General features: G+C 60.0%; 177 protein-coding genes, 1 tRNA gene and 26 pseudogenes (1 of these 204 only partly in view). 78 read left to right on the forward strand and 126 right to left on the reverse strand.

Annotated features, from left to right (window positions below; genetic code table 11):
- The 3 genes from P6U23_RS25825 to P6U23_RS25835 form a co-directional block, all read left to right on the forward strand.
- Nucleotides 1–289, forward strand: the final stretch of a protein-coding gene (locus P6U23_RS25825; RefSeq protein ID WP_407175331.1) for an EAL domain-containing protein. It extends 911 nt beyond the left edge of the window; 289 of the gene's 1,200 nt are visible here — the last part of the coding sequence; its start codon lies beyond the left edge, outside the window; the stop codon is at nucleotides 287–289.
- Between the two features lie 119 nt (nucleotides 290–408).
- Nucleotides 409–1,023, forward strand: a complete 615-nt coding sequence (locus P6U23_RS25830; RefSeq protein ID WP_407175332.1) for a PilZ domain-containing protein — start codon at nucleotides 409–411, stop codon at nucleotides 1,021–1,023.
- A 333-nt stretch (nucleotides 1,024–1,356) separates the two neighbouring features.
- The gene (locus P6U23_RS25835; protein ID WP_407175333.1) at nucleotides 1,357–1,983 is read left to right on the forward strand and encodes a transglutaminase-like cysteine peptidase; all 627 of its coding nucleotides are present in this window, start codon (nucleotides 1,357–1,359) and stop codon (nucleotides 1,981–1,983) included.
- 457 nt (nucleotides 1,984–2,440) lie between these two features.
- Here P6U23_RS25835 and P6U23_RS25840 read toward each other — a convergent pair whose 3' ends face one another.
- A complete protein-coding gene (locus tag P6U23_RS25840) occupies nucleotides 2,441–2,851 on the reverse strand; it encodes a hypothetical protein (RefSeq protein WP_407175334.1) in 411 nt (136 codons plus the stop codon).
- A 380-nt stretch (nucleotides 2,852–3,231) separates the two neighbouring features.
- On the opposite strand from P6U23_RS25840, the gene P6U23_RS25845 reads away from it, so the two are divergent.
- Both P6U23_RS25845 and P6U23_RS25850 read left to right on the forward strand, forming a co-directional pair.
- The gene (locus P6U23_RS25845; protein ID WP_407175335.1) at nucleotides 3,232–3,735 is read left to right on the forward strand and encodes a hypothetical protein; all 504 of its coding nucleotides are present in this window, start codon (nucleotides 3,232–3,234) and stop codon (nucleotides 3,733–3,735) included.
- Between the two features lie 382 nt (nucleotides 3,736–4,117).
- Nucleotides 4,118–5,005, forward strand: a complete 888-nt coding sequence (locus P6U23_RS25850; protein WP_407175336.1) for a dienelactone hydrolase family protein — start codon at nucleotides 4,118–4,120, stop codon at nucleotides 5,003–5,005.
- Nucleotides 5,006–5,190: 185 nt separating this feature from the next.
- Here the strand turns inward: P6U23_RS25850 and P6U23_RS25855 are convergent, their stop codons facing one another.
- The gene (locus P6U23_RS25855) at nucleotides 5,191–5,568 is read right to left on the reverse strand and encodes a hypothetical protein (RefSeq protein WP_407175337.1); all 378 of its coding nucleotides are present in this window, start codon (nucleotides 5,566–5,568) and stop codon (nucleotides 5,191–5,193) included.
- A 120-nt stretch (nucleotides 5,569–5,688) separates the two neighbouring features.
- Entirely contained in the window at nucleotides 5,689–6,177 is a 489-nt protein-coding gene (locus tag P6U23_RS25860) for a hypothetical protein (RefSeq protein WP_407175338.1), read from the reverse strand.
- A 178-nt stretch (nucleotides 6,178–6,355) separates the two neighbouring features.
- Between P6U23_RS25860 and P6U23_RS25865 the strand changes: the two genes are divergently transcribed.
- On the forward strand, nucleotides 6,356–6,601 hold the full coding sequence (locus P6U23_RS25865; protein WP_407175339.1) for a hypothetical protein: 246 nt from the start codon (nucleotides 6,356–6,358) through the stop codon (nucleotides 6,599–6,601).
- Here the strand turns inward: P6U23_RS25865 and P6U23_RS25870 are convergent.
- Together P6U23_RS25870 and P6U23_RS25875 are read right to left on the reverse strand one after the other, a co-directional pair.
- Nucleotides 6,598–7,128, reverse strand: coding sequence for a gamma carbonic anhydrase family protein (locus P6U23_RS25870; RefSeq protein WP_407175340.1), 531 nt, complete (start codon nucleotides 7,126–7,128; stop codon nucleotides 6,598–6,600). The two genes, P6U23_RS25865 and P6U23_RS25870, sit on opposite strands and share 4 nt — an antisense overlap.
- A gap of 77 nt (nucleotides 7,129–7,205) precedes the next feature.
- The gene (locus P6U23_RS25875; protein ID WP_024510663.1) at nucleotides 7,206–7,535 is read right to left on the reverse strand and encodes a DUF6949 family protein; all 330 of its coding nucleotides are present in this window, start codon (nucleotides 7,533–7,535) and stop codon (nucleotides 7,206–7,208) included.
- Nucleotides 7,536–7,732: 197 nt separating this feature from the next.
- Between P6U23_RS25875 and P6U23_RS25880 the strand changes: the two genes are divergently transcribed.
- Complete coding sequence (locus P6U23_RS25880) at nucleotides 7,733–8,464, forward strand: hypothetical protein (RefSeq protein ID WP_407175341.1); 732 nt, start codon at nucleotides 7,733–7,735, stop codon at nucleotides 8,462–8,464.
- Nucleotides 8,465–8,467: 3 nt separating this feature from the next.
- Here P6U23_RS25880 and P6U23_RS25885 read toward each other — a convergent pair whose 3' ends face one another.
- Together P6U23_RS25885 and cysE are read right to left on the reverse strand one after the other, a co-directional pair.
- Nucleotides 8,468–8,680, reverse strand: coding sequence for a DUF3126 family protein (locus tag P6U23_RS25885; protein WP_024510665.1), 213 nt, complete (start codon nucleotides 8,678–8,680; stop codon nucleotides 8,468–8,470).
- Nucleotides 8,681–8,914: 234 nt separating this feature from the next.
- Nucleotides 8,915–9,742 (reverse strand): serine O-acetyltransferase, encoded by an 828-nt coding sequence (gene cysE / locus P6U23_RS25890; RefSeq protein WP_407175342.1) that lies wholly within the window; start codon nucleotides 9,740–9,742, stop codon nucleotides 8,915–8,917.
- 293 nt (nucleotides 9,743–10,035) lie between these two features.
- Between cysE and P6U23_RS25895 the strand changes: the two genes are divergently transcribed.
- Nucleotides 10,036–11,394: a hypothetical protein gene (locus P6U23_RS25895; RefSeq protein ID WP_407175343.1), complete on the forward strand. Its 1,359-nt coding sequence runs from the start codon at nucleotides 10,036–10,038 to the stop codon at nucleotides 11,392–11,394.
- Here the strand turns inward: P6U23_RS25895 and P6U23_RS25900 are convergent.
- Together P6U23_RS25900 and P6U23_RS25905 are read right to left on the reverse strand one after the other, a co-directional pair.
- Nucleotides 11,380–12,132 carry an alpha/beta fold hydrolase gene (locus P6U23_RS25900; protein WP_407175344.1) on the reverse strand — a complete coding sequence of 251 codons (753 nt, stop codon included), beginning with the start codon at nucleotides 12,130–12,132 and terminating at the stop codon, nucleotides 11,380–11,382. The two genes, P6U23_RS25895 and P6U23_RS25900, sit on opposite strands and share 15 nt — an antisense overlap.
- 47 nt (nucleotides 12,133–12,179) lie before the next feature.
- Nucleotides 12,180–13,310, reverse strand: a complete 1,131-nt coding sequence (locus tag P6U23_RS25905) for a hypothetical protein (protein ID WP_407175345.1) — start codon at nucleotides 13,308–13,310, stop codon at nucleotides 12,180–12,182.
- 244 nt (nucleotides 13,311–13,554) lie between these two features.
- On the opposite strand from P6U23_RS25905, the gene P6U23_RS25910 reads away from it, so the two are divergent.
- Both P6U23_RS25910 and P6U23_RS25915 read left to right on the forward strand, forming a co-directional pair.
- Nucleotides 13,555–13,797, forward strand: coding sequence for a zinc-finger domain-containing protein (locus P6U23_RS25910; protein WP_024510670.1), 243 nt, complete (start codon nucleotides 13,555–13,557; stop codon nucleotides 13,795–13,797).
- A gap of 14 nt (nucleotides 13,798–13,811) precedes the next feature.
- Nucleotides 13,812–15,017 (forward strand): FAD-dependent monooxygenase, encoded by a 1,206-nt coding sequence (locus P6U23_RS25915; RefSeq protein ID WP_407175346.1) that lies wholly within the window; start codon nucleotides 13,812–13,814, stop codon nucleotides 15,015–15,017.
- Here P6U23_RS25915 and P6U23_RS25920 read toward each other — a convergent pair.
- Entirely contained in the window at nucleotides 14,996–15,424 is a 429-nt protein-coding gene (locus P6U23_RS25920) for a twin-arginine translocation pathway signal (RefSeq protein WP_407175347.1), read from the reverse strand. The genes P6U23_RS25915 and P6U23_RS25920 overlap by 22 nt on opposite strands.
- 364 nt (nucleotides 15,425–15,788) lie before the next feature.
- A complete protein-coding gene (locus P6U23_RS25925) occupies nucleotides 15,789–16,628 on the reverse strand; it encodes a methyltransferase domain-containing protein (RefSeq protein WP_407175348.1) in 840 nt (279 codons plus the stop codon).
- A gap of 75 nt (nucleotides 16,629–16,703) precedes the next feature.
- Between P6U23_RS25925 and P6U23_RS25930 the strand changes: the two genes are divergently transcribed.
- Nucleotides 16,704–17,063: a hypothetical protein gene (locus tag P6U23_RS25930; protein ID WP_407175349.1), complete on the forward strand. Its 360-nt coding sequence runs from the start codon at nucleotides 16,704–16,706 to the stop codon at nucleotides 17,061–17,063.
- 226 nt (nucleotides 17,064–17,289) lie between these two features.
- Here P6U23_RS25930 and P6U23_RS25935 read toward each other — a convergent pair.
- The 6 genes and pseudogenes from P6U23_RS25935 to P6U23_RS25960 form a co-directional block, all read right to left on the reverse strand.
- Nucleotides 17,290–17,699 (reverse strand): annotated as a pseudogene (locus P6U23_RS25935) (IS5/IS1182 family transposase); the annotation flags it as partial.
- A gap of 483 nt (nucleotides 17,700–18,182) precedes the next feature.
- Nucleotides 18,183–18,407, reverse strand: coding sequence for a hypothetical protein (locus tag P6U23_RS25940; RefSeq protein WP_407175350.1), 225 nt, complete (start codon nucleotides 18,405–18,407; stop codon nucleotides 18,183–18,185).
- Between the two features lie 615 nt (nucleotides 18,408–19,022).
- Nucleotides 19,023–20,246, reverse strand: coding sequence for an MFS transporter (locus P6U23_RS25945; protein ID WP_407175351.1), 1,224 nt, complete (start codon nucleotides 20,244–20,246; stop codon nucleotides 19,023–19,025).
- 444 nt (nucleotides 20,247–20,690) lie between these two features.
- Nucleotides 20,691–21,713: a transketolase family protein gene (locus P6U23_RS25950; protein ID WP_407175352.1), complete on the reverse strand. Its 1,023-nt coding sequence runs from the start codon at nucleotides 21,711–21,713 to the stop codon at nucleotides 20,691–20,693.
- Nucleotides 21,710–22,561 carry a transketolase gene (locus P6U23_RS25955; RefSeq protein ID WP_407175353.1) on the reverse strand — a complete coding sequence of 284 codons (852 nt, stop codon included), beginning with the start codon at nucleotides 22,559–22,561 and terminating at the stop codon, nucleotides 21,710–21,712. Before P6U23_RS25955 ends, P6U23_RS25950 begins: the two co-directional genes overlap by 4 nt.
- Before the next feature lie 24 nt (nucleotides 22,562–22,585).
- Nucleotides 22,586–23,335: an SDR family NAD(P)-dependent oxidoreductase gene (locus P6U23_RS25960; protein ID WP_407175354.1), complete on the reverse strand. Its 750-nt coding sequence runs from the start codon at nucleotides 23,333–23,335 to the stop codon at nucleotides 22,586–22,588.
- Nucleotides 23,336–23,445: 110 nt separating this feature from the next.
- Between P6U23_RS25960 and P6U23_RS25965 the strand changes: the two genes are divergently transcribed.
- From P6U23_RS25965 to P6U23_RS25975, 3 genes and pseudogenes are all read left to right on the forward strand, one after another.
- On the forward strand, nucleotides 23,446–24,360 hold the full coding sequence (locus tag P6U23_RS25965; protein ID WP_407175355.1) for a LysR substrate-binding domain-containing protein: 915 nt from the start codon (nucleotides 23,446–23,448) through the stop codon (nucleotides 24,358–24,360).
- An 857-nt stretch (nucleotides 24,361–25,217) separates the two neighbouring features.
- A complete protein-coding gene (nopM, locus tag P6U23_RS25970; RefSeq protein WP_407175356.1) occupies nucleotides 25,218–26,963 on the forward strand; it encodes a T3SS effector NEL-type E3 ubiquitin ligase NopM in 1,746 nt (581 codons plus the stop codon).
- 266 nt (nucleotides 26,964–27,229) lie between these two features.
- Nucleotides 27,230–27,318, forward strand: a pseudogene (locus tag P6U23_RS25975) (ABC transporter substrate-binding protein); the annotation flags it as partial.
- A gap of 776 nt (nucleotides 27,319–28,094) precedes the next feature.
- On the opposite strand, the gene P6U23_RS25980 reads toward P6U23_RS25975, so the two are convergent.
- Nucleotides 28,095–28,334 carry a helix-turn-helix domain-containing protein gene (locus tag P6U23_RS25980; RefSeq protein WP_407175357.1) on the reverse strand — a complete coding sequence of 80 codons (240 nt, stop codon included), beginning with the start codon at nucleotides 28,332–28,334 and terminating at the stop codon, nucleotides 28,095–28,097.
- An 89-nt stretch (nucleotides 28,335–28,423) separates the two neighbouring features.
- Between P6U23_RS25980 and P6U23_RS25985 the strand changes: the two genes are divergently transcribed.
- Nucleotides 28,424–28,819: a hypothetical protein gene (locus tag P6U23_RS25985; RefSeq protein ID WP_407175358.1), complete on the forward strand. Its 396-nt coding sequence runs from the start codon at nucleotides 28,424–28,426 to the stop codon at nucleotides 28,817–28,819.
- Between the two features lie 15 nt (nucleotides 28,820–28,834).
- On the opposite strand, the gene P6U23_RS25990 is transcribed toward P6U23_RS25985, so the two are convergent.
- The 12 genes from P6U23_RS25990 to P6U23_RS26045 are packed head-to-tail and all read right to left on the reverse strand — an operon-like array spanning nucleotide 28,835 to nucleotide 40,809.
- Nucleotides 28,835–29,068 (reverse strand): DUF2274 domain-containing protein, encoded by a 234-nt coding sequence (locus P6U23_RS25990; RefSeq protein WP_407175359.1) that lies wholly within the window; start codon nucleotides 29,066–29,068, stop codon nucleotides 28,835–28,837.
- Nucleotides 29,069–29,072: 4 nt separating this feature from the next.
- Entirely contained in the window at nucleotides 29,073–30,350 is a 1,278-nt protein-coding gene (locus P6U23_RS25995; RefSeq protein WP_407175360.1) for a TrbI/VirB10 family protein, read from the reverse strand.
- Nucleotides 30,347–31,372 (reverse strand): P-type conjugative transfer protein TrbG, encoded by a 1,026-nt coding sequence (gene trbG / locus P6U23_RS26000; RefSeq protein WP_407175361.1) that lies wholly within the window; start codon nucleotides 31,370–31,372, stop codon nucleotides 30,347–30,349. The genes P6U23_RS25995 and trbG overlap by 4 nt, the downstream gene beginning before the upstream one ends.
- Entirely contained in the window at nucleotides 31,369–32,073 is a 705-nt protein-coding gene (trbF, locus tag P6U23_RS26005) for a conjugal transfer protein TrbF (protein ID WP_407175362.1), read from the reverse strand. The genes trbG and trbF overlap by 4 nt, the downstream gene beginning before the upstream one ends.
- A gap of 3 nt (nucleotides 32,074–32,076) precedes the next feature.
- Nucleotides 32,077–33,240, reverse strand: a complete 1,164-nt coding sequence (gene trbL, locus P6U23_RS26010) for a P-type conjugative transfer protein TrbL (protein ID WP_407175363.1) — start codon at nucleotides 33,238–33,240, stop codon at nucleotides 32,077–32,079.
- 11 nt (nucleotides 33,241–33,251) lie between these two features.
- Nucleotides 33,252–34,007 (reverse strand): P-type conjugative transfer protein TrbJ, encoded by a 756-nt coding sequence (gene trbJ / locus P6U23_RS26015; protein WP_407175364.1) that lies wholly within the window; start codon nucleotides 34,005–34,007, stop codon nucleotides 33,252–33,254.
- Between the two features lie 27 nt (nucleotides 34,008–34,034).
- A complete protein-coding gene (trbE, locus tag P6U23_RS26020; RefSeq protein ID WP_407175365.1) occupies nucleotides 34,035–36,614 on the reverse strand; it encodes a conjugal transfer protein TrbE in 2,580 nt (859 codons plus the stop codon).
- Nucleotides 36,608–36,865: a VirB3 family type IV secretion system protein gene (locus P6U23_RS26025; protein WP_407175366.1), complete on the reverse strand. Its 258-nt coding sequence runs from the start codon at nucleotides 36,863–36,865 to the stop codon at nucleotides 36,608–36,610. Before P6U23_RS26025 ends, trbE begins: the two co-directional genes overlap by 7 nt.
- Nucleotides 36,865–37,224 carry a TrbC/VirB2 family protein gene (locus P6U23_RS26030; protein WP_407175367.1) on the reverse strand — a complete coding sequence of 120 codons (360 nt, stop codon included), beginning with the start codon at nucleotides 37,222–37,224 and terminating at the stop codon, nucleotides 36,865–36,867. The genes P6U23_RS26025 and P6U23_RS26030 overlap by 1 nt, the downstream gene beginning before the upstream one ends.
- A gap of 17 nt (nucleotides 37,225–37,241) precedes the next feature.
- The gene (trbB, locus tag P6U23_RS26035) at nucleotides 37,242–38,225 is read right to left on the reverse strand and encodes a P-type conjugative transfer ATPase TrbB (protein WP_407175368.1); all 984 of its coding nucleotides are present in this window, start codon (nucleotides 38,223–38,225) and stop codon (nucleotides 37,242–37,244) included.
- Complete coding sequence (locus tag P6U23_RS26040; protein WP_407175369.1) at nucleotides 38,218–38,769, reverse strand: CopG family transcriptional regulator; 552 nt, start codon at nucleotides 38,767–38,769, stop codon at nucleotides 38,218–38,220. The genes trbB and P6U23_RS26040 overlap by 8 nt, the downstream gene beginning before the upstream one ends.
- A 12-nt stretch (nucleotides 38,770–38,781) precedes the next feature.
- Nucleotides 38,782–40,809 (reverse strand): conjugal transfer protein TraG, encoded by a 2,028-nt coding sequence (locus P6U23_RS26045; protein WP_407175370.1) that lies wholly within the window; start codon nucleotides 40,807–40,809, stop codon nucleotides 38,782–38,784.
- Between the two features lie 530 nt (nucleotides 40,810–41,339).
- Here P6U23_RS26045 and P6U23_RS26050 point away from each other — a divergent pair.
- Entirely contained in the window at nucleotides 41,340–42,011 is a 672-nt protein-coding gene (locus P6U23_RS26050) for a hypothetical protein (protein ID WP_407175371.1), read from the forward strand.
- Nucleotides 42,008–42,598, forward strand: coding sequence for an RES family NAD+ phosphorylase (locus P6U23_RS26055; protein WP_407175372.1), 591 nt, complete (start codon nucleotides 42,008–42,010; stop codon nucleotides 42,596–42,598). The genes P6U23_RS26050 and P6U23_RS26055 overlap by 4 nt, the downstream gene beginning before the upstream one ends.
- Nucleotides 42,599–42,611: 13 nt before the next feature.
- Here P6U23_RS26055 and rlxS read toward each other — a convergent pair whose 3' ends face one another.
- Nucleotides 42,612–44,579 carry a relaxase/mobilization nuclease RlxS gene (gene rlxS, locus P6U23_RS26060; protein WP_407175373.1) on the reverse strand — a complete coding sequence of 656 codons (1,968 nt, stop codon included), beginning with the start codon at nucleotides 44,577–44,579 and terminating at the stop codon, nucleotides 42,612–42,614.
- Nucleotides 44,580–44,907: 328 nt separating this feature from the next.
- Here rlxS and P6U23_RS26065 point away from each other — a divergent pair, with 328 nt between their 5' ends.
- A complete protein-coding gene (locus P6U23_RS26065; RefSeq protein ID WP_407175374.1) occupies nucleotides 44,908–45,117 on the forward strand; it encodes a hypothetical protein in 210 nt (69 codons plus the stop codon).
- Between the two features lie 249 nt (nucleotides 45,118–45,366).
- Here P6U23_RS26065 and P6U23_RS26070 read toward each other — a convergent pair whose 3' ends face one another.
- The 14 genes and pseudogenes from P6U23_RS26070 to P6U23_RS26135 all read right to left on the reverse strand — a co-directional run bounded on the left by P6U23_RS26070 (nucleotide 45,367) and on the right by P6U23_RS26135 (nucleotide 62,892).
- A complete protein-coding gene (locus P6U23_RS26070) occupies nucleotides 45,367–45,906 on the reverse strand; it encodes a S26 family signal peptidase (RefSeq protein ID WP_407175375.1) in 540 nt (179 codons plus the stop codon).
- Nucleotides 45,896–46,117, reverse strand: a complete 222-nt coding sequence (locus P6U23_RS26075; protein WP_407175376.1) for a helix-turn-helix domain-containing protein — start codon at nucleotides 46,115–46,117, stop codon at nucleotides 45,896–45,898. Before P6U23_RS26075 ends, P6U23_RS26070 begins: the two co-directional genes overlap by 11 nt.
- Nucleotides 46,118–46,280: 163 nt before the next feature.
- Nucleotides 46,281–47,054, reverse strand: coding sequence for a DUF2285 domain-containing protein (locus P6U23_RS26080; protein WP_407175377.1), 774 nt, complete (start codon nucleotides 47,052–47,054; stop codon nucleotides 46,281–46,283).
- Nucleotides 47,055–47,544: 490 nt separating this feature from the next.
- Nucleotides 47,545–47,714 (reverse strand): annotated as a pseudogene (locus P6U23_RS26085) (DUF736 family protein); the annotation flags it as partial.
- A 144-nt stretch (nucleotides 47,715–47,858) separates the two neighbouring features.
- The gene (locus P6U23_RS26090; RefSeq protein ID WP_407175378.1) at nucleotides 47,859–48,155 is read right to left on the reverse strand and encodes a DUF736 domain-containing protein; all 297 of its coding nucleotides are present in this window, start codon (nucleotides 48,153–48,155) and stop codon (nucleotides 47,859–47,861) included.
- Between the two features lie 924 nt (nucleotides 48,156–49,079).
- Nucleotides 49,080–49,209: pseudogene (locus P6U23_RS26095) on the reverse strand (IS5/IS1182 family transposase); the annotation flags it as partial.
- 161 nt (nucleotides 49,210–49,370) lie between these two features.
- The gene (locus tag P6U23_RS26100) at nucleotides 49,371–53,633 is read right to left on the reverse strand and encodes a Ulp1 family isopeptidase (RefSeq protein ID WP_407175379.1); all 4,263 of its coding nucleotides are present in this window, start codon (nucleotides 53,631–53,633) and stop codon (nucleotides 49,371–49,373) included.
- A 1,862-nt stretch (nucleotides 53,634–55,495) separates the two neighbouring features.
- Nucleotides 55,496–56,476, reverse strand: coding sequence for a PDR/VanB family oxidoreductase (locus tag P6U23_RS26105; protein WP_407175380.1), 981 nt, complete (start codon nucleotides 56,474–56,476; stop codon nucleotides 55,496–55,498).
- 276 nt (nucleotides 56,477–56,752) lie between these two features.
- Entirely contained in the window at nucleotides 56,753–57,802 is a 1,050-nt protein-coding gene (locus P6U23_RS26110; protein WP_407175381.1) for a Rieske 2Fe-2S domain-containing protein, read from the reverse strand.
- A gap of 227 nt (nucleotides 57,803–58,029) precedes the next feature.
- The gene (locus P6U23_RS26115; RefSeq protein WP_407175382.1) at nucleotides 58,030–58,971 is read right to left on the reverse strand and encodes a DUF2493 domain-containing protein; all 942 of its coding nucleotides are present in this window, start codon (nucleotides 58,969–58,971) and stop codon (nucleotides 58,030–58,032) included.
- Between the two features lie 319 nt (nucleotides 58,972–59,290).
- Nucleotides 59,291–60,352 carry a toprim domain-containing protein gene (locus tag P6U23_RS26120; RefSeq protein ID WP_407175383.1) on the reverse strand — a complete coding sequence of 354 codons (1,062 nt, stop codon included), beginning with the start codon at nucleotides 60,350–60,352 and terminating at the stop codon, nucleotides 59,291–59,293.
- Nucleotides 60,352–61,215 carry a hypothetical protein gene (locus P6U23_RS26125; RefSeq protein WP_407175384.1) on the reverse strand — a complete coding sequence of 288 codons (864 nt, stop codon included), beginning with the start codon at nucleotides 61,213–61,215 and terminating at the stop codon, nucleotides 60,352–60,354. The genes P6U23_RS26120 and P6U23_RS26125 overlap by 1 nt, the downstream gene beginning before the upstream one ends.
- Before the next feature lie 350 nt (nucleotides 61,216–61,565).
- Complete coding sequence (locus tag P6U23_RS26130) at nucleotides 61,566–61,940, reverse strand: DUF2958 domain-containing protein (RefSeq protein WP_407175385.1); 375 nt, start codon at nucleotides 61,938–61,940, stop codon at nucleotides 61,566–61,568.
- Nucleotides 61,937–62,892: pseudogene (locus P6U23_RS26135) on the reverse strand (ArdC family protein). Before P6U23_RS26135 ends, P6U23_RS26130 begins: the two are co-directional and overlap by 4 nt.
- A 1,154-nt stretch (nucleotides 62,893–64,046) precedes the next feature.
- Here P6U23_RS26135 and P6U23_RS26140 point away from each other — a divergent pair.
- Together P6U23_RS26140 and P6U23_RS26145 are read left to right on the forward strand one after the other, a co-directional pair.
- A complete protein-coding gene (locus tag P6U23_RS26140; RefSeq protein ID WP_407175386.1) occupies nucleotides 64,047–65,738 on the forward strand; it encodes an outer membrane beta-barrel protein in 1,692 nt (563 codons plus the stop codon).
- A gap of 60 nt (nucleotides 65,739–65,798) precedes the next feature.
- Nucleotides 65,799–66,227 (forward strand): hypothetical protein, encoded by a 429-nt coding sequence (locus P6U23_RS26145; protein ID WP_407175387.1) that lies wholly within the window; start codon nucleotides 65,799–65,801, stop codon nucleotides 66,225–66,227.
- 1,360 nt (nucleotides 66,228–67,587) lie between these two features.
- On the opposite strand, the gene P6U23_RS26150 is transcribed toward P6U23_RS26145, so the two are convergent.
- Both P6U23_RS26150 and P6U23_RS26155 read right to left on the reverse strand, forming a co-directional pair.
- Nucleotides 67,588–68,541, reverse strand: a complete 954-nt coding sequence (locus P6U23_RS26150; RefSeq protein WP_407175388.1) for a sensor histidine kinase — start codon at nucleotides 68,539–68,541, stop codon at nucleotides 67,588–67,590.
- Nucleotides 68,542–71,344: 2,803 nt separating this feature from the next.
- Nucleotides 71,345–71,420: transfer RNA gene (locus tag P6U23_RS26155), tRNA-Ile, on the reverse strand.
- Between the two features lie 2,068 nt (nucleotides 71,421–73,488).
- On the opposite strand from P6U23_RS26155, the gene P6U23_RS26160 reads away from it, so the two are divergent.
- The gene (locus tag P6U23_RS26160; protein ID WP_407175389.1) at nucleotides 73,489–73,791 is read left to right on the forward strand and encodes a hypothetical protein; all 303 of its coding nucleotides are present in this window, start codon (nucleotides 73,489–73,491) and stop codon (nucleotides 73,789–73,791) included.
- Nucleotides 73,792–74,566: 775 nt separating this feature from the next.
- On the opposite strand, the gene P6U23_RS26165 is transcribed toward P6U23_RS26160, so the two are convergent.
- A complete protein-coding gene (locus tag P6U23_RS26165; RefSeq protein WP_407175390.1) occupies nucleotides 74,567–74,890 on the reverse strand; it encodes a hypothetical protein in 324 nt (107 codons plus the stop codon).
- 220 nt (nucleotides 74,891–75,110) lie between these two features.
- A complete protein-coding gene (locus P6U23_RS26170) occupies nucleotides 75,111–75,509 on the reverse strand; it encodes a hypothetical protein (RefSeq protein WP_407175391.1) in 399 nt (132 codons plus the stop codon).
- A gap of 601 nt (nucleotides 75,510–76,110) precedes the next feature.
- Here P6U23_RS26170 and P6U23_RS26175 point away from each other — a divergent pair.
- A complete protein-coding gene (locus tag P6U23_RS26175; protein ID WP_407175392.1) occupies nucleotides 76,111–76,599 on the forward strand; it encodes a hypothetical protein in 489 nt (162 codons plus the stop codon).
- Between the two features lie 349 nt (nucleotides 76,600–76,948).
- On the opposite strand, the gene P6U23_RS26180 is transcribed toward P6U23_RS26175, so the two are convergent.
- The 7 genes from P6U23_RS26180 to P6U23_RS26210 all read right to left on the reverse strand — a co-directional run bounded on the left by P6U23_RS26180 (nucleotide 76,949) and on the right by P6U23_RS26210 (nucleotide 85,774).
- Nucleotides 76,949–77,629 (reverse strand): HAD family hydrolase, encoded by a 681-nt coding sequence (locus P6U23_RS26180; protein WP_407175393.1) that lies wholly within the window; start codon nucleotides 77,627–77,629, stop codon nucleotides 76,949–76,951.
- Nucleotides 77,630–77,638: 9 nt separating this feature from the next.
- Entirely contained in the window at nucleotides 77,639–79,228 is a 1,590-nt protein-coding gene (locus P6U23_RS26185) for a hypothetical protein (protein WP_407175394.1), read from the reverse strand.
- 540 nt (nucleotides 79,229–79,768) lie between these two features.
- The gene (locus tag P6U23_RS26190) at nucleotides 79,769–80,245 is read right to left on the reverse strand and encodes an Lrp/AsnC family transcriptional regulator (RefSeq protein WP_407181578.1); all 477 of its coding nucleotides are present in this window, start codon (nucleotides 80,243–80,245) and stop codon (nucleotides 79,769–79,771) included.
- Between the two features lie 386 nt (nucleotides 80,246–80,631).
- Complete coding sequence (locus P6U23_RS26195) at nucleotides 80,632–82,452, reverse strand: FAD-dependent oxidoreductase (RefSeq protein ID WP_407175395.1); 1,821 nt, start codon at nucleotides 82,450–82,452, stop codon at nucleotides 80,632–80,634.
- Nucleotides 82,449–83,270, reverse strand: coding sequence for a phosphoenolpyruvate hydrolase family protein (locus P6U23_RS26200; RefSeq protein ID WP_407175396.1), 822 nt, complete (start codon nucleotides 83,268–83,270; stop codon nucleotides 82,449–82,451). The genes P6U23_RS26195 and P6U23_RS26200 overlap by 4 nt, the downstream gene beginning before the upstream one ends.
- Nucleotides 83,257–84,510: a Tm-1-like ATP-binding domain-containing protein gene (locus P6U23_RS26205; RefSeq protein ID WP_407175397.1), complete on the reverse strand. Its 1,254-nt coding sequence runs from the start codon at nucleotides 84,508–84,510 to the stop codon at nucleotides 83,257–83,259. The genes P6U23_RS26200 and P6U23_RS26205 overlap by 14 nt, the downstream gene beginning before the upstream one ends.
- Before the next feature lie 565 nt (nucleotides 84,511–85,075).
- The gene (locus P6U23_RS26210) at nucleotides 85,076–85,774 is read right to left on the reverse strand and encodes a hypothetical protein (protein WP_407175398.1); all 699 of its coding nucleotides are present in this window, start codon (nucleotides 85,772–85,774) and stop codon (nucleotides 85,076–85,078) included.
- A gap of 268 nt (nucleotides 85,775–86,042) precedes the next feature.
- On the opposite strand from P6U23_RS26210, the gene P6U23_RS26215 reads away from it, so the two are divergent.
- On the forward strand, nucleotides 86,043–86,276 hold the full coding sequence (locus tag P6U23_RS26215) for a hypothetical protein (protein ID WP_407175399.1): 234 nt from the start codon (nucleotides 86,043–86,045) through the stop codon (nucleotides 86,274–86,276).
- Nucleotides 86,277–86,675: 399 nt separating this feature from the next.
- Complete coding sequence (locus P6U23_RS26220; protein WP_407175400.1) at nucleotides 86,676–87,827, forward strand: hypothetical protein; 1,152 nt, start codon at nucleotides 86,676–86,678, stop codon at nucleotides 87,825–87,827.
- Between the two features lie 152 nt (nucleotides 87,828–87,979).
- On the opposite strand, the gene P6U23_RS26225 is transcribed toward P6U23_RS26220, so the two are convergent.
- Nucleotides 87,980–88,195 carry a hypothetical protein gene (locus P6U23_RS26225; protein WP_407175401.1) on the reverse strand — a complete coding sequence of 72 codons (216 nt, stop codon included), beginning with the start codon at nucleotides 88,193–88,195 and terminating at the stop codon, nucleotides 87,980–87,982.
- Between the two features lie 1,136 nt (nucleotides 88,196–89,331).
- On the opposite strand from P6U23_RS26225, the pseudogene P6U23_RS26230 reads away from it, so the two are divergent.
- Nucleotides 89,332–89,722, forward strand: a pseudogene (locus tag P6U23_RS26230) (IS5 family transposase); the annotation flags it as partial.
- Nucleotides 89,723–89,885: 163 nt separating this feature from the next.
- Here the strand turns inward: P6U23_RS26230 and P6U23_RS26235 are convergent.
- The gene (locus P6U23_RS26235; RefSeq protein WP_407175402.1) at nucleotides 89,886–91,211 is read right to left on the reverse strand and encodes an MFS transporter; all 1,326 of its coding nucleotides are present in this window, start codon (nucleotides 91,209–91,211) and stop codon (nucleotides 89,886–89,888) included.
- 913 nt (nucleotides 91,212–92,124) lie between these two features.
- Between P6U23_RS26235 and araD1 the strand changes: the two genes are divergently transcribed.
- The 3 genes and pseudogenes from araD1 (at nucleotide 92,125) to P6U23_RS26250 (ending at nucleotide 94,529) form a co-directional block, all read left to right on the forward strand.
- On the forward strand, nucleotides 92,125–93,117 hold the full coding sequence (gene araD1 / locus P6U23_RS26240) for an AraD1 family protein (protein ID WP_407181579.1): 993 nt from the start codon (nucleotides 92,125–92,127) through the stop codon (nucleotides 93,115–93,117).
- Between the two features lie 56 nt (nucleotides 93,118–93,173).
- Nucleotides 93,174–93,395, forward strand: a pseudogene (locus P6U23_RS26245) (GntR family transcriptional regulator); the annotation flags it as partial.
- A gap of 9 nt (nucleotides 93,396–93,404) precedes the next feature.
- Complete coding sequence (locus tag P6U23_RS26250) at nucleotides 93,405–94,529, forward strand: PLP-dependent aminotransferase family protein (RefSeq protein ID WP_407181580.1); 1,125 nt, start codon at nucleotides 93,405–93,407, stop codon at nucleotides 94,527–94,529.
- Between the two features lie 206 nt (nucleotides 94,530–94,735).
- Here P6U23_RS26250 and P6U23_RS26255 read toward each other — a convergent pair whose 3' ends face one another.
- Nucleotides 94,736–96,184, reverse strand: a complete 1,449-nt coding sequence (locus tag P6U23_RS26255) for an aldehyde dehydrogenase family protein (protein WP_407175403.1) — start codon at nucleotides 96,182–96,184, stop codon at nucleotides 94,736–94,738.
- Between the two features lie 313 nt (nucleotides 96,185–96,497).
- Here P6U23_RS26255 and P6U23_RS26260 point away from each other — a divergent pair, with 313 nt between their 5' ends.
- The 3 genes from P6U23_RS26260 to P6U23_RS26270 all read left to right on the forward strand — a co-directional run bounded on the left by P6U23_RS26260 (nucleotide 96,498) and on the right by P6U23_RS26270 (nucleotide 99,671).
- Nucleotides 96,498–97,700, forward strand: a complete 1,203-nt coding sequence (locus P6U23_RS26260) for a CaiB/BaiF CoA transferase family protein (RefSeq protein ID WP_407175404.1) — start codon at nucleotides 96,498–96,500, stop codon at nucleotides 97,698–97,700.
- A 226-nt stretch (nucleotides 97,701–97,926) separates the two neighbouring features.
- Nucleotides 97,927–98,709 carry an enoyl-CoA hydratase-related protein gene (locus P6U23_RS26265; RefSeq protein ID WP_407175405.1) on the forward strand — a complete coding sequence of 261 codons (783 nt, stop codon included), beginning with the start codon at nucleotides 97,927–97,929 and terminating at the stop codon, nucleotides 98,707–98,709.
- 410 nt (nucleotides 98,710–99,119) lie between these two features.
- Nucleotides 99,120–99,671: a hypothetical protein gene (locus tag P6U23_RS26270; protein ID WP_407175406.1), complete on the forward strand. Its 552-nt coding sequence runs from the start codon at nucleotides 99,120–99,122 to the stop codon at nucleotides 99,669–99,671.
- A 7-nt stretch (nucleotides 99,672–99,678) separates the two neighbouring features.
- On the opposite strand, the gene P6U23_RS26275 is transcribed toward P6U23_RS26270, so the two are convergent.
- The 8 genes from P6U23_RS26275 to P6U23_RS26310 all read right to left on the reverse strand — a co-directional run bounded on the left by P6U23_RS26275 (nucleotide 99,679) and on the right by P6U23_RS26310 (nucleotide 108,392).
- On the reverse strand, nucleotides 99,679–101,358 hold the full coding sequence (locus tag P6U23_RS26275) for a phosphoenolpyruvate hydrolase family protein (protein ID WP_407175407.1): 1,680 nt from the start codon (nucleotides 101,356–101,358) through the stop codon (nucleotides 99,679–99,681).
- A gap of 130 nt (nucleotides 101,359–101,488) precedes the next feature.
- Nucleotides 101,489–102,601, reverse strand: coding sequence for an ABC transporter ATP-binding protein (locus tag P6U23_RS26280; RefSeq protein ID WP_407175408.1), 1,113 nt, complete (start codon nucleotides 102,599–102,601; stop codon nucleotides 101,489–101,491).
- The gene (locus tag P6U23_RS26285) at nucleotides 102,601–103,428 is read right to left on the reverse strand and encodes an HAD-IIA family hydrolase (RefSeq protein ID WP_407175409.1); all 828 of its coding nucleotides are present in this window, start codon (nucleotides 103,426–103,428) and stop codon (nucleotides 102,601–102,603) included. The genes P6U23_RS26280 and P6U23_RS26285 overlap by 1 nt, the downstream gene beginning before the upstream one ends.
- Nucleotides 103,421–104,191: an SDR family NAD(P)-dependent oxidoreductase gene (locus P6U23_RS26290; protein ID WP_407175410.1), complete on the reverse strand. Its 771-nt coding sequence runs from the start codon at nucleotides 104,189–104,191 to the stop codon at nucleotides 103,421–103,423. The genes P6U23_RS26285 and P6U23_RS26290 overlap by 8 nt, the downstream gene beginning before the upstream one ends.
- Nucleotides 104,188–105,129 (reverse strand): ribokinase, encoded by a 942-nt coding sequence (locus tag P6U23_RS26295; protein ID WP_407175411.1) that lies wholly within the window; start codon nucleotides 105,127–105,129, stop codon nucleotides 104,188–104,190. Before P6U23_RS26295 ends, P6U23_RS26290 begins: the two co-directional genes overlap by 4 nt.
- Nucleotides 105,126–105,986 carry a carbohydrate ABC transporter permease gene (locus P6U23_RS26300; protein WP_407175412.1) on the reverse strand — a complete coding sequence of 287 codons (861 nt, stop codon included), beginning with the start codon at nucleotides 105,984–105,986 and terminating at the stop codon, nucleotides 105,126–105,128. Before P6U23_RS26300 ends, P6U23_RS26295 begins: the two co-directional genes overlap by 4 nt.
- Before the next feature lie 9 nt (nucleotides 105,987–105,995).
- Nucleotides 105,996–106,955 (reverse strand): carbohydrate ABC transporter permease, encoded by a 960-nt coding sequence (locus tag P6U23_RS26305; protein ID WP_407175413.1) that lies wholly within the window; start codon nucleotides 106,953–106,955, stop codon nucleotides 105,996–105,998.
- A gap of 51 nt (nucleotides 106,956–107,006) precedes the next feature.
- Nucleotides 107,007–108,392, reverse strand: a complete 1,386-nt coding sequence (locus tag P6U23_RS26310) for an ABC transporter substrate-binding protein (RefSeq protein ID WP_407175414.1) — start codon at nucleotides 108,390–108,392, stop codon at nucleotides 107,007–107,009.
- Nucleotides 108,393–109,049: 657 nt separating this feature from the next.
- Here P6U23_RS26310 and P6U23_RS26315 point away from each other — a divergent pair.
- On the forward strand, nucleotides 109,050–109,502 hold the full coding sequence (locus tag P6U23_RS26315) for a hypothetical protein (RefSeq protein ID WP_407175415.1): 453 nt from the start codon (nucleotides 109,050–109,052) through the stop codon (nucleotides 109,500–109,502).
- Between the two features lie 7 nt (nucleotides 109,503–109,509).
- Nucleotides 109,510–110,046, forward strand: coding sequence for a hypothetical protein (locus P6U23_RS26320; protein ID WP_407175416.1), 537 nt, complete (start codon nucleotides 109,510–109,512; stop codon nucleotides 110,044–110,046).
- Between the two features lie 51 nt (nucleotides 110,047–110,097).
- Here P6U23_RS26320 and P6U23_RS26325 read toward each other — a convergent pair.
- Nucleotides 110,098–110,485: pseudogene (locus P6U23_RS26325) on the reverse strand (hypothetical protein); the annotation flags it as partial.
- Nucleotides 110,486–110,678: 193 nt separating this feature from the next.
- On the opposite strand from P6U23_RS26325, the gene P6U23_RS26330 reads away from it, so the two are divergent.
- Complete coding sequence (locus tag P6U23_RS26330) at nucleotides 110,679–110,915, forward strand: hypothetical protein (RefSeq protein WP_407175417.1); 237 nt, start codon at nucleotides 110,679–110,681, stop codon at nucleotides 110,913–110,915.
- A gap of 207 nt (nucleotides 110,916–111,122) precedes the next feature.
- On the opposite strand, the gene P6U23_RS26335 is transcribed toward P6U23_RS26330, so the two are convergent.
- Together P6U23_RS26335 and P6U23_RS26340 are read right to left on the reverse strand one after the other, a co-directional pair.
- On the reverse strand, nucleotides 111,123–112,391 hold the full coding sequence (locus tag P6U23_RS26335; protein WP_407175418.1) for a DUF892 family protein: 1,269 nt from the start codon (nucleotides 112,389–112,391) through the stop codon (nucleotides 111,123–111,125).
- A gap of 165 nt (nucleotides 112,392–112,556) precedes the next feature.
- Nucleotides 112,557–112,709, reverse strand: coding sequence for a hypothetical protein (locus tag P6U23_RS26340; protein ID WP_407175419.1), 153 nt, complete (start codon nucleotides 112,707–112,709; stop codon nucleotides 112,557–112,559).
- 341 nt (nucleotides 112,710–113,050) lie between these two features.
- Here P6U23_RS26340 and P6U23_RS26345 point away from each other — a divergent pair.
- A pseudogene (locus P6U23_RS26345) lies at nucleotides 113,051–113,167 on the forward strand (glutathione-dependent formaldehyde dehydrogenase); the annotation flags it as partial.
- 322 nt (nucleotides 113,168–113,489) lie between these two features.
- On the opposite strand, the gene P6U23_RS26350 reads toward P6U23_RS26345, so the two are convergent.
- The 9 genes from P6U23_RS26350 to P6U23_RS26390 form a co-directional block, all read right to left on the reverse strand.
- Nucleotides 113,490–114,497 (reverse strand): patatin-like phospholipase family protein, encoded by a 1,008-nt coding sequence (locus P6U23_RS26350; RefSeq protein ID WP_407175420.1) that lies wholly within the window; start codon nucleotides 114,495–114,497, stop codon nucleotides 113,490–113,492.
- Between the two features lie 303 nt (nucleotides 114,498–114,800).
- Nucleotides 114,801–115,304, reverse strand: coding sequence for a hypothetical protein (locus P6U23_RS26355; protein ID WP_407175421.1), 504 nt, complete (start codon nucleotides 115,302–115,304; stop codon nucleotides 114,801–114,803).
- Between the two features lie 70 nt (nucleotides 115,305–115,374).
- Entirely contained in the window at nucleotides 115,375–115,872 is a 498-nt protein-coding gene (locus P6U23_RS26360) for an acyl-homoserine-lactone synthase (RefSeq protein WP_407181581.1), read from the reverse strand.
- A gap of 26 nt (nucleotides 115,873–115,898) precedes the next feature.
- Nucleotides 115,899–116,150: a hypothetical protein gene (locus P6U23_RS26365; protein ID WP_407175422.1), complete on the reverse strand. Its 252-nt coding sequence runs from the start codon at nucleotides 116,148–116,150 to the stop codon at nucleotides 115,899–115,901.
- On the reverse strand, nucleotides 116,147–117,808 hold the full coding sequence (gene tnpC / locus P6U23_RS26370) for an IS66 family transposase (RefSeq protein WP_407181582.1): 1,662 nt from the start codon (nucleotides 117,806–117,808) through the stop codon (nucleotides 116,147–116,149). Before tnpC (P6U23_RS26370) ends, P6U23_RS26365 begins: the two co-directional genes overlap by 4 nt.
- 60 nt (nucleotides 117,809–117,868) lie before the next feature.
- Entirely contained in the window at nucleotides 117,869–118,216 is a 348-nt protein-coding gene (gene tnpB / locus P6U23_RS26375; protein WP_407175423.1) for an IS66 family insertion sequence element accessory protein TnpB, read from the reverse strand.
- Nucleotides 118,213–118,605 (reverse strand): IS66-like element accessory protein TnpA, encoded by a 393-nt coding sequence (gene tnpA / locus P6U23_RS26380; protein ID WP_407175424.1) that lies wholly within the window; start codon nucleotides 118,603–118,605, stop codon nucleotides 118,213–118,215. Before tnpA (P6U23_RS26380) ends, tnpB (P6U23_RS26375) begins: the two co-directional genes overlap by 4 nt.
- 31 nt (nucleotides 118,606–118,636) lie before the next feature.
- Nucleotides 118,637–118,849 (reverse strand): acyl-homoserine-lactone synthase, encoded by a 213-nt coding sequence (locus P6U23_RS26385; protein ID WP_407175425.1) that lies wholly within the window; start codon nucleotides 118,847–118,849, stop codon nucleotides 118,637–118,639.
- A 170-nt stretch (nucleotides 118,850–119,019) separates the two neighbouring features.
- The gene (locus P6U23_RS26390; protein ID WP_407175426.1) at nucleotides 119,020–119,745 is read right to left on the reverse strand and encodes an autoinducer binding domain-containing protein; all 726 of its coding nucleotides are present in this window, start codon (nucleotides 119,743–119,745) and stop codon (nucleotides 119,020–119,022) included.
- Nucleotides 119,746–119,872: 127 nt separating this feature from the next.
- Between P6U23_RS26390 and P6U23_RS26395 the strand changes: the two genes are divergently transcribed.
- Nucleotides 119,873–120,199, forward strand: a complete 327-nt coding sequence (locus tag P6U23_RS26395) for a hypothetical protein (RefSeq protein ID WP_407175427.1) — start codon at nucleotides 119,873–119,875, stop codon at nucleotides 120,197–120,199.
- On the opposite strand, the gene P6U23_RS26400 is transcribed toward P6U23_RS26395, so the two are convergent.
- Nucleotides 120,196–122,049 carry an MFS transporter gene (locus P6U23_RS26400; protein ID WP_407175428.1) on the reverse strand — a complete coding sequence of 618 codons (1,854 nt, stop codon included), beginning with the start codon at nucleotides 122,047–122,049 and terminating at the stop codon, nucleotides 120,196–120,198. The two genes, P6U23_RS26395 and P6U23_RS26400, sit on opposite strands and share 4 nt — an antisense overlap.
- Nucleotides 122,046–122,960: an alpha/beta fold hydrolase gene (locus P6U23_RS26405; RefSeq protein ID WP_407181583.1), complete on the reverse strand. Its 915-nt coding sequence runs from the start codon at nucleotides 122,958–122,960 to the stop codon at nucleotides 122,046–122,048. Before P6U23_RS26405 ends, P6U23_RS26400 begins: the two co-directional genes overlap by 4 nt.
- Before the next feature lie 241 nt (nucleotides 122,961–123,201).
- On the opposite strand from P6U23_RS26405, the pseudogene P6U23_RS26410 reads away from it, so the two are divergent.
- From P6U23_RS26410 to P6U23_RS26420, 3 genes and pseudogenes are all read left to right on the forward strand, one after another.
- A pseudogene (locus P6U23_RS26410) lies at nucleotides 123,202–123,324 on the forward strand (glutathione-dependent formaldehyde dehydrogenase); the annotation flags it as partial.
- A 1,946-nt stretch (nucleotides 123,325–125,270) separates the two neighbouring features.
- On the forward strand, nucleotides 125,271–126,890 hold the full coding sequence (locus P6U23_RS26415) for an alpha-amylase family protein (protein WP_407175429.1): 1,620 nt from the start codon (nucleotides 125,271–125,273) through the stop codon (nucleotides 126,888–126,890).
- 89 nt (nucleotides 126,891–126,979) lie between these two features.
- Entirely contained in the window at nucleotides 126,980–128,032 is a 1,053-nt protein-coding gene (locus tag P6U23_RS26420; protein WP_407175430.1) for a glycosyltransferase family 4 protein, read from the forward strand.
- A gap of 206 nt (nucleotides 128,033–128,238) precedes the next feature.
- Here P6U23_RS26420 and P6U23_RS26425 read toward each other — a convergent pair.
- Nucleotides 128,239–128,403: pseudogene (locus P6U23_RS26425) on the reverse strand (cell envelope biogenesis protein TolA); the annotation flags it as partial.
- Nucleotides 128,404–128,680: 277 nt separating this feature from the next.
- On the opposite strand from P6U23_RS26425, the gene P6U23_RS26430 reads away from it, so the two are divergent.
- Complete coding sequence (locus P6U23_RS26430; RefSeq protein ID WP_407175431.1) at nucleotides 128,681–129,991, forward strand: NRAMP family divalent metal transporter; 1,311 nt, start codon at nucleotides 128,681–128,683, stop codon at nucleotides 129,989–129,991.
- An 861-nt stretch (nucleotides 129,992–130,852) separates the two neighbouring features.
- On the opposite strand, the gene P6U23_RS26435 is transcribed toward P6U23_RS26430, so the two are convergent.
- The 6 genes from P6U23_RS26435 to P6U23_RS26460 form a co-directional block, all read right to left on the reverse strand.
- A complete protein-coding gene (locus P6U23_RS26435; RefSeq protein WP_407175432.1) occupies nucleotides 130,853–132,031 on the reverse strand; it encodes an MFS transporter in 1,179 nt (392 codons plus the stop codon).
- Between the two features lie 280 nt (nucleotides 132,032–132,311).
- Complete coding sequence (locus P6U23_RS26440; protein WP_407175433.1) at nucleotides 132,312–132,923, reverse strand: Wadjet anti-phage system protein JetD domain-containing protein; 612 nt, start codon at nucleotides 132,921–132,923, stop codon at nucleotides 132,312–132,314.
- Nucleotides 132,850–133,530 (reverse strand): hypothetical protein, encoded by a 681-nt coding sequence (locus tag P6U23_RS26445; protein ID WP_407175434.1) that lies wholly within the window; start codon nucleotides 133,528–133,530, stop codon nucleotides 132,850–132,852. Before P6U23_RS26445 ends, P6U23_RS26440 begins: the two co-directional genes overlap by 74 nt.
- Before the next feature lie 2 nt (nucleotides 133,531–133,532).
- The gene (locus tag P6U23_RS26450; RefSeq protein ID WP_407175435.1) at nucleotides 133,533–136,967 is read right to left on the reverse strand and encodes an SbcC/MukB-like Walker B domain-containing protein; all 3,435 of its coding nucleotides are present in this window, start codon (nucleotides 136,965–136,967) and stop codon (nucleotides 133,533–133,535) included.
- The gene (locus P6U23_RS26455) at nucleotides 136,964–137,602 is read right to left on the reverse strand and encodes a DUF4194 domain-containing protein (protein ID WP_407175436.1); all 639 of its coding nucleotides are present in this window, start codon (nucleotides 137,600–137,602) and stop codon (nucleotides 136,964–136,966) included. The genes P6U23_RS26450 and P6U23_RS26455 overlap by 4 nt, the downstream gene beginning before the upstream one ends.
- Nucleotides 137,592–139,121, reverse strand: a complete 1,530-nt coding sequence (locus P6U23_RS26460) for a Wadjet anti-phage system protein JetA family protein (RefSeq protein WP_407175437.1) — start codon at nucleotides 139,119–139,121, stop codon at nucleotides 137,592–137,594. Before P6U23_RS26460 ends, P6U23_RS26455 begins: the two co-directional genes overlap by 11 nt.
- A 223-nt stretch (nucleotides 139,122–139,344) precedes the next feature.
- On the opposite strand from P6U23_RS26460, the pseudogene P6U23_RS26465 reads away from it, so the two are divergent.
- The 4 genes and pseudogenes from P6U23_RS26465 to P6U23_RS26480 all read left to right on the forward strand — a co-directional run bounded on the left by P6U23_RS26465 (nucleotide 139,345) and on the right by P6U23_RS26480 (nucleotide 143,843).
- Nucleotides 139,345–140,180, forward strand: a pseudogene (locus P6U23_RS26465) (GSU2403 family nucleotidyltransferase fold protein).
- Nucleotides 140,181–140,887: 707 nt separating this feature from the next.
- Nucleotides 140,888–141,433, forward strand: a pseudogene (locus tag P6U23_RS26470) (phosphoadenosine phosphosulfate reductase family protein); the annotation flags it as partial.
- A gap of 974 nt (nucleotides 141,434–142,407) precedes the next feature.
- Complete coding sequence (locus P6U23_RS26475) at nucleotides 142,408–143,499, forward strand: IS5 family transposase (protein WP_407175439.1); 1,092 nt, start codon at nucleotides 142,408–142,410, stop codon at nucleotides 143,497–143,499.
- A complete protein-coding gene (locus P6U23_RS26480) occupies nucleotides 143,499–143,843 on the forward strand; it encodes a hypothetical protein (protein ID WP_122402509.1) in 345 nt (114 codons plus the stop codon). Before P6U23_RS26475 ends, P6U23_RS26480 begins: the two co-directional genes overlap by 1 nt.
- A gap of 875 nt (nucleotides 143,844–144,718) precedes the next feature.
- On the opposite strand, the gene P6U23_RS26485 is transcribed toward P6U23_RS26480, so the two are convergent.
- Nucleotides 144,719–146,230 (reverse strand): hypothetical protein, encoded by a 1,512-nt coding sequence (locus P6U23_RS26485; RefSeq protein WP_407175440.1) that lies wholly within the window; start codon nucleotides 146,228–146,230, stop codon nucleotides 144,719–144,721.
- A 1,707-nt stretch (nucleotides 146,231–147,937) separates the two neighbouring features.
- Between P6U23_RS26485 and P6U23_RS26490 the strand changes: the two are divergent.
- The 5 genes and pseudogenes from P6U23_RS26490 to P6U23_RS26510 all read left to right on the forward strand — a co-directional run bounded on the left by P6U23_RS26490 (nucleotide 147,938) and on the right by P6U23_RS26510 (nucleotide 153,668).
- Nucleotides 147,938–149,770, forward strand: a pseudogene (locus P6U23_RS26490) (glycoside hydrolase family 15 protein).
- Nucleotides 149,771–149,881: 111 nt separating this feature from the next.
- A complete protein-coding gene (locus tag P6U23_RS26495; RefSeq protein WP_407175441.1) occupies nucleotides 149,882–150,652 on the forward strand; it encodes a glucose 1-dehydrogenase in 771 nt (256 codons plus the stop codon).
- A 475-nt stretch (nucleotides 150,653–151,127) separates the two neighbouring features.
- Nucleotides 151,128–151,787, forward strand: coding sequence for a hypothetical protein (locus tag P6U23_RS26500; protein WP_407175442.1), 660 nt, complete (start codon nucleotides 151,128–151,130; stop codon nucleotides 151,785–151,787).
- A gap of 224 nt (nucleotides 151,788–152,011) precedes the next feature.
- On the forward strand, nucleotides 152,012–152,743 hold the full coding sequence (locus P6U23_RS26505) for a hypothetical protein (RefSeq protein ID WP_407175443.1): 732 nt from the start codon (nucleotides 152,012–152,014) through the stop codon (nucleotides 152,741–152,743).
- A gap of 487 nt (nucleotides 152,744–153,230) precedes the next feature.
- Nucleotides 153,231–153,668 (forward strand): hypothetical protein, encoded by a 438-nt coding sequence (locus tag P6U23_RS26510; RefSeq protein WP_074279456.1) that lies wholly within the window; start codon nucleotides 153,231–153,233, stop codon nucleotides 153,666–153,668.
- On the opposite strand, the pseudogene tnpC (P6U23_RS26515) reads toward P6U23_RS26510, so the two are convergent.
- The 7 genes and pseudogenes from tnpC (P6U23_RS26515) to P6U23_RS26545 form a co-directional block, all read right to left on the reverse strand.
- Nucleotides 153,669–155,293: pseudogene (gene tnpC, locus P6U23_RS26515) on the reverse strand (IS66 family transposase). It abuts the gene before it with no gap.
- A 53-nt stretch (nucleotides 155,294–155,346) separates the two neighbouring features.
- Nucleotides 155,347–155,697: an IS66 family insertion sequence element accessory protein TnpB gene (gene tnpB, locus P6U23_RS26520; RefSeq protein WP_407175594.1), complete on the reverse strand. Its 351-nt coding sequence runs from the start codon at nucleotides 155,695–155,697 to the stop codon at nucleotides 155,347–155,349.
- An 88-nt stretch (nucleotides 155,698–155,785) separates the two neighbouring features.
- Nucleotides 155,786–156,166, reverse strand: a pseudogene (gene tnpA / locus P6U23_RS26525) (IS66-like element accessory protein TnpA); the annotation flags it as partial.
- Between the two features lie 34 nt (nucleotides 156,167–156,200).
- Complete coding sequence (locus tag P6U23_RS26530) at nucleotides 156,201–156,344, reverse strand: hypothetical protein (protein ID WP_407181782.1); 144 nt, start codon at nucleotides 156,342–156,344, stop codon at nucleotides 156,201–156,203.
- A complete protein-coding gene (locus P6U23_RS26535; RefSeq protein WP_407175444.1) occupies nucleotides 156,344–157,432 on the reverse strand; it encodes an IS5 family transposase in 1,089 nt (362 codons plus the stop codon). The genes P6U23_RS26530 and P6U23_RS26535 overlap by 1 nt, the downstream gene beginning before the upstream one ends.
- 365 nt (nucleotides 157,433–157,797) lie before the next feature.
- On the reverse strand, nucleotides 157,798–158,106 hold the full coding sequence (locus P6U23_RS26540; RefSeq protein WP_407175445.1) for a hypothetical protein: 309 nt from the start codon (nucleotides 158,104–158,106) through the stop codon (nucleotides 157,798–157,800).
- Nucleotides 158,107–158,687: 581 nt separating this feature from the next.
- Nucleotides 158,688–158,884 (reverse strand): annotated as a pseudogene (locus P6U23_RS26545) (integrase core domain-containing protein); the annotation flags it as partial.
- A 360-nt stretch (nucleotides 158,885–159,244) separates the two neighbouring features.
- Between P6U23_RS26545 and P6U23_RS26550 the strand changes: the two are divergent.
- From P6U23_RS26550 to P6U23_RS26570, 5 genes and pseudogenes are all read left to right on the forward strand, one after another.
- Nucleotides 159,245–160,549, forward strand: a complete 1,305-nt coding sequence (locus P6U23_RS26550; RefSeq protein ID WP_407175446.1) for an IS701 family transposase — start codon at nucleotides 159,245–159,247, stop codon at nucleotides 160,547–160,549.
- Nucleotides 160,550–160,767: 218 nt separating this feature from the next.
- Nucleotides 160,768–161,859, forward strand: a complete 1,092-nt coding sequence (locus P6U23_RS26555) for an IS5 family transposase (RefSeq protein ID WP_407175447.1) — start codon at nucleotides 160,768–160,770, stop codon at nucleotides 161,857–161,859.
- Nucleotides 161,859–162,202: pseudogene (locus tag P6U23_RS26560) on the forward strand (hypothetical protein). Before P6U23_RS26555 ends, P6U23_RS26560 begins: the two are co-directional and overlap by 1 nt.
- 1,127 nt (nucleotides 162,203–163,329) lie before the next feature.
- Nucleotides 163,330–164,547 (forward strand): hypothetical protein, encoded by a 1,218-nt coding sequence (locus P6U23_RS26565; RefSeq protein WP_407175448.1) that lies wholly within the window; start codon nucleotides 163,330–163,332, stop codon nucleotides 164,545–164,547.
- A gap of 335 nt (nucleotides 164,548–164,882) precedes the next feature.
- Nucleotides 164,883–165,863 carry a nucleotidyl transferase AbiEii/AbiGii toxin family protein gene (locus P6U23_RS26570; protein WP_407181584.1) on the forward strand — a complete coding sequence of 327 codons (981 nt, stop codon included), beginning with the start codon at nucleotides 164,883–164,885 and terminating at the stop codon, nucleotides 165,861–165,863.
- A gap of 419 nt (nucleotides 165,864–166,282) precedes the next feature.
- On the opposite strand, the gene P6U23_RS26575 is transcribed toward P6U23_RS26570, so the two are convergent.
- Nucleotides 166,283–167,569 (reverse strand): glycoside hydrolase family 28 protein, encoded by a 1,287-nt coding sequence (locus P6U23_RS26575; protein WP_407175449.1) that lies wholly within the window; start codon nucleotides 167,567–167,569, stop codon nucleotides 166,283–166,285.
- A 173-nt stretch (nucleotides 167,570–167,742) separates the two neighbouring features.
- Nucleotides 167,743–169,569, reverse strand: coding sequence for a glutamine--fructose-6-phosphate transaminase (isomerizing) (gene glmS, locus P6U23_RS26580; RefSeq protein WP_407175450.1), 1,827 nt, complete (start codon nucleotides 169,567–169,569; stop codon nucleotides 167,743–167,745).
- 1,921 nt (nucleotides 169,570–171,490) lie between these two features.
- Between glmS and P6U23_RS26585 the strand changes: the two genes are divergently transcribed.
- Nucleotides 171,491–172,594, forward strand: a complete 1,104-nt coding sequence (locus tag P6U23_RS26585; protein WP_407175451.1) for a Fic family protein — start codon at nucleotides 171,491–171,493, stop codon at nucleotides 172,592–172,594.
- 850 nt (nucleotides 172,595–173,444) lie between these two features.
- On the opposite strand, the gene P6U23_RS26590 is transcribed toward P6U23_RS26585, so the two are convergent.
- The 3 genes from P6U23_RS26590 to P6U23_RS26600 form a co-directional block, all read right to left on the reverse strand.
- A complete protein-coding gene (locus tag P6U23_RS26590; protein ID WP_407175452.1) occupies nucleotides 173,445–178,994 on the reverse strand; it encodes an AAA family ATPase in 5,550 nt (1,849 codons plus the stop codon).
- A gap of 284 nt (nucleotides 178,995–179,278) precedes the next feature.
- Nucleotides 179,279–180,187 (reverse strand): Ku protein, encoded by a 909-nt coding sequence (locus P6U23_RS26595; protein WP_407175453.1) that lies wholly within the window; start codon nucleotides 180,185–180,187, stop codon nucleotides 179,279–179,281.
- A 436-nt stretch (nucleotides 180,188–180,623) separates the two neighbouring features.
- Nucleotides 180,624–180,887: a hypothetical protein gene (locus P6U23_RS26600; RefSeq protein WP_407175454.1), complete on the reverse strand. Its 264-nt coding sequence runs from the start codon at nucleotides 180,885–180,887 to the stop codon at nucleotides 180,624–180,626.
- Nucleotides 180,888–181,285: 398 nt separating this feature from the next.
- On the opposite strand from P6U23_RS26600, the gene P6U23_RS26605 reads away from it, so the two are divergent.
- Together P6U23_RS26605 and P6U23_RS26610 are read left to right on the forward strand one after the other, a co-directional pair.
- Complete coding sequence (locus tag P6U23_RS26605; RefSeq protein ID WP_407175455.1) at nucleotides 181,286–181,438, forward strand: hypothetical protein; 153 nt, start codon at nucleotides 181,286–181,288, stop codon at nucleotides 181,436–181,438.
- A 508-nt stretch (nucleotides 181,439–181,946) separates the two neighbouring features.
- Nucleotides 181,947–182,170, forward strand: a pseudogene (locus tag P6U23_RS26610) (PRC-barrel domain containing protein).
- 290 nt (nucleotides 182,171–182,460) lie between these two features.
- On the opposite strand, the gene P6U23_RS26615 reads toward P6U23_RS26610, so the two are convergent.
- From P6U23_RS26615 to P6U23_RS26625, 3 genes and pseudogenes are all read right to left on the reverse strand, one after another.
- Nucleotides 182,461–183,186 (reverse strand): hypothetical protein, encoded by a 726-nt coding sequence (locus P6U23_RS26615; RefSeq protein ID WP_407175456.1) that lies wholly within the window; start codon nucleotides 183,184–183,186, stop codon nucleotides 182,461–182,463.
- Nucleotides 183,187–183,521: 335 nt separating this feature from the next.
- Nucleotides 183,522–183,788 carry a DUF3892 domain-containing protein gene (locus P6U23_RS26620; protein ID WP_407175457.1) on the reverse strand — a complete coding sequence of 89 codons (267 nt, stop codon included), beginning with the start codon at nucleotides 183,786–183,788 and terminating at the stop codon, nucleotides 183,522–183,524.
- Nucleotides 183,789–184,061: 273 nt separating this feature from the next.
- A pseudogene (locus P6U23_RS26625) lies at nucleotides 184,062–185,000 on the reverse strand (IS1595 family transposase).
- On the opposite strand from P6U23_RS26625, the gene P6U23_RS26630 reads away from it, so the two are divergent.
- The 4 genes from P6U23_RS26630 to P6U23_RS26645 all read left to right on the forward strand — a co-directional run bounded on the left by P6U23_RS26630 (nucleotide 184,990) and on the right by P6U23_RS26645 (nucleotide 188,850).
- Nucleotides 184,990–186,345, forward strand: a complete 1,356-nt coding sequence (locus P6U23_RS26630) for a Fic family protein (protein ID WP_407175458.1) — start codon at nucleotides 184,990–184,992, stop codon at nucleotides 186,343–186,345. The pseudogene P6U23_RS26625 and the gene P6U23_RS26630 overlap by 11 nt on opposite strands.
- 568 nt (nucleotides 186,346–186,913) lie before the next feature.
- Entirely contained in the window at nucleotides 186,914–188,059 is a 1,146-nt protein-coding gene (locus P6U23_RS26635) for an IS630 family transposase (RefSeq protein ID WP_407175459.1), read from the forward strand.
- 195 nt (nucleotides 188,060–188,254) lie between these two features.
- On the forward strand, nucleotides 188,255–188,635 hold the full coding sequence (locus tag P6U23_RS26640) for a hypothetical protein (protein WP_407175460.1): 381 nt from the start codon (nucleotides 188,255–188,257) through the stop codon (nucleotides 188,633–188,635).
- A 53-nt stretch (nucleotides 188,636–188,688) separates the two neighbouring features.
- Nucleotides 188,689–188,850 (forward strand): Flp family type IVb pilin, encoded by a 162-nt coding sequence (locus P6U23_RS26645; protein WP_407175461.1) that lies wholly within the window; start codon nucleotides 188,689–188,691, stop codon nucleotides 188,848–188,850.
- A 409-nt stretch (nucleotides 188,851–189,259) separates the two neighbouring features.
- Here the strand turns inward: P6U23_RS26645 and P6U23_RS26650 are convergent, their stop codons facing one another.
- Both P6U23_RS26650 and P6U23_RS26655 read right to left on the reverse strand, forming a co-directional pair.
- Entirely contained in the window at nucleotides 189,260–189,526 is a 267-nt protein-coding gene (locus P6U23_RS26650) for a helix-turn-helix domain-containing protein (protein WP_407181585.1), read from the reverse strand.
- Nucleotides 189,474–189,752, reverse strand: coding sequence for a hypothetical protein (locus P6U23_RS26655; RefSeq protein ID WP_407181783.1), 279 nt, complete (start codon nucleotides 189,750–189,752; stop codon nucleotides 189,474–189,476). Before P6U23_RS26655 ends, P6U23_RS26650 begins: the two co-directional genes overlap by 53 nt.
- Before the next feature lie 744 nt (nucleotides 189,753–190,496).
- Here P6U23_RS26655 and hisN point away from each other — a divergent pair.
- Together hisN and P6U23_RS26665 are read left to right on the forward strand one after the other, a co-directional pair.
- A complete protein-coding gene (hisN, locus tag P6U23_RS26660; protein WP_407175462.1) occupies nucleotides 190,497–191,288 on the forward strand; it encodes a histidinol-phosphatase in 792 nt (263 codons plus the stop codon).
- Between the two features lie 182 nt (nucleotides 191,289–191,470).
- The gene (locus tag P6U23_RS26665) at nucleotides 191,471–191,845 is read left to right on the forward strand and encodes a DeoR family transcriptional regulator (RefSeq protein ID WP_407175463.1); all 375 of its coding nucleotides are present in this window, start codon (nucleotides 191,471–191,473) and stop codon (nucleotides 191,843–191,845) included.
- Between the two features lie 856 nt (nucleotides 191,846–192,701).
- On the opposite strand, the pseudogene P6U23_RS26670 reads toward P6U23_RS26665, so the two are convergent.
- The 10 genes and pseudogenes from P6U23_RS26670 to P6U23_RS26715 form a co-directional block, all read right to left on the reverse strand.
- Nucleotides 192,702–192,992: pseudogene (locus P6U23_RS26670) on the reverse strand (IS5/IS1182 family transposase); the annotation flags it as partial.
- Nucleotides 192,992–193,131 (reverse strand): annotated as a pseudogene (locus P6U23_RS26675) (type 2 isopentenyl-diphosphate Delta-isomerase); the annotation flags it as partial. The pseudogenes P6U23_RS26675 and P6U23_RS26670, both read right to left, overlap by 1 nt.
- Nucleotides 193,132–193,159: 28 nt before the next feature.
- Nucleotides 193,160–194,062: a terpene synthase family protein gene (locus tag P6U23_RS26680; RefSeq protein WP_407175464.1), complete on the reverse strand. Its 903-nt coding sequence runs from the start codon at nucleotides 194,060–194,062 to the stop codon at nucleotides 193,160–193,162.
- Complete coding sequence (locus tag P6U23_RS26685; protein ID WP_407175465.1) at nucleotides 194,059–195,609, reverse strand: hypothetical protein; 1,551 nt, start codon at nucleotides 195,607–195,609, stop codon at nucleotides 194,059–194,061. The genes P6U23_RS26680 and P6U23_RS26685 overlap by 4 nt, the downstream gene beginning before the upstream one ends.
- A 282-nt stretch (nucleotides 195,610–195,891) precedes the next feature.
- The gene (locus P6U23_RS26690) at nucleotides 195,892–196,890 is read right to left on the reverse strand and encodes a polyprenyl synthetase family protein (RefSeq protein WP_407181586.1); all 999 of its coding nucleotides are present in this window, start codon (nucleotides 196,888–196,890) and stop codon (nucleotides 195,892–195,894) included.
- A 153-nt stretch (nucleotides 196,891–197,043) separates the two neighbouring features.
- The gene (locus tag P6U23_RS26695) at nucleotides 197,044–198,387 is read right to left on the reverse strand and encodes a cytochrome P450 (protein ID WP_407175466.1); all 1,344 of its coding nucleotides are present in this window, start codon (nucleotides 198,385–198,387) and stop codon (nucleotides 197,044–197,046) included.
- Nucleotides 198,387–199,232, reverse strand: a complete 846-nt coding sequence (locus P6U23_RS26700; protein ID WP_407175467.1) for an SDR family oxidoreductase — start codon at nucleotides 199,230–199,232, stop codon at nucleotides 198,387–198,389. The genes P6U23_RS26695 and P6U23_RS26700 overlap by 1 nt, the downstream gene beginning before the upstream one ends.
- The gene (locus P6U23_RS26705; protein ID WP_407175468.1) at nucleotides 199,219–199,527 is read right to left on the reverse strand and encodes a ferredoxin; all 309 of its coding nucleotides are present in this window, start codon (nucleotides 199,525–199,527) and stop codon (nucleotides 199,219–199,221) included. Before P6U23_RS26705 ends, P6U23_RS26700 begins: the two co-directional genes overlap by 14 nt.
- Nucleotide 199,528: 1 nt before the next feature.
- Nucleotides 199,529–200,818, reverse strand: coding sequence for a cytochrome P450 (locus P6U23_RS26710; protein ID WP_407175469.1), 1,290 nt, complete (start codon nucleotides 200,816–200,818; stop codon nucleotides 199,529–199,531).
- An 84-nt stretch (nucleotides 200,819–200,902) separates the two neighbouring features.
- Nucleotides 200,903–202,105: a cytochrome P450 gene (locus P6U23_RS26715; protein ID WP_407175470.1), complete on the reverse strand. Its 1,203-nt coding sequence runs from the start codon at nucleotides 202,103–202,105 to the stop codon at nucleotides 200,903–200,905.
- Between the two features lie 727 nt (nucleotides 202,106–202,832).
- Between P6U23_RS26715 and P6U23_RS26720 the strand changes: the two are divergent.
- A pseudogene (locus P6U23_RS26720) lies at nucleotides 202,833–202,937 on the forward strand (phospholipase effector Tle1 domain-containing protein); the annotation flags it as partial.
- Nucleotides 202,938–203,289: 352 nt separating this feature from the next.
- A pseudogene (locus P6U23_RS26725) lies at nucleotides 203,290–203,672 on the forward strand (transposase); the annotation flags it as partial.
- A 31-nt stretch (nucleotides 203,673–203,703) separates the two neighbouring features.
- Here P6U23_RS26725 and tnpC (P6U23_RS26730) read toward each other — a convergent pair.
- A pseudogene (gene tnpC, locus P6U23_RS26730) lies at nucleotides 203,704–204,600 on the reverse strand (IS66 family transposase); the annotation flags it as partial.
- A 671-nt stretch (nucleotides 204,601–205,271) separates the two neighbouring features.
- Between tnpC (P6U23_RS26730) and P6U23_RS26735 the strand changes: the two are divergent.
- From P6U23_RS26735 to P6U23_RS26755, 5 genes are all read left to right on the forward strand, one after another.
- Nucleotides 205,272–205,499, forward strand: a complete 228-nt coding sequence (locus P6U23_RS26735) for a transposase DNA-binding-containing protein (RefSeq protein ID WP_407175471.1) — start codon at nucleotides 205,272–205,274, stop codon at nucleotides 205,497–205,499.
- A 487-nt stretch (nucleotides 205,500–205,986) separates the two neighbouring features.
- Complete coding sequence (locus tag P6U23_RS26740; RefSeq protein ID WP_407175472.1) at nucleotides 205,987–207,018, forward strand: hypothetical protein; 1,032 nt, start codon at nucleotides 205,987–205,989, stop codon at nucleotides 207,016–207,018.
- A gap of 108 nt (nucleotides 207,019–207,126) precedes the next feature.
- On the forward strand, nucleotides 207,127–209,787 hold the full coding sequence (locus P6U23_RS26745) for a hypothetical protein (RefSeq protein ID WP_407175473.1): 2,661 nt from the start codon (nucleotides 207,127–207,129) through the stop codon (nucleotides 209,785–209,787).
- A 436-nt stretch (nucleotides 209,788–210,223) separates the two neighbouring features.
- Entirely contained in the window at nucleotides 210,224–211,249 is a 1,026-nt protein-coding gene (locus tag P6U23_RS26750; RefSeq protein ID WP_407175474.1) for a cytochrome-c peroxidase, read from the forward strand.
- Nucleotides 211,250–211,651: 402 nt separating this feature from the next.
- Entirely contained in the window at nucleotides 211,652–212,704 is a 1,053-nt protein-coding gene (locus tag P6U23_RS26755; protein ID WP_407175475.1) for a hypothetical protein, read from the forward strand.
- A gap of 5 nt (nucleotides 212,705–212,709) precedes the next feature.
- On the opposite strand, the gene P6U23_RS26760 is transcribed toward P6U23_RS26755, so the two are convergent.
- Entirely contained in the window at nucleotides 212,710–213,075 is a 366-nt protein-coding gene (locus P6U23_RS26760) for a methylamine utilization protein (protein ID WP_407175476.1), read from the reverse strand.
- A 226-nt stretch (nucleotides 213,076–213,301) separates the two neighbouring features.
- On the opposite strand from P6U23_RS26760, the gene P6U23_RS26765 reads away from it, so the two are divergent.
- From P6U23_RS26765 to P6U23_RS26775, 3 genes are all read left to right on the forward strand, one after another.
- The gene (locus P6U23_RS26765) at nucleotides 213,302–216,241 is read left to right on the forward strand and encodes an EAL domain-containing protein (RefSeq protein WP_407175477.1); all 2,940 of its coding nucleotides are present in this window, start codon (nucleotides 213,302–213,304) and stop codon (nucleotides 216,239–216,241) included.
- 1,570 nt (nucleotides 216,242–217,811) lie between these two features.
- Complete coding sequence (locus P6U23_RS26770) at nucleotides 217,812–217,982, forward strand: hypothetical protein (protein ID WP_407175478.1); 171 nt, start codon at nucleotides 217,812–217,814, stop codon at nucleotides 217,980–217,982.
- 580 nt (nucleotides 217,983–218,562) lie between these two features.
- Nucleotides 218,563–218,766, forward strand: a complete 204-nt coding sequence (locus P6U23_RS26775) for a hypothetical protein (RefSeq protein ID WP_407175479.1) — start codon at nucleotides 218,563–218,565, stop codon at nucleotides 218,764–218,766.
- Between the two features lie 14 nt (nucleotides 218,767–218,780).
- Here P6U23_RS26775 and P6U23_RS26780 read toward each other — a convergent pair whose 3' ends face one another.
- The 7 genes and pseudogenes from P6U23_RS26780 to P6U23_RS26810 form a co-directional block, all read right to left on the reverse strand.
- Nucleotides 218,781–219,338 carry an NYN domain-containing protein gene (locus P6U23_RS26780; RefSeq protein ID WP_407175480.1) on the reverse strand — a complete coding sequence of 186 codons (558 nt, stop codon included), beginning with the start codon at nucleotides 219,336–219,338 and terminating at the stop codon, nucleotides 218,781–218,783.
- A gap of 74 nt (nucleotides 219,339–219,412) precedes the next feature.
- On the reverse strand, nucleotides 219,413–220,375 hold the full coding sequence (locus tag P6U23_RS26785) for a hypothetical protein (RefSeq protein ID WP_407175481.1): 963 nt from the start codon (nucleotides 220,373–220,375) through the stop codon (nucleotides 219,413–219,415).
- Nucleotides 220,376–220,605: 230 nt separating this feature from the next.
- Nucleotides 220,606–221,439, reverse strand: a complete 834-nt coding sequence (locus tag P6U23_RS26790; protein ID WP_407175482.1) for a Crp/Fnr family transcriptional regulator — start codon at nucleotides 221,437–221,439, stop codon at nucleotides 220,606–220,608.
- Between the two features lie 286 nt (nucleotides 221,440–221,725).
- On the reverse strand, nucleotides 221,726–221,950 hold the full coding sequence (locus P6U23_RS26795) for a hypothetical protein (protein WP_407175483.1): 225 nt from the start codon (nucleotides 221,948–221,950) through the stop codon (nucleotides 221,726–221,728).
- Nucleotides 221,951–222,164: 214 nt separating this feature from the next.
- Nucleotides 222,165–222,635: pseudogene (locus P6U23_RS26800) on the reverse strand (Lrp/AsnC family transcriptional regulator).
- A 456-nt stretch (nucleotides 222,636–223,091) separates the two neighbouring features.
- Nucleotides 223,092–225,239 carry a S8 family peptidase gene (locus tag P6U23_RS26805; protein WP_407175484.1) on the reverse strand — a complete coding sequence of 716 codons (2,148 nt, stop codon included), beginning with the start codon at nucleotides 225,237–225,239 and terminating at the stop codon, nucleotides 223,092–223,094.
- Nucleotides 225,240–225,338: 99 nt separating this feature from the next.
- The gene (locus tag P6U23_RS26810; RefSeq protein WP_407175485.1) at nucleotides 225,339–226,448 is read right to left on the reverse strand and encodes an AAA family ATPase; all 1,110 of its coding nucleotides are present in this window, start codon (nucleotides 226,446–226,448) and stop codon (nucleotides 225,339–225,341) included.
- Between the two features lie 112 nt (nucleotides 226,449–226,560).
- On the opposite strand from P6U23_RS26810, the gene P6U23_RS26815 reads away from it, so the two are divergent.
- Genes P6U23_RS26815 through P6U23_RS26835 form a run of 5 tightly spaced genes read left to right on the forward strand, consistent with a single transcriptional unit; the run spans nucleotide 226,561 to nucleotide 229,185 of the window.
- Entirely contained in the window at nucleotides 226,561–227,088 is a 528-nt protein-coding gene (locus P6U23_RS26815; protein WP_407175486.1) for a multiubiquitin domain-containing protein, read from the forward strand.
- The gene (locus P6U23_RS26820) at nucleotides 227,066–227,443 is read left to right on the forward strand and encodes an E2/UBC family protein (protein WP_407175487.1); all 378 of its coding nucleotides are present in this window, start codon (nucleotides 227,066–227,068) and stop codon (nucleotides 227,441–227,443) included. Before P6U23_RS26815 ends, P6U23_RS26820 begins: the two co-directional genes overlap by 23 nt.
- Entirely contained in the window at nucleotides 227,440–228,195 is a 756-nt protein-coding gene (locus tag P6U23_RS26825) for a ThiF family adenylyltransferase (RefSeq protein ID WP_407175488.1), read from the forward strand. The genes P6U23_RS26820 and P6U23_RS26825 overlap by 4 nt, the downstream gene beginning before the upstream one ends.
- Complete coding sequence (locus tag P6U23_RS26830) at nucleotides 228,185–228,832, forward strand: ThiF family adenylyltransferase (RefSeq protein ID WP_407175489.1); 648 nt, start codon at nucleotides 228,185–228,187, stop codon at nucleotides 228,830–228,832. The genes P6U23_RS26825 and P6U23_RS26830 overlap by 11 nt, the downstream gene beginning before the upstream one ends.
- A complete protein-coding gene (locus tag P6U23_RS26835; protein ID WP_407175490.1) occupies nucleotides 228,829–229,185 on the forward strand; it encodes a DUF6527 family protein in 357 nt (118 codons plus the stop codon). The genes P6U23_RS26830 and P6U23_RS26835 overlap by 4 nt, the downstream gene beginning before the upstream one ends.
- A 255-nt stretch (nucleotides 229,186–229,440) precedes the next feature.
- On the opposite strand, the gene P6U23_RS26840 is transcribed toward P6U23_RS26835, so the two are convergent.
- The gene (locus P6U23_RS26840) at nucleotides 229,441–229,686 is read right to left on the reverse strand and encodes a helix-turn-helix domain-containing protein (protein ID WP_407175491.1); all 246 of its coding nucleotides are present in this window, start codon (nucleotides 229,684–229,686) and stop codon (nucleotides 229,441–229,443) included.
- Between the last annotated feature and the right edge of the window lie 1,000 nt (nucleotides 229,687–230,686).

A 230,686-nucleotide genomic window follows, 5' to 3' on the forward strand; every position in this document is an offset into this window, starting at 1 on the left:
CGAATGGCCGGAATTGAGGCGGCTTGCGATCTTCCCGTTCGTCGAACTGAAGGTTGACCGCCAATTCGTCACCGGCTGCGCCGAGGACCGGCTCAAGCAGGTGGTGTGCCGGGGCATCATCGATCTCGCCCGCAATTATGGCGCACGCGTCGTCGCCAAGGGCATCGAGACGCGCGCCGACTTCCGTGCCGCCCATGAGTTGGGCTTTGATCAAGCGCAGGGTTTTCTGTTCGGCAAGCCGGTCAGCTCCCAGAAATTCGCGCGTGCCCCTCGCGTGGCTCCCGGCTGAGGTCGCCGATCGCAAGGTTTGGGCGACGCCCACACCTCACGCAACCACCGCTAACCACCCATTAACCCTGTCGGACGTAGGGTCTTTCAACACCGGGCCGCCGGTGGTCGGGTGCAACGATGGCGTTGGCGAACAAGAAATCCATTCTTCCCGCAACGGAAGAGCGTCGGCGCTTTCAGCGCGTCAAGGTGCACCTGCTCGGCCGCTACATGCTGCCGGATCGCCGCGAATTTCCTTGCCAGATCATCAATATGTCGCCCGGCGGGCTCGCATTGCTCGCGCCCGGGATCGGCAATGTCGGCGACCGCGTCATCGCCTATCTCGACCATATCGGCCGGGTCGAGGGCAAGATCACCCGCATCATCGACAATGGTTTTGCGATGACGGTCGCGGCAACCGCCCGCAAGCGCGACAAGCTTGCGGCCCAGCTCACCTGGCTCGCCAATCGCGACATTCTCAATCTGCCGGAGGATCGCCGGCACGATCGCATCATCCCGCGCAACCCGATCGCGGTGCTCACGCTCGAGGACGGCAGCAAGATGACCTGCCGCATCATCGATATGTCGCTGTCGGGCGCCGCGATTGCCGCGGAGACCCGTCCGCCGCTGCGCTCGCTGGTCATGCTCGGCCGCGTCCAGGCCCGCGTGGTGCGCAACCTCGAGGATGGCTTTGCCATCGAGTTCGTCCATCAGCAGATGGCGGAAACTCTCGAAGAGAACGTTACCGCGCGGTAAAGGCGCGGTCCCCGCAAATCGTCAGGTTTTGCCGCGGCGCGCACGCGCCGCTCGCCTGCGCATGCTTGGTCGGGGCGGATTTCCCTCGCTCGCAGTCGGTTAATGCACCCCCGCAGAAACGAAGAAAAAGGCCGTAACGGCCGCACCTGAGAGCTTAATAGATAAAATTTTATACAATTGCGATCATTTCAAATTTTATTCGAATAATGCTCAAGTCTACATCGATTTGTCGGCAGTTTTTACTTTCATTCATCTCAATTGTACTTCGCCTGCTTAGCGGCACCGCAAAACCTTTGTGCGAAGCGTGGTCCCAACAAAAAAACGGGGGCCACAATGGACTTCAGGGGACAGGCAAAGGGACTGGCGATGATCGCCGTCCTGCTCTCCATCGGCGCGAAAGCTCATGCGGGCGACGAGCGCGTGCTCTACGCGAGCCTGGGTGACACGACGCGCGCACCGATTGGCTGGGTCGAGTTCTGCGCGGAGAATCCGGGCGAATGCCAGGGCGGCCAGAGCGAGCCGCGCGACATCGTGTTGTCGCAGGCGGCCTGGCGCGACCTGCTGAAGGTCAACCGCTGGGTCAACGAGACCGTCAAGCCGATGACCGACATGGAACATTGGGGCGTGATCGAGAAATGGTCGCTCCCGACCGACGGCTACGGCGATTGCGAGGATTATGTGCTGCTCAAGCGCAAGATGCTGGTCGACGCCGGCTGGCCGCGTCAGGCGCTGCTGATCACAGTCGTGCGCGACAAGAAAGGCGAAGGTCACGCTGTGCTGACGGTGAAGACCGACAAGGGCGAGTTCATTCTCGACAATCAAAACGAGAACGTCGTGGCCTGGACCGAGACCGGCTACCGCTTCGTCAAGCGTCAGTCGCAAAGCGATCCGAACGTTTGGGTCTCGCTCGGCGATGGCCGTCCGGCGGTCGCGACCGCCAGCGCCAGGGACGGGCGCTGAGATCCACACACAAGGCTTAGGAGTTACGCGATCCGGTCACATCCCCACCCCTCCCCGTCCCAGACCGGTTCGCGCGCGGCCAGGCTTCCCCCAAAGCCTGGCCGCACCCTTTTGTGGTGCTGGAAGCCAGAGGCTGAAAACCTGTGAAGCAAGAGCCCCTTGGCCCGGCCAGTTAAGACGAAATGCAAGTTTTCGCGGCTAGAAGCGCGATGAGATCAGGTTGAATCATCATCGCGCTCCGAGGTTTTTGCGTGGGCATGATATTTGCGGAAAACCGGATCATGCTCGAAATGACTAAAATGCGAAGAAACGAAAAGACGAAAGAAAAATACGCGCGCCCCGGCTGGCGTCCAGCGATCGCCAACCCGGCCCCCTCACACCCGACCCCACGCATTGCGGCCCAACAACCTGCAAATCCAACGGCTGCCCCTGCGAAGGAGGTTTCGCTGAACCCGCTTTAAGTATCGCTGCTGCTTTCAATGCGACGTTTCACCGTCTCGCAGGTCTTGCGGACATCCTCGGTGAAGATCGTGCAATCCTCGATGCGCTTGAAGATCTTCTTGGCTTCTTCCCGATAAGCCGCTGCCGTCTCGCGCATATAGGCGATGGCATTGTGCACCTCGGCCGTCATCGCCTCGCACTTCTGCGCCGCGCTGATCAGCTCGGCGCCCATCGCCTCGATTTCCTTCGCGGCGGCCTCATAGTCGCGCACCACGGCCTCCGCACTGAGCGCGCCGACGCGCGGAACGCCGTCTTGGTGCTCGACATAGTCCGGCATGGAGTCGGTTTGAACGGACGGCGCGCGAACCGATGGCAGGGACGTCTGCCCTGGAAGTGCCGCCGTGACGTCGGATTCAAGTTTAGCCAAGTCTAAGGGAGTGACTCTGTGAACCTGCTCGCTGCTACTCATAGGTTAATCCTTCCGATACCCAATGGAACAACCCAGCAGCAGGATAGTAACAAAATATCGGGAACTGTCACTTGACTGCAGGTTTCCGGCCGGTCTGATCGATTACTTCGATCCTGTTCCCACCTGTCCTCCCCCTTACCGGCGCGGCGCACTCGGTAACAAAATACCGTGAAGGGCCTCCATTCGTGGCTGCCGCAACGGCCCAGCCTCGGTTTTGTCGGATTCCTTGCCGAAAGCTTAATTTGCGCCGGGAAACACTCTCGAATCGCTTGGCTTGGGTGAGACCCACCGCTGGCGCGACAGTCGGCAACGTTCAGTTCAATGGGGGCTTGCATCTCATGATTGAACTCGCACGCGAAGACACAAGCCCAAACGCCACACGGATTGGCACGCAGCCGATCGCCCTCGCGGCCGTCACGCTTATGGTCATTCTCGCCAGCGCGGCGGCGATGGCGCTTTGGCGCGCTCACACCGGGACCTCCCCCGAAACCGACCGCGCCATGGCCGCCCGGCAGTTGCAGCAGGCCCACGCCGCGCAGGTTTCTCAGCAGTTGGTCGAGAAAACTAGGGGGCTCGAGGTCACGCAGCAGGAATCGATCGACCAGTTGCAGGTTGTCCAGGATCAGCTCCAGCAGGTCCGCAAGCAACTCGCCGCCCAGCAGGCCGATGCCAAGCGCCTCTCCGGCCAGGTCGCCGGCCTGAGCGAGGCGGTGGACAGCCTCCGGCAGTCCTTTGCGAGCGCACAATCCGCTTCCGAGCCGTCCAGCCCGCCGACGCCGCGACGCAGGGCCTCGCGCCGGGTTCATTCCGTGAGGACGGCAGCCGCCAAGCCCCGGAGCTGAGGCGCCGCGCCCCGCTCGGCTTGCAATTTTTTGCACCCATTGTGAACCAGGTCACACTTCTCCGGGGTAATCCGGGGCATGATCCCGTTACCGGAAGGCGTGAGCCGATTTCAATTTCCGGGGCTGGCAAGGTCGTCGGCGGCATACTGCGCCGGCGGCCTTGTTTATTTTTGTCGGTGCCTCGCGCCTTTATTCCCGTCCGTTCGAGTTTTTTGTTCGCCGGCCTCGCAGGCTGGTGATTTGCGTTTCGCACTCAATTGCTCGTGAATGCGGCGCCGGAGCGCGAGGGGATCGATCGCGCTTCTCAGCTTTGATCGCGCATGGTCCTTCCGGAAAACCGGCACCCGCCTTTTCCGGATCATGCAGCTTGAGGGACAAATCGATGAGCGCCGAAACCACCATGACGTCCGACGTGATCGGACTGACCAAGCCCGCACCTTTCTCGCGCCGCGGCTTCATGACCGCCTCCGCCGCGGTGGCCGCCGGCTATACGCTCGCCACCGGGCCCGTGCGCGCCGACGTCATCAAGACCGACACCAATGGCCTGCAGGCGGGCGAGACCAAGATCAAGGTCAGCGACGGCGAAATGCCCGGCTATTTCGCGCGCCCCGCGGGCGTGAGCAACCCGCCGGTGATCCTGGTTGCGATGGAGATTTTCGGCCTCCACGAATACATCAAGGATGTCACGCGGCGCCTGGCCAAGCTCGGCGCGTTCGCCGTGGCGCCCGATTACTATTTTCGCAAGGGAGTCGATCTCACCAAGATTACCGATATCAAGGAGCTGCTGCCGATCGTGAACGCGAAGCCCGACGCGGAGCTGTTGTCCGACCTTGATGCGACGGTGGCTTGGGCGAAGTCGCAGGGGGGCGATACCACGCGGCTCGGCATTATCGGCTTCTGCAGGGGTGGGCGAACCGTTTGGGAATATGCCGCGCACAATGGCGGGCTGAAGGCCGGGGTCGCCTTTTACGGTCCGCCGGTCGATCCGCCCAATCCGGTCTGGCCGAAGAGCCCGACCCAACTCGCGCCCGACATGAAGGCGCCGGTGCTCGGGCTCTATGGCGAAGCCGACACCGGGATTCCCGTCTCCCAGGTGGAGGCGCTGAAGGCGGCTCTGGCGGCAAACCACAAGACCGCCGAGTTCAAGATCTATCCGGGCGCGCCGCACGGCTTCCACGCCGACTATCGGACGAGCTACCGCAAGGAAGCGGCGGAGGATGCCTGGGATCAGATGCAGGCCTGGTTCAAGAAATACAACGTGCTGAGCTAAGCCGCGGCCGGCTGGCGAGCGGCGACACATGCCGCTCGCGCGAAGTCGTAGATGCGCAGAGGGTAACGATACTCATCCCGCTTGAGCAATCGTGCTTGGGCAATCGTCTGGTGGGTTTCGCCTGCACTCAACCCATCCACCCGATTTACGCGCTCGCTCTACACGTTCGATGTTCGGAAGAACAATTACTCGCACACCTGGACGGTGCGGTAGCGCCAACCGTGGCGCGTATGGACACGGTGCCGGACGATGTAGCAGCCGGGGGAGTAATCGCCGTAGCCGACATAGGGGTCATCATAATAGGGATAGCCATAGTAATAGGGCCCGTAGACACCGAGCCCCAACGCTAGTCCGGGCCCGAAGCCAAAACCATGATGGTGAAAGCCGCCGCCATGGAAGCCACCACCATGGAAACCACCGAAGCCGCCATGAAAACCGCCACCATGAAAGCCGCCGCCAAAGCCACCATGCCCGCCGCGCGCCGAAGCGGCGTCAGGCGCAACGACGGCCATCGAAGCCGTCGCCAACAAGGCGATCATGGTTTTACGCAACATACTCATCATTCATTCTCCTGCCTCGTCGACAACCGCTTATGCGGCACGACGTGACGGCAAGATATCTATGATGAGTGTTATAAGCCCAGCTTGACCCTGCTCAATTCTCGGCGAGCAAAAGGAAAGCCGTCAGCAGCCGCGGCAAATGCCTTTCACCTTGCGATCGACGGATTGATTTTGCGAATCGATCGCCGAGTCATATTGCGTGTCGGGAGCGGTCCCGCTGCTGCGGGGAGCAGCCGATCCTGTGGTCGCGCTCGCCCCCGCATTCGGGGCGCCACCCGATGACTGCGCGGTGCCTGCGGCGTTGGTGCCCCGCGGCGAATTGCCGGCCCCGCTCGCATCATTGCCGGAATTATTCAAACCGGCCGCATTTGCAGGACCGGACGGCACGCCGTTGATGCCTTGCGTACCTGCTCCCGCAGTGCCGGCGCTCGGGCTTCCTGCCGACGGACCACTGGCTGCGCCGCCTGCTCCTGTCGCGCCGCCTGCGCCGGCGCCACCCGCACCACCACCTCCGCCTCCGCCACCCTGCGCCAAAGCGGAATTGCAGCCGGCGAGGATTGCGACCGCGAGCATCGATGCGAAACGGATTGATCGGGGGATTGATCGGGACATGGGTCTCTCCCTCTCTGCCCCAACAGCGCACCGCGCCCGCAGTTCCTACAAGGCGTCGGCAACACGAGAATGCGAGGTCAGCGCACCGCCGCTCGAGACAGGAAAGGCAGCTTGACCCGGTCGATCATTCCTGTTCGCCTTGCCTGGGTCAGCGTCGGCACCCATAGAGATGGCTACCATGCGCAAATTGATCGAGTTCGACGAGGATACCTACGACAAGCTCAAGCAATTGGCGCGGGACCGCATGGGAACGCTGCAGGAGCTGGCGGACGAGGCATTCGCCGACCTGCTTAAGAAGCACGGCGTTCCGGTCGATCTGAAAGATGCCTTGCGCAAGAGCGCTCGCCTGCAGGAGCCGCCGGCAAAGTCCGGCGTGCGCGCGAAGAGCGCAGCCAAGAAGCGAGCGCGCGGAGCCGGCGGCTAGCCGATCCGCTTCAAGCCCTTCTTGAACCGCGGACCGTTGGCGACATAGAAGCGTGCCGCACTTCCCATGCGCTCGACCTGCGCCGGATCCAGCGTCCTGATCACGCGCGCGGGGGCGCCGATGATCAGCGAATATTCGGGAAACTCCTTGCCCTCGGTGATGACCGCGCCGGCGCCGACGATGCTGCCGCGGCGAATCTTCGCGCCGTTCATCACGGTTGAGCCCATCCCGATCAGCGCGCCGTCTTCCAGCGTGCAGCCGTGCAAAATGACATTGTGGCCGACAGTGCAGTTCTTTCCGATGGTGAGCGGAAAGCCGAGATCGGTATGGCCGGTCGAATTGTCCTGCACATTCGAGCCCTCGCCGATCTCGATCCATTCATTGTCGCCGCGCAGCACCGCGCCGAACCAGACGCTCGCTCCCTTGTGCAGACGCACCTTGCCGATCACCGTCGCGGTTTCCGCAATGAAATAATCGCCATCGGCAGGAAGGTCGGGCGCCTGCCCGTCCAGCTCGTAAATCGCCATGAAGTTCTCCTTCTGTTGCGGAGAACTTGGCAAAAGCAAAGCGCGCTTTCAAGCGCGCCCCACGCGTGCTGGCCGACTTAAGCGAGCACGCCGGCGGCGCGCAGCGTCATCAGGAAAAAGGTTCCGGACATCATGCTCCAGAACCCGGCAATCACGGTCGCCATCATCACGAATTCAAAGCGGCGCCGCTCGACCTGAATACCCAGCAGGGTGTTGCGCATGATGATGAAAGGCGCCGCAAAGACCAGGAACGGCACGGCGGCGAAGCGCCTCGGCGTGACCCCCTCCTGCAGCAGGCCAAAGCCGGCAGGCCGCTCCGTCATGAGCTGATATCCGCTGGTCAAGGCGCCCGCCAATGCAAAGCCGATGCAAACGGCGAACAGGGAATTCAACGCTTCCGGCGACATCGAACACTCATCCGCAACACAAACCAACCCGCCACCCAGCCTTCGCAGAATTGGCGCGGCGACGCTACATCATCCTTAAGAAAAGGTTAACAGCGAAAACGGCGGCTGCATGGCCCCTCTCCGCGCAAGCCTCTCGGAAATCGCAATCGCGTGGCATAGTCGCCGCGCTGATTCGTTTCCCTCACGATGTCTCGTTCATGGCTGTGTTTCCGGTAGTGCTCTCCAGCGCACGCGATTGGCGCAAGAGCGGCCATCTGCTTCCCATCATCTCGGGTCTTGCGATCGCGGCCGCCGCGGTTGGGCTGGTGGTCTATCTGTTGTGGCCGACCTGGCGAACGCAAAGCGCCGGCGATCCCACACGGCTGCCAGTCAGCGTTGGCGGCACGCTGTTCAACGTTCCCACCGCCGCTATCAGGATAAAGATCCAGCGACGCACCGGGCCACAGGAGCGCGTCGACCTCAGCTTCGCCTTCCCGTCCCTCGAGCCGCCCGCGCCCAAACACGTCACCGCTGAGATGGTGGAGGACGCGATGCCGCCGATCGACCGGATCTTCGTGTCCATCGCGGCCCATCATGATGCGCTTTCGCCCGACGCAAGAGTGAGCACGATCTATCCGCGCTACCTCGCGGAGACGACCACGGCACTCGACAATGGTTTGACGATGCGCGCGTTCCGCGACGGCACACCCTACAGCGGCGAGGATCTGTTCTCCGCCGATCCGCCAAATCTCACTGCGCAAACCCTCGCTGCACGAAGTCTCAGCGCGCGCTGCACCCGTGACGGCTCGACGCCTGGCATGTGCCTGAGCGAGCGCCGCGTCGGCGGCGCCGACCTCATCTTTCGCTTCCCGCGAAGCTGGCTCGCGCAGTGGCGCGATGTGGCGGAAGCGATGGACCGCCTGACCGTGCAACTGCACGGCGCGGGATAGCGCCTATTCGACGAGATCGTCCTCGAGGATGGCCATCTGGAATTGAAAGGAACGGTCGTCATCCTCGTCATCGACGAAAAGAACGCCGATGAACTCCTCGCCGATATAGACCTCGGCCGAATCGTCCTTCTTTGGCCGCGGCACCACGCGTATCTTGGGATTGCCGAACACGCGCTTGAGATAGGCGTCTAGCTTCCTGACTTCTTGAACGTCCACGGCAGTCTCCAATCGGATCTCGCGCGAGATGGCTTTCGACCGAAAGTCATCTCGCTCTTCTTTCGTTATCGGCGCATGATCTCTTCGGAAAACCGATACCCACCTTGCGCTAGCGCGGTCCTCCGGGTCCGGATCATGTCCATGAATTTCCGGGGAGGTTTTAGGACGGGACGACGTGAACCGCCAGTGTTATCCGGCAGAAAAGATATGCCGGATACCACTTGCAAACATCCTCTAGAGACCCAATGCGTTGATCATCTGATCCATGGTGCGCGACGGCTCGGCGCAGCCGGCCTCGCCGATGATCTTGGCCGGAACGCCGGCGACGGTGACGTTGTTCGGCACCGGCTTCACCACCACCGAGCCTGCGGCAATCCGTGCGCAGTGGCCGATCTCGATGTTGCCGAGAATTTTCGCCCCTGCCCCGATCATCACACCGTGACGGATCTTTGGATGGCGGTCCTCATTCTCCTTGCCGGTGCCGCCGAGCGTGACGCCATGCAGGATGGAGACGTCGTCCTCGACGACAGCGGTCTCGCCGCATACGAATCCGGTAGCATGGTCGAGGAAGATACCGCGGCCGATCTTCGCCGCCGGGTTGATGTCGGTCTGGAACACTGCAGAGGAGCGGCTCTGCAGATAATAGGCGAAATCCTTGCGTCCCTTCCGATAGAGCCAATGCGCAAGGCGATGGGTCTGCAGCGCATGAAAGCCCTTGAAGTAGAGCAAGGGATCGATGAAGCGCGAGGTGGCAGGATCGCGGTCATAGACCGCGACGAGATCGGCGCGGAAGGCGTTGCCCAAATCCGGATCATCGCGCAGCGCCTCGTCATAGGTCTGGCGGATCAGGTCGCCTGAAATCGCCGAATGGTCGAGACGGTCGGCGAGACGATGGACGACGGCATCCTCGAGCCGGTCGTGATGCAGCACCGTGGAGAAGATGAAGGTGGCAAGCTCCGGCTCCTGCCGGACGATGTCCTCCGCCTCGCTGCGGACGCGGCCCCAGATCGGGTCCAGCGCCGCCAGTCGCCCGCTCTGCGGATTGGCATGGTGCATTGCCATGGGTGAGCCTCGCAAATTTCGTTTGCCGCGCTTTATAGCACGGCCGCCTAACGGAGTCTCACGGCTCCCGCAAAGGCGAATAGCAGCCTCCCGTTTCCGGTAGCGGCCAGAACCTTGAAACGGCCCTTTTTCTTGGTCGGAAAAGACAGCCTCGGCCAAGCAGGTTGCTACAACTTGGTCAGCCGTTTTGTGAAATCAAGGCGGCGTCGTGCGACTATTGGGGTATTTCGGCTGGCCCGCCATTCCCGGCATGGTGAGGCAAACAGGGGAGACTCACCATCAATACCAAGGTTTTGCGCGCGCGCCTGGCGGATACCGGCGCGATATGGATCGCTGCGGTCGTCATTCCCGCCTTTCTGATCGCGCCGGCGCTGTGGAACGGTTATCCGCTGTTGCAATTCGATACCGGCGGCTATCTCGCGCGCTGGTATGAGGGCTACCTGGTCCCGAGCCGCTCCACCGTATTCGGCCTCTATCTGCACTTTGGCGAAGGCTCGGATTTCTGGATCAACCTCGGCATCCAGGCGCTCGCGACCTTCTGGATCCTGCAGCTCACCTTGCGCGTGCTCGGTCTCGCCCAGCCCTTTCGGCTGCTCTGGATCGGTCTGCTGTTGATCCTGACCACGGCCTTGCCCTGGCTTTCCAGCATGCTCCTGACCGACATTTTTTCCGGGCTTTCGGTGCTGGCGCTGTTCATCCTGGTGCTGCAGGGGGAGAAGATTTCGCCGATCGAGAAGGCGTCGTTGTTCGTCTTCATCGCCTTTTCGGCCGCCACCCACAGCGCGACGCTTGGCGTGCTGCTGGGGCTGTGCCTGCTCGGCTTGATCGCCAAGCCCTTGCTGCGTAGGCGCATCGCGTTATCGGGACTGTTGCAGGGCATGCTTTCAATCGCGAGCGGCGCGATGATGCTGCTTGCCGCCAACCATGCGCTATCGGGACAATGGGCATGGACGCCGGGCGGCTATGGCGTCGCCTTCGGGCGGATGCTGCAGGACGGCATCGTCGCGCGCTACCTGAACGACCACTGCCCGCATCAGAACTTCAAGCTTTGTCCCTATCGCGACGCGCTTCCGGCCACCGGCGATCAGTTTCTCTGGGGCCACAGCATGTTCGACAAGCTCGGCCGTTTTGCAGGGCTCGACGACGAGATGGGCTACATCGTCACCCATTCGCTGGCCGACTATCCGGCCTGGCAGGCGGAGGCTGCGCTGAAAGCGACCGCGCAGCAATTGCTCCATGTCGCCACCGGCGAAGGCTGCACTGAATGGCTCGGCCACACCTACGGCATCATCAAGCGCTACATCCCCTCACAGACCAGGCAAATGGACGCCGCGCGCCAGCAACGCAAGGAAATCAATTTTTCTGCCGTCAATTGGCTGCATGTTCCGGTGGCGCTGGCCTCGATGCTCGTGGTCCTCTCGCTGTTCGGCTACGGCGCGTGGCGGCGCCGGTTCGACGATTCGACCCTGCTTGCGGCGACGGTCACCTTCGCGCTGCTCGGCAACGCCATGATCTGCGGCGTGATATCGGGACCGCACGACCGTTATGGCGCGCGGCTGGTGTGGATCGCGACGTTCACCGCGCTGATCGCGGCATCGCGGTTCTTTACCGATGATGACAGTGAGCTGAGCGACGACTTAGGCGCGCCGTGACAGGAAATCGACCACGCCGGTCTTGTAGACCTTGTCGCCGACCGCGCGCATGTGGTCGCGATTGGGAATGTCGAGCACTTCGGCATCGGGGATGAGCTCTCCGAGCTCTTCCGCCGAGCCCGCGACTTCATCGGCGGTGCCGACCGCGATCAGCACCGGCACGTGGATCGCCGAAACCTGTTCCCGGCTCATCAGGCCACGCGAGCCGCGCAGGCAGGCGGCGAGCGCCCGCCGGTCCGAGCGGGTCTGATCGGCAAAAGCCCGGAAGGTGCGCCCCACGGGATCGCCGACGTCGTCGAGCGAGGGCGCCTCCAGCGCCTGCGCCACATTTTCTCCAGGGCCACCGCCCTCGATCATGGCCATCCCGATGCCGCCCAGGATCGCGGAGCGCAGCCGTTCCGGCTGGTTCAGGCCGAGCCAGGCCGTCATTCGCGCGCCCAGCGAATAGCCCATCACATCGGCGCGCCCGATCTTGAGATGATCCATCAGCGCGACCACGTCGCTCGCCATCATCGGAATGGAATAGTCCGCGGGATCGTAGAGCTTTTCGGATTCGCCATGACCGCGATTGTCCAGCGCAATGACGCGGCGGCCGTTCTTGCGCAATTCCGAGACCCAGGTCGGGTAAACCCAATTGACATTCTTGGTCGACGCAAAGCCGTGCACGAGCAGAATGGGATCGCCCTCGCCTTCATCGAGATAGGCAATTTCGACGGCGCCGTTGTGGAAGCTCGGCATCAATCGTTCCATTTTTTTGCGGGGTGGAAAGTGGAGGCTTGTTGAAGTTAGGCGCGCGCCGTTCCGTTCGCCAGAGCGGCGGCGGCCCTCTGTTTGTGCAGGCGCCGCCTCTTGCCGCGGTCGAGTAAGGCCTGGGTCGCCCGCTCGGTGGTCGCCTTGATCGAGGACAGGAAACCGAACAGCGCCATCAGCGCGCCGAATAGCCACAGGGCGAGATCGAACGCGCCACTTGCGAGCAGCAGTGCGCCGCGGCCGAGGAGTTTCAGGATCGCACGGGTGCGGCCACCCTCCGCTTTCGCCAGACGCGCGGCCCGTGCGACATCCTTTGGATCTTCGGCGATCTTCAGCGTGTCCAGAGCGCCACGCGTGCCGGCTCTCTCGGTGACGCGGCCGACATCCTTGGCAAGCGCTACCAACGCGACAGCCTTTTCCGTGCGGAAGGCCGCGCGGATCGCGCCGGCCGTCTGGCCCGGCCGCAGCATGGAGCCTGAGGCCACCGCCTGCTCGAGCGCCGGCGTATCCACGATCTCGCGGGTGGAACGGCCGGCCCATTCCGCAAGCCCCTCGCCCAGCCGGCCGATCTTGCGCGCGTCCTTCACCAGGGAAAGGCCGGCGCGCACAGGTCCCGTCCCGCCGACCGATACATAGGTCGCTGCGGTCACCGCAAGACCGGCGGCCGCAAGGCCCAGCACCAGGCGGTCGGCATCCTCGCCCATCACCAGATGCTTGCCCTCGCGCAGGATGTCGCGAACGTCGCCGAAGACGAAGAGGTCACCCGTCACCGTGCCCGACAGGCTCGCGACATCGTCGGCCTCACCCGTTACAAGCCCCGTGGCAAAACGCTTGGCGAAATGCGCGCTGGAGTTTTCCTCCGCGACAGCCTCCGCCACCCGGCGCGCCATGTCATCGGAGAGGGAGATGTCTCTCTCTTTCGCCAGCTCGACAAAACTGTTGGCGAGGTCGGCGTCGCCCGCGGCCAGCGCCGCGTCGATATTCTGCGCTATGACCGTCTGGTTGTTCCGCAACACAGAATCGAGCTGAAGATTGGACAGAGTTGACGGATCATCCTGCGCGGCCAAAACGGCCCCCGCTTGGCGCGCATGCGGCCACAGCGCAACGCACAGAACTGCGCTGACCGTGACGCATAGCAATGCCGTACCGAGACGTCCTCGTTTCATCCAAAACCTGGGGTTTTGCCGCCTTTTCGCGAGCTTCTAAATAGTGTGCCGAATTTGCGACACAACGGCCCCGACGAAAGAAGGGCTTCTCTGAGAGGACAAGATTGTGTCGAATTTACATGAACAAATGGGTGGCCACGGGCTAATAAGGAATCAATCCATCCGCAGGTCAGGGGTGCGCGGCGACTTCCGCCATGCGCAGCATTGATTGCGTCCGTTACCATTGCCACTTAAGGTGAATTCGATGTCCGATAATGTCGTCCCGCACTTCCATAACGATGCCGGCGTGCCCGTCATCGAGATCGGGTCGCAGGAGTTCATGTGCGTCGGTGCGAATCCGCCGTTCGATCATCCGCATGTCTTTCTCGATCTCGGGAACGACAACGAGATCATCTGCCCCTACTGTTCGACGCTGTACCGTTTTGCGCCCGATCTCAAGGCCGGCGAAGCCCGCCCGCCGGAGTGCGTCCTGAAGGACGTCGCCTGACCTAACCTCATCCGGTGGCTGCATCCCGCACCATCTTCATCGCCGGTGCCGGTATCGGGGGGCTCACGGCGGCGCTTTCGCTCGCAAACAAGGGATTTCGCGTCGTCGTTCTGGAGAAGGCCGAGCGGCTGGAGGAAGTCGGCGCCGGCCTGCAGCTCTCGCCCAATGCCAGCCGGATCCTGATCGATCTCGGCTTGAAGGACCGGCTCGGCCGCCGCGCGGTGACGCCGGAGGCGATCTCGATCATGAGCGTGCGCGCCGGCGGCGAACTCTTGCGCGTGCCTCTTGGCAAGGCGGCGTGCGAGCGGGCCGGTGCGCCCTATTGGGTGATCCATCGTGCCGACCTGCAGAGTGCGCTGGCGGATGCGGTGACCGACCATCCCGATATCGAGCTCAAGCTCGGCTGCCAGTTCGAGGATCTCGCAGCCCATGCCAAGGGGCTCACGGTCGTTCACCGCACTGGCAACGATCGCCGCCAGGACGTCGGGCTGGCGCTGATCGGTGCCGACGGGGTCTGGTCCGCCGTGCGCAACCACTTGTTCCCCGACGCGCAGCCGCAGTTTTCCGGGCTGATCGCCTGGCGTGGCACGCTCGATGCAAACCAATTGCCCCGCGAGTACACCGCCCCCCGTGTCCAGCTCTGGATGGGACCGAAGGCGCATCTGGTCGCCTACCCGATTTCGGCGGGACGTCAGATCAATCTCGTGGCGGTCTTGCCGGGAAAGTGGAACCGGCCCGGCTGGAGCACCGGGGGTGACGAGCGGGAATTGCGGAGCGCGTTCGAAGCCTCGGGCTGGACGGGTCCCGTGCGCATGTTGATCGCCGCGGTCGACGGTTGGCGCAAATGGGCGCTGTTCACCATGCCGGAAGGCTGCGCCTGGCATCAGGGCGCGGTGGCGCTGCTCGGCGATGCCGTCCATGGCATGCTGCCCTTCGCCGCGCAGGGCGCGGGTATGGCGATCGAGGACGCAGCGGTGCTTGCGAAAACGTTGAGCGAGGGGCCGAGCGAGACCTCAGCCCAGGTCGCGGCGGCATTCAAGCACTACGGACGGCTGCGCCGCGCGCGGGTCGCACGGGTGCAGCGGCTGGCGGCCAAGCAGGGCCGCATCTATCATCTCGCCGGGCCGATCGCGTTGGCGCGCGATCTCACGATCAAGGCGATGGGGCCCGAGCGGATGCTCGCACGGCAAAACTGGATTTATGACTGGCGGCTGACGTGACCGCGCGGGGGCGCGGGCTTTGCCGGGGGCGTTGCCGGCGCGGCCGGGGGCGTTTCATGGCAGTTGTTCTTGCGCCAGGCTTCCTCGGCAAACTTGGCCTGACCGCGCACCGCGATATAGTCGTTGCGATACGCCAGTTCGGCGACCACCGGTCCGGCGGTGCCGGTCTGGGCCTTGGCCATCAGGCCCTCCAGTTCGGCGGCGCGGTTGGCGAGATTCTTGCGCTCCGGCTCCAACTGCTTGCAGTCCCACAATTCGTATTTGGCGGGATCGGCAAAGCCCGTGCTCACACTCTCGCCCACGCTCGCGCAACCCGCCAGCGTGACGGGTAGCATCAGCAGCGCCGCCCCCGCGGCGGGACGAAGCAAACTCAGCAAAGCGGACAAAGAGGATGCGCGTGCGGCCATAACCGGTTCGTAAATCGATAAGATTGACATTCGCTAAAGCAGCCGCTCATGTCCGGATTGAGGCTGGCGGGCGAAGCACCTCAGCGCCCCCGGGCATGCGGCACAGTTGCCGCTCTCAAATCCACTCCGGAAAATGCGCCAACTCTCTGATTTGTCTAGCATGATCTGTTTGGCTAACGGCCGGATCGAACCAAGCGAGCAGCCGACGCGGGAGTCGGAGCGATCAGTCACCCGAAGGAAAAACTATACCTGCGATTAATCCAACACGGATCGCAGTCGAGCAATGTGGGCATGAGGATCGCCCCAAAGAGGCGCCGCCGACGGTCGCCCCGAGTCATCACCGCGCTTGTCGCCGTGCAGCGTATCAGCCATGCCAGAATTTAAGTTTGCGCTTGATGAGACTTGCAGCGCTGCGCTGTGGCGCGTCGCGATAATTCTTGGCAACCTGTTCCGCTAACGTCGCGTGGGTCGTACGCAATTCAAGGCCGATGCGAAACCGCTCGGCCACTGTCTTGCGCAGCACGTAATTGACATTGAAGTTCGGGAGTGTCTGCGGCGCGCCGGCGCTGTGTGCCGTGTTCATGTGGTCGGGATCGCGAACATCGAGACCATCAGAATGGAAGCCCCCACTTCCGGCCGCCGTGTAAAAGCGATCAACGACTTCATAACGATTGATTTGGGCGAGGTCGTTGAGCAATAGCGGATTATAGTTGAAGTATCCGTGATCGACATAACCGACGCTCGGAAGCTGATGCATCACGACCCCGCCCAGACGCAGTGCATCGTGGATCACTTCGAACGCATTCAACTGGTTGACAACGTGCTCCGTGGTCCCGAAATTAAGCACGAGATCAAACTTCCCGCGCCGATCACGTGGAATGTGGTCGTTGTTTAGATCAAAGATGTCGGTGCGTGGCGCCGGGCACACGTCATAGCCAACATAGTCGATTTCGGTGAGATCAAGCAGATCGGCAAGAAAGGCAGTTCGCTCGCCTGGGCGCACGATTGAGGCGCGCGATATGCGTCCCGCCGCCTCCTCGATCTGCAGCGGTTCGAGCGAGCGGCCGAATTTCCGAAGGAATGCGGTGATGCGCTCCGGAGCCGCATTGTAGAGATTTTGCGTGCCAACATCGAGCATGCGCGTCGACGGCGTGAGCAAGCCCATTTCGGCCAGATATTCCAGTGCGCCGAGCCCGATCGCCATCGTTGGCCCCTCTTTTCAGCAGCCTGATTTCAGCACTGATGCGAACCTTGCCGGCTATCGGTTGGGTCCCCTGGAATGTCCGATCATTACGATGTTTCGGGGCTGCAAAATGGCCGTCAGCCACTTCGTTTAGGTGAATCGAGTCTCGATCTCGGACGGCCTAGGACGTTGGCCACAGCAGCAGCCTCTCCAACATCCCAAGGCGTTTTTAGCCCACAACCTGATCGCGAGCAAATCAATGCGGCTCGCCATGCCCGCCTGCGCGGGCAGGTCGTCGGGATCAACCAGATCCATCTTCAGCCAAGGCCGACGGACCCAGGCCGTTCAGGTGCCGCCACGGTGTTGCAAAACACGGGGGATTTTCTGCAAAACAATTGCGGCGAAAAGGCAAAAAAGCTATGCAAATCAACATCGCGGACGTGGCGGAATTGGTAGACGCAAGGGACTTAAAATGCCTTGCGACTCTTGAAAGCTCTGGCTTTTTTTGGAAAACACGATCGCGCTTTCGGCCTCAACGTGCCGGAACGAAGGGAGAATTGGAAAACCTTTCGGCGCCGTCATGGCCGTCGCGATGGCATACACGCTGGAATGCTGAGACGGCAATAAAGCATTAACAGTTTGACCGATGGCCGTGGCCTCGACCATTCAGCAAGGGTTTGCGTTAAGAACCCGATTTGATCGCGGCTGGAGCGGCGAGGAGGTACGACAGGACGTTCGGGATTAGGCGCGACAGAAGCCTCAGCCAAGGGAGGACGAGCCGGTGGTTGTGGCCGGCTCTAAGAAGGTTGGCCGCATCGCCGTGACGACGCTTGACACCGCAACGACTGAAGTGCCGTCGGTCTTCATGTGACCGGTTGCGGGTTCGATAGCCGAGCGGCGGCGGAGCTCGCTTTGATCACTCCCAAGACGCCGCGCTCCTGGCCGGAGATGAAGACAGGACGCGGGTTTTCGGTTTTGTGACGTTCCATAGCCCTTGTCATGGGCGCGCTCGACCGGACAGCCGGTGAGCGTCTCGGCGCTGACGATAACGTCGCCGAGCGTATGTTTATCACGGGGATTGTCAGGCAGCGCCTTCCATGAGTCGACTTGCTGCCGCGAAACCGACCGCTCTGAACGAGGGACCTCGCCGGTCACGCACGCCAAGCTGCTCCATCTCGCACCACTTTGCCTCCTCACCGGTGCATCCTCTTAGACGAGTGGCCGCTTGAGCTGCTGGTGCGCCCCACGGCTGTTCCCTGCCCCGCAACTTCGCGAGGCGAGTTGCTGGCCGGCGGCATCTGTCCAATCGGATTGCCGAGTGCTGCCTTGGCTGCGGAGACGTGAGCGGAGGGCAAGCTCTTTTTGCCGGCCGCAATTCCGCGCCAATCGGCCGGCGGCACGTCCGAGCGGACAGCTGCAACAATGCCTCCCAGGGCGCCAGCGCCTCGTTTCTCGTCAATCGCGATTTGACTTATCGGAGAGGCTCCAGGCACTGGCCGCACGCGAGCAGGCGACGTCGTTCATGCTGTTGTTCGTGCCCTTCAAATCCCGCAAGTCTTGCGGGCCGCCGACTCTTCAATCCTCGAACACTTCCTCGAGTCCCGCGATGTACTCTTCGATTTTGTTCTCATGCTTTTCAAAGGCGGCTTTCGATGCTTCAAGAATGATCTTGCTCTTTGCTTCAAAGGTGCTGACATTGAGCAAATCCTTAGACTGCCCCAAATGCGCCTGCATGTCTTTCATAGTCGCCCCATTTACGCGCTCTGGGGCCGCCCATGATGAGCGATCCCCGGCCGCCATTGGCTCCGAGCGTCACTTCAGTTTTGCCGCACCAAGTGCCCCAGAACCTCGTTGCAACCCTGCACAGCCTCAGCGAACGTTCTGAAGGGCGAACCGCCGATCTTGATAGCGCCGCGCCTCGGGTCAAGTTGGCGCCATGACGCCACGTAGCCGGCACGTCCATGAAAACCGGGGCCGGTCGGGCTCTCATAGGTAATGACGAACGAAAAGCCGGCGTCAGTTGCGCTCCACACTTTCAAGTGCTGGACGGCGGGGCGAAATTGGAGACTCATCGCCAGTGGTTTAGACTGCTGCTCACAGCAGGGATTAAGGCCGGCGCAGATGTCAGTGGACGCAAATGCAGTTTGACGAACACGCGTTGGCTCTCTCGAGTCAGCTTGACCAATTACAATTCTTCCCTGAGCCATCTTTGGATGACCGATTTCGTTGTCTCAGCTTCTAACAGTGAATTAGCGACCGGCGCTCGGGACATCCGAACCGATACGAGCCCATCCTCGTTGCCCGGCCACTCCCTTCCGAGAATCCTGCAGGAATTAGGCCATTGCTCCTGCCCCGCAGCTTTAACGGCTTTTCCGGCGCAACGAGTCTCTCGAAACTCCGCGCCTCGAACCGCACTCACGTCGGATCTACAATGACCATCCGAGCCGAAAGCGTCACCATGCACATCAAGCCGCCTAGCAGGGCGAACGCCAAAGGCAAGCCGGCTATATTGGCGATAAAGCCGACGGCAGCGGGACCAAAGAGCATACCCGCGTAACCAGCTGTCGTGATTACAGTGATTGCAAGCCCAGCCGGCATCGATTTCTGTTTGCCGGCGCGGCGGCAAAGCACCGGCACAACGTTCGATGCACCCAGTCCGATAAGCAGAAATCCGCTCGCGGCAATCACCGCAACGGGCGCGACAAGTAGAGCCGCGAACCCTGTCATGATCGGCAGAGTTCCGAACATGATTGTGGCGCGGTCACCCACTCGCGTCACGACGGCGTCTCCACTGAGTCGCCCTGCGGTCATCGCAACCGAAAACAGCAGATAACCAACGCCCCCATCGGCAACCGCGACAAGGCCCCGGTCAACGAGAAGCAACCCGCTCCAGTCGAGCATCGCGCCTTCGACAAGAAAAGTAACCGCGGCAAACGCCGCTAAGAGCAAAAGGTTGCGATGTGGAAACACGAACGATGGTCCCTGGTGCATCCGAGATGTTGCATGCAACCGCGGCCAAGCCACCATCATTGCAGTTGCGATCAGCCCAGAACAAACAAAGGTTGCAACGAGTGAGCCAATCCGCAGCGAGAGGCAGGCGGTCATACCCGCAGACCCAGTGACTTCGCCGATGCTGTACAGGGCGTGAAAGCCGGACATCAACGGACGATGTGCGACACGCTCCAAGTCCATCGCACAAACGTTCATGCTTACATCGATTGCCCCAAGCGAGGCTCCGAAAGCAAGCAGCACCATGCTAAGTTCCAGGGGGGTACTGGCGACAGAAAGCCAGGGTAGCGCGAGCGCAATACCGACCCCACCCGCGAGGATAATGGACTTGCAGCCGTAACGCGTGGTCATCATGCCGGCCAAAAGCATGGCGGTAACCGATCCAACGCCGAGGCAGAGTAGCAGTTCACCAAGCACGCGATCATCGACCGCGAGCCGGGCCTTCGCAAGCGGAACCAAAGGCGCCCACGTCGACAGGCCAAATCCAGCAACAAAAAATGCTAGTCGCGTCGCGAGCAAGCCGTCTGGCCGATTGGCGGATAATATCAAAGGGCACTCCGGACAGAACGGCATCGCGCGCGGCGTCGGGCGCTTCTTGCGCGCCGCGGAAATTGAGGTTGATTTCGTCAAGTAGACGCGTTGCTGGTTGCAAGTACGATGCCGCTACCAGGTGTTCCCCGTTGGTTTGCCTCAGAGCGCGGACAGGAGACGCGCCGAACCCTTCTTGAAAGCCGGTCACGGCGGAGCAAGCGCCCCCACAACCGGGCGGGTTTCGAGATCTTCCATTGTTGTCGGACGCACAACAAATCCGGACAGGCTTGTCGCAAACCGCACATATTCCAAACCGCACATCAGCGCGAGAATGGCCTCGGCATTGTGAATGAGAGAATAGACCGGGTGAATAGGACCAGTGAACTTCCAGAGCGAGAGCTGCTGAGGATATAGGGTAAGTTGCTTAACTCGCTGGGATCGAGCGTCGGCTAGGCCGAGCTCTGTTCGAGAGTCGCTTGATTGCGCCCGTGCAGAGGGTACCCGGGTCTCATGAAGTGCCCACAGCAATCGGTCTGGCCGCGTTCATGGCCGATAAGAAAGCCACTGCTTGATCCGACTTGTGACCTCTGCGGTTGAAATCCCGTAGCGGTCGTGCAGCGTCGGAAGTGCACCGGCATCAAGAAATTCGTCGGGCAACGCGATCTGGCGGAAAAGTGGATGAACGCCTGAGCGCATCAGAACTGCGGCAACTGCCTCGCCAAGGCCGCCAATCACTGTGTGGTTTTCGGCAACAACGACAAGGCGGCCCGGTTTTCTCGCTTCACGCAAGATCGTTTCGGCGTCGAGCGGCTTGATGGTTGGAACATGCAGCACGGCGGTGTCGACACGGTCCTCCTTCAACGTTTGCGCGGCCTCGACCGCACGCATGGTCATGATGCCGGATGAGATGATCAGGGCGTCCTTCCCGTCGCGGATCAGCTTGGCCTTGCCGAGCTCGAACTTGTAATCATATTCGTCCAGCACGACCGGCACCTGGCCGCGCAGCAGGCGGGTGTAGACCGGCCCGCGATAGGCCGCGATAGCGGGCACCAGCTGCTCGATTTCATGGGCATCGCAGGGATCGATCACCATCATGTTTGGCATGGCGCGAAAAAGCGCGAGATCTTCGGTGGCCTGATGGCTCGGCCCGTACCCCGAGGTCAGGCCCGGCAAGGCGCAGACGATCTTCACGTTGCGGTCTTCCTCCGCGATGGTCTGGTGAATGAAATCGTAAGCCCGCCGCGAGGCGAACACGGCGTAAGTGGTCGCGAACGGCATGAACCCTTCGGCGGCTAGGCCTGAGGCGGCACCGAACAACAGCTGCTCGGCCATGCCCATCTGGTAGTAGCGGTCTGGAAACTCGTTCGCGAAGATGTGCAGGTCGGTGTACTTGCCGAGATCGGCCGTCATGCCGATCACATCAGGGCTGCTGCGTGCGAGCTCGACGAGGGCGTGTCCGAACGGCGCCGTCTTCGTCTTCTGTCCCTCCGCGGCAATCGAGGCGATCATGGCTGAGGTGGTCAGGCGCGGCTTCCCCTGCTGCGGGGCTGTTCTGACGGTCTTCATGCCTGCTTCCCGGCTTCCAGCGCGGCAAGCGCGAGCTGCCATTCATGCTGCTCGACGCGAATGAAATGGTTCTTCTCGCGCCGCTCTAGGAACGGAACACCCTTGCCCATCAACGTGTCAGCGAGGATCATCCGCGGCTTTGGCTCGGGATGAGACTTGGCGACGTCGAACGCAGCAAGCACAGCATCGAGATCGTTACCATCGACGCGCTGCACGAACCAGCCGAAGGCCTGAAGCTTGTCGACCAGCGGCTCGAACGCCATGATCTCCGTGGAAGGACCGTCCGCCTGCTGGTTGTTGACGTCGGCGATGCCGATCAAATTGTCGAGCTTGTAATGGCCCGCCGACTGGATGGCCTCCCAGACCGAGCCCTCGTCGAGCTCACCATCCGAGAATAACGTGTACACCCGCGCCTCGGATGTTTTGCGCTTGAGCCCCAGGCCCATGCCAACGGCGATGCTCAGCCCAAGGCCGAGCGATCCGCCCGACATTTCCATTCCGGGCGTGTAGGAGGCCATACCTGACATCGGAAGGCGGCTCTCGTCGCTGCCATAGGTTTCGAGTTCTTCCTCAGGAACGATCCCCGCCTCGATCAAAGCCGCGTAGAGCGCGATGGCGTAGTGCCCGTTGGAGAGAAGGAAGCGGTCGCGTCCTTCCCAGGACGGATCTTCCGGCCGGTAGCGCATTGCGTGAAAGTACGCCACGGCGAGAACGTCGGAGATGCCCAGCGCCTGCGCGATATAGCCCTGCCCCTGGACTTCGCCCATCCGCAGCGCATTGCGCCGAATGTTGTAGGCGCGGTGCGCCAACGTGGGGGTGTTGGTAAGCGTATTGGTCGGCGTTTCCATCGATCTAGACCTTGTCGCGCTCGCTCAGTGGATGAGCATGCCGCCGTTGACGTCGATCACGGCGCCGGTGACGTAGGCGGAGAGATCCGACGCCAGGAAGGTATAGATGCCGGCGACGTCTTCTGCCGTACCGAGACGATTGAGCGGAATGCCTTCCAGGATCTTCGCCCTCATCTCATCGCTCAGCTTGCCCGCCGTGATATCGGTGCCGATCAGGCCGGGCGTGACGCAATTGACGCGGATGCCGTCTGGGCCGAACTCGCGGGCCATCGCCTTGCCGAGACCAAGCACGCCGGCCTTCGCGGCCGAATAGTGCGGACCGCCAAAAATTCCGCCGCCGCGCTGGGCGGAGACCGACGACATGCATGCGATCGATCCCGACTTCCGTGCGCGCATATGAGGGATCACGGCCTGGGAGAGGAACAGAACCCCCTTCAGATTGACGTCCTGAATGCGATCCCAATCGGCCGCCGAGATCTCCAGGAGCTTCACCGGCTGGCTGATGCCGGCATTGTTGATCAAAACATCGATGCCGCCGAAGGATTCGATCACGCGGGCAACCGTCTGCTCGCAAGACGATTTGTCAGCGACGTCGCACCGAAGTCCGATGTGGGGCTTTCCCAGCGATGCCGCAGCATCCGCCGCAGCGCCGGCGTCGAGATCCACAATGGCGACCCGAGCGCCCTCCGCCGCAAACCGCCGGGCGGTGGCAAGTCCGATGCCCCGCGGGGAGGCCGCGCCCGAAATGATTGCCGTCTTACCGCTGAGCAGCATCAATTCCTCCCGCAGATTGTTCTGCCTTGGCAACGTCAGGAATGACCCGCTAAGGGCCGAGGGACAAGCGCACAGTTGTCACGTATCGATGAATCTGGTTCACTTATCCGATGCTCTCGAATGTCCCCATCTCAGCAATTCGCGCCTTTGAAGCCGCCGCCCGCACCGGCTCGTTTCGCGATGCGGCGAATGAGCTTCACCTGACGCCAAGTGCTGTCAGTCATGCGATACGCAAGCTGGAGGGTACACTCCGGACCGTTCTGTTCGAGCGCAGCGCGCGATCCGTACGGCTTACGGCGGCCCGCGAGAACCTGATACGTCACACGGGAGCGGCGTTAGACCAACTCCGCCGTGGCCTCGAGGAGGTCGCCGCGCGCGGACCACAATTGGTGCGCGTCCATTCTGCCCCGAGCTTTGCCGCGCAATGGCTGGCACCCCGGCTTGCACAGTTTCTCGCCGCTTACCCGAAGCTCGAAGTTAGGCTCGCCGCAAGCACGGACTACGCCCGCTTCAGCAACGATGATTTCGATATCGATATCGTCTACGGTCCGCCGCGCGCGGAGGGTCTCGAGCTTCTTCCTCTCCCGGAGGAGACGGTCACCCCGCTCTGCTCCCCCGCTCTCGCAAAATCGATAAGAAAACCTGCCGATCTCCTCGATCAGAGGCTCATCCGCTCCGATGTGAAGCAGGTTCAGTGGCACCAATGGTTCACCGCGAATGGATTGGAAGCACCTGCGCTGCACGGCATGAGGTTCGATCGTAGCTTCCTGGCGATAGCGACAGCCGCGGAGGGACTGGGCGTAGCGCTAGAATCAACTCTCCTGGCGAAACGGGAACTGGCCAGCGGTCGACTGGTCGCCCCGATGGCGGGACGAGCCAACGACATTCGTTACGTCGGCCACCGCCTGATCTATCGCCGCGCCAGCCGTCAGAGACCGGCAGTACGAGCCTTTGCAGATTGGCTCGTGGCGCAACTCGACCGGGAAAACGCCGGCTCCGCTGGACGAGGTGCGGAGCTGGTGTAGCTTGGCTTCGCAAACGCCCGCTTGCGCCCAACGGCAACCCTCAGGACCCAGGCCGCGCAGATCCTCAGACCACGCATTGTTCGTTGGTGTGGCAGGGAGCCATTGCTGATGCTCCGCGATCTGTCCTGCCGAAGCGATCATCGATGTACGGCCTGAGCGCCGCGCCAGGGTTCAACATGCGCCCACGCATTCTACGACCTGGCCTGCGCAGACCGCTCGGAACGATCGAGGCGCAAAGGATTCGCCATCGGTGAAAGACCGAATTCGATGCTGATGTTCAGGGGCAGCCCGTGATTTGCACGTTGGGCGGCTAGGCCATCTCAGTAGTCAACGACACAGGAGCCTTTAGGGAATGCGAGGAGCACGATGTCAAGCGCTAACAGCCGCTGTCTACGCCAGCGCGGTTCGCAAAGCCGTGAGAGCGAGCGCATCTTCGGTCGAGCTATGGCGGTGTCTTTACAGGCGCTGCTCGATTAAGGCGCAGGTCATACCAACGCGTAAGAGCGCGTTCGTCATCGGCGATCCGATCCTGCGATTTGCGCCGCGACGTGGGTAACAGCCGAGCGAACTGGGCGTTCTGCAGCGACACTCGTCAGCTCATCGACAGGTAGGCCTGCTAAGGGCAGAACGCTGCCACGTTCGACGGTCCTCCGGACCTATCTGAACGAAATGGCAGAAACCTCGCAGCAGTATCGATTCATTTGCCGCGGTTGCGCTCGTGTGAACCTGTATCGCCTCGAGACGGGCGGGAGCCGCAGCGCACGTGCACCGGCTGTCGATAATCATTGCGCTGCGCAAGCACCTGCTTCGCCACCTTGAGAAGCGGGGGTATTCTTGTTCTGACGATGGACAAATTGATGAACACAGGACAGGCACAGCGGAGTGCAGGTTCTTCCCCGGACACTTTTGAAGAGGGGGAGCAGGAAAGTTACCTAAGCGGCTTCAGCCGAGCCATGGCGGATTGGGTCGAAGCCTTGACAGGGTATCGGACCCCAGCCTCCGCGCGCGCGCAGATCCTGGACAACTGGGTTGCCGAAGAGGGGCAGGGCGAAGCCGAGAATCGGCGGCAGGGGCGCACACGAATCAGGGATTCGGACAACACAGGCTCGCACTCGCTGGATTTGTCCTCGCTTTCGCTGACCGCTTTGCCCGCCGCCCTGCCGCCAAGATTGCTGGAACTGCGCGCCAGGCACAACGAGCTAAGCAGCCTGCCCGCTATGTCCCCACCCGGTCTCCAGCATCTTCTCATTAGCCATAATCGCTTGACCAGTTTGCCGGACGATCTTCCGGCGACCCTCTCTGAGCTGGAGGTCGCTGACAACAGCTTGACCAGTCTGCCGGCAAACCTTCCGGCCGGGCTCGAGATCCTGAACGCAAACGACAACCGGCTAACCAGCCTGCCGGACGCTCTCCCGAGCAGGCTCACCTCGCTTGCGGTCAGTGGCAATCAGCTGACCGACCTCCCCGAGTCCCTCCCCTCGTGGCTCATTGAACTCAATGTCAGCAGCAATCAATTGGCCAACCTCCCCGACCTTCTTCCGAGCACGCTCCAATCGCTCAATGTCAGCGGTAACGGGCTGACCAGCCTGCCTGAAGGTCTTCTAGAGGCTCTTGTACCGAATAATAGCCTCTACTACCCGCATCTGGAGAGCCTCGAGCTCGGGGATAACCCGCTGCCGGACGACGTCCTCGCTCATCTGGCGGCGGCTGAAGCGCCACCGCAGCTTGCGCAGCAATCCGTGCATCAGGCTGCGGCACACTGGCTCGCAGACGACCCGGCCGCGCTGGCCGAATGGCAGCACTTTGCGGATGAGCCCGGCGCCCAGGACTACGCACAGTTCCTGGAGAGGCTACGAGGGACGGTGAACTACGGCAATGACGAGTTTCGGCAGGCAGTGGCTGATGATCTGCGGCAGGCGGCGGCCAATCCGAGATTGCGAGAGCAGTTTTTCGCACAAGCTTCCGAGGCCAACGCGAGCTGCGAGGATCGTGTTACTCTGCACTGGAACGGTATGCAGACCGCGCGCCTTAACGCTGACGCCGAGGACGGGGTATATGACGGTCGGCTTGCCGAACTGATCCAGCGCTGCCGTGTTGCGTTCCGCTTGGAGGCGCTGGACGAGATCGCGCGCGACAGGTTCAACTCGCTCTTCAGCGTCGACCCGAGCGTAGACGACGTCGAAGTCTACCTGGCTTATCAACAGCGGCTGCGCGCGCCGCTGGAGCTCAGCCACCTCGCCCCTGACATGCGCTTCCTGGCGGTCTCTCACGTAAGCGAGGATGATGCGATGGAGGCGCTGGACCTGGTCCGGGAGCGGGAAGCAAGCCAGTTCACCGACTACATGGCAAGCCGCTGGCAACCCTGGGAGACGGTGCTGAGGCGCATCGCTCCGGACGAACATGCCGCGATGCAAGACCGGCTAGTCGAAGCCATGGGCGAGGAGTTTCAAACCCGCTTGAATCAGCGACTGGCCGAGCATGGTCTAGTAGGCGACCTGGATGCCGAGCGGGTGCTCGGAGCCCAAGTCCGAAACCAAATCGCGGGCGAGATCAAACGCGAGGTCATGCACCGGGTTCTCGCAGAACGTGGCCTCGAACAATGAGACTTCCCAAGACTCCCCAGTGATATTTTTCATTGCTCTGTGGCGCTAACTAAAGATCGATGGCGCAATTGACATCATCTTCGACCTGCCGCTGACGATTGACGCTTGGCGCTCGACTTTCGTCAGCGGATCAAATAACGCGGGCCGGCCATACAGAGGCTTCGGCTCGCTCAAGATCGATGGGCAGGAGTCGAGTGGCGGAAATGGTGGTCGAAGCGCACGCGGTTGGAGCAATAAACGCGGCCCAACAGACTCGCAGCACTACCAAATATCCGCAGTGGAAGGGCAAGACGCTGGTCAATGCGATCAATCCGCATTCACCCGGGTATGAGGCATCGATCCCAAGGACCCCAGCAACTAGGCTCGCAGGGTTGGGAGGGTCCAGTTGTGGACTGGCGAGTTTTGCTCGTGACGCTGTGTAGCTAGGCCTGAGCGAGGGAGTTGCTGTTCGACATGGGCTCGGAAGCATACGCAGCAACCGAGCCCGCTTCCCGCCGAACGACCCGCTAGTCGCGCCTACTCGAGGCCCACGGCTCGATCAGCATGCCATCGACCGAGAAGTGATTACGATGACACTTACATCCAACTTGTGAGTCCAAGACTATTTGGCAGTGCAAGAGGCAAAGCGGGTCACCATCCCCGTAAGCAGGCCCCTCAAGACCTACATCGACGATGCCGAAGCGCAGCATCTTGATATTGATGAACACGCGCGATCAGTCATGAATTGAGGACAGCTTTCGATCATCGGCTGGCGAGGGCTTTCAACCGCGCGAAGATCAACGAGGATCTGACCTTCCACGATCTTCGTGGCCGCGCGGTCATCCGCCTAGCAGCGGCTGGCTCTACTGTTCCGGAGATCGCGACCTTCACTAGCCATAGCCTCAAGGACATTGAAGCCGAGCTCGACAAGCACTGCTTGGGCCGCGACCTATGATTGGCCGAGAGCGCGGCGCATAAGCTGGACGCTATGCTCGGAATCGACGTCAAGCAGAGGAGAACGAACAGCGCTCGGAAGCTTCAAAATGACTTCAAAACGAGTCAAGACGTTCTCGTTCTGATCAGCCTCGATAACCGCTAAATGCTTGATCTTGCTTGGTGGGCGCACCAGGGCTCAAATCTGAGAGCCGCTGATTAAGATTCAGCGGCTCCGCCAGCACGCCGTCGTCGACGACGAAACAGCTCCTCGGGGTCGACATCCAAAGCCTTGGCTAGCCGTTCAAGTACCAAAAGAGAGGGATTTCTCTTCCCAGTCTCCACACCACTTAAGTAGGTCTGATGGATCTTGGACCTATGAGCCAGCTCTTCTTGGCTGAGTTTTTTTGCTCGGCGCAATCCTTGGATATTTAGGCCGACTCGGTCCCGCAAACGCATGCAGGGAAACCAAAGGAAACTGCGCGGTCAGCCCATAGACTATGAGTCATAAAACGCGTAGCTTTCGCGGTCGCTAGAACGAGGTTCTGATGCCACCAGATCCAATAGAGCTGCGCCTAGGTCCGTTCGTCGAAAGCGGCCGATCGATCACGAATGTAGGTTATCGAGACCTACTGACGGGCCAGATTGTGTCGTCGGTTGAGATTCCGTCAGAACTAATCGAACGCGCCGTTCTCGATGGCGTTTCGGTGGAAATCGGTTTTTCAGCAGACGGACAGATTGCATCCGCTGCAAATGGCGGCGCGTCATCTTCTTCGACGAAGATGATCCACATCGATGAGCTGGTCCAAACGTTCCTGGCCAGCGATAATCTTCACATGGAAGAGGTGACCGTATTGGATTTGAAACGACTACTCGAGAAACTCGAGAAAGCAGCTCAGGCAGTGAAGCAGTCGATCACATTGCTCGAGCAGGTCTCGAATTGAGCGATCGAGCGCAGGTCAGGACGAAGAGGTCTTTGGCTCGTCACGCCTGACTTTCCTGCTTTTCCTGAAATCCGGATCGCCATCAAGAAACGCTTCCAGCATGAACGGTATGAGATCGGCCACCTCTTCCCGGCTGCCATAGGTCTCCGCGTAAAAATCAGCGTAGTCGCGCAGTCGTGCCGCGAGGTGCGGCATCAGGGTAGTCGTCAGCTTGACGGGCGTACGATCGGGGAGTTTCGCAAGCTTCATTGCGTCATCTCGTAGTTATCCCCCTCTGAATATCCTGGTACGGCTTCAGCACCAGGTCCTTTGAAACAATCACCCGTAGCGGCCAACCTGGCCGCACCGTAACCGTCGGCTGCACGTCGAGCTCGCGCTCGACCAAGCGCTGCCCCGCTTGATTAGTCGTCTGCTGAGCACTTTCTCGCAGAGCTTTCACGAGATCGCTCTCATCATTGACGATCGACAGCTGGGTTCCTACCCCAATTAAGGTAGCCAGAGCCACGCCCTTGAGCAGCTGCCAAGTGTGGAAGTCTACCTCATCCTCGAGCCCGGCATAGCCGGCGACGTCGGTAGCAGGAAGATTCTCGATCACAACCGAATTGCCGTTCGGCAAAATGAGCCGGGACCAGACCACCAGCGCCCGCTTCTGGCCGAAAGCGACGACGCTGTCGTATTTTCCCACGATCCGCGTCCCCTGCGGGACCAACAGATGCTCGCCCGTCACCGTGTCGTACACGTTCTCGGTGACCTGAGCGATCGTCGCGCCTGGCAAGTCCGAATTCAAACCGGTGATAAGGCTTGCTGGAATAATGGATCCCGCCATCACGGCATAGGTGGCGGGCGGCGGCGCAAGGGCGTGAGGGTTGGTCGTCTCGGTGTCGGCTTTCGCGTTCACAAAGGCAAGCTTGCGCGCCTGGGACGAGGGAATGATTTCGCTGGAGCGGTCGATCAACCCTTGTGCAGCCTTTGCCAGCTCGGCAGCGGATGGCGTCGGCTCGATAGCGGGTGGACGGAAGGCAGACGGAGCACTCGCCGGCAGATCCGTTGCGCTTGCCTGCTTACTCTTCTCCTGTTTCTCCGACCGCCGGATGAACAACGCCGACTCCTTGGCTTGTTGGGCGATACGCATTTGGCGGATGCGCTCGGCTCTTTCAGCATCCTCTTCCGGATTGGCGCCAAAGCCGGCCGAAGACACACCGGACCTCTTTTCATTTTCGGCAAAGGCTCGGCCGATATCGCCAGGTGATGGTGGTCCAAGCTTCGGAACGGCCGTCATATCTGCGTAGGACTTTGGCAGTTTGTCCAGGCCATCGGCGGTCTGCTTCCGGTCAGTGTTGTAGAGGTCGGCATGCTCCGCTCCTTTGAATACTCGCTGGGGGCGGAGCGCAATCATCGTCGCGCCGGCGATTAACAGCGCGGCGACCGCGCAGCCAATCATGAGTGCGCGCCTGTTAAGCCGCCGAATCGGCCTCGGCCGCGCCCGCAATTCCAACGGCTCCGGAGGGTCCTGATCCAGCCGGCTCGTCATGAGGCGTTCCCCGTGCCGAAGGTTTGCGACACCGGTCGGGCGTCAATGCGGATGATCCGCACGACGCGCTGCGGATTTTCGCCAAGGCGGAGTTCGGCGGCGCCGAACATCCGATCCACGATGTAGTAGGATCCCCGTACCCGGTAATTCACCAGGTTCGGACGGCCATCTGCGCCTGCGACAAACAAGGGTGGTGCCTCGCCCTGCGACAGCCCGGACGGCATCTGAATATAGACCTTGTGGCCGTCGTCGAAGGCACGCAACGGCCGCCATGGCGGGTCATCGCCCTCGATGCGATAGCGGAAGTTCAAGTTGTCGAGCCGAACCCCACGATCGGCGACGCGCTGCTCATTTTCCTCCGCCGCAGCATTCTGCTTGTGAAGCGCAACGAGCGTGTCGGTCGGATAGGTCCACGAAATCGAGGCCATGTAGGTCTGCTTGGTAGAGACGAGCTCGAGGTGATAGGTGCGCCGGTCGGTCAAAATGACGAGGTTTGTCTGGATATCCGGCAGCGTCGGCTTGATCAGGATATGAACGCGCCGGCTGCTTCCCTCTCCGCTCGCGCTGTCGCCTACGACCCAGCGGACGGTATCACCCGTGGAGATGTCGATCAGCTCCTCCCCCGCTTGAAGCGCGATGGTCGAGACCCTCTCGGGGCTGGCATAAAGCCGATAGAGCGCTCCTTGCGTCCAGGGATACACCTGGATAGCGTTGATGTATCCGGCACGGGTCGGCTCCATCCGCGCGGCTTTGTTGGCCTTCGCGATCGCCTGCTCGGGCGGCATCTTCCCTTCCTTCCCGGCCTTTGCGGGATAAGGTTTCAACTGACCGGGCAGCGGCAGGATTTTTGGCGTTTCGACGATCTCCACCGGTTTTGGCGGGTCCGTCTCGGGGATCGCCTGCTCGAACGTCATGTCGTCATAAGGCGCCTCCAGGTTCAGCTTGGTGGCGCAGCCACAGAGCAGAAGGGAAAGAGCAAGGATGCTGGTCGACGCGAGTCTGGTGTGGGCAGCAGAGTTCATTTGGGATCTCCGATAAGGTCGCGTGACCAGTTGATGGAATGGACATAGAGGCCGAGGGGATTCTTGCGCAGCGTCCCGGCATCCGTGGGCGGCTTGAGGACCGTCGTGACGAGGCCGGTGTAGCTCTCCGTCTTCGCCATCGAACCGTTCTCGTAGGTGTTTTCCTTCCAGCGGATCTCAAAGCTGTCGCCCGATGCACGCACCACGGACGTGACTTCCACCGTCACCGTCCTCGAGCCGATCTTCGTGAATGGATCCGCTTCGCGCGCGTAATCGTTTAAGGCCTGCGCGCCCCGGTCGGTTACGAAATCGTAGGCACGCAGCCAATTCGTCCGCACGATGACGGGATCAATCGACAGCGACCGGACGTCCTCGATAAAGCGGGCCAGGAAATGCGCAATCTGCGCATCTGAAGGCTGGTAGGCTTCGAAGGCTGGCCCGACTGCACGGACCTCGCCGAGCCGGTCGACCTCGACCACATATGGCACGACCCCGGAGCGGGCGATCTGGGTGAGAATCGTCATTCCAAGCACGCCGGAAAGCCCGATAGCTGCCAGAGCCGCCAACCGCCAATTGCCCGCTTGAACCCGCGCCGAGCCGAGGCGCTCGTCCCAGACTTGCGCTGCCTTCTGATAGGGTGTGACCGGCTCGGGCGTCTCGCCGTAGCGAACGGAAACGCGCTGAAAGGGATAGGCTGCCATCTGTCAGTCCTCCTCCAATTTCGGACCAGACGAATGTCCGCCCTTGTCGCCTTGTTTCAGGGTGTGGACGGCAACCTTCGCTGCTTCTCCCGCGTGTCTTCGGCCCGACGACGAGGGTGCGGGAGCCGTATTTGAGGCAGCCGCGCGGCTGGCCGTGTTGCCGCCTCCCGGATTCGAGAGTTGCTCAGCAGCCATCGCTGGGGCCGAGGCGCCACCAGCCGAAGATGCGCCAGTAAGCGATGCCGCAGAACGAACTGCTGCCATCGAGCCGCCTGCCGCAACGCGCAAGCCACCGAGGGCCGCCGCTCCACCCCCGATCGCGACGGCCGCTGCGCCTGCCACCGTTCCGGCGGCCGCCCCCGCACCAAGCTGAGGTGCACCCGACACCAACCCTGCCGCGATCCCGGGCCCGAAGATGCCGACCCCAAACAGGGACAGCGCCGCAAGCAACAGGCTCATGGCGGACGCGATGTCGATCGGGTGAGTTAGCGCGCCGGCGAGCTGACCAAAGATGGTCGAACCGATACCTACGATGATCGCGAGCACCATCACCTTTACGCCGGACGCGACCACGTTACCGAGCGTCTTTTCTGCCAGGAACGCCGTCTTGCCCCAGAGCGCGAACGGCACCAGGATGAAGCTCGCAAGTGTCGTGAGCTTGAACTCGATCAGCGTGACAAAGAGCTGCACTGACAAGACAAAGAACGCGAGCACGATCAAAATCCAGCAGAACAGCAGGATAAGGATCGTCGGCAGGTTGGTCAGGACGTCAAAGCCTGAGAATTGGCTGGTCTCCTCCAGTAAAGGGTGAGCCGCCGTGAAACCGGCCGATGCGACGAATCCCGGCCGCGCCAAATCGGCGGCGGTCAGCGCACCGCCGGATGCTTTCAGGCCGATGCTGGAAAAGGAAGCAAAGACAATATCGGCAAGGCTCTTGAAGTTGCCGATAATGAACGCGAAGGCACCCACATAGAGCACTTTCTTGGCCAGCGTGACCAGGATGTGATCATCAGCCCGTACGCTCCAGGCAAGTCCGGCGAGCGTCAGGTCGATGCCGACTAACGTTGAACTCAGGAATGAGACGTCCCCCGACAGAAGGCCAAAGCCCGAGTCGATGTAATGCGAGAATGTCTCGGTAAAGCGGTCAATGACGGAGAGATCGGCCATGGCGCCCTCACCTACTTGCCGCCGCTGTATGCGTGACCATCGCCGATGAAGCGGATAAATCGCTCCTGTGCGGCAGCAGCTGAAGCCTGCTGTTCGGCGGCTCGCAAGGTGTCCGCGCGCGCTTGGGTCGCCAGAAGTGCCTGGGTCTGCAACGACTGCTTGATCTGCAGTGCAAGCAGCTCGTTGCCGGATTGTTGGGCCTGTAGGGAGCCGATGGCGCTCGACGAGTTCGCCATCAGGGTTCGAAGCGTCTGGCCATCCTGGTCCAGAGTACTGACAATGGCCGACTCGATGATGAACGTCTGCTTCAGCCCCTCGTAGCTATTGTCCCAGCGCGTGGTCGCATCCTGCACCATCTTGTCGGACGACACCGCTGCTCCATACTGGCGAGGATAGAGTTGCTGAAAAGTCTGTTGGGTCTTCTGAACATCAAACGAAATGCCCTTTGCCTGAACAATGAGGCTGTTCATCTGATTGATCGTCGAGGTCAGCTGGCCGGCGACGCTTGTCGGCAGGCTTGCAAGGTTCTTCGCCTGATTGAGCAGGGACTGCGCCTGATTTTCGAGGCCCCTGACCTGGTTATTGATCTGCTCAAGTGCTCGAGCGGCAGTCAGCAGATTCTGACTGTAGTTCGAGGGATCAAACACGATGACTTGGGCGCCAAGGCGTCGGGATCCGTTCACTGCAATAACGAGGGAAAGTGCTATGACAGCGCCTGCCCTTAGCGCTCTTCGCGCAATGGGGCAGCCTGAGATGGCTTCCAGCATGGACGACTCCAGGAGTTGAGATTGAGATCAAGCCTTGTGAGCTTGTTCGAAGGTGCTGATCAAGTTTGCGGCCCAGTGCAGCTCTCGTTCAGCGAGATAGCGCTTGCCGAAATGGTGTGGGCCGGTCCTGGCCAAAACCGCGTCTATGGCGCGTTGATCGTCGGCTGACGATGCCGCGGCAAACGCAAGCGCCACGGGCCCAAGCCCCAGCTCAAAGAGGCGATTGCCGGCGCGCGATTGCAGATAGTAATCGCGCTTGGGAAAGGCCTCGGCGATCAGGCCGACTTGAGTATCATTCAAACCGAAGCGGCGATAAGTCTCGCTCTGAGTCGGCTCGAGCGCGCGCGGGTTCGGCAGGAATATCCGCGTTGGGCAGGATTCGATGATCGCAGGCGCGATCTGGGTGTTGGCGATATCGGCAAGCGACTGGGTGGCGAAGATTACAGCCACGTTCTTCTTGCGCAGCGTCTTGAGCCATTCGCGGATGCGACCAGAAAATAGCGGGTCATCCAGAAACACCCAGGCTTCATCGAGCACCAGCAAGGTGGGCCGGCCGTTGAAACGGCCTTCGAGGGTATGGAAGAGATAGGTCAGAACCGGCGCGACCAGACCTGGCAGCGCCATCAATTCCTCCATTTCGAAGGTGAGCACGTCGGCAGCGGAAAGACGGTCGGCATCAGCATCCAGAAAGCGGCCGTAGGGTCCTTCCAGCGTGTAAGGCTGCAATGCCTGACGCAGTGCATCGCGGGCAAGCAGCGCCACAAGCCCCGTCATGGTCCGCTGGGAAACTGGCGCCGAGCCGAGGCTCTTGAGCGCCGACCAGAGTGTCTCCTTGACGTCGGGCGTCAGGGGAACGCGCTCGTGGGCAAGCACCCCGCAAAGCCAATCCAGCGCCCAGAGCCGGGCTCCCTCCTCCGCCACATCCTTCAGTGGCTGAAAGGCAAGCCCGCCCTTGGCCCCAAGCTCGTACCACGCGCCAGAGAGAGCGAGCGTGGTGGCGCGTGCGGAGCGGCCTTTGTCGAAGATGATCAATTGGGCGTTCGGATAGCGCCGGAATTGAAGGGCGAGCATCGAGAGGAGGACCGACTTGCCTGCACCGGTAGGACCGACAATGATTGTGTGCCCGACATCCCCGGCGTGCAGCGACAGGCGGAACGGGGTCGCTCCCTTGGTCTTGGCAATCAGGAGCGGCGGGCCGTCCAGGTGCTCACATCGCTCTGGTCCCGCCCAGACCGAGGACAAGGGACACATATGAGCGAGGTTAAGGGTGTGGACAATTGGCCGGCGGACGTTAGCGTAGGCCTGTCCCGGCAGGCTCCCGAGCCACGCCTCGACCGCATTGATGGTTTCACGGATGGTGGTGAAGCCCCGGCTGTTGATCACGCGTTCGACCGCGCGGATCCTCTCGTCGGCCGTGCGCGAATCCTCATCGCTGACCGTCACCGTCGTGGTGATGTAACCAAAGGCGACCAGGTCATCACCGAGCTCGGACAGCGCCGCATCGGCATCGGCCGCCTTGTTGCTGGCATCTGTATCAAGGAGGGCCGCCTGCTCGTTGAGCATCACCTCCTTGACGACGGCCGCAAGCGACTTCCGTTTCGCAAACCATTGCCGGCGGTACTTCGACAACGTCGCATTCGCCAGCGTCCGATCGAGCGGAAGGAAGCGCGTCGCCCAGCGATACGGGACGCCCAGCCTGTTCAATTCGTCGAGCAGGCCGGGAAAGGTCACATGCGGAAAGCCGAGAACCGTCAGCGCACGAAGATGGCTTCGGCCGATAGCCGGCGACAATCCTCCGGTCAGCGGCTCGTCACTCAGAAAACAATCGAGATAGGCCGGGATTTCTGGAACGCTGACCGGGTGCCGCTTGGTCGAGATGCAGCTGTGGAGATAAGTCAGGGTCTCCTCATCGTTGAGGGGCCATATTTCGGGAAGGACCGACGACAAGAGATCGATCGCTCGATCCGTTTCCTGGATGAAACGGTCACGATGATCTCGATAGCTGTGCTCGCGTTCCGGCCGGGTATATTCGCCCTCCACTCCGCTGGGGGCATCACCATCCGATGAGCCCTCGTCTTGCGACACCTGCCGAGCAGCTTCGCTACGCTTCCGATGCAATCGTTGATCGCTGACCTGGCTTTCCTGCGGACGCTCCAGAAAGAGAGCTTCAAACCGCGACACTCTTTCGGCCGGAGGCAAGTACATGAGGGTAAGGTGCAGGATGCTCTCAAAATGCTGTCCGTGCGGCCGGAATGGGTCCTCCCAGGCGTCGGCATCGCCCTCGAAGGCGGCCCGCCGTTCTTCGTCGATCAGCCATGAGACCGGGTCGGGAAACTCTGAACGCGGGTACTTGGCGGCAGGTATGCGGGTCGCATCGAAGAACAACGCCCAGCCCGATCCAAAGCGCTTCAGAACGTTGTTCACGCGCGAGGCGACGCTCATCAGCTCAGCTTCGGTCGCGCTGTCGAGGTCCGGCCCTCGATAGCGGATGGTACGCTGGAAGCTGCCGTCCTTGTTCAGAATCACCCCAGGTGCAACGAGGCAGGCCCAAGGCAGCCAATCTGCGAGCCGATAGCCATCAGCGCGAAATTCCCTCAGATTCAGCATGCGAGCCATCCCTTGTGCTTGGTGTGGCGGACGGCGACCTCGACGAACGCCGGATCGCGCTTGGCGAGCCAAACCGCAGCCCCATGGCCCACGATCCAGAGCGCGAGGCCCGCGAGCCAAAGCCGCAACCCGAGCGCCAGCACGGCCGATAAGGTGCCGATCAGGATCGCGGCAGCACGCGGCGCGCCGCCGATCAGAATTGGCTCGGTGAGCGAGCGGTGGAGCACAAGCTCAAATCCCTCTGGCCGCATCAGATCAGCGCTCCGCCGCCGAATGAGAAGAACGAAAGGAAGAAGGAGCTGGCGGCAAAGGCGATCGACAGGCCAAACACGACCTGGACCATCCTGCGAAAACCGCCGGAAGTGTCGCCAAAGGCAAGCGATATGCCGGTCACAGTGATGATGATGACGGCGACGATCTTGGCGACCGGCCCCTGTACTGACTCGAGGATACGCTCCAACGGGGCTTCCCAGGGCATACCGGAGCCGGCCGCGTGAGCCACTGAGGTGGTCACGACAATGAATGAGACAGCTGTCCCAAACTGGACGAGCGGGGACGGATGAACTCGGTATACATAGATACGCGCAGCCGAAAGTAGTCGAACAAACATCTCGTACTCTCCGTTGATCAGGGGCGATGACTCGTTGCTGGAAGGCCGGGTGGGGTTTCGAGCAGATAGTCGCCTGAGGGATCGAGGCCCTTGAGCTCGGCCACTGTCTCAATTCGACGTGCCGGGCCTCGACCCTTGATGAAGACGATGAGATCGATCGCTTCCGCGATCAGTCGGCGCGGCACGGTTGCCACGGCCTCCTGGATCAGTTGCTCAATCCGGTAGAGCGCCGCGCGGGCTGAGTTCGCGTGCACCGTGGCGATCCCACCGGGGTGGCCGGTATTCCAGGCCTTCAGCATGTCGAGGGCTTCGGCCCCCCTCACTTCGCCGACAATGATGCGGTCGGGACGCAGGCGAAGCGTGGAGCGCACGAGGTCGGCGAGATTCGCGACACCCGGCCTGGTCCGGAGGGTCACGGCGTCCCTGGCGTCACATCGCAGCTCGCGCGTGTCCTCAATGATGATGATGCGCTCGTCGAGGCGTGCGATCTCGGCCAGAAGCGCGTTGGCAAGCGTTGTCTTGCCCGACCCGGTGCCGCCGGCAATCAGAATGCTGCGACGCTCACAGATTGCAGCCGCAAGGACCCTTGTGACCGTGGGGGAGACAATCTGTGCCCTTACATAGTCGGAGAGATGGAACGTGGTTGTGGCTGGCTTTCGGATCGAAAAGCAGGGTGCAAGCGACACCGGTGGCAAGACGCCTTCGAACCGCTCGCCGGTTTCGGGAAGCTCGGCTGAGATGATCGGAGACGATGCGCTGGCCTCCGCCCGCACATGGCTTGCCACCAGGCGAATAATCCGCTCCGCCTCCTGCGCTGTCAGGATGACGCCGGTACCCGCGCGGCCCGACCCGTGCCGGTCGAGCCAAAGCTTCCCATCCGGATTGACCATGACTTCGACCACGTCGGCTTCTTCCAGGGCAAGGCTGATGGCCGGCCCCATCGCCGTTCGGAGCATCCCGCGGCGGCGTTCCCGGGTCTCGGGCGAGAGAAGGTCAGACATTGCCCACCTCCTCCCGCCCTGCCGGAGACGGCCCCCGCTGCTCGCCCGTCGCGTCTTGCGAGCGGGATCTCGTTTCCGCATTCTGAGCGGCGCCCAGGGGAGCGCCCTCCTCGATGTGGCGAGTGAATAGGTCCGGCTTTGACGTGCTGACGCGCTCCATGACGTCGGCAACAAGGCGAGCGCCGGAAGCAACGCGTTTGCCGACCTGAGCGACAAACATTTCGAACCTCTCGCGCCCAAGCGCGCGTGCGGCGTCCTGGTCGCCCGATGGCAGAGGCGGCGTAATCGTCAGGTAGTAGCGGACGAAGAGCGCAATGGTCTCCGCCATCACCGACAGATCGCCATCGATCCGATCGAGCTGCCGACTCATGCGGTCAAGCCGGCGGATCAGCGCTGCATCGCCGCTCGTGTCCCGCTCCGGATTAAGAAAACGATCCAGTGCCGCTTCCACGATCGCCGATTTGTTGGTCCCCGGTCGTTTGGCCGCGAGTTCGAGCCGCTGCGATACGCTGTCAGAGACATAGGCTGAAAGTTTTGGCTTCATCGGGAGAGCCCTTCAGAATGCGGGAAGCAGATCATCGTCATCGCGGGTGACGGCGTGAGCGCGACGAACGGTGCCTGCAGCGCTCGCCGCCCGCTGCATCTGGTCGCGATCGGCGGCTGCGTCGGCCTCGTCGTCAAGCAGGCGTTCCTCGACCGAGCGGACATCATTGGCAGGCGACGGCGCTTCATCAAACAGCGGCAATTGCTGTTTGAGCCCGCCCTCCTCGCTACCTGTCTGCATGAGCTCGCGATATGGCAGCGTCGCAAGGCGAAGATCGACAGAGCGGGTCTCACCGCCCCAGTCGTCGGGACGCGCGGCCGGACGATCGAAGTAGTCTTGGCCAGTCAGACGCGGCGGAGGAAGCAGGCGACCCACAAAATTTGCGTCCTCATAGTGGCGCAGCTTCAAGGCGCGTATTGGCGCAAGGCCAGAGACCAGCACGATGGCCTGATCAGGCGGCAACTGCATCACTTCGCCGGGCGTTAGGAGCGGCCGCGCGGTTTCCTGGCGGCTGACCATGACATGGCCGAGCCAGGGCGCGAGCCGATGACCCGCATAGTTGCGCTGGGCACGCAATTCGGTGGCAGTGCCTAGCGCGTCCGAAATCCGCTTTGCGGTTCGTTCGTCATTGGCGGAAAAGGCAATACGGACATGGCAGTTGTCCAGGATCGCATTGTTCTCACCGTAGGCTTTCGCAATCTGGTTGAGCGACTGCGCGATCAAATAGGCCCGGATGCCGTAGCCGGCCATGAAGGCGAGCGCGCTTTCGAAGAAGTCGAGGCGGCCGAGTGCTGGAAACTCGTCCAGCATCAACAGCAACTGGCGATGTGTCTGATCCCCGTCCTTTATGTTCAAGGTTTCGGTCAAGCGGCGTCCGATCTGATTGAGGATCAACCGGATCAACGGCTTGGTGCGGCTGATGTCCGACGGCGGCACGACGAGATAGAGCGTGACCGGCTTGTCAGCACCGACCAAGTCCGCAATGCGCCAATCGCAGCTTTCGGTGTTTCGGCTGACGATAGGATCCCGATAGAGCCCAAGGAAGCTCACAGCCGTCGAGAGAACGCCTGAGCGCTCGTTTTCGGACTTGTTGAGGAGCTCCCGCGCGGTCGCGGCGACAACCGGGTGCACCTTTGGCTGAGCCTCGGTGCCGAGATGGTTGGTGGCCAGCATGATCCTCAGCGTCTTTTCGAAGGACTGCGCCGGATCGGCCAGGATCTCGGTGACCCGGGTGAGCGTCTTCTCCTTTTCGGCGTAGAGGACGTGCAGGATCACGCCAAGCAGCAGCGAATGGCTGGTCTTTTCCCAATGGGTTCGGCGTTCGAGCGCACCTTCCGGATCAACCAGGATGTCGGCGATGTTCTGCACGTCCCGGACTTCGGCCGCACCCTTGCGGACCTCAAGCAACGGGTTGTAACGGGCGCTTCTTGGATCGGTCGGGTTGAACAGCAGGCAATGGGAGAAAGTTGAGCGCCAGCCGGAGGTTATTTCCCAGTTTTCACCCTTGATGTCATGCACGACAGCAGACGAGGTCCAGGACAGTAGCGTCGGAAGAACGAGCCCAACGCCCTTGCCAGAGCGCGTCGGCGCAAAGCACATGACATGTTCCGGCCCATCATGGCGCAGGTAGTTGTTTTCGAGACGACCGAGAAACACCCCCTTTGCTGCGAACAGGCCGGCAGCCCGGATTTCCTTCGTGCTTGCCCAGCGTGCCGAGCCGTAGGTCGTCACGAGTTGGTTTTGCCGCGCCCGCCACACCGAATTGATGATTGCGAACAAGGCGCCGGCGACACCACCTGTAGCCGCGATTGTGCCCCCCTCTTCAAAGATTTCAGGCGCATAGGCTTCGTAAGCGAACCACCATTCGAACAATCGCCACGGCAGATAGACGGGATAGCTGACGATGACGAACCAGGGATCGCCGAGCCGCTCCTGAAATCCGAGAGCTCCTGCCGTCCATTGTGTTGCGCCCCAGGTCGACGCGACGACGATCCCGAATACGATCGTGATCTGGCCGACATAGATTTTCGCTGGAAACATTCACCGCCCCATTCACCCACGCAACGTGAGTGGCGCGATGAAAAGGGCGAATGGCTCACGCGTTCAATCGAAATAAAAAATCGCGCTGTCAGCGAACGCGAAGTTGATCAAGCTTCGTACACCGAAGGAATTTTCGATCATGATCGAGACTGTGTCAGCAAACGCTTCAACAGCTCGTGACTCACTAGCGCAAACAGGATTTCGTTGCCGCTTCACGGGTCGGACAACCGCGAATGCGCTCCTCCAGACGGAAGCTCGACTCGCGAGTCGGTCCAGCGAAGCATTTCCGATCTAGGGTGCGACACGACGAAGTTGGTAGACGTTTCCTCAAACTGCGGGACGCTTATGAGATCCGGATCATCGAGTTCAGTCTGGTCTTTGTCCGTTCATCGAGATCGGCGCCTGCAGGGCAAGGACCGTCAGCTCTTACGGAAGACCCGAAGACTGCGGAAGGTTTCGAATACCTCCACCCGGTTGTCCAAGTTGACAAAGTTGCGTCGACTCCTTATATTTCAGCCGGAGTTCAGTCCATGCCCAAGACACAGTCGAAGCCATCTACCCCCTCCAAGGGTCCGTCCGTTCACGAGGACGGCGTGATGATGGTGCTTGAGCGCAAACCGGCCGCTCTGAAGAGCCTCGCTCTCCCTGCCGACGCTCAGGTGGCGATTGTTTCTCGGAGCGCAACGGCCCTCCGGAAAGTCCGTGAGCGCAACAAGCAACTCGGCGGCTACGAGCTCAGGTTCTTCGCTGATGCCGCCAAGCCTAAGGCGCCGGTCGTCAACAAGGAAGCGTTCGCCCCCGACGCCCGTGCGCTCGCTGTTCTCGAGGGGGTCCGGATTGCGCAGGAGGATCTTCGGCGGTCAGGGGGCGCCTATGACCTGGACCAGGTCAGAACGCTCATGCGCGGCATCTCTCGGCAGGCCATCGACAAGCGCGTGCAAGAAGGCAGCCTCCTTGCTGTTCCCGGTCCCAGCAATCACCGAAGCTTTCCAACCCTTCAGTTCAACGCGGACGGCACTGTCGTCGAGGGTCTCAAGTCCGTTCATGAGGCTCTGCCGACCAGCAATCCCTGGACCGTCCTGAATTTTCTGGCTCAGCCCGATGATCGACTGAATGGCCGTAAACCCATCGATCTGCTCAAGGAAGGCAAGGTCGAACTGGTAGTCGAGGCCGCGCGGCGAATGGCTGAACAAGGCGCGTGACCGCACCGCTGCCGCCCTACGATCTGGCTCACCGTCGTCCCCGCTTGACTCATCTGCGACGAGGCATCGTCATTCATCGGTTCTACACCGCCGAATACGATCCGATCTTTTTCGACCCGTCTCGGCTAGGGCGGTTGAATGCTCCCGACGGGAGTTATGGGGTCCTCTACGCCGCACGCGAGCCTTTCGGCGCATTCGCGGAGACGTTTCTGCGTCAGCCGGGACGGACTTTGATCAACGCGAGCCTGCTTCGGCGCAAGGCCTATGTGCGGCTCGAAATTGCAGCCGATCTCAGGCTGATCAGGCTTGCGGGCCCGAGCCTCGCGATCCTGGGGGCGACCGCCGAGGTGGTTCACGGCGGCCTGCCCTACGATGTACCGCAGGCCTGGTCGAAAGCGCTCTTCGATCACCCGCTTCGTCTCGACGGGATCGCCTATTACGCCCGCCACGACGACGAAGCCCTTTGCTACGCTATTTTTGACCGCGCTCGCGGCTCGGTCCGGGAGAACGATCGAGAGACCAACCTGGATCAGAATTGGTTCTGGCAGCTTGCGCAGCGATACAGGGTGGGACTGTCGCCAGGCTGACCGCACTCTCCTGCTAAAGGCTCAGGCCACGCCTGATCCCGATCGACCAGGAAATCCCCTCCCCGCCGACACTGCCGCTGACCACTTGCCCGCGGGCCCGCTCCAGAACCGGCCGCCAGGGCACCAGAGCAAACTCATGCGATCGCTCGATCAGAGCGTACCGCCCGCTGTGCAGCGTCAGCATGCGACGATAGACACCTGTAATGGTGTCGCCAGCCTTGACCTCGAGATGCTCGAGCCCCGTTTGCGCCGAGATATCCGCAGCTGTCTGGGTGAGTTCGCGCGCCTCCAGCGTTCGCAGCAGGTCTCGCGCATAACGCACCTGCCCTTGCTGCTCGCGCACCAGCCCCTGTTCGAGCAGCCATTGGCGCCTGGCCCGCAGCGCCGCCTCAACTGCCGCGCCCATTCCGGTACGGCCAAGAGTCTCGGACGTCTTGGCGAGGAGCTGGCGATCGAGCCAGGTCGCGCCCAAGGCTTGCGGCAGGTCCTCCAACCTTTGCCACGACAGCACCGCAATCTGAACCGGATTCCACGATCGGTAGAGCGTCTCATAGCGAAGCGCCCGGTCTAGATAGTCCTCACCAACGTTCCATCGGCCATCCGGGAGCCGCTCCACCATCCCTTCGCGCCGCATCGCCTCCAGCCGGCGCACATGAGATGCGATATACTCGCCCGACGCCTGTGGATCGAACTGGCGGTGCAGCCGGTCGCTATAGACGCCATGCTGGCTAGCCGCGACCTTGGCGATGGTATGATCGATCCCCCGTGCCTCGGCCGGGCGAGACTTGAGCTCGACGATGGTATTCCGGATAGGCGGTTCTTCATTAGCGGAAAGCGCACCGACGTCGGCGTAGTGCGTCCGCCCATCGACGCCGTCGATCACGACATAGCGACGCTCGCTTAGCTCGTCCGAAAATCCTGCGCCGACCACAAAGCCAACGAGGCGACGATCAGCCTGCTCCGGGTCGAAGATCGTATAGCTACCGGCGGCACGGGAAAGGCTCGCCGCCGCAAGCTCGCGATGCATGGTCTTGATGATGTCACCGCGCTCGCCCATGCGCCTGAGCTTGGCTTCTAGCTCTGCATCAATCTGCCAATGGCCAAGAGCGGTCTCCTCCGCCAACCCCATCCGCTCAAGCGTCCGCAACCGTCCCATTCGGGTGGCGTGCCAGACTGGATCCTTCGCGGGCTTTGCACTGAGTTCAAGACGTTCGTCCACTGCGTCGCGCAGGATAGACCGGTCGAGACGCGTGAACCGTTCTGCCGTGACCTCCTGCTGAAGCTTGCGGGCGGCCTCGATCTCTGTCTCGGGACCGAGCTCCCGGGTGATGAGGTCCGCTGCCCGCGCCCGCAAACCATGGGCGATATAGTCCCGCGCAATCACCAGATCATTTCCCTCGCCGTCCCTGCCGCGGATCACGAGGTGAGTATGGGGATGCCCCGTGTTGAAATGATCAGCCGCGACCCAGTCGAGCTTGGTACCAAGATCCTGTTCCATCTGCCGCATAAGGTCGCGGATAAACGGCTTCAGATCCGAGAGCTCGGCGCTGTCCTCTGGCGCGACGATGAACCGGAACTGGTGGCGATCGCCAGTGCTCCGTTCTGCGAATGCCTTCGCATCGGCGCGATCGCTGCTGGCGTCATACAGCTCGCCTGGTTGGCCATCACGCGTAACGCCATCACGCTGAACATAGCGCAGGTTCGCTCGCACAGCACCCGGATCGCCGCCCTTGATACGCACGATGCGCGCCTTGATCACGACACGCCGCCGGCCTGCCAAGCGCGGTCGCCCGGCTAAGGTCGCGCCGTGCGCGTGGCCGCGGCCGATCCGACCGCCCATGAACGAGGACGCTCGCCGCGAGCTCACGCCGACCTTTAGCGCCTCCTGACGGACGCGCCGCAGATAACTGGTTGCTCTTTTGGCTTTGTGGTTGGCGATTCGCCCGAGCTTCACTTCGAATTCGTCATCGATCTCTTTCATGCACCCGTCCGCTAGCCAAGAACGCGTCCGATATGTAAAGCCAACGAACGCGCGCCAAGACGCAGACGCAATCAAGCAGGACCATCATGGCGGTAAGCCTGGTCTGGCGACATTGCGCGGGCAGATGGCGCTAACTCCGGGATGTGCAGACAACGACTTAGTGGGGACAAGTCGCCAGTGCTTTTATCTTGCCCTCCCGCCCTCTACCATGTGAGCAAAGCCGGCCTCCCGCGAAATGCGAAGTTCGAACAAGCCGGAGCGGCGATGGTGGTATATTGTCACGATCCCCGTTGATAGTCCAAACTTGCGATGTGATGAGGAGAGAGAGGTGACACAGCCTTCCGGAAACGGAGCAGATGCCGGACTGCTTGCCGAGGCTATTGCTGCGCTTCGTGAGCTGGCCTCGCGCGCGCAAGAAGTGCACGATCGGTCGTTCGACGACGGCCATTCCATTGATACATGGCAGAGCGACGAGCTCCGGGCCGCGATAAAGCGCGCCGAAGCAGTCATCGCGAAGGCAGGACCTGCTAAAGTATAGCAGGCTGACAGGCCATCATGTCGGCGCCTCCCAGTCTGCTGCAGACTGCCAGGTGTGAGGGCGGATCGCGAAATCCCCCTCCAACATCAAGTGTAGTCCCGGAGGCTTACGCTGTGCTCGACGTCTTTCTCTCCATTGCTGAGGTTGCTTCGCCGCCTGGCTCGCGCTCTACGCCAAAGACGGGTCTTGACGAAAGCTGATGCAACGTACGCGCCCTTTCGGGCGCGCACGGATAGAAACTCTCCCACCTCAAATATCCGGATTCCACGTCCAGATTGGGTGCGCGACACCCAAGATATCGCACCCTAGGACCGGCCCAAAGTAGCGCGAGTCGAACGAACGCGGGTGTGGCTGCAACAGGAAAAACTCGCCCTCGACGAGCCGCATGCAGCCCTCCCAGGCCGGCAGTGGCCGCCCTTCCTGATCCTTCTCGATCACCTCGGCGACGACCTTTCCATTGATGGATATGGTACCGACAGGCTCCTTGGCACGGCACACTTCATCGCCGCCGGCTGCGGCGATCCGCTTAAGCAGGGGCACCTTGCTTGGTAGAATATTATGCGCGATGATCATGAGCTCGATTGCGGGCGGCGGCTTGAAGACCGCGAGCTCTCCGCGGTCGGGCAATCTTTGCTCCAGGTAATAGAAGCCCAGTGGCGCGCTCCCCGAGGCACTATACATAAGAATTGGCATCTCGGTCGCGGAGGACATCAGCAAGACGATGACGCCGGCACACATCGCCGAGAGAATGGTGGCCTGGTGCCGCGCTTTTGCACGATCAATCAGCATCGGATGTCGACCTCCGCTTATTGGCTTGCGAATACTCGACTAAATCCTCGATGTGGTATCGGACATAACGCCCGTGCTTGCGGTAGGCAGGCCCTGTGCCGCTCACCCGCATTTTCTCGAGCGTGTTCTTTGTGAGGCGTAGCCAGGCCGCAGCTTCCACGGTAGTGAGAAATGGCTTTTCTGGATCTCTCTCTTCACTCTTCGTCATCATCGACCTCCTCTTCCAGCTCCGGCAAAACCGTGAGATGCAAGACGAAACGTCGTCAGATCGGGAGAGATTTTGGGAGTGGCGAAGACAAACGTCTCTGTTTCGCCATCCGCTAAGAGCAAATATGGTCAAATGACTGGGGCAAACTCGTGCGGCGACCCCCGGATTAATCTAACAATTCGCGATAGCCGCCCTTCATCAATTCGGTCCCTTTGGTGACGAGCCGGCGGGTTCGGTCCTTTAAGTACTGGCTGGGACCCTGCCACTCCTCAGCAACTTTTTTCTCTCCAAAGATATTGATCGCGATCTGGCGGTAGGTTTTGCCGTTCAGGCTCGCCTGAAGCGCGATAAGGGCATGGCGGAGCCGCAGCCGCTCGTCATTTGTAAACCGCGGCCTTTGAGTCGTCGTAGGATGTTCTCCTGTGAAGCGCTGCAGGTCCCTGAGCAACTCAGTTTGGCCTGGAAGATCCGCAAGACCATGCAACTCGAAGACCGGCGCAAACGGCGCGGTCAGCACGGAAAGACCCCCGATTACAATGGGAATTTGCAAGCCCCTCCCCTTGACGAGCACCAGAGGGTGACCATCGACCCCGATGACTGCCCTTCGCTGGACATCAAAATCAGCAAGCGTGCGCGCCGCACCACTCTGCTTCGGCGCCCTTGCAGCCAACCGCACAACTCGCTTGAACGCGCTCGTGTACCAGAACACCGGAGCCTTATGGGGGCAGAGCCGAGGATCGGCGAAACTGTAGAGGCCCCATTTTTCAGCATGAGGAAAACGGCGTCGAAGGCGCAACAGCTGCGTCCCATCGCTGAGCCTGATGCATGGCTGGTGTCGCGGCACGGACCTTCGCCAATCCGCGACATAGTCCTGATTTAACCGTAAGAACTCCCACGCCCAGTCACCCCCACCATAATCGGCGGGATCGAAGCACGTCATTTGGTTCTCACTGGGACCACACGCAGAACAGAAAGAATTCAATGGCCCCCCACGGACAAGTGTGCCAGCACGAAATCTTCGGGCCAAATGGGGCAAGAGAAGAAGATCGGTCACTACTCGTTCTCTTGGCCGCGACCTGGTCGCGTTATGACGCGAGAAATCTCTGACCTCGACGGCTTAACGATACACGTCGACGTCGAAAACGTCGATTCCATGTTATGATCGCCTTGCATGCCGATCCGGCGTGCCCATCGACTAATCGAGTAGAATTGGAGGGCATATGGCTAAAAAAGCGAAAAAAGCAAAAAAAACGACCGCGAAAAAGGCCAAAAAGAAGAAGTGACTCCTTCTTGTAACAGGTCTTGCTGATGACGGCGTAGGAGGGCACGCCGCTTCAGGCACCTTGATGAGATTGAGAGCACCGACTAGAAGCCACAGCCGCTCCAAGCCCCGGCCGATTTGACCGCCGGGGCCTGCCCGGCGCGGCCCACTCGCGGTTTTTGCGGGACCGCGACCTGAGGAGAGCGTATCCTTCGCATTCGTCCTCGAACAAGTTGGCGTAGATCGGCGCGTCGATTTGAGGGGTTATCGAGCTTAAGCGAAAGTTACCTGCGGCCCTCCTCGAAGCGCTTGGGACCAGCCCGCACCGATCTCGGCCTTATGTGGTGCATCGCTAGAGCGTTGTGCGGAGTGCCGCGCTGTAAACGCAGGTTTTTTCGGCTCATGGCCGGCGGCGGAACACCGCAAAATCTCGCGGAGAGAAGCCGCGGCGCCCCGCGCGAGGTGAGGCGCCGCAAGCCAAGGTCAGCGCGACCAGACGAGCGCGTAGCCGTCATCGACCGCGACGAGGTTGGCGTAGATCGGCGCCGGGAAGGATGGGTCGTCGAGCTTGACCGAGTGATAGACAGTGTTGTCCTTCGAGGATCGCTGCCAGGCGGCACCTATCTCAACGTCTCGGGCCATCACACGCAGGCTCGGAGCCTTCTCGTTGTCGGAGCGTTCGGCGGGAAGAAAGCGCGCCTTGATGTTGAGTGAGAGCGTCTTGATGATGCCGGTGTACGAGCCATCTTCGGCACGGGTGAAGGTACCAATCTGAGCCATCGTGATCTCCTGTTGCTGTTTTCAAGCCCGCGACCATCGCGGCCTTGATGGCGATCTCTGAGCGCCGCAGCGACCGACCCGCAGCCTTTGGCCCGCAGCGGCAGCGCAGGACGGCGGGCTGAGCGATCTTGTTGCCTCGCGAGGAATGCCGCCGCAGGGCGGCAGGGGAAGAAGATCGCGAACGAGCCATTGCGGGTGAAGGTCGGCGAGCGCAGCGAGCGTATTGTGGCGCGTGATCCGCCAGCAAGGGCCCGCTATGGACGCGTGCAAGCAGCCTGACAGGAGGGCAACGGCTCAAAGGCACCAACCACCGCCGCGACCGCGACACCGCAGAGCAGCAGCAGAGCAATGGAGGTAGCGCGGCTGGATCCACCGAACCCGATCCGAAGAAGAAGGCTCATTGCACATACGAATGGCCTAGTGATGCCGCCGCCACGGATCCGATCTATTTCGTCGTGACGGAAGGCTGCCCGACGTCTCTCACCCCGAAGATAGAAATGCGTCCTCCAAGCGAGGCGATCGGAGATTGTGCCGAGGCTAATCCAGGTCCACTACACTCGGCTTCAAGACGCTCAGTAAGCAGTATGCAATCTTCGCGGAAGACCGGCTGAAGCTTTGGGATCAGCTCGCGATCGTCAGCGGTATGCGGCGCGACGAGCCAAGCATTGAACGCGCCGATTTCAGGGATGAGACCAAGAGCTTCGAGATGTCGCTATCCGGCCTGGCCTGGCAGGCCAGGACGCACTTATCCGAGGAACAAGAGATCTTAGACCGACTTGTAGGTTAGGCCCGGAAGGGCTGCTCGGCACGCCGTCCCTCTTTTGCAAAGACCCGCCCGGTTTATCGAAGATGTGGTCGAGGTGTTACATTGACGAGCCTGTCGGCCTGTTCTGTCCTGAAGAAATGTATTAGCTCAGGTGAGGTTAGGAGAGCGGCGAGATGAACAGCGGCCAGGAAATTCCGAACGAGCTTATGGTATCCGCTGGCAATGCGTCGGAAGTCCTTTGAGCCTGCAGAAGCTGCGCTCGATGACATTTCGGCCTTTGTAGGCGCGCCAATCGACTTGTTTCTGGCCAGCTTGCCAACGATCTGAAGAGCGCACATCTGGACCGCCGGACCAGCCTGATCCAAAAGCGCAGCGAGGTGTTGTCCTGATCCGCTCGCCCAGGCGAGCCCACGGCCTAGTGTCCGGGAGAGCCGCTCCAGCCAGCTCCATCAGCCCAAGCCGGGATGAGCCCGAAGTCGGTCCTGGAGGCACTGCCGATTGGCGACGAGGTTGTCGAGGTGCAGCGGCTCGTGCTCTGGCCGCTCTCCTTGGGCCAATCGTCGAACCAGCGCTCGCGTGCCCTCCACGACAAAGACGCCGCAATCATAGCTGTTCTCCTGCTCGGCCATGTCAGCTGGACTCAGGCTGACGCCGAGCCGTTTTGCGAGCTTTGCTGCACGGTCTTCGTTGTATCCCAGGATGGAGTCGTAGTGATAGGCGACCGGCCGTTGCCGGTTGCTGCGATCAACGAACAGCAGCGACCAATGGGTGCCGCGTTGATTAGGACGATCGGCGTCGTTCATCGGCAGAAACAGGAAGTCGGCTGTATCGTTGCCATTCCGATCGATGAGGCCTTGGAATCTGCGTCGCGCGTCGCTATCGCCGGCCGCCAGGCGCAGATGATAATGGGCTACAAGAGGGTCCACGAGCTGCATCCGGGCGGCGAGATCGGGATGATTGTCGTGCAGCCACCGCTCGAGCAGCTCGTAATCCCTCTGGATGTGCTCGTCCCCGAGCCATTGCGTGTCCTGGAGCACCAGCCCGGGGCCTCCGGACGGCACTGTCGGGTCCAAACCTCCGATCTGAGCATCGGAGACGGGGGCCGGAAATGCCCGCGCAGAATCAACCTCGTCGTCCCATTCGGACGGCATCGGCGCATTCAGATCAACAATTGGCTCAAGACCACCGTAGGTGTCTGAACGAGCCCTGGCAGGATGCGCTGGCGCAAACTGAGCATCGTCGCGCAATTCGGACGGCGTCGGCGCATTCAGATCAACAAATGACTCAAGACCGCCGTAGGTGTCTGAGCGGGCCCTGGCAGGATGCGCTGGCGCAAAATCAGCATCATCGCGCAACTCGGACGGCGTCGGTGCATTAAGATCAACAAATGACTCAAGACCGCCGTAAGTGTCTGAGCGAGCCCTGGCAGAGGGCGCCGGCGCAAAGTGAGCATCATCGCGCAACTCGGACGGCGTCGGTGCATTCAGATCAACAAATGACTCAAGACCGCCGTAGGTGTCTGAGCGAGCCTTGGCAGAGGGCGCTGGCGCAAAATCAGCATCGTCGCGCAGTTCGGACGGCGTCGGCGAATTCAGATCAACAAATGGCTCAAGGCCGCCGTAGGTCCGTGACGGGGCACTGGCCGTTGATGGTGATGCAGGTTCTTGCATCTGCTCCCCCAACCAAGCCCAAGCTCCCGCGCTCGGGGTGGCTGGCGTTGGAGGAAGCTCCTGCGCCGAGCCGGACTGCCGAGCGCCCCGCGCGGCCTGCGAGCTCGGCTGCTCGCGGACTTGCAGCCCCAGCGCTCGGTTCGCCTCGATGAGTTTTAAGTAGCTACGAAGATGCGACAAGTCGGGACCGTGTATTCTGGCTCCAGTCCGTTGGAACGCTAGCACATCGTGGTCCAGCTTTGACTGCTCCTCACTAGAGCCGTTAAGTCGCCCAGTTATGGTTCCCCTGCCATTTTTTTTAAGCCACGCACTCAGCGCACGAAGACGTCTAGCCCGTTGCTGCGCAGCCTGCCTCAGCTTCGCAGTCGGGGTTCTAAGATCGTTCAAGCTTTGGCGGAGCGCGGCCTCGATGAGCGGGCCGTCTTCAGGATGAGGAACCAGTTGACGGGGCCGACCAAGGACACGGGGTTCAGGGGCTTCGGCTTCTTCACCATCACGCAAGAGTCGCCGGAGAACATCCAGAGCCGATTTAATGCGGTTCTGAGGGTCTCGCCCCAGGCTCTTGTAGGCCGAAATTTCCTCATCCAGTGATGAACAGTCTCGCAAACGAGCAGCTAAGGGTCCCTTGTTATTTGCGTGGAGCCACCGAACAAATACCCCAAGCCCGGAAACACTGTTATTGATCGCCCCTGGGGTGAGCTTGCGCCGCTCGGCGTCTACACGAAACTTCGCCAAGAGCTCCGCGTCTTCGGCCGGGCACGGCAGGCTTCCGGGCGCAACCTTGTTCAGCGTGCTCGGAAACATTACATCATCACGCGATTCGTACGATCTGGACGGAAGCTGAGCTGGGACGGGCAAGGATGGCGCATTTTCCGAGCTCGGCCACATGCTCCAATCAAAGTCGAGCGGCAGCGGCGGTGACCAGGTTGAGGTGGACCGGGCGGGTTCCTGCGGTCCGGCTCGTTCTGCCCCCTGGAGCTGCTCAGGCGGGACCAAGGCGGGCCATGATGGGCTGCCTTCCGCCATCGGTGGAAGCTGATTCTGAGCGTGCCCCTTCGGGAGGACCAATGGCCAACTGACGGCGTCACGCAATGGGTTGTGCTGCCTAGCGGTATCTCCGACATGCCTCGCTACTGGATGTGCCGCTGAGGCGTATTCGTGCGCGCGCGATGGCATCGGAGCCTGCCTCTGCGATGGTGACGCCTCCAGTTGATGGGATGGAGGCCGCATCACCTGCCGCTCAATAGCGGCGCCCTGCGGATCGCTTAGCGTCTTCTTTCTCTTCGCTGATCTCAAATCCCCGACATCAGGCTCATTGCTGATGAGAACCTGCTCGCCGGGCACGAGGGTGCTCGTGTGACGTTCATCCGTGGGCTCGTGGTCATGGTTACGCCCGTTCGAGGGAAGAAGGGATTCTGCAGGATCCAATGCCAGGCCATGTCGCGGCGGCTGAAGACACGACGATGCACCGGCTTGATCGACCGTCCCAAAAAATAAATCCTGATCGTCCACCTCAGACAGTGCCGCTGGCCAACTGAAGGCTGGCTGCGACCCGCCCTGCTTAGTCGCGGCCTGAATGCCCCCTGCCCGGTCAGTGATTGAGGCGACCCCGCCCGCCGACTGGGAGGCCCGGAGACGATCTAGTGCGGTAAGAACGAGGCACCTCCGACTCGTATCGAATATCTCAGCGTCGCGGTCCAGCGACTCATCGTTAAGCCGAGCAGCGATTCCCGGCTTCTTGTTTGCAAAGAGCCACCGGCCGAACCTGCGAAGAGGACGAACATAGTTCGCCGTAGCGGTGATCTCCTTGTACCCCGCCTCAACGAGTGCGTCTTGAAGGCCGGAAATCAACGGCGCGTCTTCGGAATAAAGAGGAGCAACGTTGGGTTTTCTCGCTCCCTCACGGAGATGATCAAGTGCCGCACCGATACTTCTGTGACCGCCGGCGTCCTTGTAGCGCTTGATCTCTTCATTTAGTGATTCGTCTTCATTCCATGTCTCGCCGTGAAGCCGAGCAGCAATGCCCGGCAGGTTGTTTGCACGCAGGTGGTGGCTGAAATCCGTGAGAAGAGTTGCATAGGTGTTGGCGGTACGTGAAGTTCCCGCCGTCACTGCTTGTTTTTTGTACTCTTTGATAAGAGTCCTGTCGTCGGGATAAGGAGTCAGGTCAGGGCGGGCCGCGATCGGTGCGACTCCTCCCGTCGACTGAGAGGTCCGCAGATGAGCTAGTGCCCAACGGACGTTCACCGTTCCACGTTTTGCTATGAACTCCTCGACATCCGTGTCCATCGACTCGTCATGAAGCCGATCAGCAATCCCCGGCTTATCGTTTGCAAAGAGCCAGCGGCCCAAGCTCAGCAGATAACCGACGTTGCTCGTGGCGGTGCTCTCGGCAGCCCCGCCCTTGAGGAGCGCCTCCTTAAGCCCGGAAATAAGGAGCGCGTCTTTAGCATAAAGCGGCTCCTTGCTGCGACCTACCAACACCCCATTTGACTGAGCGGTCTGCAGCGCTGAGGCGCCCAGCAGCGCCTCATCCTCTTCGGCATGCCGCGCTAGGATTTTTTCGTGCCCGCTGGCCAGCATCATGGCTTGTGGGTCCAATGATGATGCACTAACCTCATTGGCCCAGGACTGCATTCGCACGTGACTCCGCGAATTGGCGACTTCATTCGGATGTCGCTCAATGGCATCGCCTCGCGTCGGTCTCGAATTGGCTGCGTCGTGCTCATCGTTGAGGATCTCCTCGTCTGACAGGAAGTTGTTTCTGCCTGACGCACCCATTAGCCGGTCCGCAGCCCCGTGGTGGTCGTGTTGGCAGTTCACGTGATGAAAGCTCGCTTGTGCATCAGTTGCCTGGCGGCGCGCGATTGGCTCCTCAGATGACGAAGGGCTGGGTTCGTCCATCATCCCCCAAAGCTGATCCTGATCGTGACCATCCGCCGCGAGAACCTCTGGCCAGCCGACAGCTCCATGCGAAGCGCTGTGCTGTGCAGCGCCATCCACGATACGGCTCGGCTCCATGAGCGGCGCAGCATTCAGCATCGGGCCACCGCCTTCACCATGCGGAGCCGGCGTATATGGGTGCCCGCTCGACCGCATGATGGGCCGCGCCTCAGATCGCGATGCATCCGGTTGGACCTGCATGAGCACGGGAGCGGACGGGACAGCGGCCTCGCTCAGCTGCCGCTGAAAGGCCGGCGTCTCTGCCGACGAGTCGGCCCGAGAGGCATCTTGCGCGTCCACGCTATCCGTTTGTTGACGCGCCCGATTCATTGAGACGAAGTTCATCTGTACTCACTTTCGAAAATGGACGGCCAGGAGCGCTGATCGTATGCGCCTGGACGTGAGCTGACACATCGCCCGCTTTGAGGGTTCGGCTGAGAGTGCGTTCCTGAGGTCCGACCCAGCTATAAACCCGGGTTATGGTCCCAACCTGCCGCACCAAGCGCCCCCGAGAATGCGGCGCTCCGATGTTCCCCATTTCGATCCACTTCCGCCGTCTGGACACCTAGACTCGTCTAGGAGGGATAGCTGTCGAGAACCTGACGGGCAGAACGCAGTCCCGATCCCAACGTGAGGCCAGCAATGGTTCATGCGGCTGCGCCCAATGACCAAACGGAGAACCTACCGCCACATTGCGTAGAGCCGCCCGGAAGCATCCGGCTCGGCAAGTAGGCCATGCCTATCCACATTGGCAAATCCGGAGAGTGGCCGTTGGACTTCCCGCATACGGCTCCCACCTTGTGTGAGTGACGACAAACATCATTATGGCCATGGGTGAACGATGCGTGGCCTCGGGAGCCAGTCGTCGGCGAGCCGCCTGATCGTCTGCCAAGTCGTATGATCGATCTGGCTACGGCGCCGAAGCATCCGCCTCCAGTGTTCGATGACGAAGTGGCGGAACGCGGCGAGCGCCCTTCAAACGGCGATCCGAACACCCGGAGAGGTTCGGCAGAGCCGGACGGGGAGCCCGGCGACTGGAACCGGTCTCCGTCCGGGCACCTCCACCTGCCACATAATGCACTTCTTATTATTTGCCTGCGGGCGGCCGATCGCCTCCGGAATTAATTCGCAGGTGAGCAAAAAAGAACCACGGCCGCAAGCGCTCAAACACACCCCCACCCGTCGTCGTCCATTCGCGCCGCCACCCATGAGGTTCTGTCGTTCTTCGGCTTGTCCGAGGAAGTATCCAGGAGGCACGAAGCAGAAAGGCTTTCGGCTAGCTCCAAGAGCCTTGTTTCGCGGGTGGCGAGTTCTGGACGGGTGCTTATGTCAGCGCCTGGCATAGCAAACCAAGCGGATTGTCCCGAAATAGCATCAGGACGGCTCCCGAACCAGCAGCAGTCCTGGCGGGCATGGCCTGTCGTATCCAGTTGGTTCTCACGCCATAAATGCTCTCGCTGGCGATTTCGTAGAGCTGCATCGCAAGTGAAACGTGTGCGTGCTTCCAAATTCCGAACTTGTACTGTCGACCTCTCCGCTCCCGGACGTCCGCCTCTTGGGCATGAATAGGCCGTCGAAGCGATGCGCCCTCAACGATGAGCTTATCGCAGCGCTTGCCTCCGCCTGCCGCCATGCCGCGTCCGATGAGGGTCCCCTCCATTCTGCTTTGCGGCACCCACACCTTCTTTTCTGCTGGAGCCGACATTAAGGAAATGCAGCAGCGCGGCTTCGAAGCCAACAGCCTCGCGATGTCGACGCAACCTCGCGAAAGCTCGGTGAACTCCTCGATCTCTTCTCAAACCAGGAGTGCGCCAACTGTCTCAAAAAACTCAGGCCACGTTTCCGTGTAAAAACATCACGCTCTAGCAACCGCGCCGCCGTTCACGAGGTTCGGAACCTCGGGCGAGAAGACTGTACAACGAGATCGCTTATGATCTTCAGGGAAATGGCACCAACCCTATTCAGACGACATCGGCCCGGTGTAGCGTATCCACAGTGATGGTTCCGCGACCGCGAGATACACAGGCGCAGATCTTTTGATTGCGCTCCTTTTGTTCGTCACTGAAGAAGACATCGCGATGGTCGATCTCGCCATCGAGTTCAACGACGTCAATAGCGCACAATCCGCATTCTCCGCGGTTGCAGTCGTAAATCACCTCATGGCCGGCGTCGTTGAGCACGTCCAATAGCGTACGCTCACGCGGAACTTCCAGTTCTACGTCGGAATTCTTCAACCGCACCCGAAAAGATTCTGCCGGCAACGAGCCGCTGGATCCAAAGGTCTCGTAGCGGAGGTCGGGCAACGGATGGCCTGCGGCGATCCAGGCATGGCGCGCCTCAGCCAGCATCCGCATCGGCCCGCAGAAGAGCGTCAGCGTTCCCTGCGGCAACGATTCGAACAGGTTGTAGAGGTTGAGCCGCTGGCCGTCCTGGCCCGCATACACGACAAGACGCTCGCCGAGCAGTTCAGCGAGGTCTTCGAGATATGCGGCATCTCCCACTGAGCGAATGGCATAGTGTAGGGTAAGATTGGCGCCTCGTTGGGTCAGCGCCTGGGCCGTACCGACGATCGGCGTGATGCCTATGCCTCCCGCGATCAGGCAATAATGTTTCCGGTTCCAGTCGATTGAGACGAGTGAGGCGGGCTGCGTCACATCGAGCCGCGCGCCAGGCTGGAGCGACCACATGTAGCGCGACCCGCCACGCGATTCTTCAGAACGGCGCACAGCGATCCTAAGACCACGAGGATCGGTCTCGCCCACCAGTGAATACGAGCGCGTCTCTGGATGACCGTCGATCGTCACGGCGACATCGATATGGCTGCCGACCGGATACTCGGGTGCCTCAAATTCGTCGGGCCTGATCAGGAATTCACGAATAGTTGGAGTTAGATCGCGTGTCGCGAGCAGCGTGGCCGCGGTCCACGTTTTGATGAATCGCATGACATTTCCTTGTTTTGTTGGGTCGCATTGATCGGCGCCATGGCCGGTCACAGATTGAGATGGGGCCGGTTTGCGAACCGCGGATTTTGAAAGACGAATATTGCGCACGAATGATAGCTTCGGCGGCGGCCTCGCTCCCGAGGGATGGGCTGCAGTTCGCAGGTGCGTTCGCGGCGCCGCAGGCTGGCCGTGCCGCGCCACAGTGAGCTGCGCGCCACGGCCTGCCCGACTGGGCGATCCGACATCTGCGCAGTCGATGTCCCGCTCGGCCAAGCTCTATTCCGCGGCCTCGCGCACTGGCGCTGGAGTTTCCTTCGCCACCATGCGGTCGATCAGGCGCCGCGCCCACATTGCACCGGCATCAATGTTGAGGTTGTAGAACACGCGCTCCGGGTTGTTGGCGATGGCGCGCTGCTGGGCTTCGAGAATGAGCTCGTCCTCCTGAAAAATTGCGGAGATACCTTCCCGGATCTCGGTAGTGATGCGCTGCTCAGTCAGACGATAGTTGCGCACGAAAGCCCAAAAATAGTGGCACGTTGTCTCAGTTTCTGGCGTGATGGTATTGAGCACGAAACCATTGACGCCTTGCGACCGGTCGCCTTCCGGCGCACCGGAGCCGGTAGGCGCCACGCCGACATCGATGGCTATTGTGCACGGTCTCTCGAACCGGATGATCTGCCAACGGTCGACCAGGCCAGGTTTGCCCAACTGCTTGGCCCAGAATGGCGGTGGCTCGATGCCGCGCATCCAGCGGGTCACGGTGACAGTTTTCTCGCCATGTGTGACGTCGAAAGGCGCTTCCGCGATCGCGCCATTACCAATCGACGAGCCGTGCACGAAAGTTTCGTGGGTGAGATCCATGAGATTGTCGATGACCAGGCGGTAGTCGCAGTTCAGATGGATAGTTCTGCCGTCACCGACCCAAGACGGGTCATGATTCCAGTGCATGTCGGGCACGAGCGCCGGGTCGGCGAGCGCCGGATCGCCCATCCAGAGCCAAACGAAGCGGTGGCGCTCGATGGCGGGGTAAGCGCGTACGCAAGCCGAAGGATTGATCGTCTCCTGCGATGGCATGAATGTGCAGCGACCCTGCGCGTTGAATTTCAGGCCATGGTAGCCGCAGACGACGGTGTCGCCCTCGAGCCGTCCTTTGGACAGCGGCACCAGACGGTGCCAGCAGGCGTCTTCCAGTGCTGCCACCTCGCCATCGGCCTTGCGGTACATCACCACGTGCTTGCCGCAGATCGTCCGTGCCAATAGCGCGCCTTTGATCTCGGCATCCCAGGCGACAGCGTACCAGGCATTCATTGGGAATGGTTTTGCCACTGGTCTCTCTTGTGTCGTTTACAATACGATGTGTGTACAAACACACGAGATGATGGATTTCCAAAGGCAAGACGTATCCATAGTTTGGATGCAGCGCCGAACATAAATTAATCGAGAAGATCGGTTTCCGACTGATGCTTCACCCGAGCTCCGAAGGGTGAAGCGGTTGGCCAGACGGTCGATGGCGCGTCGCCATTGATCCAGTGGTACTGTATCGACGACGGCGCTCACGCACTGTCGTCGTCAAGTTTCCAGACCGGGATTCCGAGTTTCCTCGCCTTGTCGGCGAGGTTGTCCTGGATGCCGGTGCCCGGGAAGTGCATGACCCCGATCGGGATGGTGGCGAGCATGGCGTCGTTGCGCTTGAACGGTGCGGCCTTCGCATGATTAGTCCAGTCGGGCTTGAACGCAATCTGCGGGACTTTCCGGCTGCTCGCCCATCTTGACGCGATCAGTTCAGCGCCCTTTGGCGAGCCACCGTGCAGGAGCACCATATCCGGATGCTTGGCATGGACCTGATCGAGCCGGTTCCAGATGAGAGCGACGTCATTGAAATCGAGTCCTCCGGTGAGCGCAATCTTCGGTCCAGGGGGAAGCATCACTTCGGTCTCGGCTCGACGTCTTGCGGCAAAGAAGTCTCGCGAGTCGATCATCGCGGCTGTAAGCGTGCGATGATTGACCATCGATCCGACACGGGGTCGCCATGGGGAACCGGTCTGAAGTTCGAAGCGCTCCGCAGCCTGATCCCGAAAGAGCTCCATAGCGTTGCGGCGCTCGATCAGCGTGATGCCTTCGGCTGTAAGGCGTTCCAGCTCGACTGATCGAACCTCCGAGCCGTTCTGCTCGCGCTGGCTCTTCTGCTGCGCCTGTTCATTGCCATCGAGCTTGCGTTCGATGCGGGCGACTGCTCGATGAAACAGGCTGACCGCGGACCAGAGCAGATCTTCGAGGTCGGGTTCGAGATAGGTATCGGATAGCGCCGAGACTAGGGCATCAAAGATGTCGGCGACCGCGCCTCGGACGGCGGCACTTTCGGGGGCCGGCCTTGGATCGGGTCCGCCCTCGCAGTGACGATAGCCGTACAGCTGGAGCTCCTGGATGACGTGATCAGTCGGAGATGAGGCGTGCGGCGGTTCGAAGTCGGCGGCATCCTGGTGGTCGGTCGTCATAGGGTGAGGTCCTCTGCCGGATCGGCCGCGCCCGTCGCGGCCTTCGTGGCGATCACTCCGACGGCGGGCGGGTCGGCCCAGCACCCGAAGCAACGCGGAGGGCCAGAGCGAGAGCGGAGGATGGCGAAGGGCCGGCTATTTTGTTTCGAGATGCAAAGGCGCGGTATGCGCGCCGGCGGAAAATAGCCGAATCGCAGCCGTTGCAGGGCCGAGCCGCCTGCCGTCCGATCGCCCCTAGAAGGCGCGGGTGCGACTCTATTCGGCAAGGGACCTCAACTCTTGACGATCGATTGTTGGTCTGCCCGAACGACGGTGGCCCTTAGCCCCTCTCGATGGCCGCCAAGGATAAGAAGCGTGCGACGTCCTGCGGAGCGAGTTGCCTCCATAACGCCCCCCTAAGCTCATTGACGCCCAAGCTCCTGAGATCCTCGTTGAAATCCCCAAGGCGCGGCGATAACGCAACCGCCTCGACACCGGCCGCGAGGGATCGTTCGGTCAAGGTTGCTAGCGCCAACTCGCCGGCCGGGTCGTCGTCCCGGGCTATATAGAGCCGGCGAAGCGAAGGCGGGAGCAGAAGTGCAGCGAGATGGTTGGCGGAGAGCGCTGCTGCCATCGGCAGGGTCGGCAGCACACAGCGGAGTGAAAGGATGGTCTCGATGCCCTCACCCGCCACGAGCACGTCGTCAACCCCGCCGAACCGAACCGCGTTGCCGAGAAGGTGCCCCATGGCCCGCCGCGGCGTGTCAATAGGCGCCTTGCCGAGGTTGGCGCAGTCAAAGACGTCGGGGTCGAGCCAGGTCCGATGGACGCCCGTCGTGCGGCCGCTCAGATCGGATACACGGGCAATCAATGCCGGCCAGGTCTCAAGCGCCGCTTCGTCATTGGGCCGGTAGTAGCAACGTGGATGAAAGCGTAACGCACCACCGTGATGTACGGCGCTGATGCCGCGCTTGCGCAAGTACGTCTCTGCGAGAGTCCCGGCAATAGGCCGAGACATCGCAAACAGTCGTATCGCCGCCTCCTGCGAGCCGCCCTGCACCAAACGTCGCGCAGCCCCTCGCGACTGCCGAAGCTCCGAGCGAGGCAACATCAGAAAGCGCCGCGCCTCTTCCGCGACATCGTGGAAGTCGACCAGCCCGCAACTCTCCCTGATGATGTCGAGCAAATCGCCATGCTCGCCCGTCGCCGCATCGGTCCATTTACCAGCAGCGCCTTTGTTCGATCTGTTCAATCGGACAAACATCGAGCGTCCGGGCGTATTTCGGACGTCCCCAATCAACCAATAACGGCCCTGTCGACGGCCATTTGAGAGATAGTGGCGGCAAACCGCCTCGGCATCACGCGCGAGACGCTGGGCGAGCTCGGAAGCATCGGACGGCATCACACGGCCTCCCGATCACAGACGCGCTCAATCGGGTAATGGTTCAGCACCTTGGCGGCGGCTCCAGCGCCGCCCGGGTCTATCGGCAGCCGGCGCAGCTTCCAGGAGATGATCTCGTGGAAGAGGCCGCACCCGTTGAGATGGTCCCCCATGATGTCATCGAGCCTGGACAGCTCGATGCGCTTGGCGCGCATGACGCGGCCCCGCCGAAACTGGGGGCCTTCGGCGACGACGGTTCGTCCCTCCGCGAGTGCGCCAAAGGGGGCCTCTGCACTCGGAGACGACGCATCGGTTGCGAGCGCGCTCGCCGACCATGCCGCCGAGACCCAGCGGCCGATGATGCGCTCAGGGAGCACATGAGCGAGGAAATGAGCGCGGCTCGCGGTCAATTCGTTCACAACGATCAGCGCCTTGGCGAGAAGACTGGCGCCGGCCGAGGGCTCGAGAGCGGCCGCCGTGCTAGCCACGGACGCCAGCGGGACTGGCGTCGAGAACTGCTGAAACGCGTCACTCTCTTGGGAACGGCGCGTCTGGGTTGGAAAGAGGGTCGCAATTGATGTAAGCGCCGCAAGCATGCTGGCGGGTAGCGCCGCCTTGACGTTCACCGCGCCGGCGTACTTACCCAGGAACAGGACGGTTGCTGCTTCGTAGGCCTCATAGGCCAACTTCCAGGTCCAGGCACTGCTTTCGTCCCCCGCGCCGAACGCATCTTCCATTTCGGTGCACAGGAACGCCCTGTCGACACGCTGACCGCGTTCAAGAGCGAGCAGTAGGCGATTGGCCGCGCCGAGCACGGCAGAGGCAAGATACGCGGCCAGGCGGCATGAGCCGGACGTGTTTGCGCCGGGAAAAACATCCATCATACAGATTTCTTTCGGGAGAGCGGGAAGATTCGAGCCGCGCGGCGCTCTCTTTCCTCCGCCACGGCTCCAAAACCCTCCCGGCCCGCCTTTCGCTCTTTTGCTCCCCTCCCGCAAAATGGGCCGACCGAGCGCCGGCACTCGATGTCGCGATTGCGCCGAATCGATCAGGCCATAGGCACGGCTCTCAAGGCTGGGACGCAGTAGAGGCCGCCGGCTTACAGCTCCGGTCCAGCAAGGCGCGATGGCTGCGCCGATCGCCCACGAGAGGTTCGCAGGGGCTATGCTTCCAAAAGCTGCGCCGCGCATTTGCACGGCGCAGCTTCAAACGATCTTCACGGGAGCGACGCCACTCACCCTCGCTCCCGCCGCAAAGCGGCGAGCGCAATGCGCAGAGAGCGTTCATCAACTACGATCCGACGGGCCTTGCGGGCCGCCCACGCATACACCGACAGCGGGAACTTGCCCTCGAACAGGAGATCGCGCTCGATCCTCAAGCCAAATGAAAGCTCAACAGCCTCAATTTCGCCGAGACTGAACGAACCGAGGTCGGGTTCGCCGAGATCGGCGAGACCAAAAAGTGTATCGCTGTCCTCGTCGAGCTCGGTCGCGAGCCAGGCGCCGACACCGACTGGATTGAAGAACTTCACCACCGGCACGTGGTCGAGGCCGCGACGGCGACCGTTCGCGAGCAGACGCTCGCGCAAATCTTGCGTGAGCAGGATCATGCCAACCTCCGCTCGTCTGATTGTTCGTCCTCGGACGGCCGGGTGTCTGGCAGGAAGCCGAGGATGTAGTCCGCGGCTTTGCTGGCCTGGCTCGCGGCGCGCAGGATGGCCCTGTTGTCCTCGCGCAGGACCTCGAGCCATGAGCCGATGTAGTCGGCATGGCGCACGGTTGGCACGATGCCGAGCGAGGCACATGAAAACGCAGCGCACAGTTCGGCGATCAGCTCCTCGAAAGCGTAGTTGTTGGAGCCGTATGAACCGCTGAGGTCACGATCGAGCCGCGAGGAGTGGCCCGTGGCGTGACCGAGCTCATGAAGCGCGGTGCGGTGCCAATTGATGGGCTCAAAATAAGCACCGGGCGGCGGCACCTGCACGTAGTCTTCTGATGGCACATAAAAGGCGCGGTTGCCGCCAATGCGGAAGTCGATGCCGGTCGCCTTGATCAATGCTTCAACTCTCGGCTCGATCATGGCTGGCGGCGGAGGCGGTGCTGCGGTCGCGATCTCCGCAGGCAAATCATCGCACTGACCGGTGTTGAAGACCGTAAAACGCTTCAGAAATGGGATCGCCTGCGCTTCATCACCGGTCTCGCTCGCGCGGCGCTTTTCCTCGACCGGCACAAAGCGGTCGGCATAGACCACGGTGATGCCGCGCTCGCCCTTGCGGACGTGGCCGCCAAGCGACAGTGCCTGGGGAACGTGAGCCAGCTTTGGCCTGCGAAGCCGTGCTCGATGACCGCACCCCAAAGGATCAGCACATTGATCCCGGAATAGCGGCGGCCAGTCGCAGCGTTCTTCGGCATCGCCAGCGGCGCCTTAGCCGCCGCGGTCCCCCACGGCTGAACCCAGGGCACGCGCCCGGCCTCCAGCTCGGCGATGATCTTATCGGTGATTTCGTCGTAGAGGCTCGCCCGGTCCTCGCCGGTGCGCGCCCGAAGATTTTCTCTGGACATCGCGGTTCTCCGCGACGGGCGCCGCGAGCCTCTCTCGCGACTGCGAACCCGTCACGGCGAAGCGGCGCACTCCTCTCACTCTTTGGCTCAGCTTCGATCGGTTCGAGCTGCCAGCCACGATCGTGCGCGCATTTGAATCACTGGCATGTGAAGCAACGAGAGAAGTGTATTAATGCGCGCGCAAGCAGAGCTCCTTGCCTAAGGCGAGACGTAGAAAAAGGGCAGCCGCAGGAGCGTCAGCATAGCGCCGCTCTTGGGCGGGACGCGGGACCGACTGTAGTCCTTAAGACCGGCTAACAAGGTACTCGCAGGAGGGTCAGCACCGCGCCGGCGCGGAAAGCGCCGGGACCCGGGACCGAGTGCCTCCGGCGAAGGACACATTATCGTCTTACTACGCGCGAGGGATCGAAGCCGAAGGCCGAGACGCCGCGCGGCTCGGTTCAACGAGAGCCCGGTGCGGCTGCTGCAGCACGCGCCTTAACGGCCAAGCCGCAGCTATACCTCTTCACGCGCCCCCGTCTGCGCGTCGTAGATTCTGACCCGGAGCACGGGGAAACGCTTCTTCAGCTCTACGGCCCCTGCTCTTGCGCCATCCCTGGTCGTGAACTCGGCCCTGAATCGACCATCCACTTCCAGTGCGTAGCCTGAGGTGGGGAGTTCCCGGGCAGCAGCAATCATGTTCTTCTTCTCGCATTAGCTTGGAGGAGGATTGCTTAGCGCGAGTCGGCGAAATCGCGCCAGCTCCGATCCCGCCTGTGGATGGTCGCGACCCGTCGATCTTGAGCCGCGTTCAACGATTTCGGAATCGAAAACCTGATAGAGCTCATCAGGATACAGAAGTAACGCCGACCTCCTCAAGGGATGAAATCGGTGATCCACTGTCCACCCGTTAGGTCGGATGGAGGCGAAGAGAAGTCACTCACAAGAGTGCTCAGCAATTCAATCTGCTCTGTCTAAGCTCAGACGCGCAGCTTGTTTGAAGTCCACCGGCCTTGTTGCGAATACGACATTGCGATCGAAAACCCGCGGTAAATTCAGATCGCGGCGACTGGCCTAAGTCCTGCACAGCACGAGCCCCATGAAGCGGCGCCGGCAAAGTCGGATCATTCGCCTTTGTGCAACATGGCGGCCGCCTTCTGTGTTCGTGAGGTGAGATGCGATCTAAACTTCGTTTTTGGGTAGCTGCAACAGCTGGGCTCGTTGCAAGCGGTGCCGGCCATTCGGCGGATCTCGGACCGAGAGCAAAAGCTCCGCCGGCACTATGGAGCTGGACCGGCGGATACATCGGGGGGCACTTCGGCGGGGGCTATGGCCGTACATCGTTCACTGACCCCTATGGACCGTCAATCTATGGTGACGTCGTCGACACCCCTCTGTTTGTGGCCGGAGGACAGATCGGCTACAATTGGCAGAGGGAGCGCTGGGTTTTTGGAGTCGAATTGGATGGCAGTCGCGCTGTCTCCGAGGGTACAAACACCTGTCTTGCCGCATCCGACATTGTCGTGAGCGCAAACTGCAAAGCCGGTCCAGACGTCTTCGTGACCGGGACCGGTCGGCTGGGTTATGCCTTTGGCCCGCACGGCCACACGCTCGCCTATCTCAAGGCTGGCGTTGCCTGGCAACACAATGCCGGAGATGTCGTCAATAACAACGAGTTTTCTGGCGCGCTCCCATGGAATGCCACGCATTTCGACTATGGTCGTTTCGGTGGCACAATCGGCGTGGGTGTCGAGCAAGCGCTCACGCCGGCTTGGTCTGTCAAATTCGAGTACGACTATTTGGGGTTTGATGGACCAGGTGTCGCGACGCCTCCGACCATTCAGTACCCGCCGCCACTGGTGATTCCAGCCAACGTCACTAGCCTGTCCAGCAGCTACCACATCGGGAAGGTTGGCCTGAACTACCATTTTGATACCGGCCAATGGATGCCGGAATGGTCCGAGCCGCCGCTTACCTTTGGGCTGCCGCCGAGTCCCCTCGCTCAAGAGTGGTCGCTGGAAAGCGGTACAAGGGTTTGGCTGAGTCGAGGAGCATTTCAATGGGACCATCCCATGTCCGATCCTAGCAGCCTTTTATCGAGGCTCACATACCACAAGCTGGATGGGATTTCTGGTGAGCTGTTTGAACGTATCGACAGCCCCTGGGGGGGTTTCCTGAAAGGAAATATCGGATTTGGACGTTTCAACAATGGAATCATGCACGACGAAGATTGGGGCTTGGTGGACAGGGAGGGCCTTCCGATAGCTTCTTATGAGTTGACGAGATCGGGCCAGGCAAACGGCCGTTTCACATACTACACGGCCGATGCCGGATACGATTTTTTGCGCGGCAGCACCTATAAGGTCGGCGCGTTTGTCGGCTGGAGCTATTACGGTCAGAAATCTGACTCTATAGGCTGCGTTCAGCTGGCCCTCCCCGATTATTCATGCCTGAGACCGGGTGATAAAAGAATAATCGGCAGCCAAGACACCGATTGGAATGCGCTGCGCATCGGCCTCAGCGCTGAGACCATGTTGCTCGATCGTTGGCGCCTAAGCGCGGATGTTGCTTACCTGCCGTGGACGGATTTCCAGGGGCGCGACAACCATCTTTTGCGCGATGAGACGACCTTCGATGATCAGCGCGCGAGTGGTGGCGGTGGTGTGCAGCTAGAAGGCGTCCTATCCTACTTTGTCACCAAGAATTTCAGCGTCGGCGTCGGTGCCCGCTATTGGGCGATGTGGGCTCCAAGAGGGACCGAGGACAGCCGCAACGATGGAAGCCCTATCACTCATTTCCCTATCGACGCGAAGTATAGCATGGAACGGTGGGGCACGTTCCTGCAGGCCTCCTACAAGTTTGACTGAAGGCGCTCGCTCCGGCAGGCGAAAGACCACGATACACGGGCGCCTGCCTCGGGATCGAGGATGATGGCGCCCGCTCGTCATAAGAGAGTACCGCGGCAAGCGGCAAGCACAGTTCGCCGCGTGCCGCTTTCTGCCACGGCCCCTGATCCAGGCGCATACGGATTCATTGAAGTTTTGTCTCGTAATGCCGAACAAACCCAGCAGCACGCGGTCGCGGTAGGCACGCGGGTCGTACAGACGATCGCGACCAGCACACCAAAAAACCGCATAAAGTTCGCGCAACTGCTGCCGGCCCCGATTATTATTGCGGGCCAACGCGACGCCTCGAGACTGACACCGCGTTTGGTTGATCAACAGTACCCGCTGGCAAAGGAACGGGATGCCGCATCCCAAAAATTCGCTCTCTCCCGAAACTCGGCGGACAACTGGCCCAGTTCGTCGGGCGCCTGCAAAATGCCGGCCGGATTGCGCAGCGAAGGCGCGACCTGATCATCCAGCAATCGCCGAATCTCTTCTGGATCCATAGCTAGCAGTGCCAACTGGCCGGCCACGCTTTCCGCCCGTGAAGACTCGTCCTCGGATGATGTTCAACCCAGTGATGACTTGCGGATTTCCGGAAGGCGCCTATGACCAGGTAGTCGTCATCTAGGTCAGCAGTCTTTGGATTTCCGTGTTCGGAAGTCGCGAAAGCCTCGGATGACTTTCAGTTTCAGGGCAGCGCCGCTCGATCGATGAGATTCGCGTCTTCCACAGAAGCATTACGGTTCGGGAGCCCGCCATGAGCCAATCGCGATACTCCTGCAGCGCAGTTAGCCCGGCCTCCATCCTCCTCTCAGCGGGAAACGACGTATTCGCGTGAGCGAGCGAGAGTTGTGGTCGAGTTTGACCTGCCCGAGAGATTTCGCCGATCTGCGAAGTGTCGCAGCACAATTTGTCGTGCTCGGTTCCATGCCCGGCGCGTCAGCAGCTGCCTGGACAGCCCGTCAATCCGGCTCCTGTCTTGCACAGCGGATTCATATCGTGGACGCCCGCTGTCGGCTGGAGCACTCGGCTCGCGGTACTTCCGAAGGCCTTCAACGCGTACCCCATTGGTCATGCGCAAAGAAACCTTTCAGCGTGAGCGACCAAGGACTCGTGGTCGAGCGCATCAATCGTTTCGCCCAGAGACGCGAGATCATTGCCCAATCTTCGAAGCTCTAACATAATCCACAACGTTTGCTGTTGCAGGGCGAGCAACATCAGCCCGGGCCGGCGCGTCGATCAGTTCCCGATCCTTGGCAGAGAGATGAGGATAACGGCGTTCAGAGCTGACAGGACTTCTGCGATTACAACAGCATCGGCTGAGCACGCCTCGCCCAAATGCTGCTTGAACTCCCCTGCCCGACTTGTCCCATGCGCTGCCGTTGCAGTACGGCGTCATACGCCTGCTGCCAACTTGGATCGAACGGATCGAAATTATGCGGCTCCACGGTAAGCCTCACGTCCGCAGATCACACTGAACAGGTCACCTTTAGTTGGTCAGGCTTTCGAGAAGCTGACGAGCGTCCCTGTCTGTAACGCGTCTGACGAACCTGAAAAAGTTCTACGCTCCGAGTTTTCAAAAGAGTCCCGCGCGGCTCCGTGCCGGTGCCGTCGGGCCGGACTGCCTCTTCGGCGGCGAACCAAAATCGTGCTCGAACGCGAGACGGAATCCGGCTCCTGGCCGTCTAGCGCGCGGGCGAGCTCCAGCGAGAGTCCGCTGGGAGCCAATCCATCCCTGCTGTCCGGGTCGGCCTCGGAGCAGTCCCGAAGAACGCGTACGAAGCTGAGCGGGGAACCGGTCGTCTCTCGGCAAAATGGCCAGATCGCGCTAGCGGGGATTAGCCCGCACTCGGACGCGCAGACCCGGATCGAGCCGTTCGTAGGTGATTTCGCCTTCGAGCTGCTGGGCGAGGAGCTGGACGATCCGCGACCCCAATCCGCCGGGCTCGGCTGCGCCCGAAAGCCCCGTACCGTTGTCAGTAACCGACAACTCGACTCCGTCTCCGCTCGAGAACGCGACTACGATGTGGCCCGGCGCGTCGCCGGGAAATGCATACTTCAGCGAGTTCGTGACGAGTTCGTTGGTTATGATGCCTATCGCGAGCGCGTGATTATTCGAAAGGTAGATGTCCTCCTCGCACATCACCTGGAATGCGACCGGCCCGGATGGAGCCAGGGACTGGAAGACCTTCTCCACGACGTCGTCCAAAAAATAGCGCATATTGACCGAGCGGGAGTCCTGCTTGAGCGAGAGATGATCGTAAACCTCCGCCATGACCTGCAGCCTGCGTGCAGTTGCCTCCAGCGCCGCCGCGACCTCCGGCCCGCCGTGCCTTGCCTCCAGCCGCATCATCCCGCCGAGGATTGCGAGATTGTTCTTCGTCCGGTGCGCCATCTCCTGCAGCAGCAAAGTCTTGGTTTTATCCGCCAGCATGACGCGCCTGAGCTCGGCCCGTTGCAATTCGGCGACGGTCGCCGTCCCCGCAGCCGTGATCGCGAAAAGAACGTTAGTGGCAAGATAATTGAGCCCGAAGCCAGCCGCGTAGCTGATGTAGGCTACCACGCAGACCGCCATCAAGGCAGCAAAAATGCCGGAGCCGCGATCGAAGATCAGGCCCGACAGAAAGACTCCTGGCAGCAGCAGGAAGTATCCTGGCGCTCCGGTCTGCATCTGCAGGGCCATCTGCGGCACGGCGCACACGAGCATGATGCACGCTGAGATGCAGTATCGGACCCAGCTTGGAAGCCGGTGTTCCAGCACCAGTGGATAGAGCCTGTTCATAATAAATTGCAACCGCCTGCATTGGTCCCCGTTCCAGCCGCTGATACGGCAATTCGGCCCCCTCCCCGGAGAGCGCCGAGCCATTGAAACAGGCGGCGATACGTCATCTTTTTTCGAGGAAGATTATGAGCCCGCTCTCACCTCCGGCGGTTCATTGGTCAGCGATGCCGCCCAGTCCGAGAGCTCAGAGCCGCAGCCGAGTTCAGAATCGGCCCTGAAGGAAACAAGCGGCCGTTGTGCACGGCAAGAACCGGCTCGAAGAGTTCGAGCATACCAAAAACGATGGCACGACAGGACTGAGTTGTAACCCATTCATTGAAGACGGCACGATGCTCCCCTCAATCGCGATCCGCGTCGACGTCGCTGTGGGAGCGGCGACGACAGCCAGGCGAGCCAGCATCATTTGATACGTCGGCGCCGTTCTGCCATGCATAGCGAGATTCGGGCGTTTGCTGTCGCGCGACTCGCGGTTTTCCTAGAGGTTTATGCAGCGGATTAGGGTGCTCATGACCAAGAACCACATCGAGAACCTGTCCGAGGAGGCTTGCAAGGGTACGCAGGAAAACTCCGAGCAAAGGCATCTAGCCCATAATCCCATTGTTCGGATACCGAAACGTGCTTAGCCTGCTGCAAGAACTTCATCCTGGATTGGTCCTGTCATCGGATTCATCATCGGCGACTTGTTTGCCGGATCTTCTACACTCATCCTTTTGTCTCCAACTTCCTGTATGGATTCGCCTCGCTAGCGGTCCGATAGTCATCCAGATTCCCGCCCAGAAACAGTACCTCGCGCTCCTCAGTTGGGGTATCGCCCACCCAGGCCAGGTCTGGTTCATCATCTTCAGTCCCGTCCTCAAGGATCCTGACGATCTCTTCGGGCGTCCAAGTGGCCGCCTTCGGCACCGTGTAGGTGTGCAACTCATTCGCGTTTTCCGCGATTGCTTTCGCGCCATACTCGTTGGCATTTCCGGTGAAAGGAGCAATCGTGAGGCGTCCTCGGACAGTGAGACAAAAGGCGAAAAACTGGTATCCCCCCTCATGTGCTCCGCCGCCGCGCGAGCCAGATCAAGTTGTTGCCCTCCCCAAATATTCCAGGGGGCGGCGGCGTAACGCAAAGACGCCATCGAACGCAAATGGTCCATCGCGCTCTGACGGCCCAACACACGTGGCTTGCAATGCGTGGCGTGGTTTTGAAAACGCTGCAGCTCCGCATACGACGATGCCACCACGTCATCGAAAACGCGGCTGGGATCGACACTGCCGGCTGACGTCCCGGTCGCTGCTTGCCACCGTGCTGATTGTTGCGCAGCCAGTTCGATTTCCCCTCTGAGCGCCCCAACGTTCGCACAGGTCAGCGTTGCGGCAAGCTGACCGCGCGTTCTGACAAAGGATGCGGCTGCGCACCGTTCGTTCCCCTGGATAGCCAGCGCTCTCCTATTGCCTTCGGTCACAGTCGGGGGTGATCCAGCCCCGGGTAAAGCTGATGTTCGGTGAATTGGCTGAGTCTCTCTAAGCCGCTGCTCAAAGCCTGCTTGCCCAGCGTCTTCGTGTTGCGGCTCGACGTAGTACGTGCGAGCGGCAGATGGGTTGACGTTCTTAAAATGGTCCACTCCAATCTCCTTTGACAGCCTTGTCGATACCAATCGGACGAAGTCGATCCGATTGAGCGGATCACAAAAATCGGAGACCCCGACGCGCGCACTGTCTATTGGTCGTAATGGCGGCAAGGTCGGAGCTTAGCTGCTCAGATCTGACTTGCTCTGCGGCGGCGATTGAGCAGATGACATGCTCGCGAGCTACCATCAGTGTCCACGCCCTCTTTGAGCAAATTCTCATCAACCGGGCTATCCCGCCCGTAGCGTACCGATCGGTCTTCGTCGGTATAGTCGAAAGTCACTTCCATTCCTGCTCGCCTAGAGGCGCGATCCCGTCTCGGGGCGATGAGTTTTGCCGCCGTCTCATATGTGCGAATCGCCGTTCATAACGGGTCGTGCCTGTTGTACCTGGCCGCCAGGTGATGAAAATTGCTGACGTCGAGCGATAACAGTTTCTTCTCACAGTTGGATGTTGGCAGACAGATCGTGAGCTACCTGCCATTTCTATTCAGACTGAATGGAGTTTTTTTGCCTGGCACTGCTCCAGAGCTTGAACAAACAACTCGAGCTTCTCGTTAATGCGTGGTGAGGCGTTACGGCGCGATGGAATTCGACCGCGGGCCTCTCGAGATGATTCTGGCGGGTGCCGCCATTCATTGTTGGATCGAGGCGGAGTTGATGGGGCGGACTTATTGCGCAGCAAACTTGCTTTTTTTTTGGAGGGGCCATGGTCCTGGCAGGTCTCCTCCCCGTGCGCTCAGTCGTGAAATGCAGCCGCCCATACGTAATGCTCCTGTGACAGGTACTACCCGACCGGGCGCGCCACGAATTCGTCCTCTGAGGCTGCTTTTACAATCGTGATCGCGCAATCGAGCAGGGCGTCTCTGCGGTCTGCCCGCGCGGCTTTCTCCCCGCGTCCAGTTGCGATCCGCTCAAGCTGGGCAAAGTTCATTTGCTCCGGCTCATGGCTTAGTACGTTCGGGCAACGTCTGGACCATCCAACGGATTGTATCTTCAGGTTGGTCCACCCCTGTTCGTCAGTTTGCGGTCACTTCGCAGGTCTGATTACTCGGATCCCTACGTTTCCACTCTAGGTGTGTTAGCTGTCGAGAAGCTGACGGGCATCAGCGAGACTCACGATGAGGATCCCTCACCCAGATTCAGGCATAGCTCAAATGCGGCATTCCGAACGCGGTTACTGATTTCCTTGGTGGGCCCGGCAGGACTCGAACCTGCAACCAGACCGTTATGAGCGGCCGGCTCTGACCATTGAGCTACAGGCCCGCGGCCCGTGTCCGCGCGGTGGTGCCGCTCGACTTACAGCTTGGCCGGCTCCCATGCAATGGTGGACTGGACGCATTGTTGATCAGCACTTCGCCTTTGCGCGCCGATTATCAGCCTTTCTGAAGAGCATGGTCGCCGGGCTGGATCGCGGATGTGGCGGAGCGACTCGAGCAGCCTCCATCCTCTCGCGCCGGACCGCTCGGGATTGTAGATCGTAGGCGCACGCCACCATTCGTCGTGGGCACCGGGCTCGGAGCGGAGTTTTACACACATTCCGCCGACAAATTGACCTGGCCTGCAAAACACTTGGCGCTCCCCAGTTTCGAAAACGCAAATAACTGGTCCCGGCCGAGTATGCGTTGCGTTCGCAATGGGCCACTTGCTCGGAGCTAGGCTGCCCCGAAATACAAAAACGAAATCCCGGAACTCGCGGTCAGCGGTCCGGGATTACGCCGGCATCCTGGATCTGGAGTTGGGTCAGATGCCGACGCGCATCGTAGGAGAGATGCGAACGCCACGCAAGCAGCGCGGCGCAACATCAACAGGTACTGGTGACCACATCTATTGGTTCGTCGAGCTTTAGCGGGCCGCACGCGTGCCGCCCTACGAGGCAGGTACCTGATCAACGCTCGTCTGTGCTGGGCTCGGAGGTCGGCTCCGAGCTCCGCGGCGCCGCTGCCGCAGAAGCGGGCTGCTCCTGCTTGGGCGGACGCACCACTCTCTTTGCCGGTTTTGCGCCAGCCCGCAGCAACGAAGGAGCTGTGCGTAGAGCAGGAAGCGAAGCAGTCGCCGCGGAATTCTGCAGCGATTCGATTCTTGAAGTCAGGATGGCGATCTGATCTACCATTCGCTTGAAGTTGGACTGCCCTGCTTCGATCGTGCGGCTGAGTTCGGCGAGCTCGCTGCCAATTTTCTGCTGTTCGGATTGGAGGTCCGAAAGGGCCGCCCTATCCTCCGCGGATAGACCTGACGTGGGAGCCGTTTCGCTGGCGGCCGATATGTCGAACTCTTTGCCGGGATAAACCCAGAAACAGGCAGCTGCACCGCAAAGGCCAGCGACAAGGACCAACGCTCCAACCAGCAAAGGACCACGCGTTGACGATCTTCGCAGCGCCGCGGGGAACTCAGAAACGGTCGCTTGGTCGATTGTATTCATAGTTCCTCGCTTTCAGCTCCGGTCCGGCCCTGAACAGTCGCTTCTCGTTGAGGCGAAAACAAGCGGTCGTCAAGACTTGGCTTGAGTGAAGACCACGAACAGTTTCCACGCCAGGAAAGTTGTCCCCATCGTTTCCATTCCCACGCAACCGCGGCGCCCACATTCCCGCAAGCTTCGAGTGTCTCGCCGCTTGGCATCCCAAATGCATCGCTGTGAATACGCCACGGCCCGTGTCTGCATGCGTACAACTGAGAGCCCAGATTAGTACGTTTCGTACGGAAATGACGCATCAAGAACACACTTCCTATTTGAAGCGCGTTACATCCTTGTCGCGCAGCAAACATAGTGCTGAGCCGACAGCCTGGAGCGGCTACATATCTCAGAGCATCGCGAGCAAACCGGCACGTCTCTTATTAGAACGATTTGCACACATGATTCACGATCCCGAAACGCCCCCGATGCGATGATGTTGCTCAACTGTTTATGGACGCGCATCGGCGTCGCTCAGCCGATCTCGGCAAATGGCTAAGACTCTATCTGGAGCAACGTCGCCGGGCCAAGGCACAAAAATAGTCTCCGTCGGGTGAGAGCCTTTGTTAGCCGCCCTCCATTCGATCTGAGGCCAACCGGCACAAGCCGTGAATTTACTGTTCAGAAGATGGCAGATGTGATGATCACTCTTAGAAGAGCAATTTCCAGCGACACAAAGCCATATACCGATTTCGAGTCCCTCGAGCTCGTGGCTGCCTTCTGCGGCAGCGGGCTCGCGATCTCGCTGCTCGCCGCAGCTTGTGGACTCGACTTGAGTGGTGGGCTGTTTTGAAGATGGCTTGGCGAGACCATGACGGACAGAGCGGTGCAGATTCCGATGCGACATCTCGGCACCGGACCGCTGAAACGGCCGAAACAAAAATGCGCGTACCTGCCGGTGTCAGTGAGCGTGACAGCCACTGTTTTGAGCAATATCCTCAACCTAACCAGACGACAATGACGACCAGCGACGATTTGGCGCTCTTGCGCACTCATGCCAACCGTGTCCACCGTTACCGTCGTTTGCTCAAAACACCGCTGACCGAAATGGACCGCAAATATGTCGAGGCCAGGCTCTCTGAAGAGCATCGTGCTTTCGAGGCCCTGAAAGCTGCAATTTTTCCGATGACATTTACGTTCCGGGACGCATCTTCCAGAAAGCCTCGAACTCCCCCAACTGCCTGATTCCCGTCCTCACGTTCAGAACAGCCATGGCGACAATCTCGTTTGGCTCAGCAGTCGCCTCACTGATCGGGCACGGCGGTGCACGCGAAGAGTGAATCAGGATGATGGTCGACAGCAGGTTGATATTCTCGTGCTGCCCGTCCATCCAACGACGGAGCATCTCCAAGGACCGCCGACAGGAAACGCTGCGCATGAACCCAATGGTGATTCGTTCCAAGAAGCGCCCGGCCCGCAAACAGAAAAGGCAGCGCGCCGACCTTCTCAAAATTTGGCTTAAAGTATTAGATCGCCTCGACGATCCAGCCGCACCGCGAGCTGGTGATGATCAACGCAAGCAAAGTGCAAACGGGAGGAGCGGGGCCCCGCGATAGAGAGGCCACATCCAAAGAGCTCGAGCCGATACAGGCTCCTTGCTGCCCTCATCCTTTCGATGAGGATTTGCGAGAAAGCCTTTTTCGCTCCATGTGCCCGCGCGCTGAACATCCATGGCATCCGACGAAACTCTTTCTCGGCCAGGGCTGCTGCAGAGGTGCTGCGCCCATCTTGTTCTTCGACGCGCCTGCGATCGCCAGGCGGACAACCGACAGGCTGTTGATGTCCCCGCGATCTCCCTGCAGACATGCCACCCAATCCTGGGCGTCGCCTGAGTGTGCTTGCCGTGTCACTGATAGTCTGCTTGGCAAGCAAACTCACTGACGATGAAGATGCTGCATGCCGAACCTTCACACGACGCGGCGTATGCGACGCCATCAACGGTCCAGTGCAAGGCGGAATTTTAGGTGCGCAATCCTGTGGCTGCAACGACCCGCTCGAGACCTCTCACCAGATGCTTCAGTTGCGTCGCCAACCTTTGTAGCGCTTCCCGTTCTGCTTGCTCCCAGCTGTCGGAGGCTAGTAGCTCGTCGGCGTGCGCGCGCAGTTCTTGCAGCTTTTCACAAATTTGGTTCATGGAATCCTCCGTGGCGGCCAGCAGTTTTTTTGCGATTTGGCAGCCATGGCAGGGCGTGGCCTTCGTTTTCAGGGCGACGCTCGTCCTTGGCAGTTTCGAGCCTGTCCGCGATGGCCCAGCGACGCCTTCCGCCGGCACCAGCTTCTGCATGGACGTGCTGTCGGGTCATATGTGGAGAAAAAGGCCACGCTGCCCTCGGCGACGTGCGCAGGAGCAGAGGACCCCATGTCCATTCCTCCTGTCCGATCGGGTGAAACGCGGCTTCCACGTAGTGCCAGCCCAACGCGACCATCGTAGCGATCTCGTCTTCTGATCTCGAGGCTCTGGCATGTTGCACTTCACATCGCGTCTGGCGATCGCCAGACACTCGCTAACGAATTTTTCCCTTCGGCAGCCTCTGAGGATCGAAATCGGCCGGATTGTATCTCCGTTCGACCCGCTCTGCCTCTGTCCTCACGGGCATCAAGGTGACCTGGAATAGCATGCCCGGCACTTGTTCGACCTCGCCTGAACACGTCGCGAATGTGCCCATCGCGGTCCCAGCCAGCTTTATCTCGACCTCATCGATGCCGAAGACGCTCGACTGTCCCGCCGCGTGCCTTGATGTCTTGAGCACGGCCGTAAATTTGGTGCCCTCGACTTGGTACGATCCGCTATAGCTGATCACTGTGTCGCCGCCGAAGACTTTGCCATCTTTAAGCAAAACCCTCCCCGTGCCCTGACCGAGTTCGGTTCTGAACCACGCGACATAGTGTCCGTCGGTCAGCATCGGGAACTCGCGTCACGCCCTTCGCTTTGCTTTTTTCCGTATAGCGGGATCAGTGCAGTCTTAGCTGTGATCCCCAGTTCCGTGAGGCGGTAAGAGAGTTCGCGGCCGGCGCCGCTGCTTTCGATCCAACCTTTATTCAGCAAGTTCTCGATCGTTCGGGTCACTGCCGGGAGCGCGCTAGCCTTCACCCAGCCACGGCCCCGAAGCTGCTGCATCAACTGTCGCTCATAATGCGTTGGGAGCTTCGACATTAGCCCACGATTGAAGGATTGAAGTCGAGTTTGGGAGCTACCCCATAAAAGCGCCGCTACTAAAGGCCTTAGCATGACATTTGATGGTTAATGAAAGTTGAAGTCGCGCGAGTCCGCGTGATCAGCCGTAACCTCGGCGACCTCCCGCCGACAGCCGGCGTGCTTCCAAACGACGCGACGCGCATGCAGCCTGGGCCGCGCCGAATCGCTCAAGCCCGAACGAAAGACACGGCGATACGGGCATACGCCGACCAGGATCCCGCGGCTTATAGTAAACCCACCCTTAACCCACGAGCATTAGGCTTGGCACTGTCCGGGTGGTGACCGCCCGCTCAGAAGGGAGCAAAGCAATGCCTATCGAGATGCTCACTTACGCGGAGCTTGGAGACAGATTGAAAATTTCGTCAGAGGCGGCAAGAGCTTTGGCGAAGCGACATCGATTGCCGCGATCCCGCTCGAACGATGGCAAGACGCTTGTACAGGTCGATCTTACCGAAATCAACCACACTCCTGTGGCACGCGCAGCCCAGAGCCCGGCCGGTGACCAGGTGGTCACCGCCTTAAAGGAACATATTGCGACTTTGCAGACGGACCTTTTGGAAATGAAGGCACTCGCCGGTAGTCACCGGGCGGACTTCGAGAAGGAGTGCGACCGCACTAACAAGCTCTTGGCCGAGCTGCTCAAGGCGAACGTTGAAACGCTGACAGCCAGAGAGAAAGCCGCCCAGCTCGAGGGGACACTGGTGATTTTGAGGCAGCCCTGGTGGCGAAGGTTGGCTGAAGTGTTTTATCGTATCCCGCCAGACGCCGCTCGGCCGAACTTAGCCGCTGCCGAATAGGGCGCTCCGATGCAGTGATCAGACCTGCCGCCGACGTTAAGGCGACGGCGGGCCTTCGGCGGCCTTCTCGCCTCTCGGGCGTTTCAATGTGAGACCCCGAGGTAGTCCCTCGCGCGTCGTCGCGGCTTCCAAGACGATTGCGGATCGCCAGGCAACATCAAAGCCCTTTCCCAGAGGCGCTCATGGTCGCGGTAAGGTCAAGCCTGTGCACGTCCTCGATAATATAGATGCCAGCGGGCATGTCGCTTCGCTAATGAAAAACTTCGACGTCCAGGACAGTTTGCCCTCTCGAGGGATCTTTTCGTTCTTCGAGGCTTCCGATTAATCTTTCGCTTGCCGTCAGCATCATCTACGCGGTAAGCAAAAATCCGTGTTTTTGAAGTATTGGCAACACTTCATGGTGGTTGCGAACAGTGTAATCCGGCCCAGCCGCCTCCAAACGCTGATCGGACACGAAGCCGCCGGTAATGGAAATGCTTATAAGTCCAAGGTCGCGCGCGATTTTCGTTTCGACTGGCATGTCGCCGATGATGAAGGTGGACTCCGGCCTTAAATTGTGTTGCTGCATGTACAGACGCAGCCGCTCTCCCTTGCTTGTGGACTTGTACTGAGTGGAGCGACTTTCAAAGGCAAGAACTTCGTCGAAGTACTCATCTATGCCAAGCCTCCATAGTTGAGCACGAACGGGGGCAACGATATGGTTGCTCACGATGATGGAAGCTACCGATTCTTGACGAGCGAGCTCCAGTATTCTACGCGCGCCCTCGCGCAGATCTGCTTTGTTTGCAAGCGCTTCATAGGCGTCATGAAAGATCGCACCCTCATCGCCGTCCACGAGCGCGACTTCAGCTTCCGACATTCCGAGGCTTCGGTAAAAAACAGACAGCGGAACGTCGCAATGATCTCGCAACGTATCGATATCGATCCTGGCGCGTCCGAACTGATCCAGGATGGCGTTCGTCGTTTGCAGTAGCACGTAGGCATCGTCGAGCAACGTGCCATTCCAATCAAAGACGAGAGCGGGCTTCATGAAGTGACCTCAAGCAAGACATAATTCCGAACGGCGAACACGGCTCATCAAGTCAGACAAATTCCTGTCCGCGCGTTGTTGTCCCGCTGGCGTCGGCATCTCGAATGTAAATGGTGACAAGTCGACGCCCTCGCTCCCCCGTGGCAGCAAGTTCACGAGAGCTGAAAACGGCAGGTGAGTTACAGATGATGCGTTGATCGCCGCCGCAATGTTCTTCTCGATTGTACCGAGAGTTTGCGGCTTCATGTTGTGAAACCGAAGGCATTGCTTGCGTTGTTGGGGTGGCAGTCGTTTCCATATCTGCCAGAACGCCAGCTCTTCTATCGTATCGATCTGCATACCGTAGTAGTTCGGAGCCACTATGGGCGGGGACCCGATTGCCCAATGCACAGCTTTCGCTCCGCCGGCAAGCAGCATGTCCGTGACAGCCCGGCTGGTATCACCGCGAATGAGAGCTTCGTCGGCAACCACTATTGTTCTTCCTGTGACATTGTCTGCGACCACTCGATATTTCCGAGCGATGAGAGATTTTCGCTCACTGACAGCACCCAGAAGAGTTCGGTGAGAAGACTGCGTAGCAATAATCTCCAGCCGCTCCGCCAAGATGCCGCCCTTGACCAGAGAGGCAAATAGGCCGTCGGCATATGGGCCGCCGGTACGCGGCATCGAACACACGATAATGGGACCGGAGCCGAATTGCGATGAGAGCCGACGCGCAATGACCTGACCGAGGGCGGCTCCAATATTATAACGCGTTTCGAGATGAGAACGGCCGTGGACCGATGTCTCTGGACTGCCTAGGTAGAGCGCTTCGTAAGCGCACAGCTTGCCGCCTTCCCGATCGTCGCTCAAACAATGATTAACGCACCGGCCGACTTTGCCATCAACGTATTTGATGTGACCAGGCAAGATTTGGTCTATCTTTCCCTTCAGCCCTCCAAATGCGCAGTTTTCGGATGCGAAAAGCAGGAAGCCATCATCGGTCCGCATGAATTCGAGAGGTCGCAATCCAGATCGGTTGCGAAAACCAACCAAGTTTCCTTCCCCGTCGAGCAAAAGCGCACTGATGGCTCCGTCAATGCGACTATCGATTTCTCGAAACACATCGCCGTAATCAACAGGCCGACTGTGCCGCCAGTACCTCATTTCGCATGCGTGTTCGATCAGCCTGAGCAAGAGCTCGGCATCCGTATCGCCTGACAAACCGTCGCCATGCGAAAGCAATTCTTCCCTGAGCTCGCCCGAATTGACCAAAGCTCCATCTACAGAGATTGAGAGAAAGCTCGAGGCGGCCCTATGATTCTGAATGGGCTGATTTTTGCGCTTCTCGCTCTCTCTATGCCACCGACCGTGGACATGCGCGATAGCGACATGAGGCCTAAACCCCAGGTCCGGTTCATCGTAGTCAATGGTCGACAATTGGGACGGTGACCGAGCTGATCTTGCATATCGAACACCTTTATTGTGCATGAAGCCGGCCACACCAAAACCCGCCTGTCCGCGCAGTGCGAGTTTTGGAAGCATGTGCTTGAGCCGATCCAGAACCGTTTCCTGTGAATTGCTAGAAGGCAACAAAAACGCGCCAGCGACACCCGCCATCCTATTTCGCCTTCATCACCAAACAACTTCCCGATGCCTCACGTCGCGGACGAATGTCCGTCGATTGTGGAGCGATTGGCGATTAAGCAAGGCTCGTACCAGCGCTTAAACTGGCCGGACTAGATTGCATCAGGCCGACAGATCTCGAGGCACACGGCATTCAATCGAGCTGAAATGGTCCGGGCTGTCGGAATCGCGACACGCTGTTAGAAGCCCGACCGAGTTCAGATCAACATCGAATGCAAATGATCATCATTCGGTGCGGCTGCCCTTGACTCTTGGAAGGAAGCAAAGGGCGTGAGGGTCAGGAGCGGCGCGGCGCTTCGAATGTGTCCCCCATCAAACGGCGCGTTGCCGCGCTCGCCGCAACCGAGTTCACCGGCTGCCGTCACCCGGCATGAGAGAGCCGCAGCGCCAGGTCAACTGTTACGCCCACGTGCCGCTTCGAGCAGGCCTACGCAACGCTCGGCGAGACCGAGCGCTCGGAGGATGGCCTTCAAAGCGTTTGAAGACGCGAGCGTAGTCCGTCGTCAGGCAGGGTCACCAGCATAGGATGGAAGCTAGCGGCACAGTGAATCCCGCCTTGAACCGATCCAAAACGACCATTGTTTCAATGCGCTTTATGTCTGATCCTTCATCCGCGAGGCGGCGGGTAAACTGCTCGTACTCCTCTATGTTATTTACTGTAACTAGCAAGACGACATCGGCCTTGCCGGTAACACAGAATCCACTCATCACCTCGGGCATCTTGCGAATTTCGCGCTTTAGACGATCAACGGTGTCGGCTCGAGTGCGCTCAAACGAAATGAGAACCAAGGCCGTCACGTTCCGCCCGACGGCTTTTGGAGAAATGATTGAAACGTCCGCCTCGATAACGCCTCGTGATCGAAGGCGCTTCAGTCGACGCAACACTCCAGATGCAGACAAGCCGACCCGCGCGCCGAGTTGTTCACTGGTAAGACGATTGTTGCGTTGAACGAGATCAAGAAGACGCGCATCGATTTGGTCGAGCTCCATGGCAGCACTGCGGTCCACAGGCCGCGATCCCGCCGTGGAGACAAACGAGCGGCCAAGAGGACCTGTCATTTCCAGCCTCCACACAGCGCGCGCTCTTGTGCGTTGAACGAGCCAGGACGCCTCCCCCTCATATACCTGAGATCCCCTTCTGAGAGCTTTACTCCCCTGCGATTGCAGATCACCCAGCCCAACTCGCGCAACCATCTCCACGGACTACCGACATTCAGGGGGACCTGGGCGTCGCCACGACAGTGTCATTGTGTGGCGGCGAAACTTCCTGATGCGACAAGGCATAGAATCATTTTCAGCCCCCGGGCTCTGTCAATCCGACCCTCGCCCCACAACCGAACACATGTCGCATGCCACCGAAAGCGCAGGTTCGAGGGTCAAGCTCCGGAAGCGAGGGCTTTTTGCGCATCATGAGCGGCCAACAGGATGCCGTTGACGACGCGATACGCGAACACGATTCCTGGACCGATGGTGATGCCTGCTCCGGGATAAATTCCGCGCATCGGCGAAGTCATGTCGTTGCCGCAAGCATAGAGACCCGCGATTGGTTTGCGTTCGGCGTCCAAGACCCTTCCGTATGTATCGGTTGCCAATCCGATCGCCGTGCCGAGCGTGGCCGGAACGATCGGCAACGCGATGAACGGTCCGTTCTTGATTGGTCCAAGATTAGGATTTTTCCTGCCAACGGCCGGATCGCCGAGCGTACGATTGAAGGCGGATTCACCGCGCTGGAAAAGTGGATCGCGTCCTTCGGCAGCGTGCGCGTTGTGTTCCTCAACGGTCTTTTGGAGCGCATCTGGATCTATTCCGAGTTCTTTGGCGAGCTCCGCAATTGTTCGGCCGCGCTTGATGTAGCCGAGGCGCGCATATCTTCCGACGCTCATGGTCCATGGCCAAGGCAGCAAATGTCCCATGCCCCGGAGACGGACAAAGTCCTGATCGCAAATGAAGTAGAAACGCTTGTCTGCCGGATACCCGTTTGCGAACATCGCCAGACAAATGTCATGATAGGAATTCGACTCGTTGACGAAACGGCCACCGTTCGGCCCGACCGCGATGACGCCGGGACGGCCGCGATCAAGCCATCCGTACGGGACGATTTGCGAGCTGCTGGCTGTGTTGAGGATCGAGACGGGCGTCCAGAAGCCCGCGGAGGCAACATCTTTATCGACCTCACCTCCAAGCTTCGTTGCAAGCGCAATGCCGTCGCCAGTGACGTCGGGATGAGCTAGTGTCTCGTTATGCTGGTGAGGGCCGCTAAGCTCGGTCCTTAAGCTTGCATTGTGGGCAAAGCCGCCTGTTGCGAGGATGACCCCACGCAAAGCGCGGACGCGGATTTCAGATTTTGACTGTTTGAGGATCGCTCCGGTAACGCGCCCGCCTTCCTTGATGAGATCTATGACTGGACATGCCGGCCATATTTCTGCACCGTAGTTTCGCAAGCTTTTGAGCAAGCGCGCGATCAAGGCGCTGCCTCCGCTTAACTCGGTCCCACGCCTATAACCCAAGCGATCCCGCGCATATCGGCTCAGACGACGCAGCACATGCTTCAGGGACGCGAATGATTGAAATGGATTCAAGAAGCTTCGGACCTCGCCTGACGAGATCATCATCCCGCCGAGCACAACGCGAATGGGGTCGCCGATCAGATCGAAATCGGAGCCGAGCAGCCGCCCATCGTAAGCTGCCGGGCTGAGCGCCCTGCCCTTATCGAGGCCGCCGACTTGGCTCGAGTGATAATCCGGCGTCGGGGCCAGCGTGAACTTGACTTCGGTCCCATTCTCCAGTGCGGCAAGCGCAGCTGGACCGTCCACAAGATAGGCCTCGATGAAGTCTTCCCGATAATAATCGCCGAGCTCATGCTTAAGATACGTTGTGGCCTTGGCGAGCGAATCATCGATGTTAGCGGACCGCGCCTGACGTGAACAAGGAACCCAGATCATGCCGTTTGACAGCGCCGTCGTCCCCCCAAGACGCGCCGACTTTTCGCAGACGGTGACACGCAGTCCGTTCTTTGCCGCGTAAAGTGCCGCCGACAGGCCGGCTGCGCCGCTACCAATCACGAGCACGTCCGTTTCGAAGGTCTGATCCGACCCGCGCCTCCGTGGCAAAGCCACTGTTGTTTGTTTGCTTGAGCGTATCGGCTTGCCCATTCCGGCCCCGCTTCGATGATTTGCACTTGAAATCAGTGATTTCACGGAAGCGGGACAGCTTTGAACTCCTCAGCCACCGCCTTCACTGCCCGTTCGATTGGGATTCTTTCGATGGACGAGGCGCCGACGAACCCGACGCATTGCGTCAATCGGTAGACTTCGAGCGTATCCTGCGGTTCAGCGATTGCCCCGCCATGACAAAGCAGGATGACATCGGAGCGGACGCTTCTCGCCGCGGCGTTGATGTCATTGATACGCCTGATCGCCTCTTGAATGGACTGCCCCTCCTCGTTCCCCGCGAGCCCGCCGCGGGTTGCGCCGACATGCGGGACGATGCAGTCGGCACCTACTCTCGCCATGGCTTTCGCGTCTTCTGGGCTTGCGACGTAGGCGAGCGAGAAGATGTTCTTCTTGCGGGCTGTCGCGACCATCTCGAGCTCGCGTTCGAAGCCGAGCCCGACGCGGCCGCGCCGGTCACGCCATTTTTCACCCATGGTCGAGATGGTTGGATAATTGATCACGCCGGAGAAGCCCGCATCCCAGAACTTGTCGAGAAGCGCATCAAGATCGAGCCGAAGCGGATCCCACGCTTCGACCCCGCCGATCACGGGCACAGAAGAGACGACATTGCGGATTTCTGCTGCAAGCTCGAGCGTGCGCGCGTTGGAGTCGCCGATCCGGCTCGTCGGAAGACCCATGAGGCGAGACAGCCCGGTGCTATAGATCACCAGCATATCGGCCCCTCCGAGGACGGCACACTTCGCGACCAGACCGCAGCTGCTCCCGGCCGCAAGAACCGCTTTGCGAGCTGCCACCAGGCCTGCGATTCTAGAAAGGATTTCGGCTCGCTCAAACATCCGCATCGAATGAGCCTCCTTGCCTCAATTGGTTGAGGATCCACGTCACGGCGGCCTCGGCGAATTCCGGATCGTTGATGTGGCAGTTCAGTTCACGTACCTCGATGTCCGGGCGGACGTTGTGCTTGACCGCATCGAGCCAAGCCTTGTCGGCATCAGCGTCACGGAATATCCCGCCCTCGCGGTCATAGTCCGAAACGCCTTTCGCCGGCCAAAAGACGATTGCAGGCCCCTCAGCTTGCGACAGCCGCTCGGCCGTGAGGCGGCCGATGCTCGCGTTCTCCGAAGCCGTTGTGCGCATGAGTGTCGTGTAGGGTGTATGGGAGTAGAGCTGCCGGCCACGAAATTGATCAGGCACGCTCGATGGCGGACCAAAATTAACCATATCGACCGCACCGGGCCCGACGACTTGCGGGACCAAATGCCCGGCCGCTGCCTTGAGCCGATCCGAACCGGCGCTCGCGGTACCCCCAACGATTTCGTCAGCCAGCTCGGTTGTGGTCAGATCAATCACGGCGTCGAATTCGCCGGCCGCAATAAGCTGCTCCATCTTCCGGCCGCCAGCTCCGTTGGCAGGAAAGACGATTGCATCTGCGCCGGCATCTGCAAGGCGCGCCGCGCAGTGATTCGCTGCAGGCGTCGTCACACCGAAGGCCGTGATCGCAACGGTCTTCCTTTTACGCGCATGTTGGGCCGGCGCATGCTGCATGGCCGCAATGGCACGCCCTGCATTCTCCAGCACGCGCGCCGTAAAGACGTTGATCCCAAAGAGATCGACGAGGGTCGGATAGAGCATGATATCGTTATGGACGGCCAATTCGGCGAGTAGCGCTGGCCTGGCGCTGCTCACGAGAAGCTTGGGGAAGCCATAAGGCAAATCGGATACGACGTCGGCGAAAACTGCGCTCCCCTTGCCGCCACCTATCCCGACGATCGCATTGATCGCACCTGATTGCAGGAGGCCGCCAACCTTTTTGCGCGTGCTTGCACCTATCTCTTTCAAGAGCTCGGCAGGCGAGGCAACGCGACCACCGTTGCCGCCGGTCGGTTTATCCCCGACAACCAAGCTTGATGTACCTGTGTTGATCAGGACGGTCTTGCGGCCGCACGCTTCGATGATACCCGCAAGGTAAGACGCTTCGCTGCCCTTAGTATCTAGCGTCGCGACGATGGCGACCGCGCCCGCAAGCTCGGACGGCTTACCATCCCGGACTGACCTCTGGTCGTCCGTGCAATGGTGACACACGATCTTCCTCCCGGACTACTCTAAATACCAGGCGGTCTTAGACCGGGCTGAAACCGGGTATAAGATTCCGGAACGGTGCGTTTGGGTAAAATTGGGTAGATCTGGTGAAAGGGTTTCCTAGCTGCTCCCACAGGCGTTTTTCGCAGCCTTTCAGAGGCTTCCATGCTCATCACCTCGACGTTATCTAACGTTCGGTGGAACGACCTCCCGTTCGCGATTTCTGCTTTAGGATGCTCCCTCGCCTCCGCTCAGCGACGTCAGTTCGCGCGCTGGCAGATTCCGCTAAGTTGAAACCAGCACAATACAACTTCCGCTTCACCCACCCGCGGGGGATGGCGCTGGTGCACGATGTCCTCGAGTCCGTGAGCGAGGTCATCGCCTGCGTCCGAGCGGGGCCCAGAAAAGCGCTATTCAGATACAGGGCCATGAAACGAGGCGGGGCCGGTCTCGGACTTCAGGGGACCGAATACGCAGTCCGTGCCCTGCAATGATTATCGCTCAGAACAGTCGATCCACACTACCGGACTGCTCAAAAAGCGGATCATGCTTGCCCTGATCAGATGACCTAATACTTTTCAAATCCGACCATTTTCATCTTCCAGCCGTTGACGCCTCCCTTATCGTTGCGGTGAATAAACATTCTCCGGATCGAGGTTTCAAGGCTTCTGCGCTCGATTCCAGATAGGAACGGAATGTCAAACTGGCGCGTCTGCGCGAACTTTTCAACCACGGCCTCGGTAGGATTGCAGGACGGTAGTCTTGCTGCAATCGCGTGCGTGGTATGGACATCCTCGATAAAGTAGAAACCACCAGGCTCGATGATGGGAAAGAGCTTTGCTAGAGCAAGCTGCTGGTGATAAGCGGCGTGCGAAGCATCCTCGATGATGATCCTGACGGGCGGGAGCGAGCTCGCAAGACGTTCCAGGGCTCTGGCATCGCCCATGTCAACACGCTCGAATCGGAAACGGTCCAACTTAAAGGCGCTAAAATCGGAGATGTCACAGCCGACGACCTCGGCTTTGGGAAAGAACTCCAGCCACATCTTAATAGATGGAATGTCGTATACCTTGCGAGTAAGCAGTAGGTCGGGATCGAGAGACCCGTGCCCATGCTGGAGCCCAATCTCGACCATTGTGAAAGGCTCGTGGCGGAATTCCTCGAACAGAAAAGAGTAGAAGCTGGTATAGCCATGGGCGTGGCCAACCTCATCACCCTTGTCGGTTCCGAGGGCATTTGCTCGTTTCGTCAAATTCGGGACGCTCATTCCAAGAGGACCTATTATTGCAAGACGCTGGCACAGCTTCAGACCGCGTTTCAAATTGCGTACCAAGCGGCAATTGCCGATTTCTCTTCACTATTCCGATTTAACAGCTGTCGCCGGTTCGACAGAGTGTCGTAACTCCGACAGTCAGCGTCAAAAGACGCTCCAATCCACTTCCTCGCGCATACCATTCTGAAGGCTGAAGGGCGCGAGCCACCCAAATCACATCCCTCTGGCCAGCAGAATCAACGCCAGCCGACGTGACGGTTCTTTGGCAGAGAAGTCCTTCGATGAAGTCGTCTCGGGCCGCTGCCCGTTGTCGGAGTCAGGCGGACTGGAAATTTTGACCGTGGCGGCTATCGACGAACATAGCGGCGGTATATTCGATGAGTTGCAGGCGCTCAGCATGGTCACGGCGAACGCGTTCACCGGGGCTGACGAAACTACACGCTACTCCGACAAACCCGGCCCAGCCAGCATTGTCGGGGCCGAGCCCGGTAACTGAGCACGAAGAGCGCTACAGGCGCCGCGCGCGCCTGTCCGGCACGGGAGCTAGATGCGAGGATGCCCTGGACGAAGGTGCAGCCAGCGAACAGATTGCTCCCGCATAACCAGCCTCACCGAACTCCACAGCAATTGGCATCAGCACCAGTGAGGGCGGCACTCGCTCGTGATACTGTCCGGCTCGGCCTGGCTTGCGCTCGAATTGAGGTCGCTCGACGGGACCGTCTGACCTCAAAAGCGCTTTAGTTGTTTCGATACCCAACAATATAGCGCTCCCGCCCGGCGAGCGAACATTGCACTATTTCAATTTATTATTGATATATCTCATTTTTTGTGGAAATCTGTCCAGGAGCGCCAACTCGGAGCGAGCAGCGTCTCGGATTTCACGCGGAGCATTGGCATGAGTATTGACTGGGAAGAACCGATCGCACGCATGTTGGGGCGCATGGAAGATACGGCTCGGCAAGTAGGTCGCGCCTATCCACATTGGGCAAATCCGGAGACTGGCCGTTGGACGACGACTTCAAACGGGGATTGGACCGGCGGATATTGGCTAGGGATGCTTTGGCTCGCCTCTCGCGGTAATGGCGGCGAACGCTTCAGGACTCTTGCAGAGCAGGGTTGCGCCCGTCTTGAGGCGCGGGTGAGCGCCGACACCGCGTTCAAGGCGGCGACCTTCTATTACGGGGCTGCGCTGGGATGGCTGCTCGCCGGCAGTGAGCGCGCCCGGATACTGGGCCTTGCAGCGGCGCGAGACCTCAAGCAGCGCTATAATCCGAAGCTTGGTCTGGTGCCCCTCGGCGCGAATGCCGAGGAGGGTTCGGACGTGGGAGCGACCGCAAGCAGCGTCGACAGCCTGGTCGTCTCGCTGCTGTTATTTTGGGCAGCTCGAACCGCCAACGATACAGAGATGCGTGAGGTCGCTGCCAATCATATCGACAATGTGCTGGCAGTCCATCAGCGCGAGGACGGCTCCTTCATCCAGTCGTCCTCGCTTGATCCTGCAACTGGCGAACCTATACGGCGCTACACACACAAAGGCTACAGCGCGAACAGCGTCTGGGCGAGAGCACAAGCTTGGGGGGTCGTTTGCTCGACAATCAGTTACTTCTCCGGCGGCCGTGAAGAGCGATGGCTTCAAGCCGCCATGAAGGGCGCCGACTGGTGGATCGCCCATGTGCCAGTCGATTGCGTGTCATACTGGGATTTTGATGATCCGAAAGCGCCCAGCGTCGAGCGGGACACTGCGGCCACGGCCTTCATGGCATCGGCGTTCCTAAAGTTGAGCTCGATTGCGCCGTGTGGGGGCAAGCGGCAACAATACCGCGACGCGGGCGAGCGTACCGCTTTGGCGCTTGTGGAACGCTATCTCACCCCAACCGACAAGAACGATAAACGTCGGCCTGGTATGCTGGTCGAAGGATGTTTCAATAAGCGCGAAGATTCCCGAGCTGAGGACTATGTCAGCAATGCGGAACTAATCTTTGGTAGCTATTACCTGTTCGAGGCGCTTCATTTGCTAAGTGGCAGATTGCTGCCCGCCGAGATTTAGGGCGTTTACCTATAAACCTATAAACCGGCTCGCCTGATGCGATGAAGCTTACGTCCGCTATGCTCCCAAGTCTGTGCAGCAGCGCGTATGTCGCGAAGGGCAAACAGAAGGAGACATTTGCAACACGGAAGAGTGAACCAACTGACGCGGCCTTACTGCCCTAGTTCTCTCAGGATGCGATCGCGGTGCGCGATGTGCTCGGCTTGCAGAAGGCAAAATGTTTTCAGGAGCGTGCGGGCCAACATCGAATCTTGCCCGCGATAATCTAGATCTGCGATACACAGTTCTTGCTTAGAAATACGTTCAGCGCCGCTCTTGATGTGTCGCTCGGCTTCCGCCAAATGTCGAAGCCGCATTGAGACGTCCATGCTCCCTCCCTTACAGATGCGGGCGGGAGCGCGACCAGTCTCTCAGCCACCGACGCCTACACACACATGCCGGTGATGGTCGCATCATAGTGCCAGGTGGGAACGGTTGCTAGGGTTGGTCGCCAACTAAGACGGCCTTACTTTTCGTCATCCATCGAGAGCGGTTCTTGGGTCTTACGGCCCAGGAATGTGTCTGGCACCGTTTTTTTAGAGCTTCCCGGCTATTTGCGATGCTCTCTCGCATCCGCGAGAGGTGCGGCTTGTGCTCCTCCTTTGAACTGGTTGGCAGCCGATAAATGCGGAACGGGGGTGGCATGGACATAAGCGACCGGTTTGTCGGACTGCTGGGATAAACACGAGCCGCGCCTTACTGCTCCGATTTCCGGCGCCAACTAAGCATTCTGCCAGTGCGCTCGGCCCCAGAACTAATGATTGCTCTACTATTTCTTGCGACCATTCCAGCGCGCGGCGCGTGTCCTCAAACTCCATATTCGCTCGCTCAATGCGAAGGAGTGCTGTCCGGCGTTCTTTCTTACCCGTGGTGATGTCACGGAGCATTGGGAACCGCCCAGGGCCATTCACCGCTTAATGCAAGTTGATGCCTTGCGCGCCCTCCCGAGCAACTGTCGCTCTACGTTGAATTTGGGAGTTCCTGAGTTAACATTGAACGACACCGAACCTAAGTGGTTAGACCCTTAGCCGTTTGGGAGAGTCTCATGGGGATTGAGCGCACGCGCCCGCCCAGATATTGGCGGATGAGGGCCGAGGAGTTCCGGACCAAAGCTGATAATTGCGAACATAGGCAGGCCAGGGAAGTACTGCGCAACGTGGCAAAGCAATATGACGAGCTGGCCCGTCGCTCTGAAAGAATCCGAACGGTTCAAGAGTTGCGGTCGCAACAGTCGGCGGCCCCTGCCGTGGACGAAACAGGAGAAGAAGCTGGAGCGTAAAGCTCGGTTTGCCCTTCGGCCTTCCGGAACCTTTCCTGCCCTCTGCACATGCTCATTTTCGACGGATTGATCACCGGTTGTCGTTGATGTGCGCTTCTGCCGTGAGCGCCGAACCGAGACCGAGCCAGAAGAGTTGCGCTCGGCCGGACCACAGTGATTCCAACTCCCAAGCCCGCGGCTCGAATCATGCGCTACGAACTCGCCGACTATGAATGGGCTGCGATAAGACCGTGCTGCCGAAACAAGCGCCATGGCGTTGCTCGGGTGAACGACCGACGTGTCCTCAATGGCACCTTCTGGGTCCTGCGATCAGGAGCACCGCGGCATGATCTGCCGGCCGCGTTTGGCCCATACACTCCTTGCTACAACCGCTTCGCCCGCTGGCGGCCGGCTGGTGTCTGGGGCCGCATCATGGACGCACTTGCCACCGCACATAATGCGGCTGTCCAGATGATCGACACCTCCACTGTCGGCGCCCAGCAGCATGGATGCCCGCATGACGAGAAACCAGCGCCATTCGACGGGAAGGTCCCGCTGCGGTTTGACGAGCAAAACTCATGCGGTGGTCGATAGCGATTGAGCTGGCTACTCAAAAGCTTGGCGTGTTGTACCGTAATGAGGTGGAGAGCGTCGAAATCGGCGATCGCGTTACTCTAGGCGCCGCCATGTGCCGCCCTCCCCAGGGCGGAGCGGGCCCGACACAGGCAGGCGCTCCCTCTGGAGCAGGCAGGCAGTTTGCGCTAGTCGCCCACGTAGACGCAACCTCGCTTCTTGGCGATTTGATAGACCGCCACACTCGATAGCGCGACTAACGATCCATAGATAGGAAACATCCAAGACAGGTTCTCGCGTTGCAACCAAACGAGCAAATACGGCGTGGTGCCACCGAATAGGGTAGCGCCGATCGCATAGCCGAGCGCGACGCCTGTCGTCCGCACCGTGCGCGGCATCAATGTTGTGGCTATGAAGTTGTAGAGGGCCATGTTGCAGCCCACCATAGCTCCCCCGAGCAACATAACGATGGAGTAGGTCAACAGACTCTGTTGCGAATAGAGCAGTGTCAGGAAAAACGATGGGATAAGTAGCAGGCGCATCATTATGAATGCGCGCGATGGCCGCACCCTATCTGCAAAGGCACCTATGGACGGTGAGAATACCATCCAGGAAAATCCCATCAGGGTTAGGATCCCGTACACCCAGGTGCTATTCTCTTTGAACACTCCGTTGGCGATGTTTGGCAACCCAAAATTATAGGTGTAGTTCGCAAGCTGCACGGAGCCGACCACGAGAATAGCAGCGAGAAGCGAGAGCCGCACGCGCCAGAGCGTCTTCCACACGCCGCCGGTTGTTTCCTGAATGCGCGACATCTCATCTGCGCGATGCATCGCGCGAGCGATCAAAGTTTCTGGGATGGCTTGGCGAAGAAATATAATGACCAAGCCAAGCCCGCCCCCAACCGCAAATGGCACCCGCCAAGCCCACTCGCGCATGAGCTCAGGAGCGACAGAGGCACTCACCAGAAAGGCGACGAGGCTGGCTCCGATTGACCCCGCCATGACGAATGTACCATTGATCAAGCCAAGGTACCTGCCCTCCTGACCTGGCGGTGCCAACTCGATCGCGATCGCGTTAGCGACCCCCGCCTCCGCGCCGGTAGCAAGCCCTTGCGCGAGTCGAAGAAAAACCAGCACCACAGTAGCCACTGTGCCGATGTCCTTATATGCCGGCAAAACCGAGATCAGAAAGGAGGATGACGCCATCACGGTGACCGCGATCATCATGACGCGTTTGTGGCTGATGCGGTCTGCGATCGGACCAAGCAAAGCCGCTCCTACGGGGCGCGCGACAAATCCCGCTCCGAACACTGCCAGCGCCCCTAGCAGTGAGACGATCGGATCATTCGAAGGGAAGAAGTGCGGCGATAGAAACGCCGCCATGAAGCCGTAGACCTGCCAATCATACCACTCCAGCGCGACGCCTCCGCCGAGGCCAATTGTCATTGACTTCGTTGTAAGTTGCTTTTTGGGCTGAATGAGTGCGACGGACGGTTGTGCAATACTTTGCATGTGTCTGCTTCCGCTCTGATGCAAATTGTTGGGTTACAGGGCAATCGATAGCGCGCGGCCGTCACTCATCGGCCTCACCGAGCCAGAGCAAGTCGTAGGCACGACTTTAGGCAAGCCCACGCAGATCGCGAACGGCACAGGCGAGAACGGATGCTGACCGGATCGGAGGCGGTGACTTCGCCTTTCCTCAGCGGTTCTTTCAAAGAGCGGCCCGCACATGCGAGCTCGTGTCCCATTCCCATGGTCCCTCCTGTTGCAAAGCGTCCTTCTGCGGGACGGTTAAGGTTGTTCTGCATTCAAGCAGGCCTGTAGAATCCTCTTTTCGGAACGAGACCTCCGTCGGGCCTGCTGGATCGAATACCCTTGCTCGCTTACGCGGTCGCGCGGAGGGACATCGACGCTGTGATCGTCGCGATCAAAAGGGGCTAGAAAGGTTGAATGCGAAATGTGCTGTCAGTCCGCCCCTGGCGGGCCGCAAAGGATTCCGGGACAGACCAAAGCGCTTCGGGCGCGCGCGGAGGATCGCAGAGGCCACGTCCTGATTGGAGGAATTGAGGCGGACTGCGGGTGCGGCCACCGCACCGGTGCGCGAAACGCGCAACTAGCCTTGCGTCCATTCATGTTCCTCTCCCTATCAGCCGGCATCTCTGTGCACTAGCTCGATATCGATCAGCAGATCAGCATGCCGCCGAGCCAATGTCAAGCTATCGCGCATAGCAAGTTTTGTATTGGAATATCCCAATATAGCGCGGCCGGCACGGTCGTCACACAAAGGCGGGGCGCGTCGACCTTGAATAACCCGCATAAAAGCCCCTCCAGAGCTGCAGACTCCTCCTCGATTGACCTATCTCAATTCGAATGCCAATCTGGGGCTGCCGCAATCGGCGGCGGCTTTGATCCGGAACTCTATCCCGTGCGACTAATCCAATTTGTAAGCGCCGACGGCTCGCGCCATGTTGCAGCTCTGGTGGCGGGCAAGCCGGCCCCTGCTTTGGTGAAGAACGCGACCACCGTGCGTGACTTGGCACTGGAAGCCAGCCGCTCGGGGCTGTCACTCGTCGAGTGCGTCGATGGTCACGGCTTCGGGGAGCAGGTCGACTACGACGCGATCGTCACAGAGAAGCGGCTACTGGTCCCTCTCGATCACCCGGACCCGTCCCGGTGCGTGATTGCCGTTACAGGCCTTACACATCTAGGTAGCGCTGAATCGCGAGACGCCATGCACGCGAAATTGGCGGCGAGCGATTTGTCGGATTCAATGCGGATGTTCAAGCTTGGTCTGGACGGCGGAAAGCCTTCGCCGGGATCGATCGGCGTGCAGCCGGAATGGGCCTATAAGGGCGATGGCTCCTGGGCCGTCGCCCCCGAGCAATCGCTAAGCTTGCCCTCTTATGCCGAAGACGGTGGGGATGAGGCCGAAGTTGTCGGGCTCTATGTCATCGGCGATCAGGGCGAGGTTCTCCGTGTGGGCTTCAGCCTTGGCAACGAATACTCAGATCATGTGATGGAGCAGAGGAATTACCTTTATCTCGCTCATTCAAAGCTGCGGCAATGCTCGTACGGCCCTGAGCTGCTAGTGGGCAATCTTCCGGATGAGGTCTGCGGAACGGTTCGCGTCTTGCGATCCGGCTCACCTATTTGGTCGGGGAAATTTGTCTCGGGCGAGAGCAACATGTGCCACTCGATCGCGAACCTTGAGCACCATCACTTCAAATACGCCGCCTTTCGACGTCCAGGCGACGTCCACGTCTATTTTTTCGGCGCGAGCAGCTTAAGCTTTTCGGACGGCGTCAAGCTCCGAGGTGGCGACGCTTTCGAGATCGAGTCCCCGACTTTCGGTCGGCCCCTGCGCAACGCGATCGTTGACGATGCGCCAGAGCGAATTGTCAAAGCGCGAGCATTGTAGTCGATGGCCGAAGTTTGGGATAGCGCAGATATGGTCATCTAAGATAAGCAATCGAAATGCAACAATGGCACCCTCAACTCCGCTCTGGCAATGCCCCCGTATTTCTCCGCCTGCTCGAAGCCGTCGAACGAGACATAGCGGCAGGCGTCCTCGCCGCGGGAACGAGGCTACCTACGCAGCGTGATTTAGCGGAAAAAATAGGCCTCAGTGTCGGCACTGTGATCAAGGCCTATGCGGAAGGTCAACGCCGAGGGCTGCTTGTTGGACAGGTCGGTCGAGGAACGTTCGTGGCACCGCAGCGCTCCAGCTCCGCGGCCGCCGGGAAGGTCGTCGATCTGAGCCTCAATATTCCCGGTCCATCGCTGCTGCCCAAGGTGCTTGCCGAAAGCTCATCGACGTTCCCGACGGCCGATATTTCGGACTACGTCGGCTATCTGTCCCACTCGGGCATTTCGGAACACCGGGCGCAACTGGCGAACCTGTTTCGCGAGGCAGGTTTCGAGGCCAATCCGGACAACCTCGTCATTACAAATGGCGCTCAGCATGGGATTGCGCTGACGCTCAGTTCGATCTGCCAGCCGGGAGACAAAGTCTTTGTCGAGGCGGCAACCTATCATGGCATGAAGTCGTACGCGCATTTCGCAAAGCTCGAGCTGGTGGGGCTGCCGATGGACGGGGAAGGACTGCTTCCCGGCGCCTTCGACAAGGCAGCCGCCGCGGGCACCGCGCGGGTGCTTTTCGCAATTCCGACCATACAGAGCCCCACGGCGAGGATCATGAGCGCGACGCGCCGTCGCGAGATCGTGCGAATCGCACGGAAGCGGGACATCGTGATCATCGAGGATGACGCCTACGGTTTTCTTCACCAGGCCAGCGAGCCGCTTGCCTCGCTGGCGCCGGAGAGGACCTTCTACGTAAACACCCTATCGAAGTGCCTGGCCCCAGGCCTGCGGATCGGAATGCTCGTCGTGCCCGAGCAGTATCTCACCCAGATTCATCAAGCCATGCGTGCCACATGCTGGATGGCATCGCCGATCTCGTCTTTCATTGTATCGGAGTGGATCCGGTCGGGAACGGCCGCCGGCGTGAAGCAATCTCTGGTCCAGGAGGCCAAAAAACGTGTGAAGCTCGCCTCCCAAATACTCCGGCCGTATATACGTTCGGATCATCCGGCGAGCTTTCATCTCTGGCTGGACCTGCCAAGCGAGGTTGCGCAGCAGGTGGCGGCCCGCTCCTTGCAACGGGGGGTCATCACTACCCCTCCCTCGGCTCTCTTGGTCGAACCTTCCCTCATCTCGGGGTTGAGGATCTCGATCGGCGTTCCAGAAAACATCGAAGACCTCGAATGGGCGCTCCGTCAGGTCGCAGCCGCTTTAGAGGTTGGCAATGAAGCCAACATGTCGATCATTTGAGCTGGACGGCAGAGACTGAACTGCGCGCAGCCTCCAAACTCGCGGCAAGCAGTTGCACGGACGATCGCAACTGCCCGTCGGCTCCAGATGCTAAGCGAGGCAGGCGAGCTCGTTCTGGATCGCCCTCCCTGCTCGAGCATCAGCTATCTCGGCAATGGCTCTGCGTCCATCGCGGGGCTTCAATGCAAAATTTCTCAGCTCGGCGCTTATGGTGCATATCCGCCGAACGTGTAGGCGGTCTTCACGGTGGTGTAGAACTCTGCCGCATAGCGCCCTTGCTCGCGCGGCCCATAGGACGATCCTTTGCGCCCGCCGAACGGCACGTGGTAGTCGACTCCCGCCGTCGGCAGGTTTACGATCACCATGCCGGCCTCGGCATTGCGTTTGAAATGGCTGGCATACTTTAGGCTCGTGGTGCAGATTCCGGAAGACAGCCCAAATGGCGTGTCGTTGGCGATTTCCAGCGCCTCATCATAATTGCGCGCCCGGATCACCGTTGCCACGGGCCCAAAAATTTCCTCGCGTGCTACTCGCATCCGGTTGTCTACCTCTGAAAACAGCGCTGGCGAGAGATAGAAGCCCGGCGTATCCCGTTTCAGTAGCTCACCACCTGCCACAAGCTTGGCCCCTTCGTCCTGGCCAAGGCGGATGTAGCTCAGGTCCTGCTCCAGCTGGCGCTGGTCGACGACGGGGCCGATGTGCGTGCCGTCCTTGCAGGCGTCATCCACAACCAGCGCATTCATCCGCTCCGTCATAGCGGCCAGGAAGGCGTCATGAATACCGCCTGTCACGATCAGGCGAGAGGAGGCCGTGCAACGCTGGCCGGTAGAGAAGAACGAACTGTTGACAGCGCATTCAACGGCGAGCGTCAGATCCGCGTCGTCGAGCACCACCATTGGATTTTTGCCGCCCATCTCCAACTGCATCCTCTTCATCGGATCTGCAGAGATGCAAGCCTCGGCTACTCGCCGGCCGGTAGGAACCGAGCCCGTGAAGGAGATCGCCGCCAGCTTGGCGCTGCTGAGCATTGCTTCGCCGACGACTCCGCCACTGCCCATTACGAGGTTGAACACGCCCGGCGGTAGGCCGGCACGCACGATGATATCGCACAGCGCATGTGCCGAGGCGGACACTAATTCGGCGGGCTTGAACACAACCGTGTTGCCATACGCAATTGCGGGCGCAATCTTCCAGGCGGGAATCGCGATGGGGAAGTTCCAGGGCGTGATGAGGCCGACGACGCCGACCGGCTCCCGAGTAATCTCAACGTCTACACCAGCGCGCACGGAGCCCAGCTTGTCACCGGAAAGTCTTAAGCACTCGCCAGCGAAGTAATGGAAGATTTGGCCAGCGCGAGTGACCTCGCCTACTCCTTCTGCCAGGATCTTGCCTTCCTCGCGCGAGAGAAGGCGCCCGAGTTCGTCCTTGCGGGCAAGAACTTCGTCACCCACCGACTTTAGGATGTCGTGGCGAGCTTGGATGGTGGAGCGAGACCAAGCCGGAAAGGCATCGTAAGCAGCATCGATCGCCCGCTTGGTCTGCGCAACCGAGGCTTGGGCGTACTCGCCTATGATGTCGCGTGTGTCTGACGGGTTGACGTTTGCTACTGCATTACTCGCGGAAAGCCATTCGCCCGCAATGTGATTGTTTCTCATCTTTAGCACCCGAGATTGGATGAAACTTCGCCTGGCGCGCCGAGCTCATCTTGCTCCGTGCGGCCTGGCTCCCTGCCCTTCTCGATGGCCGGGCCAGTAGTCCCAGCCTTGGTTGCGCAAGCATCTAAGATGATGCACCCAACTGCTCCGTGCTCTGGATCGACCATCCCAAGAGAGGATCTCACGAGCATTGAGATATATCAATTTGAAATTGGTGCAGTATATTATTGACGTAAAATGGGGGCTGAGATAGCGTGTTCGGGCCGGTGTAAAACGCGCCCTGCAGCTCCGCTCAACTCCAGAGAGGCCTGACGTGATCGATCAAGCAAATGCCTCCAGCAGCGCGGGCGCCCTTCGCGGGCTGGTCGTCCTGGAAGTCGGCATGGTGATGCAGGTCCCACTAGCCGGGCAGGTATTGGGAGATCTGGGCGCAGACGTCATCAAGATCGAGCGACCGCAGGGTGACATCACGCGCGGCCTTGACTTTGAGGCGGCGCGAGTTGGCGGCATGAGCGCGTATTACGCGGCCATGGGCAGGAACAAAAGAACGCTCGCTTTGGATTTGAAGAACGCCGCGGCTTTGGAGATCCTGCTGACACTGGTCGATCGCGCAGATGTATTGATGCACAACTTTCGGCCTGGCGTCATGGAGCGATTGGGTCTTGGTTATCGCGCGCTGAGCGCGCGCAATCCGCGTCTTATCTATGCTGCAGGCTTTGGCTTCGGGGAAGCTGGTCCTCTTGCGGATCGGCCAGGCCAGGACATGCTAGCGCAGGCGTTCAGCGGCTTGGCGCGGGGCGGACTTCAGAGCGAGCAGCCTCCCCAGCTCACGAACTCTCCTATCGTCGACTATGGAGCGGCCATGTCGCTCGTCCAAGGCATCCTGGCGGCCGTGATTGAGCGTCAGAAATCAGGTCTCGGCCAAATGGTATCGACGTCATTGTTCGACGTTTCACTTGCGATGCAGCTGTGCGAGATCGCAAGCGAGAGCATTTATGGCGTGAAAACGAACTGGATCCGTCAGGCGATGCTCGTCAGGACTGCTGATGGGTGGGTCGCGGTCGTGATGCTCTTTCGCGACAATCCGCTTGGCTTGCTATGCCAGGCGCTTAACCTGCCCGACATAAGCACGCGTCCAGAACTCGCCACCCGCGAAAAGCAGATCGAAAATCTGGCCACTGTCCAACGGCATTGTGAGCCCGCCTTTGCGGCTTTGGCGACCGCCGAAGTGCTTGAGCGCTTGGCGGCCGTGGATCTTCTTTGTTCACCTGTGAATGAAATTCCGGAGGCGATCAGCCATCCTCAGGCAAATCAGAACGGCATTATGTGGCAGGTTGAGGTGCCGGGGCGCGGACCGGTTCCACTCGCCGGGCTCCCAGTCCGACTCTCCCGAACACCGCCCGGTGTCCGGATTCACCCGGCGTCCATTGGCGCCGCCACCGATGAGGTTCTGTCTTCCTTCGGCCTGTCGGAGCAAGCAATCCAGGAGGCACGAAGCAGAAAGGCTTTCGGCTAGCTGCAAGAGCCTTAAGGTGTTGTCGGCTGTGTTGCCCGTGCTCGAAAGGCACCGCCTACGCCCATCCTGACGGCTCAAGGCATGGACGACGAAATGCAACAGGCAACTTTGCGTACCGCTTCAGTCTCATAGAGGGTGCTAAAGCGACGCTCTCAATGGTTCTCATCGGGGTCCCAGGCTGAGGCGAAACTTAGCTTCTTTACCCAGCTATCCGGGAGAATTTTGCATGCTGCCAAATTCCGAACTTGTACTTTCGACCTCTCCGCTCCCGCACGTCCGCCTCTTGGCCATGAATAGGCCGACCAAGCGAAACGCCCTCAACAATGAGCTTATCGCTGCGCTTTCCTCAGCCTGCCGCGATGCCGCGTCGGATGAGACCGTCCGCTGCATAGTGCTTTGTGGCAGTGACGCCTTCTTTTCTGCTGGAGCGGATATTAAGGAAATGCAGCAGCGCGGCTTCGAAGCCATCAATAATCCAGCCCGCCGCAACAACTGGCGGGACATCACGAACTGCCCGAAGCCGATTATTGCTGCCGTAGAAGGGGTATGCTTTGGAGGCGGCCACGAGCTTGCGATGCTGGCCGATATCGTCATCGCAGGCGAAGGCGCGCTCTTTGGGCAGCCCGAGATCAACATCGGAATTCTGCCCGGCGATGGCGCGACTCAACGCGTGACCCGCGTCGCGGGAAAATCTCTCGCAATGCTGATGATCCTTGGAGGCCAACCTATTTCGGCCCATACTGCCATGCAGGCGGGCTTGGTAGCCGAAGTCGTCCAAGCAGGTAAAGCGCGAGCGCGAGCCCTCGAAATCGCGGATCTGATCGCGCATAAGCCACCGCGTTCGGTAGAACTTGCCAAAGCTTCAGTTCTCGCCGCCTATCACACGACCTTGGATGCTGGCGTAGAATTTGAGCGGCAAGCGATCCGGGTTGCCTTCACCACCTCTGACCAGAAGGAGGGAATGAACGCTTTCTTTGAGAAGCGGCCGCCAAAGTACGACGGAAAGTAAGGCTCATCTCCTAACGTTTACGGCAATACTAGACAGCCGCCGCCAATGGCCCGGACGAGCCTAAGGACCCCTGCTGATCGGTGCGTCAGACGGGGATGGCGCTTGGTGGACCCCTCCTGCATGGCACGAATGGCGTTGGGGCCGAAAAGAGGCCGCTGCTGGAGTTCTCCAACAGCGGCTTAGGTTCAGGGAGAAAGCAGACGAGGCCGGTCTGCCAGCGGATAGACTTCTCGGGGCACACTTCTCGCTAGGCAGCGAAAATTCAGCGTTCGCACCCATCTAGACCGGGCTGGAGCCACGCATAAGATCGGTGAAAGATACAGATGAGTAAAATCGGGTAGAATGCGGTGAAAGCGACAGCTGTCGGCACACTTACCACGCGTCTGCCGCCCGCCGGCAAAGGAGCGTCATTGAAAATCTACGCACCATCTTTGCGCAGCCTTCCGAAAGGCTCCATGCTTGTCATGGCCACCTTGCCTATTGTCGACTGGAATGAGTCTCTGTTGCGGGACTTGCAACACGTTCCGAAGGGAACACGCGCCCACCTATACGCGGCAATCATGATGATCGACCCGTTCGCGTGCTGGGAGGACATTACCGAATCTCTGAAGAATGCCGGGATTGTCGGAGTAATAAACTTCCCACCAGCCTCTATGATTGAGCGGTCGGTGACTGGCGAGCCGGTCGATACCGGACAGGAGGTAGAACTTCAGCGCATGGAATGGTTTGCGAGTCTGGGATTCAAGACCTTGTTCGCCGTCGCCAAGGATTGCGAAATCACATCGGCAGAGCGGCGTGTTGGTTCGCATCTCCAAGGTATCGTCTATTTACCGGAAGAGACTCTTGCGCTGAAGATTTCCGACGACATGCAGCTGGTCAGGATCGGCCAACAGGGATCGTCGATACCAAAGCTCGCGCTCTTAGGCGAGACGGCTTTGAGACGGTCCGTGCGCAAAAGATGATGAAGGCCTACTCCAAGATCCTCAGTTTCTTGATCTTGTTGTAAAGTGTTTTTCTTGAAAGTCCTAAAGAACGGGCAGTCTTTCCACGGTGAAGCCTGTTTCGTTTTAATGCTTCGATGATCCATTCGCGCTCGGAGAATGCCGAACTGGGCTTGGCGGGCAAGGCCGCATTCAACAGCGGCTTAAGCACCTCGGCGACTATATGTGCGTCTTTCAGCGCTACAAGCTGGTTGACGATCTGGCGCAATTCCCTCAAGTTTCCGGACCAATGATGGCCCGCTAGCGCCAAAAACGCAGACTTTTCTATTGCCAGCGTCTGCGCGTTCGCATCCCCCTTGGCCTCAACTGTAAAATGCTGGATGAGCTGCGGAAGGTCCTCCAGCCGGTTTGGCAAAGGGGGGACTTCTATGTCCAGCCCAACAAACAACGCGAGAAGGCGGGGACACAGAACGCTTTGCAGGCCTTTTCCGCGGGCCACTGTTGCGGTTGCGATGATCCTCGCGTTTGACCTTACAATGGATACGCCATTCAACGGCGTGAAACTGCCGGTCTCCAGGTAATCGGCAAGACGCTCCTGCCCGTCCCGCGATAGCTGATCGATATGCATCAGCAAGACCGTAGTATCGCTTGCACTTTCCAGGAGCGACAGTTGACGTCTCCTGTTCTCACAGCGTTCGACGCCGAACAGGACACCGACCGTATCAGTTGCCAGGCCCGGGCGGCAATGAAACAGCGCTGGCTTCGTCTGTTTCCTCTCGCTGAAGGCATGAACAAGGCTGGCTATTCGTCGCTTCCCGGACCCCGCCTCGCCCCAAACGAGCACTGGATTGGGATTGCTTGCCAAGCGCCTTGCGGTCTCCAGGACGCGCTTCATGATTGAGGATTGCGCGATGACGCCGTGCCTGACCCCGCTCAATTGGAGTTGGCGCTCGAGGAGATCGACCTTCTCACGGAGCAAGTGAATGGTCTTGAAGCCTGAGGTGACTTCAAGGACTGACATTTCCAGTGGGACGCGATCGAGCGAAGAGCCGCCGATGAAACCCTGGACACCTGTTTCGCGGCAAATCTCAAGCAATTCGTCAGGCTTCGTGATAGGTCCGCCGCCAAGCAGGCAGATCACGCTTTTATCGATGGATTGAGCCACGCGCGCAACAGCGCTCGTGCGTGCAGCGAGTTCGGACAGGCTGATCGACGGGTCGGGACCGCTTTCGACCGCCCGGTTCAGATTGAAATTGATGCAGATGGCCTCAGCTCCCGCTTCAACCATGCGTTTCGCTTCGGATTGGGTGCGGGTATAGGCGATGGTCATCAGGCCACGTCTTGCCGCCTTCACGAGGAGTTCGATTTCCCGCTCGTAACCGAGCCCGCATTTTTCAAGGAGCGACCTCCTATAGTCATCGATGTGGATGACTGACGGGAAATTTGTGACACCTGAAAAGCCCCACCTGATGATGCGCTCGAGAAAGCGGTCGATATCGAGCTGCGGATCGAAGGCACAGGCTCCGAAAAAGACCGGCAATTTCGTGCTGGGCAGGATTTCGGTCCGGCCGAAACCGGCCACGAATTCGTTGGCGTTGCGGATTGGAAGAATTGAGGCCGGCGAAGAGCCTCCCATCGCGCGAAAGCGGCCTGCGTTAAGCGCAAGCACGAAATCTGCCCCCGCGCGTTCGGCGGCTCTCGCGGTCATGCCAGATCCGATTCCCGCACCAAGCACAAATGAGCGGGAATTACGGAAGAACTGCCTGATCCCGCCGCCCTTTACCTGGTCCGCTCGCGTGTGCATACCGGGCCAGCCTCCTCCACGGCAGGTCCGAAAACTAGCTCCAATCTGCGGGCGCGCGCAACCGTCGTAGCGCCTTTCCATTCGAGCTAAAGAGGTGGCAGTCCGCCGGCGAGACCGCAAGACGCAGCTTGCCGGATCGCTTGGACGGCTCGGGTTTGGGGGCCTTCGCCACGACAGTTTGCTTGCCAGCGTTACCATAAATGTAGGTGACGCTGCCAAGATGTTCGACGAAATCGACATCAAGCTCGATTGCGATGTCGGTCTCCTCCGCCGGGGATTGAGAGAAATCATCCGGCCGAATTCCAAGCGTGATGGGCTTGCCGACAAGACGTTGATCCGGCTGGACGGGGACAGACACTGTCGCGCCCGCCTCGAGCTTGACGTCCATGCCCCCCTCGTGGGCTGCCTCGACGTGGCCGTCCAGAAAATTCATCTTGGGCGAGCCAATGAAGCCCGCCACAAAGCGGGATGCCGGATTGTGATAAAGATCGTGCGGGCTGCCCACTTGCTCGATATTGCCGTCCTTGAGCACGACGATCTTGTCCGCCATAGTCATGGCCTCGATCTGGTCATGCGTCACATAGATCATTGTATTTCCGAGCTGCTTATGAAGCTTGGCGATCTGAACCCGCATTTGCACCCGCAATTCGGTATCCAGGTTCGACAGAGGCTCGTCGAACAAGAATACTTTGGGCTGCCGGACAATAGCGCGTCCAATTGCTACGCGCTGGCGTTGTCCGCCCGATAGCTGTCGAGGTTTGCGATCGAGCAGATGGTCAATCTGTAACAAGGACGAAGTTTCGGCGACCCTGGTATTTATCTCGGCTCTCGCCATCTTGGCCATCCGCAGCGGAAATGCGAAGTTTTCTCGCACCGTCATGTGGGGATAGAGAGCGTAGCTTTGGAATACCATACCGAGGTTACGGTCAGCCGCATCGACGTTATTGACCACTTCATTGTCGATCAGCAGTCGCCCGCCGCTGATGCGCTCCAACCCTCCAATCATCCTCAACAGCGTAGACTTGCCTGACCCTGATGGGCCCACGAAGACGACGAATTCGCCGTGATCGATGGTCAGGTCTATATTGCGCAGGATCTCGATCGTCCCATACGCCTTTTTCACGCCTTCCAGGCGAACATTGGCCATCAGCCACTCCTCTGCCGCCGTCTTCCAGCCAGCGCCGGGCCCACATCAATATCGCGTAGACTGGACACGATGAAATCGGGAGACAGCAGCGATGGATCCTCTCGCGAGGGCACACCAGTCGTGACCAGCACGGTGGGCAGGCCAGCCCGCTTCCCGGCCTGAATATCGGTCGGAATCTGATCCCCGATCATGAGTGTTGAACTGCGGGGGGTCTTGAGGCGTGCAAGCGCCGTCTCGATCATGTGCGGTTCGGGTTTGCCGACGATGAGAGGCTTGACTTGCGTTGCCAGGGCCACGGCAGTGATCATTGCTCCCGCACCCGGTTCGAACCCATTGATGGTCGGCAACAGAAGATCCGGGTTGGTGCCAATCAATACCGCGCCGTTCAAGATTGCTTCGACCGCGATCCGCAATTTCTCATGAGTGATTTCACGGTCGAGCCCCATCACCACGATCTCGGGCCTTCGATCGGTCACCTCAAGCCCGATGGACGCAACTGCGTCTACGAGAGAACGAGCACCAATCACAAAAGCACGCGTCAGGTCAGGATATGTCTTCCGTATCAGTTCGGCGGCAGTGACAGCACTCGTCACTACGTCTTCTGGCGCAATCGCAAGCCCGAACCGGTCCAGCTTGCGGACAACATCCTCTGCGGTGTGCGTGGAGTTATTTGTGACAAAGCAGAACGGTAGCCCCTCCGCCTGCCATGCCTTAAACGCCTGGATAGCGTCGGGTATCCCGGCATGACCGCGATAAACGACGCCATCGAGGTCCGAGATCACTGCCTCGATTGATGGCCAATGGAGATCGGTCGCCGGATCAGCCATTCATGAGCATCCCGCCGTTGACGTGAACGACTTGCCCGGTCATGTAGGAAGCTGCAGGACTTGCAAGAAAGACGGCCAAGCCTGCGATATCCTCCGGCACCCCTACCCTTCCGAGGGGGATGCGGCCGCTGTGGCGGGCTTCAGTCTCTTCCCGCGGACGCCCATGCATTGGCGTATCAATAATTCCCGGCGCGATCGCATTGACGTTAATCCTGAGCGGGGCGCATTCGTAGGCGAGCAGCTTGGTCAGGTCGTGGACGATGGCCTTTGAAAGACAATAATCGGCTCCGCCGGCCTGGTAGTTAAAAACGGCCCCTTGCGAGGACAGCGAGGAGCCAACGTTGACGATGCGGCCTCCTTTGCTTCCCATGAACCGCTCGATCGCCAGTTTCGAGCAGCGCCAAACAGCGATCGAGTTGACCTGGATGGTACGCTCAATCTTGTCCGAACTGCCCTCGAGCAGCGGCTGGGCGGATTTGATTCCTGCATTGTTGACAAGCACGTCGAGCCGACCAAAGCGGTTGGCAGCTTCGTCGAGGACTCTGGCGACGTCCTCTTCTCGCGCAACATCCATGGCGAACGGCAAAATCCCGTTGCCGTGGGGCAATCTCGTCAGCGTTTCCCTTAAATTGTCCAGATTCGTATCGGTCGCCAGGACGTTCGCTCCTCCTCGGCGGAAGGCGTTCGCGATGGCAGAGCCAATGCCGCCGCCTGCTCCGGTGACGAGCACGGTTCTGTCTGAAACCGAGAATTGTTCAGTCATTCCAACTCCAAGATGGTTTGGGCCTTCAGAAACTCGTCGACGTCCTGGGCGCTCGGCATGGAGTTTTGAGCGCCCCTTCGCGTCACACATAGAGCCGCCACTGCGAGCGCCTTCCTGACGGCTTCCCTCAAGGGAAGCCTCTGGGCAAGGGACGCTGCGAAAGCTCCGTTAAAGGCATCTCCTGCAGCCGTGGTATCAATCACCTTCACCGGGAACGCCCGCAGGGCAAAAGACCTGTTCGCATCGGCATAATAGGCCCCGCGAGCTCCCAGGGTGATCAGCGCCGCCCTCGGCCCGAGATCAAGAAGCCTGCCGGCTGCATGCGCGGCGCTGTCAAAATCGTTCACCGCGATTCCGGTCAGCTCAAGGGCTTCTGCCTGGTTCGGGGTGAGGAAATCAACACTTCTCCATGCTTGCGATGACAGCCCAGGCCTTACCGGCGCCGGATTGAAAATGAGCTCGAAACCCTTCTCGCCTTTCATCTCGAAAAGCCGGCTCAGCGCGGGAATCGGCATGCCCATTTCTGCGACTACGATCGCATCGCGCTCTATAAATTGAGCCGCGCTCTCGACCATCTCTGGCGTCACATTAAGATTGGCGCCAGGGTCTATGACGATCATGTTAGAGCCGTCATCCCCAACCAAGACCAGGGCCGAGCCTGAGACTTCCCCGGTCCCGATTTCGATCGCCTCCGCGCAAACGCCGGCCTCGCGCAGCGATTCTAGCAGGGACTGACCGGCCTCATCGCACCCAAGACGGGTGTAGAAAAGCGGCCGAAGCCCAAGCCGGGCTGCAGCAACGGCCTGATTGGCGCCCTTCCCTCCCGGATTGCGGGTGACAGTACCGATGAGGCTTTCGCCGGGCGTTGGAAGTCGCTCGACATTGAAGCAGAGGTCGAGGTTGGTTGTTCCGAAGAACATCAATGGCCTGGGCGTCATTTTACGGCCCCGAAGGTAAGGCCTCGTTCGAGATGACGCTGGCCTATGACAATCAGGATGACGGGAACGATCATTGTCACCACGAGCCCTGCGGCCATGACAGGGTAGAATTGCACACCGGGATTGAGCAGCTTGAGAAGAGCGACCGTGACCGGGGCCTTAGTCGAGCTGAGGATCAGACCCAGCGCGAAGTTGTGCCATGCGAGCAGGAAGATGAGCAAGGAGGCCCCGATCAGTCCAGGCTTCAACAGCGGCAGAACGACGTGGAATACGATCCGGACTGGCGTCGCGCCATCCATAGCTGCCGCTTCCTCGATATCCTTCGGGAGGTCTTCGATGTAAGAGCGGCTCAGCCAGACAATCATTGGCAGCGTCACGACCTGGTAAACCCAAATCATGCCGAAGAAAGTGTCGTACAAACCAATGGTCTGGAAGATGCTGAAGAGCGGGATCACAACCAAAAGAACCGGTGCAAAACGGAATCCCAGAATGAAGAAAGCGATATCTTCCTTTAGGGGAATGTCCCGCCTCGCCAGGACATAGCCTGCAGGCACTCCCGCAAGCAGCGAGATGACGACCGAGCCTAGCGCTATGACGACGCTATTGATGATCGGGGTCAAAAAATCGACTTTGATCGTGCCATAGCTCGTCGCTCCCGCCTGGGCGAGGTCAAACAAGACTCGAAAATTTTCCAATGTCGGCCAGAAGAGGAAGGTCGGCGGCCACGTCATCACCTGGGCCTGTTGCTTGAGCGACATCATCACGATCCAGACGAGTGGAAAAGTCAGGATCAAGGCGCTGATCGCGACGAGCAGATTGAGAATGCAATTGCTGGTGAGTGAACGCCTTGGGCGCATGGTGCCTCCTCAGATTACACGGTTGCGAACGAAGCGCCACAGCTTGACCATAGCGAAGGTCGCGACCAGAACGAGGATCCAGTTGACGACCATGAGGGCGGCACCGCGGCCAAAGGCGAGATTTTGGAAAGCCGTGACATATGCGCGCACAGAAAGCACGGCCGTGCTATTGCCCGGCCCTCCCTGCGTTGTCCCAAAAATGATGTCAAACTGGTTGAGGGATTCGATCAATCGAAATACCGCGGCAATCAAGACGTATGGCGCGATAAGCGGTAGCTCGATGTACAGGAAGGTTGCCCAGCCCTTCGCGCCGTTTACTCGCGCAGCCTCTCTCACCTCTTCGTTGATGCCTTGGAGGCCGGCGAAGATAATCAGCGCAAAGAAGGGGGTATAGGTCCATACGTCGATGAAGACCAAGGAGATCATTGCCGTGCTCGGGTCTGAGATCCATGCAAAGCGGCCGATACCCGCAAGGGACAGCAAATAGTTCATGATGCCGCTTTGCGGATCCATCATCGTCGTCCACATCAGTGCGACGCTCATGGGCGGCAGGACGAGCGGCAGTAGAATGACAGGTCGCATAAGGCGCGCAAGCAAGACCTCGGTCGCGAACAGCTTGGCAAGTGCCAGCCCGAACAAGGCTTCTATAAAAACTGCCGATCCCGCATAGACAAACGTGGCGCGAACGCTGTTCCAAAAATCCTCTGTCTTGATCAAGGCAGCATAGTTGCTCAAGCCGACGAAATGGACCAGCGGCCGACCAAACCTGAGGTCAGTGAGCGACTGAAACACGCCATAGAAAAACAGGAAGAGAAAGCCGAGCAGAATAATGATAGCGGGAGCAATTGCGGCAAGGCTCCACCAATCCAGAGCCCGCTCCTCGGCAGTTAACTCTTCAGCTTTTGACGGAGCAAGCTGGCTTACCGATGACCGCAGCGTCACGATTGCGTCAAGCCCTGGAAGGTCCATCTTATCATCTCAGGTGCTGGGGGCAGCCAGCTAAAGCTGCCCCTTTTCGCTTTACATAGACGAACGGATTTCTGAGGCGAGTTCGGTCAGCGTGGCCTTTACGTCCGCTCCGTTGACCATCTTCTGCATGGCAACCGCCCATGCGTTGATTGCCTCGGCGAATCCTACCCGCGCTGTAAAGGCAAGCTCGGCCCTGCCCTGCACGGCCTTGAACGTATCGACAAAGTTGTTGAACTCCGGCTTTGCCGCATATTCGAGCCAGGCCTGATCGGTCCATGTCGAAGCACGTGGAGAGTTGACGAGTTTGCCGGCGGTAGCGCCGTTCAGTTCCACCTGCTTTGATGTTGCCCATTGAATGAACAGCCAAGCCGCACCTTTCTTTTTCGACGCAGCGTTCATTGCGAGCGACCAGATCCAGATGTTGGATTCGAAGTTTTTACCGTTCGGAGCGTGCAGTGGAGGCGCGAAGGCGATTTTTCCTGAGGCGGGCTTACCGGCCACATCGTTCCAAAAACCGAACATATTGGAGTCGATGGCCATCGCCGTGCGTCCGGAGCTGATGCCATCGACGACCTGGTACCAGTTGTCGTTAGCAAAAGACGGAGCCGCGCACTTTTTGATCATGTCCACATAGTCTTTGTGAAACGCGATCGATTCAGGCGAATCAAGTCCGGTATCAAGCCGGCCATCCTTGAGCAGGAAATCATGCACGCCGTACGATTTTGCAATCGATATCGCTGCCGTGTGGATGCTGCTCCAAAAGCGCACGCCGCGCACACCAAGGGGTGTAATCGTCGGATCGGCAGCCTTGAGCTTTGCGCAAGCTTCGGACATCTCAGGCGGTGTTGTCGGAACCTTGATCCCGTACTTGTCCAGAATGTCCTTGCGGTAGAATAGCTGGATGTTCTCGAAGCCATGCGGGATCGCCCACACGTGCCCGCTTCCAGGCTCGATCTGCCCTTCCTTAACGTTCCAAGTCAGGGCATTACGCAATGCCGGAAAGAAATCTTTGTAATCGTAGCTAGGTGCCGTGAGTTTCGGATCGTTAAGATAGCCATCGAGCGGCTCAAGCAATTGGCCCGGCGCCAGATCCCAAGCGGGCTGAATCCCGGTACCGACAACGTCCCAACTGGGCGATTTGGTACTCAGTTGGATGGTCAGCTTATTCCAATAAGCGTCATCGGGGTACAGCTCCGGCGTGACCTTAATACCGGTCAGTCTCTCGAACTCTGGTAGTTGGGCTGCAACGGCGTCGGCATAGGGATGGATGTCGTAAGCCCAGACGATCGAGGTACCTTCGAACTGCCGCCAGTTGATATCGTCCGCTTCAGCTTGCTGGAAGGCGAAGACCGTTCCGGCAAAAAGCGTGGAGCAGAAGAGAGCGTTTCTGGCAAGTTTGACCGAGTAGCCGCGAAACACGGCGAACGTCCTTGGCATTTTCCCCTCCTCTGGGCTCTTTGGCCCGCAAACCCACGTGCCTCCTCTTCAGAGGCCGCAGATAACGAGAAGGCTAGCGCTCATTATGCGGTCCCAATTAGCTTCCAAAGGCCGACTTGGGTAAAATTGGGTAAGGCAGAAGCCTCTCGTCGTTGAGAGACAGGGAGCGCATCAACGTGGGAGGGACGGAAAGCGGGTTTGTAGAGGTCGCAGGTTGGTTCACGAGACGAGGTCGGCGCTACTGCCGGCTTTGGTAGTTGAAGCCATCCAAAGGGGCGCTTTTCTACGGCACAAGGACATCGAAGCCCCTTGTTCACTTCGTCTGGGTTTCGTGCGCAAGCCCTGACGTCCGCGCGCCTTTGGTGATCATCGCCGCCGGGCACTGTGATTGGCGAGCACTCGCCCACAGAGACTTGACCCCACCGCTTCAGCCATCTGAGGACCCCTACAGCTCTTTTAGCAGATGAGTACCACGTGGTTGCTTTGCGCCCTACGCGGCTATCTGTTGAGCGTCGAGGCCAGCTGTTTCTCGCCTTGCGCCCGCGCCCGACGCGTTCTTTGCTTTACACGTTCTTGGCGGGGTCGTTTGGTAAGGCCTTACTCGCGGAACATTCGGGAATAGCAGCCTGTTGTGTCAGGTGTGATCAGGGGGCACCAATGCTGCGGTCCGAAGGTTACGATTGGATGCTTCCGTTCTTTTCGATTGACGACTCTGCCAGAAGAGCAGCGGGCCGCTTGCTAGAAAGTGCAGGCTACGGTCCACATGAAACTGCATGCCATCACATCGATGCTTCATGTTTTCGACTGCGCCGATACGTGCACTCTGCGGAAGACAAGCCGCCGATCTTGATTGTGCCCGCCCGAATCAAGCGAGCCTACATATTCGATCTGTTGCGAAACGTGAGCGTGGTGCGGCCTCTCGGCGACGCCGGATTTGCCGTTTACCTTTACGAATGGCCAGAGGAGCTGGACAGCAAGTTAGATCTGGAAACGAGCGTAAGTTCGCTCCGTCTTGCGGCCGAGATGATTGTGGCTGAGCATCGCACCTCGCCGATCATGGTCGGTCACTCTCCTCGGTGGCACTCTCGCCGCAATCATGGCGGCTCTTGAGCCATCTGTGGTCAGAAAACTCGTCTTAATTGAGGCTCCTCTGAAATTCGGCGATCAGATGGGGGCGCTGGAGCCAATTGTGCTTTCTTCACGAGCAGTGCCGCTCGATCCTGTTCCAGGAAGTCTCCTCGATCTGGCGAGCGTTGCCGCCGCCCCGGACGAATTCGTTCTTGGACGTTATGCCGATGCTTACGCCTGTCTGCATGATCAAGAAGCGTCTGCATTCCACCTCGCCGTTATTCGCTGGAGTTTGGACGAGTTCTCCCCAAGTGGCCGGCTGATCCAAGACCTACTTCAGCTACTCTATCGTGAGGATCGATTTGCACGAAACCAACTTCACTTTCTTGGGCGATTTGCCGGATGTGACCTGCTCGCCAAGATACCCGTCGCAGCGATCGTTGATCATGGAAGCAGGGTGGTCCCATCCTCATCCGCGTTGATAGTGCTAAAAAATCCCTCGATTTTTGCCTACGACCGGGAGATTGGGGTTGCGCTTCAGCACGTAGGCCCACTCGTGGGCAGAAGACACTCTGGCCAAAGCTGATCGATTGGATGCGCGGAGCGGAGCGATGAGCACGTGCGATCCTTTGTGCTGCTAGGACCGGGAGCGCCGCAGTGAGTGTGGTGGCACTTTCGAGCGAAACCGCAAGTGTGCTGTGCCCGGCTCAGCCATTTTCCGATGCTGTTTTGCAAGGGCAGCGCCGGCATCACATTCGCCACGGCGGATTTGATCTTGTTCTTCATGCCTGTGACGACCGCCTTCCCGCGCATCATCGGATCGAATCCCGCGCGTGCCATGTCCGCGGCATCGTCCTTCTCTTCGGTGCCGATCTTGGTATCCTTATGTCCGCGCGCTTGAAGAACTCTGTGTAGGTAGGGCGGGGCATGAGGCAGGTTGCTGCGAGCCCGCTATCCCGCAATTCCTCCCGAAGCGCGAACTAAAACGAATCGAGAAATGCTTTGCTGCCATTGTAAATCGCTTCGATCAGCACCCCTCGTTCGTCGAAACCGCAGCTGGCGCTCCAGCCCAAAGCGCGACTGGTACATCTGGCGCGATCCCGCCGCGGTCACCGAGCCGCCCAACAACTGGCGTTGGCGGCAGCGCCTGGCAATATGACAGGTAGACCAGCCACTAACACTATCGTGCGTCTCCGCCCCAGCGCCATTTACGATGTCATGCGGTTCTGGCTTCGCAAGGGCGTCGACACTTTTCGGGGGGACGTCATCGGCCACCTGATCAAGGATGACCAGTTCCGCGACAGCCCGTCCAATCCGCCCTCGATTGGGGCGCCACTGCCGTTTACACGACCGCTCGACCTGAGATCCACGATGTGGTTGCCAAAATGCGACCATCCGTGTTCGAGTCGAAGCCATGTGGCTGCAAGGCGAGATCCTGCTCTCGGCCTTCGTTGATCGCGCGTGCGAAAAAAAACATCAGCTGCCCTCGACCTACCCGGCAACAAGGGCGTGATCGTCGCGCCGGCCCCGGAAGGCCAGAACTGCGGAAGCACTCATCTGCGAACCCGCCTCTGGAGCGCAAAGCGAGACCTGGCCTGTCCGATCGCACTGCATGGGCACGGCACGTTCGCGGGACGAAGAGAACGCTCCGTCAGGTTGCGGTCATTCGGTCTGTTCGAGTGCCGCCGGCATCTTTGCGACCGACATCAAGGAACGAGCCAGCTGGTTCAGAAGCAGGTCGGTGATCTCTTCCTCGGCAAGCGATTTGGATAGCAGGGCACCAACGGCGCTGTGACGAAGCTGCTGCGCCAGGTTGCGGGCGGTGGTGTAACCCGCGATCTCGTAATGCTCGACGCGCTGCGCCGCCCCGATCAGTGCGAGATCGGCCGCGGCGTCCTCCATTTCCTCGCCCTCGCCCATGACCTCCTGCCCCTCCTCGATCAACCCCCTCATGCCCTTGCAGGGCTTGGTATGCGCGGTCTCGCCGAGCAATTCGAAGCATTTGTTGATACGTTCGATCTGCTCCTCGGTTTCGGCCAGATGCCGCTCGAACGCTTCCCGCAGCTGGTCGAAGCGCGCGGCCTGCGCCATCTTCGGAAGTGCTTTGGTGAGCTGCTTCTCTGCATGCAGGAGGTCGCCAAGCTCGTGCATCAGCAACTCCGTCAATCCGGCCTCGTCGGTTGCGGGCGAGCTTTCCGTCACGATCTCCCCTGAAGCGCCCGGCTCCCCCTGAAGCGCCGGAGACTCCGTGAAAACCCAGTCGCCGCCCTCGTTCCATGGGCCGCGCGCGTCAATCTCGCCATGATCTCCGGATCCGGTGGAGTCGTTGAAGAATTGGTCCACCAGACCGGGGGTTGGCGCGATCCGACCGACAGTGAAGGCCGGCTTGGATAGACTTTCGAGAGCGAGTGAGAACGCCTTCATGTGCGTAATCTCGCGCGTCATCAGGAATTGCAAGGCGTCCTTGCTGCCCGCGTCGTCGCAGAAATTAAGCAGCCGTTCGTAAACCATCTTGGCACGCGCCTCGGCCGCGATGTTGTTGCGAAGGTCGACGTCTAGTTCACCTGTGATCTTGAGATAGTCGGCGGTCCAGGGATTGCCCTGGGAGTTGAACAGGTTGATGCCGCCGCCGCCAGTGAGCGCGATCAGCGGGTCCGCTTCGGCGGCCTGACGGTCGAATTTGCAAGGCGCCAGATGCATCCGCGCCAGGCAGCCGACGACTTCCAGATGGCTGAGCTCTTCGGTTCCGATGTCCATCAAGAGGTCCTTGCGAGCCGGATCCTCGCAATTGAGCCCCTGGATCGAGTACTGCATAGCCGCCGCGAGCTCGCCATTGGCCCCGCCGAACTGCTCAAGGAGCATGTTGCCGAAGCGAGGGTCCGGCTCATCGACGCGAACGGTGAACATCAGCTTCTTGACATGATGATACATGGGAACCTGCCTTGGGCTCGAGTGAACATAGGCGAGAACGGAGCCTCTAAAGCTTCGTTCCTATTCATGAGGCGAGGAGCGCCCTCGCGAACGCGCAGCCTCATTCGGCGTTAGTTGCGAGTGCAAAGGAAACGGCCGGGCGTCAGCCCGGCCCTCTTGAGCGCATCACGCCGCCTGGCGCTGCTCATGTTCGAGATATTGCATTGTGATCTTCTCCACATTGGAATCGATCCACGAGGCCATCCGCTCCTCTCGCCTGAGCGACTGCTCAAGCGGTATTCGGTGCCTTCGAATGCCGGCGGCGCGGCGCAGCGTCACCGGAGGCTTATGGGCTGCTCCGGCGATGCACGGCAAGGCGCAACCCTGATCGGGAAATGCGGAGCGGGAACTGTCACGACATTCACGACATCGCCAACGCGAGAGGGCAATTGTTGGACTCCGCTCGATCGGATTGCCTCGCGTACTTATCTCACCGGGCTGATCAACATGGCAGGTCGATTGAACATCCGCAAAAGGTGCTGCCGGGCAACGCCCAACGCCATACCCTCGACAGCTATCCCTCCGAAGAACGCGCGCGATATGACCGCGTCTGTATACGTTGAAATAGAGACATGTCGAGTTCAGCGCACAGCCAAAAAGGCTGCCATTCCAGCGCTGGGCCGAATGGCGTCCTCTCAATTCCGCGCGTGCATGGGGCCGTGCTGGACAAGCTGCCGTTCGGCGCTTTGATGAACGAAGGCCTGACCATTCGAAGCGGGCAGCCCCATGTCAATCGGCGATCTCGCCAACATGGCAACGGTTGCGATGAATCCGCAGGAACGCAATGCGAACAGGGGCGCCCACATCATGGCGCTTGCCGCACGCGCCGCTATTAGCGCTCTTGATCGGGCCTGGCGCGCAGCCTCAATTCGGAGAAAGGACACGCAAGACTGCAATTGCCGACTACAGCGATCGAAGCGGCTTTCCCGCAAGCCTTCGGGCCATCAAGGGCGTGAGTCCGGGATGCTCCGATATCCTAGGACATGAGAACGCCGCGGCTGCTGCGCGCGTTCAACACCGCCGAGACGACGGCATCAGTGGTCGGCGCGTAGCGGGCCTTCAGGCCCGAGAGCTGCTTTTGCCTGGCCGCCTCACCTTGGTGATTCCTTGCTTCGGTTGGAGAGTTTGGGCGTATTCCATGTCGAGCCTTCCGGTCCTCCAGCGCTGGGCAAATCCTGAAGCCGAAAGCTCGAAAGACTTCTCAGGACCTGGCTCCTCCATGCCAGGCCGATAGCTCAGCAAAATGATCCGGTCTTTGGCGTCCGTTAGCTGCCTCAGGCTCTTCCGAAGCGCTCGCATTTCTGCAAGGTATTCGAGCCGGACCAAGGTCTGGTTCGCAAACGTCAGGTCGCCCTTGCGCTCGATCGTCGCTTCCAGCGAACAGGGCCGATCGCCGTCGCGAGGATACAGATCGATGACGTACAACAGGAGATCGCCGTCCACTTGAGCATTGAGTATCGGATCGAATGGCGCGTTAATCGACAGACCCCCATCTCCGAGCAGACGGCCGCCGACTTCAACCGGGGCAAACTCCGGCAAATACCCGCAGCTCGCCAGCAGGTGATCCATTTCCAGCTTGTCCTGCACGGAATCGAAAATCACGGGCTCACCGCTCTCGATGTCCGTGGCAGCGATCGATATTCGAGGCTCTCCGCCATTCAAGCGGCCGAAATCGACGAGGCTCGAAAGCCGCTCCCTCATCGGCGCGAGATCATAGAAGCTGCGAAAACGAAACGGATCGATGTCGGGAAAGCGGGGCCGGAAGAAACCGGCGCTGCCGGCAAGTCTGGTCTCGATCGCCGCCATCCAGCCATAAAGATGTCGCCACCAATCCGTGTCCGCGCGATCGGTCGGCGGGCAACGCCAGAACGCCTTCAGGCACGCGAGCCGATCGGCTACCGGATTTCCCGCTATCAGAGCGGCGGTCACCGCACCCGCGGAAGATCCCGTGACCCAGTGCAGCGGCAGCGACTGCCGGGTGAACGCCTCATAGACTCCGGCATGATATGACGCGAGGCCAAGGCCGCCGGAGAAGGTGATTGCTATCATCTGCGGAGAGGTGCTCATGGGCGGTCGCTTGATTAGCTTGAGGCCGTGGCATTTCGACCCGGGAAAGGGGTCGTAGCGGACAAATCAGATGCCGAAGAGCGGTTCCTGTCGACTACGAATTGAACCATCTCGCGCGTGCAGGAACAGCCCCGTCACGAAATCGTTGGATGAGAACACAGGAACCAGTGACACGGCCCTGAACGAACATCACGACGCAACCCAAGCAGCGGCACTCGAGCCGACGCCGCTAGCAGGCTGCTCACCGCTGGAGCCGAAAGCAAGCAAGCCGATGGCTCGCGTCAAGTGAAGCGCGATGTCGAGTCAACAAAGAAGCTCCTGAACCTTTTCCAGCAAAACTGGGTCTCCCAGACACACCGCCCATTCCAGAAGCATCTGCCGGACGGTTGTCGCCAAAATCCCATGAAGGGCTAACCGGTCCAACACAAACGATCGATCCGCATCGGCACGCGCGGTGGTGACGTCCGAAAGAAGCCGCACGTCATACCCGCGCTCGGCTGCCTGCAGGGCGGAAATGAATATCTCCTCTTCCAACCAGCCTCCTCCGAAGAACAGAACACTGGCCTGTGCTGAAGCGAGGCCGTCGGTGAAACGCCGGTCTCGCCAAATTGACAGAACATTGACCTCGAGCTGTGTGATCAAATCCATGGCCGCTTGATCCGCCTCGATGCCCGGCGGCTGACATTTGCCAACGAGAATGGAGCTGACATTGAACATCCGCAGCCCGGCTTGCAGCAATGAGAGACCGGTCCGTGTAACTCCCGTGTGAGCCGGCATTTGGTCACGCATCCAGTTGATCAAAACCAAGCGGCTATGTCGTGGATCTGCGAGCATGGACGTACCAATCGTCTTGGCTGGACGTGCTCCGAGGCACTTGTCAGGCAGCCACGTTGACAACATCGGGGGATGCAAGCACAGGACCGTGGAGTTCGGCTTGTTTGTACATCCTGTGAAGCGTGTATTCGGACGTGTCGAGATAGCCCGCGACTGCCGCAGTGCACCCGACCTGGCGTGGAGCATCAATCCGCCTGAGGGGCCAGCCTGCTCGCCGGAGAATGCGCTCCATGCGCGTGTCGGTCACGGTGACGATGCTGTCTGCGCACGCTCCGCGTGCGGCCTCGATCATGGCGGCGAAGAGCACAAGAGTCGCGCGGTTGAGGCTACTCACGGTTGTGTCGGAGACGAGCTTCGTATCCACGCAGAAGCGCGAGCTTTCGAGAACCCTTTCATCCCGCGGCGGCGATGTCCCGCCGAGCAAAACGGGAAAGATATCGGCTAGCATCGTTGGTCCGGTCGTTGGAAGCAGACGAACCGAACCGACAGCCGTCCCGGCCTCTGATATCAGCATGAGATAGGTCGGTCCTAGAGTAAGCATGCGGCGTGGGCCGCTGGCCAACTAGATTATTCTGATTGCCAGCGCTTGAGCCATTCCGGATTTTCTTTGTACATCCGGATGAGCTCGATCAGGTTTTCGATTCCGAAGTCGGTGAACGCCTGGATGCCGTCTTCGCCGACGCCATAGACCCAGATCACACCGTCCTCGATTTCCATTTCGATGGCGATATCCCGCAACCATTCTTCGTCTTCGCCGAGGTCCTTGGCGACCTGACTGATGGTGGTGACGTGATGGACCTTGTTGACGTGCGTGGTCATGCCGCTCGAGCGGAGATCGTTGCTGTCGCTGGCTTCCAATTCCAGGGCAGCAGCTCGTCCAGCCGATGAGCCGGATGGGAGGCGATGCGGGCGAGGACGTCCGCCAGCCAGGCCTGCGGGTCGACACTGTTCATCTTGCAGGAGATGATCAAGGTATACATGGCTGCGGCACGCCGTCCGCCGCGGTCAGAGCCGCAGAACAGCCAGGATTTTCGCCCAAGAGCTATGCCTCTTAGGCCTCTCTCGGCAGCGTTGTTGGAGAGACAGATACGCCCGTCCTCGAGGAAGAAGGTGAAGCTCGGCCAGCGCTTCAGGACGTAGGTGAACGCCTTCGCCAGGTCGTGCCCGCGAGAGAGCTTGGCAAGCTGCTCCCGCATGTAGATTTGAAGATCCTCGACAATGGGCCGGCTCAGCGTCTGCCGAACCTCCAGGCGCTCTTGTGTGCTCTTGCCATTGATCGAGCGCTCGATCTCGAACAGCGCATCGATCCGGCGCACGACCTCGATCGCGATCGGCGAGATCGGGATTTCCTTTTTGCCAGCGGCCTTGCGCCGCGCATTCTCTTCGATCTCGGCCATGGCGAAGAATGGACGTCGCGCATGCGCCCAGCAAGCAGCCTCCCGGATCGGTCCGGGCTGGCGCCCAGCCAGATAGAGCTGGTTGTACCCGTCAAAGGCATCGGCCTGCAGGATGCCGGCATAACGGGCCAAATGCGCCTGAGGATGCTCGCCCTTGCGGTCGCGTGAGTAGTAGAACATGGCCGCCGGCGGACCCGCGCCACCAAAGGGTCGGTCGTCCCGGACGTAAATCCAGCACCGTCCCGTGTCGGTCTTTCCCTTGGCCAGCACCGGCACCGTCGTATCATCGGCATGAAGACGCTCGGCCGCCATGACATGGGCTTCGATGAGGCGCAGCAGAGGATCCAGTACCGTGCAGACCGATCCCACGGCGTCGGCCATGGTCGAGAGCGCGATCGGCACGCCCTCCAGGGCGTAGCGCTCGGCCTGGCGGTTCAACGGCTGATGCTGGCCGAACTTCTCGAACATGATCATGGCCAGCAGGCTCGGACCGGCCCAGCCTCGTGCGACAGCATGGAACGGCGCTGGAGCCTGGCTGATCTTCTCACAGTCGCGGCAGCTAAACTTCTCCCGCACCGTCTCGATCACTTTCCACTGGCGCGGCACGGATTCCAGCGTCCGGGTCACGTCCTCGCCGAGCTTGCGCAGGCGCTTGCTGCCGCAGCACTCGCAAGCCGTCGGTGGATCGATCACCACCCGTTCGCGTGGAAGATGCTCGGGGAAGGTCTGGCGCTCGGCGCGCTTGCGCGTAAATCCGCGCACCGTCGTCGTCTTGGCCACGGCACGTTCGGCTGCCAATTCGTCTTCAGTGGCGTTACTTTCCAGCTCTTCGAACGTCAGCGCTAACTGATCCATCAGGCGGGACGATCGCTCTGACCGTTGGCCGTAGATCTGATGCCTTAGCTTGGCGATCTGCAGCTTCTGCTGGGCGATCAGCGCCTCGTCTTCTGACGCTTTGGCGCGGGCGACCGCAAGTTCGGCCGCGATCACCAAGCCGTTCGCGCGCTCGATCGCCAGCGCCTCTTTCAAGGCGGCGACCTCATCCGGATCCCGTCGCGACCACCATCCATGCGACGCAATGAATCACAGATTGGACGCGTTGGGACTCCCTAAAATGGAAACGCTCGCAGATTTCTTCGCTCAGCCCGCGCTCTGCGGCCGCCAACTTAGTTGTGGATTTCTCCAGTCGATGCCCTCGAGCATATAGGCCATCTGCGCCGCCGAGATCGACACCGCACCGCCCGATGCCGAGGGCCAGATGAACTTGCCGCGGTCAAGACGCTTGGCATAGAGCGACATGCCTAGCCCGTCATGCCATAAAATCTTGACCAGATCGCCGCGGCGGCCCCGGAAGATGTAGAGATCACCGGCATGAGGATCGCGCTTCAAGCTCTCCTGAACCGTAAGAGCCAAGCTTTGCATGCCGCGGCGCATGTCCGTGTGACCCGTGGCGATCCAGACCCTGACGCCGCTCGGGATCGGGATCATCGCCGCCTCAATAGCTCAAGAACCCGCTGCAGCGCCTCGCTGTCTACGTCACGGTCAACCCGCACCCGACAGCCGCCAAGCTCGATCTCGATGATTCCAGCCCTTGCACGCTGCGCAGGAGGCGAACACGACGGTTGCGGCGCGCATGTCAATGCTGAAGCCGGCGTAGAAGTGATCTCCACCGGAACGAGCGCCGGAACGGTCTCGCCGCCTAAGCAGCCCTGGCGTGCCTGTCGGCGCCACGTGAACAGCAGGCTTTGAGCCATTCCATGTCGGCGGGCGACGCCGCAGACCGTCTCGCCAGGTTGCAAGGTCTCCTCAACTAGGCGGACCTTCTCGTCGTAACTCCATCGGCGCCGACGTTCAGCACCTAAGACCTTGACCTGCATTCGCTACATGACCTTAAGGCTAGACTTAAGGTCACATCCTCAGAAAGGCCGCGGAATTGCACAAGGTGGCCGCCGCCGCAGGGATACGTCCTAGAGTATCGTACAGGTCGAGCTCCAATTCTCCGGAAACGGACACTGACCAGCCGAGTCGATCCTTGAAGACACGGCGTCGCAGCTGATACATCGCCGCGAGCAACGGCAGGTAACGGCCGAATTGAGGGGCGCGAAGTGCGATGGCATACATCCTGACCTCCTGAATTGATCAGGAGGCTTCAAGACCAGAAACTCCGGCTGCGATCGCCTGACATATTTTACAGGCAGATCATCGTCAATTTGATCACGCTGGATCTATTTGGAAGAAGACGACAATACAAACAGAACGCTTGCTCACGTCTTATTCCCGAGAGATGACGATTAGGACAAAAGCCCCCGGCGCAACGCCTCGGCGATGCATTGGGCAATGGACGCTGCGCCGAGCTTGCGGCGAGCGTTTTCAAGATGAAAAACTACGGTACGTGGTGCGATCTGGACCAGCACCGCTATATCGGCAACAGTTTTTCCGTGGGCGACCCACGCAAGGCATTGGCGCTCGCGCTGCGTGAGTTCGCCTTCAGCGAGTTTATCGTTGCTTAGGCCCAGCCTGATCGTAACATTGCAATGGAAATGCAACCCGGCAGCATGCAGCAGATCCCTACACTCGCGCACTAGCCGCTCCGGGTGAACATCGCGGGCGTCGGTCGCCAGCGAAAATGCGGCCACCTGACCAAATCCGCCCTTAATTGGGACCGTGATGCCCGATCTGATCCCGAAGGTTGTCGCCTCATCGAAGAACCGGCGTTGTTCGCGGTTTCCGACCGGCGATGACATCTCGCCTCCCCAGCCAAACAGCGCCTGCTCAACACGCGCACGGAGCACCACGGGATCGAGCTGCTGATACCTAAGCTGGAAATACCGGCTGGTCCAGGACTTTGGATAGGACGAGATGAGCATCGGAGTGTCGCCGGTGATGCGCAGATAGGCAAACCGCTGTAGGCCGAGTCTCTGGGTCAGCCGCGTAGCAATGCGTTCGAATTCATCCACGTTGGCCGCGGTTTGGATCGCATCGATGAATTCCTCAAAGATGCTTTCGAACGGGCTCATTCTAGCTCCACAATCTTGAACATCATGGCCGTCCTTTCCGGATGTAGCGCTACACGGTCTTTCTATCCTCGCGCGAAGGAGGACGGCCCGCGAGCGAGCGTGCAAGCTGAGTATTCTTGGGCAGGGCTTGTCTTGGGCAACCGCAAAATGGCAATTCAGCAACAATGAAATCAGAATACGACCTACGAGGTTTATTAGCGGCGGACAAGCTTTGGCAATCGATTTTGTTGGTGCAATCAGCAAGTCTTTGATGGCGCAGAAGCCCTTAGAGCAGCGCTCAGTGGTCAATGCTTGCCGCCAATTAGAGCAGAACTTTAGCCGTTCGGCTCGCTCTCAAATCATCGCCGATCACGCGCCCATCGAGAGCCCTCTCTTGCTGATAGGCCCTGAACAGCTACTGATGCTTATGTGGATTTACGCGGATCAATATCTTGCAGCTGAGAGGATCTCTTAATCGCCACGCCGCTCTCCCCCGCTCGTCGACGAAGGCAGGCGAATGTTGAACCAAATCCAAGCGGCAAGCTGAACGACGAGGTTCGCTCCAAAGGCAGTCTGGTAGCTGATTTCAGGGTAGTGTCCCTGTTGGGGCGCCCACTGTTGCACCACCAGTCCGATGGCGGACTGCACCAGAAATGCGCAGCCGATGTGAAACAGGTTGAGAGCCCCGTTGGCACGTCCCGCCAGCTCCTTAGGGAAATACTCGGCCAAAACAGCGTAACTGAGAACAGTCGCTGTGCCCAGGGCGGCGATGACCATCCACGGAAGGGATGATGGGATAGGTACTCGCAGGACGACTGCCAATTGCGCGACAAAAGACACAAGTGCAAACAGTGACAGAAGCTTTCGCGGACCAACGCCGTAGCGCCGCAGCTTTTGGACCGCAATACCGAGGCCCATTGCGCCTACACTTGATGCGAGCGCCATCAGGAAAAGGGTGCGGATCACTCCTGACCGATCCAGACGCTCGACATCCGAGAGCCATTGCGCCGCCCACAGCCCCTGCAGCGCCCAGGCCGAGCCGATGCAAGTGGCAGACAGTGGCGCGAGGCGCCAGAACCGGGGATCCGCATAGATGGCACGAAGTCCCATTGTCGGCCGCTTCGCTTCTGCTGACGGCGAGGACCTCGGGACGACAAGAAAGATTGTGAGCGCGCATCCGACCGCAGAGATGGAGAGCAGCTGAAACAATCCACGCCAGCCGATCGACACGAGCATGTACTCCGACGGCAATGTTGCAGTCATAGCGCCAAAGGCCGCCAGCATGATCATGAGCCCATTGAGCACAGGAGCCTGTTCGGCTGGAAACCAGAGAACGACGGCTTTCAAGCCGGCGGTCAACGCAGCTGAAGCGCCGAGTCCGATCAATGCGCGGCCGAGAAGAAGGAGCATGAAATTGCTTGACGCGGCAAACAGCACAGCGCCGATTGCGGCCGCCAATAACACTAAACTCTGAACTCGCCGCGGACCGTACCGGTCCAACCAAACGCCGATTGGAATCTGCGCTGCCGCGAAGGTCAGAAAGTAGACCGATGTCAAAAGACCGAGATCATCCGCCTTCAGACCAAACTCCGAGGCGAGCGGTCCGGCTATGGTGGCACCGATCGTCCTAAACAGATAAGACAGGTAATAAGCAGCGGCGAACGGCAAGAATACCCGAACAACGAGCATCCAATTTGGCCTGTCCCCTGGCGGTCGGGCTTCTGTCCGCGGAGACGAAAACCTCAATTGCGACGGCGTGCGAACTGTCCGTTTAGATGCCAGCTCAGCACCGTGCTCATTTCGCTCTCCCTCGGAGGTCATTGGCACGGGTGATTTGGCCACCGCCCGACCACTCCGATCGGGCGCTGTCGGGTCCCGTCGCGGTGCGCGTCCGGTGGCCTTGATCGGCGGACGTTCTGAACCGCTTCTCGTCACCCGCTCAACTGTTTCGTTGATGAGAGACGTTCCCAGACGGACCCGCCTTGCAACCTGTGCAGCAAATTCATCAAAACGGGCCGCTCCTAAGGTACAGGCAGCCGCCTCGTCTGCGGCCGAAAGCGCCGGGGTGACCGCGAGAAGAAACCGAGCCTGGTGCGCGACTGCCTCGCCAACGATCTGAAGATCACAATGGAGCTGGTCGAGCTGCCGCGTGATCGCGTCCAATTGAGCACTCGCGGCGGCCTTTGCGCTAGCAGCCTCAGGGGCGAGGAAATGAGAGAGGGCCGCCTCGACGATTGCTGATTTGGAAGCACATCCATCCTGCGCTGCGCGGCTTAGCCGCGCGGCGGTTGACTCAGAAAGTGAGACTGCGACCCACGGCTTCATGCGATCGCTCCACCAGCCTGCAAGGGAGCCGCGCGTACCGCATCGTTCTGGGAGCTCGACTGCTTTCTTACGTCAGAATGCTGGCAACTCGTTCGCTCGACCATAGTGAAGAGCGCTTCCAATTGCGCGTTGAATGCAGCAGGCTCTTCAAGATTGATGGCATGGCCAGTATTGGGGCATACCCAAAGTGCGGCACCGGGAATGGTTGACTTCAGCATCAAGCCAGTTTGGAGACATGGGTTGTCTTCGTCTCCTACGGCGAGCAGCACGGGTACGTTCATCTTTGAAAATTGATCTTGAAATTCGAACAAGGAGGGCCGTAAGGCCTGACACTGAAGCAGCGTGTTGGACATGCCCTGTGCCGAGAGTTGCTTCAGTCGCTTCACAAACACGTTCCAACCCTGCGGGTCCTTCTGCATGAGCCGCCTGCGGGTGGCGTGGCTCGCCATTTTCACAGCTAAGCTAGCCATTCCTCGAGCAGTCAGTGCGCGCGCAAGGACGGAGGCGCTCCTTGCCCATTCTTCCTGATCCGATGCGGGAGATCCGGCCCCTGCCCCAGCTGCAACGATCGCACTGGCTGCTCCGTCGTTTCGCAAGCCGAACAACAACGCTGCATACGCGCCCATGCTCGATCCAACCAGGTGCGCTCGCCGGATGGAAAGCGCTGCCATGACAGCCTCGATGTCGCGCACAGCGAGCTCCCAGCCATACGCGGCGGGATCATCAGGAACGTCGCTTGGTGGATATCCGCGTGCGTTGTAGGCGATGCACCGGTAACGACCCGAAAAGTGCCGGACCTGTGCTTCCCAGCTGTGTAGGTCCGCTTCAAATTCATGAATGAAAATAATTGGATAACCTTCTCCATATTCCTCGAAATACAACCTAATTCCATCGGATATGACAAAGGGCATCGTCACCGCCTTCTCCCCCAGCGACGGCAGACATGCCGCCGATCAGGTGACGTTGTGGATCAGAAGCGGGAATAACGGAGGTGTCGATCATGCCCAGACCGGAATTCGACACCGGACAGTTCGACGTGCGCACTGTGAGCGGCAGTCCAGCCATGGCCGGCACGATGCAAGCTGGACAAAGGCGAGGCAGTTGGCGGCAAGCTTGTCGTGGTGCGTCCCGGCTAAAGAATATTGTTCAGCGGAACAGGGTGATATCGATCCATCAGTCGTGGTCACGCATCGCGCCACGCTCGAGCAAGGGCCCGAGCTCTACAAAGACTTTAGGGTCAAGGAGGATGGTTGCATCCTGGTTGTAATGCCACCTAAAGAAGGAATGATGCGCCGCCCGATCCCGACGCGGATGGGGCGCTCAGGGCCGGAGCAAGTTGGGTCGACCAGGTTGCTGGCATTGACTTTCATCAATGGGCAGATTTCTCCAGGGGCCGTCGTCTTCGGCGTGCTCGGCCGCCGCTGAGCTCAAGCCATGGACGATCCTTCCACTCGACGTGATGTGGGCGATGTTCGTCAGGTGCCGAGTGGTCTGTACCGGTCGTTTCGTAACATGTTCTATGGACAGTCCACGGTGCGTCGTCCGACCAGGCACCTACACGGTGATATGCGGCAAATAGCTTTGTGTCTGTAAGCACCGGCCGGATTTTGCAGTAAGTCGAAAGGTCCAAATTCCCAATCCTCGGCGCTTTGCCGTCCTTCCTTCGTTCGCTGCCGCAAAGAACGCGTCAGACTGATAATCGCGAATTTGCATTGCACGCAAAGCAAGCTAGCTCGAGCAGCGAACTTGAGCATGCTGGCCAACGCGCGGTTCGCTCGGTACTAAAATCCGCACGCAGATTGTAGCAGCGCCACAAGAATCCCCGCCGAGAGACACGAAATCGCACCGAGGGTCCACCGCGGTCGCGCAGTTCCCATTGCGATGCATCCAATCAGCTCTTCTATTTGTCGCATCCGAATGTCGTTAGGTTCGCATGCAGCTGTTCGAGATAAGCGATCACGGAACACGTCAGTTCCAGGCCACTCTCCGATCACATCCACCGACCTGTAGAAGTCCCTCTAGACCTCTCAGCCGCGCCAACATCATTGTGCAACGCCAATTGCACCAGTTCGTGCTGCTTTCGCGTCCTGCTGCTCGGTTCGCCCATTCCTCGCCCTTGGACCTTAGAAGGCCTCTCAACCGTTAATGATTTCCGGTGTTCACCATGCGCGGCGCGTCGGCCGGCGCGTTTGGCTAAGCACGCGGGACATCTGGAACATCTTGCACTCTCCCGCGATTGCCTCTTGTTGGAGTATCGGTCTATGCATGCCCCTGATCAAGACGTCCTTTTTCGTGCAGTGATGGACGCTCGACGCATTCTGAGTGAGTGGCCGGCTACATGCAATCCAGAGAGGACGTTGGAGCGGCTCAGCGCCGTGCTCAACAGAAACGAGCTGGTCCACACTCTTGATCGCATCAATCGCCAGCCAGTATCGCGCCTCTCTGACATGGAAACGTAACTGGAGCCTACGCCGTAACTGGAAAGCCGTTCTCCTTATCGCAAACGTTCCAGTTTGGTTTCGGACACAAGCATCCAGCAGCTCTCCGCGCTCAGCATGATCTATAAAGGCCCGCAGCGCAGACGCTGAGTTCAGGGCAGATCGCCTGCCGCTCGAGCAGGTCGCCCCATCAGCTCAGGGGCTAGTAACTGGACATCGGCTTGGATTGCGATTGGCTTAACTTGATTTGTTCTCCCCCAAAACGCTATCTCGTCTCTCCATGGGCGTTGTGGTCCACCGACACTACCCTCGCCTATCCAGTTCGGATTGGCCGGAGGCACTAGAGTGCAAGGACCGACCTTCGGTCCTTACAGGAGATGCGCCGGACGACTTCAGCGAGCAGAGACATGATCGCGAAACTACACCTCGGCTAGTCGCCGCGTCGTATGGACGGAAGAGGCCGTCTACTCGGGCGGGCGGAGTAAGCGCTTGCGTTGCGCAATCCATAAGCCATCCCAACGCCGGCTTCGGAATGGTGCCGAGAACTGAAGCCAAATCGCGAATTCAGAATAGGCCCACAGCTGCTGGGTTCTGTTTGAACCAAAGCGGCGTGGGTTGGTTTACTCACACCGGCTGATGTGCTGACTCGCAGCCGCCGGTCGTCGAGAGAATGGTCGGGCTCCCGCCGGCACGGGCACGGAAGGAGTACGACGCATTTTACCGGTCCGACCGGCTGCTGCCTGCAAGCAGTGCGATCTCGTCCTTGCAGAGAGAAGCTGACGGTTGCTCGACCTTTGGTACAAAAATGCGGTGATCTATGGACTTAACGTCGCCACTTACAAGGATGGTAACGGTGACGGGATTGGCGACTTCAAGGGACTGACCGAGCAGCTCGATCACATCGCCCAGCTCGGCGTGAACTGCTTGTGGTTACTTCCGTTCTATCCAAGCCCTGGGCTCGATCACGGTTATGATGTAACGGATTATTACAACGTAGCGCCGGCGCTTGGCACCCTAGGTGACTTCGTCGAATTCAGTCACCAGGCGAGGCTTCGGGGATTAAGGCTGATCGTCGATCTCCCAATCAATCACACTTCGGAACGACATCCGTGGTTTCAACAAGCGCGCGCGGACCCCGCATCGCCATATCGGGAGTACTACGTGTGGTCAAAGGCCGAGCCAGAAAACAGCACCGAAGGAGTTGTTTTTCCCGGCGTTCAACTGAGTGTGTGGACTTACGACCTTTGCGCGCAAGCTTGGTATTACCATCGCTTTTACCAGCATCGGCCCGATCTCAACATTGCATGCCCCGCAGTCCGGGAAGAGATCTTCAAGATTTCTGGCTTTTGGCTCGAACTCGGCGTGTCGGGATTCCGCATCGACGCCGCGCCGTTTGTCGTGGAGGAGATACGGCCCGATCGTCCAGCGACACGGCGATATGAGTTCTTTGGCGAGCTGCGCAACTTCCTGTCCTGGCGCAAAGGTGACGCCGTCCTATTGGCTGAAGCCAACGTTCCTCCCGCGGAACTTGAGTACTATTTTGGCAATGGCTCACGCATCCACCTGTTGTTCGCATTTCTGTTGAACCAATACTTGTTCCTTGCGCTTGCGCGCGAAAGTATCGAACCCTTGCAGCGGTGTTTGACCGCGCTGCCCCGGCTGCCGCAATTCGCACAATGGGCCCAATTTCTGCGCAATCACGACGAGTTGGACCTCGGACGCTTGACGCCAGACGAGCGCGAAGAAGTCTACGCTGCATTCGCTCCAGCTCGCAAAATGCAGCTCTACGGACGCGGGATCCGGCGCCGGCTTGCATCGATGCTTGGAAATGATCGCCGCCGCATTGAGCTTGCATTCAGCCTGCTTTTCAGTCTTCCCGGTACGCCGGTCATCTACTACGGTGACGAGTTGGGCATGGGTGATGACCTCGCGCTTCCCGAGCGATGGCCTGTTCGTACATGCATGCAATGGAGCGTCGACGAAAACGGCGGATTTTCCTCACGTCCAAATTGCCGGCTGCTTCATCACATGATCAATGAAGGCGAATATGGGCCGGCCAAGCTCAATGCTGCCGCGCAACGGCGCGCCCCCGAATCGCTCTTCAATTGGCTACGCCGTTTGGTCGAGATGCGTCAGTCTTGCCCAGAAATCGGTTGGGGCGATTGGACTCTCCCCGCGAGCGATTGTGCCTCGGTCCTGATTCAGCATTTTGTGTGGGAAGGCAAGTCAGTGCTCATATTGCACAACCCGTCGCAAGCTGAATGCAAGACGCACATCAATGATCTTCCGGCCGGGCGGCGACTGACGGATGTGTTCGGCAACCGCATTTATTCATCGAGGGCCGGCGCGGATGCTGCGATTGAGCTTGATGGCTATGGGTATCGCTGGTTTCGAGCCGATTAGATGGTTACAAATCCCCAGGAAGAGAGCGGTCCTTCGGGTCAACGCGGCAAGGGTTTGGGCTTGATGGCCACACCGCCGAGCGGGGATCAATGAAGATAGCTCAGATTGCGCCTCTTGCTGAGAGCGTTCCGCCGAAGCTCTATGGCGGCACCGAAAGAGTGGTCGCCTGGCTCGTCGACGAGCTCGTGGAGCTCGGACACGAGGTCACGTTGTTTGCGAGTGGTGATTCGAAGACACGAGGCACGCTGCATTCAGTTTGGCCCCGCGCGCTTCGCCTTGGTCGGCCCCGGACAGACCCAAATGCAGCTTTGGCTGCTCTGTTGGAAGCGATATCCCGCCGTGCCGACGAGTTTGAGGTGATACACGTTCACATCGATTGGCTGCATCTTCCATTGCTCAGCCGGTTAGACGTGCCCTTCTTGACGACGATGCACGGCCGGTTGGATATTCCAGGTCTGCCGGCGGTCCTTGGGGAGTTTCCGGAAGCCTGCTTCGTTTCGATCTCCGACAACCAGCGTCTTCCCCTGGCGAACGCGCACTGGTGCGGCACCGTTCATCATGGACTGCCCACTGGCCAATATTGCCCGTCGTTCAGCTCGGGAACGTACCTGGCTTTTCTTGGACGGTTGACGGCTGAGAAGGGGCCCAAAGAAGCTATTCGCATTGCCCGTGCAGCGAACATGCCACTGCGCATCGCAGCGAAAATCCCGCGAGCAGACGCCGGCTATTTCAAGGAGCACATTGAGCCCTACGTCGACGGTAAGATGGTGCAGCTGGTTGGGGAAGTAAACGACACGACGAAACAGCCGTTCCTTTCGGAAGCAGCTGCTTTGCTATTCCCGATTAGGTGGCCCGAACCGTTCGGGCTGGTGATGATCGAGGCCATGGCTTGCGGGACCCCAATCATTGCCTATCGGTCCGGGTCTGTCCCGGAGATCGTTGATGAAGGCGTGACTGGATTCGTGGTCGACAATGAAGAGGAAGCCGCCAGAGCCGTGGCAAGGGTCGCACAAATAGATCGGCACCGCGTGCGCGCGAGATTTGAAGACCGCTTCACCGCGAGACGAATGGCCCTGCAATACCTGCGTCATTACCGAGAGATCTTGAACGGTTACCAACATTTGAGAGTAGGACCTCGTTGATCTTTGTGCCCGCCTGCACTGCCGACTGCAACGGCGAGCGATCCTTATTCTGCTGCCGCAGCACCTCGCACGACAGCGGGTTCGAGTACGCCGTTCCTCCCGACCAAACCGAGCACGCCCAGCAAGTGCAATCACGCCTTTCTTTTCTGATTCCCTCTCGGCACTGCCCGCGCACCCAACGGGAGGCTGAGCGGGTGTGCGCGCAAGACCACGTCTGGACGGTCGGCCTCCTTTGCTAGCCCCTGGTGGAAAAGATTGCTTTGAGCGTCCCACGCTTTCTGGGCGGCCTTCATCGACGGTGCTGCGACGGCTTGATCGAAGAAGCCCAATGACGTCACATAGCTTTTCAGTGTTCCGGCATGGGCGTCCACGGCTGACCAGCTCACCGACGAACCACGCTAACGTTCGGATGTATCTCCCGTCTATGGCTGAACACGAACTGCGAAGCGCCGCGCCCCGCATTAGGTGCCCTATTCCAGTATCATGTTCACCCGGGGGCTTTTTGGGCCTGCGGCAGATCCCCAGGACAGGTGAACTGGCAAGCTTTTCGAACGTTGAAGAACGGTCGATCGAGCCGCTCGGCCGCGGGTTGCGAGACTCAATGCATGCGCCTTTCGATCCCGATTTCGAAGGAGTAAGGACCAGCACATGGATGCGGCGCTCGAATCGCAGGTTCAAAAGCAGAGAGCCTTTGGGTTGCGGCGTTTCCTTTCCACGCTCGGCCCAGGTCTGATCACCGGCGCATCGGACGACGACCCTTCGGGCATCGGCACGTACAGCCAGGCAGGAGCGCAGCTCGGATTTGGCGTGGGCTGGACCATGCTACTAACCTACCCCCTCATGTCGGCGATTCAAGAGATATCGGCGCGCATCGGCCGCGTCACGGGTCACGGGATTGCCGGAAATGTCTGCCGCAACTTCGCTCCGGTCTATATCTGGAGTTTGGTGCTCCTGGTGTTCGTCGCCAACACGATCAACATCGCCGCCGATCTCGGCGCCATGGGCGACTCCTTGAGGCTCATCATCGGCGGTCCAGCCACCGCCTATGTGGTGCTGTTCGGCGCGATCTCGGTACTTGCTCAAATCTTCTTCGACTACGACAGGTACGTTTTCGTCCTGAAGTGGCTGACGCTCAGCCTGTTCGCCTACGTGATCGCACTCGCGGTCGTTAAAGTGCCTTTGGCGGAAGCATTGAAGGGCGCGCTGATTCCGCGGGTGAGATTTGACGCCGCCTTCCTCACCACACTGGTGGCCATCCTTGGAACGACCATCTCGCCCTATCTTTTCATTTGGCAGTCCTCGCAGGAAGCGGAGCAGCAGCGGATCGACCCCGAGAAGACACCGCTCAAGAAAGACGGCTCAAATGCGAGCGCAGAATATCGCCGGATCCGCCTCGACTCGCTGATCGGGATGGCATTCTCCAACCTGATCGGGCTTTCGATAATCGTAACCACCGCCGCAACCCTGCACGCGCACGGCAAGACGGACATCCAGAGCTCCGCCCAAGCTGCAGAGGCGCTCAGACCGATCGCCGGACCGCTTGCGGAGCTAATCTTCGCGTTTGGCATCATCGGCACCGGGCTGCTGGCAATCCCCGTCCTTGCCGGATCGACGGCGTACGCCATTGGGGAGGGCCGGCGGTGGAGGGTAGGCCTTTCCCGGAAGCCGAAGGAAGCGATCGCGTTCTACACAGTGCTAGGTTTGTCCGCGCTTTGCGGCATTGGGCTGAACTTCACGCCGATCAATCCGATCCAGGCGCTTTACTGCAGCGCGGTAATGAACGGCGTGCTGGCGGCACCAGTCATGCTGATGCTGATGATGCTGGTGCGCCGGCCCAGGGTCATGGGAAAGCTCGTCGTGACCGGGCCGCTGTGCTGGCTGGGTTGGGCCTCGACGATCGCGATGGCTTTCTGCGTCATCGGCATGATCGCCACGATGTTCATGCACTCGGCGCCCTAGAGGCGCGTTTGCCGACGTAGCCGGCTATTCGGCTGGTGCAGCCGAGGGCTGGCGCGCGAACTCTGCTGCCGAGCGATCGCATGGCACACGCCAGACCAGCTCTGAGACGCGTGGATAATGTAGCCTCGCTGCGGGTCGATGGCGGCCAGCCCTGCGATTTATAAGTGCCCTTTGAAGTCTCCGGCAAAAGCCCAGAGCACCACTAATATCGCAACGAGTACGACAAAGATGATCACACGATGCCTGCTCCAGTTGAACCGATAGGTCATTGTTCACCTCAGTTGCGCATGCGCAGCTCCATCCAATCGAAAGCGGCGGGGCCGCCCTGTGGGACCAGGACGATATCGCACCTCATATTCAGTCTGATACGGAGTCGCGAGCGGTCTAGGTGACAGCTAATAAGCCGGCGGAATGTTCCGGGCACACGAACGATACTTTCGGCTACCCACACGTTCCATCGTATTGCGACATTTCATCTGCCCGCTACCCGGCTCGAGCCGTTCAACGCTCGCGCCTGCATGGCAGGAGATCGCCGGTTGATTGTCGAAGTCGACTTCGCGAACTCACTCCTCCGGTGACGAGCATTGGTGCGCTCTTGACGCCATAAGATCTGCTCAGCCGCCTAGACGAATATCCCGGACCGAACGAGCGCGAGCAAGTCGAGCGTCCCCTCGACAAAAATAGATGCTGAACTGAGCGCGGTGGACAGGCCAGATAGGATCTGATTTGGCCGCGCCGGCCCTCCAACGACCTTCTGCGGTGCCGCGGCTCGGTAGCCCGCAAGTGTTCGGAACACGTTTTGTCCCGGGACAACCACGCGCTCACGCGAATGATCCCCGCACTTCGGCCTGCCCTCGCGGACTAGTCAGCAGGCAAAGATTGATCCTGTCTATTGAAGCCAATCCAGGCCAACGGGAGCGCGAGGGCGCACAGAGCTGCCATCACAAGGAATCCTGCTGCGGCGTGCGAGGCGTACAGAGTGCCGGACAGGATCGTCAGCGCCGCAGTCAGGACGCCTGAGCCAAACGCGTATAGAGCTTGCGCAGTTGCAGCGACGCTTCTCGGGATCACGTTGCCCATTGTGCGCATGCAAGCGAGATGGAGCAAGGCGAATGTCAGTCCGTGCAACGGCTGTATCATTGAGAGCACGAACGCGGAGGTCGTTAGACCTTCGACGGACCAACGTACGATACCTGCCGCGGCCGCTAGACCGGCCGCACCACGAGGCCCGAACCGGTCGACTAATGCAGGGCCAACGAGGAAAAACACGAACACTTCTGCAATCACCGCCTCTGACCATAGAAAGCTGATGATTGGATTGCTAATACCCGCATCACTCCATCGGATGACAGCAAAAGCATCGTGCATTGCATGGCTGCCATAGACCAAACCCGACACCAAAATCATGCTTCGAAACGGCCGCATCCTGAGCAATGCCTTCATCTCTGGCGCCGGAAACGGCGCGTGCTGCAGCGCAGTTTCGGCCGCGGGGCCGGGCACCAACGCCGCGGCGGCGGCCGTCGCGATCAGAAGGCCTGCGTTCATCCAGATCACAGGGGAGAGATCGGCAGGGCTAATGAGCTGCCCAGCCGTCAGTGTCCCTAGAATGAAGGCCGCCGAGGCGGAGCCCCTTATCCAGCCGTACTCAAAGCGTCTCCCCCCTATCCGGGGCTTCGCCACGCTGACCGACAATGCGTCGGCAATCGAAGTCGTCGGGGCGAGAGCCGCAGCTTGTACTAAGGCGACTGGAAGCAACAACGAGAACCAATTCGCCTGCATCAATGCGACGGCTGCTGCCGCGGCCAACCCCGCACAGCTTGCAAGCACGAGACGCAAGGATCCGAGCAGATCGGCCAGGACCGCAACCAATGGTCCAGAGACCAGCCGCGTTAGCATTGCGAGCGCCAGCAAGAGCCCGATTTGCTGCGGAGGCAGAGCTCTCGTTTCGAAAAATTTGGGCCAGAAAGGAGATGAGACGCCGAACGCTGCGTACAGAGCGACGTAAAGGAGGATATAGGCGATTGGTCCAGGACTCCGCACCGGAGTGACGCCTTGAGATGGTTGGCTGCAGTTGGCCCGCAGTGCCGCATCTGTTCGCGAACTAAGCCATCGGCTTCGAAGTTGCAACCGCGGGGTGCGTACTGAAGGTCAGCCATGTCGGCCAGCGCCCGCTACGACTTCCACCTTCGCGTTCTGCCCGACGGTCGCTGCGCACCGTGTCACCGGCAACCCTGTAGTCATGCATTTGAACTCGGCACCGCCGTTCAAATCACGACGGAGAACCCGATTTCCAATGCACCTGGAACCGAGCTGACCATTCTCAATCACATGATGCAGACGGTTCTGGGCTCGTTAGCGCCGCCGTGAGCGTGGCGACTCCGGGCAACATCGGGTCAAGCTCCTCCTGCTCGAGCGTCTTGGCGCCGTCTTCGGCCAAGTACGCAGCCAACGTGGCAATGCCTGACTCAGGCGGGCACCGCGCCGGCGCCGACTTCCTTGTCGGCACCTGCCCCGAGCGCTCCGCAATTTCGACGCTCATGAGGTGGGGACGGATCGGCCGACCGACGGCGCGCTCGATCGTGCGGAAAATCCAGGTACCGTCCGGATCGATGTCCGACCAGTGGAAGATCGGCGTCGCTTCGGAGATCATTCCTGCGATCGTCCGCAGGGCCTGCTGGGTGGCGAGCGAGGGATATCCGCCGACGTACATCGTCGTTCCCAGTCGACTGGAGTCCGCCTCGGCGATGTGCCGGTTGAAGCTTGCGAAGTTTTCGATCGTCAGAACGTAGGCCGGAGGCTCCCGGAAGCGGACGCGATCTGCTTCCTTGGGAGTGATTCCGAGATACAGCGGAGAGATCTTAGATAGGTCGGCCCCGTCGAGGTCGATCTTGCCGGCGATCAGCAGCGGCGGCGGCGAAGCGCTCCAGTCCAATTGCCCGCAGCGCCTCGCGGGGCCGCGCGCCTGGCGGAAACTCTAGGATCCCGCTCAGGAGCCGGACGACTGCCCCCTCAATGCGTTCGAGCGTCTTGCTGTGACCCACCGTCCGTCGCGAGAAGGTCTTGTAGTCGACGTCGAGATGCCTGTTGTCCAAGATCGCCTGGGCGAGAACGAACGCGTGGCGCAACGTGTCGACGTCGGACGAACCGAACCCGTGCCACGTCTTCCCCCGCGCCCACACCTCGGCGATTTGAGAGGCGCTATTCTTCAGAGAGTCGTGCAGCGCCGATCCGGCTACAAGCCGCGCGGCGGCGTCCTCCGCGATGCGTGACGCGGGGGTGCGGCCGAGATAGCGGTAGAGGATGCCCGCCGAGGCCAGCCGCACGTGTGCGACTTGGTCCCGGTTTGCGCCGCGGCCCCAGCCAAGGGAGACCGCGCCGGCGCCTTCGGCTTCCCTGATCTGTTTCATAAAGGCGTCCGCCACCACTACGGACGGGAAACTGGCATAGTCCGGATGGGCGATCGGGCTTGTGGCCCCGGCCTCGAAGCGATCGAGCAGATCGTTCAGCAGCCCGTTCGCGTCCGTGAAGCGCCGGGCCATGGCTACTCGGCTGCCAGGCGGGTGGCGAGTTCATCTTCGGACATCAGGTCCGGATCGATCGCCATCAATTCGCGCTTGGCCTTCTCCTTCAGTTCCACCACGGTGGCCCTGGACTGCTCGCCGATGCGGTCCACCTCCACGATGGTGTCCATGTGCTCGAGCACGGCGACGCGCTTCTCGAACGGCGCCGCTATCACGAACTGGAGACCGAGGTTCTTGTAGAAGCTCATCATCTGCCGCTGGTTCTTGCCGTCCATCTTGGAGAAGGCCTCGTCGAACATGGCCAGGGCGAAACCAGCGGGCTTGCCGGCACGACGCTCGGCGCTGCCGTAGACGGCGGCCAGCGAAGCGCCGATTGCGACGTAGATGGGCACCTGCTGTTCGGCGCCGGACCCGGTGCCGCGCCGCTGCTCCCAGCGGGTCGAGCGGCCGGTGCCGACGTCCTCCATGTGGATCTCGAAGGTGTAGAAGTTGCGATAGTCCTCGAACTGGGTGAAGTCCTTGTCGGGGTCCTCGAGCAGCGCCTCGAGCGCAAGGATCGTATCCTTGTGCGGAAAATCGTCGGGCACGTCGCCCCGGAACAGCAGGTCGAGCGCCTCCGGAGACGTCTTGGCGATCTCGATGATCTTCAGAATGGGCTGGAATTCCACCACCTGCGTGCGGTGGAACGAATATCGCTCGTTATGGAAGGGATGTGCGTAGAGGCTACGGTTCAAGGACTGCAGCTCCCGCTCCATCTTGCCGATCCGGGCCGTGAGCGCGTTGATGAACTCACCGCGCAGCAGGGTGGACGCCTTTTCTGCCGCTTCCCGCGCCTGCCGTTCGTACTGGCGCAGCTCATTGGATTCGATATCCGAGATGAGCTGCTCCATCCAGGGCTTCACCTCCCGCAGCGGCTCGCTTTCCGCGCCTACCTGCGAGCTCATCCCGAACTGGTCGAAGTAATCGTAAAGGAGCTCGCGGACCCGTCGCTCGATCCGTGCGCGCTCGTTGTCGGACGCGTTCGCATCCTTCAGCGCCTTGTCGGCGATGGCCCTGTGTTTTTCCGCGTAGCCCTTTTGGGCTGCGGCATCGAGGCGCTCGCGGTAGACGGCCCTGCCTTTCGCGGCGGAGTAGAGCGGGACGAACTTGCGGTAGATCGACCGGGCGACCCGGAGGTTGAGCTCAGAGCCGGGCACGTTCTCGCCCTCACCGAGCCTCCTGTCCGCCGATCTGACCTCTCCGTCATGCTCGCCAAACGCCTTCTGCTGGATCCTTCTCTCGTCGAGCCTCTTGTCCTTCAGCTTCTGCTGCGCCCTCTTCTTGTCGCGAAGCCCGCCGTCCCCCGCGCCGTCGAGAGCATCGAGCCTTGCCTGCGCTTCGGCGATCTCCGTCTGCGCGGCCGCGAAGGCCGCCGCGCAAGCCTTCAGGTCGTCACGTTCCTCGCAGATGTTCCTCAGAGCGGAAAAAGCTTGCTCCGCGGCGTGGGCCTCCTTGCCCTTGTCGGTCAGGATCCGATCCAGCTCCTCGGCCTGATCCTGCAGGGACCGGAGGGCGTTCGCCTGGGCTGCCTTTCCGATCTTGTGCTGCGAGGATTCGATCCAGCGATGGGTCCTGACGAGTCCGTCGTCGTAGAGGCCGTCCTTCATGATCGCCCGGCCGGGCCTGTTGAACTGGTCGAGCGTGTCGGCGAGACGGACCGTGCCGTAGCGGCGCATGATGAACGCCATCGCGTCCGGATCCTGGCTCCGGAAAATGGAGGGAAAAGTGCCGCGTTCGGGCTTGGCCCTGAACTGCTCGAGCTTGTTCAGGCTCACCAAGGAAGCGTGGCGGAGCTCGCGGCGGCCCTCTTTGAAGATCGCCGTGGCGGCGCCGATGTCCGCTCTGTCCACGAACACGGCCTCCCGGTCGCGCCCGAGGAGCGCCTCGGCCGCTCCCACCCATTCGGGTTCGACGACTTCGATGACGTCGCAGAGCACGCGCGGGGCCATTCCCTTCTGCCGCAGCCTTCGGCAGAGCAGTTCGGTGTCGTCGCCGAGATAGGCCCGCGCCCCTCCGGAGGCGTGCTGTCGGATGCGCTCGAGCACCTCGTCGCGCCGGCCTCGGAGCCCGGAAAGCTCCGCGATGATTGCCTGACGCGTTTCGTCGATCTTCGGCAGCCATTTCGCGCCGGTGGCTGCGAAGGATTTCTCGGCCGCGGAGAGCTCGTCGGAGACGAGCGTGATTTCGGCCCCGGCCGCGGCCGCCAGGAGCCGTTCCAGCGCAGGTACGAAATCGTCGAAACCGCTCGCGCACATCGCCCGAAGCGGATGCAGGCGACGGATGCTCTCGAGACGCGCCTTGAAGTCCGCCGAAGCGCGGTGCGCCGCCTGCGCGGCCACATCGGCCGTTTGCTGCAGCGACTTTCTTCCGGTCTTGGCGTCGTGCTCGGCGATCGCCGCCGTGAGGCGTTCGATCTCCTTGTCGATGGCCTTGACGTCCTCGTCGATGAATTCGAGTTCGGCCGCTGCAGCATCCCGGCGCGCCATCTCGGTACGCCGTTTGGTCTTGAAGTCCAGGTTCGTCGCGCGCGCCGCCAGCCAGGCCGCGCGTTTGGCGATCCACTCCTCCCTGAACTTGGTCTCGAGCGCCTCTTCCAGCGCGGCGAGGACGACCCGAAGCGCCCTCAGGGCTTCGAGTCTGAGGCGCATTTTCCGGATGGTTTCGCTGATGTTGCGGTACGTCTGGATCGACTCGCGCAGCTCCTTGATGCCGATCGGACTGTCCTCGAGGATGTAGTTCCGCACGAACTGCGTGGCCGTCTGGTTGTGATCGAGCGTCATCGCATTGACGATCGATTTTTGCAGGGCGCTTGCGTTCTGCTCGCCGTAGGGCGAATGCGGCAGGAGATGGCGCATGTACTCGCGGACGTAGTCGCCGGCCCGGTCGCGGTGATTGACGAAGTTGCCTTCGCCGATGGTCGCGACGATCCGCGCCCGCACGTCTTCCCACTGCGCCGGGAACCGCAACTGCCCTCGCTGTTCGATGAAGTCCTTGGAGCTCAGGAGGGCCCCGACCGCGACGAACAGCGCCAGTACGGTCTCCCTGCTGTCTGACTTCCGCGCCTCCAGTGCCATGCCGATCGTGACCGGCGGCCGAGCGCCTTCCGTGTCTTTGAAACCGAGCGCGATGTACGTTCGCGCCTCGTCGCGCCGGCGCTGGTCCTCGCCGAGCGTGCCGAGACAGTAGTCGACGACGCTGCGCTTCGAGCCGCTGCGCGACTTTCCGCTGTCGCCGGCGACTGCGTTCAGGCGCAGGAACCGCCGGCTGCCGCCGGTGAGCACGACTTGGGCCATGTCGAGGATCGTCGATTTGCCGGACCGGTTCTCGCCCAGGACGCCGACGTGTCCCGTTACGTCGATGTCGGCAACATCGAACAGGTGCCAGTTCACCATGGTGAGGTGGCGTAGCTCCATCATGCCTCTTCTCCCGCGGACTGCGGAAAGCGGGCCTCCTCGCTGCGCACGTACCGCTCGAGCCGTTGGAGGGCGTCGCCGCCGCTGATCAGCTTGATCATCGGGCGGATCCTGACCTCGCAGTCCTGCTGCTCGTCGTCGAAGTCCCCGATCTCGACCAGGCTGCGCTGGGCGGCCTCGCGCAGGATATCGCGGAAGCGGGCGGCCGAGATCGCGCCTCCGCCCCCGTGTTGCGCCATTTCTCGATAGCGGTCGAACAGGTCGTTCAAGGTGGCGACCACGACAGCCCGGTCCTCGACCGCTCCGACGTTCACCTCTTGCTGCCAATATGCTGCCAGCACCAGCATGACGATGGTTTCGTCGAGCTTCATCCGGGGCAGCGGCACGTCCTCGTCCATGGCGACGATGCCGGCCCACTGCGCCTCCGGATCGCGATGGACGCGGTATCCGCAAGTGTCGAAAAACCCATCGACCACGTCGCGGAAACGGCCGTCCATGATCGTATTGTAGACGGTCCCGGTCCGGGGATCTCCCGCGAACACGAACTGGCGTCGCAGCAGGAAATGCAGGGCTTTGCGGAGGTCGGCCGCCTTCTCCGCGCCGAACGAGCGCTCGATGTTTTCGAATTCACTGAGCATGAGCCGCCCTCGCCTTTCGGAGTGCGCCGGATCGCTTGACCACGAAGTTCGCGCAACGAAGCCATTCGCTGTCGTGTGGCGGCGTGTCGGGGCACGGTTCGAGATCGAAGCCGGCCGCGATCTGCGCCGGAATCTCGCCGGTCAGTGCGTAGCGGCGGGCGCAATCGAAGGCGAGGAAGTCGTCCACGGTATCGATTTCCATGAAGCGGGCTTCCTTGGTCGCGAATGGCGGCACCTGGCCCTCGAGGAATCGTTTGACGTCCTCTGGGCGGGGCGCGATGCGGGCGATGTACTCGAGGCGGAGCTTCTTCCGCAGCTCGTACAGCGGGTCGGACGGGGGCCCGGCGAGCTCCCTCGCCTCGACGGGGCGGCGCGGTTGCCTGGCCGGCGCCTGATGGTGTTCCGACCAAGGCGACCGCAGCGGCTCGATGCTCCATTCGACCGTCGCCTTGTGATGCCTGCCGTCGCGCAACAGAGCATCCAGTCGTCGCACCAGGTCGCCAGCCCGGCCGACGAGTCCCTGCCCGCCCCGCTCGGCGTACTTGATCGTGTTGCGGACGCGCGCTTCGAGCTGCCTGCGGAAGGCCTCGATCCGTTCGAACATCTCGCCGATCTGTTCGAAGATGCTTTCGATTGCGAGCAGGTCGTCCGCCGCGGCCATGCGGCCATCCTCGACGTCGGCTGCCATGCTGGCCGCCGTATATTCCTCGGCAAGGACCTGCATGGTCTCGGGCGTGTAGGAAATCCTGCGCGCGAGATCGACGATGGCGTCGCGGAACCGGTAAGGATGGTTGACGGTGAGGATGGACTCGAAATCCTTCAGCAGGAGCTGGTCGACGAACTCCTCGAAGAAGGCCTCCAGCCGGGTAGCTACCGTCTTTGACTCCATGACGCTCCGTCGGATCCGCTTGAGGTCGGCCAGAATGGCGCGCAGGCTCTTGGTGAACTGGTCGGCCTGGTTGCGCGCCTCGCGGACGGCGAGCGCGGCTTCGCGCTGCTTGCGGTCGGTGATTTCGGGCGTCAGCTTTTCGACGGCCTCGAGATTGAGGCGGATCTGCACGATCAGGCCGCCGAACCTTTGGGAGAGATCCTTGTTGAGGCTCGCCAGCCGCTGGATCACCAGCAGCGGGCCCATAGCCATGTCGACGGTGACGCGGAGCCCGTATTCCTCCTCTTCGAGCCATCCCCAGGCGAGCAGCCGGGCGTAGAGCTGCCGGGCCAGACCGAGCGCCTTGTCGCCCTTCTCGGACGCGAGCGCGACGTCCGCTTTCCGGATGCGGCGGCGACCGGCCGAGATCATTTCGGGCAGGCTGCCGAAATCATCGCCTTCGCTCCACAGGGCGGGGTTGGCCCGCATGACATCGTAGATGGCGTGGACGACCTGCTGCGGGGTCGGGAATGCCGGCGCTCCGGAGAAGAACCGTTCATGGAGGTCGAGCAGACATGCCGCGTATAGGTGCTTGTGATCGCGCGAGAAGGCCAAAAACGCGTCGTCATGCAAATGGCGGAACAAGGACAATGGGCACGGCTCCTTGGGCCGACGTCATCCCGAGAAGTCTGCCCCTAAACTCATGATATGCCGGAGAATATTGTAGTTGAGAGTGGATTCGAAAGGGCGCAACTGGAGGAATAGTTCTCAGTATGTTCTAATATAGCGTTCCAAATCTGGTCCGTCGAGGCCTCGAAAGTCGCACAGCCGCCCCAAAGGGAGAGGGCGAGCGGGCTACCCTACTCCTCCTCACATGGAAGGTCTCGTCGTCAACGAACTCGCGCGCGCGGGACTTTTTCGGCTTCGCGCCACGCTCGTCGGTTCGATGGCCTATCAGACGTACAGCGGCGTCTCGGCGTGAGGCTTCCCGACGAACTCGTCACGACGGAGGATATGGACATCGCGAAATTCTACGGCATCTCGATCGACGAAAGCATGCCGGACATCGAAAGCATCTTGAAACAGCTGGATCCGACGTTCGCGACCTCGTTCTCGCCCGACGAAACGAAGCTTGTCAGCGGATTCGCCAACGCGACCGGCTTCAAGGTCGAATTCCTTACGCCGAACCGAGGAGACGAGGACTACTCCTCCAGGCTGACACCGATGCCGTCGTTAGAGCCTTCGGTGGGTGCTCAGGTGTTGCGGTTCCTGGATTTTCTGGTTCATGAACCGATCCGCTCGGTGGTTCTGCACGATGCAGGCGTACCGGTCCTTGTGCCGGCGCCGGAGCGCTACGCGGTTCACAAGCTGATCGTCGCCACCAAACGGAATGTCTTCTTTGCCGACAAAGCGAAGAAGGACATCAACCAAGCAGATGCACTCATTCAGGCGTTCGATGCCGTCAAGCGCAGCAGCGACCTGGGTTTCGCATGGATGGAAGCATGGGAACGCGGACCCAGATGGCGACGTCGCCTTGGCGTCGGCGCGCTGCGTCTTTCTGACGATGCATTCGCCATGCTCTCGAAAGGTGTTGCCGAAGCAGTCAAACTCGACGGGAAGTCGGCCGATGAGTATGGACTCGCGGGCGGCAAGGACGGCCTTCTTGCGCGCGTCTCGATAGCGAAACCGACGGCGTCGCCGCCGCCATGATGGCGGCAGCCTGGTCGCCCTGCTGCTGATCGTTGGCATCGACGGCATGGCGTTTCGCTTGATCGACATGCTGATCATGATCACGCCGATGATGACCATGATTCCGGTGGGGAGGACGCCGCTATCCGCAGGAACCGCTTTGTCGCAGGATCGCGCGAAAACCCCATCTCCACGACGAGTGGCAAATCTCGTGTAGGCCACTTGACGCGCTCGGTCCTCTTGAACTCTATCCAGAGGGCGCTCGTGCTGCGGGACGGATCTGCCTCGATCATAGCCGCGATGCGCTCGTGACTTGAGAACCAAAGCTTTCTGTATTCAAATTCTCTTCGTTCTCGTATGAGGGTGTTCATGGACAGTGAGTTTTACAGGCAGCAGGCCTCGCGAGCCCGCGATCTGGCCGCGAAGGCTGATTCGTTCACCAGGAAGCGTCTGTTGGCCCTAGCCGAAAGGTACGACGCAAAGGCAGGCGAGCCATCGCAGGCCTCGCGGGAGGGCAAGCGGCCGTTGCCGCTCCCCCGCCACTGGCCGGCATCAAACCGCGGAGTGTCAGGCGAGGCATAAGGAAGCAGGCACGACCGGACCAAGCTAGGCGGGCGCTACGGCTGCGGTCCTCCGCTCCGGTTCGTGACCGAGGCCGAGCTGGACTATCGGCGCGAACTGGCCACAGCGTTAGTGTGCCCTGGCATGCTTCTGGTTGATCTTTATCCGGCCGCTCCCCCTTCCCGCTTATGCATGTGGCTACCTGGAAGTTTCGGGAGATGATTGCTTTCGCGACCAACCGCGAGACCCCTGCAGGTCGACCTCATCGTCCATATCAACCAGGACAGAATTGCGCGTGGCATTAACCGTATCGCATCGGGCTCGGCGCTGCACACCCAGGTCATGAAGACCGACGCGCTCAGGCAGGCGCTAGGTCTTTATGGTTTCGACGTGGCTTTCGGCGGCGCGACGGGACGCTGATCATCGTCGACGACGACCTGCTTCCGCTTTAGCCGAACGAGAAACCCCAGACGGAGACGATCCGCTTCCGCACGCTGGGCTGTTATCCGCTCTCCGGCGCGATCGAGTCCGACGCGACCACGATCGAGGAGATCGTCGCGGAGATGCAGGTCGCAAAAGTCTCGGAGCGCCAGGGCCGCCTGATCGATACTGACGAAGCGGCATCCATGGAGAAAAAGAAGTGCGCGCATGCCGTGCGCCCCCCAGCAGGACAAAGACCACCTGCGCTTCATCAACGGCGGCTCGGTGGATGATGGCAAATCGAGGCTGAGGGGCACCTCTTGCACCACATCAAGACGAGCTACGAGGATCAACTGCAGGCGCTCTCGCGTGGTAATGTCCAGCACGGCACGATCGGCAACGGCATCAAGCTGGCTGCTGGTGGATGGTCTTGAGGCCGAGCGCGAAGTGGCAGGACCTGCGAGGTCGCCCCGCTTCTTCAACACGCCCGTCCTTCATGGTCGCGGAGACGCTCGGAGATGAGCAATTACCAGGAACATGGCGAGCGGCGCCTCTAACGCGCAGCTTGCGATCACCCTGATCAATGCGCGCAACGGCGTCCTGGTGGACAGATCAAGAGCCACTCCTTGATCTGCTCGCTGCTCCGCAATCCGCCACGTGCTCCTCGCCGCGAACAAAATTGACCTCTTTTGGGCCTGGACACCACCTGCGGAAGTCAGAAGCGAGAGAGTCTGATGCAAATCGTGGCCAAGCGCCTGCGGTCGCCGCTGCGCCGCTGTGAGGCCCAGATTGACGGACCATGGCACTCAGTATGCTGCGGCCAGCCGGGACTACTTAGGATGCCAAACAGACGAGTTGCGTGACTGCGGGTCCGGCGCAGTCGTGAGGCATCAACCGCAACGGCTATTATCCATACCCGATTCGCATTTTCGCGGGCACCGCAGATTGTATGTCTGCCTTGCATCCGCCAGCAATGCGCCCGAATCATAGTCGCAATTGTGGAGAGTCAGAGGCCGCGCTGGTTTCTGGCTAACCGCTCCACCGCTACTCACGGCCCCCAGCCCAGCGGTGGAGCGGGACCGGCCCTAGGCTCAGGGACTACCGTCCCGCAATTTCCGCCGGGGGTCGTACGTTTCGCGCTGTTTCTGAGTATCCCGCCCGAATGTGTCAGCGACGAACGGTGACCTCTAGCAGGCTGTTGAAAAAGGCGCTCGCCGCCGACCGGCGACCGTGATTCATTGGCTCCGATGAGATTCGGAGATGGTGCGTGCGCGGCGGCGACAATCGAACGGGCGAACTGTTCAGCTACGTCGACCTGGAGGCGCGGGTGCGGCGTAATCATCCGCTGCGAGCGATCCGGACGATTGTGAACGAAGGCCTGTCGGCGCTGGAGCGAGAGTTTGCCGCGCTCTATTCGCCAATTGGGCGGCCGTCGATCCCGCCGGAGAAGCTGCTGCGGGCGATGCTGTTGCAGGCGTTTTATTCGATCCGCTCGGAGCGGCTTCTGATGGAGCGACTGGAATACGACCTGCTGTTCCGCTGGTTCGTCGGAATCGGTGTTGACGACGCAGCCTGGGACCATTCGGTGTTCTCGAAGAACCGCGACCGGCTGCTGGAAGGCGACATCGCGGCCAAGTTCCTGGCGGCGGTGCTGGCGCAGCCCAAGGTGAAGAGGCTTCTGTCGAGCGATCACTTCTCGGTCGACGGTACGCTGATCGAGGCCTGGGCCTCGATGAAGAGCGTCAAGCCGAAGGACAGCTCCGGCGAGCCGCCAGCGCCAGGCGGCGGGCGCAATGCCGAAGCGGTCTTCCATGGCCAGAAACGCTCGAATGACACCCATGCTTCAACCACCGATCCGGACGCCAGGCTCTACCGCAAGGGCAAAGGCAAGGAGACGAAGCTGTGCTTCATCGGGCACGGGCTGATGGAGAACCGCCACGGCCTGCTGGTCGACGCCTGCCTGACGCAGGCCGGCGGGCATGCCGAACGGGTGGCCGCGCTGCACATGATCGAGCCTCGTGCCGATCGACCGACAGCGATCACGCTTGGCGCCGACAAAGCCTACGATGCAGAAGACTTCGTCAACGAACTGCGCTCGATGAACGTGACGCCGCATGTTGCACAGAACACCAGCGGCCGTAGTTCTGCGATTGACGGACGAACGACCCGGCACGGCGGCTATGCCATCAGTCAGCGCATCCGCAAGCGCATCGAGGAGGCATTCGGCTGGATCAAGACGGTCGCCGGGCAAGAGAAGACCAGCTTCCGTGGCCGTGATCGCGTCGCATGGGCCTTTACCTTCGCTGCCGCCGCCTACAATCTGGTGCGCCTGCCCAAGCTGATTGCGGAGACTGGCTGATGGCCAAGGTGCCCGGCTTCGCCAAGGCCTTTGTCGGCCGCTGGCGCATCGTCGAGATGGACGTCTGGGACAGCGAGTTCCTCGATCTTGCCGAAGAGGCGCATCTCACCTTCCAGGGCAAGTCCGATGGCGAAATCGCCTTTGGGGCTCTCAAGGGCTTCCTGGACGTGCGCTACGGCGCTCGCGACGGATCGGCCTGCGCCGAGTTCTCATGGGAAGGGCACGACGAGAATGATCCGTCCTGCGGTCGCGGATGGGCTATGATCGGCACTGCGGGCAGGCTCGTCGGCCACTTCTACATCCACAATGGCGACGATTCAGCCTTCGTTTGCGAACGCGGCTGAGTTCTTCAACAGCCTGCTAGCCTTGTAAGAGGCGCGCGCGAAACTTGCTTCAACAATTGCTGGGGCAAACGTCTAAGCGCTGAAGAATGAGATCAAGCTTGCCGAGCAACAAGCATTGCGGAAGCAAAACCGGATCGTGAGCTAGCAGTGTCGATAGCAGGAACATTTCCGAGGACTTCTTGGCATCCTCATATATGACGCTCAGTCGTTTTCAGAACGAGGTGCGTCATTGCAAGCCGAGCACGGAAGAGGATGTTAATGCTATCGAGCACTGCGGTGCATGGCGTATTTGCGTTCGCGAGCCGTCCCGCATACTTCTGAGTCGTCCAATGACGATTGGCTAGACGAAATTGATAGGCAGCGGATGGCTGCGACAACATGGACGGGTATGTTGAATGTTCTTCTTTTGTGTCGTTGGCCCAAGACATCAGGCGCGATGGCGATTGCAGAGAACGCTGCTCAGTTGCAGACCTACACCGTGCCCCGTGTTGCCAATTGGACGACAAACAAGATCATAGGCATTCTGGCGCGTGGGCAGCCCCGCGAGTGACGAGAAAACGCGAAACTGGGTTAGAGGAACGGCCCGAGGTTTTTGTTCTGGGCGGCAACCTGCGGGACTTTCGGACCGCCGGCGGGCCGAACCCGTTCAGGAGACCAGCCAAGAAGCCAGCTGGATTAAGGTGGACGGTCCACAACATGTGAAGACCCGTTTGCCGAACTCGTTGTAACTGGGCGCGCTTTCGCGCTCCGTACCAGTTCGCCTTCACGGCCTGGACGATCGATCTTCATGCCTCTGGTCCTTGTCGTGGGCCAGAGCGAAGTTCTTGCTGGATCAAGCCTAAGAGGCAAGTCAACTCCGCAGCGGACCCGGCTCGTTAGCCGACTGATCCGCCAGGGCCTGACCGCGCGACCGATGGCCCGGGTTCATCATCAAGCAATTGGCGGAGCTCATCTGGCGAGAACTGCACGAAGTCTACAGGGAAGTGCTCTGGATCCAAAAGCGCGAACGGCGCGGGCTGAGCAGTCGGCCTGGGCTGAAGCTCGGCGGGCGTGTAGTTCACGCCGTGAAGGGCGAGATTTTTCTCTGGGTCAGACACGCTTGGCAGCACGCCGTGCAGGCGCATTTCCTCAAGCTGTTCCGACGCCGACGGCTGGCCGTGCTGCCAGGCCGGAGGTGCATACAACGAGAAACTCGGACCCGGCTCGTTAACCGACGGATCTGTCAATCCTGAGCCCGCCACCAGTGGCGCGGGCTCATCATCCAGCAGTCGCCGGCGTTTCGCTGCTGGCAACATGAACTCATTTGGATAAGGTACTGTGAAGCTCGACTGAGAGTTGATCTGACCCCGGGGGGGCCGTGAATTCCCCGCTTCTTCATTGGTGCCGAGATCACGGAATCTTTGAACGCAATCCAGTGCGCGCCGCACGTAAGACCCTCGATTGTATCCCGCCTTAACGTAAGCGCTTAACTCATTGTCGCTAAGGCTGGCCATTGATAGGCCGTCATGCCCGAGACTATTAGCCAAGCTTGCGAGGTTGTTTGCGTACCGTGTACCGGACGTCGCGTCCACCTCCCCACTCGCGACAGCTGCACCAATCGTGCGCTCGATGAACCTTCGATCCGTGTCAGATAGATGCGGGTAGCACCGACACAGGTCATCGGGTAGAAACCCGCCAGCGGGAAGTGCAACATCGACCAAACGCGCTTGGCGCACCTGCTGATCAAACGTCTCGTGTCCCGCCCGACCCCGTTGCCGCTCTTCCGAGACGGTTTGCTGCGCCTGCGACCGTTGGGCAGTCGGCCTGGGCTGAAGCTCGGCGGGCGTGTAGTTCACGTCCAGAAGTGCAAGACTGTCCTCTGGGGCAGATATGCTTGGCAGCACGTGCTGCAACGGCATTTCCCCAAGCTGTTCCGACGCCGACGGCTGTCCGTGCTGCCAACCCGGAGGTGCATAGAAAGACAAACTCGGACCCGGCTCGTTAACCGACGGACCTGCGAATCCTGAGCCTGCCACCAGTGGCGCGGGTTCATCATCCAGCAACTGCCAGAGCTCATCTGGCGAGAACTGCACCAAATCTACAGCGAAGTGCTCTGACTCGAAAAGCGCCAGAGGCGCGGGCTGATCAGTCCGCCTGGGCTGAAGCTCCGCTCGAAGGACCTGCTCCAATTGCCCAAGCGCCTCTTGATCGACTGGGACTGTCAATTGGGCCGGCTCATCATCTAGCAGTCGCCAGCGTTCCGCTGCAGGCAACATGAACTCATTTGGATAAGGTACTGTGAAGCTCGACTGAGCGTTGATCTGACCCCGGGGGGGCCGTGAATTCCCCGCTTCTTCATTGGCGCCGAGATCACGGAATCTTTGAACGCAATCCAGTGCGCGCCGCACGTAAGACCCTCGATTGTATCCCGCCTTAACGTAAGCGCTTAACTCATTGTCGCTGAGGCTGGCCATTGATAGGCCGTCATGCCCGAGACTATTAGCCAAGCTTGCGAGGTTGTTTGCGTACCGTGTACCGGACGTCGCGTCCACCTCCCCACTCGCGACAGCTGCACCAATCGTGCGCTCGATGAACCTTCGATCCGTGTCAGATAGATGCGGGTAGCACCGACACAGGTCATCGGGTAGAAACCCGCCAGCGGGAAGTGCAACATCGACCAAACGCGCTTGGTGCACCTGCTGATCAAACGTCTCGTGTCCCGCCCGACTCGGTTGCCGCTCTTCCGAGACGGTGTGCTGCGCCTGCGACCATGATGATACGTTGAATGGGTCAAACTTGTCCACGCTAGCCTCGCGTCCAAAATTGGCTACCCTCCTACTCGGGCAAGCTTTCGAGAAGCTGACGAAATTCACAGCGTTGCGGTAAGGCTCCAGGTTCCGCCGGCCTCCGCACCACTTTCATCTTCTCTCGCATCATGCATTCACTTTCCCCTCAACCCTCGAGATTAGCCGGGCTGCCGCGTTATGGCTGCCGGCATCACCGACAAGCCAGATTAGAGCCTGCAGCTCATTCTCGACAAAGGCTTCGAGCATGAGGCCTCGCGCTGGCGCGGCTTGAAGAGCGTTCGATCCCGCCGCGCGCATCGTTCGAGCGGCAGTCTCACCGACCGGAGCCGGCTGCGCTCCGCGGACGCTTCTTCGCGAAGAAAGAAGCCGGGCGAGTCGTTCGCAAGGTCGGGTGCAGACTGTGTCGTGAGGTCGGCACGCCGATCAGTCTGCGCAATCGTTGCCCATAACCGTTCGGCCGGCCCGCTCCTCGGGTGAAGATCGAGGATGCAAAGTCAAGCGAGGTGCCGGTCGGGATGCTGTACGTCGTCCACCTGATGAGCTGGGCCGAGGCCATCGACGCCGATAACGGCGAGAAGCTGCGCCATCGAGTTCATCGGATCTCCTCCTGTTCGGAGCCTTCGTGCGACTGGGCGAGGAGTTGCTGCATGGAGCGTCTAGGGAAAGCGGTGCTCGCTCCCCTGTCGATTACGCGATGTGGTCGAGCTCGCGGATCGAGTGCGCGTCCGGATTGATGCTCTATCATGCAGCCGAACTCGAGCGCGGCCTGATGCCAGCGCTAGTCCAATTCAGCATCAGGTGCGACCTCTGCCTAAAGCCGCCCGAGACAAAGTTCGCGGTTTCCGCGCTTCAGATGGCTGATTATCTCGTCAGGTCATCGCGTTCAGGAGCCGGTCCCCGGACACGCCGCCTTTACCTGCCATTTCGACGCCCAGTGTACGGCCGAACGATAGCCTCGCTCGGCGATTGATACAGGCGGCCGTTCTGCGAGGACAGCTCATGAAGTGAGATCAATCTTCCAATTCGCAGGACCGCAAAACCGGATCGTCAGGGATCGCCTCCGGATTGCAGCGGGGCGGCACGAAGCCCTTGGACAAAACGGGCGTGACGAAGGGAAACGAAAGGAACTTGCGGCGGGAGCACCGAAGGACGTGCGACGGGCAGCGCTAAGGCGGATGAACAGACAAGCTAGCCATCCACCGGTCGCTCGTAATGTCGGACATGCCTTTCGCCGAAAGTATATGCCGCCGAAATCCCGCAGCGGGAACTGGAGGGCGCGATGCCTATTGGTCCGACTGGGTGTCTTGAATGGCTCGGATCGAAGAGTACGCGCTTATCGGCGATTGTGAGACCGGAGCCTTGGTCGGGCGCGACGGTTCGATCGATTGGCTCTCCGTCCCGCGATTTGATTCCGGTAGCTGCTTCGGACGACTCCTCGGCAATGAGGAGAACGGATACTGGAAACTTTGTCCGGTCGATGGAGGTGTCAGCGAGCGGCGCTACCGGCGGGGCACTTTGATCCTGGACACCATCTTTACGACTGATCGAGGTCGTGTCCGGCTCACCGATTTCATGCCTCCAAAGATAGATTTTTCAAAGGTCGTCAGGATCGTCGAGGGCCTCGAAGGCAAGGTCGAGATGAACAGCGAATTGGTGGCGCGTTTTGACTAGGGGATCAGCGTGCCATGGGTCAGTCGTACCGAAGATGGAGCGGTCAGTCTTGTCGCGGGGCCGTCCATGCTGCTGCTGAGGACCGACGCGCCTATGCGCGGCGAGTCGTCCATGAAGACCTTGGGTGCGTTTTCAGTTAGACATGGGCAGCGCCTTGCCTTCGTTCTTTCCCACCAAATTTCGTACGAGGAGCCTGCGGCTGCCGAGGACCCAAGCGCCCTATTGGATGCAACTGAGCGCTTCTGGCGCGATTGGTCCAGCCGCTGCGAAGCGGCAGGCCCGTACTCGGAGGCGGTTCTGCGGTCGCTGATAACGCTCAAGGCGCTGACGTTCGCGCCGAGCGGCGGCATTGTTGCCGCGGCGACGACCTCCCTTCCGGAGCAGATCGGCGGCCCGAGAAACTGGGACTATCGCTTCTGCTGGGTCCGCGACGCGACGCTGACCCTTTTGGCCCTCATGGGAGCGGGCTACTACGACGAGGCGCGCGCGTGGCGAGATTGGCTCGTCCGCGCAGTCGCGGGAAGTCCTAAGCAACTTCAGATCATGTACGCGGTCACGGGCGAGCGGCGGCTGACCGAATGGGAGGTGCCCTGGCTCTCGGGATATGAGAACTCCAAGCCAGTGCGCATCGGAAACGCGGCGCATACCCAGCTTCAACTCGACGTGTATGGCGAATTGATGGACGCCCTATATCAGGCGCGCCGCGGGGGGCTGCGTGAGAACAAGCGGGCGTGGTCAATCCAATGCGCCCTGCTCGATCATCTCAAAGACATCTGGACCGAACCGGACGAAGGCGTTTGGGAAGTTCGCGGAGGAGCGAAGCATTTCACCTACTCCAAAATCATGGCGTGGGTCGCCTTCGATCGTGCCATCAGGTCGGCGGCCGAGTTCGGCATGCATGGGCCGGTGCGGGACTGGGAAGCGGAGCGCGCGGCGATCCACGAAAACGTGTGTCGGCACGGCTATGACGAACGGCGGCAGACTTTTGTCCAGGCGTATGGCGAGCCGCAGCTCGATGCGAGTTTGCTGCTCATCCCGGCGGTGGGGTTCTTGCCGCCCGATAACCGGCGCGTGATCTCGACGATCAATGCGATCGAACGGGAGTTGGTCGAGGACGGCTTCGTCAGGCGATATGATACGGGCGCAACAAAGGATGGTCTGCCACCCGGGGAAGGCATGTTCCTCGCCTGCAGCTTTTGGCTGGCGGACGCGCATCATCTCGTTGGCCGTGACGCGGATGCCAAGGCGTTGTTCGAGCGGCTTCTGGCGCTTCGCAGTGACGTTGGCTTGCTCTCAGAAGAGTACGACATCACACGAGGGCGCCTGGTGGGGAATTTCCCGCAGGCTTTCTCTCACGTCGCGCTGGTCAATACCGCCCATAACCTCACGCATCGCGAGAAGCCTTCGGAGCACCGCGGCAGCAAAAAGGCGGTGCCGAGCAAAGGACAACGGGCGACGAGCTCCGTCTAGGAGGCAAGCATGGCAGAGAACTCAACCGATCGGACTGCGCCAGCCGGTCCTGGTGAACGGCCTCGACCGCTCGCCCGTTTTCCAGTCGTGCTGGAGGGGCAGCCAGCGCTTGTGACCGGCGCAAACTCGGGGATCGGTCGCGCAGTTGCCCTCGGCCTCGCCGCCTCAGGCGCCAACGTCGTCGTCAACTACATCGTGGATTCCGAGGCGGCCGAAGATGTGGCCAACCAGATCGAAGCGCTCGGCCGGAAGGCGATGACAATCAAGGCCGACGTCAGCAACGAGGAGGATGTCCGATCGATGTTTGCCAGGGCCATCGATCAATTCGGGACGCTACACATCGTGGTGAGCAACGCGGGCTTGCAACGCGATGCCCCATTCCACGAAATGAGTCTCGAACAATGGAATAAGGTCATCGGCGTCAATCTCACGGGCCAGTTCCTCTGCGCCAGGGAAGCTATACGTGAATTCAGGAGACGAGGTGTCGTGAAGGACATCTCCGTTGCGGCCGGCAAGCTGGTCTGCATGAGCTCCGTCCACCAGGAAATACCCTGGGCAGCACACGCGAACTATGCAGCGTCGAAAGGCGGCGTCATGCAGATGATGAAAAGCGTGGCCCAGGAAGTGGCTCCGCTCGCCATCCGCGTCAACGGGGTGGCACCGGGCGCTATTCGCACACCAATCAATCGGCCGGCTTGGGAAACCAAAGAGGCCTACCAAAGCCTTATGACGCTGGTCCCTTACAAGCGCATAGGAGAGCCTGACGACATCGCGCAGGCGGTCGCCTGGCTGGTTTCGGACGCTGCCGACTACGTCACAGGCGCGACCCTGTTCATCGATGGGGGCATGATGCTTTTCCCCGGTTTTGCAACTGGCGGCTAGGCATGGAGGCTTCTGTGGAGCTTTTCGCCGTGGCCGCAGTAGCCAAGCGCGCTTCCGTTCTTACACCCCTTAGGGGGAATGGCAAATTCTAAGGAAATCAGTAGGTTGACAGCTATTCAAGATGCCGTTGAGGTTGCCATCCCTCATGTTTTTTCGAGCTGTCACGCGTGTCAACGCCGGTCGGGTTGGGGGCGCACGCGCGCGAGCACAGGACCCGGCCTCGCTAATTGCCCTTGAGCGGTCGGCTTTGCCAACCTTGCTGAGCGGCCTGCTGCCCTCAACTGCACGCCTGACTGCGTCGAATTGGTCCTGCCCCTCCTTCACCGCGGCGTGCCACCGAAATACGCAGGCCGGGGGAGGATCAAACCGAAGCACTCAATCAGCAAGCACTCGATAAACTGGAAGCGCGTGTCCGGCCTCGTTCCAAGCAGGAAGCTTACCTCCCGGTCCTATGGGGAAGTTCGTGATAACGCAAATGGCGGCTGTCGCGGAGTTAGAAGCTGGCTTGATTGGTGAGCGCACCAATAAGGCGCTTGCCGCTGCCAAGGCGCGCGGAGTGAAGCTCGGCAATCCAAATGGTGCCCGCGCGCTCGTAGGCAAGCAGCACCGGCAACACAGAAGCTGTCGCGACGATCAAGCAGAAGGCCACACCGGCGCGCTATGGACCTTCATGGGATCATCGAAGGGCTTAAGCAATCTTCTTCAGCGCCTTGTTCGCATCGCCGCGACCTTGGGCCGGGCACGTATTCAGAAACGCTTGGAGGTCCTCGATGGGTATCCAGCATGGAGCCGCAGATTGCGCGACCTCTTCCCGTTGCCCCTCCCACTTCTTCCACCCGGAGCTTGCGCCATCGAGCGCTTTCACGATCTCGCGCGACCTTGTGAACGCTGTGTGGATCACGCAGGTGCCTCAGCGAAGGACTTTTTACGTAATCAAACAGGATGGAGGCGGCGTTGTGACGACCAGCGTTCACGCGGAGCCCTGGTCATTTTCATTGCAGCAGCAAGGCAAGTTGCGCGGTGCGGCGCACCTAACTCTCGACAGGCTAACTCGATCACTTTTCACCATTATGTTTACAGATGCCCAGTTTGGCGCGACGATTCGGATGTAGACTCCTCGCCCAAGCGCCGGTAGTCCGCTAAGGGCAGTACGCGCTACGGTACCGGCGCGAGACCTATGGGTGGCGTGCGGAGCTAGGAGGAGAACGCATGAGTGAGCTGATCTCCAAAACTCAATCCGCCGCGTGCTCTTCCGGAGAGCGTTTCCAGTGCAACAGCTACTTTGCGTTACATTCTTGAAGGCGCATATACAAGTAATGTGAGAATCACGAAGAGGGATTTTTTTCCACGAGGCGGCTCATGATCCCAGGAAGAATCACCTATTTTCCTGAATTCGAAATGCTAGCGGATTCAATTTTGGGAGACGAGCAAGGGCCTCGACTCATGGCAGTGCTGTTCATGAGGAAGGGGCAGCCTATCGCGGAAAAGGAGATTATTCCATCACTGGGCTGGTTCGACGTTAGGTCTGGAAGGGATATCCACTTTGTGCTCGCTGGCTGGTCCTTAAAGGATGATGTCGTGCGGGGAAGCAAGAACTGGGATTATAGTGACGCTGCGTTCGGAACAGCTGTGCACGTTTTCGAAGAGAACAGTACGTGGAGATATAGCGGCGGCACAGAGCTGCTGCTCTTCACGGCAAAGACGAAAGAAGTAAGGAAGGATACGGGTTACTCTCAACACAACTGGTCAACAGAATCATCATCGGTTGATTTCAGCAGCGCAATTACGCTTCACCTTGATCTGCTTCGTGAAAAGAAGCTCATTGATTCCCCCGAGAGGCTATTCCAGATCATCTTTAATTTCACCAAGACTTATACGGGTGACGACCCAGTGCGAGCCCTCGCTATGCAGGAAATGCGGGTGTCTTTGGCAAACGGCATCTCGAAGTCGCTAATGTCATTAATCCCAAAGGACGCTAAGGAGAAGGCCGAATACGCCGCGGAATTTGCCGTTAAAGACCTGTCTCGTGCTGCACACAAACCGATGCTACGGATTAAATCCGACAGTATGAGCGTTGGTTTGCCAATATGATTGCAGCTGTGCGCAAGGTGGGGTTGGCGGCAAACACTTGCTAATCCGACCTGACACACTGGCTCGCTACGGATAGCGCGCACGCCATTTACATGCGGGCCTCGCACACTGAATCAATCGAAAGCTCGTCGCGAACGAACTCGATTTCCGGCATGGCTAACGGGCTTTCGCACGGATCGGCTTAGCACCCGGCAATGATGAGCTTAGTCCTGCAATTCGCGCTCGTCATTTGCAGGCCGATGGCCCACGATCAGTACGGGAGGACGGTGGGCAGATTTTAAAGGGACGTTCTAACGTAAGCGCGAAGCTGAGGCCGTTCAGGCTTTGAAGTGCCAGGGCATGAGAGCATCGTGAGCGTCATGGGAGGATCGCCGTGTCCGGCCTTGACTAGCGCGGAATGCTCTGGATAGCGCAGTCAGGGTGATTGACGCTACCGTTGCGCGGTGATGGGGTGATCCCGGGTTGGAGCGGGCAACGGGGCATCAGAATGACCAGCGATTCTCAGCTGCGCGAGAAGCTTCGGAAGATCGAGGCGTTGTTCGTGGGTGCTGGAACTGCTGGTGAGCGCCTTGCGGCGGAAGCTGCGCTGCAGCGGGTGCGCGCCCGGGTCGAGGAGCTGGCGCGTCACGATCCGCCGATCGAGCAGCAATTCTCACTTCCTGACCAATGGTCGCGGCATCTGTTTCTGGCGCTTTGCCGCCGGTACGGGCTACGGCCGTTTCGTTACCACCGCCAGCGACGCAACACGGTGATGGTCCGCGCGTCGCGGGGCTTCGTCGACAAGATTCTGTTGCCGGAGTTCACCGAGCTGGAGAGGGCGCTGCAAGTCTATCTACACGAGGTGACGCTGCGCGTGATCCGCGAGGAAATCTATGACGACACCAGCGACGCGCAAGAAGTTCCAGATGCTCTGCCGTCGAACTGATCAGGCGGCGAGCTTTGTCTCCGAACCATCGCGCTCGGCCTTCCAATTCCACGGCAGCAGCGTGTGCAGCTGATTGATCTTTGTGCGTCCAGAGACGATGCGCTCAAGAACGTCGGTCAGATAGTGCCGTGGGTCGATATCTTGCAGCTTTGCCGAGTTGATGAGCGACGCGAGAATGGCCCATGTCTCGGCGCCGCCTTCGCTGCCCGCGAACAAATAGTTCTTCTTTCCAAGCCCTATCGGCTTGATGCTGCGCTCGACCGTATTGTTGTCTATTTCAATGCGTCCGTCATCGATGAAGCGCGTCAGGCCGTCCCAGTGGTTGAGGGTGTAGCGGATGGCTTTGCCCAGACCGGATTTCTTCGAGACTTCCAGCAGCCGCGCCTCGAGCCAGGGTTTGAAGTCCTCGATCAACGGCCTGGTATCGCTTTGCCGCACTGCAGCCCGATGCGCCGCCGGCAGACCGCGGATGCGATCCTCGATAGCGTAGAACATCGCGATCCGTTGCAGCGCTTCCGCGGCAATCGGCGACTTGGTCGCGACGTGAACGTCCCAGAACTTCCGCCGCGCATGCGCGAAGCAGAACGCCAGCTGCATCAGACGGCCGCCGCTCTTGATCAGGCCCTTGTAGGCGGCATAGCCATCGACCTGCAGGATGCCGTGGTAGTCCCCGAACAGCTGCTTGGCGCGGATCGCCTTGCGATCCTCGGCAAACACGTAGACCACCGCCGGCGGTGCCGGGCCGCCCCACGACCGGTCATCGATGGCGATTGCCCAGAACTGGCAGACTTTGGTCCTGCCACGGCCGGGATCGAGAACCGGCAGCGGCGTCTCATCGGCAAACAGCCGTGGATAGGACATCATCGTGTCGCGCAACAGCGCGTGAAGCGGCTTCAGCCACCAGGCAACGCGGCCCATCCACGAGGCCAGCGTCTGCCGGTCGAGCGTGATGCCTTGCGCGGCGAACATCTGTTCCTGCCGATACAGCGGCAGCTGGTAGCCGTATTTCATCACCGCGATGTGGGCCAGCAAGGCTTCCGTCACCATCCCGCCATCGATCGCCTGGGCCGGCGCGGGTGCCTGCAGCACACCCTGGCGGCATCCCCGGCAGCCGTACCGCGGACGCACAATGCGCTTGACCCGGTACTGCATCGGAATGACGTCGAAGGCTTCCTTGACGGTCTCCGCGATCTTGTGCAGCCGCTCGCCGCAGCAGGGGCAGATGTGGCTCTCGATATCGATCACGACATCGATGCGCGGCAAATGCTCCGGGAGCGTCCCCGGTTGCGTCGCGCCGGTCGCTTTCCACGGCCCTCCGCTCCGTCAGGCAGCCTGCCTCCGGTCACGTCGTCGTTGGCGGCACGAGCCACCTGTGCCGTGATGGTGAAGAGAGACAGTTGTCCGGGATCCAGTGTCTCGGAGCGGGGACCGAAGATCGTGCGCTGGTACTGGGACAGGATCATCAGAAGCTTGTCGTTCTCCTGGACTGCAGCGTCGCGTTGGGCGATCGCCGCATCACGCTCGGCCGAAAGCGTGCTGCATTCCGCCGACAACGCCGCAAGCCGTGACGACAGCGTCGTCACGGTTTGTCGAAGCAATGCTGGATCGGAAGGCAAATCACTCATGCAGAGTGGTTCTACAACAGCTCCGCATGAGTGACGAACTACTTTGATACGGATCAACCAGCTCGTGCTGGCTGATCCACAACCCGCATCGGCACACGCTTCCAGTCTGAGCCATCGAGCAGCACCGAGAGCTGAGCATGAGATAGCGGCATGACGCCTTGCTTGATCGGCGGCCAGGTGAACTGCCCCTCGATTCTCTTGTAGTAAAGGACAAGGCCGCTTCCGTCCCAGGTCAGGATCTTCACGCGATCTCGGCGCTTGGAGCGGAAGATGTAAAGTCCGCCGTCGAACGGATCGGCTCCAAACGCCTCGCTCACCAGCATCGCAAGCGAGTCCATGCCGCGACGGAAATCGACCGGCTGCGTCGCGATCCAGATCGACAACCCGGGTCGCAGCCCGATCATCGGCCAACCGTCCCGACTGCCGCCAGCACCTCGCACAGCGCCCGCCGGTCGACCCTCCCCTGACGCGGATGCGAACCGCGCCGACCTCGATCTCGATCGCCGCCTGCTCCTCGCACGACGGCAATTTGCCTCCGCAGCCGGTGATCGCGACCGGCACAAAGCCAGGTGGCACGGCTCCGTCCCCGCACGCCGCGACCTTCGCCCGCGTTGTCTGACGACGCCACAGAAACAACAGGCTTGGGCTGATGTCGTGTCGTCGTGCCACCGCGGACACGCTTGCACCCGGCGCAAAACTCTCCGCGACAATCGCCGCCTTCGCATCGGTCGACCAGCGCCGGCGCCGGCCGGTCCCGGTGATGATCTCGACACGCTGCAGTGTGTCGGAGCCGTCCTCGAGGATAGGCGTATGCCTATCCTTATCGCCATCCTTACGACTATCCTTTGACATGGTGACCTCGTGACAAATCATTCCACGAGATCTTCCTAGCCGACCAGATCAGCCCTCAGCCCGTGGTCCCTGGATGACGCTCACGGAAGGTGAGATGCGCCTCTTCGGCAAGATCGAGGAACTCGCTGTCCCAGACGTCCATCTCGACGATGCGCCAGCGGCCGACAAAGGCCTTGGCGAAGCCGGGCACCTTGGCCATCAGCCAGTCTCCGCAATCAGCTTGGGCAGCCGCACCAGATTGTAGGCGGCGGCAGCGAAGGTAAAGGCCCATGCGACGCGATCACGGCCACGGAAGCTGGTCTTCTCTTGCCCGGCGACCGTCTTGATCCAGCCGAATGCCTCCTCGATGCGCTTGCGGATGCGCTGACTGATGGCATAGCCGCCGTGCCGGGTCGTTCGTCCGTCAATCGCAGAACTACGGCCGCTGGTGTTCTGTGCAACATGCGGCGTCACGTTCATCGAGCGCAGTTCGTTGACGAAGTCTTCTGCATCGTAGGCTTTGTCGGCGCCAAGCGTGATCGCTGTCGGTCGATCGGCACGAGGCTCGATCATGTGCAGCGCGGCCACCCGTTCGGCATGCCCGCCGGCCTGCGTCAGGCAGGCGTCGACCAGCAGGCCGTGGCGGTTCTCCATCAGCCCGTGCCCGATGAAGCACAGCTTCGTCTCCTTGCCTTTGCCCTTGCGGTAGAGCCTGGCGTCCGGATCGGTGGTTGAAGCATGGGTGTCATTCGAGCGTTTCTGGCCATGGAAGTCCGCTTCGGCATTGCGCCCGCCGCCTGGCGCTGGCGGCTCGCCGGAGCTGTCCTTCGGCTTGACGCTCTTCATCGAGGCCCAGGCCTCGATCAGCGTACCGTCGACCGAGAAGTGATCGCTCGACAGAAGCCTCTTCACCTTGGGCTGCGCCAGCACCGCCGCCAGGAACTTGGCCGCGATGTCGCCTTCCAGCAGCCGGTCGCGGTTCTTCGAGAACACCGAATGGTCCCAGGCTGCGTCGTCAACGCCGATTCCGACGAACCAGCGGAACAGCAGGTCGTATTCCAGTCGCTCCATCAGAAGCCGCTCCGAGCGGATCGAATAAAACGCCTGCAACAGCATCGCCCGCAGCAGCTTCTCCGGCGGGATCGACGGCCGCCCAATTGGCGAATAGAGCGCGGCAAACTCTCGCTCCAGCGCCGACAGGCCTTCGTTCACAATCGTCCGGATCGCTCGCAGCGGATGATTACGCCGCACCCGCGCCTCCAGGACGTAGCTGAACAGTTCGCCCGTTCGATTGTCGCCGCCGCGCACGCACCATCTCCGAATCTCATCGGAGCCAATGAATCACGGTCGCCGGTCGGCGGCGAGCGCCTTTTTCAACAGCCTGCTAGGACCGGTCTTCCTCGCGGCTGATGAAGCCCTTTGGCAGCTCGGGGCGGCGACTACTCGTCATCGCACGCATTTCAACGGGCACGGCATACAGGCGGCGCCGCCGCCGCGCACGTCCTCACCTTCTATTTGGAACGGGATCCCCGCCTGCTTCCCAACTTCACCTCTCCTACAAGGTTACGTGGTGGAGGCACATCGCATGTTCGACCATGAGGAGCAATTCATCCGTCACTCATTGCCTCTCAAGAGGAAAAAGCTCAACGAGCTCGAAGTGCCGCGGTACGGTGTCACCGTGCACGATCGCCGATGGCTATAACGACTCCGAGTCGACTAGCCAAATATAAGCGTGTGGCAAGACCTGAATATCTGTAACTCCGGGTGGCTTTGTCGGATATCCCCTGAAAGCTGAACGCCGTTAAGAGCCAATCGAAAATGATCGGAGTATTGCCCGACGCGACAGCTTCATCCAGGCCCGCCTGACGAAACTCGTCGTCGATCTCATTGAGCAGCGATAGTGATCCAGCAACGCGGATCAAAGTGTCGGCGTGGTTGTGTGCTTCAAGAGGATCGATACGCGGAGCAGTCAGCTTTGCCAATTTTTCGGGGCGGTCGTAAGTTAAGCGAGCGGGGTCCTAGATCAGAGATACCAACCTCCGCTGGGCGTCACTGTCTCCATCGATGTACCCCTGCGTGGTCTGGATCGAGCGATGTCCAGCAAGCAACTGAACATCGCGCAAGGACCCACTTGCACCAGGCGACCCGCGCGGGTGATAAATGTCCTCCGCCCGAATGTGAGGAGCAGCCATCAAGATTGAGGGCGCGATATGCGCGGCTAAACCAGATGACGATGCTGCGCGCTTTCATCTTGCTGCCCCGCTCCGAAAGCACGACGGGCCGTGAAGGCTCGGATGTCCCTTGAAGCGCTGAGAGCGCCCCTCGAAGATCGGGATGGAGCGGGATGATTCGGCCATGCGCCTCGTCGAGCTATTACATATCGACCGGGGATAACGAGGCAAGCGATGAAACTATAATTGATTTCCAAGCTGATGCCGTCACTACAACACCCGAAATGCCTCTTCATGTGGGGCAGAGGATAACTTGCTCCTTGATGTGCTCGCGCACCTATCGAGCCAGCGACGATAGCTGCACTCTGGGGAGGCCATTACTGCTTTAGGTGAAGTGTCTCGTTCAACAGTTCGTCCCGCAGCCGGCCATTGAAGCCTCGATGAAGGCGTTCTGCATGGGCTTGCCCGGCGCGATGTAGTGCCATGCGATGCGGCTCTGACCGGCCCATGCCAGGATGGCGTTGCTGGTGAGTTCGCTGCCATTGTCGCTGACCACCGTCTTCGGCTTGCCGCGCTCAATCACCAGCCGACTACGTGCATTCATACTACAGCTCCTTCAGCTTCAGTTGAGGGTGCAGCCGTAGCACTGCACGACGCCGCGATAGCCCTCGAGCAGCTTGAGCCCGTGGACCGCGCCGCGCCCGGGAGCAGGAGCGCGCTTTGTCGTCGGCGTGTGGCCATGGACAACAAGAGCACCGTGCCAAAGCTTTGAAGATAAAAACGGCACACGTATCCACAATATGTCTTCTTTGGACTGAGAGTCGAGCTTCGTGATACATCAAAGGGCCATCACCTCCCCTAGTCTCACTGAGTCAGAGTGTCGCGGCCTTTGCCGAGAAGAATCATATAATTGAGAAGGCTCATCTTTTCGGCACACGGAGAGGCTGAAATGGGCCAGGCAAAATCGGGGGACGTCGCGTCGCGGTTTTCGGCGTATGTTGAGGGTCTTACGAGCGTCATCGGGCACGCGGGTCGAGCTAAACCGCTTCGCGATTACTGCACCGGTCTGATGATGCCTTGCGATCGCAAGAGTGTCGAGCCGATGGCGGCGATCACGGCTCCTGAGCGGACAGGAGCGCAACACCAGTCGTTGTTGCATTTTGTCGGTCAAGGCGACTGGTCGGACCAGCAGGTGTTGACCAAGGTCCGTGAATTAGTGCTGCCGAGCATCGCACGCCACGGACAGATCGAAGCCTGGATCATCGACGATACCGGCTTTCCTAAGAAGGGGCGGCATTCGGTCGGGGTTGCACGGCAATATTGCGGCCAACTGGGTAAGCAAGACAATTGTCAGGTCGCGGTGACCCTTTCGATTGCGAACCATCACGCGAGCCTGCCTGTGGCGTATCGCCTTTATCTACCAAAGGAGTGGGCGACCGACCGTCCGCGTCGGCGCAAAGCCGGTGTGCCCAAGGAGATCACCTTCAAAACCAAGCCGGCCATCGCGCTTGAGCAATTGCGCTGGGCCTGTGCGGCGGGCTTGCCGCGTGGCGTCGTGCTGATGGACGCCGGCTATGGCACTGATACCGATCTGCGTACGAGCATCACAGATCTCGGCTTGAACTATGTGGCCGGCATCCAGCCGCAAACGTCCGTATGGCGCCCTGGCACTGGGCCGCGGGCGCCGAAGAAGTGGTCTGGGAGCGGGCGACCTCCGAAGTTGCTGCGACGTGATGGCAAGTATCAACCGATCTCAGTTAAGAAGCTTGCGCTTGGCCTGCCAATGGATGCTTGGCGCAAGATCACGTGGCGTGAGGGGGCGGCGGAACGCTTATCCTCCCGCTTTGCCCGTGTCCGCATCCGTCCGGCCCATCGAGATTACTGGCTCGCCGAAAGCCGGCCGGAGGAATGGCTGCTGATCGAGTGGCCAGAGGGCGAGGAAGCACCCAGCAAATATTGGTTCTCGACGCTTCCGGCCAACATTGGATTCCGTCAGCTGGTCGACACCGCCAAACTGCGCTGGCGCATTGAGCGCGACTACCACGAACTCAAACAGGAGATCGGCCTTGGCCACTTCGAGGGGCGAGGCTGGCGCGGCTTCCACCATCACGCAACGCTGTGCATCGCGGCCTACGGATTCCTGGTCTCCGAGCGGGAGACGATTTCCCCCTCAGCAACAGCTTCCACCGGGCTTTTCAAAGAAATTACAATTCCCGAAACTTATCGCCCGAGGGGGGCCGCCATTGCGGCCTGAACGGCACGTTCCAAATTCGATCGCGACCGTTCGGCGAAGATTGAGCGCCGCTCTGGCGTCCACACTATCTCGATGCCCTTGTTGTATCAGGGCAGTCTCAAGTCAAAGTAGCTACCGAAATTTATGACGCAGTAAGACTAGCAGGCTGTTGAAAAAGGCGCTCGCCGCCGACCGGCGACCGTGATTCATTGGCTCCGATGAGATCTCGGAGATGGTGCGTGCGCGGCGGCGACAATCGAACGGGCGAACTGTTCAGCTACGTCGACCTGGAGGCGCGGGTGCGGCGTAATCATCCGCTGCGAGCGATCCGGACGATTGTGAACGAAGGCCTGTCGGCGCTGGAGCGAGAGTTTGCCGCGCTCTATTCGCCAATTGGGCGGCCGTCGATCCCGCCGGAGAAGCTGCTGCGGGCGATGCTGTTGCAGGCGTTTTATTCGATCCGCTCGGAGCGGCTTCTGATGGAGCGACTGGAATACGACCTGCTGTTCCGCTGGTTCGTCGGAATCGGCGTTGACGACGCAGCCTGGGACCATTCGGTGTTCTCGAAGAACCGCGACCGGCTGCTGGAAGGCGACATCGCGGCCAAGTTCCTGGCGGCGGTGCTGGCGCAGCCCAAGGTGAAGAGGCTTCTGTCGAGCGATCACTTCTCGGTCGACGGTACGCTGATCGAGGCCTGGGCCTCGATGAAGAGCGTCAAGCCGAAGGACAGCTCCGGCGAGCCGCCAGCGCCAGGCGGCGGGCGCAATGCCGAAGCGGACTTCCATGGCCAGAAACGCTCGAATGACACCCATGCTTCAACCACCGATCCGGACGCCAGGCTCTACCGCAAGGGCAAAGGCAAGGAGACGAAGCTGTGCTTCATCGGGCACGGGCTGATGGAGAACCGCCACGGCCTGCTGGTCGACGCCTGCCTGACGCAGGCCGGCGGGCATGCCGAACGGGTGGCCGCGCTGCACATGATCGAGCCTCGTGCCGATCGACCGACAGCGATCACGCTTGGCGCCGACAAAGCCTACGATGCAGAAGACTTCGTCAACGAACTGCGCTCGATGAACGTGACGCCGCATGTTGCACAGAACACCAGCGGCCGTAGTTCTGCGATTGACGGACGAACGACCCGGCACGGCGGCTATGCCATCAGTCAGCGCATCCGCAAGCGCATCGAGGAGGCATTCGGCTGGATCAAGACGGTCGCCGGGCAAGAGAAGACCAGCTTCCGTGGCCGTGATCGCGTCGCATGGGCCTTTACCTTCGCTGCCGCCGCCTACAATCTGGTGCGGCTGCCCAAGCTGATTGCGGAGACTGGCTGATGGCCAAGGTGCCCGGCTTCGCCAAGGCCTTTGTCGGCCGCTGGCGCATCGTCGAGATGGACGTCTGGGACAGCGAGTTCCTCGATCTTGCCGAAGAGGCGCATCTCACCTTCCAGGGCAAGTCCGATGGCGAAATCGCCTTTGGGGCTCTCAAGGGCTTCCTGGACGTGCGCTAGGCGCCCGCGACGGATCGGCCTGCGCCGAGTTCTCATGGGAAGGGCACGACGAGAATGATCCGTCCTGCGGTCGCGGATGGGCTATGATCGGCACTGCGGGCAGGCTCGTCGGCCACTTCTACATCCACAATGGCGACGATTCAGCCTTCGTTTGCGAACGCGGCTGAGTTCTTCAACAGCCTGCTAAAACGCAAGAAAGTCCCGCGATCAGAGAGCCGCGGGGCAGTCTGGTTTCTGCGATGTGGCGATGCATTGGTGCGCGAGCGACGCCCTCGTCAGCTTTTCGAAAGCTTGCCTGAGTAAGGTTGCTCAGGTGAAGTGTAGACGTGAGGCTGGGGTGAACCCGCACAATTTTGAGTCATTCAATGTAACAGGTCGGCCGCAGGTACAGTCCGTCTCGCAAGAGCCTCAAGCGAGCCACCCCGACCAAGGGGCCTTTGAGGAGCAATTGAACCAGGCCCGCCCAGCCGGTGCCGCGATGCCGGATCAGGGGCCGCCCGGTGGCCTCCATCCCAATGTGTCTAGCGACGGCCAGCAGTGCCCCAACGGGCTGGTGGGTGCGCTTGTCAGGAGCAACCTCCTGCCAGGCGAGGACGCCCTCATCAGCGATGGGCATGACACAGGTGAGTTGAGAGCAGCGAAGAGGCCGAGGACCCTAAACGATCCGCAAGGTGCTGCCATTGAGCACCAGCTGAGCGAGATGGCCAATTCAGGTGGAGGTGGTGGAGCAATGCCCGCAACCTCCGCGATACAGCCGGCTCAATCAACTGGGATTATTATAGGGGGGCATCACTGGGACGGACGGGCTGTTTATTCCGAGGATGCTTCCGATATCTTGAGGCTTGAGCAGGCCCTCATCAAAGGCGGGATGGCCGCCGGCGCGGCGAAGCCGCTGGTAAACGTCCTCCTTAGCTATAGCCGTTGGCTCTTCGCAAAACGCAGACCAAGCATAGTCGCTCGGATGGACAATATGTCCCTGAGCAATCCCGGTGACGTATACGAGTTCGTCGGAAAGGGTAATCCCAACAAGCTCCTTTCAGCATTAGACCGTCTCCGCACCTTTCGGTCGACAGGCGAAGTTATCGTACGCCCGAGGGGCAGTCGCGCCAGCAATCCTCACCCCCCGAAGGTGGCCCGTATCCATTCCGAAAGCGCGGCACTGATGGGACCGAGGCGCCTCGACAACGCCGTTGCGCAGCACAGGCCGTGCTCGGCGCCGCAGCCGGCTCAGTCGACGGCGATTGTGAGAGAGCACGACATTCGGCCTCTTTCTTCCGAGGATGCTCCCGTTGTCGTGGGGCTTGAGGAGGCGCTCATCAAGGCCGGGGCTAGTCGCCTCGACATCGCCGCCGCGCAGCTTAGCGCGTCCTCGGCGCTGCAGCCGGCTCAATCAAGCGGGGTCGTGACGGGGTCGGACATGCGGCCTCTTTATTCTGAGGATGCTCGCGACATCTCGGCGCTCAAGGAGGCCTTCATCAAGGCTGGGATGGAAAGAGACTCCGTCTATCAATATGTAACTCCTCTTCGTAGCTTTAGCCGTTGGCTCTTCGCAAAAAAAAAACCGAGCATTGTTGCTCGGCTCAACAGTGGGTCGCTAAACGGTGACGTGTGCGGGTTCATCGGAAAGGGTAATCCCGACGGACTCCTTAGGGCAATAGACCATTTCCGGACCTTCCGGTCGACAGGCATGACCGCCCTCCCTCGCCCCAAGCGCAATGCTCGCCAACCGAACATGGCCCCTGCCGAAAGCGCGGTACTGATGGAACCGAGGTTCATCGGCGACGCCACTGCGCAGCACAGGCCGTCGCACGAAGCTAGCAGTCGGCGAGAGGAGCTTCAGGAAGGGCAGGAGGATCAACCCGCCCCGTCGGCTTTCGTCCAAGGGCACGTCGCGTTCGATCCAGAGCAGATTCATCAGTGGGAGCTTCGGCAAGTGCTGGATCATCTGAATCATCAACCCATGCCTTCGCCAGCCACCATCCCTTCAGAGGAGCTTCAGCGGGTGGAAAGGGACTTGCAGAACGAGCTTCAGCGACGACAGGACCATCACCCTGCCCCGTCGTTCTCGGTCGATCCAGAAACACTTAGTTTCGACCTAGAGCAGTTCTCTCCAGGGGAGCTTCGCCGATTGCTTGATGATCAATCCATACCGTCGCCAGTCTCCCTCGATCCAGAGGACTCGGCTCTAGATTTAGGGCAGTCTCATCAGAACGAGGTTTGGCGAGTACTGAATGACGAACCCGCGCCGTTCGGAGTGACGTCTAACTCAGGCCCGCCAGATCAGTCGGCTTACGAGCCGGGTCCGTTGCCGGATTTATCGATGTACCTCCCCTTAGGCTTCCAGCACGGCCCCCAATGGGCGTCGGAAGACTTCATGCAAGCAATGAGCTTGCACAAGCTGCTGCCGAGCGCTTCTCAGCCGGAGACAAGTTTTCCTCTCAAGGGCGTGAACTACACCGCCACCTTAGGGCCGCCAGGCCATGAGGATCAGGTTTTTCTGCGCCCAACATGAACAGCGGATCGCCGTACGGCAAAAAGGATATAACTGAAAGCGGCGCTCAATCAGCCGCCGCCTCCCTTCCACGTTGGCTTGCTTGAAGATGTTTCGTCGCAGAGGAATGACCATCGCCCGGCGCGCGGGATCAGGGTCTCTCATCCACGATCGGGTCTTAGCATTGGCCGAAGACCAGAGTCGTCCGCGGCGCCACGGCGCTCGTCAGCTCCGCCTGCATAAAGGATGGAAGTTGGCTCTCGAAGTGGGCGCGACGACCGGCCGGCCGGGGTGTCGCCGACACGATCATCGAAAAGGACTTCTGGGTTTGCTGGACCTTAAGGCGCCTGTTCGGTCTGCCCAAAGGGGCGACGGCGCCCCTCGTCTTCAAGGGCGGCACATCGCTCACCAAGGCGTTTGGGACCATTCGTCGCTTCTCCGAGGACATCGACCTCTCGTTTGATCGCGCTGAACTCGGCTATACCGGCGACCGCGATCCCGAGAAGGAGGGGATTAGCCGGAAACAGGCGGCCCGATTGATCGACGACCTGGTCGGCGATGTCGAGCGTCACATAGTCGAGAAACTTCTCCCGGCGCTCCGCGCCGCGATCGTCGAACAGCTCGGCGAGCCGGCCAACGGAGAGTGGACGCTGGAGATCGATGCCGGCGACGCGCAGACGATCAATTTCCATTACCCGCCGGCGCTGCCCGCCACCGAATATGAGAGCATGGCCTACATCACGCCGCGCGTGAAGCTCGAACTCGGCGCGCGCGGCGACGTTATCGTCGATCTGCATGAGCGCGGCGCCTTGCGCTCGCTGCTCGAGACCGATCCAAACGTGCTGAACACCGCGATCGCGCTCGGCGAGGAATGGCTGGGCGCCGGCAGCGCCATCCTCAAATGTCTGCGCCTCGGCGTCGCCCTCCACCATGGCGCGCTGCCGACCGCCTACCGCAAGGAGGTCGAGCGTCTGCTCCGCGAGAACGTCCTCAAGGTCACCATCTCCTCGCCGACCCTGGCCCAAGGCCTCAATTTGTCGGCCACGGCCGTCGTCATGTATTCACTTCACCGCCGGCGAGCGGATCGAGATCAGCGAGTTCGAGAACGTCATCGGCCGCGCCGGACGCGCGTTGTCGACGTCGAGGGCATCGTCCTCTTTCCAATGTTCGACGACATCCCCAAGAAGCGACGGAATTGGGAAGCGCTCATCACCGATCTTGGCGCGCGCGAGATGGAAAGCGGTCTCGTGCGTTTGGTCGCGGTGTTGCTGACGCGGATGCGCGCGCGCAGCCACGCGTGCTCTCGACGGATGGCTCGCCGCTCGGCACCGTGCTAGCCGCGCTCAACCCCAGTAGAGCTGGACTCTTGCGCGCCCAGGTGGCTCAAGACCTCGGCCGGATCGACATCACCTACCTGGGGCCGGCAGACATATCCGGGCATAACGCGCTACAATTTGCCCGCTGATCGCGCCCGCACCGCCTTCTCGATATTGTCGACGAAGAGCTTGATCAAATCGGCAGTGTCCTGAACGAACATCTTGGTGAAGACCTCGCGCCATGACTCGGTAACGTATCATGGATCAATTGCTCCATGATATGACATGGAGCGTTTGCTCCATATCCTAAAAGTGAGAATGCGGGCGCACGCTGAAATAGTTGAAGCCGGGAAACGGCCGTCCCGTCTGCACGCCGACGGCAGCAGAGCGGCGCCGGCCGTGATACGAGGCGCGCTGAACTTACACCCCTGTGGAGAATATCAATGGAACGATTTTGCACATCGGGTGGATGCCTGAGAAGCAGGCGTCCAAGTAGCCCCTTCTAGGGGTGGCGATATGCCGGATCGTCCAGTAGTCAGATCGACGTTTTCCACCTGCCAGCTCGCCGTAGCGGCAAATCGTACGTCGTCCAACATGACCCCGAGGACGTGCTGTTGGTCCAGCCCGCGCATCACCAACGCACCGTCGCCGCCGTAGACATGACGTAGAACGATCTGCCGATAGATCGGAACACTGTCGCCGCGAGCATGCGGGTCGTAGCGCGTGTCAAACGTGATCGGCGATCGGACGCCGCGCATGCATATATCTTCATACGTGACCTGTTCAACGAGGCCGCCTCGACTAACGTCGCTCTTGATACGCAAACCAGACGTCGTGCCGTCCAGGGTCAAGCCACGCACCAATATGTCGCTGACGCCGGAGCTGAGCTCGCTGCCGATCGACATGCCGTGGCCCCACCCAAAGTAGTTATCGATGATCGAGATATGCCGGCTCGGACCATTGCTTCCGGCTTTAATCGCGACGTTATCATCACCGGTGCGAATGATGCTATGGGTGATCGTCACATCCTCACTGGCGCCTGGATCGATACCATCCGTGTTGCGGGCGTCGCCCGGTGTGTCGATGGTGATGCCCCAAAAAGTGGCTCCTTGAACACGGTTCATGGCCACATTGAAATTCGGGGAATTGCGCAAGGTGATACCGTGGAAGGTGATCTCCTGTGCATGATCAATCTGTATTAGGCGGGGGACATTCTGGTAGCCGCCCTCGGTTTGTGCGCGCCGCGCCAGCTGCCACCAGCTTTCAGAGCTCCCAACCATGAGCGCCCCGCCCTGACCATCGATCCTGCCCTGGCCATAGATGCCGCCCCCCCGTGTCTTGGAAAAGCTGATGAAGGGGCGGCAGCCGTCGCCTTTGCCTGCGATGCGACCGCAAGTTCCGGAGCCCTTGTCGTAGGCATTGGGCTCGGCGACGGCAAAAAGTGTAGCATCCCGCTCAATCCAGAGCGTTACGCCGGATTTCATCTCAAGGGGACCTGACAGGAACGAGCCGCCGGTCAAGTAGACCGCTGCGCCAGGGGGGCACTGAACAATGGCGGTTTGCAGCCTGCCAGTATCGTCCTTGCCGGAGGGCACCAGGCGGGCGCAAACACCGTTGGGGCGAACAGGTTCTGCCACAGTGCGACGGTCTTTCGCCTGAGCTGCCGCGCAAAACCCTATCGCGGCAAACAGGAACAGGAGGGTCCAGCAGCGCAAACGATCTGACAAGATTACCTCATGGGTGTTACTGAGCCGCGTAGGCGCAATTGACGAGCAACTCCGACCCGCATGATCTCCAATGCTCGTATAGCGAATGAAAACGTCGGCTCGGGCCGGATCTTGAACGCGAGCGCCACCAGCCTCAATGGATCGAGCATTTGTGAGCGCTTCCGTGTGTTTCCCTATTCGACGGTCACCGATTTCGCAAGATTACGCGGCTGATCGACGTCGGTGCCCATCATGACCGCGGTATGGTAGGCCAAGAGCTGCACCGGAATGGCATAGACCACGGGCGTAAAGGTCGCCGCCATGTCCGGCATGACGATGGTGACGCGCGAATCCACGGTCGCCTCGGAGGCGCCCTTGGCGTCGGTCATCAGGATGATGTTGCCGCCGCGGGCGGCAACTTCCTGCATGTTCGAGACGGTTTTCTCAAAAACGCGGTCATGCGGCGCGATCACCACGACCGGCATGGTCTCGTCGATCAGCGCAATTGGCCCGTGCTTGAGCTCACCTGCGGCATAAGCTTCGGCATGGATATAGCTGATTTCCTTCAGCTTCAGCGCGCCCTCCAGGGCCAGCGGGAACGACGTGCCGCGGCCGAGATAGAGCACGTCGCGCGATTTGGCGATATCGCGCGCCAGCTTTTCGATCTGCGGCTCGGTCGCCAGCGCCGCGGCGATAAGCCGCGGGATTTCGATCAGGCCGCGCACGAGCTTGGTCTCGTCCTCTCCCGACAATTCGCCGCGCGCCGTTCCGGCCGCCACCGCAAGCGCGGCAAGCACCATGAGTTGGCAGGTGAAGGCCTTGGTCGAAGCGACGCCGATTTCCGGACCCGCCAGCGTCGGCAGCACAGTTTCGCTCTCGCGCGCGATCGTCGAGGTCGGCACGTTGACCACCGAGACCGTGTGCAGCCCCTGCGCCTTGGCGTAGCGCAGCGCGGCCAGCGTATCGGCGGTCTCGCCCGACTGCGAAATGAAGATCGCAAGATCCCCCTTGCGCAAGGGTGCCTCGCGGTAGCGGAACTCGGAAGCGACATCGATTTCGACCGGCACGCGCGCCAGCCGCTCGAACCAGTATTTGGCGACGTAGCCGGCATAGCTCGCGGTGCCGCAGGCCGTGATCGAGATGCGGCCAACGTCGTTGAAGTCGAACGGCAGCTTGAGCGGCAGCGCGACGCGCTCGGCGGCGATATCGACATAACGGGCCAGCGTATGTCCGACCACTTCCGGCTGCTCGTGGATCTCCTTGGCCATGAAGTGACGATAATTCGCCTTGTCGACCAGGAACGACGACGCGCCCGACTTGAGCGTTTCCCGGTGGGCGACGGCGCCTTTCGAATCATAGATGACGCCCGTGTTGCGGGTCAGCACGGCCCAGTCGCCGTCTTCGAGGTAGGTGATGCTGTCGGTGAAGGGCGCGAGCGCGATCGCATCCGACCCCAGATACATTTCGCCCTCGCCATGCCCGATCGCGAGCGGCGAGCCCTTGCGCGCGCCGATCATGAGATCGTCATGGCCTTTGAACAGGAACGCCAGCGCAAACGCGCCGCGCAGACGCGGCAGCGACGCTTTCACCGCGTCCTGGGGCGAATAGCCCTTGCGCAGATAGGATTCGACGAGATGCGCGACGACCTCGGTGTCGGTCTCGGAGGAGAACGCGGCGCCGTTCTGCTCCAGTTCGGTGCGCAGCTCGCGAAAATTCTCGATGATGCCATTGTGCACGACCGCAACATTGTCGGTCGCATGTGGATGGGCGTTGCTCTCGGTCGGCTTGCCATGGGTGGCCCAGCGGGTATGGCCGATACCGGTATGGCCCGCCAGCGGCTCGGCGCGCAGCCGCTTCTCCAGATTCTTCAGCTTGCCCTCGGCGCGGCGGCGCTCGAGATGGTCACCTTCCAGCGTCGCGACGCCGGCGGAATCATAGCCGCGATATTCGAGCCGCTTGAGTGAATCGACCAGCAGCTCGGCGACCGGTGCGCGCCCCAAAATACCCATAATCCCGCACATTCGGCTCAATGTCCTCCGGTTTCAAAACAGCCAGCCTTAAAGCGCCAAGTCGTAGCGAGATTCACTGATCCATGAGAGTTCAACAGCACTCGCCGTTTCTGCAATCATCTCACCGAGCCCAGAGCCGCTCTGGCTAGCGCAAGCCCAAACGCCGCAGGAAGCAGCAGCAAGTGACCTGACTGCTTGGAGGTGAGCCGAGCATTCGGGGCCGCCCTGATGACCCCGTGTGAGCGCGAGCTATCGGAGAAACAGGCTCAGCCTGCGGTAAGGGAAGATCGCCATCGTAGCTGCAATAGGGCTGCTGAGTGGGATATCTCTCGCAAATAGCCAGCCTCCAGCGGTCGATCACATTCAATGCAGGTCAACGCATCACATCAGGTCCTGCGATTAACGACCACGAACTTCATCATTGTCGGTCAGTTCGCCATTCGTCTCGCGCGAGCGTCATCTTTCAGCAGCTGTGTCTTAGAGTTGGCTCACCACGGCGGCATCTCGCCTTGCAGCTTCATCAGTAGCGAAGCCAAGATGAGCCGTCGGATCACCGCTACTTCGTCCCGACACGTCACAATCTTCGACTCTATCTCCCGTCTCGTCAGCCCGCGCGCTTAATATCGTCTAATGATAGCTCGAACAGCCGCTGGGCGCGAACGAATTCATCCTGCCCATAAGTTTACAACGCGCCACGTAGATTGCTCTACGCAATTCACTCTCCCACATCGAGAAACTTGGGAGAACTATACAAACGTTTGCAAAATTCGCCATTTCGCTCTCGTGGCCTGTCATCGGGCAGCGTCGACCCGATCTACCCGGGCGGCGGCTGCGCCCTATTCAGCCAACAAGTCAGGGAATTTCGGAGCTCTGATAATTGCCATTCCGATTGTTTGCAGCTTCGCGAGTGATTGAGGTTATCGGGAATCTCTCGTTGTCGGAATGGCGGCGCGGTGGTTCGGCGACGGGGAAATCGTGCCCTCCGCTCGATGCTCGCCGCGCGACGCTTGCGAAATGCCGAGGGTCTCCGTCTGCGAGCTGCAAGCTCAGGAACACGAGGGTTCGCATTCGGTAAGCAGATGCAGGAAACAGCATGATAAGGCGCGACATGGTTTCTGGTACGACGGGGGCGCCGCGGACGTAACGCTGAGTTTCGGAGGAAATCGTCGAAAAAGGCCACATCTATTTCGCCTGCCGACCGCGGATCGAGAAGGCGTGACGGACATGCAACGCCTTTTCATGGTGATGAAGCCGGATGGACAGGCCAACTTCGTGTGGCGGTATTGGGACGCAAGCGGCTGCCCGAGGCACGCGACCGCGAACGCATCTGGGGTTTCATCGAGGCGGTCGAGTCCGGTCGCGCCGTCGCACCATCAACGACGAACTGTGTCGCAAAGGCAGCAACAAACCCAATAACCTGGCGATCACTATATGGCCGCTGCGCCCCCAATGTGAACTGAGACCAAAAATAGCCAAGTAGCTCTTGAGGAGGCTGGGCCAAAATCAGATCCCGGATTTAAGCAGCCAGTTGCCGCATGTCGTAGCGGCTTCTGCCAACTCTGCCTGCCGGCCTTCGCCAGTTGCCGCTAGCGCATTCCCAACAGCCATCTGCGCGTTGTCATCAGGTCGCGACTTTTCATCAGCGCTTGAAAATCCTCTTGATCTATCTCAGCGCCTTGACGGCGCGAGGCCAATTCAACCTAAGGCTGTCCAAATCGCACGTAATCTACTACGCGTGGAATAAAATTGATCCACATGCAGTGCTGGCAAGCCGTTGGATCACGTGGGAACAGCCCGCAGGAATGATCCCCCGCAAGTATCTGATATGATTGCCGTTGCCCGCGATTGCGATAATATTCTCCGCATTTCATACCGAGAATATTCCCCTCTTTGCGGCGAATAGACGCTATATTCTCCGCAAAGGATACGGAGAATGACCTATATCCACGAACTGAAGGATTGGCCCCATTTCAGATGGGATACGGCGAAGATTGCCCAAAGGCTGGCGGCTGTTCGCAACCGGCAGGGGCGCCTTACCGGTCGCATGGAAGAACTGGGCTTCAAACTAAAGACCGAAGCCAACCTCGAAGCGCTTACCGAAGAAGTGACGAAGTCGAGCGAGATCGAGGGTGAAGTTCTCAGCCGCAACCAGGTTCGTTCGTCACTCGCACGCCGCTTGGGTCTCGATATCGGCGCTCTTACGCCAGCTGAGCGCAATGTCGAAGGCATCGTCGAAATGACGGTCGACGCAACGGGCAAGTACAACTCCCCCCTCACCTCCGAACGTCTGTTTAGCTGGCATGCTGCCCTGTTTCCTACCGGTCGTAGCGGCATGACCAAAATCACCGTAGGAGCCTGGCGCACCGAAGAATCAGGACCTATGCAGGTCGTGTCCGGCGCGACAGGACGTGAGCGCGTTCATTACGAAGCACCCAAAGCGGCTCTGCTGCCCAATGAGATGAAATCTTTCATCGGCTGGTTCAACGGCACGCAGGACATCGATCCGGTGCTGAAGGCGGCCATTGCCCATTTGTGGTTTGTAACCATCCATCCTTTTGAGGATGGCAACGGCCGCATCGCGCGTGCGATTGCCGATATGGCGCTAGCGCGTTCCGAAAACAGCCCACAACGATTCTATAGCATGTCGGCTCAAATCAGGCAGGAGCACAACGCCTACTACGATATCTTGGAAGCGACGCAGAAGGGCGATCTTGAGATCACTGAGTGGGTCACTTGGTTTCTCGATTGTCTTGACCGCGCTTTTGACCGTGCCGATACAATCCTGGCATCCGTACTCAAGAAAGCCCGCTTTTGGAAGAAGCACGCGGATCAGAAATTGAACGAGCGTCAGAAAGCAATGATCGAACGTCTGTTCGAGGGTTTTGAAGGCAAGCTTAGCTCATCGAAGTGGGCCAAACTTACGAAGACCTCGCAAGACACCGCTCTGCGCGACATCGAAGATCTGGTTGCGAAGGGGATACTCGCGAAGGACGCGGCCGGCGGTCGCAGCACGAGCTATTCGTTAGTTGAGGCCTAGCAGAACACTAGGGGGCACTGGGCTGAGCCGAGAGCGGTTGGCGTCAGACTTGCCGAGTTCTCGCTGGTTCGTGGATCGCCAGCAATTCGCCGAAATGCCAAGCTGCGAATGCTGATCCCGAGGGTGTTCCCACCCCTCGGGGAGAGCCAGGTCGTGGTCACCCTAAAAGATGAGCGCGCCCAGCCGCTATACAACCATGTGCGCCGGGCCCAACCGCAGAAAGTCAGCAGGCGCCCAAACGCATTCCTTCCAGCGGTAGCATCAAGGCATCATCCCGAAAACAGCGCGTCGCTTGGGCGACCCTTTGTTCACAGCCAAGCTCACCTTCACTGCGGAGCGCTTTACGCGGTTGGTTGAGCGCCCTGTCGAATCCTTGACAGAAGTTCTAAGCAACTGGACGACGTATCGCGTGCAGCGTCGTCTTCTTGAATTCGCAGACCGGGGCGCCGTCAGACGCAATGCAGTGCGAAGCATCCCACTGAATTGGTTCGAGCTGCCGCAAGATGAGCTTGGGTTCATTCGGCAGATCTGTCGACTTGGTCTGGGCCAACCGCTTTCGCGTTGATCCATGATGGCGCGCCGTGGCGCAGCCGGGCACGGCAACTCGACGAACCTGGCGCAACGCGCTCAGTGGACGCGACTCTCTTCAAGCGAGTTCAACGCTCGTGTGGCGGCGCTCCAATTCCAATGAATTATTGATCGCTGCAAGGCGACACGGCTCTTCGAGAGGCTACAACCTGACGCAACGTGAGATGCAAGGCGTTTTTGATGCCGTCGCACGATCGCATTTCAGACGATCGCGAGCGTCACGTCCGATGCATCTGATTGCGCCTGCCGATCTTGTCCAGGTTCAATCGAAAGGGTCTGTTTCTATTGGCAACGTGAATGTAAAGACGGCGCCACGCGGCTCATTTGCGCTCGCCCACATCTCACCTCCGTGAGCCTCGATGATCGAGCGGCAGATGGCTAGCCCCATGCCCATTCCATCGGGTTTGGTCGTGTAGAACGCCTCGAACAGGTGGTCCATACTTTTTCGATCAAGCCCGGGTCCGGTATCGCGCAAGCTGACTAGAACGCCGCCTTCTCCATTTGTATCCGTGCTGATCCGCAGCTCCCGCCAGCCGTCGTCCATTCCGCGCATTGCCTCGACGGCATTGATGATCAGATTAAGGATCACTTGTTGGAGTTGCACTCGATCCGCTCGAATGAGCGGCAAGCGTTCGGCCAATTGGGTTTGCACCGAGACACTGCTCTTCACGACTTCCGCACGGGTCAGGGCTAGGACTTCAAGCACCAACTCGTTGATCGCCAATGCCTCCTTTTGTGGATCCGCCTTCTTAATAAGCCCGCGGATCCGCCCGATGACGTCGCCCGCTCGCTGTCCATCGCTAATGATCCACTCGAACGTTTGTCGGATTTCCTCCAGATTTGGGGGTTCTGCATCAAGCCAGTTTAGCCCCGCCTCCGCGTTGCTGATAACTGCGGCGATCGGTTGGTTGACTTCATGTGCGATCGAAGCCGTCAGCTGGCCCATTGTGGTAACGCGATTGGCGTGTGCAAGTTCAATCAGAGTCTCGCGATAGCGCCGCTCGCTTTCACGGGCCTCAGCTTCTGCGCGCCTACGCTCGCTCAAGTCGAGCACGAAGCTAACACCTTGGTCCTGCCGCTCGTCGAAGGCGGCCGAGCCGATTAGCACGGGCACTCGGCTGCCATCCTTGCGGACGTACTCCTTCTCGAAAGGTTGAACAGCTCCAGTCATTTGGATTTCCGCCTGCGCTCGCGCCGTGCGTTCACGCCATTCCGGCGGCGTAAGGTTCGTCCAGCGCAGTCGGCCGGCGAGGAGATCGGCTCGGCTGTACCCGACCATCTTGAGGAAGGCATGATTTGCCTCAACAATCTCGCCCTTCGCGCCGAAGATGAAGATTCCGACGATGTTAGCATCTACTAGACGTCGTATCTTCGCCTCGCGTTCCTGGACTTCCCGGTATAAACGACCGTTCTCCAGGGCGATTGCCGCTTGCGAGGCAAGCATTTTCAGCACCGAAATGCGGCTCAGGGCGAATATGCCGGGAGCTAAATTGTTCTCGAGGTAGAGGATGCCGACGAGCTTTCCCTGGGTAATGAGAGGCAGGCACAGAATGGAACGTGCCCGATGGCCGCGTACATATGGATCATCGGCAAATGAAGGCTGGGCAGAGGCATCTTCGAGAATAACGTTCTCGCGCAAGCGCATGACATAATGGAGCACCGCCTCCGGAAGCGCCGCTGCGGTTACGGGCTGCTCGTCCATCTGCACCAGGATTGCTTTTCCCGAGATCGTAGCCTCCGCTTCTATAGCGGGCCGTCCGTTCCGCAGCACAATCAGCAGACCCCGCTCGGCACCAGCCTGCTCAATTGCGGTGCGCATTAGGGTGTCGATCAGCTTTTCAAGAACGATCTCGCCAGAGATCGCTTGCGACACTTTGATCACCGTCGCAAGGTCGAGATGCTCGACGGGCGCTCCGATCCTCGTTACAGTCAGGGCACGTGCCGCTCCTTCCTCGCTGAGATCCGGATAAGTGTCGTCGAGCTGCCGTACCTTGCCATCCGCTCCCCATCGCAGATAGCTAGAGCGCGCATCGCGCAGGTAGACGAAGGCGATCTTCTCAAAACCACTTGCAGCGTAAAAGCGTGCCGCCAGCTCGCAGGCGATCGCCTCGTGATGAGGAAAGTCATTGGCCGCCGCGGTCCGGATCGAGTGTTCGTAGAGGCGCATCGCCTCTGCGTCACGATGTTCGAGGCGCGCCATTTCAGCGCCGACCAAAGCGGCGCGGTGCTCAAAGTTTTGAGGACAATGCTCCGCCCATTCCTGCAACTGCTTGCGATAGGCTCTTACGACGTTTTGATGTCGTTGCCGTTCCTCCGCCGTGACACTGTCGCAAAGGCAAGAGCGAGACAGCGCACCGTAAAAGTAGAATTCCGCGGTCGCCTGTTCTGTCGGGATGGTCCACAGCCGCGGCTCCGCCTTCAGGCAGGCCTCGATCGCGTCGGCATAATCACCGGCAAGAAAGCGCGCCTGGAGTTTGCGGATCCAATAGCTGACCTGACCGGAAGCCAGCTCAGGCTGGCGCTCGAACGAACGCTCGGCCTCGAGCTCATCGAACTCTTCATCATCAAAGGACCCAAGTGAGCGCGTCAGGCCGCGCATGCTGCGAACGAATCCGAGCTGAGCAGCTACCATCTCGGCTGCGAAGCGAAATTTCATATTCCGAATTGCCTTGAGATTTTTTTCCAGCTCGCTTTGCAGCTCTTTGAGAGGATCTCCCGTATTCATCATGCTCCCAGTTAGATGGATCAGGCTGTAGGCCTCATAAATCGGATCACCGATATGGACGGCAGCGTTGAAAGCTCGTCGTATCAGATCGCGACCCGCCCGCACGTGCTTGGTCCATGGTATGACGTTAGATCCGACAGCCAGATAGACTGGAGCCTGAAAACGGGTTAGCCCACGACTGTCCACCAGATCGCAGGCGAGCCGGCCAAACCTGTACGCTGCCTGGTAATCACCGAAGCGGCCGCCTAGGACTCTGCCAAGCCAAGCGTAATGCGCGCACGAGGCGTCGCAGTTGCCGTGTTCGAGGCTGATATTGACGGCTCGACATATGACGAGAGCCGATAGATTAGGATCTGTAAACACGGCTGGAGGCAGGATCCGTGTCAAGACCGCCAAGGTGGCAAGCCATCGTTGATCCGTCATTAAGTGCAATTCAGCAAGATCTTCGATCTTCCGGGCCCCCAACTGGGACCAGATCCGCTGATATTCGGCCTGGGCATCCTCTTCCTTTGGATGGAGCGGCCAGTCAATTCCGACGTCGCGGAGATAGTCGAGGCCAACCGCCACTGCGCGCGCGGTCTGGCCAAGCGTTAAGTACAAATCAACGCGCAGGCACGCGATCGCTGCTTGCTCGACCGCGTTCAGAGCACGCCTGGACAGGGCGGACAGGCGTTCCTCCGCAACGTTCAGCTCGCCCGTCAGGAATTCGCATTCGGCCCGGTTCAACTCCAGTGCCAAGGTGAGCTCGTTCTGGCTCTGCCACGAATCTTCCGGAAGCAAGATCGTGCCGGTAACCAGATATTTGAGCGCCGAGCTATAGGCCGCCGACGCCTTCGCACTCTGGCCGGCGATCAGGTTCAGCTCAGCCAGCTGGACCCGCTCCTCACGGGAGGTGATTAGGGCGCGACCCCGGTTGAGTTGATTGACGATATCGAAGATCGCCTGCTGACGCCTTTCCGCAGGGGTATGTGCGGCCAGTATCCGACCGATACGCAGATGCGTCGGAGCACGCAACTCTTCCGAAACCAACGAGTACGCGGCCTCTTGAACCCGGTCGTGAATGAAGCTGTAGGACTCGCCTTGTCGCGTAATCAGCTCCTGTCGGACTGCGGGCCAGAGCATCGTGTGCATCTGCTCCTGCGAAGTCCCGAGCACGATTGAAAGAGCCGTTCCTTCGGCTATGTTCCCGAAACAGGCCAGCTGTTGCAGGGCGCTCTGAGTCCCCGCCGGAAGGCGAGTGAGTTTCCCGAGCATCAGGTCCACCACATTGTCGGTGTACCCTTTTGCGAGAATGCGATCGAGATCCCAGGACCACCTTCCCGCGTTGTGATCGAACGCCAGCAGTTTCTCCTCTGCCAATTCAGAAATGAATTGGAGGGCGAAGAACGGGTTGCCAGCCGTCTTTCGATGTACCAGCTGCGCGAGCGCCGCAACCGAGTCGGCCTCGCAGCGAAGCGCATCAGCGATCAACTGGGTGACGTGCTCTGACGTAAGCGGCGCCAGTGTGATGGCTTCTATTTCTCTGCGCGCCTTTCTGAGGGAGTCGAGTTTTCGTTGGAGCGGATGGGCTTCTTCTACCTCGCTGCTTCTGTACGCACCAATGAGCAGCAGGTGCAGATCGGACCGGCTCAGGAGGCTCTCAAGCAGGTCGAGCGTTGCCGCGTCACACCACTGCAAATCGTCGAGGAACAGGACCAACGGATGCTGCGGCCGGGCGAATATGGCAACGAAGCGGGAGAACACCAATTGGAAACGCATTTGCGCTTGCTGAGGCGGAAGCTCGGGAACGGCAGGTTGCTCGTCGATGATCAGCTTCAGCTCGGGGATCAAGTCCACCATAAGGCGTGCGTTCGGACCGAGCGCCTCCAAGAGTGCCCTGCGCCATATTGCCAGCTCGGCATCGCTCTTGCCAAGAAGAGGTCGGACAACGCTTTGAAACGCCTGGACCAGGGTTGAATACGGAACGTCGCGCTTGAACTGGTCAAATTTTCCCGCCCCGAACAGCCCGCGCGAGGGCACGAGCACTTTGCGCAACTCTTGCACAAGTGAGGACTTGCCGATGCCTGCGTAGCCAGCCACAAGCACCAGGCTCGGCGCGCCGCTCTTCACGACGCCATCGAAAGACACGAGTAAGGCCTTGATCTCGCAGTCTCTGCCGTAGAGCTTCTCGGGGATCAGCAGTAGGTCTGGTGTGTCGTGTTCGCCCGGCTCAAACGGGTCGATACGCCCGTTGGTCTCCCATTCTATGAGACAGCGGCGCAGGTCCTGCACAGCGCCAGCCGCTGTCTGGTAGCGCTCCTCGGCGGTCTTGGCGAGCAACTTCATCACGATCTGAGAGACCGGCTTCGGGACGCTCTGCAACTTTTCAATGGGCGGTATTGGCTTTCTTGCGACATGGCAGTGTATCCACTCCATAGGATCTGAAGCGGTGAACGGGAGTGAGCCGGTGAGCATCTCGTAAAGCGTGACGCCAAGTGAGTAGAGGTCAGTGCGGCGATCGATTGACCGGTTCATACGTCCGGTCTGTTCGGGCGCCATGTAGGGAAGTGAACCAGCGACGAACTCGGGCGCCTCACCGGTCTGCCTTTCGCGGGGAAGCCGCGAAGCAAGACCAAAACCGGTAAAGCGCACCTGCCCGTCGGGGCAATCCACCAGAATGTGAGTGGGCTTTAGGTCCTTGTGCACCAACCCCCACCCATGGACCTTAGCTAGGCTCGCGGTGATAGCGACTCCGAGACGCAGGAACTCCTGAAGCTCAATCGGTGCGCCTATTAGCTTCACGAGCGGCTTGCCGCCCGGGTCCTCCAAGATCAGGTTGGTCCGGCCTGCTTGGCGGACTAGTTCCTTGGGGCGTGCCGCCCAATTGGCGTCTAGCTCAACCCCGAGCTTATATTCATGGGCGAGGCGATCGAGCGTGGCGCGGGCCGGATGTTCCGAGGCCGGTCGCACGATGAGCACGCGCTGCGGGCTATCGTCAACCTTATGCCACGAGCGGCAGAAGACGCAATCACCGTCCTCCCACGAAAGGTCGAAGTCCTGATCTCCCTTTAGGGGTAAGACAGTTGGGTTGAGAGGATCCTGAGACATTCGACCGCCCGACCGTCAGACCAAATCCTGGCAGAAATCTGCCGCATATTGGGCGAAATAACAATTTCTACGCGGGTCACGTCAAGGCTACGGATGCTGGCCGACGTTCGCAACACTCGCTCGGGCCGCCCCGCCGCCGCCTACCCCCGCGAGGACCGCGATCGACTGGAGCATTGGCCGCGCGACCGCGCCCCGAGAGCCCGATGAAGAGGATGACGATGAAGAGGAAGATTGTGAAAAAAGATGACGACGAACCGCCGGTCGTACGCGAGCCGGACGAATAATTAGGCCAACTTGCGCTGCGGCTTCGCCGCCGCCTTCTTCGCTGCGGCTTCCTTCGGCTTCTTGCCTTGGATCGGCAGCAGCATCTCCTTCTGACCCGTCGCCTTCTTCGCTTTCTTCGGCGCCTTGGTCGCCCCGGCCTGGCCAAGGCTCGCGCGCAGCGCGTCCATCAAGTTGACGACATTGCCGGCGGCGGGCCGCTCCTTCTTCGCGATCGGCTGGCCGGCGCGCTTCTTGTTGATGAGGTCGATGAGCGCGGTCTCGTAGTGGTCCTCGAACTTCTCGGGCTCGAAGTGGGCAGTCTTCTGGTTGACGATGTGCCTTGCGAGGTCGAGCATGTCCTTCGTCAGCTTCACATCCTGGATGTCGTCGAAATACTCCTGCTCGCTGCGCACCTCGTACGGATAGCGCAGCAACGTGCCGACTAGGCCCTTGTCGAGCGGCTCGAGCGCGATGATGTGCTCGCGGGTGGTCAGCACGACGCGTCCGATGGCCACCATGTTCATGCCGCGGATCGTTTCGCGAATGACGGCGAAGGCGTCGTGGCCGACCTTGCCGTCGGGGCGCAGGTAGTAGGGGCGGATCAGGTAGCGCGGGTCGATCTCGTCGCGCTTGACGAACTCGTCGATCTCGATCGTGCGGGTGGATTCGAGGGCGATGTTCTCGAGCTCGTCCTTGGTCACCTCCAGGTAGGTGTCCTTGTCGACCTCGAAGCCCTTGACGATGTCCTCGTTCTCGACCTCCTCGCCCGTCTCGGCATCGACGCGTTTGTATCGGATGCGATGGCCCGTGTTCTTGTTGATCTGGTTGAACGAGATCTTCTCGGCGTCGGACGTGGCCGGATAGAGCGCCACCGGACAGGTGACGAGCGAGAGACGCAGAAAACCCTTCCAGTTGGCGCGTGGGGCCATACGCAAATTCCGGACTGTGAATGGCTTCAAGACGAATATGTATTCATCGTTCCGTCATTCAGCCCGCGCTGCCGTCGATTAATCGTTAACGGCCCACCAAAGGATACCGCGATCGGAGCTGGTCCAGGCTTCACGTTCGCAGCTCGTTCCGGATCAGATCGCGGTGAGTGACATGGGTCGCCAGCAACGTCCGGTAGGTCGTCAGCGCTCGGATGACCGGCCCGCTCCAGGCAGTCGATGATCTCGCTCTGCCGAGCGACATATCTTTCACCGACGGCCACATCCCGTTCGGCCTCGGCGAGGTGAGAGCACCACCTCGGGGTCCATGCGGGCGCATGGCTACGCCGAACTGGGCCGCTCACAACGGCAAAGTGCGGTTGGCCCGTCATGTCTTGACTCTCATGGAACAAAAAGAGAACATAGGACCATGTCCGCGCTACCCGAAAGGTCTTCCGCCGATCTGCAAGCTGCGGCCGACCGGCCTATTGCGGCCTGCAGCGGCGCCCGGGAGGCGGTCAAGGCGTTGATCCTTCAATATCTCCCTGTGCGGTATAAAGGCGACCGTTGCCGGGCCAATTGCGCAAAGCGCGTGATCCATTCTTTCGATGAAGAGCCCCTGCGCGTCGGGTAGATCGGCGGACATATGCAAGGACAGATATTGTCGGCGTCCTTCCTGCAGAAGGTGATAGCGAGCTACCATCCCGGTCACAACCAGAGCTGCGTGCTCGGGGTAATCGCCTTAACGAATGAAATCCTCGTCCGGCGCCAGCTCCCTGGTGGTCATAGGAAAATTGCCGATTTCCGCGACATCCTCTGCGGGAAGGCGCGAGTGCTCCTTTAGGTTGCGTACGAGTACCTGATGGGCGTTGTCCAAAGTGCCCAGCCGAATTATTTCGGTTCCGCATCATATGATGCGTGGGCCTGACCTCGCATGGCTAAACTCGCCCCTGCTGTGAAAGTTGCAAATGGGAATTGGGACTGGCCGCGCAAAATGATACGACCGATGTCAGATGGAACGCGATCCGTGAAGTACACCGCTGGTCGGTTACTGAACGGATGAAGCAGACACGAACATCGTCCGTTGCGGAGCTTCGGCGAATGCAGCTTTCCGTGAAAGAACAAGACGCGCGCACCGCCGAAAGGGCCCGCAAGCTGGTAGACAAGGCAGTCGCAGCCTTGTTCAACCCGGCGCCTGACACGTTTCTCGGCCGCAAGACGCAAGAGCTGTTCCCGAAAGAGAACGACGAATAAACTCGTTTGACGTTACCGCAGGGCTGCAGAGACCGGCAGCTCAATAGTGAAGTTCAGTTGGCAGGCACGCTCGGTTTTCCGAGGCAGACGCCATATAGGCGTAGCTAAGTTGCCCCAGTGCCATGACCCAAAACAAATCAGGCGTTAGGTTGCAGGATACGAATGTGCACTTGGATAAGCTCGTTGAGCTTGCCTGTGAATGTTCCTCCATCGCGAGCCACGCAACCGAGAAAATGAAACGGGACCTATTCGCAAGCCTTGCGCAGCACTATCACGTTCTCGCTGACCAAGTTGAGGCGGCTATCGAGGCGAGCAAGGCGAGTAAGCAGAGTGGCGAAAGCGTGCCGCAAAGAGCAGCTGAGAGGCCCTCCCGCTCGCCGATGCGCCCGGCACGAGATGGACGGCAAAACGCGCATGCGAGTGATCCACATATCGAAAACGTTGCGGCGTCCAGGCATGGCGCGCTCGACAGCGCCCCCTGTTTTAAGTCCTCGAAACGGAGCGACACATGCCCGGAGCTAAAATGAGAGCGGCTACGATCCTTGCCGAGCTTCATAAAGCCGAAGCCGAGCTTGTTGGCAAGGCCGTTGTCCTGACCAACGGCAACGCTGGAACGGTGAACAAGTTTGGCTCGACGACTTGCACGGCTTGCGCATTTCGATCCGAGGTCACGAGGGCAAATGGCCTGTATCGACGATCAAGTTGGCGCAGGCGGACCTCATCGGGCACTGAGATGCTGGCCTTTTGGACGTGGGGCGCGCTTAGCGAACCTGTTCCGTTTCAGGCTCGCACGTCTCACCGGCACCAGCATGTTCCGAAATCAAAGGCCGTTCTGCAGCCTGGCGCGTGATCGATCCCGGCGCAGAGCCCTGCCGGCTCGCGCGCGACATCACTCGTACCCTCGCCGCACATCGTGCACATGGCCCATCGCAAGCCTCTCCGTCCGCATCCACGTCCAGGAGCGACACGGATTACTGCAAGCAAGAAAACGCAACGATTGAAGTAGCGAACTCACGCACGATTCATTGAGGCTGCCGTTGCTCAGCCATTCGAACCCGCTTCTCCTCGCGCGCCTTATCAAGAGCCTGTTGTCCGAGTGTCGGTGTCGGGGCGCCCCCTTGGGCTGCCCGTGCACGCGCTATGTGATGCGCTTTCACTTCTCCGTCTAACCACGGGGGCACATGTTCGTGTGGAGGACTATGCAGAGGGGGTGGCGTTGGTATTGTCGGCTTTGGAAAGGGATTCTGTGTTTGATTTCCGGTCTTCACGTGGATTTCGCCAGTGATGAAAGTTAGCTTCTCCATTGTCGAGTTGAAATATTCAACCTGCTGATTCAGTAGCTCCAGGTCCAAGAACTTCCAATACATAAAAAACTGGCGGTCTCTGGCCGTTTCTTCGAGATCAACGAACCACAGGCCGTCGCTCGCGACATGATCGCCCCAATTGCAGTGCGCATATTGGTTGCGTATTTTGAGGCAGTGCCAAACCATCGGCACAACGGCTTCCTGCTCTGCTGTCAAGCCGAGCAGCGCGGCGGCTGGTTGCATAAGCCGAAAGGCGGTTTCAATCCGTGTTGACGTTGTTCTGATCGCGTACAAGGTGTTCACGACAGGATCGACCAGCTTGTGCGCCCATCCGGTGTTAAAACAGAGAGTAACCTCTATTTCTCCGAATGACGCCAGCATGTGGCCGATCAGCCCAGCCTCTACTGGATGCCGCTGGAACGCCGGATTGATATAGAAAGCCATGGCGAAAGAGCCTCAAAGCAAAGAACTTGAATTGCATCCCGACGCATGGACGCGCTTTGAGCGCCGTTGATACGCTTGTGAAGTCACCACCGCAGCACCGGGTAGCGAAGAAGAGCAAGACCAAACGACGGAAGGCGAAGAAGAAGCCCGGCAAACGCCGGACTTCTCAATGATGGAGAGAGGCATTGCTACTCATTGAACACGAACTTAAACGTATCCAGTCGCGCTTACCTCGGAGGAGCGCCCTGAGCGGTACGATGAACTTTCTGCTGCGCAGCAGGCGTTGGTCTGGGCTATGGAGCCGAAAATTTTTAAGGCTCCATACAAGATGCTCATTACCGGCACTCAGGAAGGCTCAAGAGATTGTCTGGTAAAAACCTGTCGTTCTGGGTCTTTAGATATTCCCGACCATCATGCTTCGCGATCTTAACCCACACTGACTTACCCTGCTCGACCACCCAATAGTAGTTTGCGTCTCGTTTCACATTCGCAATCGCCGCATCTTCGGAATCGTAAAAACCATCCCCGCCAACGGCTTGAATGCGCCGATGACGATCCTGATGGTTCGGTAGTTTAGTAATGCACTTGATCTGACGAGCCATTTACGGCCCCCTTCTGTGTTGCGGGGCCGCTATTGACTGCTGACGAATCCGGACTCATTGTCCGGCAATTGGTATCGCCAATGCCCGCTAGCAGCCCCTAAAGCTGTTGGTGCGGGTTCGGAGGGCCGCCCCGTCACGGGCGGCCTTCTCTCCGAATCGGGTTCCAGTATAACCGGATTCGCTTTTAGGTAGCGAATGTTCCGGATTTGTGCCGGATTTCCACAACCTTAGCGGATCTTTGACCTCCAAGCCAAAAAACGCCTCGCGGGTTTCTTAATTCGGCGTGGCGTCTTTTTTGCTGTTAGGCGGTCGATAAGCAAGACGCTTGCCGACGATGCCTTTAGCCGCGAGTTCGGCGCAAGCGTAGTCATCAACGCCAAGAGCAGAACGGTTGGAATAGCGGAAATCAAACTCGGCCAGATAGCGGTGCAAGTGCTTCTCGCCGCAATGCTGATAGACGCCCTTCGTGCCGCGCTTGAAGATCGACTAGTAGCCTTCAACAGTGTTGTCGAGATCACGCGATCGCCGTCATAGCGAATGTATTCGTCCTTGGAGTGGTTGACGGTTTGGTGGTTCAGACCCTCATTTTCGGCAATGTACTTGTAGGTGCCCATCTCATCGGTCATCATCTGAGCTTCGCGGCTCAGGTTGGCTTGGAGGATAGACTGCAAGTCCATGGCGCGAACGCCGTCAATGTGGAAGCTACGGGCAGAGCCGCCACGTTCAACCAGCGTCACGACGATGTTCTTATGAGCCAGCCGCCCTTGCGCTTCTTCTGGCCCTCCAAGCATCCGATATAGGTCTCGTCCACTTCTACGGTCTTGCCGCCGCTACCCAGAAAAGGGGCCATTAGGCCGCCAGTGCGCGAAGCCTCACGCAAGCGGCGCATCATCAACCACGTCGATTTGTAGCTGATGCCAAGCATGCGGTGCATCTGATGGGCCGAAATGCCTTCTTGGACGCGGTGAGCAGGAACAGAGCCGCCAGCCACTTGGACAGCGGGATTTTGGAGCGCTCAAAGACGGTCCCGACCGTTGCCGTGAACTGCTCACGGCATTCGGCACACTGATATAGGCCCCGACGGTGCGCCTTGCCCTCAAGCTTTTTGAGCTTGGCAGCGTCGGCATTGCCGCAATGAGGGCAAGTCGGGCCATTCGGCCAAACCCGAGCCTCAAGCTACTCGCGGGCTTTGGTTTCATCTGTGAAGAACATTGATGGAAGCTGCGGAGCGGAATCCCACCTTAATGTGCGCAAATCGCGTCTTATTGTGGCATTTCTTTCGGAAAAGCTAATTATGAATAGGATATCTGGCCACCAGCTTTGGTTTTTCATGAGGCGCGGCGATCTCAGCCACACAATCCGGGAAACCCTGAAGCGGCTTCCGCCCCCATACGATTCCCATTACGGGATCGTCCCCCCACCCCCACCCGAAGGCGGGATATCCGTTCCCGGAGCGACGAAAGCCCTGGATGCAGCCCAAGCCGCGTTCGGAAAGGTCGATGCCATCGCCGCCCAGATAAAGGATCCCTACATCGTCAGCCGGATCCTGACCAGACGCGAGGCCGTCAGTTCCTCCTCAATCGAAGGGACCCAGAGCACTCTCGACGAACTGCTTTCCGTCGAGGAGACGGGGGATGACGATGCCAGGCACGAAGCGCGCCAGGTGCGCAACTATGCCGTCGCGCTGGACGAGTTCATTCCGGTGGCTGCCAAAGACGGGTACGGCGTCTTCGCCATGGACCTGATCAAGGATCTCCACCGGGCGGTGATGAAAGACGATCCGGATTACCAGGACGTTCCTGGCGAACTGCGCAGGCGCGTCGTGTGGATCGGCGGAAAAGGAGACATCGCCTACTCCAGCCTGAACCCTCCGCCTGCTGTCGACGTCCCCGACTGTCTCGCCCAGACCGTCGATTATCTCCGGAATGAGGGGATGCAGCAGGTGACTCAAGGCTTCATCACGCGCATGGCGGTTGCGCACACTCATGTCGAGGCAGTTCATCCTTTCCGTGACGGCAAGGGCCGTGTCGGTCGTCTCCTTCTTCCGCTCATGATGGCGGCCGAGAAGCACATTCCTTTGTACCTCTCGCCTTACATCGAGAGCAAAAAGGGTACGTACTATGATTCACTTAGGGATGCTCAGCAACGTCTCGATTGGCAGCCGATCGTCACCTTTATGGCCGACGCTGTCACCGGCACGGTCGACGAACTCTTTCGGACGCGCGAGGCGCTATCCAAGTTATGCGAACTCTGGGGGGAGCGCCGCAAGTTCCGCAAGGGATCGGCGGCCATGCGCGGTCTCGACGAACTTCACAATTATCCGGTCTTGACAGCTAAGCGGCTCGGCGAACTTCTCCAGATCAGCCCCCACAAGTCCATCAGGCCCTCGCCCAACTGGAAGAGGCCGGCATTCTGGAAGAGCGAACCGGGCACGCGCGCAACCGCGTGTACGCTGCTTCCGAAGCGCTCAGCATCATCAACCGCCCTTTCGGCGAAGAGCCTCTTCTTCCCGAACAAGCGGACCGACGAGATATCGGCGGGCTCCAAGGCGCGATGACCGGAGCTAAATTGGCGGGCCGGATGGTTGCGCCTGAGAACGTTGACGTATTTCGTAGGCCCGCTTGATCCAGCGTGGTCCCCTCCGCCGGTGTCGATTTTTCGCTTCCCTCCCGAAGTCCGCACTTGCGATGGACACGTCTGGCCGTCGATCGCGTCAACCTCACGAAGTGGGATTGTGACTTCCCGAGGTACTCATTACTGTTCCGGTTTTCGCCGCACTCCATGTCGCATTTTGTTGACGATAATGCGTGCAGCATGTTGTCGACGAGCGCCGTCGGCTCGATCGCATGGAAGTGGTGGTCGTCGTCGAGCTAGCCTAGCCTAGCCATGGAGCAAGGGCTGCGCTGGGTGGTGGACGTCGATATCTCGAAATACTTCGACACCATCAACCACACGCACCTGCGCCGATTCCTCGATCAGCGAGTCACGGACGGCGTCGTCCGGAGGATGATTGATAAATGGCTGAAGGCGCTAGTGTCCCGAGTCACAAGTTCGCAATCGTAGATTCGCCGTAGATTCGCGTCGCTGTGCCAGAGATGGCGGCTGCAACAGCGACGGAGGACCTGATGGCAGCCCAGCAACTAGCACCCCTGATATTGAGCGATGACGAGCGTGCCGAACTGCAGTCGCTGACGATGCGGCGGAAGACGGCGCAGGCGCTGGCTTTGAGAGCCCGGATCGTGCTGACCTGCGCGGAAGGCGGTCAGAACACGGAAGTGGCAGCCAAGCTGGGGCTGGACCGGCAGACCGTAGGCAAGTGGAGGCGGCGCTTTGTGGAGCGGCGCGTGGATGGGCTGCATGACGAGCCGCGCTCCGGAGCGCCGCGTACGATTGATGATGCCCGCATCGAAGCCGTGATCGTGCGGACGCTGGAGAACTGCCCCGAGAACGCCACCCATTGGAGTTCCCGCGGCATGGCGAAGGCCAGCGGCCTGTCGGTGTCGACGGTACAACGCATCTGGCGGGCCTTCGGGCTCCAGCCGCACCGGCTGGAGACGTTCAAGCTCTCGAGCGATCCGAACTTCGTGGCCAAGGTGCGCGACGTCGTGGGTCTTTACGTCTCGCCGCCAGAGCACGCTATCGTTCTGTGTGTGGATGAGAAGTCCCAAATCCAGGCACTGGACCGCAGCCAGCCGATGCTGCCGATGCGCCTCGGCCAGCCAGCCCGAAGGAGCCATGACTACAAAAGGCACGGCACCACATCGCTGTTCGCCGCCCTCGACATTGCGACCGGACGGGTCATCGGCAAGTGCTACGGACGCCATCGTGCCGCCGAGTTTCGCAAGTTCTTGGACGAGATCGAGGCCGCTGTGCCGCGCGACCTCGACGTCCATCTCCTCGTGGATAACTACGCCACGCACAAGACCCCGCTGATCCGGAAATGGCTCGCTAAAAGGCCGCGTTGGCATGTGCACCTCACCCCGACCAGTTCGTCATGGCTCAATCAGGTCGAGCGCTTCTTTGCGCTCCTTACCGACAAAAAGATCAGGCGCGGCGTCTATCGCAGCGTCGCCGCCCTCAGGGCCGACATCACTTCCTTCATCGACCGACACAACGCCAATCCCAAGCCGTTCCGGTGGACTAAATCCGCCGATCACATCCTTGCTTCCATCGAGCGCTTCTGCCGTTACAATACCCCGGCACAACAGGACGAGATGTTGCGAACTTCTGGTTCAGGACACTACAAACGGTCTTTCTCGCGAATAGGCTGAGATATCGTCGGAGATACGCAACCTCTTGCTTGCAGCGCTCCAGCTCGCGCCGTTCATCCGTTAGCATCTTCTGTTTGCCCTTGTAATTCACATAGACCCTTGTTTTGACGGATCGCGTGTAACCGAACTGATCTGTGCTCCGCACCCAAATATGGCAAGGGACCGGCAGTTTTGCGCTCGCAGATATTGTTCACAATGAACGAGCTCGCCGCTTCCCAGAACATCTCGCGTCCACTGCCGATTTGTACGTTGCGTACAGACGATCCTGTTATGAAGGATGAGGGCAGCGCATTGCAGCGGCAAGTTAGAGAACCATGGGCAGCACGAAATCCCGATTTCCCGATCGCGACGCAATCCCTCCAAGAGGTGGTCTTACGGCTTGGCGCAGTGTCACGGGAGCTGATCGTCTTTTCGGCTGAACAATTGATCTTGACTATTCAGCATATCGGCAACGTACTTCGCCGTTTTCAAGGACAGCCCTATGGCGGGCCTGTCGTCGAGAACGGCCACTGTCAGCGACTGAGTATCCCAGACCATCCAGCCCTTTGGTACTTTTCGAACCGAAAATCTCACTAGATCAAGCCGTTTGTTTTAGTTCGTTTTAGCAATTGTGCCGCATACATAGCCGCATGAAAATCATTCGCGCATTTTGGGTCGATGAAACCGGAGCCACCTCCATTGAGTATGGACTGATCGCCGCCGGTATTTCACTCGCGATCATCGCAATCGTAAGTGGGCTGGGCACCAAGATCAGCGGTAAGTTTACGTCCATCAACAGCTCGCTTAAATGAGAGCACAACCAAGTCGTCAATCCTCGGGCGCGCCTCAACTGGAATGGCGCAATGTCACAAACGGCAGGCAAGCTCGCCGCCAATACGTGCGAGCGAGCAGTATGCTACATTCAACAACCGCAGGGACCCAGAAGAAATGGCAAGCACCATGCTTACAGACCCGCGACGGATTCTTACGGAAGCCTGTGACACCACTCCGAGGTGAGGTCGTCTCCACCAGCAGGACAACCAGCGACTGCTCGCCGCTCCATGTTCTTCTGGAGGACGGGCAGAGGCTTCACCTCACCGTGACGATGGTAAGATGACCCTGGCCCAGTGTTGTGCCGCAGAACGAGCTGCATCGTCCGTCCGGCAGCTCCACAGCACAAGCAACTCATCTGCCCGTGCGTGAAGATCTGTAGCAACCGGGCTACCGCGTCCGCTCCTTTGCTAAGGCCGCGAACTTCGATGAGGCATAAGCGTCTGAGATAAGCCTGTAGCAGCTGCATGCCCTTTGCTCGTGGCTCGTGCGTTCATTGACCTGCAAGACGCCGCGCATCTTGCGAATCAGCCCCTGTTGTTCGAACCGGATTAGCGCCTGTGTGACTCCAGGGCGGCGCAATCCCAAGAGGGATGAGAGATACTCATGGGTAACGCAGGCGCGCGAACGGGAACGAACAACAGCGCAAAGCATCATCGCGCGGCTTGCCGACGCCGATTTTCCGGAAGATTCCGACGAACAGGACTTGCTCGGCAAGCTCGGTGAAGAGACCCAGTCGCTTGCCCGCCTGCGTGCCCTGCACTAGCTTGTTGCAAGTACCGAAATAGGCCTCGATGCCGCGACGAGCGCCGCCGCGCTCGCCCGGCTTGAAGCAATCGTCGCGGCGAAGGAAAGACTGATCACCGAGAAGAAGGCGTCGCATAGTGGCGGCAAGCCCTGGCGGGACTACTTCGCCACGATCGAGAGGATTCTTTCCGACGAACAGGCCGCTGCCATCGCCAACTTCACACGCCAGTACGGCCCGAGGACCTCGGTCATTCAGCGTCGGCTCAGATCGGTCTACGGCTTCGACGACGTCGAGATCATCAGTCGTAGATCCGAGATTTCAGTCACAGTCAGGCGGCATGGCGTCGAACTGCGGCCCGTCGACCATTTCAGCGAATCGCAAAAGCAAACACTGCAGCTCGGGCTCTTCCTGACGGCCTGCAGCGGACAAAACTGGTCGTCGCTGGCGCCGGTTTTTCTCGATGATCCCGTCACGCATTTCGACGATCTCAACACCTATGCGCTGCTGGACCTAATCATGGGCCTGCTGAAGTCAGACTTTGGCACCCGGCAATTCATCATCTCGACATGCGACGAGAAGTTGTCCAGCTCGCGCGCCAGAAATTCAACTATCTGCGCGGGACAGCGTTCGGTTCTACCGTTTCCGTGCCATCGGCGAAGACGGCCCGCTCATCGACCGAATCGATCCCTAAGTCGCAGAACAATTGGACGGGACAGCTTCACTCGAGCCAGATCGCATTGGCTGTGGCTTTGGCTCCGGCCGTGGCTTTTTTGTTTTTGGGTTTCTGCGTGGCAACCGAAGCCACGGTATCAAAAGCGATATGGCAATATGTGTTTTTGTGCCTTAAGCTCGATTTGTAATGCTCAGGAGGTTGCCAGCATGGATGGTGCAGACTCGATGTCTGATTTGGTCGATTTCGCGTTCGAGATCGCTGGAAGCGCAGGTTCTCACGCCACCGAATGGTTTCGACGGCCGATAGACATCAACACGAAGGATGACGAGAGCCCCGTTACGGAGGCAGATCGGCGTGTCGAGAAAGCCATCAGAAAGGCGATTTCCACTCGATTTCCAGAGCATTCGATTTTCGGTGAAGAATACGGGATCCAGGGTGATCTCGATTTGCCTACGTGGGTGGTCGATCCCATAGATGGCACGCGCAGCTTCATTTCCGGATCTCCGCTTTGGGGAACGCTGGTCGCGCTCGCTATCCAAGGGCGTTCACAGATTGGCGTGATCGAGATGCCCGCGTTGCGGGAACGCTGGACGGCCGCAACCGGCCTGGGTAGCTGGTTTGTCAACTCGAGCGGCATTCGCACAAAATGCCAAGTTCGCGACTGCCGGCGCCTCGCCGACGCGAACTTCTACACCACGTCGCCCCTCTATTTTGCAGAATCAGAACGCGATCAAATCCTGGGCATCAGCCAAACTGCCCGGATGTGTCGCTTCGGCGGCGATTGCTACAATTATGGGTTGCTTGCATCGGGACACATCGACCTCGTCATCGAGACGAGGATGGAGCCTTACGATTTCATGGCGCTGGTGCCGGTGATCGAAGAAGCCGGCGGCATTGTCACCGACTGGGAGGGCAAGCCGCTCACGATCACCTCCGGCAAGCGGGTCATCGCTGCAAGCACGGCAGAACTTCACGCCGAGGTTCTGCCGTTGCTCTAGAAACGATAGAAGCGCGGCTGAGTCGGTCAGTTACGTGCAAAGATGGGCGCCAGCGTCATGTCCGTTGGACGCATCGGGCCTATTGTCGCATCGCAGTTATGGCCCGAAGCCGACGATAGACACTGCTAAAAAACTGGGGAGCATCTATATGGCAAGAGGAACGACGGCGTCACATTCGATCGATGTTGGCAACGTTCGGCACGCTAAGCGTTGATCGGCTGACGGAAGATTTTGGAGTATCGCGCGAAACGATGCGTCGCGATCTCATGGAAATGGAAGAGAGCGGAGAACTCCGCCGGGTCCGCGGCGGAGTCGTTCCGGTTGCCGAGGACGAGGAGGCTCCCTACCAGGAGCGCACTGCCGTACGTACCCGCGAGAAAAGAGCGATTGCCAAAGCAGCGGCAGCAATGGTCGAGGCCGGTCAGACGATCTTTCTCGACGCGGGAAGCACGACAACCACCCTCGCCCAACGCTTAGCTCAGATGGAAGGACTCACTGTCGTCACCAACTCTCTGAATGCCGCCAAGTGCATGACATCCGCGGGTGATTGTACATAGCGCGGAAACAGGGTGGTGATCCTGGGTGGAGACAGGCGATCCGCCCGCAACGCTCGGGGCGATTACCGTCAATGAGATAGCTCGCTACCGAGCAGATTTCGCGATGGTCTCTCCTTTCGGTCTCGATGCGACCGCTCGTGCGACGAGCTACATCCCGACGAAGCAGAGATAGCGAGGGCGATGTTTGCTCATGCGCGGAAGCGCGTTATTCTCGCCGACTATTTCAAAGTGGGTGTCGTTAGCCGGGTTTCATATTGCGCGCTGGTAGACGCAGACTGTGTGATCGTCGACGTCAGAGCCCGTCAGAACGCCATGTTTCCGCAACTGTGCTCAGTCAATCCGCACGTAGTTGTCGCTTAGGGACTGCGGCGGATCGAGAGGCGCGTGAGGCATTTCCTCCATCCCCAACATACCTAGCTTCCAAATTTCTAAAAACTCTGCAGGCCAGTATCCAGCCTAATACGATCGAGAGTACATTTGTCGAAGAAGATCGTATTTGTCTTGAGAACTGGACCCCCACGCCTTTGGGGGCTTGGTCCCGTACCAAGCGGCGGAGATCTTCAAAGTTGCGGGCCAGCAGATCATAGAGTGTCCCCTTCCTGCATGTAGGCGATCACCTGCGCCGTTTTCTTGGCGAGGAGAGATCGATCAAGGAGCGGTGAAGGTGTATACTGACGAACTGACGATCGATTCTGATCGGCTGTGCTAACCCATCATAACAACCTAGTCCTACCTTTCAGCGACTCACGTGCTGTCAAGAAAATCTCAAACGACCCCCCAGTTGTGAGCTGCGGCGGAGACTCTAGCGACCGCTTGCGGCTCGCGCCATTGTGCCGCCATCGAATTGAAGTGAGCGGAGCGCGTGTCCGATGTAGCGCAGCGGCCGTGCTGCCTTGCGATACAGCCGCGCATCCGGATCGCTCGTGGACACGTGCGTGTGGTTGCTGCGCGATTATCCACGGAAGTCGCTGCCACCCTCGTCATCGCCTTCCTTCTTGAAACTCTTCTGCCCGGCCCAGCCCTAGATCAACGTGCCATCCACACTGAAATGTTCGCCCGACAACCAGCCCCGGTCATTGGCGATCTCCACCACTTTGTTGAAGAGCGCGATCACCGCATCGTGTTCGATCAATCGCTCGCAGTTCTTGCGACCGTGGCCGGCGCCGTTTGCCGATCCAGCACGATGTCCAGGTGTTCGTCCTTGCGCCGGCTCAGGGCGGTGTCGCTCATGCTCGCTTCATCCGTCGCATTGGGGACGGCGTTGCGTCGGATCGGAACGACGGCAGTGCGCGCACGCCATCGCCACCCGCGCGTTCAGGCCGGCGCAGGCTGGCCTCCCCCCGCAGCGTCGCCGCGGTAGCGGCTAGTCGAGGTCTGGTAGTACTGCGCGCCGATGGCCGCCATGGCCTCGATCAACGGTCCCCACGGCGCGGGAAAGCATTCTTCCGCCATCACCCGGTGCAGCATGCGCGTATGGCCAGCCAGCTCGTCCTTAAGGAACTCCACTACGGGCATAGCCGGATAACGCTGCAGCAGCAGGATCGCCGCGTTGTCGGCCCCGCCGGCCGACCTGTCCTTGTCGCGTCCATGCAGATCGTTCTGCAGGCGCCCTATCGCGGAGATGAGCCGCAGGACCTGGCGAAACGCCGGACGCGCGCGCAAGGTCGCCATGTCCAGCCCCCACAGCAACGACAGGCAACAGAACACGTTCGCGTAGGCGATCGAATCGATGCCGTTGTGCAGGTACTCGGCGTAGGACCAGCGTTCCGCCTCTGCCGCCTGCGCCTGTCCGGCGCGCAGCGCCGCGCAATAGCGCCGGGTATCGCCGAGAAGCTGAGCATAGTCGCGACGATCGTAGGCAAGCGCGACCAGCGAAGCGCGCAGCACAGCGCAGCCCTCGAATCCAGGGAGCGCGCACGGCTCGCCCTGCCCCAGCGCCTGCTCGACCGCGGCGAGCTGCTCCGGTGCGATCAGGCCAAGGTCGTTGCAATCGTCGAGCCAGAACAGCAGCGCCAGTTCGCGATAGAACGCAACGATCAGCGTTTCGTCCCGCGGATCGCGGCCGGTGCGGGCGCCGGTATCGCGCAGGCTCGGGTGGATGCGCTGCAGGATGTACTGGCCGCCCCTGACCGCTTCCATGGCATGCTCGTCGGCGAACCCGGTCAGGGAACGCCCCCACTCCAGCACCTGCTGCAGCGCGCGTTCGGGCTGGATCATGGCGCCGCTCCTGCTCCCTCGGCCAGGACGCGCCGCCCCCAACGAAGCGCCAGCCACAACCCGGCGAGTTCGGCCACGCGCACGACCCGGGTGGGGCAATACAGTTCCTTGCCGATCCACAGCGGCGTCTGCGGCAATGCATGCGCCGCATGGCGGGCAAGCATCCACTCCAGCGCACGCGCGACCGCCTGCGCGATGCGCCAGCGCCCTGTCGGCTCTTCGCGCCCGTCCATCACGCGCAACGCGAACAGCGCATAGGCAGTTTCCTCGAATGTGGACGCGCGACCGGCGCCCCAGCCGCCTTCGTCGCGCTGCGCCTGTAGCAGCGCCGCCAGCGCGCGCTCGTCGCGCCACTGGGGCTTGCCTTGCGCCAGCGCAGCGACCGCATGCGCGGTGGGATACAGCCAGGAAACGTGCCATTTTTCGTTGTCCCATAGACCGTGCGGGTTGCGATTGGCCTCGACGTAGGCGCTGGTGCCGGCCGCGGGCTTTCCCAACAGTCGCAAGGCATGCAGGGCATGGATGTTGGTCGATACCGAGGCATTGCGCTCGCCGGGGAAGGTGGCGAACAGCTCGCTGATTTCGAAATGGCGCAACGCATCGACCGCCGGGTCGCGGCCAGCAAGGCGCAGGACGCACAACGCAACGGCGGTGTCGTCCGCATCGGCCGCGAAGTGCAAGGCCGGGCCCAGACCGCGCCCGCCCAGACGGGCGTCGAGCTGCGCGACGATCACGCGCACCGCCTCGGCGAGCGCGGGATGCGCGAACAGCCCGGCCAGATGCAGGGTGTACAGCGACCAGCATGGCTCGAACACATTGATCGGCCAGACGTTGGGAAGGACACCTTCGATGCCGCTACGCGTCGCGCGCGATGCCGCCTGCAAATACGCGTCGGCGCGCCCGACCTGCGGCGTGCTCCCCTCTGTCAAGGCCTGCGCGCGCCACGCGGCGGTGGCCGCCGGACTGATGCCGATGCTGCCGTCGTCATCCGGGCGTGCGGTAGTCGGCGACGTTCCCCAGGCTTCCCAGGAGTGCAGCAACGGATGGCCGCTCGGCAACGTCGCCACCGCCCCCAGCTTGACCAGGCACGCTTGCCGCAACGGCAACAGCGCCGGGTAGCGGGGAAACGCCACGCCGCCCAGCAAGGATGCGGCCTCGCCGCAAAACTGCGGCAGGATCAGCTCCGCGCCGATCGGCGCGTCTTCCGGCACCGCATGTGCGTAGGGATCGGGCTCGCGCTGGAGAAACCGGGTTGCAGCCTGGACTGCGTCGGCAGCGCCGGGAAGAGGATAGGCACGCTGCAATGCCAGCAATGCCGCCCACGTAGGCGCATGGCGGAACAGCGGGAAGTCCGCACTTCCCCATCCGCCATCGGCCTGTTGCTGCGCGATGAGCCACGCGTATGCGTCCTGCCGACCGTTGACGTTGCCGTGGAAGCGCAGAGCTCGCGCCGTGTCGTAGACGGACGGACCGACGCTGCCGCCATCGCTCATCTCGCTCAGCAGGCGACGCAATTCGGAAAGGATCTGTTCGGACAGCGCGTTCACGCGGGATGTTCCTTCTGTAGGCGGATGGGCAGACGTCGCGCATGTCGCCGCAGGCCCGTCGCATAGGCAGCGCCGGACGGCCGCCCTGCTCCGGCGCGGCGACCCACCCCGATGCTGGCGCCGGCCCGCCGCATAGGCTCGCGGACAGCGCGCCGCGTGCGCCGCGGCCGTGCTGGGCAACCGCTGCGATCGGCGCCGGAGACTTCGGACATAGTGCAGCATGCACCGCTGCCGCCGGCCGATCGCAGCGGCACAGGGGCGTCTCCAAGCGGACGGGCACGCTCATGCGCATGGCGCGTGCTTGAACAGATGCGCGTTGGCCCGCTGCAGGATTTGAGCCAAGCGTTCCGCACGCGGGCCCAGCGGTGCGATGGCCTCCCCGGCATAGCGCAACAGATCCAGCGCGAACTGGCGCGCTGCCTGCAGTCCCATGATCGACGCGCAGGTCGGCTTCTGCGCCGCCGCATCCTTGCCTGGGGTCTTGCCCAGTGTCGCGGTATCCGCTGTCACGTCGAGAATGTCGTCGATCACCTGCAACGCCAGGCCGAAACACGCGCTGTAGCGATCGAGCGCACAGTACAGTGCAGCGTGCGCGGCATCCTCCGCGATGGCGCATAGCGCGCCCATGCGAACGGACGCGCGCACTAGCGCTCCGGTCTTCATCCGGTACATCGCCACGATCCTGTCCAGCTCCACGTTTCTTCCAACCAGCGACAGATCCATGGCCTGCCCGCCTGCGGCACCCTCGGCGGACACCGCCTGCGCCAGTTCGCGCACGAGCGCGATCCGGTTGTCGCCCGGCGCATCCAGGCTCGCCAGGGTCAGGAAGGCGTGCGCCTGCAGCGCATCGCCGACCAAGATCGCAATAGCTTCGCCGAACTTGATGTGCACGGTCGGGAGGCCGCGGCGAAGCACGTCGTCGTCCATCGCGGGCAGATCGTCGTGGACCAGGGTACAAGCGTGCATCATCTCGATGGCGGCGCCGACGTCATCGAGCATGTGCGCGGGCGTGTCGGACAGTGCGCCGGCAGCCAGACAGAGCAAGGCACGGGTGCGCTTCCCGCCATGCAAGGTGGCGTAGCGCATGGCCGCCATCAGCTCGGTCTCACAGTCATGTTCGACAAAGAGAAGGCGCGCCAGCACCTGTTCGACCCGCTTCGCGCCGTCCTGCATCCAGATTTCGGGCAGCAGCCCGCCGGATGCGCCGCGCGCCTGCGCGCCCCTTCCGCCGAGCGCGGAACCACCAGTTCTGTCGTCCTGTGGCGTGGAACCGGTCTGCATGTTGTTCATGTCCTTGTACCTGACAGGAGACCGCCACGGCGAGCGGCGCACCGCCGCAGTGTTGTCGGCGTCGCACCGAGCGCGCGCGCCGAGTGCAGCAATGCCGCGCGTCGCCGGCACTGCTGCCTCGCCACAGGGGCATGCGATGCCAGCTCATGAGAATCCGATGCGGCAAGTCATGGACGGATGTGCGGTCGGGTAATAGCGCCGGCCTTTTTCGACGCCGCTCAGCAACCGCGGCCGCGCCCCGGCCTCGTGCATGGTCAGCGCCAAGGCGATGCAGAACTGCACCAGTTCCAGCCATGCCAGGTGGTAGCCGATGCAGACGTGTGGGCCGCTACCGAACTGCAGCATGTCCACCGGCCGGATCGGCTCGGTGCGTTGCAGCCACCGCGCCAGGCGAAACTGATCAGGCGCCTCGTGCAGCAGCGTCGAGGTCGAGAAATGCAGCAGCGGGATGCACAGATCGGTGCCTGCGGGAATGCGCCGTTGGCCGAGTCGCAATTCACGCAGTGCGCGACGCACTAGGAGCGGCGTCGCCGGATGCACGCGCAGCGTCTCGCGGAACAGCGCCTCGGCGACCGGACACTGCGCCAGGTCCGCGTGCCGGGTCGGCACCGCGCCCACGCGTTGCGCCTCCTCGACCAGGGCGTCCCACAGCCCAGGCTGCCGCGCCAGCTCGATCACCATCCAGGCCATCGTCGAGGCGGTGGTGTCGTGACCACCAAGCAGCAGCAAGCGGATATTGGCGACCAGGACGTCATCGGAAAGCGCATCGTCGCTGCGATCGAAGGCGCTCACCATGTCATTGATCAACCCGATGCGCGAGGCATGTTCGCGCGCGGCGCGGACGAACTCGCGCAACCGCGCATCGATCCAGTCGCGGGCGGCGCGGCCGCGCCGCAAGGGCAGTCCGGGCAGGTCGACCGGGGGCGCGACGATCAACTGCAGCAGTTGCCGGTACTTGCGATGCCATTCCGGCAGGTCCTGCGCGGGGATTCCCATGAGACTGAAGATGAGCTTGAGCATCAGATCGCCGGTTTCGCGCAGGATGGTTACGTCGCCGCGGTCGCGCCACCTCTGCACGCGCGCCCGGATGACGGGCGCGAACAGCTCGCCGATGCCGGCCTGGGTCAGCCCCTTGGGCAGGAGCGCCGCCTGGATCGCATCGCGCGCCTGCCGGTGCGCGATGCCGTCCTGGGCGACCAACGTTCCGCCAAACAATTCGGGCGCGATCTCTTCGATCAGCGCCGAGGACACGTCCTTGTGCCGGAGCAGTGCGAGAGCATCCGGATCCAGACAGGTCATCAGGTGTCCGGCAGGGCCGAAATCCAGCCAGAAGTGGCTGCCCAGCGTCCGTTCCGCGCGCCGCAGCAGCCGCGGCAGGTCGCGGACGACGGCGGGAAGATGCCCGACCAAGGGGAAAGCGCCGGGCACGACCGGGATGTCGTGCCGCAGCCGATGCCGACGGTTCAGCGGGTTGAGCAGCATGTCCATTAGCAGCGCGGCGACGCGTCCGCTTCGGCGGTCTCGCCGGAAGGCCGCGCAGCGCGGCTGTTGCCACCGTCGGCGTACGTCGGCACATGCGCCAGCATGCCGCCGTCGATGCACACGACCTGGCCGGTGATGAACGCCGCATCGTCGGAGAGCAGGAACGCCACCAGCGCGGCCACGTCCTCGGGGCGGCCGACGCGCGGCAGGAGCTGGTGCCGGCGCAGATGCCGTTGCATGCACTCGTCCAGCTTGGCGAGGAGACGCTCGGACATGATGAGACCCGGCGCAACCGCGTTGCAGCGGATCTGCGCATGACCGTACTGGGTGGCGAGCGAGGCGGACAGCATGTTCATCGCCGCCTTCGACGCGGCGTAGGACGTCTGCGCGGTGTCCCCGCTGAGGCCCTGGCACGACGACATGTTGACAATCGCGCCACCACCGCGGGCGATCATCCGTGGGATGGCCTGCCGGCAGCAGAGCAACGTGCCGCGCAGATTGGTCGCCATTGTCTGATCCCAGACCGCCAGGTCGAGGTCGAGGATCGCGCGGTCGCGCGGAGTCAGATGCATGGCGCTCGCGTTGTTCACCAGCAGGTCGACCCCACCGAAGTGCCGCTCCGCCGTTTCAAACAGCGCTGCCACCGCCTGCGCATCGGCGATGTCTGTGGCCGAGGCCAGTGCGTGGTCCGCTTCCGCCGCAATTTGCGCGGTGCAGGCGATGGCCGCCGAGCCATCAATGTCGGCGACCACCACTCTGCCTCCCTCGCGCGCGATAGCGAGGGCGCATGCCTTGCCGATGCCGGCGCCGGCGCCGGTCACCACGGCCACCTTGCCTTCAAACCGTCCCATCGTGTCCTCCTGGATTGCGTTGGTCTCTCGCGGCATGCCGCTCGGCCTCCGCTGGAGAAGGCGCAGGGTCGGCGATGGCGCGCTCGTCATCGCCAGCGTCGCTTTCGATGACCCGAATGGCGGCGACCGGGCACTGGCTCGCCGCGAGCCTCACGGCGACGTGCAGCGCCTGCGGGACCGTCGCCACGCACACTTCGGCCACGCCGTCCGGTTCGCGCTGGCGAAAGGTGCCCGGCAGCGTCAGCACGCACTGCCCGCTGGTTCCGCACAGATCCTGGTCGACCACGACGCGCATCTCAGCTCTCCTGCGCATGCAGCCGCACCGGCAGCGCGCGGAACGTCCGAAGGAACGCGGAGGGCTCCCGGGTCGGCTGCTCGGCCAATGCCAGCGTGGGGAAGCGGGCCTGGATCCGCGGCAAGCTCTCGGCCAACTGCACCCGGGCCAGTTGCGCACCGAGGCAGAAGTGGATGCCGTGGCCGAAGCTCAGCATGATCTTCCCGTCGGTCGACATGCCTGGAGTGGTGCCGTAGAACCGCGCGGGATCGAAGCGGTCGGGATCGGCGAAGGCGTCCGGGTCGCGATTGCCGGCCGCGATCAGCACGCGCACGTCCGCGTTCTTCGGGATCACCACGCCGCCCAGTTCGATGTCGCGCTGGGCGATACGCGGAATGGAGCTGAACATCGCGGGTGCGTCGCAGCGCAGGACTTCTTCGACGAATGCCTTCACCCCCACGGCGTCTCTCTGCAGCCAGTGCCGCTGTAGGGGATACGCCAGCATCGCCAGGACCGCATGGTCGATGGTCGCAGCAGTGGTGGCGAAGCCGCCCAGCAGCATGCCCCACAACATGCTGATCAACTCCGCATCCGATAGCGTGTCGGCATCATCGTCGTGTGCGCCGACCAGCATCGACACGATGTCGTTGCGGGGATCGGTGCGCTTGCGCTCTATGAGGCCGCCGAAGTAGGCCTTCACTCTGGCACTGGACGCGTCCGCCGCGGCGAGCTGGGGATCGCTGGCGCGCGGGCTCAGGCCTTCCAGAATGGCGCCGATGCCGGCCGCGAGCCCGAACATGTCGTCCTGGGGCATGCCGAACAGTTCGGCGAAGACCAGCATGGGCAAGGCCAGCGCGAATTCCCGATGCAGGTCCACCGCCTCCCCGCGCTCCAGCGCGGGCGCCATCTGGCCCAGTCGGGCTTCCACGATGAGCGCGATGCTCGGTCGCGAGAGGTCAATCTGGTGCATGGTGAAATCGCGCGAGATCAGTCGGCGCAGACGCGTATGTGTCGGCGGATTCATCATCCCTAACGTCGACGCCAGCAGATTGAGGGACAGGCTGGTTGCTGCACGGGGAAAATAGCGCGCTACTTCACCCGGCGCTGGCCCGCGAAATGCATCACCCGTGGCCTTGAGAGCCCAGTAGATGTCGTCGTAGCGACTCAACAGAAAGAGACCCGACGCCGCCTGGTGCACCGGATCGTGCTCGCGTAACCAACGCATGAACGGATACGGATTGTCGATGCACGCTGGCGATGCCAGTTCCGCGAAGGCGTCCAGGCATGATGCCGTGGCTTCTTGCTTGCCCATCTTGGCTACCTGTTGGCTGGCTGATCCAAGCGGCCGTGCCGGCAAATTGCGGAGAAGATCGCGATCAACGGCCGTGTCCGAGCATCACCAGAGCACCGGAATATTCTCGAACCCGCCAGTGATGATCTCCTTGCGCAATTTTAGTTCTTCGGGCGCCACGGCCAGGCGCAGCTTGGGAAAGCGCTGGAATATCGAACCGAACACCACCTTGAGTTCAAGCCTGGCCAGCGCCCCGCCGATGCAGGAGTGCGGCCCGTAGGAGAAAGCTAGATGCGGGTTTTCGTCGCGCCCGATGTCAAAGATTTCAGGGTCAACGAAATGGCGCGGATCGAAAGACGTCGCCGGCAGGCCTACCAGCACCTTGCTCTCCGCCGGAATATGTACGCCCCCGATGGTCGCGTCGGTCCTCGGATAGCGCATGATCCCGTCCCAACCGGCGCCAGGAGGGTACATACGCAGAATTTCCTCGACCGCTTTGTCCACGAGGGATGGATCGTTGGCCAGGCGCTCGCGCTGTTGAGGATGACGGAACATGGCTAGCAGTCCGAATTCGATCTGCGCGACGGTGCTCTCGTGCCCCGCCACTAGCATTCCCGCCGCCAGGCCGACCGCCTCTTCCTCTGTGGCCCTGCCCTGGTCGATGGCTGTGAGCAAATGCGTCAGCAGGTTATCGCCCGGATCCTGTCGCTTGTCCCACATCTTGCCGCGCATGTAGGCGCGCAGTTCGTCCCAGGCCCGGCGCGACGCACTGCGCGGGCCGCTTTCATGCTGGTGCGTCATCACCTCGTCGGACAGCCGGGCGAAAAAGGCGTGATCCTCGTAGAGCACGCCCATCAGCGCGCTAATGACCATGGCCGGAAGCGGAAAGGAGAGGTGGCTCCGCAGGTCGGCGGGCTGAGCCTGGGCAGCCAGCGTCTCGAACAACTGCGCGGCGATCGCCTCGACCTGCTGCGCGAGCAGCTTCATTCGGCCGTTGCTGAAGGCCGGTGCCACGATCGTGCGTAGTCGGGCATGCTCGTCCCCCTCGTGCGAAACCAGCCAGCCCGGCGAACCGAGAATCACCGAATCCGGGGTGAATGCCGCCGGCGGCATTCCCGCGGGCCGGAACGCCGCGTCGGACAGCACCGCTTTGGCCTCGTCGTAGCCTGTCACCAACCAGCCTTCGTGCTCGGACGGGAAGCGCACACGGTGGATCGGACCGTTGGCGCGTAGCGCCAACATCTCGGGCGAGGGCTCGATGTGATCGACGCGCCACATCGGCAGCGTCGGCAAGGGTTGTTCGGACATGGTGGCACTTCACTCTCTAAGCGATCGAAGGGCGGAAGGTGACCGGTAGGCGCCGCGGGCAGCGAATGCGTAAGACGGCAGGTAGACGACATCCTCTGCGGCGATGGTCACCGCCAGATCCTCCAGCCGCACGAGCGGCGCGAGGAAGGGCGCATCGCAATTCCAGGCGCGCCAGCGCAGCGCTCAGGCAGAAATGCGGCCCCTAGCCGAACGACAGGTGCGAGTTGTGCCGCCGCATGACATCGAACCTGTCGGCATCGCCATAGATCGACTGACCGTAGGGATTGGTGAAGGAGGCTCGAGGTACCCGTCGCCGACTTCTCCGCCAATATGGCCTCCGGACCAGTCGCACACTTCCGGCGGCAGTTTCACTGGCCTCCAAAAGAAGAACTCTAGATCGCATCCAACGCTTCCCTGCATTTTCTCGGTCCACAACCGAGCGCCAAGTCATTGCCACAGCAAACCGTCGGAACGGACCAAACGCGAACAGCGACGCGCGCCGCGTCCGTCCCGAAGACCATCGCACTGCGATTGGTGATGATGCCGTGAACAGAGCAAATCGCGTGCCGAAGTGAATTCGCAGGCTCGGCTGGCACTTTGTAGCGGCGCGTAGTGTCAGGTTTCTGGCATTGAGTCTCAATGCCGACAACCGGCGCAGCAAGTGCCCGACAAAGGCCCGCTCTCGAGCTGAATGTGCGGGGCGGCCCTTGCGCGCGATATCAAGCATCCGGATTGGCTGCAGCAGGTGTGGTTCGCCGGAAACCACTCCGATGTCGGCGGTAGCTATCCGGAAAATGAAGCCCGCTTCTCCGACATCTCGCTGGGTTGGATGGCCGTTGCAGACGATCTTCTTCAGCCGCTGTTGAAGCGTCTGACCGAATGGATGCCGATCCCTGATTTCGAGGCGGCGGTGCAGCGCTATTTTGAGGGCAACCGGACAAGGGCGGAAACAGCCGATTACCGGGTCAAGGGCGGCAAGCTAAAGACGCTCCGGGACTAAATCTCGCCAGTGCGAATCCGCTTTGCAGGCTCCAGGACGAAATCCGGTTCGCGCTCGATGACACCGTGCCGGATTGCTGGTCGCGGACGGGCCCGATGGATGCACCTCAAGGGCTCGAAGTGACCTTGCCCCACGGGCTTAATCCAGTTTGAAGTTCGTTCTGGCCCACGACAAGGACCAGAGCATGAAACGGAGCCGCTTTTCGGAAGAGCAAATCATCGGGATTTTGAAGGAGCACGAGGCCGGCGTCTCGGTCGCCGACCTGTGTCGCAAGCATGGCGTCAGCGACGCCAGCATCTACAAATGGGAGGCCAAGTTCGGTGGGATGGAGGTCTCGGAGGCCAAGCGGCTGAAGACGCTGGAGGACGAGAACACGCGGCTGAAACGGCTGTTGGCCGACGCCATGCTGGACAACGCGGCCTTGAAGGATCTCTTGGGAAAGAAATGGTGAGGCCCGCGGCCAAGCGGAAAGCTGTCGCCCATCTGCGAGGCGCATTCGGGATGAGCGAACGGCGGGCGTGTAAAGCCATCGGCTGCTGCCGCATGACCATGAGATACCAGATCCGTTCGCCTGGCTCGCCCTAACACTTCAGCGGATCGCCAATGTGATGCCATCATTGCCGCGATCGGATCGGGCGAGCTTGTCATAGGCGGCATAGCCATCCACTTGCAGGATGCCGCGATAATCATTGAGGTGCCGGACCGCGCAGTCGCCGGAGCGGCTGTCTTCGAAGCGATAAGCCACCATCGGCGGACCGTCGCGGCCAAAGGTTCGGTCATCCCTGGCATAGGCCCATAAATAGGCCGTCTTTGTCGATCCGGAGCCCGGAGCGAGCGTCGGCAACGTGGTTTCGTCGGCAAAGACCCGTTCGGCGTTCTTGACCTCGCTGAAGACGTAGTCGGCCATGATCTCGAGCTCGAAGCCGAGCTTGCCCATCCATTGCGCCATCAACTGGCGGTCGAGCTCGACATGATCGCGGGCGTAGATCGCCTCCTGCGGATAGAGCGGCAGGCCATCGGCATATTTGGCGACGGCGATCTGGGCCAGGAGCGCTTCCGTCGGAATGCCTCCTTCAATGATATGGGCCGGGGCCGGCGCCTGGATGACGCCGTCCGCGTTCTTGAAGGCATACTTGGGACGGCGCGTGACGATCACCCGGAACTTCGCCGGCACCACATCCAGGCGCTCCGACACGTCCTCGCCGATCAGCACCTTCTGTTTTCCGGCATGCTCAGCCAGCTCTTCCGGCTCGATGACAGTTTCGATCCGTTCCAGATGGGGCGCAAAGCCCCTGCGCCGACGCGGTGCACGCTTGCCATCCGCTGCGCGCGGCCCTTGCTGACCCGGGCCTTTCGCTGCGATGCCGGTCTCGATCTCCTCGAAGACGAAGGTCTGCTGTTCATCGTCGCCGTTCGCAGTGCCGAGCTTTTCCGATCGTCGGCCAAACCGAGCGCGGTCGACGGCTTTCAGGATCTGCATCAGCCGCTCGATGCGCAACAATTCGCCGCGTTGGTCGCTGCTGGCAATCAGCACTCCGCGTCCGCCTCATCGAGCACGAGCAGTGCCGCCACGAACACCCCGACCACTCCGCCTATCATGCAGATCAACGGCGACAATCCTGCGATCATTCAAGTCGGCGCGACCTACAACGATCTTGGCGGCACTATCACCGGCTGCAGGCCGATCTCAATCTCGGTATCCAAACGTTCCTCAACGGCGCTCCGATGGCCCCGGTCCAAATCGACACTTCTGCGTCCGCTACCGACACGATCGACTACGTCGTGATGGATCAAAACGGTCTTACCTCAACATCAACGCGCACCGTGATCATCGAGCCTGTGTCTTCACCGGCAACAGCAACTTCGACGACGAATGCTACGACGACCTCGTCGGCTGACCAGTCGCACAATCCCCTTCTTCGAAGGCCGACGACTATTAGTTACCGGCAAATACGTTTCTTCAGGCACTTTTTGCGAGCTGCTACGTATTCGCGTTGTCGCGCTACCAGTTCTTCTACTGACGATGAGCGTTCGTATCCGTCCGGTGAAGCTTTCAATTACCGATCAACTTTGACCACTCGGGCTGATCCGCCGATCGGCCAAATCTTGAATCGAAAGAATCACTTGTGATTCCTTGCTGAGCACCCTCTTCGCGAGGGGTGCTCTATGGAGCTGACATTAAGGGATCGATCGGCAAAGGCAGTTTGCGGTCCTTGTGAATGTTGGATTGATCGAGAGAGTAGTGGATGCGAGTTTAGGGACGCGCGGCTCGGCGACAGATTCCGCAAGCTGCTCACGCAGATTGGAAGCGCCATGGGGCTTGAGGGGCAGCGGCTGGGTAGATCGCTGAAGCGCAATTTGCTGTTGACGAGGTCAGCTGCCGCAGGAGCATGAGCATAGCGATGTCCCATTCCGCCGGGGGCTTCCGGTGAGACGCTGCTTATGTGTAGCCCGATCGATCGTCACCGAACCAAGGGTCAATGAGCGCAGCTCACAGATCACAGAGTGAGGTTCGCATCGACAAAGACGTCAACCGAGTTTTCAACACTCGTCAACGTACGTTTCGTACAAACATTTTTCCGTTCCATTGACGTCCATGACAGCGTTGCGCTCTGCTGATGGATTCCGATGCGTGGTCGCGGGCCTTGCGCCTTTAGCGCATGTTGCCGCGGAGCAACTGGTCGAATATTTGAAACTCGACAGCACTGCATAAGATTGAAAACCGGATCACTCGCAATAAGGTTCGGGGGTTTCGAGCGCAATCACCAATATTGTCATCGCTTGAGTTGTTACTGACGAGTTGTTCAGACGTAGACTCCTCCAAGCTTACAAAGTCGACACCAAATTCGTAGCTACTTCTCTTAAATTATGTCGGGGTAACATGCGTTCTACTTCGTCCCATCTTCTTGATGTCAGTCTTTTCAACTTCTTCAACGGCTTCACGCGCATAATGCAGGGCAAGCGATCACTCGCCTTGATGGCAGCGACGTTGCTTGCCGGCTGTGCGATTCATCCAGTGCAGCAAGATGTCACTGGTGTTCCTACACCTGAGCTCGTGCAATACATCCGTTGCGAAAGCCGGCTTGCCATTCAGGATAAGGCAATTGCACTTTTCCGTAAGGAAGATCCCTCCAATCCTCTGATCGATGAACTTATCGCCGGGCGTGGGACCCAATGGCCACCGAACATAAGAGCGCGGTTAAACGCTCGCGAGGGAGCCATTTATGATCGGTATATCAAAACTGGCATTGCTTACGATTTTTCCTTCGATATAACTGAAGACGATGGCGCATCGGGCGCCGCCGATCCCATCAAGTTGTTTACAAATGGGGCCGCTGGTCTTGGCTTGTCAGCAAGCGGTGATTTCAAACGAGAAAATCTCCGGCACTTTGTCGTCAGCGAAACGGCGGAAGATTTACTAGAAAACCGGCAGCTGAATTGCGGTCCCGACTACAAAACTGCAAATTACACCTATCCGATTGCCGGAAAGATCGGCATCGACGAATTGGTCTCCACCTTCTTCGACGTGAATGAAGTCAGAAACCTGTCGCCAGACAAAACGAACGCAACGGTGTTTGCCGATACCCTGACATTTACAACGACGTTCATCGGATCGGCCTCTCCGCACGTTATTGTTACGCCAACTGGGACACACTGGGGTTTCGCAAGCGCTGCCAGTCTCGGCGTGTCGGGATCAAGGATAGACAAGCACGCTCTGATCATTGGATTGTCGTTGGACACACCGAAGCGAGCGGCGCTGCGACAGACGGCTGCCGCGGCGGTCGTCGTTCCTGGTCTGGCCGGAAGGTCTGCCCTGCAAAGGGCCGACGTACGTTCTCCGAATGAGCAGAGTGCGCTTGATGCCGTCACTCAGGCGCGCATTGATGCCTATTTGGATCGCGCATTTCGCTAGGATAAAGATAAGAACCTTATTTTTTCGAGAGTGGCTGTTCCGAGCTTTGCTTGCTGTTGATGGCCGCTACCTGAAGCGGCGGCCATTCATCATGGCGGGAGATCGAAGATGAAGCGACTAAACGTGGATCCTCTGGGCGCCGCGGTCGCCCTGCTGATTCTGGCCTATCTTGGTTTGCGCTGGGCGCTCGGACCGATCTGGGTCGCGAATGTCGTGGGTTCGATCGCGCTAACGAGCGTTTGCATTCTCGTTTTCAGACTTGCGATGTACCTTCGCGAACTCGTCAAGGTGCTGCTGGCAATGTGGCTGCCACTCGCGGTCACGACGGCGGCTGGTATTCTTCTTTTCTACGAGGGACAGGGTCGGGACCTTGGGGTGGGTCTGCTCGGCGAAGGCACCCCGAGACTTATCCTGCTGTTCTTGATCCTCATCTACTGGGCGGTAAACAACTGGCATTCGGCGCGGTTGGGCCTCAATTACGCGTTTCCGAGCCCAACAGGCACCGAGCGCTGGCTGTTCTGGCCACCACGCCTGCTTGGCGTCTGTGCACATTTATTCGCGGCGATCAGTCTCGCCCTCGCCTCCTGGGACCTGACGTCTTTTACAAAAGACAGTTCGTCGGTCGTCAAATTTTCGGATTATCTGGTCTTCACGGCGCCGATCGTGATCATTCTTGTGACTGTTTCGGTTTGGGCATTCGATTATTCGGTTATCTCGCGGAGACCGGGGCGCTCGCCGCGAGCGATCACATTCGCCAAGTGGCTCAGGATCCTCATGCCGTTGTGCTCGGTCGCGCTGATCACGTGCCTCGCGGTCGCGAGTTACATCGGCACCTTGCCCGAAGGCCTCCTTCCCGGGACATTATGGATCTCTGCTTCGGCGTGTACGTTTTTGGTCCTCGTCAGCATCGAGCGTAGGGCGTTTTCGAACGCGCCCGTGGGCCACGGGGGGCTCACGCTTAGTCTGGCGACGATCGCCCTTGGTGTTGGTGCCGCGATCTGGTTTTCTCCGACCGGTCTGGCTGACGTGCTCGGGTCGCTGAACGTCTGTCTGTTCGCTTTCGGCGCCGCTCTTGCGATCCTCAATCTGTTCGGACTGGTGGCTAGCGGTTTCATCGATGCGAGCAGGGCCATTGAACGTGTGCGCTTCGCGGCTTCCGCGGCGGCCTTTTTGCTCGTGCTCGCCGCCCTCACCTCGGTGGTGAGGGATTTTCACCGGATCCGCCTGTGCGCGATCGACGCTTGTTCCGCTGCCCCGGCGCTCAAGGACTGGTTGTCCATTAAAACGCCGACCGATCGGCCGACGGTTGGGCAAGCTGCCCTCGCCTGGTATGAGCAGGCGGCTGCCTCATACGGGAGCGAGCCGGCTCACGCCGGCAAGCCGGTGCCCATGATCATCGTTGCGACTGCCGGCGGAGGCATCAGAGCGGCGTATTGGACCGCCACAGTGCTCGAACGCCTCGAGGCCGATCTCAAGGCTCGCGGCGAAAGACTCGAAAATCTGATCTTCGCCATAAGCGGCGTCTCCGGAGGAAGCGTCGGCGCGATGGAATATGTAGCCGCCCTGCACGACCGTGCGGCATCGGGTAAGCAGGTCAACCCCACCGCATTCCTGCAATCGGACTTTTTGGCCGCGCCGATCGCGAGCCTGGTCTTCGTCGACGGGCCGTCGAATTTCCTGCCGGATCTTGGGCAGGTCGATCGCGGCACCGCGCTTGAGCGTTCGTTCGAGAAAGCCAGCGGCGGTTACCTCGCTCATTCGTTCCTAAGCTTCTTCCCTGACGTGAAGACGGCGAGCAAGAACTGGACGCCCTCGCTTCTTCTCAACGCCACTCATCAGGAGACGGGCCGGCGCATAATCGGAAGCAATCTTAAGGTCGAGCGAGACGTCTTTCTGGACAGCTTCGACGAGTTTGATCTGCTTGGCTCGGATATGCGCGCGAGCACAGTGGCCCACAACAGCGCCCGTTTCACCTACGTGTCGCCGGCCGGCAAGCTCGAGCCAGAAGGAGGTAACGGTTTTCTTTTCGGAGAAACGAACCGCGGCTATGTGATCGATGGCGGATATTTCGAGAATTACGGCGCTGTGACCGCCCTAGAACTAGCCCGTGAGGCGCGTGCCGAGATCGAAAAAGTGAGGGGCGTAGGAGCTGTGAAGCTCATTGTTCTGCAGATCAGCAGCGATCCAACGCTCACAAGCGAGCGTACGCGCGTCAGGATACGGGAAGATGCTACATTGGGCTGTGTCCTGACCACTGCCGGGCCAGCGGACGGATCGAGGACGACTACGAATTTCTTGCAGTTTAAGGACAGCGGCAAAGACCCGAAGACGGGCCGTTGGGCGAATAATGACGGCGAGGGATTGGTCATCTCTTATCTGAATGAGCTCGCCGCCCCTCTTCAGGGCGTCACGGCGGTTCGTGAAGCTCACGGCACCCTGGCCGCCGCGGAATTGGCCGCTTCCGTCTGCGCCGAGCGTGACGGTCCTCGACGCCAAGCGAAGTCCCTGCCCGTAGGGTTCAACTTGCTTGTGCGCCCGATCAAGTCGCAAGACCCCGTACCTGCCATCCAGTCGAACCCCCATCGACCGGGCGCCGAACCATATTTCGCCCATTTGGCGATGTGCGAAGTCTCCGAGAACGGTGAAGCACCGATCAAGCCGCCTTTAGGATGGGTTCTATCGAAGCCCATGCGGAAGCAATTTCCCAACATACTCAAGGACTGCGGCAACGATACTGAGCTGAAGGAGCTCGAAGCAGCGATCGAATAAGCAATATCTCGCCCACGCGGGGTTTAGAAAGACGCGCGCGGGCACAACTAGGCTGTTCAGGCCCGTTCCCAAGCGCCCGTAACCGTCCCCGCAGTGCTCGACGACCAAAGCGTCGACGCGACGCGTGCGCTTCAAGCCGAGAGATCATTGTCTATCGCGGATAAGTGCGGAGCCACGGCGAGCCATTCCTGGACCATAGGCATGTCGGGGTCGAGCATCGATGGTCGACGTGGCACGGGCTTGCGCCGCACGTACCGGCGCCTATAATGTGACGCGCTGCTCGCCCTCCTTCCATCCGTCGGCCAGCTCTCGGGCAAAGGCTGTCAGATCGCTCTGCACCGGCGCGATTGTTGTCGCTGGCATTCCAGCTCCCTGATTGACGCGCTTGCCAAGATCATTTGTATCCACGCAACCAGCCTCCCCTCCGAGAATCCGCATGAGACATTGGGTCAGCCTGACACTGCTCGCGCTCGTGTTACCCTTGGGGATGGCATTCACCTTGGCAACGGACGAGAGCCCGAGCGTTCGCGCGGTTATCCGCGCTAGCTATCGCCGGCCGACGGCTATTCAATTTCCGAGCAGCAATCCTTACTCCGAGGCCAAATCTACCCTCGGCAAAATGCTTTTCTTCGATCCGATACTGTCGGGGTCCAAAACGCGCTCCTGCGCGACATGTCACAATCCCTCCCTCTCATGGGGGGATGGCCTTTCGCGCGCAATCGGCGAGGACCCGCAAGGCCTGCCGCTTCGCGCACCGACACTCATCGATGTGGCGTTCACGGAGCCTTTGGGGTGGGATGGGAAATTCAGGACTCTCGAATCCGTTGCCTTTGGTCCCCTGACGAACCCGGCCAATATGAATCTGAGTGAAGCGGAATTGACGGCGCGCCTTTCCGCCATCCCCGGGTACGTCGACGCATTCGCTCGTGCATTTGGGGTCGGTGCGATAACACGGGCCAGGATCGAAGCGGCCTTGGCGACGTTTGAACGGGGTATCGTTGCAGGTGAGTCGCCATTCGACCGGTGGGTTATGGGTGACGAAACGGCCATCAGCGCGGCAGCAAAACGTGGCTTCGACATCTTCAATGGCAAGGCCCATTGCTCTGCCTGTCACAGCGGTCCGTCGTTTACGGACGGATCGTTTCAGGACATCGGGATCGGGAAGGACGACGACCTCGGACGCGGACGGTTGTTTCCGATGTCAGAAAAGCTGAAGTATGCGTTCAAGACGCCAACGCTCCGCGATGTTGCGCGCCGCGCGCCCTATATGCACAATGGATCGGTTGCGACTTTGGAAGACGTGATCGAGCTGTATGATAAGGGCGGGATCGATCGTCCAAGCCGCTCACCGTTGATAAAACCTTTGTCGCTCACTGCGGGCGAGAAGAGCGAGCTGATCGCCTTTCTTCAAACGCTTACTGCGTCCACAGGAGCTACGGCTCTGCCGATGTTGCCCCGGTAAGGGCGTGATCCGGATTTCAGTTGCAAACCCCGTTAGCATAGGTGCGGCAATGCAGATCCCAGCAAGCCGAACCCAAGGATAAGTAGCGCCCCGGCGCAAGTCTCCAAGACCTCGGTACGCAACGTACACAATTTTGCTCCGCACGTAAGCGCACGTAGAACTCCGAGCATAGTTTGGCTCCCAACCGATTTGTCTGTGCTTGACTACGACAGATCGAATTGATGCCCGGTAGCGAGAACCAATAAAACTTGAAAGGACCGCCCCAATTACCGTGCAAAAAGCGTCGGCGGCCGCGCGTTAACTACAAAACAACCGCCAGTTGGTGGCACATCGAACAAGCTCAAACTTTAAGGTAAGTTTAACAGGTCGTTAAGGGGTGGGTGGTGTTTGGAATGTTTAGTTATGGGGAGCGGGGGTGTCGTTTTGACATCCGGTAGAACTTCCTTCGCCTCGAAATCCGCCGTGGCGTTTGCCTTTAGCATCCTGTGGACGCGGGCAGCTAGCGCCCACGTGAAGTGGTTTTGTGCTTATGACATTGCCGGCCAGCCTCGAGGACTTGAAAACGTCCTGTGTCCGGATTTCGAGCTGCTTCTCGGCACTGCCTTGCTATGGTTCTTTGCAGGCTGCATAGCCGAGCGCACCTCGCTGGGCGAAGCTATGACCCGTGCGCTCGACCGCGTAACGAATGGATTGCGTCTGCGCACCGAGCAAATGGTCCGCGCCGTCTGCGGTTTTTTCATGATCTCGATTTGGGCTGCGGGCGGAATCCTGCTGACGCCTGAGTTGAAAACGACGTCAGCTCTTGTCGGGCTACTGCAGCTTTCAATTGCGGCCGCCCTGTTGTCGCGGCGCACGCTCCCTCTCTCCGCGATGGGAATGGTGATTTTGTTCGGGATTGGTGTTGAGCAGTACGGTGCGTTTCATCTTGCCGATTATCCAATTTTTCTAGGCATAGCCGCCTACCTCGCTCTCGTCGGACTGCAGAAGGAATTGCTGGGTGTTGCGCCGCTCGACATCGCGCGATACGCGACCGCGGTGACACTTATGTGGGCTTCGATCGAAAAGTGGGCCTATCCGCAATGGAGCTTCCCGCTCCTTATCGAGCACCCCGGGCTCGCCCTTGGGTTAGATAGCGAGTTTTACATGCGCGCCGCAGGGATGGTCGAATTCTCACTCGCCTTTGCGTTGATTTGGACGCCGCTTGTCCGCCGCTGCGCGGCGGCCGTGCTCCTGGGGATGTTCATCAGTGCCTGTTTCGAATTTGGGAAGCTCGACACTATCGGTCACTCGATGATCATCGTCCTCTTGTTTGCGATCATTAGCGACAATCAGCCCGTCGAGCGCGACCATCGCCCGCCTTGGCTCGCCCCCGTAAGCCTCTGCGCGGCTCTGACGATCACTCTCCTCACCTACTATGTCGGCCACGCCGCACTTTTCGACACTTCGATTCTCTAGGCCCGCTACTTGGTAACGTGCACGATCAGTTTCATCTTCGGATGAATGCCGCACAACACCGTGAAATCGCCGACAACCGGAAAGACGACATCGAAGTTGCTGCCCGGCTGTTGATCACCGGAGTCAAAGCTGAATGCGTCCGAGCTCAAATACGCATGGTGCAAGAGCTCGCCATCGTCATTGGAAAAGCGCACGGTCTCGCCGAGCTTGATCGCCATCTCACCGGGCCGGAACTCTCGATCCTTTTGAGAAATCAGATGCGGACCGGCCCCTAACGCCGCTCCCGCAAACACGCCGGCCGTTATTGCTGCTCCTATCGGGGAGCGAAGTGCCTTGCCAACGCGCAAACAGCGCAGCACCGGTAATTGCATTTATAGCCTCTTTCTAGACATCAAAATTTAAAATTGCGCATTACGCCTAGACGACGAGTGCGTGGCGGCCAAGTCTGAATCACTTAGGTCGAGCAACATCACAAGGTTCCTCTTAACGATTTCAGTATCGGTTTTAGGCATTATACAGCCGATTTAGCTGCCCCATATCCTTGCCGCGCGCTGCCAAGCATCCTTTGCAAGACATATTCAAGCGGAAACTCCGGACATGAGCCTTGTCGTCAATTGCTTTGTCAGTCTGAACGTCAGGGCCCTGACGGCTTTTAGATGCCTCAGCAACTGCTTTTCAAACTATATGAAGCCGCAGCGTACGCTACGTACACAGCTCCTGGTCTTTTGCCTTGCAATGAGCGCCATCCCGGCAACTCTCGGTGGGTACGCTACGCTTGAAATCCGCCGCACGGGGTTATTAGTTGCCCGAATTTTCGATGAATCGCTAATGTCCATCAATTATGCACGCGCGGCGGGCGCCGATTTTGCGGCTATGCGCGTAGCATCCTCACGACGGCTCATGACAAAAGACCCCGTCGTCGGCGCGAGTCTCGACAACGAAATCGAGGCGTGGGCGAAAACGCTCTCGGAAGATCTGGCGATAGCGGCCGAGCGGTCGCAATCCGAAAGATCTGCTAAAGCAGCCGCCAAAGTCCAAGAAGCAGCGAACGCATGGATGGCCCTTCAGCGTCGTCGGCTCGAAGGGTCGGCGGAGATGACTTCGTACGAAACGAACATTTCGAACTCCTCGACCAACGATGTTGGTCCGTATTCCGCAATCGTGAACCAGCAGGTCGAATTGTTGGTCAACTATACGGCGGGAGATGCCTTTCTATTCCGGCAGCACGCCCTCGCCACCGTCAAGAGGGACGTGCAGGTCAACCTGATCGGCCTGACTGTCGCCCTTTTGCTGTCCGGCCTTTTCTCGTGGCTATTGGTGCGGCGTATTATTGGACCTGTCGCTATAGCGTCCGAAGCGGCAAGGAGTATCGCCAATGGCGATTTGAACGCAAACATTCCGGAGGGCGGCAGTGATGAGCTCGGCACCCTGCTTGCAGCGATGGGAACGATGCGTGACAATATCAGGGCGATGGTTGATCGCGAGATCGCGCAGCGGCGTTCCGCTCAGGCGAGGCTCTCTGATGCGCTCGAACACTCCCGTGAAGGCGTCGTGCTGTTGGATGCGGACGGTCGGATCGCCCTGGCCAACTCCCGCGCTAGCGAGTTCATCCGCAGCTACCCGCAGCTCTTGAACTCACCTTCCTCGTCCGAGCCCGTGAGCGCGGGCTTATCGGCCGGCGGAATAAGGCTCCGGAACTCCGACCGCAACGTTGACGGCTGCGCAAGCGAAGCGCAGCTTCCGGATGGCCGCTGGTTACGTGTCAGCCGAAGCCCGACGCAGGAAGGCGGCGGGATCGTCGTCTGCAGCGACATCAGCACGTCAAAGCAGCAAGAAGCCGAACTGCATGCCACGAACCTGAAGCTTGATGCGGCGCTCACGCATATGTCACAAGGACTTTGCCTTTGCGACGGCGAGGCGCGGCTGCAGGTTGTGAATCGCCGCTTCTGCGAGATCTTCAATATTTCGCCCGAGCTTGTCCAACCGGGACTATCTTTCGACGCGGTTCTCAGCCTCAGCGTCGCCGTTGGGAATCAGGGCAACAAGGCCCTAGCTGATCTGCTGACAGAGCGAAGGCTCTTGGGCGGCAAGGCTAGCGGCAACTATTTGCAGCACCTCAGCGACGGACGGATCATTTCCGTTGCCCAATGTCCGACTTCCGACGGCGGTTGGCTAATCACCAGCGAAGATGTGACCGAACAACAGAACGCTCAATCTCAGATCGCGTTCATGGCTCGCCACGATGCTCTCACCGGGCTACCGAATCGATTGCTGCTGGCTGAGCGCATTGAACAGGCAATCGCGCAGAGTGGGCGCGGTTCTGGTTTTGCGGTCTTCTGCCTCGATCTCGACAGGTTCAAGCAGGTCAACGACACCCTGGGCCATCCGATCGGTGACGATCTCCTCTGCGCAGTCGCCGACCGTTTGGGCGCCTGCGTCCGCGAGGTCGATATGGTTGCTCGCTTGGGTGGCGACGAGTTTTCGATCATACAAGCTAGCGTCGACAATGCCGACGAAGCCGAGCGATTGGCTCGGCGCATCGTGGAATGCGTCGGAGCACCTTATGAATTGAACGGGCATCGCGTGGTCGTTGGCTGCAGCATCGGAATTTCCTTGGCGCCGAGTGACGGCTCCAGCGGTGAGAAGCTTCTGAAGAACGCGGACGTGGCGCTATACCGGGCCAAGACTGATGGCAGGGGAACGTGGCGGCTGTTCGAGCCCGAGATGGACGAGCATTTGCAGAAGCGCCGGGCTCTCGAACTTGATCTTCGGGAGGCTATGAACAAGGACGAATTTGCGCTGTACTATCAGCCACTCTATGACTTGCGTCGAGACCGCATCTGCGGCTTTGAGGCTTTATTGCGCTGGCACCACCCGCACAGAGGGTTCGTGCCGCCCGACCAGTTCATCCCGATAGCTGAGGAAATCGGTCTCATTACTCCTTTGGGGAAATGGGTCCTCGATCGCGCTTGCGAGCAGGCCGCAACCTGGCCGGACGAGATCAAGCTTGCGGTCAATGTGTCTGGCGCTCAATTTCGTGAGTCGGATTTTGTCAAGGTCATCGAAAATGCAATCGCTGGATCTCAACTGCCAGCGCACCGGCTCGAACTCGAGATTACCGAATCTGTTCTCCTCTCGAACAGCGCCGAGACACTTGCGACACTGCACAAGCTCAAGGAGCACGGGGTGCGTATAGCCTTGGATGACTTTGGTACCGGCTATTCCTCGCTAAGTTATCTGCGCAGCTTCCCGTTCGACAAGCTCAAGATCGATCAGTCGTTTGTCCGCGATGCGACAGCGACCAGTGGATCGAAGTTGATTATCCGCAGCGTGATCAGTCTCGGTAAGAGCCTTGGCATGACGACAACGGCGGAGGGCGTCGAGACGATTGAACAGTTGAACCAATTGCTGGCAGAAGGATGCAACGAGGCGCAAGGCTTCTTGTTCAGCCGTCCAGTCCCCGCCACTGAGATCCCAGCCGTCATCGTGGCGTTGAGAAATGGCGTAACGAACGATGGGCTGGCGATCGTCACTTAACAAAGAAGTTGAAATCCATGTTGGCGTCGACCAAGTCTGCCACCTGAGCTTTGCGCCCTCAGTTGTTCGTAGGTTCCCTTTCGCTATCTACTGCAGGTAGGACACGCATTAGCGCGAAAACAGCACGACTCAGTTCGTCATATCGCAACTAAAAAGAGACGATGCAAACTTAGTTTGGTCGGGAAGTTGAGGATGCGCCACTCGTAGTTGCGGCGGGGAAGGGAGGGAAGTCTGTCGAGTATTACTCCTGTCGGTCGCTTCCCGCGCGGTTTACTTTTCTAAGTTGCTGGACAGGCCTCCTTCGTCTTTGCGCACGCCGCAGTGACGAGCGCTATCTCCGCCGTCGCCCATAGGATAGGCCGCCGATCGCGCGCGATCATCGGATCTTGCGGCCTAATGGCTGGCGGAAGCGCATCTGGCAAAAACAGCAATTCCCACTGCAATCGGTCATTATTCCGGGCGACGCTTGTCATCGAAATCGTGCCAAGTTCAACACGGCGGGCGCCGGCCCATGCGAATGATAAATGTCGAGCTTGTCTTCAGGAGCGGCAACTTGCAGCAGCAATTTCAATTTCACCGGCCCCTGCTCCACGCGTGCCCGGATTTCCGCGCTCAAGCAGTCCTAAGCCTTCTTGCCAGCCTCACTATCGCTCAGATGCCATCGGTACAACTTGATAGCGAACGTGAACCCGTCTCCAGTTGTGAATTTGAACGTGTTCACCCCCAGTATAGAACCTGAGCATAGCTCACGGGCGCTGGTTTTGGTGAAGTGAGGAGTGCCTTGGCGATTGGATGGCAGCTAAATGGCTATCGAGCGACGTCGGATTGGCCACATTCGCTCCGCTTTTCCCCAGCGCGATCAACAAGCTCTGGAAAATCGCCGGCAGTCAGTGACGGAAGCCATTGAACGCCGCTTGCTGCAAAGTCGGTCAGAAGCGTCCCGCAGCACAATCAGTGCATCCCGAATCGAAGGCCCGTAGGTGCGACCGCGCCGCAACGGCCGAGCCGGTACTGATGACCTGCCCACCGACAATGTCCGGATCGCGTGCTTGCGATGCCATCCCCGACGGCGCAAAGCTCGTCAAGGATCCGCCGTTCTCGAGCCGACCGCCCGCTCGATAACGCTCGGTCACCGCTGCTGTGATCTCGCGCGTTGCGCGCATGCTGATCTTCCCTGCCATGCCCAGCACCGAACTGATTCGGCGGCTTGGCCCCAGACACGACAGGGAGGTTGTCCGGTAACATTTTTAGTGAGGCAATCCGGGGGCAGTTTTCCATGGCGCGCGACACCGCATCGAGCTCAAAGGCGACAATCTAGGCGTCAGGCCGGCAAAAGACAAAAAGCCGTGAGCACCTCGTGCACGATCGCTCCGCCGACCCAAAGGCCCTCACGCGCGTCGCTACGCCGGTCGCATGGCCGGGGCCTACCCGAAGGCCGCCCGCGAACTGCGTCCTGGCTGGACTTCGGCAGCGATGTCACGAAGTTCAATTCCGCTTCGCTCGGTGAGCCGGAGCTGAAGCCAGCGATCGATCCGATCGCATCCAGGGCAACCTGACCCAGGAGAAAATAGTGAAGAGAGCAATCTCGGCGCTACTCTGCGCCGCCGCATCGACCGTGACGGTTTCTACGGCCGAAGCGCGTCCCCACCATCATCATCACCACCATCGTCGTTACCGTCACGGTTTGCAGAAGGTGGAAGCGCAAGCAAACTTCTTCAGCGCCTTCCGGCACGGCTTTTAGGCAGACAACAGGTTCGGCGAGCGCGCTCCCCAGTTTATCGGCGAGACCGCGTATCAAGTCGGAGCTCGCCCACCCTGTGGTGCTCGGCGTTCCTGCGCAAGCTCACCGGAGCGCATGACGTCGACGACCGCGCACCGTCGTGGGAGCGTCATCAGCATACCGCCCGCAGGTGGGCGCCGTCGTGACCATGGACCGCCGCGGCGGAGGCATGTCGGCATCGTCTCTGGCTTCACCAAGAAGGGTGATCCCACCGTGATCAGCGGCTCACGGCAACCGCGTGCGCGAAGCGGTATATTCCCGCCTCCGGCATCCGCGCCTGGGTCGATCGGTACTGAGTTCACGACCGAAATGCTCTGGGATGGACTGCTCCGCCCATCCACAACAGGATGACGGGCGCGAGAAATACGGCCAGGCGAAAGGATGATGTCTTCAACGACAATCGATGCTGAAATCCGTAAAGGAAAGGCGCTCAATTGCCGAATTAAAGCGTCGACCCAGCGCCAATTGCTCAAAATGTGGGGCTCGGTGGGACGATCATGCGATTAAACGCATCTCATCGGCGAATCGACATGGAGCAGGCATGACTGGCGATTTCCACCGAGTCCTTTACCGATTTCACATGCGCACGTATGCGGAGATGCTGTTTCGGCGTAGCAAGCGCGAGAAGTTGGAAAGGATCTGGCTGGAGCAGACCCTGATGCGACTCGGCGGCGAACTACGGCAATCTGAACACTGGTCGGGCGCGGCGCATGCTGGCAAAACCCTCGTCGATAGCTCCATGTGAGGGTGACAAGAAGGTCAGCCCGCAACAATGTTTGTCGGCACCTGACGTTGGCCCAACCGTTCGGACGGATCGCGACCCAGATTCGGCCGCAACTGCGCGAGGTCGATAAATTCATCCACCTGCCGCCGAAGTTCGTCGGCGATCATCGCGATGGTGGAAACCACGGTCACGCGCACGCCGCGGCGCTGCATCGCCTCGACCAGGGCACGGAAGTCGCCGTCGCCGGAGAACAGAATCATCTGATCGATGTGCTCGGCGAGTTCCATGGCATCGACGACGAGTTCAACGTCCATATTGCCCTTCACCTTGCGCCGTCCACTCGCGTCGATGAATTCCTTGGTGAGCTTGGTGACAACCGTGTAGCCGTTATAGTCGAGCCAATGGACGAGCGGTCTGACTGCCGAAGATTCCAGATCCTCGACAATCGTCGTGTAATAGAAGGCCCGCAGCAGCGTGCCACGGCTCTGAAATGCCCCGAGCAAGCGCCTGAAGTCGATGTCGAAGCCAACCGCCTTGGACGTTGCGTGGAGATTTGGGCCATCGATAAAGAGCGCGATCTTGTCAGGTGACATTGCTGATCCAACTTTCAAGCTCAATGCGCGGGCGCGCAGGCTAGAGGATTCCGTTCGACCAGACACTCTCGCACTTATGTGAGCTTATGCTTTAGCCATCCGAAGATACGATCGTCGAAAGACACGAAGTTCTCGATCTCCCCAGCGGGAGTCCGGGCCATCTGCGGTATGGCCAACTCCATGTCGATGCTCGCCATCAAGCAATCAGCTTGAAGTTTGATCGCCTCCGACACGCTGACGATGCCACGTCCACCTGCGACCACGAGAGCTGGGCATCTCAACTGTCGCACCAATCGCAAACGAAGCTCCGACACTACGTCCTCGTCGACTGCACCCCTCGTCATCCAACCGACTGAGGCCAGCAGTCGCGTCAAACTCCAAAGGCCACCGTCGCAAACTACCGCACCGACCCGGCTATCGGATGCAGCAAAGTCAGTCGCTAGAGCGGCCGACAATCCTTCCCCATAAACGCCAATCCGACCGGCATTACCGTCACGCCGAAGTGACAGGTAATCCAAACAACAAGACAATAATACTTGCGAACCAGAGCTACTTGAGATGTCATCGTGAGAGATGATTAGAAGGGACATGCCTCGACCAATCACCGCGGGCAACAGTCTCCCGAGCAGCGTCGCTCCTGTTTCTTCTTCACTGCTGATGCAAATGACTGCCGGTGCGCACAATTCGGAATTACCGGCTGGCAAATAGTAGGCTAGAAATTCAGCTTGATCGCTGCATGAAATTTTTACCCGCTCAATTTTATGCCGCAGAGACAATCGGAACTTCTGTATATTGGTCTCGACTTTCGCCGAAATGTCGCCCCTTTTCGGATCCTCCTCATCAACCATGCGCCTGGCAACTTCAAAAGCAGTTAGCGCACAGAGCCAGGCCTCTGTCGCCTCATCGAAGGCTCCTTTCTTGATATTCAAGTCAGCAAGAAGGCACTGAGCATCTCCAATCTCTGTCCATCTTGCCACCCAGTTCTGCCGACCCATCGCGCCGCAAATGACATCAGCGGATAGATTGTCCAAGAACATCGCGGCGCCCCGCCGTGTGGACACAAGATTGCTCCTCACGCACAGGTGAGGCCAAGCAGTACTCTCCACTTTCATGAATACGCTCCAAACTGTTTTCAGCTCAAACCGAGCGCTTAAACGGTGCACAGATGCCCAATCAGTCCCGCTTATGGAGCCTCGGGAGCCGACTAAACCAGAGACACTCGTCTCAAAGTGAACTGAAGATGTGAGTCAGAAGCTTGAGCGGGTGACTAGCCCACTGGCTCTTTTACTGAGACATCGGACCGAGATGAGGCATAAGCGCTCGAGACAAGCTTGTAACAACAGCAAGCTTTTTGCTCGAGAGATTCGCGGTCATCGATCTGCAAAAGGCCGCGCATCTTACGAATCAGTCCCTGTTCTTCGAATCGGATGAGCGTCTCCGTCACCCCAGCGCGGCGCAATCCTAACACGCAGGAAAGGTAATCATGAGTAACTGGCAGCACGCGAGCGTCAACAGCGTCACTCGCTAAACAAAGCCAGCTCGCAAGACGCTGTTCGCGATCGTGCCGCACCCCGCACAATCCTGTCTGCACGCACTGAAATGTCAGCGCTTGAACGTACTGAAAGAGACGCTCTCGTAACTCGGGACGCTCCTTTATCACCCGACGAAAATCCTCGACACGGATCCTGTGCGCGCTTCCGGGAAAGAGTACCACAGCCTGATGCGTTGAAAGATGTCCGCCCCACAAGAACGAAGCACCCACCACACCCCGATGTCCTATGACCGCCGTTTCAAGCATACTTCCCGCCGCGACAACCCGTAGCGAGACGAGACCCGTTTCAATAAAGTAGACGTGCTCGACCTGCCTTTTCGGCTCTTGCAGAACCATACGTTCCTTCAGGACGATCGGCTCAAGGCATTCCCCTATTGCGGCGAGGTCTTGCAGAGAAATTCTCGCCAGAATCGCATTTTTGACAAAGGGCCGCTTCTTAGGGTCCGTAAGAGGCCGGTGAAGCACCGAGTGTGTGTCGGACACCAGCTTGAGAGCTGCATCTGCGGAGCAATCAGACGCTTCGAGGACTGCGGGCACGTGGTCGGTCATGGCGCCTCTCCTGGCATGCCGTTTGGTGGCCCCGCCCGGCGATTGTCACGAAAACTTGATCACCAGTCTAACAATAGTTTCATCTCGTTTTATGCGTTGAGCCACGCGTGGACGCTCGAATCCCGCACGCAGCCAGCTTTTTGTCGACGTTTTTCAACTGAAAGGATGAGCGTGTGTAGCGGCACTCGCCTGGAGCGTCAGTGTCAGACTTCGTTGCCCTGCGGCACGATTTTGCGCCTCCAGCTGCTTCACATGCGTGTGCTGCCAGCTCCGCCTCAAGGATTGACTAGAAATCAGTAGCCCCGCCCTCGTCCATCGAGACGACGGCGGGGCCCGCCCCCTGCCCTGAAAGCGGTAAGCCACGCTTTGCCTGAGACTCACGGGAGTTCGGATTTTGGCCTTCGGCGCGCTTTACGAGCTCGCGCAGGGTAATTTCAGATAGCCGCACAACCAGCTCTTTGAGACGCGCATTCTCTCGCTTGCAGCGCTCCAGCTCGCGTTCGTTTGTCATCGACGATGCTTCATGGAGATTCGTCCTTGCCCTCATGCTTCATCTAGAGCCTGTCCGATTAGGAATGCTCCAAGAAAGACTGTACGCAGGGAACGAAGCAATCTCGCGTCTGCCAGAGTGTGTCATCTCGGCTTCAGATTTGAGCGTTTGGTACAAAAGATACTCTGCTTACGCTCCTTACGCGTCCGCTTGAGACCACTGCAACAACGTTTGGTCAGTACTCTGACGGAGTCTCAACTGGAACAGCAAAGCCAGCCTTTATGCGATCCAACACGACCATCGTCTTGAACCCCTCAATGTCCGGGTTCTCATAGAAGAAGCGCCTCGTAAACTGCTCATAATCCTCCATCGTACGTGCGGTAACGTACAGGACAAAGTCAGCATCGCCGGTAGAAGCCGTTGACGACTTCAGCTGACGATTTGATGGCCTTCCTGAACCTATCAATTGTATCCGAGCGCTCCCGCTCCATGGTCACCAACACAAGCAGTTGGATTGGTCTTCCCACGGCCTTCGGCGAAACGATTGAGATGTCGGCCTCGATGATTCCTTCCGAACGGAGCCTCTTCAGTCGTCTTTGACACGCGGTAGAGGAAGCCCCGCCATTTCGCCGATTACCTCAGAAGTGAGGCGGTTGTTCTTTTGCACAATCTCGAGAATGCGGGCGTCTATTCGGTCGTACGGCATAATCGGCTGCTAACGCGAAGTGAATTTCGCCGCGAAATCGCTGTGCGATGCAGTAAACCGTCCAAATAATAATTAAATTCGGGCAAATCTGTTTCTGACGTTAGTATGAAGGGGCGGGGAACTTCAACAAATGATCTGCGAAAAGGAAGCCGCGTGACACCGTGGCTGATTATCGAGAGCGCACTGACCAACCTGCCGGTGTGGACCAAGATCGACGACGACCTTCGCGAGCCAAACATTTTTGCCCGCGCCGTTGGTTGCTTAAAGGCCTCGAAGCGGACGTTCCCGTTATTCCGAAGGAAGCAGATCAAAACCGCCAAAATTATACGTGGCTATGACTCGAGGCTCCTGCAGGCTCGTGGTATACGCGAACAGCAATCTGTTGAACGCCACGTAGAGGTAGAGGGTGGCCGCCTAAACGATTCTGGTCTGCTCGAATTTCGATTACCCGCCGCTCTACTGGCTATTGTTAATTTCAATGTCTTGGTTGATCACTGCGCTTTCCACAAAATTGCCGAGCATTTGGGCCGTCGAGTTGTAAATCGACGGCTCATCGTTCGGCCCGCGTAGTGTCAGGACGAACGCTACTTCTTGAGGGCCGACATCACTATTGGTCTGCCAATTGAATTGGTAGAGGTCGCGCGCATAGACCCGGGCGTAGAGCCGGAACTGATTGCCTGAGAAGACCAGGCCTGCCCCCTTTGAGAAATCCCGACAATGACGGCGAACCGGCTGCCACTTCTTTAAGTTCTCTCGCGCCTCGTTCTCGGGCAGAGTCGATTCCAGCATCGACCCTAACAACGATTTCCAATCGTCCTTCTTCACACCGTATTGGAGCGACGTCTCAAGCCGCGTGGCGAAGTAGTTGGTTTCCGCATAGGGCGACACGACGGGCTTAAGGACTGCCGTGAGAGTCGCACGTCCGCGCAGCTTTCCCTTGTGCACCATCTCTGGCGGAATCGGAATTCCACTCCAGTAGTACGCAACGCCCGGCTGCAATTGCGCGGTCCAGGTCAACGCAACTGTGCCTGGCGCGCATGACCAGGGCATCGTCCCCTGGTAAGGCGTACCCCACCCGAGCCTTGGATGGTGCTCTTCGAGCTCGCTTGCACTCACTAAGAGGGCTTTAACCAAATCGGGCGTGGGATTCCGCAGGTTGGCGAAGGTATGAGCGGCGAGTGAAGAGACCAACGCCGTTGGGTAGCTGCTACCAACGTCGGTCACGCCGCCCAGCATTCGAAGCTCAGAGAACCAGGACACGTCGGGCTTAAGCATCCCATCGGGTCCAGGGCCGCCCAAGCAGCGGGGGCAGCCGTCGGCCGGTCCGCCGCTTGCGTTTGCCAAGCGCCCTCCTACGACTATTGCCGACTCGCAGTCGGCTGGCGGTTCAAGCCTAGTGGCACCGGCGGCATTGACATTGCCCACGGAGACCACTGGCAGCACGCCAAAATGGCGGCTCAGGGTCGTAAGCTCGTGACCAAGAAGACTAACCGAGTCCGGATTGCCACCGACCTGGTTGAATGAAAGATTCCAAACTTTCGTATCTGGATGCTCCCGCATCGTGTTGCCCAGCAGATCAATGAGATCCTGCTCGTCAACCCGCGCATTCGCGTTACGAGAAGGAACCGCCGGCACGGTACCAATGCGGCAATTTAGATCCGGTAACACCCGGCCTGTGTTCCAGGCGTGCCCATGCACTACCAGTGAGCTGATTGCGTTGCCGTGAACTCTGTCAGCTTGCGCATCGGTTACTAGCTTGCGCGAGCGCCATGCTTCAGCAGCAATGTAACTGGAAGCATGGAGACCGCCGTCCACAACGCCCACGGTAGGAGCATCGGCAATATCGAACGGAATACTCGGGTGAGCGCCCTCACCGGGCGCAGCAACCCTGATCTGACGCACCGGATCGACGCGGAATGAAGCGCCAGATGCAAGGAGTTGACCGAGCGCCTCCCTCGATCTGATCCGTACTGTCCCCCGCCCTACGCCCGTATTTCTATAGCTGCGCATTGCGCGAGCAATGCCGGATTGGCGGCTTGGGGTTACTTCTCGCGATGCGTCAGGCGACTCCGCAGGCCCGGAAAGCAATCGGATTGATGAAAAGACCGGCAGCAGCACTTGCTGCTGAGAAAGCAAGTCTACGCGCTCCAACAGGACCTCACGTGCCTGTCGCGTTCGAAATGGCGCAAGCCAAACCACGAATAGGCGCGCACCGTCTTCTTCCGGCGCCGCCTGCCATAGGTCATCGATCGAGCGATCTCGTGCGCGGTCCTGAGGGGAGAATGGGGTCAAGCTCTCAACGCGAGAGATGTCAGCTTGTATGGAATAGTTCGTCGGATTCTCAATGACTTGGGCGAGACGGTTAACTTGATTGAGATCGGCCTCGATAAGGTATCCATCGTGATACGGGGCAACGAGGCGGCATCCGTTTACGGGGCTAAAGAGATCATCTGGCGTATGAGTTGCAGCCAGAGAGTCCTGCACGAACATCCGCACCACAAGATGCGCCGTCCCGGCAAAGGACGGCAGCGTGCTTCGAGACTCATAGATGCCGCGCGCGGCGCTGGCGAGCACCCGCTGTTGGGTCGCCAGGCGTTCAGTCACGATGCTTCCGCTGCCCCTTACCGCGAGCAGAGGGCGACTCCGGCTTAGGATCCATCTGCAGGCTCAAAACCGGATTTAGTAAGGGAGGCGCTTTCATCGCTAATCGTCCTGTTTAAAGTATTGGTAGACAGCCTGGCGAGTCACGCCAAGCAAACGTGCAATATTGGCTGCTGAAACCTTTTCTTTCAACCCCAGAGCGAGCTGCCTTTTCTGCTCGGGCTCAAGCGGTGTGCGTTGCGGCATGGAGGAACGCCCTGCCCGAACGTCGAGAATTGCGAGCGCCACCGCGCCGAAATCCAAATCTCTCTTGTCGAGCAGCGCATGACGCCGCGCTGTAAGTGCAATGGTTTCTATGTCCGCTCCGGACAATCCCTCGGAAAGTACCGAGAGAGGATCGGCAATCTGCTCTCCATCCTTATCCTCGAACAAGAAGTGCTTCCAGAGGCCGGCACGCACCTCCACTTCCGGTGCACCAAATTCAATCTTGTAAGGGAAGCGGCGCCAAATTGCCGGATCAAGCAAATGGGCATGGTTGGTCGCTGCGATGACGACCGCATGTGGGTCAAGTGAATCAAGTCCTTGGATAACCGTGTTCACGACACGCTTCAGCTCACCCAGTTCGTTCCTGTCATCCCGCAGCTTGGCTATGGCATCCATCTCGTCCAGAAACAGCACGGCATTCTTCGACGGCGCGAAATCGAAGACGGATCGAATATTCTTGCCGGTGTCGCCAAGCAGAGATGTGATCACCGAATCAAGACGCACTACGTAGAAAGGGCGCCCAAGATTTGCGGCAACGTGCCCGGCAAGCAGAGACTTTCCCGTTCCGGGTGGGCCAGACAGCAAAAGGTTGAGACGCGAAGCGAGCCCCTTCGCGTTAAGTTCATCGATGTGCTGCACATCCGTGAGGAAATCGCGAAACACGCGATGACCAGCCTCATTCATAAAAATTGGAGTGTGCGGCCACGGCTGCTCTTCGACCAGGGGTAAGCGCGATTTTTGGTCGACTGGCAATGACTCCACATAACCAGAGGCGCGCAGCGGTACACCGCGCTTACGAACCAGCGCCCTAAGCTCATTCGCCGCTTCCTCATTCCCCTCCTTAGCTAGCTCGCGCGCGAGATTGCCCGCGACTCTGCGGACGCGCGTGTAGTCCGCAGCAAGCGCGGCATCGGTGAGTTCAATGAGGTGTTTGGGGTCGAGAGGCACGCGATTTTCTCCGTTTCTGGCTGGCCTTTAATTGTAAAGCACACTAGCTTAGTTGACAAGTGATATCACAATTTTGTAAAGTTTATTAGCAAGACTGACAAAGGATACGAACATGTTGCAAAATCAGGAAGTTAACACCCTCGGCTCCCCTCATCCGGGCGGATTCCCGATTCTGATCGCCGGAACTGACCTCCAGTTCCGCCCCCTGAGCCTGACGGATCCCGAGCCCACGGGACGCCAGATCATCGACGCGGCGGGCGGCCGCCCTGCTGACGAATACGCGGTGTTGCAGTGGCTCGCTAATGGTTCGCTCGAGCGTCTGCGTCTCGACGAGACGACGAATCTGCGTAAGCCGGGCGTCGAACGGTTCATCGTGGCGAAGAGCGACCGCGAGTATCGCTTCGAGATCGACGGCAAGGAGCAGGAGTGGCCTGAACCGACCATCACCCGTGAAGTCCTGCTGGCGCTGGCCGGTCAGGACCCGGCGCAGTTCTCGGTCTGGCAGGAGCTGAAGAACTCGCCCGACAAGGAGGTGCTGAGCGGTCACGCGGCAGATCTGGCCGAGAAGGGTGTCGAGCGGTTCTATACGGTCACGAAACACACCACGGAGGGCAGCCATGGCAGTCCTTCCCATGCGTGACCGTGCGTACCTCGTCGAGCGCGGCATCGCGTTCGAAGAGGTCGACGCCAACGAGAAGGCCGTGATCTTCCGGGATTACGCCCTTCCCACCGGTCGCTTTGACCAGACCAAGGCCGATATCCTCGTGCTCTTGCCGCCCGGGTACCCTGACGTGCGGCCGGACATGTTCTTCGCGATGCCGTGGATCAAACTCTCGAAGTCGTCTCAGTATCCGCGCGCCGCTGACCAAGCTCACGACTTCCAGGGCCGCCGTTGGCAGCGTTGGTCACGTCATAACGACCAGTGGCGGCCCGGCGTGGATGGCATTTGGACCATGCTCCGCCGAATCGACACCGCGCTGGAGGTGGCAGCGTGAGTAACTTCAATCTGGTCTTTGTCGAGCAGTCCGAAGCTGAATTGCGCGACCTCGTGTTCGCCACGAAGGGCGTTGAGGGCGCGGCCTATGTGCTCATGCGCGAGTGCAAGATCGCCAACGATCCATGGGAGCGACGCTCGCGAACCAAACTGGTGGTACGCGAAATCGTCCCAATTCCTCCCGAACATAAGGTTTCGTCCACCGGCCAGCACGTCACATGGGACACAAGGGGCTTCGTTGCGCTCCTACAGCGCTGTCAGCGCGAGGAGCTCGTCCTCGGCATCGCTCACTGCCACCCGCACGGACCGCGGGACTTCTCTGACCAGGACGATAAGAACGAAACGGAGCTGCTGAGGACCGCTTGCAACCGCAACGGTCCTGGAACAAAGCTGGTCAGCATTCTCTTTTTCGACGACGGCGGCATCCGCGCACGCGTCTGGCAGTCTCCCAAGCACAGTGCAGACTGCAAGTCGGTCGCTGTTTTTGGAGAGCGTTTCCGGTTTCACTTTCCAACTGCGCCCTCGCCGGCCTCCGAAGTATTCGCGCGCCAGGTACTGGCGTTTGGGCCATCGCTGATGTCTCAGCTTAAAGCGTTACGGGTGGGTGTAATTGGCGGAGGTGGCACGGGCAGTGCGACAGCGATGCTGACCGCGCGCGCCGGCGCCTCTCAAATCGTTATCGTGGACGACGACATTGTCGAACCGACCAATTTGAACCGCCACCCAATCCGATGCCGATGCGATGGTCAGTAAGGCTGATGTGGCCGCCCGCGAAATCGCCCGCATGGGACTGGGCGTTCGCGTAGTCCCCCTCAAGGGTTGGGTCAACGCTCCGCACGTGCGCGACGCCCTCAAATCCTGCGACGTCATCTTCTGCTGCACCGATGACAATTCCGGCCGCATCTTTCTCAACCGGCTCGCCTACTTCTATTTCATTCCAGTTATCGACATGGGGCTGGCGATGGCCGTTGCCAAACCGCCTGCCTCGGGCATGGCAGATATCTCGGCTCGGGTTACGACCATACTCCCGCCGGAGACTTGTCTCCTCTGCCGCGGCGCTGTCGATACCGACCTGGCACGAGAAGAAGATCTGGGGCGGCGTAATCCAACAGAGTACGACCGGCAAAAGCGTGAAGCCTATGTGAGGGGCGAAGGAAATCCGAATCCGGCCGTGGTCACCTTCACGACCGAGGTCGCCTGTATGGCCGTCAACGAGCTTCTCAACCGTATCGTCGGTTACCGGAAGCGCGAGATGGGAAGCCGGCGCCGATTCCTGTTCTGCGAGGATCGAGCCACCTCGGCATCGCCTCGTAACTCATGCCCAATCTGCGCAAGCAAGCTCTACTGGGGCATCGGAGACACTGAACACTTTCTAGATCTCGTCGGATGAACGCGCTGCTTCGCACAATTTTGCTCTTTCTGGCCTGGCTCGGCTTCATTCAGAAGCCGCGCTATCTCGCGCGCTATGCCGAGCGGCACCCGTCCTTAGCCGATCTCGCCGACGATGATTTCGTTGTGGTCAAATCAGGCGCTTACCCCAAGTGGGCATGCTTCAAATGCCCGTGCGGCTGCGGACAAAAAATTGCTCTTTCATTGCAGAAGGACCGACGGCCCTCCTGGTTCGTCGTTGTCGACTGGCTACAGCGGCCAACTGTATCGCCTTCTGTGCACCAGCTTGCCGGTTGTCTATCTCACTTCCGGATCAAACGCGGCAATGTCGAGTGGACCGGTAGTCCACGCTAAGTCAATGTCGGAGATACATATGACTAAACTTCGGAAGTTCACCCTCTCCATGACGTCACGCGTGCTCGGAAGCAAAGGTGGCTCCATGCTCTTCGAGATCCTTCTGGTGCGGGCTCGTTCGAGATCCTAAATTAGTGGTGGCGTTTCGCTGAAATGGAACGCTCGAGCCCAGTCCTGACGCGACTATCCATACCACGTCCATGCGAATTTACCGTACCCGTCGTAGATCTGGAGCCACCTACAAGCCGGAGATGCCTATGTTGGAAAAGTCCAAGATGGCACCAGTCCTCTTCGCATTTTAATCTCCGAGCGCGAGCTGACGGCAAGCGCTTCCGAAATTTGCTCGAGCGCATCAACGGTCGGCGAATCTTCCTCGCGCTCGATCATTCCAATGTAGTTGCGATTCAGGCCAGCGCGACGATCAGCCAATTCCTCCTGGGAAAGACCGCTCTTCCGTCGTAGACGCCGAAGATTTTGGGGGACCACCCGCCGCAACTTCATGCGGCAAGACGGCCTCAAACGTTATTGATCTCCACCTGGTATACTCTAGGTATTCTTCGTATTCACGCGGAAATTTTGGATGACCAATGTGCTACGACCAATCCACCTCGGCGCAGAGGCGGAGCCGAAAGTGCACCCGGTCGTCGCCGCGACCGCACGAGAGCTGCTCAACAGGTCCGAAAATGAACGCTCCGGCGTTCGCAAAGCACATGACGTGTTCCGGTCCGTCGTGGCGCAGATAGTTGTTCTCGAGGCGCCCCGGGAGGACGCCCTTCGACGCGAACAGGCCGGCCGTCTTGATTTCCTTCCGTCGCCCATCGAGCCGAACCGTACGTCGTCACCAATTGGCTTTGGCGCGCGCGCCACACCGAATTGACGATCGCAAACAGCGCGCCTGCGATGCCGCCGGCGGCGGCGATGGCAGCGCCCTCCTCGATATCTCAGGCGCGTAGGCCTCGTAAGCGAACCACGATTCGAACAATCGCCAAGGCAGATAGACGGGTAGCCGACGATCAGAAACCAGGGCTCACCGAGGCGCTGCTGATAGCCGAGTGCAGCGGCGGTCCATTGCGTCGCGCCCCATGTCGACACCACGACGATGCCGAGCACGATGGCGATCTGACCGACATAGATTTTTGCTGGAAACCTCCGGCTCGCCCGCTCACTCACCCCACGTGAGCGGCGCGATGAAAGGGACCAATGCGCTTTGCGTTCAATCGAAATAAAAATCGCGTCCGGGAAGCGAGAGCAAGGTCGGTGAGGCGCATGAAGGCGAGAAAGAATTCAGTCCAGTCTGGGCGAGGATGATCGAACGCCTCAACAAAAGGTGAGTAACCTGCTCAAGCTGGATCACTCTTTATGGGCATAAGAGCGCGATCGAGGGAGCCAAGGAATAAGCCAGCGGGGAACCGGCAACCACCGCAAGCGACGAGGCCGACGTGCCGATTCGACGCTGGACCAGCGGTTAACCGCCTTTATACTCATTTCGCAAAGTGAGTAT

Origin of the sequence: Bradyrhizobium sp. STM 3562 (genome assembly GCF_045571435.1) — a bacterium.
Taxonomy (GTDB): Bacteria; Pseudomonadota; Alphaproteobacteria; order Rhizobiales; family Xanthobacteraceae; genus Bradyrhizobium.

What these genes read in the sequence shown, in the direction of transcription:
- P6U23_RS25830 (WP_407175332.1), top strand. Translation starts at nt 409, where the DNA reads ATGGCGTTGGCGAACAAGAAATCCATTCTTCCCGCAACGGAAGAGCGT.
- P6U23_RS25835 (WP_407175333.1), top strand. Translation starts at nt 1,357, where the DNA reads ATGGACTTCAGGGGACAGGCAAAGGGACTGGCGATGATCGCCGTCCTG.
- P6U23_RS25845 (WP_407175335.1), top strand. Translation starts at nt 3,232, where the DNA reads ATGATTGAACTCGCACGCGAAGACACAAGCCCAAACGCCACACGGATT.
- P6U23_RS25850 (WP_407175336.1), top strand. Translation starts at nt 4,118, where the DNA reads ATGAGCGCCGAAACCACCATGACGTCCGACGTGATCGGACTGACCAAG.
- P6U23_RS25855 (WP_407175337.1), bottom strand. Translation starts at nt 5,568, where the DNA reads ATGATGAGTATGTTGCGTAAAACCATGATCGCCTTGTTGGCGACGGCT.
- P6U23_RS25860 (WP_407175338.1), bottom strand. Translation starts at nt 6,177, where the DNA reads ATGTCCCGATCAATCCCCCGATCAATCCGTTTCGCATCGATGCTCGCG.
- P6U23_RS25865 (WP_407175339.1), top strand. Translation starts at nt 6,356, where the DNA reads ATGCGCAAATTGATCGAGTTCGACGAGGATACCTACGACAAGCTCAAG.
- P6U23_RS25870 (WP_407175340.1), bottom strand. Translation starts at nt 7,128, where the DNA reads ATGGCGATTTACGAGCTGGACGGGCAGGCGCCCGACCTTCCTGCCGAT.
- P6U23_RS25875 (WP_024510663.1), bottom strand. Translation starts at nt 7,535, where the DNA reads ATGTCGCCGGAAGCGTTGAATTCCCTGTTCGCCGTTTGCATCGGCTTT.
- P6U23_RS25880 (WP_407175341.1), top strand. Translation starts at nt 7,733, where the DNA reads ATGGCTGTGTTTCCGGTAGTGCTCTCCAGCGCACGCGATTGGCGCAAG.
- cysE (WP_407175342.1), bottom strand. Translation starts at nt 9,742, where the DNA reads ATGGCAATGCACCATGCCAATCCGCAGAGCGGGCGACTGGCGGCGCTG.
- P6U23_RS25900 (WP_407175344.1), bottom strand. Translation starts at nt 12,132, where the DNA reads ATGCCGAGCTTCCACAACGGCGCCGTCGAAATTGCCTATCTCGATGAA.
- P6U23_RS25905 (WP_407175345.1), bottom strand. Translation starts at nt 13,310, where the DNA reads ATGAAACGAGGACGTCTCGGTACGGCATTGCTATGCGTCACGGTCAGC.
- P6U23_RS25910 (WP_024510670.1), top strand. Translation starts at nt 13,555, where the DNA reads ATGTCCGATAATGTCGTCCCGCACTTCCATAACGATGCCGGCGTGCCC.
- P6U23_RS25920 (WP_407175347.1), bottom strand. Translation starts at nt 15,424, where the DNA reads ATGGCCGCACGCGCATCCTCTTTGTCCGCTTTGCTGAGTTTGCTTCGT.
- P6U23_RS25925 (WP_407175348.1), bottom strand. Translation starts at nt 16,628, where the DNA reads ATGGCGATCGGGCTCGGCGCACTGGAATATCTGGCCGAAATGGGCTTG.
- P6U23_RS25930 (WP_407175349.1), top strand. Translation starts at nt 16,704, where the DNA reads ATGTCCGATCATTACGATGTTTCGGGGCTGCAAAATGGCCGTCAGCCA.
- P6U23_RS25940 (WP_407175350.1), bottom strand. Translation starts at nt 18,407, where the DNA reads ATGGCGGCCGGGGATCGCTCATCATGGGCGGCCCCAGAGCGCGTAAAT.
- P6U23_RS25950 (WP_407175352.1), bottom strand. Translation starts at nt 21,713, where the DNA reads ATGAAGACCGTCAGAACAGCCCCGCAGCAGGGGAAGCCGCGCCTGACC.
- P6U23_RS25955 (WP_407175353.1), bottom strand. Translation starts at nt 22,561, where the DNA reads ATGGAAACGCCGACCAATACGCTTACCAACACCCCCACGTTGGCGCAC.
- P6U23_RS25960 (WP_407175354.1), bottom strand. Translation starts at nt 23,335, where the DNA reads ATGCTGCTCAGCGGTAAGACGGCAATCATTTCGGGCGCGGCCTCCCCG.
- P6U23_RS25965 (WP_407175355.1), top strand. Translation starts at nt 23,446, where the DNA reads ATGCTCTCGAATGTCCCCATCTCAGCAATTCGCGCCTTTGAAGCCGCC.
- nopM (WP_407175356.1), top strand. Translation starts at nt 25,218, where the DNA reads ATGAACACAGGACAGGCACAGCGGAGTGCAGGTTCTTCCCCGGACACT.
- P6U23_RS25980 (WP_407175357.1), bottom strand. Translation starts at nt 28,334, where the DNA reads ATGCGTTTGCGGGACCGAGTCGGCCTAAATATCCAAGGATTGCGCCGA.
- P6U23_RS25985 (WP_407175358.1), top strand. Translation starts at nt 28,424, where the DNA reads ATGCCACCAGATCCAATAGAGCTGCGCCTAGGTCCGTTCGTCGAAAGC.
- P6U23_RS25990 (WP_407175359.1), bottom strand. Translation starts at nt 29,068, where the DNA reads ATGAAGCTTGCGAAACTCCCCGATCGTACGCCCGTCAAGCTGACGACT.
- P6U23_RS25995 (WP_407175360.1), bottom strand. Translation starts at nt 30,350, where the DNA reads ATGACGAGCCGGCTGGATCAGGACCCTCCGGAGCCGTTGGAATTGCGG.
- trbG (WP_407175361.1), bottom strand. Translation starts at nt 31,372, where the DNA reads ATGAACTCTGCTGCCCACACCAGACTCGCGTCGACCAGCATCCTTGCT.
- trbF (WP_407175362.1), bottom strand. Translation starts at nt 32,073, where the DNA reads ATGGCAGCCTATCCCTTTCAGCGCGTTTCCGTTCGCTACGGCGAGACG.
- trbL (WP_407175363.1), bottom strand. Translation starts at nt 33,240, where the DNA reads ATGGCCGATCTCTCCGTCATTGACCGCTTTACCGAGACATTCTCGCAT.
- trbJ (WP_407175364.1), bottom strand. Translation starts at nt 34,007, where the DNA reads ATGCTGGAAGCCATCTCAGGCTGCCCCATTGCGCGAAGAGCGCTAAGG.
- trbE (WP_407175365.1), bottom strand. Translation starts at nt 36,614, where the DNA reads ATGCTGAATCTGAGGGAATTTCGCGCTGATGGCTATCGGCTCGCAGAT.
- P6U23_RS26025 (WP_407175366.1), bottom strand. Translation starts at nt 36,865, where the DNA reads ATGCGGCCAGAGGGATTTGAGCTTGTGCTCCACCGCTCGCTCACCGAG.
- P6U23_RS26030 (WP_407175367.1), bottom strand. Translation starts at nt 37,224, where the DNA reads ATGTTTGTTCGACTACTTTCGGCTGCGCGTATCTATGTATACCGAGTT.
- trbB (WP_407175368.1), bottom strand. Translation starts at nt 38,225, where the DNA reads ATGTCTGACCTTCTCTCGCCCGAGACCCGGGAACGCCGCCGCGGGATG.
- P6U23_RS26040 (WP_407175369.1), bottom strand. Translation starts at nt 38,769, where the DNA reads ATGAAGCCAAAACTTTCAGCCTATGTCTCTGACAGCGTATCGCAGCGG.
- P6U23_RS26045 (WP_407175370.1), bottom strand. Translation starts at nt 40,809, where the DNA reads ATGTTTCCAGCGAAAATCTATGTCGGCCAGATCACGATCGTATTCGGG.
- P6U23_RS26050 (WP_407175371.1), top strand. Translation starts at nt 41,340, where the DNA reads ATGCCCAAGACACAGTCGAAGCCATCTACCCCCTCCAAGGGTCCGTCC.
- rlxS (WP_407175373.1), bottom strand. Translation starts at nt 44,579, where the DNA reads ATGAAAGAGATCGATGACGAATTCGAAGTGAAGCTCGGGCGAATCGCC.
- P6U23_RS26070 (WP_407175375.1), bottom strand. Translation starts at nt 45,906, where the DNA reads ATGCTGATTGATCGTGCAAAAGCGCGGCACCAGGCCACCATTCTCTCG.
- P6U23_RS26075 (WP_407175376.1), bottom strand. Translation starts at nt 46,117, where the DNA reads ATGATGACGAAGAGTGAAGAGAGAGATCCAGAAAAGCCATTTCTCACT.
- P6U23_RS26080 (WP_407175377.1), bottom strand. Translation starts at nt 47,054, where the DNA reads ATGACGTGCTTCGATCCCGCCGATTATGGTGGGGGTGACTGGGCGTGG.
- P6U23_RS26090 (WP_407175378.1), bottom strand. Translation starts at nt 48,155, where the DNA reads ATGGCTCAGATTGGTACCTTCACCCGTGCCGAAGATGGCTCGTACACC.
- P6U23_RS26100 (WP_407175379.1), bottom strand. Translation starts at nt 53,633, where the DNA reads ATGCTGAATGCTGCGCCGCTCATGGAGCCGAGCCGTATCGTGGATGGC.
- P6U23_RS26105 (WP_407175380.1), bottom strand. Translation starts at nt 56,476, where the DNA reads ATGCGATTCATCAAAACGTGGACCGCGGCCACGCTGCTCGCGACACGC.
- P6U23_RS26115 (WP_407175382.1), bottom strand. Translation starts at nt 58,971, where the DNA reads ATGACGACCGACCACCAGGATGCCGCCGACTTCGAACCGCCGCACGCC.
- P6U23_RS26120 (WP_407175383.1), bottom strand. Translation starts at nt 60,352, where the DNA reads ATGCCGTCCGATGCTTCCGAGCTCGCCCAGCGTCTCGCGCGTGATGCC.
- P6U23_RS26125 (WP_407175384.1), bottom strand. Translation starts at nt 61,215, where the DNA reads ATGATGGATGTTTTTCCCGGCGCAAACACGTCCGGCTCATGCCGCCTG.
- P6U23_RS26130 (WP_407175385.1), bottom strand. Translation starts at nt 61,940, where the DNA reads ATGATCCTGCTCACGCAAGATTTGCGCGAGCGTCTGCTCGCGAACGGT.
- P6U23_RS26140 (WP_407175386.1), top strand. Translation starts at nt 64,047, where the DNA reads ATGCGATCTAAACTTCGTTTTTGGGTAGCTGCAACAGCTGGGCTCGTT.
- P6U23_RS26145 (WP_407175387.1), top strand. Translation starts at nt 65,799, where the DNA reads ATGATGGCGCCCGCTCGTCATAAGAGAGTACCGCGGCAAGCGGCAAGC.
- P6U23_RS26150 (WP_407175388.1), bottom strand. Translation starts at nt 68,541, where the DNA reads ATGAACAGGCTCTATCCACTGGTGCTGGAACACCGGCTTCCAAGCTGG.
- P6U23_RS26160 (WP_407175389.1), top strand. Translation starts at nt 73,489, where the DNA reads ATGCGCGTACCTGCCGGTGTCAGTGAGCGTGACAGCCACTGTTTTGAG.
- P6U23_RS26165 (WP_407175390.1), bottom strand. Translation starts at nt 74,890, where the DNA reads ATGCAGAAGCTGGTGCCGGCGGAAGGCGTCGCTGGGCCATCGCGGACA.
- P6U23_RS26170 (WP_407175391.1), bottom strand. Translation starts at nt 75,509, where the DNA reads ATGCTGACCGACGGACACTATGTCGCGTGGTTCAGAACCGAACTCGGT.
- P6U23_RS26175 (WP_407175392.1), top strand. Translation starts at nt 76,111, where the DNA reads ATGCCTATCGAGATGCTCACTTACGCGGAGCTTGGAGACAGATTGAAA.
- P6U23_RS26180 (WP_407175393.1), bottom strand. Translation starts at nt 77,629, where the DNA reads ATGAAGCCCGCTCTCGTCTTTGATTGGAATGGCACGTTGCTCGACGAT.
- P6U23_RS26185 (WP_407175394.1), bottom strand. Translation starts at nt 79,228, where the DNA reads ATGGCGGGTGTCGCTGGCGCGTTTTTGTTGCCTTCTAGCAATTCACAG.
- P6U23_RS26190 (WP_407181578.1), bottom strand. Translation starts at nt 80,245, where the DNA reads ATGGAGCTCGACCAAATCGATGCGCGTCTTCTTGATCTCGTTCAACGC.
- P6U23_RS26200 (WP_407175396.1), bottom strand. Translation starts at nt 83,270, where the DNA reads ATGCGGATGTTTGAGCGAGCCGAAATCCTTTCTAGAATCGCAGGCCTG.
- P6U23_RS26210 (WP_407175398.1), bottom strand. Translation starts at nt 85,774, where the DNA reads ATGAGCGTCCCGAATTTGACGAAACGAGCAAATGCCCTCGGAACCGAC.
- P6U23_RS26220 (WP_407175400.1), top strand. Translation starts at nt 86,676, where the DNA reads ATGAGTATTGACTGGGAAGAACCGATCGCACGCATGTTGGGGCGCATG.
- P6U23_RS26225 (WP_407175401.1), bottom strand. Translation starts at nt 88,195, where the DNA reads ATGGACGTCTCAATGCGGCTTCGACATTTGGCGGAAGCCGAGCGACAC.
- P6U23_RS26235 (WP_407175402.1), bottom strand. Translation starts at nt 91,211, where the DNA reads ATGCAAAGTATTGCACAACCGTCCGTCGCACTCATTCAGCCCAAAAAG.
- P6U23_RS26255 (WP_407175403.1), bottom strand. Translation starts at nt 96,184, where the DNA reads ATGAGAAACAATCACATTGCGGGCGAATGGCTTTCCGCGAGTAATGCA.
- P6U23_RS26265 (WP_407175405.1), top strand. Translation starts at nt 97,927, where the DNA reads ATGCTGCCAAATTCCGAACTTGTACTTTCGACCTCTCCGCTCCCGCAC.
- P6U23_RS26275 (WP_407175407.1), bottom strand. Translation starts at nt 101,358, where the DNA reads ATGACCGCGAGAGCCGCCGAACGCGCGGGGGCAGATTTCGTGCTTGCG.
- P6U23_RS26280 (WP_407175408.1), bottom strand. Translation starts at nt 102,601, where the DNA reads ATGGCCAATGTTCGCCTGGAAGGCGTGAAAAAGGCGTATGGGACGATC.
- P6U23_RS26285 (WP_407175409.1), bottom strand. Translation starts at nt 103,428, where the DNA reads ATGGCTGATCCGGCGACCGATCTCCATTGGCCATCAATCGAGGCAGTG.
- P6U23_RS26290 (WP_407175410.1), bottom strand. Translation starts at nt 104,191, where the DNA reads ATGACTGAACAATTCTCGGTTTCAGACAGAACCGTGCTCGTCACCGGA.
- P6U23_RS26295 (WP_407175411.1), bottom strand. Translation starts at nt 105,129, where the DNA reads ATGACGCCCAGGCCATTGATGTTCTTCGGAACAACCAACCTCGACCTC.
- P6U23_RS26300 (WP_407175412.1), bottom strand. Translation starts at nt 105,986, where the DNA reads ATGCGCCCAAGGCGTTCACTCACCAGCAATTGCATTCTCAATCTGCTC.
- P6U23_RS26305 (WP_407175413.1), bottom strand. Translation starts at nt 106,955, where the DNA reads ATGGACCTTCCAGGGCTTGACGCAATCGTGACGCTGCGGTCATCGGTA.
- P6U23_RS26310 (WP_407175414.1), bottom strand. Translation starts at nt 108,392, where the DNA reads ATGCCAAGGACGTTCGCCGTGTTTCGCGGCTACTCGGTCAAACTTGCC.
- P6U23_RS26315 (WP_407175415.1), top strand. Translation starts at nt 109,050, where the DNA reads ATGCTGCGGTCCGAAGGTTACGATTGGATGCTTCCGTTCTTTTCGATT.
- P6U23_RS26330 (WP_407175417.1), top strand. Translation starts at nt 110,679, where the DNA reads ATGCGGTTCTGGCTTCGCAAGGGCGTCGACACTTTTCGGGGGGACGTC.
- P6U23_RS26335 (WP_407175418.1), bottom strand. Translation starts at nt 112,391, where the DNA reads ATGTATCATCATGTCAAGAAGCTGATGTTCACCGTTCGCGTCGATGAG.
- P6U23_RS26350 (WP_407175420.1), bottom strand. Translation starts at nt 114,497, where the DNA reads ATGAGCACCTCTCCGCAGATGATAGCAATCACCTTCTCCGGCGGCCTT.
- P6U23_RS26360 (WP_407181581.1), bottom strand. Translation starts at nt 115,872, where the DNA reads ATGCTTACTCTAGGACCGACCTATCTCATGCTGATATCAGAGGCCGGG.
- P6U23_RS26365 (WP_407175422.1), bottom strand. Translation starts at nt 116,150, where the DNA reads ATGACCACGCACGTCAACAAGGTCCATCACGTCACCACCATCAGTCAG.
- tnpB (WP_407175423.1), bottom strand. Translation starts at nt 118,216, where the DNA reads ATGATCCCGATCCCGAGCGGCGTCAGGGTCTGGATCGCCACGGGTCAC.
- tnpA (WP_407175424.1), bottom strand. Translation starts at nt 118,605, where the DNA reads ATGCAGGTCAAGGTCTTAGGTGCTGAACGTCGGCGCCGATGGAGTTAC.
- P6U23_RS26385 (WP_407175425.1), bottom strand. Translation starts at nt 118,849, where the DNA reads ATGTATGCCATCGCACTTCGCGCCCCTCAATTCGGCCGTTACCTGCCG.
- P6U23_RS26390 (WP_407175426.1), bottom strand. Translation starts at nt 119,745, where the DNA reads ATGAGCCCGTTCGAAAGCATCTTTGAGGAATTCATCGATGCGATCCAA.
- P6U23_RS26400 (WP_407175428.1), bottom strand. Translation starts at nt 122,049, where the DNA reads ATGAAGCCGTGGGTCGCAGTCTCACTTTCTGAGTCAACCGCCGCGCGG.
- P6U23_RS26405 (WP_407181583.1), bottom strand. Translation starts at nt 122,960, where the DNA reads ATGCCCTTTGTCATATCCGATGGAATTAGGTTGTATTTCGAGGAATAT.
- P6U23_RS26420 (WP_407175430.1), top strand. Translation starts at nt 126,980, where the DNA reads ATGAAGATAGCTCAGATTGCGCCTCTTGCTGAGAGCGTTCCGCCGAAG.
- P6U23_RS26430 (WP_407175431.1), top strand. Translation starts at nt 128,681, where the DNA reads ATGGATGCGGCGCTCGAATCGCAGGTTCAAAAGCAGAGAGCCTTTGGG.
- P6U23_RS26445 (WP_407175434.1), bottom strand. Translation starts at nt 133,530, where the DNA reads ATGGCCCGGCGCTTCACGGACGCGAACGGGCTGCTGAACGATCTGCTC.
- P6U23_RS26450 (WP_407175435.1), bottom strand. Translation starts at nt 136,967, where the DNA reads ATGATGGAGCTACGCCACCTCACCATGGTGAACTGGCACCTGTTCGAT.
- P6U23_RS26455 (WP_407175436.1), bottom strand. Translation starts at nt 137,602, where the DNA reads ATGCTCAGTGAATTCGAAAACATCGAGCGCTCGTTCGGCGCGGAGAAG.
- P6U23_RS26480 (WP_122402509.1), top strand. Translation starts at nt 143,499, where the DNA reads ATGGCCAAGGTGCCCGGCTTCGCCAAGGCCTTTGTCGGCCGCTGGCGC.
- P6U23_RS26500 (WP_407175442.1), top strand. Translation starts at nt 151,128, where the DNA reads ATGGCGGCTGTCGCGGAGTTAGAAGCTGGCTTGATTGGTGAGCGCACC.
- P6U23_RS26505 (WP_407175443.1), top strand. Translation starts at nt 152,012, where the DNA reads ATGATCCCAGGAAGAATCACCTATTTTCCTGAATTCGAAATGCTAGCG.
- P6U23_RS26510 (WP_074279456.1), top strand. Translation starts at nt 153,231, where the DNA reads ATGACCAGCGATTCTCAGCTGCGCGAGAAGCTTCGGAAGATCGAGGCG.
- tnpB (WP_407175594.1), bottom strand. Translation starts at nt 155,697, where the DNA reads ATGATCGGGCTGCGACCCGGGTTGTCGATCTGGATCGCGACGCAGCCG.
- P6U23_RS26530 (WP_407181782.1), bottom strand. Translation starts at nt 156,344, where the DNA reads ATGGCCAAGGTGCCCGGCTTCGCCAAGGCCTTTGTCGGCCGCTGGCGC.
- P6U23_RS26550 (WP_407175446.1), top strand. Translation starts at nt 159,245, where the DNA reads ATGGGCCAGGCAAAATCGGGGGACGTCGCGTCGCGGTTTTCGGCGTAT.
- glmS (WP_407175450.1), bottom strand. Translation starts at nt 169,569, where the DNA reads ATGTGCGGGATTATGGGTATTTTGGGGCGCGCACCGGTCGCCGAGCTG.
- P6U23_RS26585 (WP_407175451.1), top strand. Translation starts at nt 171,491, where the DNA reads ATGACCTATATCCACGAACTGAAGGATTGGCCCCATTTCAGATGGGAT.
- P6U23_RS26590 (WP_407175452.1), bottom strand. Translation starts at nt 178,994, where the DNA reads ATGTCTCAGGATCCTCTCAACCCAACTGTCTTACCCCTAAAGGGAGAT.
- P6U23_RS26595 (WP_407175453.1), bottom strand. Translation starts at nt 180,187, where the DNA reads ATGGCCCCACGCGCCAACTGGAAGGGTTTTCTGCGTCTCTCGCTCGTC.
- P6U23_RS26600 (WP_407175454.1), bottom strand. Translation starts at nt 180,887, where the DNA reads ATGGTAGCTCGCTATCACCTTCTGCAGGAAGGACGCCGACAATATCTG.
- P6U23_RS26605 (WP_407175455.1), top strand. Translation starts at nt 181,286, where the DNA reads ATGCAGCTTTCCGTGAAAGAACAAGACGCGCGCACCGCCGAAAGGGCC.
- P6U23_RS26615 (WP_407175456.1), bottom strand. Translation starts at nt 183,186, where the DNA reads ATGGCTTTCTATATCAATCCGGCGTTCCAGCGGCATCCAGTAGAGGCT.
- P6U23_RS26620 (WP_407175457.1), bottom strand. Translation starts at nt 183,788, where the DNA reads ATGGCTCGTCAGATCAAGTGCATTACTAAACTACCGAACCATCAGGAT.
- P6U23_RS26635 (WP_407175459.1), top strand. Translation starts at nt 186,914, where the DNA reads ATGGCAGCCCAGCAACTAGCACCCCTGATATTGAGCGATGACGAGCGT.
- P6U23_RS26640 (WP_407175460.1), top strand. Translation starts at nt 188,255, where the DNA reads ATGAACGAGCTCGCCGCTTCCCAGAACATCTCGCGTCCACTGCCGATT.
- P6U23_RS26645 (WP_407175461.1), top strand. Translation starts at nt 188,689, where the DNA reads ATGAAAATCATTCGCGCATTTTGGGTCGATGAAACCGGAGCCACCTCC.
- P6U23_RS26650 (WP_407181585.1), bottom strand. Translation starts at nt 189,526, where the DNA reads ATGATGCTTTGCGCTGTTGTTCGTTCCCGTTCGCGCGCCTGCGTTACC.
- P6U23_RS26655 (WP_407181783.1), bottom strand. Translation starts at nt 189,752, where the DNA reads ATGCGACGCCTTCTTCTCGGTGATCAGTCTTTCCTTCGCCGCGACGAT.
- hisN (WP_407175462.1), top strand. Translation starts at nt 190,497, where the DNA reads ATGGATGGTGCAGACTCGATGTCTGATTTGGTCGATTTCGCGTTCGAG.
- P6U23_RS26665 (WP_407175463.1), top strand. Translation starts at nt 191,471, where the DNA reads ATGTTGGCAACGTTCGGCACGCTAAGCGTTGATCGGCTGACGGAAGAT.
- P6U23_RS26680 (WP_407175464.1), bottom strand. Translation starts at nt 194,062, where the DNA reads ATGATCCAGCCCGAACGCGCGCTGCAGCAGGTGCTGGAGTGGGGGCGT.
- P6U23_RS26690 (WP_407181586.1), bottom strand. Translation starts at nt 196,890, where the DNA reads ATGCAGACCGGTTCCACGCCACAGGACGACAGAACTGGTGGTTCCGCG.
- P6U23_RS26695 (WP_407175466.1), bottom strand. Translation starts at nt 198,387, where the DNA reads ATGGACATGCTGCTCAACCCGCTGAACCGTCGGCATCGGCTGCGGCAC.
- P6U23_RS26700 (WP_407175467.1), bottom strand. Translation starts at nt 199,232, where the DNA reads ATGGGACGGTTTGAAGGCAAGGTGGCCGTGGTGACCGGCGCCGGCGCC.
- P6U23_RS26705 (WP_407175468.1), bottom strand. Translation starts at nt 199,527, where the DNA reads ATGCGCGTCGTGGTCGACCAGGATCTGTGCGGAACCAGCGGGCAGTGC.
- P6U23_RS26710 (WP_407175469.1), bottom strand. Translation starts at nt 200,818, where the DNA reads ATGGGCAAGCAAGAAGCCACGGCATCATGCCTGGACGCCTTCGCGGAA.
- P6U23_RS26715 (WP_407175470.1), bottom strand. Translation starts at nt 202,105, where the DNA reads ATGTCCGAACAACCCTTGCCGACGCTGCCGATGTGGCGCGTCGATCAC.
- P6U23_RS26735 (WP_407175471.1), top strand. Translation starts at nt 205,272, where the DNA reads ATGGAGCTGACATTAAGGGATCGATCGGCAAAGGCAGTTTGCGGTCCT.
- P6U23_RS26740 (WP_407175472.1), top strand. Translation starts at nt 205,987, where the DNA reads ATGCGTTCTACTTCGTCCCATCTTCTTGATGTCAGTCTTTTCAACTTC.
- P6U23_RS26745 (WP_407175473.1), top strand. Translation starts at nt 207,127, where the DNA reads ATGAAGCGACTAAACGTGGATCCTCTGGGCGCCGCGGTCGCCCTGCTG.
- P6U23_RS26750 (WP_407175474.1), top strand. Translation starts at nt 210,224, where the DNA reads ATGAGACATTGGGTCAGCCTGACACTGCTCGCGCTCGTGTTACCCTTG.
- P6U23_RS26755 (WP_407175475.1), top strand. Translation starts at nt 211,652, where the DNA reads ATGGGGAGCGGGGGTGTCGTTTTGACATCCGGTAGAACTTCCTTCGCC.
- P6U23_RS26760 (WP_407175476.1), bottom strand. Translation starts at nt 213,075, where the DNA reads ATGCAATTACCGGTGCTGCGCTGTTTGCGCGTTGGCAAGGCACTTCGC.
- P6U23_RS26765 (WP_407175477.1), top strand. Translation starts at nt 213,302, where the DNA reads ATGAGCCTTGTCGTCAATTGCTTTGTCAGTCTGAACGTCAGGGCCCTG.
- P6U23_RS26775 (WP_407175479.1), top strand. Translation starts at nt 218,563, where the DNA reads ATGACTGGCGATTTCCACCGAGTCCTTTACCGATTTCACATGCGCACG.
- P6U23_RS26780 (WP_407175480.1), bottom strand. Translation starts at nt 219,338, where the DNA reads ATGTCACCTGACAAGATCGCGCTCTTTATCGATGGCCCAAATCTCCAC.
- P6U23_RS26785 (WP_407175481.1), bottom strand. Translation starts at nt 220,375, where the DNA reads ATGTTCTTGGACAATCTATCCGCTGATGTCATTTGCGGCGCGATGGGT.
- P6U23_RS26790 (WP_407175482.1), bottom strand. Translation starts at nt 221,439, where the DNA reads ATGACCGACCACGTGCCCGCAGTCCTCGAAGCGTCTGATTGCTCCGCA.
- P6U23_RS26795 (WP_407175483.1), bottom strand. Translation starts at nt 221,950, where the DNA reads ATGACAAACGAACGCGAGCTGGAGCGCTGCAAGCGAGAGAATGCGCGT.
- P6U23_RS26815 (WP_407175486.1), top strand. Translation starts at nt 226,561, where the DNA reads ATGTTGCAAAATCAGGAAGTTAACACCCTCGGCTCCCCTCATCCGGGC.
- P6U23_RS26820 (WP_407175487.1), top strand. Translation starts at nt 227,066, where the DNA reads ATGGCAGTCCTTCCCATGCGTGACCGTGCGTACCTCGTCGAGCGCGGC.
- P6U23_RS26830 (WP_407175489.1), top strand. Translation starts at nt 228,185, where the DNA reads ATGGTCAGTAAGGCTGATGTGGCCGCCCGCGAAATCGCCCGCATGGGA.
- P6U23_RS26835 (WP_407175490.1), top strand. Translation starts at nt 228,829, where the DNA reads ATGAACGCGCTGCTTCGCACAATTTTGCTCTTTCTGGCCTGGCTCGGC.
- P6U23_RS26840 (WP_407175491.1), bottom strand. Translation starts at nt 229,686, where the DNA reads ATGAAGTTGCGGCGGGTGGTCCCCCAAAATCTTCGGCGTCTACGACGG.